Annotated in this window: 235 protein-coding genes, 2 tRNA genes and 1 pseudogene (1 of these 238 running past the window's edge); 119 read left to right on the top strand and 119 right to left on the bottom strand. The window is 62.0% G+C overall.

Features of this window, described 5'->3' with window-relative positions:
- A protein-coding gene (locus SynMINOS11_RS04745) for a hypothetical protein (RefSeq protein WP_186550183.1) crosses the window boundary here: on the bottom strand, positions 1-763 show its 5' portion. It extends 35 nt beyond the left edge of the window; the window shows 763 of its 798 coding nt (coding positions 1-763); its start codon is at positions 761-763; its stop codon lies off the left edge, out of view.
- A 59-nt stretch (positions 764-822) separates the two neighbouring features.
- Here SynMINOS11_RS04745 and SynMINOS11_RS04740 point away from each other — a divergent pair, with 59 nt between their 5' ends.
- Entirely contained in the window at positions 823-1,731 is a 909-nt protein-coding gene (locus SynMINOS11_RS04740) for an NAD-dependent epimerase/dehydratase family protein (protein ID WP_186550181.1), read from the top strand.
- Here SynMINOS11_RS04740 and SynMINOS11_RS04735 read toward each other — a convergent pair.
- Positions 1,664-1,897, bottom strand: a complete 234-nt coding sequence (locus SynMINOS11_RS04735; RefSeq protein ID WP_011935347.1) for a hypothetical protein — start codon at positions 1,895-1,897, stop codon at positions 1,664-1,666. The two genes, SynMINOS11_RS04740 and SynMINOS11_RS04735, sit on opposite strands and share 68 nt — an antisense overlap.
- 110 nt (positions 1,898-2,007) lie before the next feature.
- Between SynMINOS11_RS04735 and SynMINOS11_RS04730 the strand changes: the two genes are divergently transcribed.
- Entirely contained in the window at positions 2,008-2,568 is a 561-nt protein-coding gene (locus SynMINOS11_RS04730) for a WbuC family cupin fold metalloprotein (protein ID WP_186550179.1), read from the top strand.
- On the opposite strand, the gene SynMINOS11_RS04725 is transcribed toward SynMINOS11_RS04730, so the two are convergent.
- Genes SynMINOS11_RS04725 through SynMINOS11_RS04705 form a run of 5 tightly spaced genes read right to left on the bottom strand, consistent with a single transcriptional unit; the run spans position 2,489 to position 9,992 of the window.
- Positions 2,489-3,226 carry a hypothetical protein gene (locus SynMINOS11_RS04725; protein WP_186550177.1) on the bottom strand — a complete coding sequence of 246 codons (738 nt, stop codon included), beginning with the start codon at positions 3,224-3,226 and terminating at the stop codon, positions 2,489-2,491. The genes SynMINOS11_RS04730 and SynMINOS11_RS04725 overlap by 80 nt on opposite strands.
- On the bottom strand, positions 3,144-3,548 hold the full coding sequence (folB, locus tag SynMINOS11_RS04720; RefSeq protein ID WP_186550175.1) for a dihydroneopterin aldolase: 405 nt from the start codon (positions 3,546-3,548) through the stop codon (positions 3,144-3,146). Before folB ends, SynMINOS11_RS04725 begins: the two co-directional genes overlap by 83 nt.
- Positions 3,545-4,885 (bottom strand): glutamate-5-semialdehyde dehydrogenase, encoded by a 1,341-nt coding sequence (locus tag SynMINOS11_RS04715; protein ID WP_186550173.1) that lies wholly within the window; start codon positions 4,883-4,885, stop codon positions 3,545-3,547. The genes folB and SynMINOS11_RS04715 overlap by 4 nt, the downstream gene beginning before the upstream one ends.
- Positions 4,882-5,790: an ROK family protein gene (locus SynMINOS11_RS04710; RefSeq protein ID WP_186550171.1), complete on the bottom strand. Its 909-nt coding sequence runs from the start codon at positions 5,788-5,790 to the stop codon at positions 4,882-4,884. Before SynMINOS11_RS04710 ends, SynMINOS11_RS04715 begins: the two co-directional genes overlap by 4 nt.
- A gap of 38 nt (positions 5,791-5,828) precedes the next feature.
- Positions 5,829-9,992 carry a translocation/assembly module TamB gene (locus tag SynMINOS11_RS04705; RefSeq protein WP_186550169.1) on the bottom strand — a complete coding sequence of 1,388 codons (4,164 nt, stop codon included), beginning with the start codon at positions 9,990-9,992 and terminating at the stop codon, positions 5,829-5,831.
- Positions 9,993-10,052: 60 nt separating this feature from the next.
- On the opposite strand from SynMINOS11_RS04705, the gene SynMINOS11_RS04700 reads away from it, so the two are divergent.
- The 7 genes from SynMINOS11_RS04700 to SynMINOS11_RS04670 all read left to right on the top strand — a co-directional run bounded on the left by SynMINOS11_RS04700 (position 10,053) and on the right by SynMINOS11_RS04670 (position 17,340).
- Positions 10,053-10,544: a Ycf51 family protein gene (locus SynMINOS11_RS04700; protein ID WP_186550167.1), complete on the top strand. Its 492-nt coding sequence runs from the start codon at positions 10,053-10,055 to the stop codon at positions 10,542-10,544.
- A gap of 64 nt (positions 10,545-10,608) precedes the next feature.
- Entirely contained in the window at positions 10,609-10,890 is a 282-nt protein-coding gene (locus tag SynMINOS11_RS04695) for a hypothetical protein (protein ID WP_011935339.1), read from the top strand.
- A gap of 5 nt (positions 10,891-10,895) precedes the next feature.
- Positions 10,896-12,452: a CocE/NonD family hydrolase gene (locus SynMINOS11_RS04690; protein WP_186550165.1), complete on the top strand. Its 1,557-nt coding sequence runs from the start codon at positions 10,896-10,898 to the stop codon at positions 12,450-12,452.
- Between the two features lie 58 nt (positions 12,453-12,510).
- The gene (glgB, locus tag SynMINOS11_RS04685) at positions 12,511-14,829 is read left to right on the top strand and encodes a 1,4-alpha-glucan branching protein GlgB (protein WP_011935337.1); all 2,319 of its coding nucleotides are present in this window, start codon (positions 12,511-12,513) and stop codon (positions 14,827-14,829) included.
- Between the two features lie 31 nt (positions 14,830-14,860).
- Positions 14,861-15,919 (top strand): uroporphyrinogen decarboxylase, encoded by a 1,059-nt coding sequence (hemE, locus tag SynMINOS11_RS04680; protein WP_186550163.1) that lies wholly within the window; start codon positions 14,861-14,863, stop codon positions 15,917-15,919.
- Positions 15,916-16,917 (top strand): NAD-dependent epimerase/dehydratase family protein, encoded by a 1,002-nt coding sequence (locus tag SynMINOS11_RS04675; RefSeq protein WP_186550161.1) that lies wholly within the window; start codon positions 15,916-15,918, stop codon positions 16,915-16,917. Before hemE ends, SynMINOS11_RS04675 begins: the two co-directional genes overlap by 4 nt.
- 81 nt (positions 16,918-16,998) lie before the next feature.
- On the top strand, positions 16,999-17,340 hold the full coding sequence (locus tag SynMINOS11_RS04670; protein ID WP_186550159.1) for a c-type cytochrome: 342 nt from the start codon (positions 16,999-17,001) through the stop codon (positions 17,338-17,340).
- A gap of 63 nt (positions 17,341-17,403) precedes the next feature.
- Here the strand turns inward: SynMINOS11_RS04670 and SynMINOS11_RS04665 are convergent, their stop codons facing one another.
- Positions 17,404-17,601: a hypothetical protein gene (locus SynMINOS11_RS04665; protein ID WP_186550156.1), complete on the bottom strand. Its 198-nt coding sequence runs from the start codon at positions 17,599-17,601 to the stop codon at positions 17,404-17,406.
- A 47-nt stretch (positions 17,602-17,648) separates the two neighbouring features.
- Between SynMINOS11_RS04665 and SynMINOS11_RS04660 the strand changes: the two genes are divergently transcribed.
- Positions 17,649-17,891 carry a hypothetical protein gene (locus SynMINOS11_RS04660; RefSeq protein ID WP_186550154.1) on the top strand — a complete coding sequence of 81 codons (243 nt, stop codon included), beginning with the start codon at positions 17,649-17,651 and terminating at the stop codon, positions 17,889-17,891.
- A 141-nt stretch (positions 17,892-18,032) separates the two neighbouring features.
- Positions 18,033-20,624: an ATP-dependent chaperone ClpB gene (clpB, locus tag SynMINOS11_RS04655; RefSeq protein ID WP_186550716.1), complete on the top strand. Its 2,592-nt coding sequence runs from the start codon at positions 18,033-18,035 to the stop codon at positions 20,622-20,624.
- A gap of 20 nt (positions 20,625-20,644) precedes the next feature.
- Here the strand turns inward: clpB and SynMINOS11_RS04650 are convergent, their stop codons facing one another.
- Positions 20,645-20,863, bottom strand: a complete 219-nt coding sequence (locus tag SynMINOS11_RS04650; RefSeq protein WP_186550152.1) for a hypothetical protein — start codon at positions 20,861-20,863, stop codon at positions 20,645-20,647.
- Between the two features lie 69 nt (positions 20,864-20,932).
- On the opposite strand from SynMINOS11_RS04650, the gene SynMINOS11_RS04645 reads away from it, so the two are divergent.
- Positions 20,933-22,501: an MFS transporter gene (locus SynMINOS11_RS04645; RefSeq protein WP_186550151.1), complete on the top strand. Its 1,569-nt coding sequence runs from the start codon at positions 20,933-20,935 to the stop codon at positions 22,499-22,501.
- A gap of 32 nt (positions 22,502-22,533) precedes the next feature.
- Complete coding sequence (locus SynMINOS11_RS04640) at positions 22,534-23,532, top strand: HlyD family secretion protein (RefSeq protein ID WP_186550149.1); 999 nt, start codon at positions 22,534-22,536, stop codon at positions 23,530-23,532.
- 6 nt (positions 23,533-23,538) lie between these two features.
- Here SynMINOS11_RS04640 and SynMINOS11_RS04635 read toward each other — a convergent pair whose 3' ends face one another.
- From SynMINOS11_RS04635 to SynMINOS11_RS04620, 4 genes are all read right to left on the bottom strand, one after another.
- A complete protein-coding gene (locus tag SynMINOS11_RS04635; protein ID WP_255445495.1) occupies positions 23,539-26,694 on the bottom strand; it encodes a glycosyl hydrolase family 18 protein in 3,156 nt (1,051 codons plus the stop codon).
- Between the two features lie 204 nt (positions 26,695-26,898).
- Complete coding sequence (locus SynMINOS11_RS12900) at positions 26,899-27,603, bottom strand: helix-turn-helix transcriptional regulator (protein ID WP_255445494.1); 705 nt, start codon at positions 27,601-27,603, stop codon at positions 26,899-26,901.
- An 11-nt stretch (positions 27,604-27,614) separates the two neighbouring features.
- Positions 27,615-27,905 carry a 4a-hydroxytetrahydrobiopterin dehydratase gene (locus tag SynMINOS11_RS04625; protein ID WP_186550145.1) on the bottom strand — a complete coding sequence of 97 codons (291 nt, stop codon included), beginning with the start codon at positions 27,903-27,905 and terminating at the stop codon, positions 27,615-27,617.
- A gap of 37 nt (positions 27,906-27,942) precedes the next feature.
- On the bottom strand, positions 27,943-28,365 hold the full coding sequence (locus SynMINOS11_RS04620; protein WP_186550143.1) for a hypothetical protein: 423 nt from the start codon (positions 28,363-28,365) through the stop codon (positions 27,943-27,945).
- A gap of 116 nt (positions 28,366-28,481) precedes the next feature.
- On the opposite strand from SynMINOS11_RS04620, the gene SynMINOS11_RS04615 reads away from it, so the two are divergent.
- Complete coding sequence (locus SynMINOS11_RS04615) at positions 28,482-29,339, top strand: NAD(P)-dependent oxidoreductase (protein WP_186550141.1); 858 nt, start codon at positions 28,482-28,484, stop codon at positions 29,337-29,339.
- Here the strand turns inward: SynMINOS11_RS04615 and SynMINOS11_RS04610 are convergent.
- Both SynMINOS11_RS04610 and hemC read right to left on the bottom strand, forming a co-directional pair.
- Complete coding sequence (locus tag SynMINOS11_RS04610; RefSeq protein WP_186550139.1) at positions 29,320-30,849, bottom strand: carboxypeptidase M32; 1,530 nt, start codon at positions 30,847-30,849, stop codon at positions 29,320-29,322. The two genes, SynMINOS11_RS04615 and SynMINOS11_RS04610, sit on opposite strands and share 20 nt — an antisense overlap.
- A 4-nt stretch (positions 30,850-30,853) precedes the next feature.
- The gene (hemC, locus tag SynMINOS11_RS04605) at positions 30,854-31,807 is read right to left on the bottom strand and encodes a hydroxymethylbilane synthase (protein ID WP_186550138.1); all 954 of its coding nucleotides are present in this window, start codon (positions 31,805-31,807) and stop codon (positions 30,854-30,856) included.
- Between the two features lie 122 nt (positions 31,808-31,929).
- Between hemC and SynMINOS11_RS04600 the strand changes: the two genes are divergently transcribed.
- Positions 31,930-32,370, top strand: a complete 441-nt coding sequence (locus tag SynMINOS11_RS04600; RefSeq protein ID WP_186550136.1) for a DUF6561 domain-containing protein — start codon at positions 31,930-31,932, stop codon at positions 32,368-32,370.
- On the opposite strand, the gene SynMINOS11_RS04595 is transcribed toward SynMINOS11_RS04600, so the two are convergent.
- The 3 genes from SynMINOS11_RS04595 to rpoD all read right to left on the bottom strand — a co-directional run bounded on the left by SynMINOS11_RS04595 (position 32,367) and on the right by rpoD (position 35,696).
- The gene (locus SynMINOS11_RS04595) at positions 32,367-32,762 is read right to left on the bottom strand and encodes a DUF1824 family protein (RefSeq protein WP_186550134.1); all 396 of its coding nucleotides are present in this window, start codon (positions 32,760-32,762) and stop codon (positions 32,367-32,369) included. The genes SynMINOS11_RS04600 and SynMINOS11_RS04595 overlap by 4 nt on opposite strands.
- Entirely contained in the window at positions 32,759-34,324 is a 1,566-nt protein-coding gene (locus tag SynMINOS11_RS04590) for an APC family permease (RefSeq protein WP_186550132.1), read from the bottom strand. Before SynMINOS11_RS04590 ends, SynMINOS11_RS04595 begins: the two co-directional genes overlap by 4 nt.
- A 130-nt stretch (positions 34,325-34,454) precedes the next feature.
- Entirely contained in the window at positions 34,455-35,696 is a 1,242-nt protein-coding gene (gene rpoD, locus SynMINOS11_RS04585; protein WP_186550130.1) for an RNA polymerase sigma factor RpoD, read from the bottom strand.
- A 288-nt stretch (positions 35,697-35,984) separates the two neighbouring features.
- Between rpoD and priA the strand changes: the two genes are divergently transcribed.
- Positions 35,985-38,228 (top strand): replication restart helicase PriA, encoded by a 2,244-nt coding sequence (gene priA / locus SynMINOS11_RS04580; RefSeq protein ID WP_186550128.1) that lies wholly within the window; start codon positions 35,985-35,987, stop codon positions 38,226-38,228.
- On the opposite strand, the gene SynMINOS11_RS04575 is transcribed toward priA, so the two are convergent.
- From SynMINOS11_RS04575 to SynMINOS11_RS04565, 3 genes are read right to left on the bottom strand one after another with little or no spacing between them, the layout of a single operon-like run.
- Positions 38,225-39,214 carry a DUF3153 domain-containing protein gene (locus tag SynMINOS11_RS04575; RefSeq protein WP_186550126.1) on the bottom strand — a complete coding sequence of 330 codons (990 nt, stop codon included), beginning with the start codon at positions 39,212-39,214 and terminating at the stop codon, positions 38,225-38,227. The two genes, priA and SynMINOS11_RS04575, sit on opposite strands and share 4 nt — an antisense overlap.
- 4 nt (positions 39,215-39,218) lie before the next feature.
- Positions 39,219-40,109 (bottom strand): acetylglutamate kinase, encoded by an 891-nt coding sequence (gene argB, locus SynMINOS11_RS04570; protein ID WP_186550124.1) that lies wholly within the window; start codon positions 40,107-40,109, stop codon positions 39,219-39,221.
- Positions 40,100-40,642 (bottom strand): DUF2854 domain-containing protein, encoded by a 543-nt coding sequence (locus SynMINOS11_RS04565; RefSeq protein WP_186550712.1) that lies wholly within the window; start codon positions 40,640-40,642, stop codon positions 40,100-40,102. Before SynMINOS11_RS04565 ends, argB begins: the two co-directional genes overlap by 10 nt.
- 52 nt (positions 40,643-40,694) lie before the next feature.
- On the opposite strand from SynMINOS11_RS04565, the gene SynMINOS11_RS04560 reads away from it, so the two are divergent.
- Positions 40,695-40,874, top strand: coding sequence for a hypothetical protein (locus tag SynMINOS11_RS04560; RefSeq protein WP_011935301.1), 180 nt, complete (start codon positions 40,695-40,697; stop codon positions 40,872-40,874).
- 8 nt (positions 40,875-40,882) lie between these two features.
- Here SynMINOS11_RS04560 and SynMINOS11_RS04555 read toward each other — a convergent pair whose 3' ends face one another.
- Complete coding sequence (locus SynMINOS11_RS04555; protein ID WP_255445493.1) at positions 40,883-41,407, bottom strand: single-stranded DNA-binding protein; 525 nt, start codon at positions 41,405-41,407, stop codon at positions 40,883-40,885.
- On the opposite strand from SynMINOS11_RS04555, the gene SynMINOS11_RS04550 reads away from it, so the two are divergent.
- Both SynMINOS11_RS04550 and cutA read left to right on the top strand, forming a co-directional pair.
- A complete protein-coding gene (locus tag SynMINOS11_RS04550; RefSeq protein WP_186550121.1) occupies positions 41,406-42,173 on the top strand; it encodes a precorrin-6A/cobalt-precorrin-6A reductase in 768 nt (255 codons plus the stop codon). The two genes, SynMINOS11_RS04555 and SynMINOS11_RS04550, sit on opposite strands and share 2 nt — an antisense overlap.
- Positions 42,174-42,183: 10 nt before the next feature.
- On the top strand, positions 42,184-42,528 hold the full coding sequence (cutA, locus tag SynMINOS11_RS04545) for a divalent-cation tolerance protein CutA (protein WP_370586186.1): 345 nt from the start codon (positions 42,184-42,186) through the stop codon (positions 42,526-42,528).
- Here cutA and SynMINOS11_RS04540 read toward each other — a convergent pair.
- The 5 genes from SynMINOS11_RS04540 to SynMINOS11_RS04520 form a co-directional block, all read right to left on the bottom strand.
- The gene (locus SynMINOS11_RS04540) at positions 42,485-43,495 is read right to left on the bottom strand and encodes an adenosine kinase (protein ID WP_186550117.1); all 1,011 of its coding nucleotides are present in this window, start codon (positions 43,493-43,495) and stop codon (positions 42,485-42,487) included. The two genes, cutA and SynMINOS11_RS04540, sit on opposite strands and share 44 nt — an antisense overlap.
- Positions 43,492-44,805, bottom strand: a complete 1,314-nt coding sequence (locus SynMINOS11_RS04535) for an adenylosuccinate synthase (RefSeq protein ID WP_186550115.1) — start codon at positions 44,803-44,805, stop codon at positions 43,492-43,494. Before SynMINOS11_RS04535 ends, SynMINOS11_RS04540 begins: the two co-directional genes overlap by 4 nt.
- A 73-nt stretch (positions 44,806-44,878) precedes the next feature.
- Positions 44,879-45,304 (bottom strand): photosystem II protein Psb27, encoded by a 426-nt coding sequence (gene psb27, locus SynMINOS11_RS04530; protein WP_186550113.1) that lies wholly within the window; start codon positions 45,302-45,304, stop codon positions 44,879-44,881.
- Positions 45,305-45,333: 29 nt separating this feature from the next.
- Positions 45,334-45,753 carry a hypothetical protein gene (locus SynMINOS11_RS04525; protein ID WP_186550111.1) on the bottom strand — a complete coding sequence of 140 codons (420 nt, stop codon included), beginning with the start codon at positions 45,751-45,753 and terminating at the stop codon, positions 45,334-45,336.
- Positions 45,753-47,555 carry a proline--tRNA ligase gene (locus SynMINOS11_RS04520; RefSeq protein WP_186550109.1) on the bottom strand — a complete coding sequence of 601 codons (1,803 nt, stop codon included), beginning with the start codon at positions 47,553-47,555 and terminating at the stop codon, positions 45,753-45,755. Before SynMINOS11_RS04520 ends, SynMINOS11_RS04525 begins: the two co-directional genes overlap by 1 nt.
- 172 nt (positions 47,556-47,727) lie before the next feature.
- On the opposite strand from SynMINOS11_RS04520, the gene SynMINOS11_RS04515 reads away from it, so the two are divergent.
- From SynMINOS11_RS04515 to SynMINOS11_RS04505, 3 genes are all read left to right on the top strand, one after another.
- Positions 47,728-48,186, top strand: coding sequence for a hypothetical protein (locus SynMINOS11_RS04515; RefSeq protein ID WP_186550107.1), 459 nt, complete (start codon positions 47,728-47,730; stop codon positions 48,184-48,186).
- Positions 48,187-48,289: 103 nt separating this feature from the next.
- Positions 48,290-48,517 (top strand): hypothetical protein, encoded by a 228-nt coding sequence (locus SynMINOS11_RS04510; RefSeq protein ID WP_186550105.1) that lies wholly within the window; start codon positions 48,290-48,292, stop codon positions 48,515-48,517.
- Between the two features lie 12 nt (positions 48,518-48,529).
- The gene (locus SynMINOS11_RS04505; RefSeq protein WP_186550103.1) at positions 48,530-49,090 is read left to right on the top strand and encodes an inorganic diphosphatase; all 561 of its coding nucleotides are present in this window, start codon (positions 48,530-48,532) and stop codon (positions 49,088-49,090) included.
- Here the strand turns inward: SynMINOS11_RS04505 and SynMINOS11_RS04500 are convergent.
- Entirely contained in the window at positions 49,023-49,694 is a 672-nt protein-coding gene (locus SynMINOS11_RS04500) for a class I SAM-dependent methyltransferase (protein WP_186550101.1), read from the bottom strand. The genes SynMINOS11_RS04505 and SynMINOS11_RS04500 overlap by 68 nt on opposite strands.
- 95 nt (positions 49,695-49,789) lie before the next feature.
- Between SynMINOS11_RS04500 and SynMINOS11_RS04495 the strand changes: the two genes are divergently transcribed.
- The 3 genes from SynMINOS11_RS04495 to lepB are packed head-to-tail and all read left to right on the top strand — an operon-like array spanning position 49,790 to position 51,182.
- Complete coding sequence (locus SynMINOS11_RS04495) at positions 49,790-50,158, top strand: 2Fe-2S iron-sulfur cluster-binding protein (protein WP_011935288.1); 369 nt, start codon at positions 49,790-49,792, stop codon at positions 50,156-50,158.
- A 14-nt stretch (positions 50,159-50,172) separates the two neighbouring features.
- Complete coding sequence (locus tag SynMINOS11_RS04490) at positions 50,173-50,418, top strand: Nif11-like leader peptide family RiPP precursor (RefSeq protein WP_186550099.1); 246 nt, start codon at positions 50,173-50,175, stop codon at positions 50,416-50,418.
- 44 nt (positions 50,419-50,462) lie between these two features.
- Positions 50,463-51,182, top strand: coding sequence for a signal peptidase I (gene lepB, locus SynMINOS11_RS04485; RefSeq protein ID WP_255445491.1), 720 nt, complete (start codon positions 50,463-50,465; stop codon positions 51,180-51,182).
- Here the strand turns inward: lepB and SynMINOS11_RS04480 are convergent.
- Positions 51,118-52,371, bottom strand: a complete 1,254-nt coding sequence (locus SynMINOS11_RS04480; RefSeq protein WP_186550097.1) for a dihydroorotase — start codon at positions 52,369-52,371, stop codon at positions 51,118-51,120. The genes lepB and SynMINOS11_RS04480 overlap by 65 nt on opposite strands.
- Entirely contained in the window at positions 52,368-53,696 is a 1,329-nt protein-coding gene (locus SynMINOS11_RS04475; protein ID WP_186550095.1) for a histidine phosphatase family protein, read from the bottom strand. The genes SynMINOS11_RS04480 and SynMINOS11_RS04475 overlap by 4 nt, the downstream gene beginning before the upstream one ends.
- Positions 53,697-53,823: 127 nt before the next feature.
- On the opposite strand from SynMINOS11_RS04475, the gene SynMINOS11_RS04470 reads away from it, so the two are divergent.
- The 4 genes from SynMINOS11_RS04470 to SynMINOS11_RS04455 are packed head-to-tail and all read left to right on the top strand — an operon-like array spanning position 53,824 to position 58,660.
- Positions 53,824-55,113 (top strand): CPBP family intramembrane glutamic endopeptidase, encoded by a 1,290-nt coding sequence (locus SynMINOS11_RS04470; RefSeq protein ID WP_255445490.1) that lies wholly within the window; start codon positions 53,824-53,826, stop codon positions 55,111-55,113.
- 60 nt (positions 55,114-55,173) lie between these two features.
- Complete coding sequence (locus SynMINOS11_RS04465) at positions 55,174-55,647, top strand: hypothetical protein (protein WP_186550093.1); 474 nt, start codon at positions 55,174-55,176, stop codon at positions 55,645-55,647.
- A 2-nt stretch (positions 55,648-55,649) separates the two neighbouring features.
- Entirely contained in the window at positions 55,650-57,440 is a 1,791-nt protein-coding gene (locus SynMINOS11_RS04460) for a peptidoglycan D,D-transpeptidase FtsI family protein (RefSeq protein WP_186550091.1), read from the top strand.
- 50 nt (positions 57,441-57,490) lie between these two features.
- Positions 57,491-58,660: a transaldolase gene (locus SynMINOS11_RS04455; RefSeq protein WP_011935280.1), complete on the top strand. Its 1,170-nt coding sequence runs from the start codon at positions 57,491-57,493 to the stop codon at positions 58,658-58,660.
- On the opposite strand, the gene SynMINOS11_RS04450 is transcribed toward SynMINOS11_RS04455, so the two are convergent.
- The 4 genes from SynMINOS11_RS04450 to pyrH are packed head-to-tail and all read right to left on the bottom strand — an operon-like array spanning position 58,643 to position 62,023.
- Positions 58,643-59,641, bottom strand: a complete 999-nt coding sequence (locus SynMINOS11_RS04450) for an esterase-like activity of phytase family protein (protein WP_186550089.1) — start codon at positions 59,639-59,641, stop codon at positions 58,643-58,645. The two genes, SynMINOS11_RS04455 and SynMINOS11_RS04450, sit on opposite strands and share 18 nt — an antisense overlap.
- A complete protein-coding gene (locus SynMINOS11_RS04445) occupies positions 59,638-60,771 on the bottom strand; it encodes an NAD(P)/FAD-dependent oxidoreductase (protein WP_186550087.1) in 1,134 nt (377 codons plus the stop codon). The genes SynMINOS11_RS04450 and SynMINOS11_RS04445 overlap by 4 nt, the downstream gene beginning before the upstream one ends.
- Positions 60,768-61,307 carry a ribosome recycling factor gene (gene frr / locus SynMINOS11_RS04440; RefSeq protein ID WP_186550085.1) on the bottom strand — a complete coding sequence of 180 codons (540 nt, stop codon included), beginning with the start codon at positions 61,305-61,307 and terminating at the stop codon, positions 60,768-60,770. The genes SynMINOS11_RS04445 and frr overlap by 4 nt, the downstream gene beginning before the upstream one ends.
- Before the next feature lie 2 nt (positions 61,308-61,309).
- Positions 61,310-62,023 carry a UMP kinase gene (gene pyrH / locus SynMINOS11_RS04435; RefSeq protein WP_186550083.1) on the bottom strand — a complete coding sequence of 238 codons (714 nt, stop codon included), beginning with the start codon at positions 62,021-62,023 and terminating at the stop codon, positions 61,310-61,312.
- Between the two features lie 129 nt (positions 62,024-62,152).
- On the opposite strand from pyrH, the gene SynMINOS11_RS04430 reads away from it, so the two are divergent.
- A complete protein-coding gene (locus tag SynMINOS11_RS04430; RefSeq protein ID WP_255445489.1) occupies positions 62,153-62,311 on the top strand; it encodes a hypothetical protein in 159 nt (52 codons plus the stop codon).
- A gap of 5 nt (positions 62,312-62,316) precedes the next feature.
- Here SynMINOS11_RS04430 and cobO read toward each other — a convergent pair whose 3' ends face one another.
- The 3 genes from cobO to SynMINOS11_RS04415 are packed head-to-tail and all read right to left on the bottom strand — an operon-like array spanning position 62,317 to position 64,775.
- Positions 62,317-62,994: a cob(I)yrinic acid a,c-diamide adenosyltransferase gene (gene cobO / locus SynMINOS11_RS04425; protein ID WP_186550081.1), complete on the bottom strand. Its 678-nt coding sequence runs from the start codon at positions 62,992-62,994 to the stop codon at positions 62,317-62,319.
- Positions 62,991-63,620: a class I SAM-dependent methyltransferase gene (locus tag SynMINOS11_RS04420; RefSeq protein WP_011935273.1), complete on the bottom strand. Its 630-nt coding sequence runs from the start codon at positions 63,618-63,620 to the stop codon at positions 62,991-62,993. Before SynMINOS11_RS04420 ends, cobO begins: the two co-directional genes overlap by 4 nt.
- A gap of 6 nt (positions 63,621-63,626) precedes the next feature.
- Positions 63,627-64,775, bottom strand: coding sequence for a site-specific integrase (locus SynMINOS11_RS04415; protein ID WP_186550080.1), 1,149 nt, complete (start codon positions 64,773-64,775; stop codon positions 63,627-63,629).
- A gap of 75 nt (positions 64,776-64,850) precedes the next feature.
- On the opposite strand from SynMINOS11_RS04415, the gene hemH reads away from it, so the two are divergent.
- The 3 genes from hemH to SynMINOS11_RS04400 are packed head-to-tail and all read left to right on the top strand — an operon-like array spanning position 64,851 to position 68,195.
- Complete coding sequence (gene hemH, locus SynMINOS11_RS04410; protein WP_186550078.1) at positions 64,851-66,014, top strand: ferrochelatase; 1,164 nt, start codon at positions 64,851-64,853, stop codon at positions 66,012-66,014.
- Between the two features lie 60 nt (positions 66,015-66,074).
- Positions 66,075-67,928: a biosynthetic-type acetolactate synthase large subunit gene (gene ilvB / locus SynMINOS11_RS04405; protein ID WP_186550076.1), complete on the top strand. Its 1,854-nt coding sequence runs from the start codon at positions 66,075-66,077 to the stop codon at positions 67,926-67,928.
- Positions 67,929-67,967: 39 nt separating this feature from the next.
- The gene (locus tag SynMINOS11_RS04400) at positions 67,968-68,195 is read left to right on the top strand and encodes a hypothetical protein (RefSeq protein WP_186550074.1); all 228 of its coding nucleotides are present in this window, start codon (positions 67,968-67,970) and stop codon (positions 68,193-68,195) included.
- Here SynMINOS11_RS04400 and SynMINOS11_RS04395 read toward each other — a convergent pair.
- A complete protein-coding gene (locus SynMINOS11_RS04395) occupies positions 68,192-68,401 on the bottom strand; it encodes a hypothetical protein (protein ID WP_186550072.1) in 210 nt (69 codons plus the stop codon). The genes SynMINOS11_RS04400 and SynMINOS11_RS04395 overlap by 4 nt on opposite strands.
- Positions 68,401-69,270 carry a polyphosphate kinase 2 family protein gene (locus SynMINOS11_RS04390; RefSeq protein ID WP_186550070.1) on the bottom strand — a complete coding sequence of 290 codons (870 nt, stop codon included), beginning with the start codon at positions 69,268-69,270 and terminating at the stop codon, positions 68,401-68,403. The genes SynMINOS11_RS04395 and SynMINOS11_RS04390 overlap by 1 nt, the downstream gene beginning before the upstream one ends.
- Before the next feature lie 145 nt (positions 69,271-69,415).
- Here SynMINOS11_RS04390 and SynMINOS11_RS04385 point away from each other — a divergent pair, with 145 nt between their 5' ends.
- Both SynMINOS11_RS04385 and SynMINOS11_RS04380 read left to right on the top strand, forming a co-directional pair.
- Positions 69,416-69,733 carry a hypothetical protein gene (locus SynMINOS11_RS04385; protein WP_043737915.1) on the top strand — a complete coding sequence of 106 codons (318 nt, stop codon included), beginning with the start codon at positions 69,416-69,418 and terminating at the stop codon, positions 69,731-69,733.
- Positions 69,730-69,933 carry a GIVxVP protein gene (locus SynMINOS11_RS04380; protein ID WP_011935265.1) on the top strand — a complete coding sequence of 68 codons (204 nt, stop codon included), beginning with the start codon at positions 69,730-69,732 and terminating at the stop codon, positions 69,931-69,933. The genes SynMINOS11_RS04385 and SynMINOS11_RS04380 overlap by 4 nt, the downstream gene beginning before the upstream one ends.
- Here SynMINOS11_RS04380 and SynMINOS11_RS04375 read toward each other — a convergent pair.
- A complete protein-coding gene (locus SynMINOS11_RS04375; RefSeq protein ID WP_255445488.1) occupies positions 69,930-70,550 on the bottom strand; it encodes a hypothetical protein in 621 nt (206 codons plus the stop codon). The two genes, SynMINOS11_RS04380 and SynMINOS11_RS04375, sit on opposite strands and share 4 nt — an antisense overlap.
- Positions 70,551-70,709: 159 nt before the next feature.
- On the opposite strand from SynMINOS11_RS04375, the gene SynMINOS11_RS04370 reads away from it, so the two are divergent.
- Positions 70,710-71,882 carry an ABC transporter substrate-binding protein gene (locus SynMINOS11_RS04370; protein ID WP_011935263.1) on the top strand — a complete coding sequence of 391 codons (1,173 nt, stop codon included), beginning with the start codon at positions 70,710-70,712 and terminating at the stop codon, positions 71,880-71,882.
- A 10-nt stretch (positions 71,883-71,892) separates the two neighbouring features.
- Here the strand turns inward: SynMINOS11_RS04370 and SynMINOS11_RS04365 are convergent, their stop codons facing one another.
- Together SynMINOS11_RS04365 and SynMINOS11_RS04360 are read right to left on the bottom strand one after the other, a co-directional pair.
- A complete protein-coding gene (locus SynMINOS11_RS04365) occupies positions 71,893-72,255 on the bottom strand; it encodes an AbrB family transcriptional regulator (protein WP_011935262.1) in 363 nt (120 codons plus the stop codon).
- Positions 72,256-72,354: 99 nt separating this feature from the next.
- A complete protein-coding gene (locus tag SynMINOS11_RS04360) occupies positions 72,355-73,257 on the bottom strand; it encodes an aspartyl protease family protein (RefSeq protein WP_011935261.1) in 903 nt (300 codons plus the stop codon).
- Positions 73,258-73,354: 97 nt separating this feature from the next.
- Between SynMINOS11_RS04360 and SynMINOS11_RS04355 the strand changes: the two genes are divergently transcribed.
- Complete coding sequence (locus SynMINOS11_RS04355) at positions 73,355-75,223, top strand: ABC-F family ATP-binding cassette domain-containing protein (RefSeq protein ID WP_186550704.1); 1,869 nt, start codon at positions 73,355-73,357, stop codon at positions 75,221-75,223.
- A 54-nt stretch (positions 75,224-75,277) separates the two neighbouring features.
- Positions 75,278-75,964 (top strand): DUF4079 domain-containing protein, encoded by a 687-nt coding sequence (locus tag SynMINOS11_RS04350; protein ID WP_186550066.1) that lies wholly within the window; start codon positions 75,278-75,280, stop codon positions 75,962-75,964.
- Here SynMINOS11_RS04350 and SynMINOS11_RS04345 read toward each other — a convergent pair.
- Both SynMINOS11_RS04345 and gloB read right to left on the bottom strand, forming a co-directional pair.
- Entirely contained in the window at positions 75,961-76,359 is a 399-nt protein-coding gene (locus SynMINOS11_RS04345) for a RidA family protein (RefSeq protein ID WP_186550064.1), read from the bottom strand. The two genes, SynMINOS11_RS04350 and SynMINOS11_RS04345, sit on opposite strands and share 4 nt — an antisense overlap.
- Positions 76,360-76,403: 44 nt before the next feature.
- Positions 76,404-77,174 carry a hydroxyacylglutathione hydrolase gene (gene gloB / locus SynMINOS11_RS04340; protein ID WP_186550062.1) on the bottom strand — a complete coding sequence of 257 codons (771 nt, stop codon included), beginning with the start codon at positions 77,172-77,174 and terminating at the stop codon, positions 76,404-76,406.
- Between the two features lie 67 nt (positions 77,175-77,241).
- On the opposite strand from gloB, the gene hisG reads away from it, so the two are divergent.
- Both hisG and SynMINOS11_RS04330 read left to right on the top strand, forming a co-directional pair.
- Entirely contained in the window at positions 77,242-77,883 is a 642-nt protein-coding gene (gene hisG / locus SynMINOS11_RS04335; RefSeq protein ID WP_186550060.1) for an ATP phosphoribosyltransferase, read from the top strand.
- Positions 77,880-79,643 carry an ABC transporter ATP-binding protein gene (locus SynMINOS11_RS04330; protein ID WP_011935254.1) on the top strand — a complete coding sequence of 588 codons (1,764 nt, stop codon included), beginning with the start codon at positions 77,880-77,882 and terminating at the stop codon, positions 79,641-79,643. The genes hisG and SynMINOS11_RS04330 overlap by 4 nt, the downstream gene beginning before the upstream one ends.
- Here SynMINOS11_RS04330 and SynMINOS11_RS04325 read toward each other — a convergent pair.
- Positions 79,616-80,311 carry an alpha/beta fold hydrolase gene (locus SynMINOS11_RS04325; protein ID WP_186550058.1) on the bottom strand — a complete coding sequence of 232 codons (696 nt, stop codon included), beginning with the start codon at positions 80,309-80,311 and terminating at the stop codon, positions 79,616-79,618. The genes SynMINOS11_RS04330 and SynMINOS11_RS04325 overlap by 28 nt on opposite strands.
- A gap of 27 nt (positions 80,312-80,338) precedes the next feature.
- Here SynMINOS11_RS04325 and SynMINOS11_RS04320 point away from each other — a divergent pair, with 27 nt between their 5' ends.
- Positions 80,339-80,857: a GNAT family N-acetyltransferase gene (locus SynMINOS11_RS04320; protein ID WP_186550057.1), complete on the top strand. Its 519-nt coding sequence runs from the start codon at positions 80,339-80,341 to the stop codon at positions 80,855-80,857.
- On the opposite strand, the gene SynMINOS11_RS04315 is transcribed toward SynMINOS11_RS04320, so the two are convergent.
- From SynMINOS11_RS04315 to SynMINOS11_RS04305, 3 genes are read right to left on the bottom strand one after another with little or no spacing between them, the layout of a single operon-like run.
- Entirely contained in the window at positions 80,858-81,562 is a 705-nt protein-coding gene (locus SynMINOS11_RS04315) for a TIGR04283 family arsenosugar biosynthesis glycosyltransferase (protein ID WP_255445487.1), read from the bottom strand. It abuts the gene before it with no gap.
- Positions 81,531-82,106: a TIGR04282 family arsenosugar biosynthesis glycosyltransferase gene (locus tag SynMINOS11_RS04310; RefSeq protein ID WP_011935250.1), complete on the bottom strand. Its 576-nt coding sequence runs from the start codon at positions 82,104-82,106 to the stop codon at positions 81,531-81,533. The genes SynMINOS11_RS04315 and SynMINOS11_RS04310 overlap by 32 nt, the downstream gene beginning before the upstream one ends.
- Positions 82,103-83,179, bottom strand: a complete 1,077-nt coding sequence (locus SynMINOS11_RS04305) for a trypsin-like peptidase domain-containing protein (RefSeq protein WP_011935249.1) — start codon at positions 83,177-83,179, stop codon at positions 82,103-82,105. The genes SynMINOS11_RS04310 and SynMINOS11_RS04305 overlap by 4 nt, the downstream gene beginning before the upstream one ends.
- 163 nt (positions 83,180-83,342) lie before the next feature.
- Here SynMINOS11_RS04305 and dnaA point away from each other — a divergent pair, with 163 nt between their 5' ends.
- Positions 83,343-84,728 (top strand): chromosomal replication initiator protein DnaA, encoded by a 1,386-nt coding sequence (gene dnaA / locus SynMINOS11_RS04300; RefSeq protein ID WP_186550055.1) that lies wholly within the window; start codon positions 83,343-83,345, stop codon positions 84,726-84,728.
- On the opposite strand, the gene SynMINOS11_RS04295 is transcribed toward dnaA, so the two are convergent.
- From SynMINOS11_RS04295 to SynMINOS11_RS04225, 15 genes and pseudogenes are all read right to left on the bottom strand, one after another.
- Positions 84,714-84,965 (bottom strand): 4a-hydroxytetrahydrobiopterin dehydratase, encoded by a 252-nt coding sequence (locus SynMINOS11_RS04295; protein WP_011935247.1) that lies wholly within the window; start codon positions 84,963-84,965, stop codon positions 84,714-84,716. The genes dnaA and SynMINOS11_RS04295 overlap by 15 nt on opposite strands.
- Positions 84,966-84,974: 9 nt before the next feature.
- Positions 84,975-86,114 (bottom strand): CO2 hydration protein, encoded by a 1,140-nt coding sequence (locus SynMINOS11_RS04290; protein WP_011935246.1) that lies wholly within the window; start codon positions 86,112-86,114, stop codon positions 84,975-84,977.
- Complete coding sequence (locus SynMINOS11_RS04285) at positions 86,114-87,619, bottom strand: NADH-quinone oxidoreductase subunit M (protein WP_186550700.1); 1,506 nt, start codon at positions 87,617-87,619, stop codon at positions 86,114-86,116. The genes SynMINOS11_RS04290 and SynMINOS11_RS04285 overlap by 1 nt, the downstream gene beginning before the upstream one ends.
- Positions 87,616-89,475: an NAD(P)H-quinone oxidoreductase subunit F gene (locus tag SynMINOS11_RS04280; RefSeq protein ID WP_011935244.1), complete on the bottom strand. Its 1,860-nt coding sequence runs from the start codon at positions 89,473-89,475 to the stop codon at positions 87,616-87,618. The genes SynMINOS11_RS04285 and SynMINOS11_RS04280 overlap by 4 nt, the downstream gene beginning before the upstream one ends.
- Complete coding sequence (locus SynMINOS11_RS04275; RefSeq protein WP_186550053.1) at positions 89,472-89,963, bottom strand: bacterioferritin; 492 nt, start codon at positions 89,961-89,963, stop codon at positions 89,472-89,474. Before SynMINOS11_RS04275 ends, SynMINOS11_RS04280 begins: the two co-directional genes overlap by 4 nt.
- A 5-nt stretch (positions 89,964-89,968) precedes the next feature.
- Complete coding sequence (locus SynMINOS11_RS13070) at positions 89,969-90,478, bottom strand: BMC domain-containing protein (RefSeq protein ID WP_304623016.1); 510 nt, start codon at positions 90,476-90,478, stop codon at positions 89,969-89,971.
- A gap of 50 nt (positions 90,479-90,528) precedes the next feature.
- Entirely contained in the window at positions 90,529-90,780 is a 252-nt protein-coding gene (locus tag SynMINOS11_RS04265; protein ID WP_011935241.1) for a carboxysome peptide B, read from the bottom strand.
- Positions 90,780-91,049: a carboxysome peptide A gene (locus SynMINOS11_RS04260; protein ID WP_011935240.1), complete on the bottom strand. Its 270-nt coding sequence runs from the start codon at positions 91,047-91,049 to the stop codon at positions 90,780-90,782. Before SynMINOS11_RS04260 ends, SynMINOS11_RS04265 begins: the two co-directional genes overlap by 1 nt.
- 2 nt (positions 91,050-91,051) lie before the next feature.
- Complete coding sequence (locus SynMINOS11_RS04255; protein WP_186550051.1) at positions 91,052-92,587, bottom strand: carboxysome shell carbonic anhydrase; 1,536 nt, start codon at positions 92,585-92,587, stop codon at positions 91,052-91,054.
- The gene (gene csoS2, locus SynMINOS11_RS04250; RefSeq protein ID WP_011935238.1) at positions 92,587-94,932 is read right to left on the bottom strand and encodes a carboxysome assembly protein CsoS2; all 2,346 of its coding nucleotides are present in this window, start codon (positions 94,930-94,932) and stop codon (positions 92,587-92,589) included. Before csoS2 ends, SynMINOS11_RS04255 begins: the two co-directional genes overlap by 1 nt.
- 78 nt (positions 94,933-95,010) lie before the next feature.
- Complete coding sequence (locus tag SynMINOS11_RS04245) at positions 95,011-95,352, bottom strand: ribulose bisphosphate carboxylase small subunit (protein ID WP_011935237.1); 342 nt, start codon at positions 95,350-95,352, stop codon at positions 95,011-95,013.
- Between the two features lie 59 nt (positions 95,353-95,411).
- Complete coding sequence (locus SynMINOS11_RS04240) at positions 95,412-96,827, bottom strand: form I ribulose bisphosphate carboxylase large subunit (protein WP_186550049.1); 1,416 nt, start codon at positions 96,825-96,827, stop codon at positions 95,412-95,414.
- 67 nt (positions 96,828-96,894) lie between these two features.
- Positions 96,895-97,209, bottom strand: coding sequence for a BMC domain-containing protein (locus SynMINOS11_RS04235; protein ID WP_011935235.1), 315 nt, complete (start codon positions 97,207-97,209; stop codon positions 96,895-96,897).
- A gap of 140 nt (positions 97,210-97,349) precedes the next feature.
- A complete protein-coding gene (locus SynMINOS11_RS04230) occupies positions 97,350-97,634 on the bottom strand; it encodes a P-II family nitrogen regulator (protein WP_186550047.1) in 285 nt (94 codons plus the stop codon).
- Positions 97,634-98,628 (bottom strand): annotated as a pseudogene (locus SynMINOS11_RS04225) (sodium-dependent bicarbonate transport family permease). The gene SynMINOS11_RS04230 and the pseudogene SynMINOS11_RS04225 overlap by 1 nt, the downstream one beginning before the upstream one ends.
- Positions 98,629-98,684: 56 nt before the next feature.
- Here SynMINOS11_RS04225 and rdgB point away from each other — a divergent pair.
- Positions 98,685-99,299: an RdgB/HAM1 family non-canonical purine NTP pyrophosphatase gene (rdgB, locus tag SynMINOS11_RS04220; protein WP_186550045.1), complete on the top strand. Its 615-nt coding sequence runs from the start codon at positions 98,685-98,687 to the stop codon at positions 99,297-99,299.
- Here the strand turns inward: rdgB and SynMINOS11_RS04215 are convergent.
- On the bottom strand, positions 99,296-100,051 hold the full coding sequence (locus SynMINOS11_RS04215) for a BMC domain-containing protein (RefSeq protein WP_186550043.1): 756 nt from the start codon (positions 100,049-100,051) through the stop codon (positions 99,296-99,298). The two genes, rdgB and SynMINOS11_RS04215, sit on opposite strands and share 4 nt — an antisense overlap.
- A 168-nt stretch (positions 100,052-100,219) precedes the next feature.
- Here SynMINOS11_RS04215 and SynMINOS11_RS04210 point away from each other — a divergent pair, with 168 nt between their 5' ends.
- Both SynMINOS11_RS04210 and SynMINOS11_RS04205 read left to right on the top strand, forming a co-directional pair.
- Complete coding sequence (locus SynMINOS11_RS04210) at positions 100,220-100,522, top strand: hypothetical protein (protein WP_186550041.1); 303 nt, start codon at positions 100,220-100,222, stop codon at positions 100,520-100,522.
- A 57-nt stretch (positions 100,523-100,579) separates the two neighbouring features.
- Entirely contained in the window at positions 100,580-101,002 is a 423-nt protein-coding gene (locus SynMINOS11_RS04205; RefSeq protein ID WP_011935229.1) for a hypothetical protein, read from the top strand.
- Here SynMINOS11_RS04205 and SynMINOS11_RS04200 read toward each other — a convergent pair whose 3' ends face one another.
- Positions 101,003-101,527 carry an HdeD family acid-resistance protein gene (locus SynMINOS11_RS04200; RefSeq protein WP_043737895.1) on the bottom strand — a complete coding sequence of 175 codons (525 nt, stop codon included), beginning with the start codon at positions 101,525-101,527 and terminating at the stop codon, positions 101,003-101,005.
- Positions 101,528-101,629: 102 nt separating this feature from the next.
- Between SynMINOS11_RS04200 and SynMINOS11_RS04195 the strand changes: the two genes are divergently transcribed.
- From SynMINOS11_RS04195 to SynMINOS11_RS04180, 4 genes are read left to right on the top strand one after another with little or no spacing between them, the layout of a single operon-like run.
- Positions 101,630-101,815, top strand: a complete 186-nt coding sequence (locus SynMINOS11_RS04195; RefSeq protein WP_186550039.1) for a hypothetical protein — start codon at positions 101,630-101,632, stop codon at positions 101,813-101,815.
- Positions 101,816-101,856: 41 nt separating this feature from the next.
- Positions 101,857-102,081, top strand: a complete 225-nt coding sequence (locus SynMINOS11_RS04190; RefSeq protein WP_011935226.1) for a hypothetical protein — start codon at positions 101,857-101,859, stop codon at positions 102,079-102,081.
- Positions 102,082-102,124: 43 nt separating this feature from the next.
- Positions 102,125-103,084: an FUSC family protein gene (locus SynMINOS11_RS04185; RefSeq protein ID WP_011935225.1), complete on the top strand. Its 960-nt coding sequence runs from the start codon at positions 102,125-102,127 to the stop codon at positions 103,082-103,084.
- Positions 103,078-104,136, top strand: a complete 1,059-nt coding sequence (locus SynMINOS11_RS04180; protein ID WP_186550037.1) for an FUSC family protein — start codon at positions 103,078-103,080, stop codon at positions 104,134-104,136. Before SynMINOS11_RS04185 ends, SynMINOS11_RS04180 begins: the two co-directional genes overlap by 7 nt.
- Positions 104,137-104,148: 12 nt before the next feature.
- Here SynMINOS11_RS04180 and SynMINOS11_RS04175 read toward each other — a convergent pair whose 3' ends face one another.
- On the bottom strand, positions 104,149-104,352 hold the full coding sequence (locus SynMINOS11_RS04175) for a hypothetical protein (protein ID WP_043737893.1): 204 nt from the start codon (positions 104,350-104,352) through the stop codon (positions 104,149-104,151).
- 4 nt (positions 104,353-104,356) lie between these two features.
- A complete protein-coding gene (locus SynMINOS11_RS04170; RefSeq protein WP_186550035.1) occupies positions 104,357-105,700 on the bottom strand; it encodes an NHLP bacteriocin system secretion protein in 1,344 nt (447 codons plus the stop codon).
- Positions 105,701-105,798: 98 nt separating this feature from the next.
- Here SynMINOS11_RS04170 and SynMINOS11_RS04165 point away from each other — a divergent pair, with 98 nt between their 5' ends.
- Positions 105,799-107,550, top strand: a complete 1,752-nt coding sequence (locus SynMINOS11_RS04165) for a TolC family protein (RefSeq protein ID WP_255445486.1) — start codon at positions 105,799-105,801, stop codon at positions 107,548-107,550.
- Here SynMINOS11_RS04165 and SynMINOS11_RS04160 read toward each other — a convergent pair.
- Together SynMINOS11_RS04160 and psbP are read right to left on the bottom strand one after the other, a co-directional pair.
- The gene (locus SynMINOS11_RS04160; protein WP_186550031.1) at positions 107,522-108,643 is read right to left on the bottom strand and encodes an NAD(P)/FAD-dependent oxidoreductase; all 1,122 of its coding nucleotides are present in this window, start codon (positions 108,641-108,643) and stop codon (positions 107,522-107,524) included. The genes SynMINOS11_RS04165 and SynMINOS11_RS04160 overlap by 29 nt on opposite strands.
- On the bottom strand, positions 108,643-109,200 hold the full coding sequence (psbP, locus tag SynMINOS11_RS04155) for a photosystem II reaction center PsbP (RefSeq protein ID WP_186550029.1): 558 nt from the start codon (positions 109,198-109,200) through the stop codon (positions 108,643-108,645). The genes SynMINOS11_RS04160 and psbP overlap by 1 nt, the downstream gene beginning before the upstream one ends.
- Before the next feature lie 96 nt (positions 109,201-109,296).
- Here psbP and recR point away from each other — a divergent pair, with 96 nt between their 5' ends.
- The 3 genes from recR to SynMINOS11_RS04140 all read left to right on the top strand — a co-directional run bounded on the left by recR (position 109,297) and on the right by SynMINOS11_RS04140 (position 111,464).
- Entirely contained in the window at positions 109,297-109,875 is a 579-nt protein-coding gene (gene recR, locus SynMINOS11_RS04150; RefSeq protein WP_043737889.1) for a recombination mediator RecR, read from the top strand.
- Positions 109,876-109,887: 12 nt separating this feature from the next.
- Positions 109,888-110,796 (top strand): lipoyl synthase, encoded by a 909-nt coding sequence (lipA, locus tag SynMINOS11_RS04145; protein ID WP_186550027.1) that lies wholly within the window; start codon positions 109,888-109,890, stop codon positions 110,794-110,796.
- Between the two features lie 224 nt (positions 110,797-111,020).
- Positions 111,021-111,464: a 23S rRNA (pseudouridine(1915)-N(3))-methyltransferase RlmH gene (locus SynMINOS11_RS04140; RefSeq protein WP_186550025.1), complete on the top strand. Its 444-nt coding sequence runs from the start codon at positions 111,021-111,023 to the stop codon at positions 111,462-111,464.
- Here the strand turns inward: SynMINOS11_RS04140 and SynMINOS11_RS04135 are convergent.
- Genes SynMINOS11_RS04135 through lysA form a run of 9 tightly spaced genes read right to left on the bottom strand, consistent with a single transcriptional unit; the run spans position 111,452 to position 120,091 of the window.
- Positions 111,452-111,952: a hypothetical protein gene (locus tag SynMINOS11_RS04135; RefSeq protein WP_186550023.1), complete on the bottom strand. Its 501-nt coding sequence runs from the start codon at positions 111,950-111,952 to the stop codon at positions 111,452-111,454. The two genes, SynMINOS11_RS04140 and SynMINOS11_RS04135, sit on opposite strands and share 13 nt — an antisense overlap.
- Entirely contained in the window at positions 111,949-112,899 is a 951-nt protein-coding gene (locus SynMINOS11_RS04130; protein ID WP_186550021.1) for a DUF952 domain-containing protein, read from the bottom strand. Before SynMINOS11_RS04130 ends, SynMINOS11_RS04135 begins: the two co-directional genes overlap by 4 nt.
- 3 nt (positions 112,900-112,902) lie before the next feature.
- On the bottom strand, positions 112,903-113,808 hold the full coding sequence (locus SynMINOS11_RS04125) for a homoserine O-succinyltransferase (protein WP_186550019.1): 906 nt from the start codon (positions 113,806-113,808) through the stop codon (positions 112,903-112,905).
- 18 nt (positions 113,809-113,826) lie between these two features.
- Complete coding sequence (locus tag SynMINOS11_RS04120; RefSeq protein ID WP_186550695.1) at positions 113,827-115,152, bottom strand: O-acetylhomoserine aminocarboxypropyltransferase/cysteine synthase family protein; 1,326 nt, start codon at positions 115,150-115,152, stop codon at positions 113,827-113,829.
- Complete coding sequence (gene trhO / locus SynMINOS11_RS04115; RefSeq protein WP_186550017.1) at positions 115,136-116,092, bottom strand: oxygen-dependent tRNA uridine(34) hydroxylase TrhO; 957 nt, start codon at positions 116,090-116,092, stop codon at positions 115,136-115,138. Before trhO ends, SynMINOS11_RS04120 begins: the two co-directional genes overlap by 17 nt.
- Complete coding sequence (bioB, locus tag SynMINOS11_RS04110) at positions 116,092-117,072, bottom strand: biotin synthase BioB (RefSeq protein ID WP_186550015.1); 981 nt, start codon at positions 117,070-117,072, stop codon at positions 116,092-116,094. The genes trhO and bioB overlap by 1 nt, the downstream gene beginning before the upstream one ends.
- Positions 117,072-117,851 carry an isoprenyl transferase gene (locus SynMINOS11_RS04105; RefSeq protein WP_186550013.1) on the bottom strand — a complete coding sequence of 260 codons (780 nt, stop codon included), beginning with the start codon at positions 117,849-117,851 and terminating at the stop codon, positions 117,072-117,074. Before SynMINOS11_RS04105 ends, bioB begins: the two co-directional genes overlap by 1 nt.
- A complete protein-coding gene (cdaA, locus tag SynMINOS11_RS04100; RefSeq protein ID WP_043737883.1) occupies positions 117,848-118,660 on the bottom strand; it encodes a diadenylate cyclase CdaA in 813 nt (270 codons plus the stop codon). The genes SynMINOS11_RS04105 and cdaA overlap by 4 nt, the downstream gene beginning before the upstream one ends.
- 39 nt (positions 118,661-118,699) lie before the next feature.
- Positions 118,700-120,091 (bottom strand): diaminopimelate decarboxylase, encoded by a 1,392-nt coding sequence (lysA, locus tag SynMINOS11_RS04095; RefSeq protein WP_186550011.1) that lies wholly within the window; start codon positions 120,089-120,091, stop codon positions 118,700-118,702.
- On the opposite strand from lysA, the gene SynMINOS11_RS04090 reads away from it, so the two are divergent.
- From SynMINOS11_RS04090 to SynMINOS11_RS04070, 5 genes are all read left to right on the top strand, one after another.
- Positions 120,090-120,611, top strand: a complete 522-nt coding sequence (locus SynMINOS11_RS04090) for a GNAT family N-acetyltransferase (RefSeq protein WP_186550009.1) — start codon at positions 120,090-120,092, stop codon at positions 120,609-120,611. The two genes, lysA and SynMINOS11_RS04090, sit on opposite strands and share 2 nt — an antisense overlap.
- A gap of 185 nt (positions 120,612-120,796) precedes the next feature.
- Positions 120,797-123,355 carry an ATP-dependent Clp protease ATP-binding subunit gene (locus tag SynMINOS11_RS04085; protein WP_186550007.1) on the top strand — a complete coding sequence of 853 codons (2,559 nt, stop codon included), beginning with the start codon at positions 120,797-120,799 and terminating at the stop codon, positions 123,353-123,355.
- A gap of 37 nt (positions 123,356-123,392) precedes the next feature.
- On the top strand, positions 123,393-124,496 hold the full coding sequence (locus SynMINOS11_RS04080; protein WP_186550005.1) for an iron-containing alcohol dehydrogenase family protein: 1,104 nt from the start codon (positions 123,393-123,395) through the stop codon (positions 124,494-124,496).
- Positions 124,481-125,350: an alpha/beta fold hydrolase gene (locus tag SynMINOS11_RS04075; protein ID WP_186550003.1), complete on the top strand. Its 870-nt coding sequence runs from the start codon at positions 124,481-124,483 to the stop codon at positions 125,348-125,350. Before SynMINOS11_RS04080 ends, SynMINOS11_RS04075 begins: the two co-directional genes overlap by 16 nt.
- Complete coding sequence (locus tag SynMINOS11_RS04070; RefSeq protein ID WP_011935202.1) at positions 125,347-125,955, top strand: LmeA family phospholipid-binding protein; 609 nt, start codon at positions 125,347-125,349, stop codon at positions 125,953-125,955. The genes SynMINOS11_RS04075 and SynMINOS11_RS04070 overlap by 4 nt, the downstream gene beginning before the upstream one ends.
- On the opposite strand, the gene SynMINOS11_RS04065 is transcribed toward SynMINOS11_RS04070, so the two are convergent.
- The 3 genes from SynMINOS11_RS04065 to SynMINOS11_RS04055 are packed head-to-tail and all read right to left on the bottom strand — an operon-like array spanning position 125,952 to position 128,847.
- A complete protein-coding gene (locus SynMINOS11_RS04065; RefSeq protein WP_186550001.1) occupies positions 125,952-126,788 on the bottom strand; it encodes a phosphatidate cytidylyltransferase in 837 nt (278 codons plus the stop codon). The two genes, SynMINOS11_RS04070 and SynMINOS11_RS04065, sit on opposite strands and share 4 nt — an antisense overlap.
- On the bottom strand, positions 126,785-127,396 hold the full coding sequence (cbiT, locus tag SynMINOS11_RS04060) for a precorrin-6Y C5,15-methyltransferase subunit CbiT (protein ID WP_011935200.1): 612 nt from the start codon (positions 127,394-127,396) through the stop codon (positions 126,785-126,787). Before cbiT ends, SynMINOS11_RS04065 begins: the two co-directional genes overlap by 4 nt.
- Before the next feature lie 5 nt (positions 127,397-127,401).
- Positions 127,402-128,847: an aminotransferase class I/II-fold pyridoxal phosphate-dependent enzyme gene (locus SynMINOS11_RS04055; RefSeq protein ID WP_186549999.1), complete on the bottom strand. Its 1,446-nt coding sequence runs from the start codon at positions 128,845-128,847 to the stop codon at positions 127,402-127,404.
- A gap of 52 nt (positions 128,848-128,899) precedes the next feature.
- Between SynMINOS11_RS04055 and SynMINOS11_RS04050 the strand changes: the two genes are divergently transcribed.
- From SynMINOS11_RS04050 to SynMINOS11_RS04025, 6 genes are all read left to right on the top strand, one after another.
- Entirely contained in the window at positions 128,900-130,456 is a 1,557-nt protein-coding gene (locus SynMINOS11_RS04050; protein WP_370586194.1) for an ABC1 kinase family protein, read from the top strand.
- Positions 130,457-130,516: 60 nt separating this feature from the next.
- Positions 130,517-130,888, top strand: a complete 372-nt coding sequence (locus SynMINOS11_RS04045) for a hypothetical protein (protein ID WP_050815531.1) — start codon at positions 130,517-130,519, stop codon at positions 130,886-130,888.
- A 92-nt stretch (positions 130,889-130,980) separates the two neighbouring features.
- Positions 130,981-131,706, top strand: coding sequence for a response regulator transcription factor (locus SynMINOS11_RS04040; protein ID WP_011935196.1), 726 nt, complete (start codon positions 130,981-130,983; stop codon positions 131,704-131,706).
- The gene (locus SynMINOS11_RS04035) at positions 131,703-132,806 is read left to right on the top strand and encodes a sensor histidine kinase (protein ID WP_186549997.1); all 1,104 of its coding nucleotides are present in this window, start codon (positions 131,703-131,705) and stop codon (positions 132,804-132,806) included. The genes SynMINOS11_RS04040 and SynMINOS11_RS04035 overlap by 4 nt, the downstream gene beginning before the upstream one ends.
- Positions 132,803-133,567: a pseudouridine synthase gene (locus tag SynMINOS11_RS04030; RefSeq protein ID WP_186549995.1), complete on the top strand. Its 765-nt coding sequence runs from the start codon at positions 132,803-132,805 to the stop codon at positions 133,565-133,567. The genes SynMINOS11_RS04035 and SynMINOS11_RS04030 overlap by 4 nt, the downstream gene beginning before the upstream one ends.
- Before the next feature lie 17 nt (positions 133,568-133,584).
- Positions 133,585-134,421, top strand: coding sequence for a helix-turn-helix domain-containing protein (locus SynMINOS11_RS04025; RefSeq protein WP_186549993.1), 837 nt, complete (start codon positions 133,585-133,587; stop codon positions 134,419-134,421).
- On the opposite strand, the gene malQ is transcribed toward SynMINOS11_RS04025, so the two are convergent.
- On the bottom strand, positions 134,379-135,788 hold the full coding sequence (malQ, locus tag SynMINOS11_RS04020) for a 4-alpha-glucanotransferase (RefSeq protein WP_186549992.1): 1,410 nt from the start codon (positions 135,786-135,788) through the stop codon (positions 134,379-134,381). The genes SynMINOS11_RS04025 and malQ overlap by 43 nt on opposite strands.
- Positions 135,785-136,945, bottom strand: a complete 1,161-nt coding sequence (locus SynMINOS11_RS04015; protein ID WP_186550687.1) for a Coenzyme F420 hydrogenase/dehydrogenase, beta subunit C-terminal domain — start codon at positions 136,943-136,945, stop codon at positions 135,785-135,787. The genes malQ and SynMINOS11_RS04015 overlap by 4 nt, the downstream gene beginning before the upstream one ends.
- Before the next feature lie 87 nt (positions 136,946-137,032).
- On the opposite strand from SynMINOS11_RS04015, the gene SynMINOS11_RS04010 reads away from it, so the two are divergent.
- Positions 137,033-138,220 carry an LCP family protein gene (locus SynMINOS11_RS04010; RefSeq protein WP_186549990.1) on the top strand — a complete coding sequence of 396 codons (1,188 nt, stop codon included), beginning with the start codon at positions 137,033-137,035 and terminating at the stop codon, positions 138,218-138,220.
- Between the two features lie 3 nt (positions 138,221-138,223).
- On the opposite strand, the gene SynMINOS11_RS04005 is transcribed toward SynMINOS11_RS04010, so the two are convergent.
- Complete coding sequence (locus SynMINOS11_RS04005; RefSeq protein ID WP_186549988.1) at positions 138,224-138,697, bottom strand: hypothetical protein; 474 nt, start codon at positions 138,695-138,697, stop codon at positions 138,224-138,226.
- Positions 138,698-138,748: 51 nt separating this feature from the next.
- On the opposite strand from SynMINOS11_RS04005, the gene SynMINOS11_RS04000 reads away from it, so the two are divergent.
- The 3 genes from SynMINOS11_RS04000 to SynMINOS11_RS03990 are packed head-to-tail and all read left to right on the top strand — an operon-like array spanning position 138,749 to position 142,971.
- Positions 138,749-139,744, top strand: coding sequence for a ribose-phosphate pyrophosphokinase (locus SynMINOS11_RS04000; protein ID WP_304623015.1), 996 nt, complete (start codon positions 138,749-138,751; stop codon positions 139,742-139,744).
- Between the two features lie 41 nt (positions 139,745-139,785).
- Complete coding sequence (locus SynMINOS11_RS03995; RefSeq protein ID WP_255445485.1) at positions 139,786-140,919, top strand: glycoside hydrolase family 10 protein; 1,134 nt, start codon at positions 139,786-139,788, stop codon at positions 140,917-140,919.
- A gap of 39 nt (positions 140,920-140,958) precedes the next feature.
- Positions 140,959-142,971, top strand: a complete 2,013-nt coding sequence (locus SynMINOS11_RS03990) for a hypothetical protein (protein WP_186549986.1) — start codon at positions 140,959-140,961, stop codon at positions 142,969-142,971.
- Positions 142,972-142,986: 15 nt separating this feature from the next.
- Here the strand turns inward: SynMINOS11_RS03990 and SynMINOS11_RS03985 are convergent, their stop codons facing one another.
- The 6 genes from SynMINOS11_RS03985 to SynMINOS11_RS03960 form a co-directional block, all read right to left on the bottom strand.
- Positions 142,987-143,679 carry a ParA family protein gene (locus tag SynMINOS11_RS03985; protein WP_011935185.1) on the bottom strand — a complete coding sequence of 231 codons (693 nt, stop codon included), beginning with the start codon at positions 143,677-143,679 and terminating at the stop codon, positions 142,987-142,989.
- A gap of 85 nt (positions 143,680-143,764) precedes the next feature.
- Positions 143,765-146,365, bottom strand: coding sequence for an aminopeptidase N (pepN, locus tag SynMINOS11_RS03980; RefSeq protein ID WP_255445484.1), 2,601 nt, complete (start codon positions 146,363-146,365; stop codon positions 143,765-143,767).
- A gap of 8 nt (positions 146,366-146,373) precedes the next feature.
- Positions 146,374-146,766, bottom strand: a complete 393-nt coding sequence (locus SynMINOS11_RS03975; RefSeq protein ID WP_011935183.1) for a hypothetical protein — start codon at positions 146,764-146,766, stop codon at positions 146,374-146,376.
- Between the two features lie 44 nt (positions 146,767-146,810).
- A complete protein-coding gene (locus SynMINOS11_RS03970) occupies positions 146,811-147,005 on the bottom strand; it encodes a hypothetical protein (protein ID WP_011935182.1) in 195 nt (64 codons plus the stop codon).
- A 62-nt stretch (positions 147,006-147,067) separates the two neighbouring features.
- A complete protein-coding gene (locus tag SynMINOS11_RS03965; protein ID WP_186549982.1) occupies positions 147,068-147,625 on the bottom strand; it encodes a hypothetical protein in 558 nt (185 codons plus the stop codon).
- A gap of 72 nt (positions 147,626-147,697) precedes the next feature.
- Entirely contained in the window at positions 147,698-149,185 is a 1,488-nt protein-coding gene (locus SynMINOS11_RS03960; protein WP_255445483.1) for a DUF2079 domain-containing protein, read from the bottom strand.
- A 117-nt stretch (positions 149,186-149,302) separates the two neighbouring features.
- On the opposite strand from SynMINOS11_RS03960, the gene SynMINOS11_RS03955 reads away from it, so the two are divergent.
- On the top strand, positions 149,303-150,415 hold the full coding sequence (locus SynMINOS11_RS03955) for a histidine kinase (RefSeq protein WP_011935179.1): 1,113 nt from the start codon (positions 149,303-149,305) through the stop codon (positions 150,413-150,415).
- A gap of 53 nt (positions 150,416-150,468) precedes the next feature.
- Positions 150,469-150,541 (top strand) — tRNA-Glu (locus tag SynMINOS11_RS03950).
- A 59-nt stretch (positions 150,542-150,600) separates the two neighbouring features.
- Here SynMINOS11_RS03950 and SynMINOS11_RS03945 read toward each other — a convergent pair.
- Entirely contained in the window at positions 150,601-151,152 is a 552-nt protein-coding gene (locus tag SynMINOS11_RS03945; protein ID WP_011935178.1) for an SRPBCC family protein, read from the bottom strand.
- 122 nt (positions 151,153-151,274) lie between these two features.
- Here SynMINOS11_RS03945 and SynMINOS11_RS03940 point away from each other — a divergent pair, with 122 nt between their 5' ends.
- The 7 genes from SynMINOS11_RS03940 (at position 151,275) to SynMINOS11_RS03910 (ending at position 158,445) form a co-directional block, all read left to right on the top strand.
- On the top strand, positions 151,275-152,441 hold the full coding sequence (locus SynMINOS11_RS03940) for a phycobilisome linker polypeptide (protein ID WP_011935177.1): 1,167 nt from the start codon (positions 151,275-151,277) through the stop codon (positions 152,439-152,441).
- A gap of 104 nt (positions 152,442-152,545) precedes the next feature.
- Positions 152,546-154,072, top strand: a complete 1,527-nt coding sequence (gene zwf / locus SynMINOS11_RS03935) for a glucose-6-phosphate dehydrogenase (RefSeq protein WP_011935176.1) — start codon at positions 152,546-152,548, stop codon at positions 154,070-154,072.
- Between the two features lie 47 nt (positions 154,073-154,119).
- Positions 154,120-155,412 (top strand): glucose-6-phosphate dehydrogenase assembly protein OpcA, encoded by a 1,293-nt coding sequence (locus tag SynMINOS11_RS03930; RefSeq protein ID WP_186549978.1) that lies wholly within the window; start codon positions 154,120-154,122, stop codon positions 155,410-155,412.
- 12 nt (positions 155,413-155,424) lie between these two features.
- Positions 155,425-156,786, top strand: coding sequence for a cobyrinate a,c-diamide synthase (locus SynMINOS11_RS03925; protein WP_186549976.1), 1,362 nt, complete (start codon positions 155,425-155,427; stop codon positions 156,784-156,786).
- Entirely contained in the window at positions 156,771-157,124 is a 354-nt protein-coding gene (locus SynMINOS11_RS03920) for an acylphosphatase (protein ID WP_186549974.1), read from the top strand. Before SynMINOS11_RS03925 ends, SynMINOS11_RS03920 begins: the two co-directional genes overlap by 16 nt.
- A gap of 50 nt (positions 157,125-157,174) precedes the next feature.
- Entirely contained in the window at positions 157,175-157,753 is a 579-nt protein-coding gene (locus SynMINOS11_RS03915) for a histidine phosphatase family protein (RefSeq protein WP_186549972.1), read from the top strand.
- The gene (locus SynMINOS11_RS03910; RefSeq protein ID WP_011935171.1) at positions 157,744-158,445 is read left to right on the top strand and encodes a GAP family protein; all 702 of its coding nucleotides are present in this window, start codon (positions 157,744-157,746) and stop codon (positions 158,443-158,445) included. Before SynMINOS11_RS03915 ends, SynMINOS11_RS03910 begins: the two co-directional genes overlap by 10 nt.
- Here SynMINOS11_RS03910 and SynMINOS11_RS03905 read toward each other — a convergent pair.
- Genes SynMINOS11_RS03905 through folD form a run of 5 tightly spaced genes read right to left on the bottom strand, consistent with a single transcriptional unit; the run spans position 158,438 to position 162,440 of the window.
- On the bottom strand, positions 158,438-159,931 hold the full coding sequence (locus tag SynMINOS11_RS03905; protein WP_255445482.1) for an ATP-dependent DNA helicase: 1,494 nt from the start codon (positions 159,929-159,931) through the stop codon (positions 158,438-158,440). The genes SynMINOS11_RS03910 and SynMINOS11_RS03905 overlap by 8 nt on opposite strands.
- Positions 159,867-160,355, bottom strand: coding sequence for a divergent PAP2 family protein (locus tag SynMINOS11_RS03900; RefSeq protein WP_011935169.1), 489 nt, complete (start codon positions 160,353-160,355; stop codon positions 159,867-159,869). Before SynMINOS11_RS03900 ends, SynMINOS11_RS03905 begins: the two co-directional genes overlap by 65 nt.
- A complete protein-coding gene (gene crtE, locus SynMINOS11_RS03895; RefSeq protein WP_186549969.1) occupies positions 160,352-161,254 on the bottom strand; it encodes a geranylgeranyl diphosphate synthase CrtE in 903 nt (300 codons plus the stop codon). The genes SynMINOS11_RS03900 and crtE overlap by 4 nt, the downstream gene beginning before the upstream one ends.
- A 16-nt stretch (positions 161,255-161,270) precedes the next feature.
- Positions 161,271-161,507 carry a hypothetical protein gene (locus tag SynMINOS11_RS03890; RefSeq protein WP_186549967.1) on the bottom strand — a complete coding sequence of 79 codons (237 nt, stop codon included), beginning with the start codon at positions 161,505-161,507 and terminating at the stop codon, positions 161,271-161,273.
- Between the two features lie 54 nt (positions 161,508-161,561).
- A complete protein-coding gene (folD, locus tag SynMINOS11_RS03885; protein ID WP_186549965.1) occupies positions 161,562-162,440 on the bottom strand; it encodes a bifunctional methylenetetrahydrofolate dehydrogenase/methenyltetrahydrofolate cyclohydrolase FolD in 879 nt (292 codons plus the stop codon).
- Positions 162,441-162,482: 42 nt separating this feature from the next.
- Here folD and SynMINOS11_RS03880 point away from each other — a divergent pair, with 42 nt between their 5' ends.
- On the top strand, positions 162,483-164,570 hold the full coding sequence (locus SynMINOS11_RS03880; protein WP_255445481.1) for an HDIG domain-containing metalloprotein: 2,088 nt from the start codon (positions 162,483-162,485) through the stop codon (positions 164,568-164,570).
- Positions 164,571-164,574: 4 nt separating this feature from the next.
- Here SynMINOS11_RS03880 and SynMINOS11_RS03875 read toward each other — a convergent pair whose 3' ends face one another.
- A complete protein-coding gene (locus tag SynMINOS11_RS03875) occupies positions 164,575-165,411 on the bottom strand; it encodes a carbohydrate ABC transporter permease (protein ID WP_186549963.1) in 837 nt (278 codons plus the stop codon).
- A complete protein-coding gene (locus SynMINOS11_RS03870) occupies positions 165,408-167,021 on the bottom strand; it encodes a 2-isopropylmalate synthase (protein WP_011935163.1) in 1,614 nt (537 codons plus the stop codon). Before SynMINOS11_RS03870 ends, SynMINOS11_RS03875 begins: the two co-directional genes overlap by 4 nt.
- A gap of 97 nt (positions 167,022-167,118) precedes the next feature.
- Here SynMINOS11_RS03870 and SynMINOS11_RS03865 point away from each other — a divergent pair, with 97 nt between their 5' ends.
- Both SynMINOS11_RS03865 and arsS read left to right on the top strand, forming a co-directional pair.
- Entirely contained in the window at positions 167,119-168,690 is a 1,572-nt protein-coding gene (locus SynMINOS11_RS03865; RefSeq protein ID WP_186549961.1) for a glycoside hydrolase family 57 protein, read from the top strand.
- Positions 168,678-169,685 (top strand): arsenosugar biosynthesis radical SAM (seleno)protein ArsS, encoded by a 1,008-nt coding sequence (gene arsS, locus SynMINOS11_RS03860; protein ID WP_186549959.1) that lies wholly within the window; start codon positions 168,678-168,680, stop codon positions 169,683-169,685. Before SynMINOS11_RS03865 ends, arsS begins: the two co-directional genes overlap by 13 nt.
- On the opposite strand, the gene crtL is transcribed toward arsS, so the two are convergent.
- Together crtL and gyrA are read right to left on the bottom strand one after the other, a co-directional pair.
- On the bottom strand, positions 169,654-170,913 hold the full coding sequence (gene crtL, locus SynMINOS11_RS03855) for a lycopene beta cyclase (protein WP_186549957.1): 1,260 nt from the start codon (positions 170,911-170,913) through the stop codon (positions 169,654-169,656). The two genes, arsS and crtL, sit on opposite strands and share 32 nt — an antisense overlap.
- Positions 170,910-173,489 (bottom strand): DNA gyrase subunit A, encoded by a 2,580-nt coding sequence (gene gyrA / locus SynMINOS11_RS03850; RefSeq protein WP_186549956.1) that lies wholly within the window; start codon positions 173,487-173,489, stop codon positions 170,910-170,912. The genes crtL and gyrA overlap by 4 nt, the downstream gene beginning before the upstream one ends.
- A 59-nt stretch (positions 173,490-173,548) precedes the next feature.
- On the opposite strand from gyrA, the gene SynMINOS11_RS03845 reads away from it, so the two are divergent.
- The 7 genes from SynMINOS11_RS03845 to SynMINOS11_RS03815 all read left to right on the top strand — a co-directional run bounded on the left by SynMINOS11_RS03845 (position 173,549) and on the right by SynMINOS11_RS03815 (position 179,219).
- Complete coding sequence (locus SynMINOS11_RS03845) at positions 173,549-174,703, top strand: homocysteine biosynthesis protein (protein ID WP_186549954.1); 1,155 nt, start codon at positions 173,549-173,551, stop codon at positions 174,701-174,703.
- Positions 174,704-174,748: 45 nt separating this feature from the next.
- Positions 174,749-175,258 carry a CAAD domain-containing protein gene (locus SynMINOS11_RS03840; protein WP_050815454.1) on the top strand — a complete coding sequence of 170 codons (510 nt, stop codon included), beginning with the start codon at positions 174,749-174,751 and terminating at the stop codon, positions 175,256-175,258.
- A 65-nt stretch (positions 175,259-175,323) separates the two neighbouring features.
- Positions 175,324-176,487 carry a GuaB3 family IMP dehydrogenase-related protein gene (locus SynMINOS11_RS03835; RefSeq protein ID WP_186549952.1) on the top strand — a complete coding sequence of 388 codons (1,164 nt, stop codon included), beginning with the start codon at positions 175,324-175,326 and terminating at the stop codon, positions 176,485-176,487.
- Positions 176,488-176,669: 182 nt separating this feature from the next.
- Positions 176,670-176,993 (top strand): thioredoxin, encoded by a 324-nt coding sequence (trxA, locus tag SynMINOS11_RS03830; protein ID WP_011935155.1) that lies wholly within the window; start codon positions 176,670-176,672, stop codon positions 176,991-176,993.
- A gap of 5 nt (positions 176,994-176,998) precedes the next feature.
- The gene (locus SynMINOS11_RS03825; protein WP_186549950.1) at positions 176,999-178,060 is read left to right on the top strand and encodes a TIGR00730 family Rossman fold protein; all 1,062 of its coding nucleotides are present in this window, start codon (positions 176,999-177,001) and stop codon (positions 178,058-178,060) included.
- Entirely contained in the window at positions 178,057-178,665 is a 609-nt protein-coding gene (gene hisH / locus SynMINOS11_RS03820; RefSeq protein WP_186549948.1) for an imidazole glycerol phosphate synthase subunit HisH, read from the top strand. The genes SynMINOS11_RS03825 and hisH overlap by 4 nt, the downstream gene beginning before the upstream one ends.
- Positions 178,666-178,670: 5 nt before the next feature.
- Positions 178,671-179,219: an RsmD family RNA methyltransferase gene (locus SynMINOS11_RS03815; protein WP_186549946.1), complete on the top strand. Its 549-nt coding sequence runs from the start codon at positions 178,671-178,673 to the stop codon at positions 179,217-179,219.
- A 4-nt stretch (positions 179,220-179,223) separates the two neighbouring features.
- Here SynMINOS11_RS03815 and petG read toward each other — a convergent pair whose 3' ends face one another.
- Positions 179,224-179,337, bottom strand: coding sequence for a cytochrome b6-f complex subunit V (gene petG, locus SynMINOS11_RS03810; RefSeq protein WP_006041770.1), 114 nt, complete (start codon positions 179,335-179,337; stop codon positions 179,224-179,226).
- 53 nt (positions 179,338-179,390) lie between these two features.
- Between petG and SynMINOS11_RS03805 the strand changes: the two genes are divergently transcribed.
- The 14 genes from SynMINOS11_RS03805 to SynMINOS11_RS03740 all read left to right on the top strand — a co-directional run bounded on the left by SynMINOS11_RS03805 (position 179,391) and on the right by SynMINOS11_RS03740 (position 190,465).
- Positions 179,391-179,807 carry a c-type cytochrome gene (locus tag SynMINOS11_RS03805; RefSeq protein WP_050815453.1) on the top strand — a complete coding sequence of 139 codons (417 nt, stop codon included), beginning with the start codon at positions 179,391-179,393 and terminating at the stop codon, positions 179,805-179,807.
- Positions 179,804-180,550: an RNA methyltransferase gene (locus tag SynMINOS11_RS03800; RefSeq protein WP_186549944.1), complete on the top strand. Its 747-nt coding sequence runs from the start codon at positions 179,804-179,806 to the stop codon at positions 180,548-180,550. The genes SynMINOS11_RS03805 and SynMINOS11_RS03800 overlap by 4 nt, the downstream gene beginning before the upstream one ends.
- Positions 180,551-180,574: 24 nt before the next feature.
- Positions 180,575-181,609, top strand: coding sequence for a serine hydrolase (locus SynMINOS11_RS03795; protein ID WP_186549942.1), 1,035 nt, complete (start codon positions 180,575-180,577; stop codon positions 181,607-181,609).
- Positions 181,609-182,955, top strand: coding sequence for a DUF3370 domain-containing protein (locus SynMINOS11_RS03790; RefSeq protein ID WP_011935148.1), 1,347 nt, complete (start codon positions 181,609-181,611; stop codon positions 182,953-182,955). Before SynMINOS11_RS03795 ends, SynMINOS11_RS03790 begins: the two co-directional genes overlap by 1 nt.
- Before the next feature lie 20 nt (positions 182,956-182,975).
- Complete coding sequence (bchI, locus tag SynMINOS11_RS03785) at positions 182,976-184,061, top strand: magnesium chelatase ATPase subunit I (protein ID WP_011935147.1); 1,086 nt, start codon at positions 182,976-182,978, stop codon at positions 184,059-184,061.
- Positions 184,062-184,535 carry a crossover junction endodeoxyribonuclease RuvC gene (gene ruvC / locus SynMINOS11_RS03780; protein ID WP_011935146.1) on the top strand — a complete coding sequence of 158 codons (474 nt, stop codon included), beginning with the start codon at positions 184,062-184,064 and terminating at the stop codon, positions 184,533-184,535.
- Positions 184,532-185,083 (top strand): 5-formyltetrahydrofolate cyclo-ligase, encoded by a 552-nt coding sequence (locus SynMINOS11_RS03775; RefSeq protein WP_186549940.1) that lies wholly within the window; start codon positions 184,532-184,534, stop codon positions 185,081-185,083. The genes ruvC and SynMINOS11_RS03775 overlap by 4 nt, the downstream gene beginning before the upstream one ends.
- A gap of 67 nt (positions 185,084-185,150) precedes the next feature.
- On the top strand, positions 185,151-185,294 hold the full coding sequence (locus SynMINOS11_RS03770) for a hypothetical protein (RefSeq protein ID WP_186549939.1): 144 nt from the start codon (positions 185,151-185,153) through the stop codon (positions 185,292-185,294).
- 54 nt (positions 185,295-185,348) lie between these two features.
- On the top strand, positions 185,349-185,789 hold the full coding sequence (locus SynMINOS11_RS03765; RefSeq protein ID WP_186549938.1) for a hypothetical protein: 441 nt from the start codon (positions 185,349-185,351) through the stop codon (positions 185,787-185,789).
- A complete protein-coding gene (locus SynMINOS11_RS03760; protein ID WP_011935142.1) occupies positions 185,764-186,186 on the top strand; it encodes a SufE family protein in 423 nt (140 codons plus the stop codon). The genes SynMINOS11_RS03765 and SynMINOS11_RS03760 overlap by 26 nt, the downstream gene beginning before the upstream one ends.
- A gap of 32 nt (positions 186,187-186,218) precedes the next feature.
- Positions 186,219-187,529 carry a homoserine dehydrogenase gene (locus SynMINOS11_RS03755; protein ID WP_011935141.1) on the top strand — a complete coding sequence of 437 codons (1,311 nt, stop codon included), beginning with the start codon at positions 186,219-186,221 and terminating at the stop codon, positions 187,527-187,529.
- Between the two features lie 92 nt (positions 187,530-187,621).
- Positions 187,622-187,843 (top strand): hypothetical protein, encoded by a 222-nt coding sequence (locus tag SynMINOS11_RS03750; protein ID WP_370586184.1) that lies wholly within the window; start codon positions 187,622-187,624, stop codon positions 187,841-187,843.
- A 124-nt stretch (positions 187,844-187,967) separates the two neighbouring features.
- Entirely contained in the window at positions 187,968-189,449 is a 1,482-nt protein-coding gene (locus SynMINOS11_RS03745; RefSeq protein WP_370586183.1) for an ABC transporter substrate-binding protein, read from the top strand.
- Positions 189,446-190,465 carry an ABC transporter permease gene (locus SynMINOS11_RS03740; RefSeq protein ID WP_011935138.1) on the top strand — a complete coding sequence of 340 codons (1,020 nt, stop codon included), beginning with the start codon at positions 189,446-189,448 and terminating at the stop codon, positions 190,463-190,465. Before SynMINOS11_RS03745 ends, SynMINOS11_RS03740 begins: the two co-directional genes overlap by 4 nt.
- Here SynMINOS11_RS03740 and SynMINOS11_RS03735 read toward each other — a convergent pair.
- Positions 190,462-192,000, bottom strand: a complete 1,539-nt coding sequence (locus tag SynMINOS11_RS03735; RefSeq protein WP_186549935.1) for an alpha/beta hydrolase — start codon at positions 191,998-192,000, stop codon at positions 190,462-190,464. The two genes, SynMINOS11_RS03740 and SynMINOS11_RS03735, sit on opposite strands and share 4 nt — an antisense overlap.
- Positions 192,001-192,056: 56 nt before the next feature.
- Here SynMINOS11_RS03735 and SynMINOS11_RS03730 point away from each other — a divergent pair, with 56 nt between their 5' ends.
- Positions 192,057-193,211, top strand: coding sequence for an MFS transporter (locus SynMINOS11_RS03730; RefSeq protein WP_186549933.1), 1,155 nt, complete (start codon positions 192,057-192,059; stop codon positions 193,209-193,211).
- Here SynMINOS11_RS03730 and SynMINOS11_RS03725 read toward each other — a convergent pair.
- On the bottom strand, positions 193,165-193,356 hold the full coding sequence (locus tag SynMINOS11_RS03725; RefSeq protein WP_083831704.1) for a hypothetical protein: 192 nt from the start codon (positions 193,354-193,356) through the stop codon (positions 193,165-193,167). The genes SynMINOS11_RS03730 and SynMINOS11_RS03725 overlap by 47 nt on opposite strands.
- Positions 193,357-193,422: 66 nt before the next feature.
- Positions 193,423-194,514 carry a redox-regulated ATPase YchF gene (ychF, locus tag SynMINOS11_RS03720; RefSeq protein ID WP_186549932.1) on the bottom strand — a complete coding sequence of 364 codons (1,092 nt, stop codon included), beginning with the start codon at positions 194,512-194,514 and terminating at the stop codon, positions 193,423-193,425.
- 134 nt (positions 194,515-194,648) lie between these two features.
- Here ychF and SynMINOS11_RS03715 point away from each other — a divergent pair, with 134 nt between their 5' ends.
- Complete coding sequence (locus SynMINOS11_RS03715; protein ID WP_255445479.1) at positions 194,649-195,779, top strand: efflux RND transporter periplasmic adaptor subunit; 1,131 nt, start codon at positions 194,649-194,651, stop codon at positions 195,777-195,779.
- Here SynMINOS11_RS03715 and wecB read toward each other — a convergent pair.
- Positions 195,776-196,891, bottom strand: coding sequence for a non-hydrolyzing UDP-N-acetylglucosamine 2-epimerase (gene wecB, locus SynMINOS11_RS03710; protein WP_011935132.1), 1,116 nt, complete (start codon positions 196,889-196,891; stop codon positions 195,776-195,778). The two genes, SynMINOS11_RS03715 and wecB, sit on opposite strands and share 4 nt — an antisense overlap.
- Positions 196,892-196,971: 80 nt before the next feature.
- Between wecB and SynMINOS11_RS03705 the strand changes: the two genes are divergently transcribed.
- Positions 196,972-198,081 carry a type IV pilus twitching motility protein PilT gene (locus SynMINOS11_RS03705; RefSeq protein ID WP_186549928.1) on the top strand — a complete coding sequence of 370 codons (1,110 nt, stop codon included), beginning with the start codon at positions 196,972-196,974 and terminating at the stop codon, positions 198,079-198,081.
- Here the strand turns inward: SynMINOS11_RS03705 and SynMINOS11_RS03700 are convergent.
- The gene (locus tag SynMINOS11_RS03700; RefSeq protein WP_011935130.1) at positions 198,064-198,237 is read right to left on the bottom strand and encodes a high light inducible protein; all 174 of its coding nucleotides are present in this window, start codon (positions 198,235-198,237) and stop codon (positions 198,064-198,066) included. The genes SynMINOS11_RS03705 and SynMINOS11_RS03700 overlap by 18 nt on opposite strands.
- A gap of 26 nt (positions 198,238-198,263) precedes the next feature.
- Complete coding sequence (gene tsaD, locus SynMINOS11_RS03695) at positions 198,264-199,316, bottom strand: tRNA (adenosine(37)-N6)-threonylcarbamoyltransferase complex transferase subunit TsaD (RefSeq protein WP_186549926.1); 1,053 nt, start codon at positions 199,314-199,316, stop codon at positions 198,264-198,266.
- Positions 199,317-199,373: 57 nt separating this feature from the next.
- Here tsaD and SynMINOS11_RS03690 point away from each other — a divergent pair, with 57 nt between their 5' ends.
- Both SynMINOS11_RS03690 and psaJ read left to right on the top strand, forming a co-directional pair.
- On the top strand, positions 199,374-199,850 hold the full coding sequence (locus SynMINOS11_RS03690) for a photosystem I reaction centre PsaF protein (RefSeq protein ID WP_011935128.1): 477 nt from the start codon (positions 199,374-199,376) through the stop codon (positions 199,848-199,850).
- 13 nt (positions 199,851-199,863) lie between these two features.
- Complete coding sequence (gene psaJ, locus SynMINOS11_RS03685; protein WP_011935127.1) at positions 199,864-199,980, top strand: photosystem I reaction center subunit IX; 117 nt, start codon at positions 199,864-199,866, stop codon at positions 199,978-199,980.
- A gap of 71 nt (positions 199,981-200,051) precedes the next feature.
- Here psaJ and gmk read toward each other — a convergent pair whose 3' ends face one another.
- Complete coding sequence (gene gmk / locus SynMINOS11_RS03680; RefSeq protein ID WP_186549924.1) at positions 200,052-200,618, bottom strand: guanylate kinase; 567 nt, start codon at positions 200,616-200,618, stop codon at positions 200,052-200,054.
- Between the two features lie 37 nt (positions 200,619-200,655).
- On the opposite strand from gmk, the gene SynMINOS11_RS03675 reads away from it, so the two are divergent.
- Positions 200,656-202,404, top strand: coding sequence for an Rqc2 family fibronectin-binding protein (locus tag SynMINOS11_RS03675; RefSeq protein WP_370586182.1), 1,749 nt, complete (start codon positions 200,656-200,658; stop codon positions 202,402-202,404).
- A complete protein-coding gene (tatC, locus tag SynMINOS11_RS03670) occupies positions 202,401-203,180 on the top strand; it encodes a twin-arginine translocase subunit TatC (RefSeq protein ID WP_011935124.1) in 780 nt (259 codons plus the stop codon). Before SynMINOS11_RS03675 ends, tatC begins: the two co-directional genes overlap by 4 nt.
- Here the strand turns inward: tatC and SynMINOS11_RS03665 are convergent.
- On the bottom strand, positions 203,131-203,475 hold the full coding sequence (locus SynMINOS11_RS03665; protein WP_186549922.1) for a DUF3067 family protein: 345 nt from the start codon (positions 203,473-203,475) through the stop codon (positions 203,131-203,133). The genes tatC and SynMINOS11_RS03665 overlap by 50 nt on opposite strands.
- Positions 203,476-203,565: 90 nt before the next feature.
- On the opposite strand from SynMINOS11_RS03665, the gene petC reads away from it, so the two are divergent.
- The 6 genes from petC to SynMINOS11_RS03635 all read left to right on the top strand — a co-directional run bounded on the left by petC (position 203,566) and on the right by SynMINOS11_RS03635 (position 207,830).
- Positions 203,566-204,102, top strand: a complete 537-nt coding sequence (petC, locus tag SynMINOS11_RS03660) for a cytochrome b6-f complex iron-sulfur subunit (RefSeq protein ID WP_011935122.1) — start codon at positions 203,566-203,568, stop codon at positions 204,100-204,102.
- Between the two features lie 46 nt (positions 204,103-204,148).
- Positions 204,149-205,078 (top strand): cytochrome f, encoded by a 930-nt coding sequence (petA, locus tag SynMINOS11_RS03655; protein ID WP_186549921.1) that lies wholly within the window; start codon positions 204,149-204,151, stop codon positions 205,076-205,078.
- Between the two features lie 4 nt (positions 205,079-205,082).
- Positions 205,083-205,952, top strand: coding sequence for a prolipoprotein diacylglyceryl transferase (lgt, locus tag SynMINOS11_RS03650; RefSeq protein ID WP_011935120.1), 870 nt, complete (start codon positions 205,083-205,085; stop codon positions 205,950-205,952).
- The gene (gene cobM / locus SynMINOS11_RS03645) at positions 205,949-206,719 is read left to right on the top strand and encodes a precorrin-4 C(11)-methyltransferase (protein WP_186549919.1); all 771 of its coding nucleotides are present in this window, start codon (positions 205,949-205,951) and stop codon (positions 206,717-206,719) included. The genes lgt and cobM overlap by 4 nt, the downstream gene beginning before the upstream one ends.
- 36 nt (positions 206,720-206,755) lie before the next feature.
- A tRNA-Val gene (locus SynMINOS11_RS03640) sits at positions 206,756-206,827 on the top strand.
- A gap of 118 nt (positions 206,828-206,945) precedes the next feature.
- Positions 206,946-207,830 (top strand): helix-turn-helix domain-containing protein, encoded by an 885-nt coding sequence (locus SynMINOS11_RS03635; RefSeq protein WP_186549917.1) that lies wholly within the window; start codon positions 206,946-206,948, stop codon positions 207,828-207,830.
- On the opposite strand, the gene SynMINOS11_RS03630 is transcribed toward SynMINOS11_RS03635, so the two are convergent.
- Positions 207,781-209,382, bottom strand: coding sequence for a Ppx/GppA phosphatase family protein (locus SynMINOS11_RS03630; protein ID WP_255445534.1), 1,602 nt, complete (start codon positions 209,380-209,382; stop codon positions 207,781-207,783). The two genes, SynMINOS11_RS03635 and SynMINOS11_RS03630, sit on opposite strands and share 50 nt — an antisense overlap.
- Positions 209,383-209,491: 109 nt before the next feature.
- Between SynMINOS11_RS03630 and SynMINOS11_RS03625 the strand changes: the two genes are divergently transcribed.
- A complete protein-coding gene (locus SynMINOS11_RS03625; protein ID WP_186549913.1) occupies positions 209,492-210,391 on the top strand; it encodes a 4-hydroxybenzoate polyprenyltransferase in 900 nt (299 codons plus the stop codon).
- Positions 210,388-211,236: a S66 peptidase family protein gene (locus SynMINOS11_RS03620; protein WP_186549911.1), complete on the top strand. Its 849-nt coding sequence runs from the start codon at positions 210,388-210,390 to the stop codon at positions 211,234-211,236. The genes SynMINOS11_RS03625 and SynMINOS11_RS03620 overlap by 4 nt, the downstream gene beginning before the upstream one ends.
- Here SynMINOS11_RS03620 and ispD read toward each other — a convergent pair.
- The gene (gene ispD, locus SynMINOS11_RS03615) at positions 211,223-211,924 is read right to left on the bottom strand and encodes a 2-C-methyl-D-erythritol 4-phosphate cytidylyltransferase (RefSeq protein WP_186549909.1); all 702 of its coding nucleotides are present in this window, start codon (positions 211,922-211,924) and stop codon (positions 211,223-211,225) included. The genes SynMINOS11_RS03620 and ispD overlap by 14 nt on opposite strands.
- A gap of 33 nt (positions 211,925-211,957) precedes the next feature.
- On the opposite strand from ispD, the gene SynMINOS11_RS03610 reads away from it, so the two are divergent.
- From SynMINOS11_RS03610 to fabG, 3 genes are read left to right on the top strand one after another with little or no spacing between them, the layout of a single operon-like run.
- The gene (locus SynMINOS11_RS03610) at positions 211,958-212,734 is read left to right on the top strand and encodes a lipopolysaccharide heptosyltransferase family protein (protein ID WP_186549907.1); all 777 of its coding nucleotides are present in this window, start codon (positions 211,958-211,960) and stop codon (positions 212,732-212,734) included.
- Positions 212,734-213,789: a potassium channel family protein gene (locus SynMINOS11_RS03605; protein WP_186549905.1), complete on the top strand. Its 1,056-nt coding sequence runs from the start codon at positions 212,734-212,736 to the stop codon at positions 213,787-213,789. The genes SynMINOS11_RS03610 and SynMINOS11_RS03605 overlap by 1 nt, the downstream gene beginning before the upstream one ends.
- Positions 213,790-213,826: 37 nt before the next feature.
- Positions 213,827-214,579 carry a 3-oxoacyl-[acyl-carrier-protein] reductase gene (gene fabG, locus SynMINOS11_RS03600; protein ID WP_186549903.1) on the top strand — a complete coding sequence of 251 codons (753 nt, stop codon included), beginning with the start codon at positions 213,827-213,829 and terminating at the stop codon, positions 214,577-214,579.
- On the opposite strand, the gene SynMINOS11_RS03595 is transcribed toward fabG, so the two are convergent.
- From SynMINOS11_RS03595 to SynMINOS11_RS03560, 8 genes are all read right to left on the bottom strand, one after another.
- Positions 214,576-214,752 (bottom strand): hypothetical protein, encoded by a 177-nt coding sequence (locus tag SynMINOS11_RS03595; RefSeq protein WP_011935098.1) that lies wholly within the window; start codon positions 214,750-214,752, stop codon positions 214,576-214,578. The two genes, fabG and SynMINOS11_RS03595, sit on opposite strands and share 4 nt — an antisense overlap.
- Before the next feature lie 57 nt (positions 214,753-214,809).
- Entirely contained in the window at positions 214,810-214,989 is a 180-nt protein-coding gene (locus SynMINOS11_RS03590) for a hypothetical protein (RefSeq protein ID WP_043736635.1), read from the bottom strand.
- A 69-nt stretch (positions 214,990-215,058) separates the two neighbouring features.
- Positions 215,059-215,796 (bottom strand): N-acetylmannosamine-6-phosphate 2-epimerase, encoded by a 738-nt coding sequence (locus SynMINOS11_RS03585; RefSeq protein WP_255445478.1) that lies wholly within the window; start codon positions 215,794-215,796, stop codon positions 215,059-215,061.
- The gene (locus SynMINOS11_RS03580; RefSeq protein WP_186549901.1) at positions 215,760-216,188 is read right to left on the bottom strand and encodes a hypothetical protein; all 429 of its coding nucleotides are present in this window, start codon (positions 216,186-216,188) and stop codon (positions 215,760-215,762) included. Before SynMINOS11_RS03580 ends, SynMINOS11_RS03585 begins: the two co-directional genes overlap by 37 nt.
- Positions 216,189-216,192: 4 nt before the next feature.
- Positions 216,193-217,011 carry an ABC transporter permease gene (locus tag SynMINOS11_RS03575; RefSeq protein ID WP_011935094.1) on the bottom strand — a complete coding sequence of 273 codons (819 nt, stop codon included), beginning with the start codon at positions 217,009-217,011 and terminating at the stop codon, positions 216,193-216,195.
- 27 nt (positions 217,012-217,038) lie between these two features.
- On the bottom strand, positions 217,039-218,052 hold the full coding sequence (locus SynMINOS11_RS03570; RefSeq protein ID WP_255445477.1) for an ABC transporter ATP-binding protein: 1,014 nt from the start codon (positions 218,050-218,052) through the stop codon (positions 217,039-217,041).
- Positions 218,053-218,076: 24 nt separating this feature from the next.
- On the bottom strand, positions 218,077-219,066 hold the full coding sequence (locus tag SynMINOS11_RS03565) for a heme o synthase (RefSeq protein ID WP_011935092.1): 990 nt from the start codon (positions 219,064-219,066) through the stop codon (positions 218,077-218,079).
- Positions 219,059-219,961: a COX15/CtaA family protein gene (locus SynMINOS11_RS03560; RefSeq protein ID WP_186549897.1), complete on the bottom strand. Its 903-nt coding sequence runs from the start codon at positions 219,959-219,961 to the stop codon at positions 219,059-219,061. The genes SynMINOS11_RS03565 and SynMINOS11_RS03560 overlap by 8 nt, the downstream gene beginning before the upstream one ends.
- Between the last annotated feature and the right edge of the window lie 192 nt (positions 219,962-220,153).

Raw genomic sequence — 220,153 nt, 5'->3', positions numbered from 1 at the left:
CCCAGCACTGCAGCTTGTGCTGTTGGTCAAACACGATGCTGAGTTGTTGAAAGCGCGACGGCTGCAGGCAACCCACCTCCAGGTGAAATCCAGCGCTCGGCAACCGCTCAGGAACACCACACACCAAGCCATCGGCGAACACACCACACACCTCCGATTGAAGGAAAGGTTGGGGATCCCACGTGATCGGCTCTGGCGCTGATGGCTGGCCAGAGAGCCCGGGTTGGGGGCGAAAACGTTCCACCACACCAGAGCAACCCTGCAACGGCGCCAATAACGCTTCGATCGAACTGGCCTGGGGCCTTGCCGGTTCCCTCTCATCACTCAGCTGGCAGCGAAACGCCACCGCACCAATGGCATTGAGGCGCCAATCGCTGCCATCCGGCTTCCAAAGCAGCACCAGCATCGAGCGGGAGCGGCCATGGAAGAGATTGATTTCATGGCCAAAGCGGGGTAGGTCAGCGGGAACCTCAAGGCTCGACTGCCCTCCAGCCGCTTCAAATTGCCAGCAGGCCCCTGAGCCGTTGTAGGTGGATCGGCTCAAGGGGTATTGCGCTGCGCCACCAGGAGCTAATAACAACCCCGTGCCATCCCATAGCCCGGTATCGGCATCCTCAAAGCTGATGGCATAGCGGGTGTCATCCACCACGGTGGTGGGCTGATCCAGGCTCAGCTCGCCGTCGTCTTGACGGACATACCACTGGCTCTTGCCTTGCCAGACCCCCTCAAAGTTGAGGCGATTGCGTTCCCACTGATCCGTCATCAACGGCGCTCCAGATCTGAACGACCTGATTAGGGTCTCAGCGGCAGCTCGAAACGACAATGCGCCTGAGCCTGGTGGGCTGCGGCTATGTGGGCCAAGCCATCGCCCAACAACTGCAGGGCCGAGCTGATCTCGAGCTCACGGTGACCACCACCAGCGAAGAGCGCCGCGGCGAGCTCAGCGCCATGGCCGATCAGGTGTTGGTGATCTCAGCTGATGATCCCAATGGCCTTCTGGCCGCCCTCAAAGGCAGTGATGCCGCCATCTTCTGCCTGGGCCCCAAGGGCAACCGCCAAGTGGATGCCGCCGGCTACCGCCGTACCTTCAACGACAGCTTTCGCTGCTTGGAGCAGCTGCTCCCGAAGCTACCGGTGCTGCAGCAGATCATCTACACCGGCAGTTGCTCGATTTACGGAGATGCCAGCGGTGGGTGGGTCGATGAATCCACCACCGCTCAACCGCGTGATGAACACGGTGCTGTGTTGCTGGAAGCCGAACGCCAGTTGCTGGCCATCGGCAGCCCACAGCGGCGGGTGTGCATCCTGCGTCTTGGGGCGCTCTATGGCCCGCAACGGGAGTTCGAGCAGCGCTTTGCCCGCCTGGCCGGCAGCACCCAACCCGGCCGAGGCGAGCGTTTCACCAATTGGGTCCACCGCGACGATGCCGCCGCCGCAGCCATCGCTGCACTCGATGGCCACTGGCACGGAATCGTCAACGTGGTGGACGATGCTCCGGTGCCTCTCGCCGAGTTACTGAACGCGAGCCTGGCCAAGGCCGGACTCGCACCGATCACATGGCAGCCGGCCAGCGAGCCGGGCAACCCGGGGCTGAACCGCCGCATCAGCAATCGCTTGTTGAAATCGAAGAGCTTTGAGATGAACCACCCCCGCATTGCACTGCTTAGTGGGGATGGCGCACCCCAGCGCGAACCAACATCCACAGCAAAGCCAACATCACCACAACGGTGACGACGACATAAGGGATGAACACGGCACTGGCTGCCGCCTCACACACCTTGAAAATCTCAGCCAGGAACCACGCCGTTCCCACCACCCAAAGGGTGATCAAGACGATGGAGGAGAACCGCTCAGCGGAGTTGGCTTTTCCCCAGAGGCTGGCCAAAGCACCCTTCATTGGATTGATGGCGATGCGTTGAAAACGTAATCAGCGGATCTCGCCCCTCCAAGGGCTGCTCCAGAAGGTTTCAGGCTCTTAGACAATGGAGTTACTTTGCCCGCCATGCCATGGCCCCTGAGGCCGTAGCTCGAATCACGGAGAGCCTGTTCGCGCAGGTGGCTCAACGCGCTGCAGCCAGCCCAAGGCGACGCAAAAACCACAACCTGCACCAAGAAAGTGATCTGGTGCAGCGCTTCCTCAACGTGCTGCAACCGGGCACCTATGTTCGCCCCCATCGTCATCGGCGCGAACAGGCCGGGGCCGGTTTTGAGTGTTTTGTGGTGCTGCAAGGCAGTGTTGGCCTGTTGGTGTTGAACAGCGCAGGCGAGGTCTTGCAGCGCGAACGGCTCGAAGCCAGCGGTGAGGTGCGCGGCGTGCAACTGGCCGAAGGGCTGTTCCACACGCTGGTGGCGCTGGACGCTGACTCGGTGATGTTTGAGATCAAGCAGGGGCCCTATGAGCCCCTAGCCGACAAAGATTTCCTGGCGGCTTTCCCGCTGGAGGGAACGCTAGAGGCCATAGAGCAGGAACGGCTCTGGCGTTCTCTCTTCAATGGGGAACACGGCGATGAAACCGGCCCAGCACCAGGGCAATCAAAATCGCCACATACATCTGCCCCGTCAGCGTGATCGTGAAGGCGGCCGCTTGCGCCGCCAAATTGGAGCTCACCAGGGCACCTGAGCCCACGGTGGTGAGCAACTCAAGGGACGCCATGGTGAGCGTGGCATCGGGGGGAGAGGGCAGCCCTCCAAAGGCCACCGGATGGAGCAGAAACAAGGTGTTGAGCAGCACCCCACCCAACAAACCAATCAGCACATAGCCAGCCGCGGCACCCATCAAGACCGACGTTGTGACAAACGGCTCACGGATTAACGACCGCACCAGCCGCACCTGGACCAGCCCGAAAAAGAGCACAAACAACACAAAGCGCAGCAGCGCCAGGCTCCCGATCCAGGGAACTGGCATGGCCGCGGCAGCGCTCCCATGGCGGGACATGATCCACAGCAACTCAACCAACAACGAGCAGCCACCAAGGGCGTAGACCAAGCGCCGACCAGAGCGCAGCACAGAGAGGTGAACCACCAGGTTGAGAAAGAACACCTCCAGCGCGACGGCACCCAGATCAATGATCAGCGGGAAGCGCTGGGAGAAGGGAATCAACCAAATCAGCACCAGCTCCAACAGGAGCAGATTCCGGTAAGCCTTATGACGCCGGCGAATCTTGGCGATATCCCATCGCTGCTGATGCATCCCCATGACGCTGGCGCTGTACTGCCACCGTGCCATCAAATCCAGGAATTGGCGCCGCTAACTTCCGCAACTCCAGGCCCATGGAGATCGCTCCATAGCGCTGTTGCAGCAAATCGAGAACGCGCTCAGAAAAATGCTCCAGCGTTTGGCACCGCAACGACGCGGTGAGCTCGCGAATCAAGGCAACGGCTTCGGCGTAATCGAGGGTGTCGGCTAATTCATCGCTGCGGCCAGCCGGTTGCAGGTCATGGGCGAGCCAAAAATCAAGGGAAAACCATTGGCCCAATTGGCGTTCTTGCTCCAGCACGCCCACGTGGGCCCACAGCCGCAGGTCCCGAACAACAATGCGATCGCTCACAACGGCAGATTTTGGTGGGTGAACTGGCGCGCCCCACTGGCGTAATCAGCAGCGATGTGGCCATCACCGCGCAGGCGGTAGCGGTAGGTGACCAAGCCTTCCAAACCCACGGGCCCCCGGGGCGGCAGTGTCTGGGTGCTGATGCCCACCTCAGCGCCAAAGCCATAACGAAAACCATCGGCAAAGCGCGATGAGCAGTTTTGATACACCCCAGCGCTATCGACCCGAGCCAAAAAGCGCTCGGCCGTCTCGGTGTTAGTGGTGCAGATCACCTCGGTGTGGCGCGAGCTGTAGCGGGCGATGTGCTCCAACGCCTCATCCATCGAGTCCACCACGCGAATGCTGAGCACCAGATCGAGATACTCCGTGGCCCAGTCGTCATCGCTGGCGGATTGACTCACCCCAAGCGCCATCGCAGCCCCATCGCCTCGCAATTCCACCTCTGCCTGGGCAAAAGCGGGCAGTGCCGCGGCCAGAAAAGCTGGGGCGATCTCCTTGTGAAGCAGCAGCGTTTCGATGGCATTGCAGGCCGCTGGGTATTGCGCCTTGCTATCGACCGCCACCGCAACGGCCTGATCCAGATCCACCTGGCGATCCACATAGAGATGGCAAATGCCATCGGCATGCCCCAACACGGGGATGCGGGTGTTGTCCTGGATGAATTGCACCAGGGCATTGGACCCCCTTGGGATGATCAGATCCACCAGCCCATCGAGCTTGAGCAGCGCCAAGCTTTCTTCGCGGCTGGTGAGCAGCGTCAACACATCGGGGTGCACAGCCGAGCGGGCAAGGCCTTGCTGCAGAGCCGCAAGGATTGCGCTGCAACTGCGGTTGGCCTCGCGCCCGCCTTTCAAGATGGCGCCATTACCCGAGCGAATCGCCAACGCGGCAATCTGCATCACAGCATCAGGACGGGCCTCAAAAATCACCCCCACGACACCAAGGGGAACGCTGATGCGCTCGAGCACGAGCCCCTCATCCAGCGCCCGGTGCAGTTGGCGTTGCGCCAATGGGTCGGGCAGCTGGGCCAACTGGCGGATGCCAGCAATGGCCCCATCGAGCTTGGTGGGATCGAGCTTGAGCCGCGACAGCAGGGCTGGGGCTAGCTGTTCCTGCTCGGCTGCCTGAAGGTCCTCCTGGTTGGCCAACAAGATCGCCTGACGCTGCTGCTCGAGGGCATCGGCCATCGCCCGCAGGGCCTCCTGGCGCTGCTGATCGGAGCACTGGGCCAGATCAATGGCATGGCGCCTCAGGCTCGAAGCACGGGCCAGCAGTTCAGGGGAGGGATCGGGAACAGCCTGATTCAACGCCTGGGCAGGGGGACTGCCATGCATCATCCCTGGCGGCCTGGCAGACGCTCCAACGCCAAGCGAGCCGCGCCCAAGCGGCCAGCCCCATTGCCCAAGCTGGCCGGTGCAATCACCAGATCCTGGCGGCTTGGAGCCAGCACACGGCGCTCCACCTCCTGCTGAAGACTGCCGGCAAAAAAGGGAAATGCAGCGCTGAGGCCGCCCCCCAACAACACGCGCTCGGGGGTGAAGGCATAGACCAACGAGCTGATGCCGCAGCCCAAAAGCTGGCCATAGCGCTGCCAAGCCTCAAGGGCTTCCGCATCGCCGTGTGTGGCGCGCCTGGAGAGCTCATCGGGGGGGCAGCCAGCCCAACGGGTGAGGGCACCAATGCTGCAAAAAGTCTCGATCGAACCGTTGTTGCCGCTGTTGCATGGCGGGCCTGCCGGATCCAGGCCAATCAATCCAGGTTCAGCGGCAGCACCGCGGCGACCAAGAAAGAGCTGGCCGCCAAGGATGACCCCGCCACCAACGCCCGTGCCCAGGGTCAACAGCACCACGTCATCGATTCCTTTGGCGGCACCAAGCCACTGCTCACCGAGCACAGCGCAATTGCCATCGTTGGCCAACGTGACCGGGCGCTGCAGGCGTGCCTCCAGCCACTCGGCCAACGGAACGTGCTGCCAACCCGGGAGATTGATGCAGACCTGAGCCACCCGCGCGCTGCGGTCCATCGGGCCGGGCAGCCCCACACCGACCGCATCGGCTTGACGCTCTGGATCAAGCGCCTCAATGGCTTCCACCAGCGCCGTTGTGATGGCACCGGGGGCGGGTGGTTGGGGTGTCGGGCAGAGCTGCTCCGCCAAGAGCTGGCCTTCGCTATCAAAACGACCCAGCTTGAGGCCAGTGCCACCGATATCCACCCCAATCACCTGACGGTGCGGCTTCGCCATCACCACCACTCCACTGCCTCCATTAAGCCTGAGCAGGGCTAGAAGCGGAAGAACACTTGCAGCTGTCCCTGCCAGCGCCCCTGTTGGTCGAGGGCGCCCTGCACACCCAGTTTGTCGGTGGCTTGGTAGCGCAACACCGCCTCCGGTGGAATATCACTTCGATTTGGTGCCGTTAACACCGAGAAGTTGAAGCGGTCGCTCAGATCCACTCCGACCTCGGCTCCCAGCACCAGCTGGGATGGCACCCGGCCTTGATTGCGGGAGTCCTCGGCATAGGGCTCCAGGAACGCTGGGTACAGCGAAGCAGTCACCCGGTCATCAAAGAGGTTGCTGAAGCCGCTGATCAATGGCGACAGCAACGACCCGCCGAGCAAGGTGGCAATTGCCGTTCCAGCATTTCCCGTGGCCAGGCTCGCCAGGCTGTTGCCACCCAACAGGGCCACCAAGCGCTCCTGCGGCAGCGGCGGTTGGCTGCGCAAGTTCAGGGTGTCGAATGACAGGCGATCAGCAGGCCCGCTGTAGGCCACGATCACCTTGATCAAGTTGAGGCGATCCAGGTTGGAGAAGTTGCCCTGGAGCTCATTGCTGCTCACCACTTCATCGCCATCGATGCCGCCCACGCGGTCGGAGACGCGGGTGGTGAACGCCACATCCAAGTAGGGGAGCAAACCCAACGACGGCGTAAACACGGCCACGTTGACGTTGCTGGCATCGAGCTTGAGCACATTGGTCAGCAAGCTGACGCGGCCCTTGAGGAGTTTCACCACACCGGAGATGCGCACATCAGGACCTGCTGGGCCGTTGAAAGTGAGCAAGCCTCCAGTGAGAAATTCCGCCACCGGTGGCGCTGCAATCCGCAGCTGAGGGCCCAAGGCAACGCGCAAGTTGCGGAAGCTCAGCGGCCCAAAGGTGGGCACCCGCCGGCGCACGGCAGCGCCATCGGCTGATTCCACCCGGGGCCCTCTAACCACAACGGGCTGCTGGAAATCCCAAGAAGCTTCCGGCACCGCTTGATCGACAGGTACCGACGGTCCACCAGCGGAGCTGAGCTCACTGGGGGACACCGTGATCGAACCTTGACTGAGCTTGACCTCGCCCCCCAAGGCCGGCTGGCGCAAGCTGCCTTGCAGCTTCAACGAGCCATCCACCTGCAGACGTGCATCGGGCCTACGGATGGGGAAAGCCTTGATCGTGAAATTCAGGCCAGGTTCGCCGCCCTCTTGGCGGAAGGCCAAGTTGCCTTGCCCATTGATGGATCCTTCCCCTGAGCGAGCCGTGAAGCGCTCCAGCTGCAATTGCTGGAAATCAAAAAACGCTGTGGCCTTCACGGCCTCGACGCTTTGACCAGCCACGACGAAAGCAGCATCACCAACCCGCAGAAAGCCGTTGACGATGGGATTGGCGAGCGTGCCGCGGGCTAACAACTGCAGGTCGATGCTTCCCTGCTGCCACTGCAGCTGTCCACCAGCCAAGGCGGTGAGGAACACCAAGCCATCACCGCGGCTGGAGGCGCGCAGCTCAAAGCCATCCTCCACCGGGTCCAAAGGCACTTGGCCAGCCAAATCAACCGTGTTTTTCGACTCGCCCCCCTGCAGGGAGAGATCCACATCCAACTCGCGTCCATCGAGAGACAGCCGGCCGCGTTTCAAGTTCAAGGGCTGACCAGCGAGCGTGGCCTGCTGCAGCGCTAGATCCAAATCGAGGGTTGGCAGCCCATCACCAATCCGCCAGTTGCCGCTGCCGCGCAGGGCACCGCGAAGGCCTGCAGGCACCGGCGTGAGCAAAGCCAAAAAGCCGAGGGGCAATCCGGCAAAACTGAATGAGCCATCACCGGTGCCAAGCGGGCCGTTGACTTCGGCAACAAACGGCTCCAACTGCAACGCCGTATCGCGATCCTCGCCGCGCAACCAGAGGTGACCGCGCGCTGCTAGGCGCATCCAAAGAGCCGATGGCGACGCACCTTTAACGCTGAGGTCGGCATCCATCAGACCCTCAACATCGGCCAAAGGAATGCGGCCGTCATTGCCCTTGGCTGGACGCTCAATGGCAAGACGCTCTTGGGCTTGCTGCAGCGCCTTGATCTGGGCATCCAAGCTGGTACCGAGGGTGTCGATGGCAAAGCTGCCGAGATCACTGGCACGACCATCGGGGCGTTGGGCCGCCGGACGCCGCAAGTCTTGAAGCAACCTCAAGACCCCTCCGGGCTGAAGCTTGCGCGCCTCGGCTTGCAAGTTCAGTGGGCCATTCCAGGCGCCGCGGCTGCTCAACTGCACCGAACCACTGCCTTGGGGCAGCACCTCAGCGCTGAAGTCAAAGCCCGGGTAACGCAACACGCCGCTGAGCTGCAGCTGACGGCCCTTGATCCAAGCCAAGGCTGGATCGCTCACGCTGGCCTGGCCTTGCAAGAACAGCGGATCGAGGCCAAGGCGGCCATTGCCTTCGAGCACGCCATTGAGCGGCAAGGGGCGATTACCGCGCAAACCCAAGTGCAGCGGAGCCAAAGCCCACTGCCGCGCCGCCCAGCGATAGGCACCGCCACTGGGAACCACGCTGATCGTTCCATCGCCTTTCACCGCCTGCAGCGACTGCAAACGGTTGTCCTTCAAACGGGCCACCACCTGCGTGCTGGCTGATGACAAGCGCAAGGAGCCCGGTTGCCAGCTGCCCTGCCACAACTCAGGGGCTTGCAGGCCGGCAACGCTGGGTTGCAGCAGGCTGAAGCGGGCCGCAACCTTGGGCTGATTGGGCTTGCCCTCCACCGTCAAGCTGCCAGCGAATTCACCGCCCAAGTCGGGATCGAGGGTCTGCAAGGGCAGATCCTGGACGCTCAATTCGGCCTTGATTCCAGCGGCTGACCAACGCCCTTGCAGCTCCACAGGGCTGAGGTCATCCAAACGGGCATCGCCCTTGAACAACAAAGCATTGGCTTCACGCTGGATGGCGAGCTTCAGGGGCTTGATGGCCACGGGCGGAGCTGCGCTATTCAGCCGTTTCAGCTCCAGTTGGCTGTCGAGCGCCAGCAAGGGATCGCCGTTACCCCAGCGGGCATCGACTGTTCCGTTTAAGCCAAAGGAGCCAACAGCACTGTTGAGTTCAGGAGCGTCAAGCTGCAACTGCCAAAGACCATCTCTGCCCTGGCCGCGAACGACCAGGGGCTGACCGTCCAGCCCCAACCAGCTGGGATCCAGCCGCAAGCTGTTGAGTTTGAGCTCCAGATCTGGCCGTAATTCACCCTTGGCCAGTAGCCGGGAGGTACCTGAGCGCACCCGCAGGCGCTGCAGGCTGAGGCGCTGCCAAGGGGCCCCACGCCACAAGACTTTGGCGGCCGCATCACCGCGGCGATCAGCCCAGCGCCAGGGACTGGTCTTCAGCTCCAGGCTGGTTCCGCCACAGCGCCAACGCTGCTGCGGACTACTGAACGCACCAATACGGAGCTGCTTGAGCTGCAAAGGCCCTTGGCAGCGCCATTGCTGGCCTTGACGGTTGAGCCGCAAGGAACCCGAGGCTTCACCTGAGCTGATCTGGCTAGGCCAGGCCTCCGCCAGGCTGCCCAGAGCTGGCAAGGACAGGCGCCGCAGCTGCAGACGCAGATCCAGAGCAGGCCGCCTGCCCCAGCTGTTTTGCACCCGCATGGCCAGCTGGGTTTGGCGCGGGCCTAAGCCCTTGGGCCGAAAGGCACCACCAAAGCGGAATTGCTGGCTGGCCAAGTTCAGATCGAGGCGGCCACCGGTGAAGCGCCAGGGCCGAGCGCCACCAATGCTGAATTGCGCCGCATCAAGAAGCTGGAGCTTCAAGCGCAGCCGCGGCGGCGCTTGGCCGGCGAGTTGGGGGAACGTCCACAGGCGCCCTTGGGCATTGCGCTGCAGCTGCAGCTGCAAATTGCCAAGTCCGATTTGGGCCACAGCACTGCCCTGGCGCACGCTGCTGATCAGATCTGGCAGCAGGGTCAGGCGCTCAACCGACATCTGCGAGCCATCTGAGGCGGAGGGCAAGACGCGCGTGGGCCCAAATTCCAAGCCCTGCAGCCCAAACCCCAGCAGGGGGCCGAGCTCAACGGGATGGTTCAGACCAGCGCTGAGTTGCTTTTCAAGCCAGTTGTGAAAGCCCTCGGCATCCCAACGCGGCTGGGTTGAGCAACCGGCAAGCGTCAGCAGCGCCGCGCTCGAGAGGGGAAGAAGCACACGCCGGATCGATCGCCCCATGCCCGACGGCGCTTTTTGTCCGGAGTCGGCGCAATATAGGTTCGTTTGCCCGGACGCTCCATGGTGGCTGATCCATTGCTGTTAAAGGCCGGTAGCTGGCTGGCGATTGCCGGAGGTGTGCTGCTGGTCCTGACCGTGCTGGCCTTTGTGATGGGTTGGGGGGTGCGCTTTCGCTTGGTTGGGGTGAGCAGCTTCACGCTGCTGCTGGCAGCAGGTTGCGGCGCCTTTGCCATCAGCTACAGCCCCCGCAGCAGCATTGAGGGCGCCCTGGTGGTGCCGGTGGTGTTCGACAACGGCAGCAATTTGGTGGTGGCCGCCGCCGGGGCTGATTTCCCCCTGGAAGCAGCCGGCCCGAGCGCGGAGCAGGTGGCCAGCAATCTGCGGGGCGGCGGCCGCAACAGCAGCGATGGCCTGGTGCATGTGCGGCTGCGTCAGCTGCAAGCCCAAAGCAATGGCAGCAGCAAGCCCACCGTGCTGGCAGAAGCCACCAAAGACCTGCGCAGCGGCGAGGTGACCCTGGTCCAACCTGCGACGGGTCGGACCAGGAACTGACACCGTCAAGCCCCCCAAGGTGTTTTCTGACGACTGAAATAAAAACAGCCGAACCGGGTTCTCGATGCTGCAACGCCGCCATCTTCAACTGGTGTTGGGCTTGGCTGCCTGTTTCAGCTTGGGCAGCGCCAACGCTGCAGCAAGCCAGCTGCTCGAGACCGTGAAACAAAACAAGCAGCTGGCCACCCAGCTCTGCGGTCAGTTCCGCAAGCTCAATGCCAGCGGCCAGAAAGCCCATGATCCGGCAGCCATTCAGGCCACCGCCGCTCAGCAAGGCTTGAGCCCATTGGATGCTGAAATTCTCACCACCTATGTGGTGGGCATGTATTGCCCTGACGTGCGCTGATTGCCGTGATCGGCTCCCCCGTTTCCCTGCCGCTGCGGGACGGGGTTGAACTCAGTGGCCTGCTTTGGACGCCTAACGGCCCTGGCCCTTTTCCAGCCCTTTTGATGCGACAGCCCTATGGGGCGCGCATCGCTTCAACCGTGGTCTACGCCCACCCCAGCTGGTACGCCCAGCAGGGGTATTTGGTGTTGGTGCTTGATGTGCGCGGACGCGGCGACTCGGGCGGCGAGTTCAGCGGATTTGCCAGCGAAGCCACAGACGGCGATGACGCTCTGGCCTGGCTTAAAGCACACCCGCTCTGCAATGGCCGGGTAGGCAGCTACGGCTTTAGCTACCAAGGACTCACCCAACTGCTCGGCACAGATACCAACCTGCAACCCGATGCCCTAGCCCCAGCGATGTGTGGGCTCGATGAGCGCCTGCATTGGGCCAGCGAGGGAGGAGCGCATTGGTGGGTGCTGTCGCTGAGCTGGGGGTTGCAATTGGCTGCCGAAAGCTGCCGGCGCCGCGGTGATCAACACGCCTGGCAGGCCATCAAAGATTGCCTGGCGGGCGCCCAGCAGAGCCGCCATGGCCTGGCGCTGCTCAAGCAGCACGACTCCAACAACCCCGTGCTGCAGTGGCTGCAAAACGACCCCAGCCAAGCGGCGGAGTGGGCATGCCACCAGCCAAACCCCGAACGCTTACGCAGGCCGATGCAACTGCTGGAGGGCTGGTGCGACCCCTACCTGCGTGGCGGCCTCGATCTCTGGCAGCAAGCGCTGAAGTGCGGCGGATCGCCTGAGCTGATCATTGGCCCCTGGAGCCACCTCAGCTGGGACCGCCGCGTTGGCAGCTGTGACATGGGGCCTGAAGCCTGCGGCCGCGTTGACCAATGGCAGCTGGCCTTTTTTGATCAGCACCTGCGCGGCCAAAGCAGGCCAGAGCAGCCCAGCTGCTGGGCCTACGACCTGCTCAGCCACCACTGGAAGCGGAGGGATCCACGCCTCAGCCCAGATCTGCAGTGGGGCCTAAGCAGCCATGGGCTCGCCGCCAGCTGCAGCGATGAAGGGGAACTCAAAGCGCAGCAAAGCGGCCATGGCCAACTGGTGTGGGTGCATGACCCCTGGCGCGCGGTGCCCGGACGCGGGGGGCATTTGGGGCTCGATGCGGGCCTATGCGATCGCGCTGATCTTGATGGGCGCGCTGATGTGGCTTGTTTCACAACGGCTGCGCTGCAGCAACCACTGGAGCTCTGGGGTCAATTTGAGCTGCTGCTGAGCATCCGCTCGGATCAACACAGCTTTGATCTCTGCGGGGCGATCTCGGTGCTGCGGGCTGGCCAATCCCAGGTGCTGCAGCTCTGCACTGGGGTTCTGCGTGTTGCCAGCGACAACGGCCAAGACCGCCTGGAGCGGACGCTGAGCTTTCAACCCCTGCTCGCCTCACTCGAGACGGGCGACCGGCTGCGGCTGTCACTCGCTGGTTCGGCCTGGCCGCAGATCAGCTGCAACCCAAACATCACCACCCTGATCGCCGATTTGTCATCCAGCAGGCTGCAGCTCAACGCAATGGCTCGCTGATGAGCGGCGCACTGAGTAAATCGGTTTAGGCTCCGCCGAACAAATCAGCTCCGCCCGGATGGCTCTGGCAACCCTCGATTGGATGAGCAAGGACGCGGAACGCCTGGCCCAGTGCAATCACGACCATCCCCAAGCGGTGCTTGGCCCGCAACAACTCGAAGACGGCCGCTGGGTGGTGAGGGTTTGGATGCCCGAGGCCTCCCGCGTGGTGCTGTTGCACCAAGGCCATGAACATGCTCTGGAAAACCCGCATCACGCTTGGATCTTTGAAGGCGAACTGAGCAGCAATCCCGGATCCCAATACCGCCTGCGCGTCGAGCGCGCCGGGATCACCCACGAGCAGCACGACCCCTATGCCTTCCGCCAGGAGTGGATGGGAGCCATGGACCGGCACCTGTTCGCCGAAGGCAATCACCACCACATCTGGCAGCGAATGGGGGCCCACCCCCACCTGCAAGACGGTGTTGCAGGAGTGCAGTTCTGCCTGTGGGCTCCCAACGCCCGCAGCGTTTCGGTGATTGGCGACTGCACCAACTGGGATGGCCGCCACCTGCCGATGCAGCAGCGGATCGGCGGCATCTGGGAACTGTTTGTGCCTGGACTCGGTGCAGGCGCCCACTACAAATACGAAATCCACACCCAACAGGGACACTGCTACGAGAAAGCCGACCCCTACGGCTTCCAGCACGAAGTGCGCCCAGCCCAAGCCTCGGTGGTGGCCAGCCTCAAGGGCTATCAGTGGGGCGATGACGCCTGGCTGAAGCAGCGCGACAACCGCAACCCGCTCGAGCAGCCCGTCTCGGTGTACGAGATGCACATGGGCAGCTGGATGCATGGCAGCTGGGATGAGCCCTACATCGAGGCCGATGGCACCCCCAGAGCGCCTGTGCCGGCTGCCGATCTCAAGCCAGGCGCCCGCCTGCTGACCTACCCGGAACTCGCCGATCGGGTGATTCCTTATGTGAAAGCACGCGGCTTCACGCACATCGAGCTGATGCCGATGGCGGAGCACCCCTTTGATGGCTCCTGGGGCTATCAGGTGACGGGCTTCTATGCCCCCACCAGCCGCTTTGGCACCCTCGACGAATTCCGCGCCTTTGTGGACCGCTGCCATGCCGAAGGCATTGGCGTGATCCTCGATTGGGTGCCCGGGCACTTCCCCAAAGACGCCCATGGCTTGGCCTTTTTTGATGGCAGCCACCTCTATGAGCACGGTGATCCGCGAATCGGCGAGCACAAGGAGTGGGGCACGCTGATCTTCAACTACAGCCGCAATGAGGTGCGCAACTTCCTGGTTGCCAACCTCGTCTTCTGGTTTGAAGAACTCCACATCGACGGCATTCGCGTCGATGCCGTGGCTTCGATGCTCTACCGCGACTACCTACGCCCCGATGGCGAATGGATCGCCAACGAGCATGGCGGCCGCGAAAACCTCGAAGCCGTGCGCTTCCTGCAGCAGGCCAATTCGGTGCTGTTCCACTACTTCCCTGGCGCGCTCTCCATTGCCGAGGAATCGACCACCTGGCCCCTGGTGACCATGCCCACCTCGATGGGTGGCTTGGGTTTCAACCTCAAGTGGAACATGGGCTGGATGCACGACATGCTCGATTACTTCGAGCTGGATCACTGGTTCCGCCAGTTCCACCAGAACAACATCACCTTCTCGATCTGGTACGCCCACACCGAGAACTTCATGCTCGCCCTCAGCCACGACGAAGTCGTGCATGGCAAGAGCCATCTGCTGCACAAGATGCCCGGCAGCGATGAACTCAAATTCGCCAATGTGCGGGCGCTGCTCACCTACATGTGGACGCACCCGGGCAAGAAGACCATCTTCATGGGAATGGAATTCGCCCAACGGGGCGAATGGAATGTCTGGGGTGATCTGGAGTGGGACAAGCTCCAATTCCCCGAGCACCAGGGTGTGGTGAATCTGGTGGATGACCTCAACGCGCTCTACAAATCAGAGCCAGCGCTGTGGCGCAACGACTTCGATAGTTTCGGCTTCCAGTGGATTGATTGCGACGACACCAACCACAGCGTGGTGAGCTTCATGCGCCGCGACGAGAAGGAAGGCAATTGGGTTGTGGTGGTCTGCAACTTCACCCCCGAAGGCCATGGCAACTACCGCATTGGTGTGCCGGTCGATGGCTTCTACACCGAGCTGTTCAACAGTGATGGCGCCCGTTATGGCGGCAGCAACCAGGGCAATCTCGGCGGCAAATTCAGCGACGACTGGGGCATGCACAGCTATGGGCAATCCCTCGATCTCTGCCTACCTCCATTGACCGTGATGGTGTTCAAACACGACCCGAACCGGCAACGAGAAGCAGCAAAGGATGAAGCTGCAGCCAAATTGGGCGGATCCCTCGGGTAGCGTCAGCGGCTGACTTAACTGTTCTGGCCCCATGAGTGACGCCCTGCCCCTGCTGTTGCGCGCCGCCCGTGGGGAGCAAGTGGAGCGTCCTCCGGTCTGGATGATGCGTCAGGCCGGCCGGTACATGAAGATCTACCGGGATCTGCGCGATAAATACCCCTCCTTCCGCGAACGCTCGGAGAACCCAGATCTCTCCTACGAGATCTCGATGCAGCCCTACAACGCCTTTCAGCCCGACGGCGTGATTCTGTTCTCCGACATCCTCACGCCGCTGCCCGGCATGGGGATTGATTTCGACATCATCGAAAGTAAGGGCCCCCAGATCAACGATCCGATCCGCAACCTGGCCCAGGTGGAAGCCTTGCGGCCGCTGGTGCCCGCTGAAACCATGCCATTTGTTGGCGAGGTGCTCGGCCGGCTGCGCAGCAGCGTTGGCAACAACGCCACGGTGCTTGGTTTTGTGGGCGCTCCTTGGACCCTGGCCGCCTATGTGGTGGAAGGCAAGAGCAGCAAGAACTATGCGGTGATCAAGGCCATGGCCTTCCGCGAGCCTGAGATGCTGCACAAGCTGCTCAACCACTTCGCTGAATCGATCGCCACCTACCTGCGTTATCAGATCGATTCCGGCGCCCAGGTGGTGCAGATGTTTGATTCCTGGGCCGGTGAGCTGAGCCCCGCGGACTACGACACGTTTGCTGCTCCTTATCAGCGCAAGGTGGTGGAGCTGGTCAAGCAGACCCACCCCGACACCCCGATGATTCTCTACATCTCGGGCAGCGCCGGGGTGCTGGAGCGGATGGGCCGCACCGGTGTGGACTTCATCTCGCTCGATTGGACCGTTGACATGGCCGATGGCTGTGCTCGCCTGCCTCACCACCTCGGCGTGCAGGGCAATGTGGACCCCGGCCTGCTGTTCGGCACACCTGAAGCCATCCGCGCCCGCATCGATGACACGGTGCGCAAAGCCCGCGGTCGGCGCCACATCCTCAACCTGGGCCACGGCATCCTGCCCGGCACACCTGAGGAAAATGGAGCCGCCTTCTTTGAAGCTGGCAAAACCGTGATGGATCGCATCGGGGCACGCGTGTGAGCAGCGCCCCAGCGCGGATCCTGATCACTGGCGCCAGCGGCTGCGTTGGTCAACACATCGCCAAACAGCTGCTTGAGCAATCCGATGCGGAGTTGCTGCTGTGGCTGCGCGATCCAGCCAAGCTGACGGCCGTTCCCGCCAACCACCCGCGCATCACCTTGCTGGTGAGCGACCTGCGCGAGCAGCAGGCCCATGCGGACGAGCTCGCCACGGTCACCCGCGTGATCCACACCGCCACGGCCTGGGGCGATCCCGAACGGGCCCAGCAGGTGAATGTGGTGGCCGTGAAAGAACTGTTGGGGCGCCTGGATCCAAGCAAGCTGGAGCAGGTGATCTACTTCTCCACCGCCAGCATCCTCAACCGCGATCTGCAGCTACTGAGCGAGGCGGAGGCCTACGGCACCGAATACATCCAAACCAAGGCCATCTGTTTGGGGCAGCTTGAGCAGCACCCCTTAGCGGGCCGTTGCGTGGCGATCTTCCCCACGCTGGTGTTCGGCGGCCGCGTTAACGGGACCAGCCCCTTCCCAACGAGCTACCTCACGGCCGGATTGCGTGACGCCTGCCGCTACCTCTGGCTCGCGCGCTGCCTCAGGGCCGATGCCAGCTTCCACTTCATCCATGCCGCTGACATCGCCCAGGTGTGCTGCCACCTGGCGCTTAACCCCCATCAAGCCAACCCCGAAGCCGGCCAAGGCGCTGTGCGCCGCTTGGTGCTGGGGCAACCGTCGGTGAGCGTGAATCAAACGGTGGCGGAGCTCTGCCGCTGGCGCGGTGTTTGGCGGCCGCCTGGAATTCCGCTGTGGAACTGGCTGATTCAGCTGTTGATCAAAATCCTGCCGATCGAAATGAATGAGTGGGACCGCTTCAGCATTCGCCAGCGCCACTTTGTGCACGATCCGATCAGCCCGCCGGAGCGCTTTGGCATGACCTCCCATGCCGCCACGCTGGAAGCCGTGTTTGAAGACGCCGGACTACCCCGGCGCGGCGCTCTTTAAATAGAACATGTCAAAGCATTGCAAGGCACTAATGGCTGTGCCTTGTGATCTCTAGGTTGTACGGGAACTTACCTACGCCCGATGCGTCGTCTGTTTGGCCTGCTGGCCCTCTGCTGTGCCCTGCTTTTCGGCACCGCTCCTGCCTTTGCTGCTGATGTCGCCCACGGCGGTCAAATCTTCTCCGCCAACTGCGTGGCTTGCCACATGGGTGGCGGCAACGTTGTCAACGGTGAGCGCACCCTCAAAGCTGAAGCCCTTGACGCCTACCTGGCGAACTATGGCGACGGCCACGAAGCTGCTATCGCTTACCAGGTGACCAACGGCAAGAACGCCATGCCCGCTTTCGGCGGCAAGCTCTCCGATGGTGACATCGCTGATGTGGCTGCCTACGTCGAAGACATGGCCAGCAAAGGCTGGGCTTGATTCCGCTTTTGCGGCAAACCCAATCCACTCAAAGCCCCCTCCAACGAGGGGGCTTTTTTGTGCCTAAGCGCGGCAATGGGCCAGCAGAGCTAGGTAGAGATCTTCATCGATTTCGCGGATGTCGTATTCGCTAGGGAACATCCCGTGACGGTGTTGGTGCACCACCATCCAGCAGTTGCGCTCAAGATCGGCTTGGTTTCGCTCGAGCTGGGCCACCTCAGAGGCCAGCTGCTTCAGCAGTTCTTGTGAGGGCTCAGTCATGGCGCGAGCCTACTGAGCTACAACCCAAGCAGTGGGATCGATGCGCCATGCCCCTGGCTCTTCCCGCCAGCACCTTGCTGCTGCTGGCCCAAACCATGCCTGGAGTCACCCCAGGCGGCTGCCCTTGGTTGGTGTCTAAAGGCGATTACCTGTATCAACCCACCAAGATTCCGCCTGTGCGGGTGGCTGAGAAAAACGCCCGCGGCTGCCTCTCGAAAATGGATGCCATCTACGGGCCTGATGGCTGCCCGCTGCGCTTTTGCTATCGCAGCGAAATCGCCACGCCCTAACGCCACAACCGAACCACGCTGGTGAGGCTGGCCGTACTGCGGTGGTGAGAACCGATAACACCTGGTTCGGCCCTCCACACCGGAGCCAGCCCAAAGCTCCATACGGTGAGCGCAGAACCGAGAGAGACGACCAACACCGTGATGCAACCAACCGCTGAGCAATTCACAGAGCAGGCCTGGGCTGCCGTTGTGGCCGCTCAGGGCCTGGCGCAGCAACACAAACAGCAGCAGCTGGAGACCGAACATCTGCTGCTGGCCCTGCTGCAACAGAGCCAAGGATTAACGGTCCGCATCCTGGAGAAGGCTGGTGCTAACGCCGATCTGTTGCGCCAACAAGTGGAGCTGTATCTGCAACGGCAACCGAGTTTGAGCACAGCTCCAGACAACGTCTACCTGGGCAAGGGACTGCAAAGCCTGCTGGAGCAAGCCGAGCGCAACAAACAAGAGTTTGGCGATAGCTACATCTCCATCGAGCACTTACTGCTGGCATTGGCAGGCGATTCCCGCTGCGGGCGTCAGCTGCTACTGGACAATGGCGTTCAGGACAAAACCCTGCGCGAAGCGATCCAAGCGGTGCGCGGCAGCCAACGCGTGACCGACCAAAACCCGGAAGGCACCTACGAATCGCTGCAGAAATACGGGCGTGATCTCACCGCTGCCGCCCGCGACGGAAAGCTGGACCCCGTGATCGGACGTGATGAAGAGATCCGACGCACCATCCAAATCCTGAGCCGCCGCACCAAAAACAACCCGGTGCTGATCGGCGAACCCGGAGTGGGTAAAACGGCGATTGTTGAAGGCCTGGCCCAGCGCATCGTCAATGGCGATGTGCCATCCGCGCTGCAAAACCGGCAATTGATTGCCCTGGATATGGGTGCCTTGATTGCCGGCGCCAAGTACCGCGGTGAGTTCGAAGAACGGCTCAAGGCCGTGCTCAAAGAAGTCACCAGCAGCGATGGTCAGATCGTGCTGTTCATCGATGAAATCCACACCGTGGTGGGAGCCGGGGCCACAGGCGGCGCCATGGATGCCAGCAACCTGCTCAAGCCGATGCTGGCCCGCGGCGAGCTGCGCTGCATCGGTGCCACCACCCTCGATGAGCACCGACAACACATCGAGAAAGACCCCGCCCTAGAGCGGCGCTTCCAGCAGGTGTTCGTTGATCAACCAACGGTGGAAGACACCATCTCGATCCTGCGCGGGCTCAAGGAACGCTATGAAGTGCACCACGGTGTGCGCATCGCCGACACAGCCCTGGTGGCTGCCGCGGTGCTGAGCAGCCGCTACATCGCTGATCGCTTCCTGCCGGATAAAGCGATCGACCTGGTGGATGAATCAGCCGCTCGGCTGAAGATGGAGATCACCTCCAAGCCGGAGGAGATCGATGAAATCGATCGCAAGATCCTGCAGCTGGAGATGGAGAAGCTCTCGCTGGGGCGCGAATCTGATAGCGCCAGCATGGAGCGGCTCGAACGCATCGAGCGCGAGCTTGCTGAACTCGCCGAACAACAGAGCAGCCTCAATGCCCAATGGCAAAAGGAGAAAGGCGCCATTGATGCCCTGCAGTCCCTCAAAGAGGAGATTGAGCAGGTTCAGCTGCAGGTGGAGCAGGCCAAGCGCAACTACGACCTCAACAAAGCCGCTGAGCTGGAATACGGCACCCTGGCCGAACTGAATCGCCAACTCGAGAGCAGCGAAGCCGAGCTGGCCGCCAGTGAAGGCGAAGCCAACCAACTGCTGAGGGAAGAGGTCACCGAAGACGACATCGCTGAGGTGATCGCCAAATGGACCGGAATCCCGGTGAGCAAGCTGGCGCGCTCGGAGATGGAAAAACTGCTCGAGCTCGAAGAGCACTTGCACCAGCGCGTGATTGGGCAAGGCGATGCGGTTCGTGCCGTTGCCGATGCGATCCAACGCTCCCGCGCTGGCCTCTCCGATCCCCGCCGGCCAATTGCATCATTCCTCTTCCTTGGCCCCACCGGTGTTGGTAAAACCGAGTTGAGCAAAGCCCTCGCCAACCAACTGTTCGACAGCGATGACGCCATGGTGCGCATCGACATGAGCGAATACATGGAGAAGCACGCCGTCAGTCGTTTGATCGGCGCGCCTCCTGGGTATGTGGGATTTGAAGAAGGCGGCCAGCTCACCGAAGCGGTGCGCCGCCGGCCCTATGCGGTGATCCTGTTTGACGAGGTGGAAAAAGCCCACCCCGATGTCTTCAACGTGATGCTGCAGATCCTCGATGACGGCCGCGTCACCGATAGCCAAGGGCGCACGGTGGACTTCACCAACACCGTGCTGATCCTCACCAGCAACATCGGCAGCCAATCGATCCTCGATCTCGGCGGGGATGACAGCCGCCATAGCGAGATGGAAGAGCGGGTGAATGAGGCACTACGGGCTCACTTCCGCCCGGAATTCCTCAATCGCCTCGATGAAACGATCATCTTCCATAGCCTCAGGGCCGATGAGCTGCGTCACATCGTTGATCTGCAGGTGCAACGGTTGGCCCAACGTTTGGCTGAACGCAAGATCCAGCTTGAGCTGAGCGCGCAAGCCTCCGACTGGCTGGCCACCGCGGGCTATGACCCGGTCTATGGCGCCCGCCCACTCAAACGGGCGATTCAGCGGGAGCTGGAAACGCCGATCGCCAAGGCAATCTTGGCGGGCCGCTACAGCGAAGGCAGCACCGCTGCCGTTGACGTCGAGGATGAGCGTCTCAGCTTTGGCTGATCAAGCCCAGGCCCACAAGCTCACTTCCAAGTGACGGTGCAGGTCCAGCGGGGATCATCCGCGACATAGATCTCGTTGCAATTGGTCCCGGTCACCGTGGCTCCATTGGGCACCTGGCTTTTGGCCTGACCCAAGGCATGACCCATGTTCCAAATCGACTGGGATGTGGCTGAGCCCGCCAGAGCAGGCAACGGCGCTGCAGCGAGACCAACAACGGCGAGCACAACGAGGCGTGCCATAGGGAAAGCTCAATGGTTTCCACCTAGCTAGCAAGCCAGAGCCGTTCACGGCCCTTAACGTGCCGAACAATGGTTACTTACAGCGCTTCTTTCTGGCTCACCAACCGAGGCGTGTTAACAGCCGCCTTCATGGTGCTGATGCTGTGTTTCATCATCACCGGCGTGGTGGGTGTGCCCGCGCATGATTACGCCCGGGGCTATCTAGGAGGAACGCCGTACCACAGCGTTTGGTACATGGACGCCTTCTTGATTCCGTTGGCGTTGATGCTCACGTTTGTGGGCAATCTCTGCAAGTGCTACGGCAAAAAACGCATGGCCGTCATCGGTCCAGCGATTTTCATCGTGGGCTTGATCGGTGCAGCCGTATCACAGGACAGTTTGGTTTTTATTGGCTTCCGTGTCTTGCAAGGAATTGGGGCAGCGGTTTGCGCTGCCCTAGCTGGGGGATACCTCAATGGCGGCATTGGTAAGCCCTACAGCGAGATCGGCAAAGGCCTGTTCGTCGTCAACTTTGCCTTTGGCGCCACCGTGGGAATCTCACTGGCGGCCTACACCACCTGGTATTTGAGCTGGCGCTTGATTTACGCCGGCTTGGCTCTGCTGCTCTTTAGCGCCTGGGTGCTGATCATTCGCTACATGCCATCTGATGAAGGCGATCCCAACCAAGCCATCGATTGGCTGACGTTCTATTTGATCTGCGCTGGTTTCGGAATCTTTAGCTGTTCATTGGTGGTGGGCAACCAACAAGAATGGTTTCAAAGCAGCTTCTACATCATCTTATTAACGTTTTCACTCATTCATATCATCCTATTTTTTATCCGCTTCGCCAGTTCACCACCGCTGCTGAACCCCAAAGTTTTTAGCGACATCAACTTTGTTATCAGCTGCTCGAACATAACGATGATTCTGTTTGCTGTCTTTTTAATCTTCGCGATCGTCCCACACTTCATGGAGATGGTGATTGGAAATACAGTAGGCACCTACGCCACACCATTTGTGTTCTTTGCGATTGCATCGACCGCCACTATTTACCTATTTGCACCAGGAATCAACCCCTATTACATCGCTCGCAGCATCAAAACCCGCAAAATCTTTTCCAGCATCGGCACCTTTGGCTTTGGCCTGACAGCCTTGTGGATGGCGCACACCACATCCAACCAAAGCAATCACAACTTGACCCTGCAACTGATCAGCCTTGGCTGCTGCTTCGGGCTGATCTTCAATGAGCTGTTGATGGCTTTCGCCACGGTGCCCGCCGAACTCACCACCACCGCCAGCGCCGTCAATTTCTTTGGCACCAATTTCGCTAAGTCGATGGCAGGCGGGGTGAGCGGCGCGATTCAAACCGTCTCAACCCAGGGCAGCTGGGAGCGGTTTCGCTCCCACATTCAAATCAACAGCAATGGACTTGAAACGTTCACAGAACCGCTCAAGAACCAGATGATCGAGGGAATCCACAGCAGCCACTGGAGCCAGGCCTCCTTGGAGTTGATCAACCACAGTCTGGCCAAACAAGCCGAGGTGGTCTCTTACATCAACCAAGCCACCTTGACGGGCTTCCTCTTGATTGGATTCGGCATTCTTCCTTTTCTTCACCGAGAAGCCAAAGACAAACCCCGCCAGACGCCTAGGGTCTGAAGGTCCACATCGGGGCCAGCGGGTCTTGGACGATGGCCGGAGCCAATTCGCTGGACCACAAAAACAAGAAGCTGATCAAGGTTGCTGGACTACTGGGTGGTACAGCGGTGGCTGGACTGTCGATCTTTTTTGTCTACGGCCACTACTTCCCCAATACCCCTGACGCCTACGTGCACGCCTACACCGTCACGGTGGCGCCCTATGTGGCGGGTTACATCAAAACCATTCATGTGCAGCCCAATGAGTATGTGAAAGAAGGCCAGCTGATCTACGAAATTGAGCCTCGACCTTTGCAGCTCATTGTTGACACCAAGCGGAATCAGCTTGATGCCAGCCAGGCGCGTTTGGCCAGCATGGAACAGGAGCTCAGCAAGGCTCGCGATGAACTGAAGAACAACGAGGCCGCGCGCTGGATCGTCAGCCTCAACCAAAAGCGTTATGCCTACCTGCTCAGCAAGCAGGTGGTGGCGCTGGAAAAGGAGCAGGAGCTGCAAGCCTCAACCCTGGAAGCCGATGCCCAAGTGGCACGGGCCCAAGCGGAGATCACACGCCTTGAAAAACGCATTGAGGAACAGCAGGCGCGCATCAAAGCTCACCGCAGCGAGCTGGGCTCAGCCACGACCGACCTCAACTACACGCGTTACTACGCGCCGATGGATAGCTACATCAGCAACAGCTTCAGCATTCGCGTTGGCCAGTACGTCAAACCAGGTCAGGCGTTGTTTCAACTGGTTGATAACGGCCAGTGGTGGGTGGATGCCAATTTCAAAGAAGACCAAATACGCCGCATCCGCCCCGGCATGAACGCCGGCATCAAGCTCGACATGTACCCGGGTCACCGTTTCACCGGGAAAGTGATCAACATCTCCGCCGGCAGTGGCGCTTACTACTCGCTGTTGCCACCACAAAACGCCACGGGCAACTGGGTGAAGGTGCCGCAGCGTTTCCCGGTGCGCATTCAGCTAGAGCAAAACAGCCAGCGCCCCCTGAGGGCCGGCGCCACCGCCTACGCGACGGTGAACACCTTCTGAGCTAACTCAGGCCAGGCCGGTGAAATCGGTGAGTGCAAAGGCACCATCACCACCGATCACTTGATCAAATCCCGGGGCGCGATCAGCCACCTGCTGCGCTGTGCCTTGGCCCATCAGCACATCACTGGCTGCGCCAATCAAGCTCTGATCCCCACTGGCGTCATTGGAGAGGGCCCAGAACATCATTCCGCCAAGCCCGGCCTCTTCCACATAACTGGCCTTGCCAGCGATGGTGGCGGTGGTTTCCATCGAACTCCAGATCAAGGCATCGGCGTTGTAGGCATAGGCCGCTTTGGCATCGTCATCCCAGAGCAAGGTAAAGCTGCCGTCTTGAACGCCCGTGAGGATGTCTTTGTAGTCGTAGTTGCCGGCTTCAAACGATCCACTAGCACTGCTAGCGGCCCCGGATTCGCCGTAGCCGTAGTCGTCACCAGCGGTCACATCACCCCAAGCGCGGGTGTAGGCCGGAGCGCCCAACACCACCTTGCTGCGATCAATTCCGGCTTGATCAAATTGATCGATCGCCGTCAGCACGTCATAGCCGCCGGCATCGCCAGTCATCGCGGCCTGATGCCCGGTGCTCGACTCCCAGCCGCCGTGGAAGTCGTAGGCCATCACGTTGTAGAAATCGACGTAGGGGTCGATCCCCTCCAGGTTGAGATTGGCCAGCTTATCGGCGCCGCCAGCGGTGGCGATGGAGATCTCGTAGTTCTGGCCGCTGCTCTGCTCGAGTCCATCGAGCTTCTGACGCAACAGCTGCAGGGTGGCCTCAAAGTTGGCGCCGTCATCGAGACTGACGGCATTGCCAGCTGCTCCACCACCACCTGGGTATTCCCAGTCGAAATCAACGGTGGTGATGAAGCTGTACTGCTCCAGCGTGTCGATCACGTTGCTGGTGAAGGCCTCCCGACCAGCGGCATCGTCGAGCGCCAGGCTGAATTCATCGGAGAGCGTCCAACCACCAAGCGCGATGCCCAGGTTCAACTCAGGGTTGAGCTCTTTGAGCAACTCCAGTTGGCGCAGGTTGCCGGCCAAGGCACCAGGGGTGTTCCAGTCCATCGGCACCGCCTGCACGCTGACGTCACCATCAGCTGCTGTGGTGACCGTGAAATCACCACTGGAGCCATAGGCCTCACGGCGTGAATCCTCTAACCCACCCCACTCAGCTGCTGAGAAGCTTCGGCTCACCTGCTCATCGCTGCTGAATCGCTTCTCGGTGGCGGCATAGGAGTCAAACAGGGTCACATCCCCATTGGCTTTGACATCAAAGAAGCTGTAGTTGAGGTGGGTGAGATCGGCGGCCTGCACATCGGCAACGGTGAAGTCGCGTGAATAGATGCCCCACTCCTCGAAGTAGCCGACGACGCGCATGCCATCGCTCGGGGCGGGTTGATCGGGCTCAATCGTGGGCATCTGCTCAAGCGGCGCATCCAAGGGCGCTTCCGGGAGTGTCTGGGCTGGCTCCTCGATGACTTCTGCACTGGGCTCAGCAGCTGGCTCCGTTGCAGGCTCAGGTGCGGACTCTGCGATGGGCTCATTAATCGGCTCAGGTGCAGCCTCAACAGCAGGCGCTTCTATCAACTCAGAACTCAGCAAAGAGCCACTTGAAAACAGCTCGTCAGTGGTGCGTCCGGCCAGATCGCCACTGGCTTGGAAGTAGGAGCTCACCGATGCGCCAGCGGCCAACGGTTGATCAGCAGCCCAGCTCGCCGCTGAAACAGTGACCGCATAACGCCCATCAGCCAAGAGCTCCTGCTCGAGGCTGAGATTGCTGGTTTGCTTGAGCGGATCAGCGCTAATGAAACTGGCGCTCCAACCAGCAGGCCAAGCAACGCTGCTGGTGTTGCTCAGCTCAAGTGTTCCGCTGTAGGTGCCGCTCCAGCTGTCGCCCAGGCTCACCTGCAAGGAGACATCTTGATCGGGGTTGATTGGAGTGCTGGCCAGAGGCGCGCTGGCGACCTCCTCCACGGGTTCAGGGGGGGCTTGATCCACGACGGCTTCAATTGGCTCGATCGGCTCAACGGGCTGAGGCGAGGCCACAGGCTCAACCACCTCGACTGATTCGCCGGCAGGCTCTGGGGCTGCGGCAGCCATCGCGGTATTGGGATCTGCCGCAAAAAAGAGCTCACTGGTGAGCGCACCGGCATTCGGCAGCCCAACGCTGGTGGCATTGAAATCAATGCTGAGGCTGCCCCCCGCCGCAATGCTGTTGTTCCAGCTGGCCGGGGTGAGGCTCACCTCATACAGGCCTGCCTCCAGCTCAACGACAGCAACATCCCCAGCCCAGCTCTGGAAATCCTGATGCCGGGTCAGAAAGCTGAGCGACCAATCTTCAACAGCCTGGTCGCCGCCATTGGCAACGGTGAGCGTGCCGCCCATGCCGCCCCAATACAACGACCCACTCACCGAGAGCATCAACGCCTCAGTGGGCTGAGCCATGGCCTCCATCACACCGTGATCTCCCATGACATGGTCATGACCATGGCTGGAGTGATCCACCTCGGTGATCACCACCTCTGGCGCAGCTTGTACAGACTCACCACTGCGCACTTGCAGTCCATCGGTGCTGTCCCCCTCGGGAGCTGGTGGTGTAAAGAGCTCCTGGCGGCTGACCAAACTCACCGCGTCTTGCGAGAAGCCAAAGGGCTCCTCGAGGTTGTCTTCCATCACCTGGTCGTGATGGAACTCGAGATTGGCCGCCACCAAATCGGTGCGCAGCACACCCACCAACAACAGGCTCTGGCCACTGGGCTCCGTGCTAATCAGTAGGCCTTCGCTGGTGTCTTCAACGCTGAGCCGCTCGCGGGTGCCCAGATAGAGGAAGTTGAGTTTCTGGGTTTGCGGGTCAAAGTTCTCCACCCGCTCCTGAACGCCGTACTCATGGGAACGCAGATAGACGGTGTCTGAATCGCGGGGGCCGAGATCTTGCTCCCAGGAGAGCACCGCCCCAATGTCTTGGCGCAGGTGCTCATTGCCCACAGGAACAAAATTGGCTGCCGTCAGATCAGTCCAACGAACCCCCTCGAGAACGATGTAGTTACTGGTGCTCCAGGGGCTGGTGATGATCGCCGTGCCATCAGCTAATTGGCCCAGGATCAGGCCATGAACAGAGATATCGCCAAAATCGAGTTGATCGCCGCGGAGGGGATCGAAATCAGACATCGTGACAACCCCACCGGTGAGATTGACGTCAAAAACTTGTGATTGGCTATCGGCCATAAGAGGAGCCTTCAAGGCGCTTACCCCGCACAGCCTGCGGCGATCGAGCACCGCTCAGAACCCTCCAAATGAAGGGTTTTCAGATGGCTTTGGTCATATCAAAGCCATCACACAGACCGCTCTCAGCTAACACTCAGATTGGCCGGATCAATCCACCAAATGGCGGCGAACACCTTCAGCTGCAGCAGCCGTGCGATCACGCACATGCAGCTTGCCGATAATCGCCTGCACATGGCCGCGCGCGGTTGATTCAGCAATGTGCAAGTGCTGGCCAATCTCGCGGTTGGTGAAGCCTTCGCACACCAATTCCAAAACGCTGTGCTCCCGGCTGCTGAGATCTTGAGCAGAACGCTCAGGGCTATCGCGCAGGACGTGGCTGGCTACCGGGCCCGCGTAGCGCAATCCCTGCATCAACGCCTCCAAAGCGGAGACAAGCACCGACACCTGCAGGCCGCGCTGCGTCAACAAGGCATCGGTTGGGCCTTGCCATGCCCGGCGCACCGTCGCGGCATCCAGCGATTCCAAGGTGAGCACGGTGGCCATGGCACCAGCTGCAGGGGCATGGGCTTTGAGCTGGCTGACTAGCTCCAAACCCGAACCGTCATCGAGATGCTCACTGACAAACGCCAACACCGGCTGGGCTTCATCAGGCAGCAACGCCAACGCCTCAGCCGGTTTGGTGCAAATACCCAGGAGTTGGCCGGGATGGCTGGCACTGGCCCAGGCAAAGCTGGTGGCCATCGCAATCGCATAAGGGCGATTGTTGGTGCACACCACAATGCGGTGATCCATGGCCAGGGCTTGCAGATCCCGGGTTAACGCTTGAATCTCAGCATCGACGCGGAACTGCATGGTTTGCCTGATCAGCCGGCGGCCATGGCATCAATGCGCTCAGCCATCTGTTCATCAAGGCTGGAGATACCGCCCAAGTCATGGGTGACCAAATCAATGCTGACCCGGTTCCAAACGTTGCTCCATTCCGGGTGATGGCCCATGGCTTCGGCCAGCAGCGCCACCCGCGCCATGAAGCCAAAAGCCTCAGAAAAATCAGCAAATTGCAGATCCCGGTGCAACTTGCCCTGCTGCACAGACCAGTGGGGCCGTTGAGCCAGCAGGGCGTCGCACTCGGTTGTGCTGAGCAAATGGGCGGCCATCAAGCCAATGCAGCTTTAGGCCGGTTCTAGCCAGCCATTAATAACCAAGCCCACCAAAGGGTCCCTGGCCCTGGGCCACCGGACATCCCACCTGGGAGCCCAATAGGGCACCCAACGGAATCGCCCAAGCGCGGCCGTCTTGGCGTGAGGCGGCATAGCCCAAGCCACCGCCAGCCAGGCCGCCGATCAAGCGGCCGATGTTGCAGCGCCGTTGAGCCGCCTGAGGATCAAGCAGCTGAGCGCTGCGGGCAACGCTCCGCAATGGAGCTCGGCGCACCGGCAGTTCGGCAGCGGTGCCATAGCCATCGGGGTAGTCGCGCACCACAGGCATCTCTTGCAGGGCGGCGCGGCGGTTCTGCCAATGGTGATTGGGGTGAGCCTCAGCAGCGGCAAACAGCGAGCTGCTGGCCAGCAAGCTCAGGGTTCCCGCCAAGGGGACAGCAAAGCGAAGCAAGCGCATAGCTGTGATGAAACGCAGGACTACTCTTCGCCAAACGTGCGTCTGAGCTGCATCCCCTAGAGGCTTGATTTGCGGGGGAATGCGTCTGCTGTCACATCACTGTCACATCTCGCCCCATGGCCCGCATTGCACTGCTTGGAACTGGCCTGCTGGGCGCTGCCATCGGCCGCAGGCTGCTGGAGCAAGGCCACAGCTTGAAAGTGTGGAATCGCACCCCAGAGAAATGCCAAGCACTGCTGGAGGCCGGCGGCCAAGCCATCAGCTCACTGCCTGATGGGGCCTCTGATTGCGACACGGTGATCAGCGTGTTGCGCGATGGCCCGGCCAGCGCGGCGGTGCTGCAACAGCTCGGCGAGCTTGAAGGCAGCTGCGTGATGGGCATGGGCACCATGGCCATTGCCGAAAGCCAGGCACTTGAGCAGCAGATCAAGGCTCAACACGGCACCTACCTGGAGGCCCCGGTTCTGGGCAGCCGGCCAGAGGCCCTGAAAGGCAGCTTGCTGGTGATGGCAGGCGGGAGCGCTGAACTGTTTGAGCGCCAACGCCCGATCTTGGAAACGCTGTCAGCCGAACCTCGGCTGATGGGTCCTGTGGGCAGTGGCATGGCCAGCAAGTTGGCCCTCAATCAATTGATCGCCAGCCTCACCCATGGGTTTTCGCTGGCCCTGCGCTTGGTGCAGGCGCAAGGGGTGGCGGTTGAGGACTTTATGGAGGTGCTGCGGCCATCCGCGGTCTATGCCCCCACCTACGACAAAAAACTGGAGCGGATGCTGGATCAGCACTATGACAACCCCAACTTCAGTACGGCACTGCTGCGCAAAGACCTCGGCCTGTTCCTGCAAGCCAGCCAGCAGGCCGGGCTGGATGCTTCAGGACTGCAAGGAATCCTGGAGCTGCTGCAGCAAGCCCAGGGCGATGCGATTGATGGGCTGGATTACTGCGCCCTGCATGAGCTCACGCAGGCTCAACGCTGAGCAAACGCTCGACTTTCTCCTCGAGGTAACGCAGGAAGGGAGCAGCACTGAGCGGCTCTCCGCTGACCTGCTGCACCAATTGCTCCCCATTCACCGAGCGGCCCAGGAGCCAGACCCGTGCTGCTAGCCACTGGCGCAGCTGCTGCTCTTGCCCGCTGGCAATGAGCTCGGGCAGGGATCCCAGATCTCGCTCCATGGCTTCGCTGAGCTGGGCGCTGATCAGATGCCCCAGGGCATAGGAGGGGAAATAACCAAAGAGGCCTTCGGCCCAATGGATGTCTTGCAGGCAGCCATTGCTATCGCTGTTGGGGCGTTGACCCAGCAGCTCGGCAAAGCGCTGATTCCAACGCTCCGGCAGCTCAGCCACCGGCAGCCCCTGCTCCAATAACGCCAGCTCCAGCTCGTAGCGCAGCACGATGTGCAGCCCGTAGCTGAGTTCATCAGCTTCCACACGGATCAAGCCGGGCTGCAAGGGATTGAGCGCCTTCCAGAAACGCTCAGGAGCGCCCCAAGGGTCAGAACCCAAGCCGAGGCAGAAGCGCGGATGCCAGCGGCGCGCGAAGGCTTCGCTGCGCGCCACGCGGCACTCCCAGAACAGAGATTGGGATTCATGCACCCCCATGGATGTGGCATCACCCAACGGCCAAGGGAACGCATGGGGCTGGTCGTGGGGCAGGCCCTGCTCGTAAAGCGAATGGCCCCATTCATGGGCTGTGGCCAAAAAGCAGGAGAAGGGTTGACCGGCCACCACGCGTGTGGTGATGCGGTAGTCCTGCGGGCCCAAGGTGCAGGAGAAGGGATGGGCTGAGCGGGAGCGGTGGCAGCGCTGGTCGTCGTAACCCCAGCTCTCGAGCAGATCAGCGCTGAGCTGCTCCTGCAGCGATTCCGGCAACTCCGCAGAAGGCCCGTTAGCGGCAGGAACTCGCGCCAGCAACGCCGGCAAGAGCTGCCGCAATGGATCAAACAGCACCTCAAGCCGCTGCTTGCTGATGTCGGGTTCAAACGGTTGCGCCAGGATTTCCCAAGGGCTGCGCTCAACCGGTTCAGCCGCCTTGAGCTGGGTGGCCTGCTCGAGCCGCAATTGAATGATGTGCTCGAGGGCCGGAGCAAACAGGCTGAAGTCGTTCAGCCGCCTGGCTTCCTGCCAAACGGCATTGCCATGGGATTGGGCGCGCACCAAGGCAGCGACAAGCTCCTTGTCTTGGCAGCGGTTGCGCTCCAACTGCAGGCGGAGCAACGCCAGGTTGCGCTGATGAGCGATATCAGCACTGGACTGACTGGCGCCAGTGGCTTCAGCTTCAGCGGCCTCCAATAGATCGCCATAGTCCTGACAGCTCTGACGCTGGTGCGCTTGGGCTGCCAGCAGGGCCAATTGATCACCGCGCCAGCTGGCTGCAGCCGCTGGCATTACAGTGTTTTGATCGAAATACAGCGCGCTGCTGATCGAATTCAGCAGACGGGTTTGATGCAAGTAGCTCCTGAGCTGCTCGGCTGCAGGACCGCTTGTCATGCCATCAAGCCTCAGGGCGGGCTTCAGCAAAGATCTTGGCGAGGATCTCGCCAGCACCTTGGCTGCGCAGCAACTCAGCTAAGCGATTGCCCAGGTCCTCAGCCTGATCTTGAGGCGCGCGGAGCTCGTCGCGGATGAGTTGTTTGCCATCAAGGCTGGCCACCATGCCGGTGAGCACCAGCTCATCTCCTTCAAAACGGGTGTTCACGCCGATCGGCACCTGACAGCCACCTTCCAAGGTGCGCAGGAACGCGCGTTCGGCCAAACAACGCAGGGAGGTGGGGCGGTGCTCCAGCACCTTGATTTGCTCGAGAACAGCCGCATCACCATCGCGGCATTCGATCCCCAAGGCGCCTTGGCCCACGGCATGCAGGGAGATCGAAGGATCAATCAGCTCATGGATGCGATCACCCAGGCCAAGGCGGCCCAAACCAGCTGCCGCCAAGATCAAGCAATCGAACTGACCGGAATCCAGCTTCTCGAGGCGGGTGATCACATTGCCGCGCACATCTTTGAAGGTGAGGTGCGGGTAGTGGTACTTGAGCTGGGCCAAACGGCGCAAAGAACTGGTGCCCACCACGGCACCCTCAGGCAGGGTGGCCAGGGTGAGATCTTTGTTTTTGGCATGCATCACCAGGGCATCGGCAGGATCTTCCCGCTCGGTGATGCAGCCGAGCATCAGCCCTTCTGGAAGATTGGTGGGCAGATCTTTGAGGCTGTGAACAGCGATATCAGCCCGGTTCACCAGCATTTGAGCTTCTAGCTCTTTGGTGAACAGTCCCTTGTCGCCAATCTTGGCCAGGGCCACATCGAGAATCTTGTCGCCCTGGGTGGCCATCGCCTCGATGCTGATCTCCAGACCGGGGTGAGCGTTGGCGAGCTCATCACGCACCCACTCGGTCTGAACCATCGCCAATTGGCTGCGGCGAGAGGCAATACGCAAAGAAGAGGCCGTCATGCAGGGGGAACAGGGCGCTGCAGCAGCCCTCGAGCGCTCTCCACCCTACGCAGCAGGCCCTTGGATCCAGGCACAAAACAGCTCCAGCGTCGATACGCTTTGCAACAGTTGTTGCATCCGCCATGCCTGGCCCGGTGGTTCAAGGGGTTCAGTCCACCCCGGCTCGGGCTGCAGCGCAGGCTCCTGCGCCACTGCAAGCACCCATCCCTTTACTGGCGGAAGGCACGATCAAGTTGGTGCTGATGAGCAGTGGCACCGTGCTGATCGCGCGGCTGCGGCACACCAGCGACCGCGACGGGCAGCCGGCATTTCAACTGCTCCGCCCGCGTGTGGTGCAAGAACACGAAGGCGGTTGGACGCTGCAACCGTTCTTGGATCAGCTCACCCCGCAGCAGGATCTGGTGGTGTTTAAAAGCGCCGTCGCCTCATTGCTCGAGCCGGCAGCAGCGTTGCTGTCGCAATACGGCGAAGAGAGCAAACAAGAGGTGCCCCAGGCAGCGTCTCCTCTGGAGCGCCTGAAGCAGGCCTTCCAAGATTTCACCGACAGCTTTGAAGGCGGCTAGCCACCGATTGCTTCAGCAGCAAAGAAATCCAGCGGCAACGGGCCCCAGGTGTCTTCTGCATCCGGGTTGCTGGGGGCTTGACCACTAATCAAGATTCCCAAGCCCAAGCCGGCTTCGGCACGCACCATGGCCGTGCCGTTGCGTTGGTTTCCTTTGAGGAACACACCGCCTTCGGGCAAGGGTTCGCCGCCGAGGCTCAGCGCATCCCAACCCAAGGCGGCCTCGAGCTGACGCAAAGCGGCAATGGCCTCGTCTGCGCTGGCAGCCATCACGCCAACGGTGAACCACTCACAGGCGCTGAGGCGATCACGCAACTGGGCCTGCAGCGATTGGCGCTGCTCTGCACTGAGTTCTGGAGCTGTGCGCAGCCCGCGGAAGTCGTCGAGGTTCATGAATCGAGCCTATTGGTCAGAGCATCCGGAGACACCTGAGGCAAGGCGGTGCGCACCGCAATCGGCAGCACCAACAGCGATAGCCCTGCCAGCACCAGCAGATGGGCGATGGTGCCGAGCTCCAAGGGCTGCCCGGTGCTGAAGAGCTCCAGATCAAGCAGCAACACACCCAAATACAGGGCCCACCAAGCCCCCGATCGCATCTCAATCGTTGCCCCGCGCCGCCAGCAATAGAGGGCATAGATCAAGCTCGGCGCCCCAATGGCCAGCACGGCCCCCTGCAGCGCCACACGGCCGCACCACATCGCTGCCCAACTGGCTGCAATAAAGGCCAATGCGGATGTTGCCGTTCCCCACGGCACCACGAAGTGGCCCGTTTCGTTGGGGAGCTGCCGGCGCAAGGCCAACAAGCTTGGGGGCCCCATGGCCAGGGCAATCATCTGCGCTGCCGTCAAAAACGACACCACCTGTTGCCATCCAGCCCCAATCAGCAACATCGCAGAGCCAACCAACAAGCTGGCGATGATCGAAACATCGGGAACACCGCGGCGATTGGTGTGCCCAAAGGATTTTGGCAGCAGCTGGCAGCGACCCATCATCCAGCTGACCCGAGCGGAGACCCCCAGATAGGCCATGGCAGTGGCGCTGGGGGAAAGCGCGGCATCAATCAACAGGATCACCACCATCCAGCCCAAGCCAAGACCGATGGCGAGCGCCGCCAACGGCCCGCCGTGCTGCGTGAGGCTGAGGTTGGCCCAGCCACCAGTGAGCACATCAGGCGGCACGCTCACCAGAAAGGAAAGCTGCAGCACCAGATAGATCAGCAGGCTGATACCCAAACCGAGTGCCATTGCCAGCGGCACATTGCGCTGCGGGTTGCGCACCTCACCGGCCAAATCAACGGCGGTGCGAAACCCCAGCAAACAGAACAAGATCCCACCACTACCCACAGCAGCAAGAAGCCCGGTGCTGGTGTCACCTGCGGTTGGCGTGCCCACAGCAATGGTGAGATTGCCCCAATGGCGGCTAAGCGCCATCAAGACCATGGCCACCACCAACGGCACGATCAATTTCCAGATCGTGATCGAATCAATCCAGCGCGCCAGGCTGGCCACCCCACGCAAGTTGATCCAGGTGAACAGCAGCATCAAGGCGATGGCCACCGCCAAACCCAAACCGCTGAGCACCTGAACGTCGCCAGCATCTTTGGTGAGCCAAGGCACGCTGCTGGCGAGGTAGTCGATCATCGCCAACAGCTCAATGGTTGGCACGCAGAGGTAGGTGATCCAGATGCTCCAGCCACCGATGAAGCCCGACAAGCGGCCATGGCTGAGCAAAGGAATCTGCGCCAAAGCGCCTGAGCTATTGATGCGCGAACCCAGCTCAGCAAACACCAGCGCCAACAAAAAGGCGATCGCACCACCGATCAACCAAGCCGGCAAACTGGCGGCACCGGCGCTACGCGCCGCGAAATAGGAGGCCAGCAACCAACCCGAGCCAATCGTGCCGGTCACCACGGCCAAGGTGAGACTTCTCAGCCCCAGATCGCGGCGAAGCTCCAAGGCAACCTGCCATCACCTCCACCAACGATGGCAACAAACATTGCATTGACCTCGCTTGCAACTGGTCAACAGCACAAAAAAGCCCCCGCCGAAGCAGGGGTCATGAGATCTCGTCCGCGAATGGCGCTGACTATTTGATGTACTCCTTGAGCACGCCGTTGCGGTTGGGATGACGCAACTTGCGTAGGGCCTTGGCTTCGATCTGGCGGATGCGCTCACGGGTCACATCGAAGATCTGACCGATCTCTTCGAGGGTCTTCATGCGGCCGTCGTCGAGGCCATAACGCAGACGCAGCACATCACGCTCACGGGGGCTCAAGGTGGCGAGCACACCTTCGAGGTCCTCACGCAGCAGATTCTTGGCCACGTCTTGATCGGGATTCTCGATGTCGGCTTCGATGAAGTCGCCGAGACGTGAGTCCTCTTCCTTACCGATTGGTGTTTCCAGGGAAATCGGCAACTGAGCTGACTTGGCGATGAAGCGCAGCTTCTCGATGGTCATCTCCATCGATTCAGCGATCTCTTCTTCTGTTGGCTTGCGGCCGAACTCCTGGGAGAGCACCTTGGTGGTCTTCTTGATGCGAGAGATCGTCTCGTAGAGGTGCACCGGCAGGCGGATGGTGCGCGACTGGTCGGCGATGGCGCGGGTGATGGCCTGACGAATCCACCAGGTGGCGTAGGTGGAGAACTTGTAGCCCTTCTCGTGGTCGAACTTCTCAGCCGCACGGATCAAGCCGAGGCTGCCTTCTTGAATCAGGTCCTGGAAGCTCAGGCCCCGATTCATGTACTTCTTGGCAATCGACACCACCAGGCGCAGGTTGGACTGCACCATCTTTTCTTTGGCCCGGCGGCCGAGCATCAAGCGGCGACGGAACTTGATGGGGGGCATGTCGACCAGGACAGCCCACTCGCGGTTGTCGGGATATTTGCCGTGGTCTTCCTCGTACTGATCAGCCAGCTCTTCGAGGTGAAGCAGGTCGGCGATCTTGCGGGCCAGCTCAATCTCTTCATCAGGGCGCAGCAGGCGGATGCGGCCGATCTCCTGCAGATACACCCGGATGGAGTCTTCGGTGTAGACGCCCTTCGGGCCGATCTTGATGCTGGGCAGCTTGGCGGCCTTGCCGTCTTTCGCGACGGTGGTCGTGACAGCAACTTCAGCCTGAGGCTCGGCTTTGGCCTTCGGAGCAGCCTTGGCCTTAGGGGCTGCCTTGGCTTTGGGAGCAGCCTTGGCCTTAGGGGCTGCCTTGGCCTTAGGGGCTGCCTTGGCTTTGGGAGCAGCCTTGGCTTTGGGAGCGGCCTTGGCTTTCACCGGCTTGGCTTCGGTGGCTTCCGCGACAGCGGTTGTGGACTTAGCGGCAGCAGCTACGGGCATGCGATCGAACCGAACGAAGGGCTAAGAGAGACGGGAAAGCGTCTCATTACGCCGAGCACATGCGACTAACGCGCCTGCGCAACAGCAGTGATCTGGGGTACAAGACGACAAAAATGTCGGAGTGACAGGGTTGTCAGGGGTGATCGCAGACCCTGAGCAGAAGCTCCTCGGTGTCTTCCCTCTGGACGGAACTCTGTCGTGTTCCGACGGCTGTGTTACCAGCCCAACTCATCCATCTTAAGAAATGGGTGTGGGTTGCGCAAGCTTGGCTTGACTGCTGGAGGATGATTGTTTGCGCCGTTTCCCAAACCAGACGTGGGGGAACGGGTTTCAGTCAGTGTTTGGGTGGAGGCCGGCCGCAGCGGGCGGTTGCTCAGTTACGACGCCAGCGGGGTTGAACCGCTTCAAGCTGGCGATCTGGTGCGCGTCAAACTCCGCGGCCAGCTGCATACAGGCATTGTCAGCGCGGAGGGTGCTGATGTGCCAGAGGGTGTTGCGCTCAGCCCTGTGCTGGAGCGGTTAGAGACCGCCGCTGTTGATCCCCTGTGGCAGCAGATGCTCGAGGGGGTGGCGCAGCGCTGCCACACCTCCAGCTTTCAGGTGCTGAAAACAGCATTGCCCAATGGCTGGCTTGGGCACCGTCGCCAGAGCGGCGGCCATGGGCGCAGCGTGTTGGTGGCCGAGCGCCTGCAGCCTCCGCCCCCTGGCGACTCACCTACCCAACGCCAGCAAACGCTGCTCGATCTCCTCGAGACCCATGGCCCCAAGCCCGTCACCCAATTGGTGGAGCAAGGCTTTGGCCGGGCCCTGCTGAAAACCCTGGCCAGCAAACAATGGATTGCGCTGACGCCAACGCTGCTGAAAGACGAGGCCGCCCTCGTGGGCAGCCAAGTTGAGCTGAAGGAAGAGCCGCCTGAGCTCAGCGCGCAGCAGCAGCAGGCCCTACAGCAATGGCAGCAACAACCCGAGATCCGCCAATGGCTGCTGTGGGGGGTGACTGGATCTGGCAAAACCGAGGTGTACCTGCGCTGCTGCCAGCACGTGCTCGAGCAGGGCCAAAGCGTGTTGCTGCTCACTCCTGAAATCGGCCTGGTGCCTCAGCTGCTGCAGCGCTGCCGCCAGCGTTTTGGTGATCGCGTCATCAGCTTCCACTCGGGCCTCAGCGATGGTGAGCGCATCAAGGCGTGGCGCCGCTGCCGCCAAGGCGGGGCCAACGTGGTGGTGGGAACACGCTCGGCGATCTTTTTGCCGATGCCCCAGCTGGGCTTGATCGTGCTGGATGAAGAGCACGACAGCTCTTACAAGCAGGAATCGCCGATGCCCTGCTACCACGCCCGAGATGTGGCCCGGATCCGCATGGAACTGGAGGGGGCGCGGCTGCTGTTTGGTAGCGCCACCCCGAGCCTGGAGAACTGGTTATTAACCCAACAAGACAACGCAGCCATGGGGCTGCTGGAGCTGCGTGATCGCATCGCCGCGCGCCCCCTGCCGCCAGTGCATGTTGTGGACATGCGCCAAGAGCTGGCCAGCGGCCACCGGCGCCTACTGAGCCTCCCACTGCTGGACCGGCTGATGCAACTGCCGGAGCGGCAGGAGCAGGCGGTGGTGTTGGTGCCGCGCCGCGGCTACAGCACCTTTTTGAGCTGCCGCAGCTGCGGTGAGGTGGTGATGTGCCCCCACTGCGATGTATCGCTGACGGTGCATCGCAACAGCCGCGGTGATAGCTGGCTGCGCTGCCATTGGTGTGATCACCGCCAGGAGATCAGTGATCGCTGCGGCCATTGCGGATCCACGGCCTTCAAACCCTTTGGCGCTGGGACCCAGCGGGTGATGGACACCCTCGAGCAAGAGCTCGAAGGAGTGCGGCTGTTGCGCTTTGACCGCGACACCACCCGCGGACGCGACGGCCATCAACGCCTGCTGCAGCAATTTGCCGCTGGCGAAGCCGATGTACTGGTAGGTACGCAAATGCTGGCCAAAGGCATGGATCTACCGAGCGTCACCTTGGCGGCCGTGCTGGCGGCTGATGGCCAGCTGCACCGGCCCGATGTGCGCGCTGCCGAAGAAAGCCTGCAGCTGATGCTGCAACTGGCCGGCCGCGCTGGCCGCGGGGAACGGCCCGGCGAGGTGCTGGTGCAGACCTACAGCCCTGATCACCGGGTGATCCGCCATCTGATCGATGGGCGCTACGGGCGCTTTTTGGAAGAGGAAGCCAGCGTGCGGCAGGGGGCTGGACTGGTGCCCTACAGCCGCGCTTGCATCCTGCGTCTGGCCGGCCCTGCCGCCAGCCTCACAGCCAGCACCGCCACCACCATCGCTGAAGCCATCGGCCCGCAACTGCAAGCCGCGGGCTGGTTGGTGATTGGCCCTGCCCCGGCAGCACGCTCCAAGGTGGCCGGCCTCAGCCGCTGGCAATTGCTGCTGCAAGGCCCAGCTAATTCCAACTTACCGCTGCCGCCGGAGACAGAATTGCGCAAGCTGCTGCCCCGCGGCGTGCACTTGGCGATCGATCCAGACCCCTTGGAGCTCTAAGCGCGCTGCCCAGCTTGGAACTGCCGCAACAGCAGGCTGACCAGCAACAGCAGCAGCACCGCAACACTGCCAAGGCCCAGGCCACTCCAGCGCCAACAGCGCAACAGCAGGTGATTGGCCTCACCGGGTTGGGGCTGCCAATCCAGTTGCTGAGATGACTCGTTCTCAACGGGGGGCTCAGCTTGACGAACCGCCGCCGAGCCAAAGGGATGCAAGTGCAGATGCAGTTCCAGGCCAGGCACCGGATCGAGCATGGAGAGATCCCAATCAAGCTGGATCTGTTGCTGCACGCCCAGCAACCAATTGCGCTCGCGCCACTGCAGCTGCGGCTGCGGCAGCTCCTCGGCCATCAGCTCCGAGGCGCCACTGACCTGCTCTTGCAACCAGGGCGCCAGCTCCTGCAAGCCCAACAGCACAGGCTTTTGGCGGCTGGCTGTGGTCCCCTGCAATTGCTGCTCCACCACCACCCGGCCTGGAGAGGTGAAATGAAAATCGGTGTCGACGCGAACGCATCCGGCCATGAGCAGCGTCAGCCCGATCAGCACCGCCATCGCTAGGGCGGCAAAGCCAGCCGGTGAGCGGGTGCGTCCCACCGGCGGCGGCGCTGGTGGGGGCGGAGTTTGGCGTCGGCGCGAGCGGCGACCGGCTTTGGCCACACCTTCGAGGGCCGGCATTGAGCCCAGCTGCGGCAGCTGAACCGTGCGATCGGAGGGCACCTGCAGCACTGGGGCCTCCAGCACGGCCAACAGGGCGCGGGCTTGCCGGCGCAGCTCCCCATCACCGCACTGGGCGGCAGCACGGCAACTCTGTTTGGCTCGCTCAGCATCGCCGAGCCCCTGATGGGCTGTGGCCTGCAGCAGGCGCACCTCGGCGCCAAGCTTCATGGTGACCGGCAACTCGGCAGCCAAGGGCTCCAGCAGCTGCAACACCCGCCGGTATTCGCCGCAACCCAACGCGCTTTCAGCGGCCTTGATCGCCTGGTCCATGGCCTCAGCCCTGCTGGCGGCTTCCCAACACCATCGTGCCGATTCCTGAGTTGGTGAACACCTCAAGCAGCAAGGAATGGGGAACGCGGCCATCAAGAATGTGGGCCGCCCGCACTCCTTGGGCCAACGCGCGAATGCAGCACTCCGTTTTGGGAACCATGCCGCCTGCCACAACCCCATCATTAATCAGCTCGCGCGCCTCCGACAGGCTGAGCTGATCAATCAATGACTCGGGATCATCGCGGTCCCGCAGGATGCCTGGAGTGTCGGTCAGCAGGATCAGTTTTTCGGCATCCATCGCCGCGGCCAATTCACCCGCCACCGTGTCGGCATTGATGTTGTAGGGCTGGCCCTCATGGTTCGGGGCCACGCTTGAGATCACCGGGATGTAGCCCTGATCAAGCAGCGGAATGATCACCGAGGGATCCACCTGGGCCACATCCCCCACCAATCCCAAAGACCCATCGCCATGCGTTCGGGCCTGCACCAGGCCACCATCGGCGCCGCTCAACCCCACCGCCCGGCCACCGACGCGGTTGAGGCCATTGACGATCTGTTTATTGACGCGGCCAACCAGCACCATCTCCACCACGTCCATGGTGTCGGGGCAGGTAACCCGCAGCCCCTCTTGAAACACCGGTTCGATCGAGAGGCGATTGAGCCACTGGTTGATTTCAGGACCACCGCCATGGACCACCACCGGCTCGACGCCAACGCTGGCCAGCAGAGCCACATCGCGAAACACCGCATCACGCAGGTCTTCGCGGACCATGGCGGCTCCGCCGTACTTGATCACCACACGGCGACCACGAAAACGCTGGATATAAGGAAGAGCCTCGCTGAGGACCTCAACCCGCAAGACATCCGGTGTTGTCATGGCTGGCTCTAGGGACATGGCTGACGCAGTTGCACGATGAGCAGATCAGCCTCTCCATCCTCCAGGCTCGCCTCCAAGCCAGGCCCAAAAAAGCGCCCCAACCGGTCGGCCTTCTGATGCCAGTGCTCACGGGGCACATCGCCCAACTCAAACACCATCTCCAGGGCGTAGCGGCCGCCGTGGTCGTACTCGGCAATGCTCTGCAGTTGGGGCGGATTCTCCTCATCCCAGAGCTTGAGGGCTTCCAAGGAACTCTCCAGGTGAGCCTTTTGGCCATAGCGCCAGCGCACCACATCCTTCAGCAGCTTGAGCTGCTCTTTGGTGCCGGTGGAGTCGCGCAGCTCACTGAACTGAGCCGCCGGTGTCAGCCGAACAGGAGGCGGCAGCTCGGAAGACTTGAGCGCCAAGCCACCCAGAAAGATGGGGATGCCATAGAAAATCGTCGGCAAACTTACGTTGGGGGAGTCGGTGGCATAGGCCACCGAACCAATCACCGTGAGCATGGCACCAGCCACGGTGAGCAGCGAGCCTGGAGAGAACAAATCCTTCATCGCGTCATCTTCCCGTAAGGCGAGCGAAAATAATGGCGAAAAGCCAAGGCCCATGAGCGACGCCGAGACCACGCCAGCCGAGCTGCTGAACCAATTGCAGCAAGACCGGCGTTGGCTGTTGCGCCAATTGGACCAGGGCCAGTGGCCCGAACTACGACTTGATCTGGCTGCTCTCGAGCGCGAACTCGGGCAGCTCCTGGATCAAACCAGTCAGCACATCTCTCAGCCTTGATTCCCTGCTTAGAAGGGAATCTCATCGTCGGGGAGGTCCACCAGCGGGCCGGTGTTCCAGCTAGGTGCTTCAGCTGCAGCAGGAGCAGAGGCGCGAGCGGGGGCGGCCTGAGGAGCTGGAGCCGCGGCAGGCGCAGAGGCGGCGCTGGGGGCTGGAGCCGGGGCTCCACCACCAGCCAACGGGTGCATGCGGGAGAGGGTGAATTCGGCTTTTTTCTCTTTGATGCCATCGGCGCGGGCCGTGGTGTTCATACGCAGCCGGCCTTCGAGCACCAAGCGTTGACCTACTTGCACGCGGCTTTGCAGGTCCTGAGCCAGGCTGCCAAAACCCACCACCTTGAGCTCACCAGAAGGATCTTCGGCCCGCAAACCATCGATGCGAACCTGCATCTCGGCAATCGGCATCTGGTTGTCTTGGGTGTAACGGATCGTGGGCGCCCCCAGCACTTCCACCTCGAGCAGGCAGTGATTCACGTCGATCGCGGCGTTGTGGCGCCCATCCTCACCCATGCAAGCCAGTGGAGCCAGTGCCATGGATGAGCAGCGCATCTGGCTGCTCAGCGGCACCGGGGAAGGGCCGCCCCTGGCCGCCGAGTTGTTGCGGCGTGGATGGCAGCTGCGGGTGAGCGTGGTGAGCAGCACGGCCACACGGGCGTATCCGGCTCACCCTGCACTCGAGCTACAGGTAGGTGCCCTGGGCGATGAGGCAGCGGTTCAAAACGCCTTCGCCCAATGGCCCTGCCGCTGGGTGGTGGACGCGGCGCACCCCTTTGCCCGCAGCATTCATCCCGCCGTGGCCAAGGCCTGCAAGGCCCTGGGCCAACCGCTACTGCGGCTGCAGCGGCCGATGTTCAACAGCCCAGGGGCCACCGTGCTGGAGCGGCTTGAAGACCTGGCCGATCAGCCGTTGGAGCGCGACAGCCTGCTGCTGGCCCTGGGCGCCCGCGAACTCGCTGCAGCCTTGAGCTTCAGCCGGGCCCGCGAGCATGCTGTGCGGCTGCTGCCGTCGGCTAGCGCCTTGGGCCAGGCGCTGCAATTGGGCCTACCGGCTGAGCGCATTGCCTGCCTGCGGCCGCACACCAGTAGCAGCCTGGAGGGATCGGTGGAAGCAGGGCTCTGCCGGCGCTGGAGCATCACGGCGGTGCTGGCCCGTCAATCGGGCGGACCACCGGAGCAGCAATGGCATCGAATCTGCCAAGCCATGGGCCTGAAACTGCTGCTGCTGGCCAGACCCGAAAGCCGTGATCCCCATGGCTTGGAAATCGAACCGTTGCTCGCCAGGCTGGGATGGCCGCCATGAGGATTGCCCTGTGAATCTGGTCGTGGTGCTCACCACCGAAGCCAACCAAGCCAACGCTGAAGCCCTGGCGGCCCAGTTGCTGGAGCAACGCCTCGCAGCCTGCATCGCCTTGCAGGCGCAGCAGTCGCTGTATCACTGGCAGGGCCGCATCGAGCGAGACAGCGAAGTGCAGCTGTTGATCAAGACCAGTGCCGATCAACTAGACGCACTGCAGATCGCACTGCACCAGCTCCACAGCTACGACGTACCGGAGTGGATTGTGCTGTCAGGCCAGTGCTCAGAGGCCTACGGCAGCTGGCTGACCAGCAGCCTCAAACAGCCAGGGCCGGGAGATGCTTCTGCACCAGCTCTTTGAGGGAGACCTGGGGCCTCGGGCCCATCTGCGTCACCACTTGAGCGGCGCAGAGTGAAGCGATTTGGCCGCACTGATCAGCCGCCAGGCCCTGGGTGTAGCCGTACAGGAAGCCCGCGGCGTAGGTATCACCAGCACCAGTGGTGTCGCGCAAGTCGCCCAACTGGAACGGGGCAATGGCGTGGGTGGTCTCACCCTCCAGCACCCATGAGCCCTGCTCACTGCGCGTCAAGCAAGCCAAGCGGCAGTGCTGACGCACCTGCTGAGCGGCCTCTTCAAAACTGGAGGCCTGATAGAGGCTGATGATCTCGGCTTCGTTGGCAAACAGAATGTCGACGTGGTTTTCCACCAGGTCTCGGAAGCTGTCGCGGTGGCGATCCACGCAGAAGGGATCCGACAGGCTCAAGGCCACTTGACCGCCATTGGCTTTGACCTCGGAGGCCGCCGCCACAAAGGCGCGTTTGGCTTCTTCGGCATCCCAGAGGTAGCCCTCGAGGTAGAGCACCTTGGCGCGACGGACCATCGACAGATCAATGTCGTTGGGATCGAGATGCACCGACGCCCCCAAGAACGTGTTCATGGTGCGCTGCGCATCCGGGGTGACGAGGATCATGCAGCGGGCTGTCGAAGGACCGCTCTGCACAGCAGGGGTGTCGAACAGGCAACCGGTGGCCCGCAAATCGTGGGCAAAGATGCTGCCCAATTGGTCGTTGCGCACGCGGCCGATGAAGCCAGCGCTGCCGCCGAGCTGGGCGATGGCCGCCATGGTGTTGGCCACTGAACCACCAGACGTTTCAACGCCCGGGCCCATGGCGCCATAGAGAGCCTCGGCCTGCTGCTCATCCACCAGAGCCATGGTGCCCTTGCTCAGGCCCTGGCGATCGAGAAAACCGTCGTCACTCTCAGAGAGCACATCAACGATGGCGTTGCCGATGCCAACGACATCGAGAGCTGAAGGGGTGGTGGTCATGCGCTGAGCAGTGCTCGTTTGGGTCCGTGGATGGGATCCTCCACCACGATGGTTTGATCGCGGCTGGCACCCAGGGACACGATCGCGATGGGCACCTCCATCAGATCTGCCAAAAAGCGCAAGTACGACATCGCCTTCTCCGGCAAGTCATCAAGGCTGCGGCAATCCGCGGTGGAGGTTTGCCAGCCAGGCAAGGTTTCAAACACTGGCTGGCAACGGGCGAACTCCGAGGCGCTGCTGGGGAAATGATTCACCCGCTGACCATCGAGTTCATAGGCCACACAGACCTGGATTTCATCGAGTTCATCGAGCACATCCAGCTTGGTGATGGCCAGGCAATCCAAGCCGTTGACCTCCACCGCATAGCGGCCGATCACCCCGTCAAACCAGCCACAGCGGCGCCGGCGGCCCGTGGTGGTGCCGTACTCGCCGCCGCGATCGCAAAGGTGGTCCGAGAGGCTGCCCTCCAGCTCAGTAGGGAAGGGCCCCTCACCGACGCGGGTGGTGTAGGCCTTGGCAACTCCGATCACCCGGTCGATCAGGGTTGGGCCAACCCCAGCACCAATGCAGGCACCACCAGCCACAGGGTTGGAGGACGTCACATAGGGATAGGTGCCGTGATCGAGATCCAGCAGGGTGCCTTGGGCCCCTTCAAACAGGATGTTTTGGCGTGCCCGGGCAGCGTCATGGATGGCGCGGGTGCAATCCACCACATGGCTGGAGAGGCGGCGTCCGTAGTCGGCGTATTCGGCAATCACCTCCTCGGCATCGAGGGGCTCAAGGCCATAGAGCTTCTGAAGCTGCAGGTTTTTCGCAGCGATAGGCCCCTGCAGTCGCTCGCGCAGCAGCTGCTCATCGAGCAGATCGATCATGCGCAGACCACTGCGCTCAGCCTTATCGGAATAGGTGGGGCCGATGCCACGGCCGGTGGTGCCAATGCGCTGGTTGCCGCGCTGTTGCTCCATCGCCTGATCGAGCAGGCGGTGATACGGGAGCGTCACATGGGCGGTGGAGGCCACCTTCAAGCCGCTGGCGTCAATGTCGTTGCTGGCCAGCATCGCCAGCTCGCCCAGCAACACCTTGGGATCGACCACCGTGCCGGATCCAATCAGGCAGGTGGTGTCGGGGTAAAGGATTCCAGAGGGGATCAGGTGCAGCTTGAGCACTTGACCATCAACAACGATGGTGTGCCCGGCGTTGACACCACCCTGATAACGCACGACGACGTCGGCAGAGCGGCTGAGCAGATCGGTGATCTTTCCCTTGCCCTCGTCACCCCATTGAGCACCGATGACGACAACGTTGGCCAAAGCAAGGGCGACTCAGGGCCGCAATCCGAACAATCCGCGATTTTTTCAGATCAACCACCCCCGCGTCAAAAAATCAGCTGCCGCGGACGACGCTGAGCTCAGCCTTGTGGAGCTCCTTTTCCAGACGGGCGCGCAGGTCGTCAGACAGCGGGCGATTGTTGTAACTGGCGTAGTGGGCGGCCAGGGAGTTCAACGCCGTTTGCATGGTGGTGAAGGAGGCCAAACCATTGACGCGGCTATTGGGGCGATACAGGGAGATGTACTCGTTGATCAGATCGCGCGCTTGCTGCTGCTGCTCGCTGCTGGCTTGACCGTCCTCTGGAGCGATGGTGCTCAGCAGGCTCTTAGCCACGCTGACGGTGTCATCCACATAGGTGCCGGTGAGGCCTGAGGGGGTGCCCCCACAAGCGCTCAAGCCAAACACCAAGGCCACCAACAACAACAGCTGAAGGCCGGCACGCACCAGCTGTTGGCCGAAGCCCCGCAACGCAGCAAACACAGAGACAAGCCGGCAGATTGAGCAGGACTTTAAGGGGTGTTCCAAGCCGGCGGCAGGGCGGCGCGGCAGTGCTTGACCAGCAGCTGTTGCGTCCAGGCGGGCGGCAAATCGCGATCCTGGCCCGACCAACTGCGCTCCAAGGAGGGGGCGCGGCGGTTCAGTCCGAGCAAGGCATCACGTTGGCGAATGCGGGTCAGGCTGACCACGCTGTTTTGCGGTTGCTGGTCATCGCATTGCAGCTCCACCACCAAGGTCATGGCTTCGCTGGGGGAGCGCTCCAGCCGCACAGGGATGCTCAGCTGACGCACGCCGCCGGGGAGTGTTAGCTCGTTCTCAGTAGGGCCGATCTCCAACCGTCGCTCGGCGGTCATCGGAGGCACCGGGGGAGCGGCACGGCACCCCACCAGCACAGCCGCGAGGGCAGCAGCAGCAGCCAAAGAGCGTCTCATCACAACCCCTGACGTTGTTGATCCAGGGTCTGCAGCAACTGAGCCATCAAGTCTTGGTGGGGACCCTCCTGCTTCTCGCCACTGCAGCGCTCCACCAGCTCCACCTGGCCATTGGCAGCACCGCGTCCCACCACCAGGCGCCAAGGAATGCCGATGAGTTCGGCGTCTTTGAATTTCACGCCGGCCCGCTCGTTGCGGTCATCGAGCAGCACATCGACGCCAGCCTGCTGCAACTGCCCATAAAGGTCTTCGGCCAACTCCACCTGCTGCGCTTCTTTGCTGCTGGCGATCACGATCACCACTTCAAACGGTGCGATGGGCACAGGCCACACCATGCCGGCGGAGTCATGGTGCTGCTCAACGGCGGCTTGGGCCAAGCGCGACACACCAATGCCGTAGCAACCCATCCAGAGGGGGGCGTCTTGCCCCTGCTCGTTGGCAAACGTGGCGCCGAGGGCGTCGGAGTACTTGAGCCCCAGCTGAAAGATATGGCCCACTTCAATGCCGCGGCGGGCCTGCAGCTGTTGGCTGGGGTCATGGCAACAGCGATCACCGGGCAGCGCGGCGCGCAGCTCGACGCGCTGAGGGCTGGCCATGCCGGGCTCGCTCCAATTGGCTGCGATGCGATGGGCATCGGAGCGGTTGGCTCCGCAAATGAACAGGGGCAAATCCAGGGCCGTTGGATCGCCCAAACGCAAAAAGCTGCTCTCCAATTTTTTGCTGCCCTGCAACACCGCATCACTGAGATCAGGGCCGAGGTAGCCAAAGGCAGGCACGTTTTCAGCGGCCAAATGCTTGGCCTCCAACGGCTCAATGCCTAAGAGAGCACCCCAAGCCTGGCCATGATGCTGATTCAGCCAATTGGCCAGCTTCACTTCATTGAGCTGTTGATCACCGCGCAGAGAGACCAGCAGGGCCTGCTGGCGACCTTGCTCAAAGCGCGCCACCAACAGGATCACCTTGACCAACTGAGAGGCGTGCCAGCCCTGGGCCTCCACCAAGGCATCAATGCTGGTTTGCCCGGGGGTGTCCAGCTCCGCGGCTGTCGCGCTCTGCAGGGGCACCGGCTCAGCCGGCAGGGATTCAGCCCGCTCTTGGTTGGCCGCATAGGAGCCATCGGCACTGCTGAGAATGAGGTCTTCACCGGCTTCAGCGGTGACCATGAACTCCTGGCTAGCGGAACCACCGATGGCACCGCTGTCGGCTTGAACGGCCACAGCCTGGAGACCGCAGCGGGAAAAGATGCGGCGATAGGCCTGATCCATGGCGGCATAGCCGCGGCCGAGATCTTCAGCGCTGGCATGGAAGGAATAGGCATCTTTCATGATGAATTCGCGGCCACGCATCAAGCCGAAGCGCGGGCGGATTTCATCTCTGAATTTCGTTTGGATCTGATAGAGGTTGACGGGCAGCTGGCGGTATGAGCGCAGCAGGTCGGCAGCCAGCGCTGTGATCACCTCTTCGTGGGTGGGGCCAAGCCCCAGCTCCCGGTCCTGGCGGTCCTGCAGGTGAAACATGATTCCTTCCCCAGCGGTGTAGCCCGACCAACGACCACTGCGCTGCCACAGCTCAGCGGGTTGCAGCTGGGGCAGCAGAGTTTCGAGGGCACCGGCGGCATCCATTTCCTGGCGAACGATCGCCGAGACCTTGCGCAGCACGCGCCACATCAAAGGCAGATAGGCGTAAATCCCAGAGGCCACACGGCGGATATAGCCGCCACGCAACAGCAGTTTGTGGGAGGGAATCTCCGCTTCTGCCGGGTCATCGCGCAGCGTCACCAACAACAGGGCGGAGACGCGCATCGCTTGCAGCAGAACAGGTGGCGGAACCTATCACCGAGGCATTGAAGACGAAGAAAGTAAATTGAGTCTCATGGGGACGATTCACTAACCTCCACAGGCTGAGAATTATTTATGCCTCAGAGGAAAACATCTGCTAGGGTCTGCCCATTCCAGCTCGTCCAATCGCCGTCTCATGGTTGCTATGCCTCCTGCGGGATATGCCGGAACTGAATCCGAGGCACCTGTAACCCCTTCCGGCGAAAGCGCTGAGGGCTTAATCGGTATTGATGAAGTTCAGCGCGCGCTGAACCGTTCTCGTGCATCTGTATACCGCTACACAAATACTGACCCTCGCAATCTCAACCCTCCGTTTAATCCTAGAAAGCTCAATCCTGAGTACAGAAGCGATCAAAAAGATCCGCTGATGTTTCACCCAAATGAGGTGGCACGCTTCGCTCGTGATGTACTCCGCATCAAAGAAGTCACGGTTGAAGTTCTTAATTCCCCCTATTCCGCTACTCAGCAGCTGCTGAGCACCATCCTTGATGAGCTCCGGGAGATCCGTGGCCTGCTCGCCTCCTCCGGCGTCGAGCCTGCAGCCGATCTCAGCGCTCGCCTGTCAGCTTCCGAGAGAAAGCGTTCAGCGGCCTGACGACAGATTTCTCTAGCGGTGGCATGATAAGGACGACCCCTGCGGGCTTCCTGCCAGCTGTGCCTCAACTTTGCGTTGAGCGGGTTGTTCCCGTTTTGTCTCCATGACCCCTGCCCTGATTCAGTCGCCCAGCGACACTGGCACCGAGACAGGCAACAGCTCTGACGACCCTCACAGTCGAGGAATTCGTCCCGTTGATCAACTCACCGGCCTCGCCATCGGTCTTGCCGCACTCCTATTGCCCCTGAGTGTGGTGTTGGCTGATTCGGTGTTGCCAATCAACCCAGCACCAACGCCAAGCTGGACAGGATCCCTTTTTCGTCAATCCTGACTTCGAGCCGCGATGGACTTGAGTGCCATTCCCGCGCAGCCGAGCATCGGCTTGCTCCACGTGGTGGTTGAAGTCCCAGCGGGTGGGCGCAACAAATACGAATACCTGCCGGCACCGGGACTGATGGGGCTCGACCGGGTGCTCCATCCCTCAGTGCAATACCCCTTTGATTACGGCTTTGTTCCCAACACCCTGGCGGACGACGGCTCACCGCTCGACGCCATGGTGGTGATGGAAGAGCCCACCTTTCCGGGGTGCCTGATCTTGACGCGACCCATCGGGATGTTGGAAGTGATTGATAACGGGCGCTTCGACGCCAAGATCCTTTGCGTGCCGGCCAACGATCCCCATCTCGATCGGATGAGCAACCTGGGGCAGATTTCTGCTCAGCAGCTCGAAGATATTGCCGAGTTCTTCCGCACCCACCGCGGCTTGGATGGCCGCATGACGGAAATTCAGGGCTGGATTGAAGGCTTACCGGTGTTTGAGCACATCAAACGCTGCATCACGGCCGCTTCTGAACCACCACTCCCTCCACCTGAAGCGCCTGATAAAAGCGCAGAGGATCACTAAAGCCAGCCGCTGCCAGCAGTGCAGAGCGGCGGGCTTCACCAATGAGATGCAACGGAGTCGCTGGTGTCACCGCTTGGGCATTGGCATCACCCTGAAATCGCTTCAAGGCAGCCTGAAACTGCTGAGTCGTGCCGCTCGCCATGCCACCAAAGCCCGCCAACACATCCACCAACACCAGCGGAGCGCCGGGCTGCAGCAAACGGGCCAAGGCGCTTAAAAACGCCAGCTTGGCTCCATCGTCGGGCAGCTCTTGCAGCACCAACACAGCAATAGCAGCGCCATAACTGGCCTCACCAGGAAGATCTTCGACGCGACTGTCCACCCAGCGAACCTGCTGAGCCGCAGCCCCCAAGCGGCGACGGGCTTCATCGAGCAATGAGGCCGCAGGGTCAACCCCCGTCAGGGCCCAATCCGGGCGTAGGCCCTGGGCTTCACGCAACTCCGCGCCGGTGCCGCATCCCACCACCAACACCTGGGAACCCGAAGGCTGCAGCGAGGGATAGCCCGCCAACAGCGAGACCGACAGCCTGGCCAGGCTCGAATAGCCAGGGATTTGCTGCCGCGCGAGGGCATCAAGGTCCGCCTGACGACTGGAAAGCTCCATGGACTCATGTTAGGCAGCACATCATTTCGGACCCCAATCCGCAATTCCCACCCGTTAGGCGGTTAAGTTGGTCGGCGCCCATAACCCCGACCGCCGTGCCCACCATCCGTTTTGAGCAGGAAGGCCAGCAGGTCGGTTGCATCGAAGGAGCCAATCTGCGCAAGGCAGCTCTCGATGCAGGGGTGAATCCTTATCAAGGTCTGAACAACCTCAACAACTGCGGCGGCGTCGGCCAGTGCGGCACCTGCGTGATGGAAGTTGTGGAAGGCATGGAGAACCTCTCCCCACGCTCCGACGTTGAAGAGGTCTATCTCGCAGACCGTCCAGCCACCTACCGGCTGAGCTGCCGCACCAGCGTCAACGGTGACGTCACCGTGCGCACCAAGCCCAACGACGCCGTTGGCAAAGGCTCGAACAGCTTGGTGGGCGCCCTCAAAGCTCTGCTCCCCATCGGCCGCCGCTGATCCCGGCAGCGGATATGGCTCTCCAACAACTCGACGCTTTCTTAGTGCACGCTCGCGCCCTGCCTGAGCTGGCCGATGCCCTACGGCAGCCCCTGAGCTTGGAGGATTTCCTGCGGCTCGCCAAAGGGGCAGGCTTTCAATTGTCTGAGCAGGATGTCTTTGAGGCGCAAGCTCGGGCCGATAGCGAGCGCAGCGACGCCGAGCTTCAAGCCCAAGCTGGCGAAGAAGCCAGGCGGATGCGCTCTTTTATTCCGGGCTGAGATTTGCCCCTAGGGTAAGTCCGCTTGAACCACCACCAGCAGCTTTGAACGGGGCCAAAAAACGCACGACATCGGCCAACAGTTGGGGGTTCTGGCGCAGCTTGGTGGTCACCCTGGCCGTGGCCCTCGGGGTCCGTCATTTCATCATCGAGGCGCGCTACATCCCGTCCGGCTCGATGCTCCCGGGCCTGCAGCTGCAAGACAGGCTGCTAGTGGAAAAACTCACCTACCGCACCCGTCCGCCCAAACGGGGCGAAATCGTAGTGTTTCGAGCACCCCAATCCTTCGATCCAGCCCTGAAGCAGGACTACTCCGTCAGCCCGCTGCGCTGTTTCATCGCCACCTTGCCGATCATTGGTGGCATTCCCGGCGTGCAAAAGCCAGCCTGCGAAGCCTTCATCAAGCGGGTGGTTGCCATCCCGGGAGACAAGGTGGAAGTGGACCCCAGCGGCCATCTCAAGATCAATGGAAAAGCTGTCAAAGAGCCTTACGTCAACCGCTACTGCCCCACTGGAAATGGCCAGGGTTGCCGGCCGCTGCGAGCTGTGGTGCCGCCCAAATCCGTTCTCGTGCTCGGTGACAACCGGGCCAACAGCTGGGATGGTCGTTTTTGGCCCGGCACCCATTTCGTCCCTGACAACCAAATCATTGGCCGCGCCTTCTTCCGCTTCTGGCCGTTGAGCAGCGTGGGCTCCTTGGTCAGCCCTGATCCAACGACCACTGCTCCACCGGCAACAACCCCGAAGCCAACAGCTGCCCCTTAAGCGCCTGGGCTGACAACGGTCCATTGGCGGCCAAGCTGCCGGCGCGCGGTTGATGGGCCTGCTCTGGGTCAAACAGCAGCCAGCGCTGACTGCCGAGTTGCAGTGATTCCGGCTCTTGCCCAAGAAAGGCCGAGGGTCCCCAGCTCAGGGCTTGCCAGAGCTCGCTGGGCTGCCAGCCATCACCAGCCACCAACGCCTGCCACAACGCCGGCAGCACCGGCTGATACCCCGACACACCGGGCCTGCGCTGATCCAGCGGCAGCATCTGCTCTTCCCGGTCGATGGGGCTGTGGTGCACCGACACCGCCTGCACCACCCCGTCGCGCAAGCCGGCGCGCAAGGCCAGTCGATCGGTTGCCGAGCCCAACACCGGCGTGATCGTCCAGCCAGGGGCTAAGGGATCCAAGGTGCTGTGATCCTGCAGCAGATGCCACCAACACACACTGGCCTTGGGCCGAGCCGGGTGCTGACGCAGTTGCTCCACGGCCTGGGCTGTGGAGAGGTTGAGCAGCCGTAATTGAGGAGCACGCCTAGCCAAAGCCAACAAGCTCTGCAATGGCATCAACTCACTGGCCAACGGCTCGGGGGGCCAGCCGAGGCGCAAGGTGTCGACTCCTTCGCGCACCAGGCCCGATTGCGCCAACGATGGATCCCTCGGTGCCACCAGCAGGGGCAGATCATCGGCATCACCCAACAGCAGCACCCGCTCCAGCAGGGCTAACGGCGGGATCGACTCGCCATCACAGAAACCAACGGCTCCGGCCTGGTGCAAATCCGCTAGAGGAGCGAGATGGCGTCCCGAGCCAGCAGCGCTGATCGCCCCCCACAGCAGCAACTGCAGCGGCTCAGGCCAACGCAATTGCAGCGCTTCTGGACGGTCGCGCCATTCGCTGGCCTCCGGCAACAAGGCAACACTCCCGTAGCCGGCAGCCGCCGCTTCAGCCGCCAGGGACTCCAACGTCTCCGCCCGGCCGCTGAAGGGATCGAGGAGATGGCTATGGGGATCAACCAACACCGGCGCCAACAGCGCTGCAGGCGGGGCATCCCTGCACTGGGTGGCGCCATCAACCCCAGCCTCTGCCGCCTCACCCCAAGCCAGGAGCGATTGGCCTTCCAACAGAGCAGAGGTGCGCTGCAAGGGAACGCCTGGCCCCTCCAGCAGCTGCACTCCCCGCAGAAGACGTTTCAAAGAGCCCCGGCCGCCGTGCGATCCAACACGCCTCCAAGATGGCTGGTGAGGTTGAGGCTGGCCACTACGGCATCTCCTTGAGCCCCAGCGCCGTAATCGATCACGCTGACCCCACCGTTGCCCTGCTTGACCGCCCAGATGTCGGCGGGGCCAAGACCGAGCAGATGGCAAAGGATCGTTTTATTCACCGCATCGTGGGCCACCACCAGCGCCGTTTCTCCATCGCCGAGGCCAGCAACGATTCGCGCAAAGGCCTGCACCGAGCGATCCCACACCTGCTGAATCGTTTCGCCTCCCTCGCCGGGCATTTCCACGGTGTGGGGAAGGCTCTGCCAGGCGGCTAACAGATCAGGCCAGCCGGCGCGAATTTCCTCCTCCAGGCATCCTTCCCAAGCGCCATGGCCGATCTCCACCAGACCCGGGCAGCTGGTCATCGGTACTGAAGCACCCTGCAATTTCAAAATCGCCTCAGCGGTCTGACGCGGACGCGACATGGAGCTGGTGTAGGCGCGATCGAGAGCCACCGTCTTCAGGAACTCACCGGCCGCATGGGCCTGGGCGTGGCCCTGCTCATTGAGGGGGATATCGATCTGGCCTTGAAAGCGCCCTTGCCGGTTCCAATTGGTTTCGCCATGGCGCACCAGCAGCACACGCGGACCAGAGCTGCGCTTGGGCAAGGCCTCACCGAGATGGGAAATCGTGTTCAGCGACTCAATCTGCACCTGTCCGCCTGGACGCAGGTTGAGCACCGAGAGCGAGGCATTGTTGATGCGGTAGCGATTGAAGTGCTCAGCAGGCAGGCCAAGGGCCGCCAATAACAGGCAACGCAGGATGCCGTTATGGGCCACCACCAACACGCTGTGATCTTCCTCGGCGGGGAAGCGTTGCTGCAACTCCTGCCAAAACGCTTCGGCCTGCTGCCGCAGTTCCCGCACCGGGTAATAGGAGCTGCCATCGGCGCGCTGCAGTTGCAATTCGGCAGGTGCTTGGCGCCAGTTCAACTCCTGCTGCGGATCTTTTTGGGCCACCTCTGCACGGGCCAGGCCACTCCAAGGGGTGAGGTCGATCTCCAGCAACTGATCGGTGCTGGTGGCCTTGAGGCCTTGGCCTTGCTCCTGCAGGGCGAGCTCAGCAGTGAACTGGGCGCGCTGCAGTGGCGAACAAAACGCCGCGGTGAGGGGAATATCGCGCAGGGCACGGCCCACCTGACGGGCCTGCTCCATGCCTGGATCGCTCAACTTGGAGGCATCTTCCCGGCCTTGAATTCGGCCCTCCAAGTTGAAGCTGCTGAGGCCGTGCCGCACCAGCAAGATCCGCGTCGCCAAGGGCCCTGACTCAGTTCGGGGCGCATCGTACGCACCAACCTTGCGCTCACCGGTGACAATGCCTTGCAGTGACTGAGCCCCGGTGCCAAGCAAGGAATCAACCAGGCGATCGACCCCATGGCTGACCTTGCTGGCTTTGCTGAGCTTTGCGATCGCCGCCTTGATCTGGGGTGTGTCCTTGGCGCAAAGCGTCGAGCGCCCCTCCGTGGGCAATGCCCTGGAGCAACGTCAGCTGGAGCTGGAAGTGCTCGCCAGCCGACAGGGCGATTCCTCCAAAGCAGCCGAAGCAAAATTGCTGCAAGCCCTGCAACAAAGCCCCGAGGCCGGCAGTAGCGACAGCCTGATCGCTCAGGCCTTGCTGGAGCAGCGCCTCGAGCAAAACGAGCCATCACGCCGTCATCTCGGGACGGTGCTGCAAAGCGGCCCTGCCGATCTGCAGCCCCTCGCCGCAGCCTTGCTTGAGCCTGAACAACAAGCCGAGGTTCTGCCGCCGCTGCCGCAACGCCCCCTCTACCGGCTGTTGACCTGCGATGCCCTGGGCCGGCCCAGTCAGGACTGTGTGGCGGGCAACGTGATTGAGCAAGCCCAATGGCGGCTGAGCTTGCTGAACCTGCTGCCCCTCTCCGGTGTGCTGTTCGGAATCGTGCTGCTGCTGCAGCTGATCTGGCAGTCCTGGCGCGGCCACGGCAACCCGCCGCCACCGCTGCGCGGTCCGGAGCTGAATCTCACCGAGGTGGTGCTGATAATTGCTGGCGGCTTTGTTGTGCTCGGCGGGGTGGTGACACCCCTGCTGGCCCTACCAGCTCTTGGCGGCCTGCTGGCGCCGTTGAGCCTGACCCCAGCCCTGCGCGCCGCCACCGAGGTCTTGATCCTCTACACCCTTTCAGCCCTGCCGGCGGTGGTGGTGCTGGCCCTGTTGCTGCGCGGCCTACCCGCCGGCGAATCCCGCTGCCTGCAATGGCGAGCGAGCTGGCTGAACTGGCCGCAAGCCGGGCGAGGACTATTGATGAGCTTGCCGATCGTTGCCCTCAGCGGCTGGTTGGTGGAGCGCTTTTGGCCCAATGCAGGGGGCAGCAATCCCTTGCTGGAGGAGGTGCTCAATGGCCGCAGCAGCTTGGCTTTGCTGATGCTGGCCTTCACCGCCACCGTGCTGGCTCCTCTGTTTGAGGAGTTGCTGTTTCGCGGGGTGTTGCTGCCGGTTGTGGGCGCCCGTTGGGGCATTGCCGCCGGCATCGGTGTCAGCGCCTTGGTGTTTGCCCTGGCCCACCTCAGCCTCAGCGAAGCCCCACCACTGCTGGCCCTGGGCATTGGGCTGGGTTGGTTGCGCTGGAGCAGTGGCCGCCTGCTGAGCACGGTGGTGATGCACGGCCTCTGGAACGGACTCACCTTTTTCAACCTGGTGCTACTGGGCAGTTGAGCCTTGCCTGGCCCAAATCCAGGTGGTTGACTGGCGCATTACGGCCTGGTGCGCTCGATGGTGGCTGTTCCCCTTCCAGAACGACGAAGGGTCAGTGGCTCAAGGCGCAGCCAAGTGGCGCAACGCAAAGTTCAGCGCCAAAAGCGTTCACTGGAACTGCTGCAAGGGGCGCTCTCAACGCATCGGATGGCGCGCCAAGCGCCATGGCTGGCCAACCTCCATCGCATCACTGATGGCGCCTTGTTGGCCACCGGCGTTGCGGCCCTGGCCATGGCTGGCCTCACCCTGCACTGGCAAGGGCGCTGGGGCGGTGATTTCCGCCAGCTGCAACGGGCCCAAGCGCTTGAACACCGGCTGATGGAAAGCCAATCAGCCCTGGAGCAGCACTACCTGCGTAGCGCCAAACGTCCAGGAGCTCTGGTGGCCACCAGCAGTCAAGATCTGGTGTTCCTGCCCAGCCCACCACCTGCGGCCAGCGCATCGGTCAAACCATCGCCGGGCCTGAAGCTCAACTGGATCGCGGCTGGTTACTGAGGGTGTCTCAAACGCGCGTGGCTAGTCGCAAACGCAGGGGGCGGGTCCTGAAACTCCACCCTGTGCCCTCCAGTCGCTTGATCACGGTGGTGGTGTTGCTTTGCAGCGCCCTGGGCGGACTGGGCATGCGGCTGGCTTGGTTGCAGCTGGTGGCTGGCGAACAACTCGAAAGCCGCGCTCGCCAAGCCCAAACCGAACGCCGCAATCCGCTGGGTCGCCGCCGCACGATTGTGGATCGACAAGGCCGGCTTCTGGCCATTGATGAAGAGCGGGTGACGGTCTGGGCCCACCCCCGCTACTTCCGCTGGCCTGGCGATGATCCAGAGCAACGGCGCAGCCCGCGCGAGGTGGCTGAAAAGCTGGCTCCAATCCTGGGCGTGAGTGCAAGCAGCCTCAGCCAGCGCATGGGCCAGCACCGCTCAGGCGTGCGGCTGGCGAGCAACCTGGAGCCATCCACAGCAGCACGGCTCAAAGCGCTCAACATCGATGGCATTGATTTCGAGCATGGACCGCAGAGGATCTATCCCCAAGGCGACCTCTTCGCCAATGTGCTCGGTTTCCTCAACCTGGAGCGCTCTCCGCAGGCCGGGCTTGAACTGAGCCTGGATGACAAGTTGCGCAGCCAAGAGCTGAAGCTCGGCATCCGCCGCAGCGGTGATGGCACCCCCCTCCCCGATGGCATCGGCGCCGGCAGCATGCATCGCGATGACCTGCGGCTGCAGCTCACCCTCGACACCCGCCTGCAACGGGTTGCCCAGCTGGAGTTGCTGCGTCAAGTCGAGAAATGGAATGCCAAACGAGGCGCTGCCCTGGTGATGGATGCCCGAAACGGCGAGCTTTTGGCGTTGGCCTCGGTGCCCACCTATGACCCCAACCGGTTTTGGAAGTTCAAGCCCGGCTTGTTTCGCGAATGGGCTGTGCAGGATCTCTATGAGCCCGGCTCCACCTTCAAGCCCATCAACCTGGCTATCGCGCTGCAAGCCAAAGCGCTCACCAGCACCAGCACCATCGACGACAAGGGCTCCCTCACGATCAGCGGCTGGCCCATCCACAACCACGACAAAAAAGCTCACGGCCGCATTGATCTGGCCAAGGTTTTGCAGGTCTCCAGCAATGTCGGCATGGTTCAGGCCATGCAGCGGATGGATAGCCGCAACTACTGGCAATGGCTCAACAAACTTGAGCTCAACAACGCGCCTGACACCGATCTGCCAGGTGCCGTCAGCGGCCAACTCAAGTCGCTGGACACCTTCACGGCCAATGCGATCGAACCGGCCACGGCCTCCTTTGGCCAGGGCCTAGCCCTGACACCGCTGAAGCTGCTGCAACTGCACGGGATGCTCTCCAATGGCGGCCGTTTGGTCAGCCCCCACATCACCCGCGGCCTGCGCAGCGGCACCGAGCTGTCTGACTCCAGCCGCCTCAGCGGACGGCAATTGCTGGATCCAGCCGTCAGCCAACAGGTGCTGGCTTGGATGGAGAGCGTGGTGGAAGAGGGCAGTGGCCAGGTGGCGCGTATTCCGGGCTACCGCATTGGCGGCAAGACCGGTACTGCCCAAAAAGCCGCCAACGGGGTTTACATCCCAGGCGCCCTGATCACCAGCTTTGTGGCCCACCTACCCGTTGAAGATCCCCGCTTTGTGGTGCTGGTGGTGGTAGACGAGCCTCAAGGGGAGCATGTTTATGGCTCAACCGTGGCGGCGCCGGTGGCCCGCAGCATCATTGAAGCTCTGCTGGTGATCGAGCAGATTCCGCCCTCAAAAGCAGTTACTAAAGCCTTAAAGACAACTTGATCTGACCGCTTCTTTGATGGCTACGTTGACGTCATCCGCAAGCCCCTGCCATGGCCAGTTTGCTTGAGCAGCTCTCCAGCATGACCGTCGTGGTAGCCGATACCGGCGACCTTGAGGCCATCAAGACGTTCACTCCGAGGGACGCCACCACCAACCCCTCGTTGATCCTGGCCGCCGCCCAGATACCGGCCTACCAAAACCTGATTGATGAGACCCTGAAGGCCTCACGCGCCCTGATCGGCCCCACCGCCCCTGCTGAGCAGGTGGTCGCCGAGGCGCTCGATGAAATCTGCGTGACCTTCGGCAAAGAGATTCTCAAAATCGTGCCGGGCCGCGTGTCGACCGAAGTGGATGCTCGCCTGAGCTACGACACGGAAGCCACCATCGCCAAGGCCCACAAGCTGATTGGGCTCTACAACGACGCTGGCATCAGCAATGACCATGTCCTGATCAAAATCGCCTCCACCTGGGAGGGCATCAAAGCTGCTGAACAGCTGGAACGTGAAGGCATTCATTGCAACTTGACCCTGCTGTTTGGTTTCGCCCAAGCCGCGGCCTGCGCCGAAGCCAAGGTGACCTTGATCTCACCCTTTGTTGGCAGGATCCTCGACTGGTTCAAGAAGGACACCGGCCGCGATAGCTATCCAGGCCCAGAAGATCCCGGTGTGGTGTCGGTCACCAAGATCTTCAACTACTTCAAAAAGCACGGCTACTCCACTGAGGTGATGGGTGCCAGCTTCCGCAACCTCGACGAGATCATCGAGCTGGCCGGCTGCGACCTGCTGACCATCTCCCCCAAACTGCTTGATCAGCTGCGCAAGCAAGAGGGCACCTTGGTGCGCAAGCTGGATGGCAGCAACCCCAGTAGCGAGCTGGACAAGCTCAGCATCGATGCCCAGCGCTTCGAGCAGATGATGGCCGAAGACCGCATGGCCCACGAAAAGCTGGCCGAAGGCATCCAGGGCTTCACCAAAGCCATCGAAACCCTCGAAGCCCAGCTGGCCCATCGCCTTGCCGTGCTGGAAGGTGGTGCCGCATTCGCCCATGCAGCCCAAGAGATCTTTCTGCTCAACGATCTCGATGGCGACGGCTGCATCTGCCGCGAGGAATGGCTCGGTAGCGATGCCGTCTTCGATGCCCTCGATCGCGACCACGATGGCAAGCTCCATCCCGAAGATGTGCGCGCCGGTCTTGGCGCAGCCCTAGCGGCTGTCCGCTGAGGCGCAAGCTTCAGGTTGCAGGGGTGCCAGCAGAGCCAAGCGGTTCTGCTGGAAGGGGCTGAAGTTGTCATCGCTGGTCAGCAGCAAGGTGGGACGTCCATCCTCCAGTTGCGGTCCAGCGGTTAACGCCTCCCAGTTGTCGGGCTCTAAGCCAACATCGCGCAGATCCCAGCGCATCACTGGAGCCACAGCTCGCTCTGGCTTCTGATCGAGAGGAACCGCTGGCAGCAAGCTGAGCCGGTTCCACCATTTATTGGGCTCGGCGTACCCACGCCATAGGGCCAGTAGTGGTGGCTGCTCTCCAGCCTGAGCAGGCAGCAATGCGGTGAGCCCCCAATGGGGCTGGGCTTCTAAAGGCGCACTGACCAGCAGCGGTGTTCCCAGGGGGGTGAATTGCATCTGCTGGCCCTGCTGCTTAGCCAGCAGCAGGCGCAATTGGCGCGATGAATCCTGTTGCAATGGAGCCTCCGCTGCGAGCACAAACCGCAGCCCCGGCAAGGCAACCAGGGCCTCGGGCCCTTTGTTGCGGCGCATGCCTTGACCCTGCTGTGGTTGCCACTCGACGGGCAACGGCCATTGCTGCTGGATGGCAAAGCCACCGGAGCTGAGCAGCTTCAGCTCCAACAGGGAGGCTGGTCGCTTTTGGGGGTTACGGGCTTCACTGGCCATCCAAAACCGCTGCGGACTACCCCCGGGTGTGCGCACCAGCGCTTCACCATCCAGCTTCTGGCGGCCTTGCCCCTGCAACGGCTGGGGAGCCTGCGCCGATAGCAAGGGCTGGCGCACGGTTCCATCCCAGCGCAGCTCAAGGCTGTGGGTGCGCTTGGCATCGCTAAGCAGCCACAGGCGCCGCCGCGGCCAATCGAGCGCCATCCCAGAGAAACCACCCAAGCGCTGATCAGCGGCTGGGTTGGGCAAGCTCTGCTGCCAGATCAACTCCCATCCAGCCTCCAATGGGCAAGGGGCAAGAAGCGGAATCAACGTCCCGCCCCCAACAAGCCGCCGCCCAACCGGCGGATCACCCGCTGAGCAATGTCGCCATAGCCCATCTCACCACTCAAGATCTGAGCAATGCGCTGCGGCGCCGTGGGCCGTTTGATCCCCAGCTGGTAGCCGACCTTGGGGAAGCGATAAAACACTTGACCAATGCGGCGGCCCCAGCTCATCGATTCGCCCCACTCGCTGCGCATGGTGCGGGTGTAGCCAGCCAAGGCCTGCTGCTCTCCAGAGAGATAAGCATCCAAAGCTTCCGCCGCGCGCAAGGCCGAGAGCAGAGCCGGGCGCAACCCCTCCGCCAAGAAGGGATCCGCCAGCGAGGCCGCATCGCCAACCGCCACGACACCGTCGCGGTGCAGTGGGTGGTGGCCATTCCAAACCCGCAGCGGCCAATGACGGCGCTCCCCTGCCTGGGGATCCAGGCCCAGGCTGGGCAGCAAAGCGGTGAGCACCTGGTCGTAGTCGGCCACGGTGCGACCCAGAAACGTGCCAATGCCAACGCTGTAGCCGCCACTGCGGGGAAAGCACCAGCAGAAGCCGTGTTTGACCAAGCCAAACTCAAACCGAGCCGTTTGCGGTTCATCCACCGGCCCCTCCACCTCCAGGGCTAAGGCCGCGGCCAAACGGGGATTGGGATCAGCCACCCCCAACTGGTTCACCAGATCACCGCGGGAGCCATGGGCCAACACCAGCGCCCGGGCCTGTAGGCGCTGCTCGCCAATACACAGCTCCCAGCCATCGCCATGGCGGCTGACTTCGGTGACAGCTTGGCCCTCCAAGCGTTCCGCGCCAGCGGCAGCAGCCTGATCAGCTAAGTAGCCATCGAGCACATCACGGCGCACGATCCAAAACGGGGATTCACCGGGAAGATCGGCAATCACCGGATCCTCCAAACACCAGGTGAATCGCACCCGATCAATCACCCGATCCACCGCCGGCGTGAGGTCGCAAGGAAACCATTGCTGAACAGAGGCAGCCATGCCTCCTCCACAGGGTTTGGAGCGCGGCAAGGGGCGCTCATCGATCAAGACAACCGAGCGTCCACGCAGGGCGAGTTGGTAGGCCGTTGCCGCCCCGGCGGCACCAGCACCCACCACAGCAACATCGAAACTCACACCTTGAGGATGTCGGCTTCTTTATCAGCCAGCAGTTTCTCCAAATCGGCGATGAACTTGTCGGTCACCTTTTGAACCTTGTCCTGCTCATCACGGCTGAGATCTTCCGAGAGCTCACCATCTTTTTCGCGTTTTTTGATCTGATCGATCGCATCGCGGCGCACATTGCGCAGGGCCACCTTGCCCTCTTCGGCATATTTGGAAGCGATCTTGCAGAGCTCCTTGCGGCGTTCCTCGGTGAGGGGAGGAATGTTGATGCGAATCAACTTGCCGTCGTTGTTGGGGGTCAGGCCCAGATCACTCATGCCGATCGCCTTCTCGATCAAGGCCATCGAGCCCATGTCAAAGGGTTGGATCTGGATCGTTTGGGAATCGGGCGCTGAAATCGTGGCCAGGGATTTCAGGGGCGTATCGGCGCCGTAGTACTCCACCATCACCTTGTCGAGCAGGGAGGTATTGGCCCGGCCGGTGCGAATGGTGTTGAAGTTTCGCTGGGTGGCTTCCAGCGACTTGGTCATGCTGGCTTCAAGATCCATGGTCAAGCAGCGGATGTAATTCGGGTCCCGATCGGTTCACCGGCAACGGCCCGGGCAATGTTGCCGGAACCAAACAGATCAAACACCACGATGGGGATGGTGTTGTCTTTGCACAGGGCAATGGCGGTGGCATCCATGACGCCCAGCTCATTGGCCAAGACGTCTTGGAAGGTGAGGTGCTCGTAGCGCACCGCATCAGGGAAGCGCACCGGATCTTTGTCATAGACACCGTCCACCTTGGTCGCCTTGAGCACCACATGGGCGTTGATCTCAGCAGCGCGCAAAGCCGCGGTGGTGTCGGTGGTGAAAAAGGGATTGCCGCAGCCGGCACCGAAGATCACCACTCGCCCCTTCTCGAGATGCCGCATCGCCTTGCGGCGGATGTAAGGCTCCGCCACCTCCTGCATGGCGATAGCGCTTTGCACCCGGGTGGGAACACCGGCCCGCTCCAAGCCGTCTTGCAAGGTGATCGCATTCATCACCGTGGCCAACATGCCGACGTAATCGGCCGTGGCCCGCTCCATGCCGGCAGCTGATCCCTTCAGCCCGCGGAAGATGTTGCCGCCTCCCACAACGATGGCGAGCTGGGTGCCCTTGGCGACCACCTCGGCCACGTCTTTGGCAATCGCACTAACGATGGCGGGATCAATGCCGTAACCCTGGTCACCCATCAGGGCTTCGCCGCTGAGTTTGAGCAGAACCCTTTGGTAAGCCATCGCTGAAGTCTGTCCGGCGAACAGTAGCAAGCGCCTTCAGCCCAGGCCGGGGGTTGCAACAGTCAGTGCCGCTCGCTTGCATGGACCAACTGGGATCACCCGATGGGAGATGGGAGCCGCAGCGGCCTGATGGCCCGCCTCACCCTCTCAGCCGTGGCGGATGCCACGCAAGACAGCTCTGGCTGGAGTCAACCGGAAGTGCATCGGGCGCTGCTGGTCAGCGGCCTGTCGGTGCTCACCTCCGCCACCTGGCTGCTGCGCCGCGATCTCAACGGTGAGAGCGCCTGAGCCGCTTAAAACTCAATCCCCAATTGCGCCTTGACGCCCTGCTCGCGGAAGGGGTGTTTGACCAGACTCATCTCGGTCACCAAGTCGGCCCGCTCAATTAGCGCTTGGGGTGCACCGCGGCCTGTCAGCACCACATGGGTCAGCTCGGGCCGCTCATCCACCCCAGTGAGAACGTCCTCCACCGGCAAATAGCCCAACTTGAGGGCCACATTGATCTCATCGAGCAGCACCAGCTGAACGGCTGGATCGCGCAAATACACAAGCGACTGCTGCCAGGCCTCAGCCACGAGTTGACGATCGCGTTCACGGTCCTGGGTTTCCCAGGTGAAGCCTTCACCAAGGGCATGCCACTGCAGCTGGTCTCCAAAGCTCTGCAAAGCCTTGGCCTCCCCTGGCTGCCAGGCCCCTTTGATGAATTGCACCACAGCCACACGGCCGCCATGGCCGAGGGTGCGCAAGGCCAAACCCAGCGCTGCGGTGGTTTTGCCTTTGCCTTGGCCGGTGTTGACCAGCACAAGGCCTTTTTCAATCGTGCGCTCACCAACCCGTTGGGCCTGCACCTGTTTGCGCCGCTCCATGCGTTGGCGATAGGCGGCATCGTCTTTTTCAGTGGCCAGCTCACCCCCCATCCCAAGGGCTGCCGCGGTGGCATCCAGGTTGCTGTTGGCAGGGGGTGTGCTCATGGCCTCTGGGCTGTGATGCGTTGCAACGCCTGACCAGCCAGGAGCTCTTGCTCCACAGCGATAAAGCCCAACGCGTCAAGTTGGGCAGGCAGGTTGTCCTCCAGCATGGCAATGGCGGTGTGGGTCTCAAAGAGGGCACAAAAGAGCTGCTGCGGCAGCTGAAGCCAAGGGCCAGCCGGATGCAGATCCACCAGCACCAACCAACCTCCGGGCATCAAGAGGCGCAGGCAGCTGCGCAGCACCTGCTCGCGCTCAGGGCGGGAGAACTCATGCAGCGCCACGCTGAGCTGAATCGCAGCGAAATGACCGTCTGGCAGCGGCGGATCTTCAGCTAGGCCCTGAACCCTCTTCAGCGCGGGGTAGCGCTGGGCGGCCAAATCCAAGGCCCGCGGCGCGATGTCCAAGCCCGTGACCGCAAAACCTGCCTGCAACCACGGAGCCGCCGCTTCGCCGCTGCCGCAGCACAGATCCAGCACAGCAGCACCCGGAGCTAAGCGCTGCTTGAGGCCCTCGAGACCCAGGGCCCGCAATCGAGCAACACCACCAACACTGAGGGAGCTGATGGCCGTGACGCTGTCGTAAATCCAGCGATGCCGGTAGGCCAGGGGCCTCAGGAAGGTTGCCATTGCTCGTTAGGCGCTTCGCCGCGCCAAGGCGGCATCAACGGCCTGCTGCTGATCACGGCGGGTAATCCAGTGGTGATAGGTGCGGGTGTGAATGGCCACCGAGTGCCCCATCATTCGGGCTGCCACGGTATCGGGCAAACCCATGTGGATGGTGCGCAGGGCCCAAGCATGGCGTAGGTCATAGGGCGTTAGCGGCAGCTGGTAGCGGCGAAACTGCTCCGCCACGCGGCGTCCCACCTGCTGCAGGGTGGTCGTCCTGAGATCGGTGCAAATTGGCGGCAATAGGGCCCGCTGCCGGGCCAACGGGCGCAGGGCGAAGTGATCCACCCACTCCGGCAAAAACGGCCAAACCTGGTGCTCACCGGTCTTGGTGGTCGGCAGGACCCGCACCACACCGTCTTGGCTGGCATCCAGCCCAGAAAAATCGGTGAAAAACACCTCATGGTTCCGCAATCCATAGGTGGCCATAAGGCCAAACACCAGGCGCCAGCCAGGATTGGGAATGGCATCGACGACCTCCAGGATCTGACAATCACTGGGCAACTGCCGAAAACGGGCCTGATGCAGGCCATAGCCCGCAGCCCGTTCATTCCAATCGGCTGGAAGCTGCAACTGCTCTTGCCTGGCGAGCAGCGACAGCACCAGACCGCACTGCTGCCGCGATCGGCTTGCCAGGGGGTAACTCTCCAGCACCTGCTCGAGCAGGGACACCGACAAACGGCTCTGGCCTTGGGCGGCTAACCGCCTGAGATAGGGGCGATAGGCGGAGGTCCAGGTGCTGCGGCTGCCAGCGGGCTGGCGACGCCGACGTGGATCGGCATGGAACTGTTTTTCAAACCGATCCAGGGCTCCATCGAGACCCGTTGGCGCCTCAACCGGACTTGGCGGCTCCACGCTCTGGGGCCACTGGAAGCTGCTGTCCTGCACCTGCTGATGCACCTGGTGCAGCCTCTGCAACGCCGCCGCCAAACCATCGGAGGTCGCCGGAAACCCCAAGCTGAGGCGCTGCACCTGCAACCCCGGTTGGCCATCACGCCGCGGCAGTGGCCCCCGCAACCCCAGCCGCTGGCCTCGTTGCTCAAGCCGCAAGCGCACTCCAGCACTGCGCAAGCCGCTATTGAGCTGTTCGAGGCTCTCGGCCGGCAGCGCTGACATGACCGGAAAGTAACGACCGAAATAGAAGAAAACCAGGGCCTGGTTAGGCTCTCTGCCATCGCTGAGGTCAGCCCCTTGTCCCGAGTCGGAATCGTCCTCCTCAACCTCGGGGGGCCAGAACGAATCCAGGACGTTGGCCCGTTCCTTTACAACCTATTTGCCGATCCCGAGATCATCCGGCTGCCGATTCCGGCCCTCCAGAAGCCGTTGGCCTGGTTGATCAGCACCCTGCGCAGCAATAAATCCCAAGAGGCCTACCGCTCCATCGGTGGCGGTTCACCGCTGCGCCGGATCACTGACCAACAGGCGCGCGAACTGCAAAGCCTGCTGAGGCAGCGGAACGTGGATGCCACCACCTACGTGGCCATGCGCTATTGGCATCCCTTCACCGAGTCCGCTGTGGCGGACATGAAGGCCGATGGCATTGAGCAGGTGGTGGTGCTGCCGCTCTATCCCCACTTTTCGATCAGCACCAGTGGCTCGAGCTTCCGGGAACTGCAGCGCCTGCGCCAGGGCGATGAGCGTTTCGCCCAGCTGCCGCTTAGGGCCATTCGCAGCTGGCATGACCACCCCGGCTATCTCAAGGCCATGGCCCAGCTCATGGAGCGGGAAATCGATGCCTGCGTTGATCCCAGCACCGCCCATGTGTTCTTCAGTGCCCACGGGGTGCCCAAGAGCTATGTGGAGGAAGCCGGCGATCCCTATCAAAAAGAGATCGAAAGCTGCGCTGAGCTGATCATGAAAACCCTGGGCAGGGACAACCCCTGGACCCTGGCTTACCAAAGCCGGGTGGGCCCGGTGGAGTGGCTACAGCCGTACACCGAAGAGGCCCTGGAAGAGCTCGGAGAAAAGGGCGTCAAAGAGCTGGTGGTGGTGCCGATCAGCTTTGTGAGCGAGCACATCGAAACGCTCGAAGAGATCGACATCGAATACCGCGAGATTGCCACCGAAGCCGGAGTCAGCAACTTCCGCCGGGTGCCAGCTTTGGACACCGATCCCACCTTCATCGCCTCATTGGCCGATCTGGTGGAAACGTCTTTGGCCGGACCTGAGGTGGACCTCGATGAGGCCGCTGCCCTTCCGGCTCGCACCAAGCTCTACCCCCAGGAGAAGTGGTCGTGGGGTTGGAACAACAGCTCAGAGGTATGGAATGGCCGCCTAGCCATGCTCGGCTTCTCCGCCTTCCTGGTGGAACTGATCAGTGGCCACGGCCCCTTGCATGCCTTGGGCTTGCTCTGATGGCCCCTTGCCCTACAGGCCATTAAGTTGGGGGATCACAGTTCAGGCCTGGGTGCAGCGGTGACCCTCACGACCCCCACCCCCAGCACCACAACAGTGAGTGCATCCCAATCCCAGCACGTCAGCGGTGCCTATGCACTGATGGATGCGCTGCACCGTCATGGTGTGTCCCACATCTTTGGCTACCCCGGCGGCGCGATCCTGCCGATCTACGACGAACTGCATCAAGCCGAAGCCCGCGGCGAGCTGAAGCACTTTCTGGTGCGCCATGAGCAGGGCGGCGCCCATGCCGCCGATGCCTATGCCCGCGCCACCGGCAAGGTCGGCGTTTGTTTTGGCACCTCCGGCCCCGGTGCAACCAACTTGGTGACCGGCATCGCCACCGCACAAATGGACTCAGTGCCGATGGTGGTGATCACCGGTCAGGTACCCAGGCCGATGATCGGCACCGATGCCTTCCAGGAAACCGACATCTTCGGCATCACGCTGCCGATCGTGAAGCACTCCTGGCTGGTGCGCGATCCAGCGGATCTGGGCAGCGTGATTGCGCAGGCCTTTTTCATCGCGGCAACAGGGCGGCCTGGGCCGGTCCTGGTCGACATCCCCAAAGATGTCGGTCAAGAGCTCTTCGATTACGTGCCGGTGGAGCCCGGCAGCATCATTCCGCGTGGCTTCATCCATCCCCCCCAGCACGACAAACAAGACATCTGTGCTGCGCTTGATCTGATCGAAGACGCTCAGCGGCCGCTGCTCTATGTCGGTGGCGGAGCTGTTTCTGCAGGCGCCCAAGAGGCGCTCAATGCCATCGCCCAGCGGCACCGCATTCCGGTGACCACCACCTTGATGGGCAAGGGCGTGTTCGATGAGAACGACCCCCTCGCCGTAGGCATGTTGGGGATGCATGGCACGGCCTACGCCAACTTCGCCGTCACCGATTGCGACTTGCTGATCGCTGTTGGTGCCCGCTTTGACGACCGCGTCACCGGCAAGCTCGACACCTTTGCGCCAAGAGCCAAGGTCATCCACTTCGAGATCGACCCGGCAGAGGTGGGCAAAAACCGCAAGCCCGATGTGGCGGTGCTGGGAGATGTGCGCCGCAGCCTCGAAGAGCTGCTTCAGCAAAGCCAGCAACGCCATGTGGAACCACACACCGCAGCATGGCTAGCGCGCATTGACAGCTGGAAGCAGAACTATCCCCTAACAACACCGCCCGCTGAAGGGGCGATCTATCCCCAAGAGGTGCTGCTTGCGGTGCGCGATTTGGCGCCGAAGGCCTGGATTACCACCGATGTGGGTCAGCACCAGATGTGGGCAGCGCAATACCTGCGCTGCGGTCCCAGGCAGTGGGTGAGCAGTGCCGGTCTCGGCACGATGGGATTTGGCTTGCCTGCGGCGATCGGCGTGCAGGTGGCCTTGATGGACGAGCAGGTGGTCTGCATCGCCGGCGATGCCAGCGTGCTGATGAACATCCAAGAGCTGGGGACTCTCGCGCAATACGACCTACCGGTGAAGATCGTGATCGTCAACAACCACTGGCAGGGCATGGTGCGCCAGTGGCAGGAGAGTTTCTACGAGGAGCGCTACTCCGCCTCCGACATGCTCCCTGGCATGCCTGATTTCATTGCCCTCGCCCGCGCCTTTGGCGTCGATGGTGTGCACATCACCGATCGCGATCAGCTCAAGCCGCAGCTGCAACAAGCGCTTGCCACCCCTGGTCCGATGTTGATCGATGTGCACGTTCGCCGCGGCGAAAATTGCTACCCGATGGTTCCTCCCGGCAAGAGCAATGCCCAGATGGTGGGCCTACCCAGCCACCCAGAGCTGGCGTTGAGCGAACGGCGCACCTGCAGCCAATGCGGCCACAGCAACCCCAGTGAACACCTGTTTTGCAGCAACTGTGGTCACGGCTTGTAATCGAGCCATCACGGGACCTTCAACGACGGGATCGCCGCGTTGAACACCGTCCTCATTTATCTCATCAAGTTCATCGAGGTGATGGTGGTGTCCTGCGTTTTCAGTCCCAGCAATTGGGAGCAATGCTGGCGCGTCAACGAGTGGATGACTCCCTACGTCAAAGATTTCCAGGAGTTCCAAGCCAAGCCGCCCTACAGCGAAGAAGAGAAAAAGTGGCGGGAGTATCACACCGGTGTTCAAGCCGCCGATGACGGACTAAACCCTTAGCGGTAGTACTGACAGGCTTCTGCTGGGCCATAGGGTCCTTCCTCACGCCCCAAAGCACGCGAGGCTTGTGCGGCATTGATGCGATTGAGGTGATAGCCAAGGCAGGCGTTGCGTTTGAGCTGGTAGTCGATGGTGGCGTAGATGAACCAGGCCACCGCGATCCCTCCTGCGATGTAGGCACCATTGATGAGGTGCTTCATGGCCATCAGGCCAGCATTTCACGACCTTTTTCGAGAGCCTGCTTCTGGGCCTCATTGAGTTGGGGGTAGCTCAGGCCCAATGCCTTGAGCCGCTCAATGATGGTTTTGGTGACCACCAAGCGCCCAAACCATTTGTTGTTCATCGGCACGCAGTACCAGGGGGCATGGTCGGTGCTGGTGTTCCGCATCATCGACTCGAAGGCATCTTGGTAGTCGTCCCAATAACGGCGTTCCTCCAAATCACTCAGCGAGAACTTCCAGTTTTTCTCAGGACGCTCTAAGCGCCTGAGGAAACGCTTGCGCTGTTCATCGGCACTGATGTGCAGGAAAAACTTCAGCACCAGAATCCCGTTGCGGGTGAGATGCTTCTCGTAGGCATTGATGTCCTCATAGCGATGAGAAAATAACTTCTTGCCGGTGAGGCTCTCGTGCAGCCCTTGCTTTGAAGCAAGGTCATGCACCTTCACCACCAGAACGTCTTCGTAATAGGAGCGGTTGAAGATGCCAATCTCTCCGCGCGCTGGCACTTCTTTGCTGTATCGCCACAACCAGTTGTGGCTCATCTCATCGCTGGAGGGCTTTTTAAAACTGCTGACTTTCACGCCCTGAGGGTTCACACCGCTCATCACGTGCTTGATGGTGGAGTCTTTGCCAGCCGCATCAATGGCCTGCAGCACCACCAGCACACCCCAGCGGCCATCGGCATAGAGCACATCTTGCAGCTCGGCGAGCTGCTCCACGCCGCCTTGAAGCAACTCAGCGGCTTGCTTTTTGCCGTCGATCTCGCCGGTGAAGTCAGGATTTTGGGGCTTCAGACGAAAGGAATCGTCTGTCGGAACCTGGTAGTAGGCAATGTCGTTCCACTTCGTGGCCACGGCAACAATCAGGCGGTAGTCCCTTTCAGCTTTAGAACTAAGCCACAGCCTGATCCCACGATTAGGGAGAATGACTTCAGATTTTTGGGTCTGAATGGGCTGGCGGTGCTGGCAATCACTCTGTGCAGCACTGCTCGCCAGCCTGATGCTGGCCTGGCCCGCCACTGCCTGGGCCGCCGAGGTGTTGCAGGTGCGTGAGCCTGATTTGTTATTGATCGGTGATCACAACCGCACCTACAGCGTGCGATTGGCCTGCATTGCTCCGGTTGCCGGGGAAGAAACGGCAGCCTTAAAGCTGCTGCGAGCCAAACTGCCGCGCCGTCAGCGCGTCAATTTGATGCCGATGGGAAGCCGTGATGGCTTGCTGCTGGCACGCGTGAGGCCACTGGGGCAAGAGCAAGATCTCAATGACCTGCTGATCACAGCAGGACTGGCCCAAGCCACTGAAACCTGTCAGCCATGAGCCGCAATCGGACCGCCAAAGGCATTGTGTTGGTGCCATGCCTCTTATTGGGAGGCGCTTTTCTCTCGGCCGCTGCCTGGGGGGATGAGCAGAGCAATCAAGTCTTGGCGTTGATGATCGGCCTGGGGCTGGTTGGAGCAGGCCTATTGGCCCAGTTCATCCCAACCCCTCCCCCCGAGAAAGATGAGGCTCAGGGCTAGTTCGACGCTTTCTGGTCCTTCATCAGCGCAAAGAAAGCTTTCGTCGGATAGAAGACAAAGCGATCTTCCTTGTCATCAACGATCTGAGCCAGCGCATTGGTGAGATCAACAGCCATGATTTCCGGCTTGGTGCCTTGCACTTTGCTAGCCGCAGTAGTGGCGTCCTGATAGGTCATGAAAAACACGCCTCGGCTGCCTTCCGGGGTCTTGATGGTCAAGAAAGGCTTGTGGAAGAAGACCGGGATAGAGAGACCTTTTTGAATGTCTTCTTTGCTCACACCCTGCTTCTGGAGAATCGCAACGGCCTGATCCATGTCGGCTTTGGAGCCGACCACGGGCGTCACGATCTGTTTGCCGCTCTCTTTGAGCTTGATATTCATCTCATTGACCTTGGCGTTCGCCACATTCATCGGAAGGGCGGAGATCTTGGCCTTGGCGTTTGGGTTGGCTTTCTCGAAGGTGGTGAGCTCCTGATTGGCCCGATCCTTCTGCAGGAACATCGGCAGGATCAAGTTGTCGCCCCTAGGAATCGGCAGGGGAATTCCCTGCTCAGAGGTGAGCAGGAAAACGGGAACAACGGCCAGCTTTTTAATGGCAGCCTCTTCGGGGATGGCCAAAGCCGGAGCCGATGCGATTGAGACCGGCAAGGACGCCAAAGCTGCCATGGCGATAGCGCGCCAACGAGCCACAAAATCCGGCATGAGACCCACGATTGGAATGAGGCGAGCGTAGGCAGCTCCTGGCCACTAACCTTCCTTCGCTGGACGGTATATGTCATGACCACCCCGAGCCACCTGCGCATTTGGAGGGGGGCTGGTGTGGCCGCTGCTGTGATCGGCAGCCAAAGTCTTGTGGCCGCTCTGCCCCAGCCCGGCAACGCTCTGATGCTGCTGCCCTCAGAAGGAGCCATCGCTGGCCTGGGGGATGGACTGCGTCGCGGCTTCTTGCTGGCTCAAGACCAAGCGCGCATCTGCACCAACCAACAAACCGATTGGAGCATCGGTTGGCTGTCCGATCACCGTGACATTGCCAATCAGCTGCGGCACCGGAGTTTGCCGCCGGTTGTCTTAGCCCCTCCAGCGGCACCCCTGGTTCCCAGTGGCTTGCTGGCACAAGAACGTCAACGGCAGCTATTGCTGCCGTTGCAGCGGGGCATTTCGCTGCAGCAACTCGCCAGCCGCCCCGGCTCTGATCGGCTCTGGCCTGTGAGTGCCTCCCGCAGCCTTGAAATTGATGTGCTGGTGAAAGCGCTGTTGGAGCAAAACAACAAACGCTTCATGCTCGTGACCGATGGCACAGCTGATCAATTGCAGCTGGCTGACCGCTTTTTGGAAACCATGGAGAACCAAGGCGGCAGCTTGATTGGTCTCGACGACGGCCCCCGCAGCCTCAATGGGGACAACGCCAAAGCGTTGGAGCGCTTGGCCCTGGATGTGGACTGGTTCCGGCCTCAAGCCTTGGTGGTGATGACCACCAACAACAGTCCATTGATGCAGGCAGTGCTGAATGAATCCTGGCCCCAAACCTTGACCCTGGTTTGGAATGTGGCGCCTCGCTACGCGAGCTTGCAACCTCAACTGGGCGTGGCTGAGGCCAATCGCGGCCCGGGATGGGAACCATTCAGCCGCAGCTTTGAGCAGCGTTATGGCTACACACCAGGAACGGTGGAAGCATCGGGATATGACGCCGGGCAGCTGGTGGCCCTATCGGTGATCAGCGGCCAACAGCAACCAACCGATGGCATGAACAGCTTTGATCCCGACGCCAAAGCCTTGCCCTACTGCGCCGCGCTCAGGCGAGCCGCTGCCGGTGAAAGCGTGAAGCCCACGGGTGCTGGTAGCAATTTGGATCTCAAAGCAGCAACCCCACCGACAGCGATTCTGGATGTGATCCAGAAGGCTCCCGATGGGGTTGAAACCAGAACGAGTTACGACCTAGGCGCTAGTTAACCGAAGCGAATCACTCTTCGCCTTCGTCCTCAGCACCCACAGGAACCAAACGGATCTGCTTACGGCCCAGCTTGATTTCGAACTCATCGCCAGGGTTGAGGTTCAGCAAAGCGGTGTAAGCCTTACCAATCAGCAGATTGCCATTGCCCTGAACAGTGGCGACATAGCTGAGCTTGCGCCCACCTTTGCCAACAGAACCACCACCAATTTCAACACCCTTGGCATCAAGCAGGGCTTCGTAGAAAGCGGTGAAGTTCAGGCGCTCGCCGCCGTCTTTCTTGGTGGAGACGTAACCGCACTCACGAACGATCTCCGATTTGCCAGCGTCGCCTAGTTCCCGAACTTTGGCGAGCAGGTCGTTACCAGTGAGCATGCTCAACAGAATTAATGCACAACGGCAATGTAACCATTGGCCTGCACTTTTGGAAAGCCCTTAGAAGAAATTTGCTGCATCAAATTCTCAACCTTAGATTCACCAGAGCAACAAAACTGGATCCGGCCTATTGAGAAGCCAAAGCTGGCGACGATTTTTGAGCAGTGGTTGGCCAATGATGGCCTCCACATTTAAATCCTTGAGAATCCTGTTTCGCGTCACGATCGCTGGGGATCCCTCCAGATGAACAGTCCCAATGCGCAAACCAGAAAACACACGTTCGACGGCCAATTCAGAACCACAAAAGCCTTGGATCTCCACTCCAGACGGCGGCGACTGTGGGGTTAATCGCTGAGCCAAAGGCACACCGACAAACACAGCTTCTGCCCCGGTGTCAAGTAGGGCCAAGGTACTTTTTCTACTCTGATCGAAAACCTGCACAAGGGGCACATGATCCCGCCATTGCAAGGGAAGCCTGAGGGCATCGGCTGGCGCCGACTGAATCGATAACTGTTGATCAAAACGCACTTGTTGTTGTTTGGGATCGATCAACATCGGCAGCTGACGCAATGCCGATGCGCCCAAAACGCCATCAGTCCCAGGGGGAACGCCCAACTTGGGCATCACCAACACCGCCAACTCGCGGATCTTGAGTCCACCCAGTTGCAGGGGGGGTAGGACAGCCTGGCGAGGCGGGTCAGTGGGGCAATCACTGCCGGCCCCAGCCAAAGCGAAGTTGCCACCGTTTAACGGTTGTGTCGTCAATTGCAGCCGTGCAATCAGCGCTTGGCTGACCATCGAGCGCGAGGCGCCGGTGTCGATGAGCAGGCGCACCGGGTCGCCCGTGCTCGTTTGAAACTGGAGGATGGGGGTATCCCCATCACTGGGGATGGCATAGGCCGCGCGGCTGGATCCTTCCATCAGTGGCCGAGGCGGCGGGGCACCTTCCAACTGCACCAATGCAGCCAGGGCTAGTCCCCAAGCGGTTTGCCAGAGGCCCATACAGACAATCCTTTGCCCTGATCAAATCGTCTGCGGATCCATGGTTCAACCCAATCAGCCAGGCCGTCCATGAGAGGCTCATGAATCAGCAGCCTCCATCACCCTGATCAGCCTGCAGCAGGTCAGCAAAGACTTTGGGATTAAAACCCTGCTCGATCAAGTTGATCTTGAGGTCGGCCCTCAAGATCGACTGGGGCTCATTGGCATCAACGGGTCAGGCAAATCCACCCTGCTTCGGGTGATGGCAGGGCTGGAGCCTGTTGGCGACGGACGCGTTCAAATCAATCCGCGCCACCGCGTGATTTACGTCGATCAAAACCCCAGCCTCGATCCTGAGCGCACGGTGCTGGAGCAGGTGTTTGCTGACTGCGGCGAAAAGATGCAGCTGGTTGAGCGCTACGAAGGCCTCATCCAAGAGCTGGAGCAGAGCCCGAATGACTCTGCGCTGCTTGGCGAGCTCAGCCAGATCAGCAACCGCATGGATGAGGCCAAAGCCTGGGAACTTGAGCGCCAATGCCAAGAAGTGCTTAGCCGTCTGGGCATCTGTGATCACAGCCGCAAGGTGGGAGAGCTCTCTGGGGGCTACCGCAAACGCCTGGCCTTGGCATCGGCGCTGGTGGCCGAGCCCGATGGACTCCTGCTCGATGAGCCCACCAACCACCTCGATGCCCTCGCCACCGAATGGCTTCAGGGGTTTCTGCAGCGCTTCAAAGGGGCCTTGGTCTTAATCACTCACGACCGCTATTTCCTGGAGCGTGTCACCGACACGATCATCGAGTTGGACGGGGGCCAACTGCGCCGCTACCCAGGCAACTACGGCGCCTATTTGAAAAAGAAAGACGAGGAAGAGGTTGCTGATGCAGCCCGCCAACGGGCCTACCGCTCGGTGATGCGCCGCGAAATCGAATGGCTCAAACGCGGCCCCAAAGCACGCAGCACCAAGCAAAAAGCCCGCATTCAACGCATCGAGCAGATGCAGGAGCAAAGCTTCAAGCCGGCCAAACAAAACGTTGCCATGGAAAGCGCCAGCCGGCGCCTTGGCAAAACGGTGATCGATGTTGAACACCTGCAGCGCAAGCTCGGCGATCGCTGTTTGATCAACGACTTCACCTATTCCTTCTCACCAGAAGATCGGGTTGGCTTCATCGGCCCCAACGGGATGGGGAAATCCACGCTGCTGGATCTCATCAGCGGCCGCCAACAACCCGATGCTGGTTCGGTGGTGCGCGGCGAAACGGTGGTGATTGGCCGCTTTGATCAGCACTCCGAAGACCTAAAACCCGAGCTCAAGGTGATTGAGGTCATCCAAGACGTGGCCGAACGCATTGATTTGGGACAGGGCAACAGCCTCACGGCCTCGCAGCTGCTGGAGCGCTTCTTGTTTCCACCAGCCCAACAACACAGCCCCGTGGCCAAGCTCTCAGGCGGTGAACGCAGGCGGCTGCATCTATGCCGCTTGTTGATGGCGGCCCCCAATGTGCTGCTACTTGATGAGCCAACCAATGATCTTGATGTGCAAACCCTCGCCGTCTTAGAGGACTACATCGAAGATTTTCGTGGCTGCGTGGTGATCGTCTCCCACGACCGCTATTTCCTGGATCGCACAGTGGATCGCCTGTTCTGCTTCCAAAGCGGTGGTCTGCTGGAGCGCTTTGAGGGCAACTACAGCGAATGGCTTGAGCAACAACCAGCCAAACAGGCCACCGAGAGCACCAAAACGAAGCAGGCCGCAGCCAAGCCGAAACGGGAGCAACCCAAGCGCCGCAGCTACAAAGAGCAGCGTGAGCTCAGTGATCTGGATACCAAGCTGCCGCAGTTGGAAGAGCAAAAAACGCAACTGGAGTTGCAGCTGGCCGGAGCCGATTACGACCGGCTTGAAGCCCTCACCGAAGAGTTGGCTGAGCTCTGCGAGCAGATCAGTCGCGCCGAAGATCGCTGGCTCGAACTCAGTGCGCTGCCTGAGTAGTGCTTGACCACCCCAGCACCTATGGCAATGGTGTGATGGTCAGCGCCTGGGGCGATGCAAACCCTTGACTGGTGGTTGTTGCTGCATCCCGTCTTGGCGGTGGTGCTGATTTATCCGTTGCTGGGGATCGTGGTTCGCCTTGGCCTGCAAGCCCGCCAACGCCGCATCCATCAAGCCAATCTGCCAGCCACCACCGGGCGTGATCACAACCAACTGGGGCAGTGGCTGGCCGCCGCTGTTGTGGTGTTGGTGCTGATTGCCCTGGCTGTGGTGATCAGCAGCAAACAACCAGCCGATAGCTCACGCCAGTTGCCATTGCTGCTGGCGTGGCTCGGGACAGCCACCAGCCTCATCGCTCTGTGGCGTGTTCAATCCGCCGGCCTCAGGCTGAGTTTTGGCTTGATCACCTGGAGCGGCGTGTTGGCCTTGGGCGCCCAGCCCGAGGTGTTTCGGCTCAGCGACAACCCCTTGGAGGGCGCCTTCTGGCAATCCCACTACTGGGGAGGGGTGCTGGTGTGCGGGCTCATGCTGTTCAACCTGGCGGCCTGGCCGGAAATCCAGCGGCATCTGTCGTGGCGACGCCTGCACCTCAGCGCCAATGTGCTGGCTGCAGTGTTGTTCCTGAGCCAGGGGATCAGCGGTAGTCGCGATTTGCTGGAGATTCCGCTGAGCTGGCAACAACCCTTTTTGCAGCAGTGCAACTGGGCCGAACGGGTCTGTCCATCTCCTCCACAGAACTAAGCCAGCACAGCGATGCAATCGATCTCCACCTTGGCTCCCTTCGGCAGAGCTGCCACTTGAACACAAGCCCGCGCTGGCTCAACGCCCTGGCCGAAGGTTTCGGCATAGATGGCATTGACCTTGGCGAAGTCAGCGAGATCAACCAAAAACACCGTGGTGCGCACCACCTGCTGCGGGCTGCATCCGGCGGCCGTCAGCACAGCTTTGAGATTGCTCAACACCTGACGGGTTTCTGCTTCCACATCGCCGCCACCCACCATCGTTCCGCTGGCTGGATCCAAGGGAATCTGACCTGAGCAAAACAGCATGCCGCCGGCTTTAACCGCCTGGTTGTAGGGCCCCACCGGGGCTGGAGCGGCCTGCGTTTCAACAGCTTCGAGGGGAGCGGCGCTCATCGGGATGAACCATCTGGCTCCATCATCCCTGGCCACTTCCCAGCTCAGAACACGTCTTTACGGCGCCGGATTTCGGCCAACACCAAGGCGGGTTCACAGCACCCACTGACCTGCTGCAGGGACGCTTCACGGCAGCGCAAAAAGGGATTGGTGGCGCGCTCGAGGGCCACCGACGATGGAACTGTGGCTTCCCCAGCCGCACGCATCGCTTGCACCAGCTGAAATCGTTCTTGCAGGGCTGGGTTGCCTGGCTCCTGGGTGATCGCAAAGCGCAAGTTGGCTTCTGTGTACTCATGGGCGCACCAGATCCGGGTGGCTTCCGGCAAGCCGCTCAACTGATCGAGGGAGCGCAGCATCTGCTCGGCGGTGCCTTCAAACAGCCGCCCGCAACCGCCGGCAAACAGGGTGTCGCCGCAAAACAGTTCAGGGCCTTCCCCGCCGCTAGCCGGGAAGAAAAAGGCGATGTGATCGCGGGTGTGGCCTGGAACCTCCAACACCTGCACTGGGCGGTGGAACAGCAGCCGTTGATCCCCCCCGCGCAGCCCATCGGTTTGGAAGGGGATGCGAGCGCGGTCGGAGGCCGCAGCCCAAACCTGAGCGCCAGGCCAGCGGCTGAGCAGCGCTGGGGTGCCGCCAATGTGATCGTTGTGGTGGTGGGTTTGCAGCACCACGCTGAGCTGGAGCTGTTGGGCTTCCAAGGCCGCAATCACCGGTTCGGCCACCGCTGGATCAACAACGGCGGCGGCGGCGGCAGCGCGATCCACCAGCACAAACACATAGTTGTCCCGCAGCACGGGTAGCCGCTGGATCTCCACGCAGACGAGGCTTCTCTCACCAGTGTGAAGGCTGCTCGTTAAAGTCCAGCGCTGGAGCGCAAACAGCATGCTCACCGTCGCTCTGCCCAAAGGCGCCCTGCTGAAGGATTCGGTGGCCCGCTTTGCTGCAGCCGGCCTCGACTTCAGCGCCATCACCGCGGCCGACAACCGCCAGTTGATGCTGCCCAGCGCCTGCGGCCGCGCCCGGGCCCTGCTGGTGCGCAATGGGGATGTGCCGGTGTATGTGGCCTATGGCCAGGCCCAGTTAGGGGTCGTGGGCTACGACGTACTCAAAGAGCAGCAACGCACGGTGGCCCAGCTGCTCGACCTGGGCTTTGGCGGCTGCCGCATGGCCGTTGCCGTCAAAGAAAGCAGCCCCTACCGCCGCGCTAGCGACCTGCCGGCCCACTGCCGTGTGGCTAGCAAATTCACCAACTCAGCCCAGGAATTCTTCAACCAACTGGACCTGCCGGTTGAGCTGATTCACCTCACCGGCTCGGTGGAATTGGGGCCGATCACGGGCATCTCCGAAGCGATCGTGGATCTGGTTGCCACAGGCCGCACCCTGCGGGACAACGGCTTGATTGCCATTGAAGACCTCTTCCACAGCACCGCGCGCTTGATTGGCAATCCCTTGGCCCTCCGCCTCGACACCGGCGAGCTCAATGAGCTGGTGCAGGCCATGGAGGGCCAAGGCGTTACCCCATGAGTGATCTCAAACGCCTGCGGCGTTTGCTGCCCTACCTGCGCCGCGATCGCCGCCGGCTCTTCACCGCCCTGCTGCTGTTGCTGCCCCTCTCGGGCGCCCTGGCTGTGCAGCCATTGCTGGTGGGCCAGGTGATCGCCGTGCTGCGCGGCGAAAACGCCTGGGGCTGGCTGCAGGCCATGGAGCAAAGCGCAGCCTTGCAAAGCCTGATTGGCCTGTTGCTGGCGGCCGTGTTGTTCCGCCTGGCCCTACAGGGCAGCCAAAGCTTTTTAGTGCAAAGCATCGGTCAACGGCTCACAGCCCGATTGCGGGTCGACCTATTTCGCCACTCCCTGGATCTCTCACTGCGCTTTCACGACCGCACCCCAGTCGGCAAGTTGCTCACCAGGCTGACGAGCGATGTTGATGCGTTGGCTGAAGTCTTTGGCAGTGGCGCGATCGGCGTGCTCGGCGATGTGGTGACCCTGCTGGTGATCGCCACCTTGATGCTGACGGTGGAATGGCGGTTGGCGTTGCTGTTGCTGCTGTTGCAGCCGCCGCTGACCTGGTTGGTGATCACCCTGCAGCAGCGCTACCGCAAGGCCAATTACCGCGTGCGCGAAGAGCTCAGCCAACTCAACGCCGACCTGCAGGAGAACCTCCAGGGGCTGGAGGTGGTGCAGATGTTCCGCCGCGAACGCCTCAACAGCGAGCGCTTTGGCAGCACCAATGCGCTGTATCGCAAGGCCGTCAACGGCACCATCTTTTTTGATAGCTCCATCTCAGCGTTGCTGGAGTGGGTGTCATTGGCGGCTGTGGCGCTGGTGCTTGCCGTGGGCGGCAGCTTGGTGTCAGCCGAAGCCATGGGCCTGGGGGTGCTCACCACCTTCATCCTGTATGCCCAGCGGCTGTTTGATCCCCTGAGGCAGCTGGCGGAGCGCTTCACCCAGTTCCAAGCCGGACTCACCGCGGTGGAACGCATTGGCGAACTCTTTGATGAACATCAGGAGATCGTTGACCGCGGCCGCTCCAGCAGCTTGCAAACGCAGGGGGAGGTGATTTTTGACGATGTTTGCTTTGCCTACCGGCCCGATGAGCCGATTCTCCAGAACCTGAATCTGCACATCCGAGCCGGCGAACATGTGGCCCTGGTGGGGCCCACCGGCTCAGGGAAAAGCACGGTGATCCGGCTGTTGTGCCGGCTCTATGAACCGCAGCAGGGACGCATCCTTCTCGATGGAGTGGATATCCGCGATCTACCGATCACCACCCTGCGCAAACGCTTGGGTGTCGTGCTGCAAGACACGTTCCTCTTCAGCGGCAGCGTGGCCGACAACCTGATGCTGGACACCCAGCGCCCCAGGGCCGAACTGGAGCAGATCTGCGCCGACCTGGGCCTAAATCCCTTGCTGCAACGGCTGCCGCAAGGACTCGACACACCACTGCGTGAACGCGGAGGCAACCTCAGCTCGGGCGAACGGCAACTGCTGGCCGTGGCCCGTGTAGCCCTGCGCGATCCATCGGTGTTGGTGATGGATGAGGCCACCGCCTTTATGGACCCCAGCACCGAAGCCACTTTGCAACGGGATCTGGAGCGGGTGCTCAACAGGCGCACCGCGATCGTGATCGCCCACAGGCTTGCCACGGTGGAAGCCAGTGATCGCATTTTGGTGCTCAAGCGGGGCCGGCTCGTGGAGGAGGGAACCCACCAGGAACTGCGCCGCCAAGGGGGCCTCTACGCCCAGCTTGCGGAACTTCAAGAGCGGGGACTGGCCAGCCTCTGAAGCCAAGGAATCAGCACCTCAGCCAAGGCAGCCGGTTGATCACGCATGGGCAAGTGCCCCGCGCCTGGAAGCACCTCGATCTGATGATCCGGCGCATAGCCAGCCAAGTGCCGCACATAGACGGGCTGCATCACCTGATCGTTGCCGCCACCGATCCAGAGGCTTGGCATGGCCAGTTGCGACACCAACTTGGGCAAGCCAGCCACCGCTCGGCGCTGGGTGCTGTTGAGCAGCAGGCCTCGAGCAGCACGGCGATCGCCCTGGAACCACGACAGGGCACAGCCGACCTGGCGCAATCGCGCAAAAGGCCTGCGTTGGTAAACCCCACCGCCACAGCCCAGCAAAACGATCCCTTGGAGTTGATCCCCCAGCAAGGCAGCGGCATGGAGCACAACACTGCCGCCGAGCGAATGGCCGAGCAGCACCAGAGGGACACCGGCAGCACGCTGTTTGGCTTCTTGCGCCAGCCAACGGCCGTAGGCCGGCAGGGTTGGGCTCAGGCCTGGGGGGCGTTGAGCGGAGCCAAAGCCCGGCAGATCAGGCGCCCAGCAGGACCACTGCGGCTCAAGCTGCTGCTGCAAGGGCTGCCAAATGCGCCCACGCAACAGCCAACCATGGGCCATCACCAGTTGGGCGTGCGGTTCTCGTAAGTTGGTGCTCTCACTCATCCGGTGCTGGCCGGCAGCCCAGGTCCCATGGCCTCCTCACTGGCAGCCAATCCAGCCTGGCAGGCGGAGCCGCTGCTCGATCAGCTCTACGGCAAAGATTGGCGCGAACTGGCCACCTGCAATCCCAATTTGCGGCTGGTCACCAGTTTTGAGCGCGAAGTCGACATGGTGGAACTCGAGCAGCTCTGTGATGCCGTGGGCTGGAGCCGCCGTCCCCTGAGGCGGGTACGCAAAGCCCTCAACAACTCGCTGCTGGTGGTTGGCCTCTGGCGCCACGACCCTCGGGTGCCCAAGTTGATCGGCTTTGCTCGCTGCACCGGTGATGGCGTACTCGACGCCACGATTTGGGATCTAGCGATTCACCCCCTCTACCAAGGCGCTGGCTTGGGCAAAGGCCTGATGCAGGTGCTGCTGGAGCGCTTGCGGGCGATGGAGGTGGAAAAGGTGACCCTGTTTGCCGATGCCAACGTGGTGAGCTTCTACAAAGCCCAGGGCTGGGATCTGGAGCCCCGCGGTGAGCGCTGCGTGTTCTGGTACGCCCGCTAATCAATAGCGGCCCGCCAACTGGTCGATCGGAACCCCCTGGCGCCAAGCCCGGCGCAATTGCGCATTCCGCCAGCTGCTGCGCCACACCCCCAGCCGTTGCCAGCGGCGCGCGCTGACCTGCACAGCGGCAGGCGCCTGTACAACTCGGCCATGGCGATGCAGACGCTGGACCAACTCAAGGTCTTCCATCAGGGGAATCGGTTGGTAACCACCCGATCGCTGGTAGACATCGGCTGCCATCGCCAACCCTTGATCGCCATAGGGCAAACCACGGCAACGGCAGCGCCAATCCACGAGCTGCTCCAGCAAGCGCATCTTCCAACCGCGTCCATTCACCCTGAGGCGAAAGGCGGCAGCAGCCACGGCTGGATCATGCAACACCCGTGCCAAAGCCGAGGACCAGTGGCTCGGCAACCGGGCATCGGCATGCAAAAACAACAGCCAAGGGCGTGTGGCCTGGGCAGCACCAAGACGCAATTGCACGCCGCGACTCGCCGCTGAGCGCAGCCAATGGGCGCCCATCGAACGGGCGATCTGACCGCTGCCATCGCGGCTGCCACCATCAACCACCCACACCTCCTCTGGCCCTTGCAATTGCGCCAGCAGTGATGGCAGCTGCTGGGCCTCCTGGAGCACCGGGATCACCACACTCCACTGGGAGCGATCGCTGGGATCAGGCCGCACCATGCCAAGGCGCCATGTCATCGATGCGATCGAGATCGCTTTGCCAGCGCAGCAACTGGGGGCTCCATTGCAGCGCAGCCGCCCGCTGCAGAGTTTGCTGCAACACCTCACTGCCGCCCCAGCCAATGCCACTGAACAACCGGCCGCGCTGCTGACGTTGCCCTGCCGCTGTTAAGCCCACCAACCAATACCCACCATCACAGGCCGGGCCCAAAACCAATGGAGCGTGGTGCAGAGCGCTGAAGGCCTGCTGAATCTGCTGAACACTCAAGCCTGGCAAATCGGAACCAACCAGCACCGCCGCCCTGGCGCCGGCGCGCACCGCGCGTCCCAGCTGGCGTTGCATGCGCAGCCCCAAGCCACCAGATCCCTGGTGATGCCCAAGGCAAAGGCTCACCACAGCGCCGGCTTGGGTGTGTTGCCATTGGCGGGCAACGGCCACGGTGTGAGCCAGCAAGCGCTGCTGAATGCGCGCTGCTGATTGATCGCCAATCGTTGCCGCCAAGCGGCGCTTGCAGCGCCCTGGACTGGGCTGACGAGCCAAAACAATCAGCGCAAGGCTCAATTGCGCTTCGGGGATTGGGGCAGCTCAGCGGGATTCACCTCGAGGGTCTGAGGCTCACCATCACGCTCAATCGTCACGGCCAAAGGCTCGCCCACCTTGGCGGCCTCCACCGCCAGCTGAACCTCCGAAGGAGTCTTCACTGATTTCTTTCCGATGGCGGTGATCAGATCACAGGTTTTAAGGCCAGCAGCAGCAGCTGGCGTGCCAGCCACCACATCAACGATCAAAGCCGCCTTGCGCTCCGGCAACTGGCATGGATTCCCGGTGGCATTGACCTCACGGGCCAGCTGCGGCGTTAGGGCCTGCAAGCGCACCCCCAGATAGGGATGGCTGGCGCGGCCGCGCTGCAGGATCTGCTGGGCCACCTGCTTGGCCTTGTTAATCGGGATAGCAAAACTCAGGCCTGCCCCTGGGGCTTGGCGGATGGCGGTGTTCATGCCAATCACCTGGCCGCGATCATTGATCAGCGGGCCGCCGCTGTTGCCAGGGTTCACAGCGGCATCGGTCTGGATGTAAGCCACCCGCTGCCCGCCGCCAAGGGCGTTATGGCGTGCAATGGCACTGACGATTCCCATCGTCACCGTGTTGTCGAGCCCCAGGGGGTTGCCGATGGCAATGGCCCACTGACCCGGCCTGACATCAGCTGAATTGGCAAGCGGTGCCACAGGCAGCCCTTGGGCTGCCACCTTGACCACGGCCACATCGGTCAAGGTGTCTGCGCCGAGAACCTTGCCGGGAAAGCTGCGTCCATCGGGCAAGGTCACCGTGACCGTGCCGGCTCCTTCCACCACATGGGCATTGGTGAGCAACACACCATCGGAGCGGGTGATGAAACCTGAACCCTGGCCCTGTTGCTGCTGCACCGGAGGGCCACCACCAAACATGCCCATGGGGTTCGCCACCTGGCGGCGCGTGTCGATGCGCACCACCGCTGGCCCCACCTTGGCCACCGCATCGGCCACAAAGCTGGTGCCCGGCTTCAACGGCGCCGCCGCCGGCGCATCACTGATCACGGGGACTTGAGCATCCCGCTGCTGCCGCACGCCGCCCTGGCAGCCCATCAGAACGGCCATACCAGCCAGGGCGGTCAGGGAGCTCGCAGAGACAAAAAAGGATCGGGACAAGGCTCTGAAAGGGGGCAGCGGTATGACACTTCAGATCAGTATCGCGTTAGTCAGTTGGTCGCCGCCGCGCCCCCTATATTCGGTCTCCCTGGCGGGTCGATCGGTTCTTCACGTGGCGGCCTCCCCAGTTCCCAACAGCAATCTCTGGGATCAGGTCCGAGCTGAGCTGCAGTCGAACCTGAGCAAGCCAACTTTTGAAACTTGGATCCGTCCAGCCGTTTGCGTCAGCGCTGAACAGCGCCGCCTGGTGCTGGAAGCTCCCAACCCATTTGCCGCCGGCTGGCTGCGGCGCAACTACCTGGGCTTGATCGCTGAAGTGGCCAGCGCCATCAGTGGCGGGCCGGTGGAAGTGCAAATCCAAGCTGGTGATGAAGCCAGCAGTGAACCGGTTGGCAGCGTTGAAGCCACGCCAGCTCCAGCTCCAACGCCGCTGCCGGTCAGTCAGCCGGGAACACCCAAAACACGCCAGAAATCCAACCTCAATCCCCGTTACACCTTCCAACGTTTTGTTGTGGGCCCCAACAGCCGCATGGCCCACGCGGCGGCACTAGCGGTTGCCGAGTCACCAGGACGTGAGTTCAACCCGCTGTTCCTGTGTGGAGGCGTTGGGCTTGGCAAGACTCACCTCATGCAGGCGATTGGCCACTACCGCCTCGAAATTGATCCCGACTCGCGTGTGTTTTACGTCTCAACAGAGACGTTCACCAATGACTTAATCCTGGCCATTCGCAAAGACGGCATGCAGGCCTTCCGCGATCGCTACCGGGCCGCGGATTTGATCATGGTCGATGACATTCAGTTCATCGAGGGCAAGGAATACACCCAAGAGGAGTTCTTCCACACCTTCAACGCCTTGCATGAAGCAGGCCGCCAAATCGTGATCGCCAGCGACCGGCCCCCCAGCCAAATCCAGCGCCTACAAGAACGCTTGATCTCGCGTTTCTCCATGGGGCTGATCGCCGACATCCAGGCGCCCGATCTGGAAACCCGCATGGCGATCTTGCAGAAAAAAGCTGAGCAGGAACAGATGCGGTTACCCCGCGATCTAATCCAGTACATCGCCGGGCGCTTCACCTCCAACATCCGCGAATTGGAAGGTGCCCTCACCCGAGCCGTGGCCTTTGCCTCGATTACGGGTCTGCCGATGACAGTCGATGCCGTGGCGCCTCTACTGGGCACTGGCATGCCAGAAGGAGACATCAACCCCAAGGTCGTGCTGGAGAAGGTGGCCGAGGTGTTTGGCGTTAGCACCGAAGACATGTGCAGCAGCAGCCGCAAACGCGCGGTTAGCCAGGCTCGCCAAGTGGGCATGCACTTAATGCGTCAGTGCACCGACCTGAGTCTTCCCAAAATTGGCGATCACTTCGGCGGCAAAGACCACACCACCGTCATGTATGCGGTGCAGCAGGTTGAAAAGAAACTGGCCAGCAATCCAGCCTTGGCCTCACAGGTGCAACAGGTCAAAGACCTGCTGCAGATCAATTCAAGACGCCGGTAAGAGGCTGTCGATCTGAGCGCCCAGCTGATGGTCGGCCTCAGTGATCTCCTCACCGGACTCCGGCGCGATGGTCAGGTTGACGTAGGTGCGGCCGAAGCTGATGTCGGGGTAGCGGGATTGCTGCTCCGAAAGGCTGTTGAGTTGCTCGAGAAAATCGCGGGTTTGCTCGTAATCCGCAAACTCAATGCGGCGCTCTAAACGCTCTGGGCGCTTGCGCAATGTCCAGGGTTGGTCCATTTCTGGAACCTACCCCAGGGCGTTGGTGCGGGCGACGACCAGCCGGCTCGCCCAGGCGTTGGCGTAGGCAGCATTGGCCTCTTGTTCAGCCTGATCAGTGCTGTCGAGGGGGTGCGGGAAGGTGCCTTTGATGGCGGCATTGGTGACGCAGAACATCGACTTTTGGAAGCTCTGGCAGATCTTTACGCGCACATCGCCTTCACCCCTGGTGCAGTTCTGATACCAGTTGTGCAGGCGCTCCGGCAGGTGCCGGTACATGTCTTGCATGCAAAGGCTTGGGGGGATGCCAGCGCCCATGCTCGGCAGAGGATCGGCGTAGAGGGCGCCGTACTTAAAGCTCGATTGATCCGCTGAAATCTGCTTGGCCTGGGCATTGAAAGAAACGGTTCCCAGGAACGGGGTACCGCGCAAGAACACGGCTTCCACATAAGGAACAGCCACGTCCACCAGGAAGGTGAGCCCCGCCTCAGGCGGCAGCACCCAGAAGTCTTGCCCAGCGATGCGGACCTTGTAGGTGATCGGGTTGCCAGCAGCGGCCACCAGCCGATCACGAATGAAATCCACCACCCCGGCGATGGAGGTCACCTCACCGTTGGCTTCGGCTTCAGCAAGGTCAATGAACAAATCGCTCATGACCCGCCAAAACTGCCCCAAGGCATGGGTGGTGGCAGCGGTGCGAATCAGTTCAGGCAGGAACTGAGGGAAGAGGGGATGCAGCAGCCCTTGCAGGGGATCACGCCGGCGCTTGCAGGCAATGATCGCCTCGCAATTGCTCGCGAATTCAGGCGAATCGAGATACTCGTCCAAACCACCGGTGCCATGCCAAAGCATGGCCTTCATGCAGTACTCGGCGTATTCAAAGTTGATGCGATCGTGCCAAAAATGGCGCCACAACTTGGCCGGCGAGACATCCCCGTCGAGGTATTTCAGAACCGGGAAGGGATTGAGGAACTGCTCTTCGGCTTGGTAGATGAGATTGATGCTGTAGGCATCCAGCACCTCGCCATAGCTTTTGAGCACGTCGACCACCTGGATCACATGATCCGGCGTGTCATCCAGCAGGGTTTGGCCGGCGAGCAGGGTTTGAACAATCTGCTCCTGGGTTGGATGGGGCCCGGCGTGGACCTGCTCGGCTGGAATGACTGGCATTAGCCCATACCTCCTGGCAGTTGCGCCATCAGTTGCGTGGCGGAATCACTGAGGCGTGAGAGGGCCGAAGGGATCAAACCCAGGCCCACCACCGAGAGGGCCAACGCCACGGCCGGAATGGTTTCCCGCGGAGCCACAGCGGCCAATTGCACATCCAAACGGCCATGGGCCACTGGATCTTCGACCGGAGTCACCGCCAAACGACCAAAGAACGCGCGGTTCACCAGCAGGAGGAAATACACCGCCGTCAGGCCAGACCCCACCATGCTGAGCAAAGTGGCCAACGGGAAGGTTTGGATACTGCCTTGGAACACCAGGAATTCAGAGATGAATCCGGCCATGCCAGGCAGTCCGGCACTGGCCATCACCCCAAGAATCATCAAGGTGCCGGTGAGAGGTAAACCGCGCTCAGGATTTAACAACCCGCGGATCACACTGAGATCACGCGTACCGGTTTTGCGATAAACGGTGCCCACCAAAAGGAACAGCAGGGCTGAGATCACGCCGTGGCTCACCATCTGGAACACAGCCCCCAACAAGGCGGTGGGCGTGGCTGCCGCAGCGGCAAGCAACACGTAGCCCATGTGACCCACCGAGCTAAACGCCACCATCCGCTTCATGTCGCTCTGGGCAATGGCCGCCAGCGATCCATACAGAACCGAAATCGCCGCCCAAATCGCCAGCCAGGGGGCCACCAAGGGCCAAACCTCTTGGAACAGGCCAAGGCCAAAGCGGAGCAAGCCATAGGTGCCGAGCTTGAGCAAGACACCGGCCAACATCACTGACACCGGCGTTGAGGCCTGGGTGTGGGCATCCGGTAGCCAGACGTGGAAGGGCACCAGCGGAATCTTGATACCAAAGCCAATCAGCAGCGTGACCAACAGCACCAGCTGCGTGGCCACGGGCAAGTTTTCAGTGAGCGCTGGGGTGATGTTGAAGTTGACGCTGCCGCTGACCAGGGCCAAACCGAAGAAGGCCGCCAGGATCAAAAAGCCTGAAACCGCGGTGAAGATCAAAAACTTGGTGGAGGCATAGCCCCGATTGGCACCGCCCCAAACCGCGATCAGCAGCCATAGAGGGATCAGCTCCAGCTCGTAAAAGATCACGAACAGCAGCAGGTTGTCGGCCAAAAAGGCTCCGTTCACGGCGCCGCTAATCAGCAGCAGCATTGAGAAGTAGATGCGCGGACGCTGGTCAAAATCGCGGGTGCAAACCGCCGAAACCAACGTCAACGCGGCGTTGATCAGGATCAACGGCAGCGACAGGCCGTCCACCGCCAGGCGGTAATCCAAACCAATGCGGCTGACCCAAGGGGTGAACTCCACCAGCTGGGGCGTTCCTACCGACGGGTCAAACGGAATCAACAGCGCCACCGAAAGCAGCAGCTGCAACGACAAGAACACGATCGCCACGCTGCGCATGCGCACAGGAGCCACGCTGGAGGGCAGCAGCAGCAGCAGCAGGCCCCCAAGGAAGGGGATCAGTAACAGAGCCGTGAGCATCAGGCAGCCCTCCACCAAACCAGCGCTGAGAGCAGCAGCACGATGGCCAGCAGAACCGTCAGCACATAGGACTGGGTCTGCCCACTGACGGCAAGTCGCAGACCTTCAGCCGACACCATGGAACTGCTGCCGATGCGATTCACAAAGCGGTTGAGCAGCAAGCGATCGAAGGCATCGGTGATGCGGGCCAAAAAAGCCACAAATGCCACCACGGTGGAGCGATAAAAACGCTCGGTGTAGAAGTCGTACGCCAGCAAATCCTGCAGGGTTCGCAGAGGCTTGAAAACAGAGCGTGAGCCGAATTTATCCAGTGAGATGGCCGCAGCCGATGCCACCCCAACCAGGCTGCTGACCACCACCGCCACCATGCTGACCATGGTCACCACTTCGACCCCAGCAATGGGGTAGATGCGGTGGAAGATCAGGGGCACCAGCAACACCACCACGGCCAGGCTCACCATCGGCAGGGCCATCAGCCAATTCACCTCAGGTGTGCGCTTGGTTTTGGGATGGGGCTTATCGAGGAACACCTGGCGGAACACCCGCACCAGATTGAAGGCCGTGAGGGCGTTGGTGAGCAGAACAACAGGCACCAGCCAGGGGTAATTGGGCCAGAGCCCATCCACCAACAAACCAAAACACCAAAAACAGCCCAAAGGCAGAACCCCGGTGAGGCCAGCTCCCGCAATCAAGTAGCTGCCTGTGGTGGCTGGCATGCGTGGGCCCAAACCACCCAGCTCGGTGATGTCTTGGCAGTTGGTGGTGGCAATCACGCTGCCCACACTCATGAAGATCAACGCCTTGGCCAGGCCATGGGCAAACAGCAGCAGCACCGCAACGATCGGTTGCTGCACAGCAATAGCCACGAACACCAACCCCAGATAAGAGGTGGTGCCGTAGGAAAACGCCCGCTTGATATCAACTTGGGCAATCGCCACCAGCGCGCCACCAATGGCGCTGATGGTGCCCACGATCAGCAACACATCAATGGCCACTGGAGAGAGCTGCAGCAGCGGCATGACCTTGAGCAGCACCAAGGCTCCACAGGTGACCACCGCTGAATTGCGCAAAATCGACGCAGGATTGGGACCCTCCATGGCTTCATCCAGCCAGAGGTGCATAGGGAACTGGGCACATTTGCCCATGGGGCCGGCAATCAAACCCAAGCCGATCAACGTGCCAAGCAAGGGACTCACCGAGCCATCGGCTTTCACTTGCGCAGCCCAGGCATAGAGATCTTCGAAATCCAGGGATCCAGCCCAGGCAGCAAGAGCCACCACACTCATCAACAGCAGCACATCACCCACGCGCTTGGTGAGGAACGCGTCGCGGGCAGCGGTGACCACCAGGGGCTGGGCGTACCAAAAGCCCACCAGCAGATAGGTGGAGAGGGTGAGCATCTCGAGCACGAAGTAGCTCAAGAACAAGTTGCTGCTCAGCACCACGCCAGCCATCGCCCCCTCGAAGAAGCCCAGCAGCGCATAGAAGCGGGCTAATGACCACTCCTTATCGAGATAGCCGAGGGCAAACACCTGCCCCAGCAGGCTCATGATCGTGACGAACTCCAGGGCCGCCAGGTTGGTGAGGCTCAGGTCAAAGCCAATGCGCAAATCCAGGCCAGAGGTTTCAAACCAGGGCCACTCGATCACCACACCACCGTTCTGCTGAACCCAAGCCAAGATCAAGCTGCCGTGGGCAACTCCCAGAACGGTCATCAACAGGTTCAAGTAGGCGGCAGGGCGCGGGCCGTTGCGCTTCACCCAACCGGTCGCCCAGGGCAGCGACAGGAGCACTCCGCTGAATCCGTACAACGGAATCAGCCATGAGAGCTGGATGGACAGTGGGAGATGGGCGTTCAAGCGGCGCGGGCTGGGGGTCGCAAGTCAGGAGAATGTATCGAGTTAACGCCGGGACCGTTTAGCTCCCGCAACCATTGGGCAAGATCCTGGGCGTGTGCGGTTTCTTCGGCCAGCAGCTCAGAGAAAAAAGCAGCCTGCTCGGCATCACCAACCAACTGGCAGAAGCGCTGGGCCTCGGCGTAATGGCGCACCAATTGATCTTCGAGGAGGGTGTTTGCCTCCAGCAGACCGCGCAGATCGGTAGCCGTTGCTACCGGCTGCAGCTGGGACGCCGCCGGGGCCAGGCCCAGGCTCACCATCCGCTGGATGATGCGCTCGCTGTGGCGCATCTCCTCCACCGTTTCTTGGCGAAAACGATCGGCCGTCAGCGGATCTCCCCAGGCCTCCAGCAAAGCGGCATGGGTCAGATACTGCTGAACGGCTGTGAGTTCCAGGCTTAACGCCTGACCCAAAGCCGCCAGAACACGGTGGTGGAGCTGGCGCGCCATCGGGATCAGCTACGGCGTTGTCCGCTCGCGGTTAAGGCAGGCTCAACCTCCCCATGGGGGCGGGCAATGATGTGGGCGGCCACCAGGCCATCACCAACCCGCTCACAGGCATCGGCGCCAGCACGCACCGCCGCATTCACTGCACCGGTCTCGCCGCGCACCATCACGGTGACGTAACCGCCGCCTACAAACTCCCGAGCAATCATCGTCACTTCAGCGGCCTTGGTCATGGCATCAGCCGCCTCGATCGCAGGCACCAGACCGCGGGTCTCAATCATCCCCAGGGCAATCCCCTGCACCCGATCGAATGTGGCTGCTGCGCTCTGACGCGCTGGAGGCTTCCGGGCTGGGGTGGTCCTGGGCTTGGCTGTGGCCGCCGGCTTAGCCGCTGCCTTTTGAGTGGTGGCTTCTGCGGGGGGCAGAGCCTTGGCGGGCTGATTGGCGCCAGGGGCTGCACTTTGAGCCCGAGGTGAGCTGCTACCGCTAGAGGGTTTACGGGGAGTCGGAGTGGCCATGGGGTGCTGGAGGTGTCGAGGGGATCAAGAGGGGAGGGGTGAGATCCGGGTCAGCCGTCGGGAGCCCAGAAATCAATGATTCCGCCGATGGTGAGATCGGTTTGCACCGTTGGATCCGGGCAAGCAAAGCGGGCCGCCGAACCACTAGCAGTGAAGACCCAGTTCCCTGGGGAAGCCCCCACCGGGTCAACGGCGACTAACTGCTTGCCCTTGTTGTTCTCCAAGACGCGCAGATTCATGTGATCGAGCCCACCAACCCGATAGCTGCACACCAACGACCCCACCACTTGCATGATTTCCATCAGCTCGCTTCCGCCGGTTTGGGCGCATCGGGGTCCCAGTGATCGATGATCCCGACAATCGTTAAATCGCTGGGGTAGGACTTACTCCCAGCCGCTTCACGGGCCGCTGAACTACCGACGCAAATGACCCAGTCGCCTGGCTTAGCGCCAACAGCATCAACCGCCACTTTTTTGGAACTGCCGTCTTGAACGACCTGCAGGTGCTTGTGCTCAAAATCTGGAATCCGGTTCGTGGAGACCAGTGGCTTGATGACCTTGACGATGATCATGCTCAGTGACCTCCTGGGGTGGGGATGGTGATGGTGGACCGTACCGTTTCAGACGGCACGAAGTGGTTGCGGTCGCGGACCGACAGCAACAGATGCAGCAGGCCCTTCTCAAAGAGATCGCTGTAGCGGTTTTGCATCGCCGCCATGACCCGCTCACCGTTGGCGATGGCGCGCTCGCGGGCTCCCGGCACACTGCCGCGGTAGTCAAAACGCACCACCACGGGGATGGGCAGTCCGCGGGTGACATTGAGACCGCTGAAGATCTTGATGCCGACATCGAGATCCGGAGCTCCCTCCTCCACCGTGTCGAGGTGGGCGAAGTAGGTGAGGTTGCGCAGATGAATCTCCTTAAAACCAATGCCCACACCGATGAAGCGCTCGGCATGGCCGGCATCGCTGTAGTTCCCGCCGTGGAACTGTTTGACGTAGTCGATCTGGGAAATGTTGTTCTCGATCAAACGGGCAATGAATTGGTTCATGCCGAGATCGGTCGGCCCAGAGCAACCGGCTTGCACGGCTGCTGCGATGTGGGCGCGGGCAGCGGCGGAATCCAAACCAAGGGTCTGGGCATAGAGCTCGCGGGCATCCACCCACTGATCCAGGGAAGCCTCGCCATCGCGATCGGGAACGTGCACGCGAATGGCATCGGTGTCGGTGTCAAGGCCGATCAACAGCAGGTCAACGGAAGCCCCGCAACAAAAGCCCTTTTCGACAGCTTCACGGAAGGCCTTGAGCCGTGCCATGCCAGCGGAGACGGCGAGCCCGTCATCGGAACCATGGGCGGCGCAGCCCTCATGGCTGGGATCGATGGAACTGAAGTGATAAACGACGCACTTCAGGTAGCGGGTCGGGTCATGGGCCGCGTTGGGATAGCCCTCGCGGGAGCGGCGATGCTCGGTTTTGACCCAGCGCTCAACAGTGTCCTCAATGTCAAACAGGGCCCCGGCATGGGGGCGGCGGCGAACGCAGCTCAGCGGAATGCGCAGGGCGTAGGCGATGGCATGGGCTAGGCGGCCATCGGCGCAGGGGGTGATATCGAGCAGATGAAAGCCGCAGTCGAAGAGGAACTGCTCAAAGGCGTCACCTTGATTGCCCGCCAGAGGATCATCTGAAAAGAACTGATCGCTGATGCGCTGGTAGGTCTCAAACACGCACCACGCGTAGAGGGTGCGCATGTCGAGTTGACCAACCCAGGCGTTCTCGAGGATCGGCTGCGGCAAGGCAAAGCCCAGCTCCGCATGGGCCAAGGCTTGAGCAACCTCAGGAAAACGGGGTTCATGCTGCTGAAACGAGAGCTGCTGCAGCACCGGAACGATGCGATCAAACGCTCCTTTGACCTCCTGCTCGTAACGATGCAACTCCGCATTACGGGTTGGATCACTCAGGGGGTGTTGATCACGCGGCCAAACAGCTGAGCTGGGTCGACGCGCAGCGGCGTTTCCGCCAGCACGGTCGGCCAGGCTGCTCACCATGGCAGGACGACGGCGCGGAGCCGTCGGTGCCATGGGGCGCTGAACATTGCCGCGACGGGCACGCATCAGCCGCGTGCGCCACCGGAAACGGTGATGAGAGAACCCTTATCGGTGTTGCCGCTGGAACCAGTCACCGGGCTCACAGGCAAAGGAACTTCGTCGTTGCGCTTCTGCTGCATCATCACCATGGCGTTCATGGGGCCGACCCGCGAGGGGTTGCGGCGGCGTGCCGAGGCACCTTCGGTGCCTGTCACGTGACTGCCTCGATCCCAGTCATCGCCAGTGACCTTGGTGCCTGAACCCTCGCCGGTCACCCGGGAGGTGGGGCGCTGATCCTCATCCATTGACACTGGAGCCTGGGCTTGAACCCTGGCCTGCAGAGCGGCGGCATCGTTGCGATCAAAACGGAACTGCTCGGTGCCGGTGACCTTGCCGCCAGCCATGTCGAAGGGGCCGGTGATGCGACCACCCTGCTCATAGGTGCTGCCGGTGACCTGGCCGGTGCGGGCGCGCTCATCCATGGCGGCCTGGGCCGGCGATTGAACACTGAACTGCTGCCAGCTTTGACCTTGCAGTGCCTGGGGGAAATCAGCGCCGCGGCCGGAGGCGCAGTTGGCAGCCTGCTGATCAGCACCCACATAAGGAGTGCCGGTGACGTCTTCACAAGCGCCGCGCTCAGCGCCGGTCATCGCACCGCCAATTCCGGGCTGAATGCCGGTCATGCGGTTGGAGTTACGGACGGGGGTGCGCTCACGCACGCTGTCCACGGCGCGCGCGCCACAAAACTCACCCGACTGCTCAAGGCCGGCATAAGGGGTACCCGTGACGGCTTTGCAGCTGCCGGGCTCATCACCGGTAACCATCGCCGAACGGCCTGTGCGAGTGCCGCTCACCACCTGATTGCGGTTGGTGATGCTGAAGCCCACTTTGGGAGCTTCGGCGGGAGGCCGGGTGCCGCAGAACCCCTCGTATTGCTGAGAGCCGATGTATTCATCGCCAGTGATGGCGCGGCAGCTTCCGGCTTCGTTGCCGGTCATGCGGGAGGCGCGGCCAACGGCGGTTCCAGTAACACCAGTCCCCCGAAGGGTGTTGAGGCTGGTGACTTTGGTGGGGCCGCGGCCTGCAATGGGAGCTTCTGAACCGATGTATTGATCACCGGTGAGCTGCAGACCGGAACCGGATTCATTACCGGTGACCTTCTCACTGCGGCCCACCATCACGCCGGAGACGGCTTGACCGCCCGCGGTGACCCCGCGGCCAACCTTGGCCACAGAGGGAGTCACACCACCGCAGTAGGCCGAGGCTTGATCAGCGCCGATGTATTCGGTGCCGGTCACGGCTTTGCAGGTTCCAGGCTCATCGCCGGTGACCTTCTCGCTGCGGCCGACTTCATTACCAGTCACCGCATTACCGCGGCTGGTGGAGGTGACGCGGACCTTGGCGGGTTGCTGAGCAGCTGGCTGCCCCTGACAGAACGCTTGGAACACTTCGGCACCGAGGTATTCAGTACCCGTGATCGAACGGCAGGTGGACGCTTCATTGCCGGTGGTCTTCGGCGAGCGGTTGGCTTGGGTCCCGGTGACGGTTTGACCGCTGAGCGTCTCACTGGCGCCAACTTTCCAATGGGCATCAGCCGCAGCGGCTTGCTTGGCGCCATGGCGATTGGGGCCCGTTGGACGGGTGGGTGCACCAGCAGCTTTGCCACCGAATTTGGATGCAGCACCGCTCTTGCTGCGTAGTTCACGCACCTTGAGCGCCAATTCGCGGCTGCTCATGTCGGGGTTGCCCTGACGCGCCACAGCAGCGGTACCGCTGGACTGAGAGGTGGTTGCAGCCTTACCGCGCTTGGACTGGGCTTCCCGCCGTGCCAGCACGAGTGACCGGCTGGGGTTGTGCTGAGCAGCGCGGCGGGGGGTCGCGCGCTTGCTAGCAGCGGATTTGGCATCCAAGCTCAAGCTGGTGGGAGCAGGAGCAGCTGCTGCCGCCGGAGCGTCTGAACGGGTCTTATGGCAATCGCAGTCTTTTTTGGCTGCAGCAGGGGCGGGAGCGGCAGCTTGCTCTTTGTGGAATGCCTCGGCGCGGTTGCGATCACTGCTGGTATCAGCTCGTTTGCCGCGACGAGAGAGGGCCTCACGGCGAGCTAATACGAGCTCGCGGCTTGGATTCGCAACGCGAGTGGGGGTTGAGCGGCGAACCGGCGCATGGCTGCTGATCTCTGCAGCAGCGACTGGAGCGGCGGCTGACGCTTGACGGGGTGGGATGGCAGGAGCCTCCGTACGGCTCGGGCGTGCCTCCGCAGCGGTCCGCACACGACCGGCACTCGTTGATAAGCGCTTCTCCGCGGTCTTACCACCACTGGAGAGGGCCATGCGACGGGCCAAAGCGGCCTCACGACTGGATTGTGTTGCCATATCCGCCCCCGGAAAAAAATCTTGGTAAGTGGTCCCCGCCGCAGCGGGGACCGGTCTGATCAGAAATCAGAGAAGGGCTCAGCGGCCTTCGAAAACCACGAAGCAAGAACCCTGGCTTTGGGTGTAGGCGTCGTAACCAACCATCCGGACGTGGTGGTCGGGGTAGGCGCGATGGCAAGCCTCGAGCTCACTGACGATCAGGTTGAGGTCCTTTTCGCCAAAGAAGGGAAGCTTCCAATAGGACCAGTAGGTGGCCATGGAATTGCTGGGGTGGACGTGCTCGATGAGCGGGCTCCAACCCTGGGCAATGATGTAAGCGATCTGGTCGTAGATCTCGTCCTGGGTCATCGGCGGGAGGAAGCCGAAGGTCTCCAGGGTGGCGACTGTTTGGTAGTCACCCACGGTGCTCTGGAAAGGCATGTTGTTCCTGGGTGTGTGAAATGGATTTGGCCGGTTGCATTAACCGGCCGATGGCTTGATCAGCCCTGGACGTCGAGCTTGTCGACAGTGTCGAACTCGAACTTGATCTCCTTCCAAGTCTCGAGAGCGATAGCCAGCTCGGGGCTGTGCTTCGCGGCTTCCATGAGGATGTCGCGACTCTCCTTCTCCAGGTGACGACCGGCATTGCGGGCCTTGACGCAAGCCTCGAGGGCCACGCGGTTGGCAGCTGCACCAGCAGCGGAACCCCAGGGGTGACCGTGGGTACCACCACCGAACTGCAGGACGGAATCGTCGCCGAAGATGGTGACCAGGGCAGGCATGTGCCAGACGTGGATACCGCCAGAGGCAACGGCGAAGACGCCGGGCATCGAGCCCCAGTCCTGATCGAAGAAGTTGCCGCGGCTGCGGTCTTCGGGAACGAAGGACTCACGCAGCTGGTCGATGTAACCCAGGGTGGTCTGACGGTCACCCTCGAGCTTGCCCACCACGGTGCCGGTGTGGAGCTGGTCACCACCGGAGAGGCGCAGGCACTTGGCCAGCACACGGAAGTGGATGCCGTGCTTGGGATGACGGTCGATCACCGCGTGCATGGCGCGGTGGATGTGCAGGAGCATGCCGTTCTTGCGGCACCACTTCGACAGACCGGTGTTGGCGGTGAAGCCACCGGTGATGAAGTCGTGCATGACGATCGGCATACCGAGTTCTTTGGCGAACTCAGCGCGCTCATACATCTCTTCCGGCGTGTTGGCGGTCACGTTCAGGTAGTGACCTTTCTTCTCGCCGGTTTCCTGCTCAGCCAGGCGAATCGCTTCGGCAACAAACTCGAAGCGGTTCTGCCAGCGCTGGAAGGGCTGGGAGTTGATGTTCTCGTCGTCCTTGGTGAAGTCGAGACCACCGCGGAGGCATTCGTAGACCACGCGGCCGTAGTTCTTACCGCTCAGGCCGAGCTTCGGCTTGATGGTGCAACCCAGCAGCGGGCGGCCGTACTTATTCATCCGGTCGCGCTCGACCACGATGCCGTTCGGCGGGCCGTAGCAGGTCTTGATGAAGGCCAGCGGGAAGCGGATGTCTTCCAGACGCAGGTGGCGCAGAGCCTTGAAACCAAAAACGTTGCCAACCAGGGAGGTCAGAACGTTGGTGATGGAGCCTTCCTCGAACAGGTCGAGGGGATAGGCGATGAAGGCGTAGAACGCCTCTTTGTCGCCAGGCACATCTTCGATGCGATAGCAACGGCCCTTGTAGAAGTCGAGGTCGGTGAGGAGCTCGGACCACACAGTGGACCAGGTACCGGTGGAAGATTCAGCAGCCACAGCAGCGGCGACTTCTTCCTTGGGAACACCTTCCTGGCCGGTGCACTTGAAGCAGGCCAGCAGGTCGGTATCGAGGGGAACGTAATCAGGAGTCCAGTAAGTGTCCCTGTACTCCTTTACCCCGGCGTCGTACTTCTTGCTCATAGGGATAACTCCGATGGGATGAGATCAATGGTTGGGATCAGCGTCCGCGAAGCGGATCGGCTGGATCTCAGTCCTTGGAGCCGAGGAAGTTGCTGCTACCGCCGAGAGCAGGCTCAACTTCGCGGTGGGGGCGGGCAATGATGTGGGCTGCCACGAGGCCGTCACCGACGCGCTCGCAAGCATCAGCACCAGCACGAACAGCTGCGTTCACAGCACCGGTTTCGCCGCGCACCAGAACTGTGACGTAGCCGCCGCCGACGAATTCACGACCGATCAGGCGCACTTCGGCGGCCTTGGTCATGGCGTCAGCTGCTTCGATCGCGGGGACCAAGCCGCGGGTTTCAATCATGCCGAGGGCAATGCCCATGGTTTCAGTTGCCATTGCCAGCTCCAGAAAGAGGCGGAAGTTCGCGGCTAACACTGCTCTGCGGCCCAGTCATCCGTCAAGACGTTTGAGACCCCTGACCAATCAGCGTCTAAAGGGGGTCAGATAAGCAGCGCTCATCATTTCTGTCTGAATCGTTACAACGGCTGTGCATCGCTGACATACGCGACGCCGCCATAGGTCTTCAAAACTGGCTTCAGCTCAGCCGCCAAAGACTCGAGCAGCGAGGAATCACAAAAAACGATCACATGGGCATTGGCCCCAAGGCCGCTGAACTCCATCGCTTCGGAGACAACGGTGCCGCTGCCGCCGCGACCGGTGACGTGGCGATTCACCGAATAGCCGGGCACGCCGACTTGCTCCAAGCGCTTGAGCAACAGCTCAAGCTCCCGTTCATTGACCAGCAGATCAAGCCGTTTCATCACAGCGCCCCCGCCGGAAGAACGCGCTCAATAACTGAGAGATAGAGGGGGATGCCAACGATGATGTTGAAGGGGAAAGTCATCCCCAAAGCACTCGAGATATAGAGGCTTGGATTGGCCTCCGGCACCGTCATCCGCATGGCGGCAGGCACGGCGATGTAGGAGGCGCTAGCGCACAACACCATGAACAGCAGGGCATTGCCCTGACTGAGATGCAGAACACTGGCAAGCCCCAAGCCCACAGAAGCATTGACCAGGGGCGTCAGCAGCGAAAAACCAATCAGGAAGGCTCCGGCCTGCTGGAGATCCGCCAGCCGTTGGGCCGCCACGATGCCCATATCCAGCAGAAAAAAGCAGAGCGCTCCGTAGAACAACTGGCCGGTGAAGGGCTCCATCTTGGCGATTCCGCTGGGGCTGTATTGCGCCACCAAAAAGCCGATCAGCAAGCTGCCAACCAGCAAAAACACCGAGCTGTTGAGGAAGGCCTCGTGCAGCACCGACCCCCATCCGGTTTCAGCGGCAGCTCCGCGATCTTGCGCCGCCAACTTCACCAACAGCAGCGCCACGATGATGGCCGGCGATTCCATGAGCGCTAAGGCCGCCACCATGTAGCCATCAGATGGAATCTGCAGCACCCGCAGAAAGCTTTCAGCCGTGATGAACGTCACGGCACTGATCGAGCCGTAGGCCCCAGCCAAAGCAGCCGCATTAAACACATCGAACTGAGTGCGAAGCACGCCAAAAGCGGCCAATGGCACCAGCACCGCCATCAACAAGGCTGCCCCAATGGTCAGCAGCACGTCGGGGCCAAGTCCACTGGCTTGCAGTTCGACTCCGCCTTTAAAGCCAATCGAAAGCAGCAGGTAGAGGGAAAACAGCTTGGGCAGCGGCGCTGGAATCTCCAAATCGGAGCCCAGCAGGACCGCAAAAACCCCCAGGAAAAAAACAGAATTGCTGGTGAGAGCAGGTTCTGCAGAACCAGGGCTGTGTCCATGGCACCTCTCAATAACCCGGTCTAATCAGCGCTCCATCGGCTGGCCACGGTCCACAATGGGCAGCCGCTCCGCTGCAGCTGTGCCCGCATCGACACCTGAGCTGTTGATCATCGCCAGCAGCAACCCCAGCAAGGTGGCTGAATTGCAAGCGATGTTGGCGCCGGTGCAACTGAGGGTGCAGCAGCAGCCCGAGGGCATCGATATTGAAGAAACAGGCAGCACCTATCTGGAAAACGCGCGGCTGAAAGCTGCTGAAGTGGCTCGCCTCACCGGCCACTGGACCTTGGCCGATGACTCCGGCATTGCGGTTGATGCCCTCGGGGGCGCGCCAGGGCTCTATTCAGCTCGCTACGGCAGCAGCAATGACGAGCGCATCGGAAGACTGCTGGGGGAACTCGGCGATGGGCCTTATCGAAGTGCCAGCTTCCACAGCGCCGTGGCCGTGGCCAATCCCGATGGGGAGATCAAGCTGGAAGCCGAGGGCATTTGCCGCGGCGAAATTCTGCTGCAGAGCCCAGGGCAAAATGCTGGCTACGACAGCATTTTCTGGGTGCGTGAGGCTGCTTGCACCTACGCCGCGATGAATCAACACCAACGCAGCAAACTGGGCAGCCGCGGCAAAGCGATGCGCCAGATCGCCGAGCACATGCGGCAATTGTTTGGGATTTAAGAGGAGCTGTTGATGCTGGCCACCGCCCGCATCGCGGCAGCCGCGGCTTCTTCCACATCTCCCTCGCGGCCCGCCAAGGTCAGACGCCCGAAGGCACCCACTGCTTTGACATCAACAACGGTGATATTGGAGGCCTTTTCGGCTTCATTGGCGGCAATGAGCACATAGCCGGCGGGTTCGGTTTCGAGGATGAACATGCTCATGCCGGCCTGAATCATTGAGCCGCGGCGGTTCAGACGGTTAATCAGCACGGCATGGTCGGGAGTGATTGCCCGGATGATCTCCGTCCAGGTGACGGTGCAAGGGCTGCGCTGTTCAATGCGGCTGCCAATGGCTTCCAGCACCACCTGGCCGGAATGCAGCACCGTGCTTTGGTCGCGGTGATAAAGAGCCAGCGAACCAAAGGCCCGCTCCACCACCATCTGGCCGAGCCGGACTGTGCTGGCCTTGAGGGCAATGTCGGTGACGCGGTGAACCGCCATGCCCGGCGAAACTTCCAGCCAGAGACAGGCATCACCTGGGATTGGCAAAAAGCCCTGGGAGACGGTGCCCATGTAGGCCGCCAACTGGGGCTGCAGGGAATCAATAAAGACATGGGTGCGCAGCTCAATGGCGCCCACATCACTGCCTTGCCTGGTGATCCGATGCCCTTCGCTGTCGGTGGTCACCGTGACGCAGCTGGGGCCATTGGCCTCGGGGTCCACCCGCGTACCGGTAATCGCCACAGAGGATCCACCTTTGCGCTGGGCCAAGCGCAGATTCCGGGCGGATCGATCGGCAGCTAAATCCGCCAGGTGGCCATGAGTCCCAAGTCGGTGGGGACTTTAACGGCCAGGGCTACATATTTTTTTCGTTCGACTCGATACAGCACGAGCGCTGATCACACCTATCACCAGGAGTAATCAGAGGACGTTGCGACCGTGCTCACCTCCAACACCCGCCTCAAGCTTCAGGGAATCCTGCGGCGCATTGCCCATCAAGACGAAGTCAGCCTCGGCGATCGCATCTATGTGCAGAAATTCGCCGACCGTGATGCCACCGTCGCCAGCTGGTTGCGCACAGCACGCAGGCTTCAGCGTGGCCCAGCCGCTGCGGGGGTGGATCAACTGCTGACCGCGCTCGATTTGGGTGATGTGGATGGCGACGCCAAGGCCCCCAACAATCCCGACGACGATCTCGGCGATTGGTTCAGCGGCGCCCCGGACTGGTTACGTCGCAGCTGAGTAGCCCTTGCGCTGCGGTCCGCAGTCGGTACCTTCCGGCCAACGGACTCCTTAGCCATGGCCAAAAGCAACGGGCAGCAGACCACGGTGGACCCCCAAGCCAACGAATGGATCTCCAAGGCCATGGAAGACGGCGTCAAGCCTGAGCAGGCTCTGGCCTTCATGGGTTTGGGCTTGATGCAGCGCCTGAACGGAGAAGACAACAGCTTCACCACCATCTGGCAGGAATCCCAAGAGGGACAGGCTGATCTGCACAGCCTGCGACAACGCCTGGAACTCATCGATTTAGCGATTCGCACTGGAGCGCCTTTAAGCACCAGCGAAGTGGGCGCCTTGCTCGGTGCTCGGCCCGGTTCCGCCATGGTTGAACGTGGCGGTGTTCAGGCCAAGCGCATCAGCCGCAACGTCTGGAAACTCAGCCGCAACGAAGACAGCAGTGAGCGCGGCGGCTACGGCGATGCCTTCCGCCGCCGCCTCTGATTAGCCCGCTGCAGCAGCATCACCACCGCTGGTGCTGAACATGCGGAAGGCACTGATCATCAGGGCCACACCGAACAGCGTGCCCATGGCCCAGAGCGTGTCACTGGGCCATTCCGCCAAGACAAGCCCGCCCAACAGGCAGGTGATCACCCCATCCACCAGCACCAGGTTGCGGGCTGCATCGTTATGGGAGGCAGCGGATGCGAGCTCCATCACCCCTTCAATCACCAACAGAGCACCAATAAATAAGGTCAAGCTGAAAGTGCTATCCAGCGGAAACAACAGCACAAACAGGCCGCCACCGAGATAGAGGAGCGCTGAGAGCAGGCGAAACGCCTTACCCCGTCCATCGGCTGCAGCGCCGACGCGCAACAACTGGCTCACACCAGCGGCTAAGGCCACAGCACCAAAGCCAATCGTGACCGCCAACGCGGAGATGAACGGAAACACGATGGCGGCCAGCCCCCCGAGCAACAGGAGAACCCCTGTGGTGATGCGCAGATTGCGACTCGCAGGAACAGCCATCAACCAGATCTCGGAATTAACTGGAAGCTAGACAGAGCAGCCGTTCTTAACCTTTTTTCGATCTAAGACATCCAACCTTCTTTCATAGTGCCCATGGCTGCCATGGCTGAGGCAACGCCGTCACCAGAGTCCAAGGGAGTCGTGGATGAAAGCCTGAAGCAACGGCTCAAAAAGCAGCCACGACGGCAAGAGGTGGAGCCCGCCCTGCCCAATGGGGAGGCTTCGGTTCATCACCAAGACGATGAAGGCGTCGAATTGCGCGGCCATAGCATGCGTGGCGATCACTAGCTCGGCGTTGCAGACTGTGTTCTCCAACACCCCCCCAATCGTTGCCGGATACCGACGCCCTTAGCCGCCTGCAGCGGATCCGCCGCGAAGATGCTCTGGAAGCCATGGAGCGCGGGGCTGTGCTGCAGGCCTACAGCGCTGGTGAAACCATCTTCATCAGCAAACGGCATGGCCTTTGGGATTGGCAGCGAGATGGCATTCCGGGTTGGCTGCTGCCGGAGTTGGATGATGCCGGCTTATTGCCCGAGGCGTTGAAGACCGCCTGAATTGCCCCCACACTGACGGCACTGCAGGCAGAGCCATCCAAGCGTGAAGAGCGAGCTGGTGCGCAACAGCCTGAAGCTGTTCACGGCAGCCTTCATCACCGCTGGGGTCGCGCTGTGGACTGAGCGCATTGAATTTGTTTGGTATCCGCTCGTCGCTGTGGTGGTGGTGGTGGATGACAACGATGACCAAACAGCCAAAGCCGCCAGCAATCGGATTCTTGGCACCGCCATGGGCGGGCTGATCACTTTCATCGTTCACACCATCGTTCAAGGCTGGGTCGGGGTGTTGGTGTCGCTGCTGGTGATGATCCCGGTGCTGCGGGTGCTGGGTTGGTCCGGTGGATTGAACACCGCTGGTCTGCTGAGCGTGATGTTTTTGATGATTCCCGACTACACGGCACTCAACTGGGAGTACGTCTTCAATCGCGGCCTCGACACGATCATTGGCTGCATCATTGCCCTGCTGGTTGGCCTGTTGTTTTGGCCGCGTGGTGTCTATGAAGAGCTCAACCAATCCGATGCCTACTTACGACGAGCCATTGGCGATCAATTGCAGCGCTACCGCGATTGGCTAACCCACAAGGGGCCCCGTCCGGTGCCATTGCCACCGGCTCCACTGTCCATCAGGCTGCAGCGCATCGAGTCGCTGGTGAGTCAAGAACAACGCAGCTCTCGCCGCAGCCAGCTCAAGAGACGGGGCTGGAATCGGCGCCTGCTGTTGTGGCAGCAGGGCTACTTCCACTGGCTGGCCTGGGAGCAGATGATGGCCGAGCTGCCAGAAGCTGTGCTGCGGCGAGCCGAACTGGTTGAAAGCAGCGTGGAGGCCATGGCCAATGAGCTCCGCAGTGGCGTGCTCGGATCACAAGCGCCAGCCAGCCTGAAGCAATGGCACACCACGACACAGCGTGAGCAGCTGCCGCTGTTCGCGATGCTCGCCTTGGCCCAGGAGCAGCAACCCCTGCATGGCTCCCTTCGGGCCCTGGCCAGGAGTGTGCCGTGCTGATCACCCGCCGCGATCTACGCATGGCATTCACGGCGGGGCTAGGCAATGGCTTTAGCTACCTCAGCGGCATCCCTTTTGGGTATTACGTGCCGCTTGCGGTCTTTGCCACAGCCGGTGGCACCTACGGCGCATCACTGGAGCTTGGACGCCAACGCATCCTGGGCACGATCCTCGGTGGAGCCCTGCTCTACGTCTCCTTTTGGGGGCTCAAAGACATTCCCCTGGCTTTGGCCATTGCCATCACCCTGGGGACCCTAAGGCTGCTGGGTGGCTTACTGAAGCTCAAGGTGGGCTACAAAGTCGGCGGGCTGATCGTCGTGATGGGCTGGCTGATCCATGGCGGGGACATCCCCATTTGGATCACCATCCGGCTGTTCTGGACGGCGTTTGGGGTCATCCTCACGGTCTTAGCGCTGCAGCTGTTTTGGCCGATGCGCAGTGGCGTTGAAGTGTTTAAGCACTACGCCAACTTGCTGGTTGGCATCCAGGCAGGCCTACAGGAGAGCGTGCGCCAAATCGAAGGGGGAGCGGTCAATCGCCGCAGCGCTCAGGTGATGCATCAACAACTGCGCAACCAACTGATCAGCCTGCGCAAAGAGCTGCCGAGTGTGGCCCAAGAACTCGGCGAAAACCCGATGCGGCATCCCCGCTACCTGCTGATTAATGATCTGATCAGCTGTTCCTCGCGGCTGATCATCGCCATTAACGGACTACTGCGTTACCAATCGGTCAGGCCTGATCTTGCAAGCCTGCGTGTGATTCACCAAGCCGAATCAGCCTTGCTGAATGCTGTTAGCGAACGGCTTGCCCTCTGGCAGCGCCTCCTACTGACAGTGGAGACCCACAGCAACAGGCTGCCGCCAGCGCCAGCTGTGCCATTCCAACCGCCCGAGCGCTGGAACAGCTTTTACCAAAATCTGCAGCAAACCAACACCGGCGATCTCAGCTTTCAGCAGCTGGAGCGGATGGCCAGTCGCATTAGTCGCTGCCGCCAAATCCAGCGCACCATTGAGCAAACAGAACGGCAATGGGCCGATTGGCAGAGCAGCTAAGCCAGCACAAGCTCAATCACGTGAGTCGTCGTTTTGGGGCCGCGATGACCACCAGCGCTCATAGCGGTAAGCCAAGATCACCAACAGCACCACGAGCCAAAACCAGAGCTCGGGGGCATTGGCATTGAACAAAATCAGCAACAACACCACATCAGCTACCAACCAGGGCAGTTCACGCCGCAGCAATGGATTGCGAATGCGAGGAAGTCGAGTCACTGGATCACTCAATCGTGTCGGGTTGAACCAAGAAGGGGCGGTTCCAGAGGCGATCGATGCGCAAGGTGCGGAATCCACCGGTCAGGGAGCGCAGGCCAGGAATCACATAACTCAAGGGGGAGCGCCACTCCACATAGGCATGGGTGGTGGCGGTTAAGCCCTCGCGGATTGGGAACACACCACTGCCCAATGAGAGCGTCCAGCGGTAGCCATCCATGCTGCCTTTGCTCCGCACCAACCCAATTTCAGCGCGCATCACCGGCCCATCTTTGGTGAGCTCCTTGGCCAGCTGCGGGTTACCCGTTGTGGTGGACACATCGTCTTCGGTGGAGGGGAGGGTGAGAACGCTCGTGACCTTGCCAACGATCCCGCCAAATCGTCCGCGCTGCTGCCAATCAGGAACCACCTCCACGGGTAAGCCCAGCGGTAGACGGCGCGCATCAGCAGGCTTGAAATAGGCCACGGCATTGAGCTGGGGAGCCTTGCTTTCTCCGGCCTCAGACGATCCCAAGATGGTTCCCAAGCGGTCGCTGACTTTGACCGTCTGACCTGGGATCACCTGAAGATCAATCATGACGCCATCACGTCCAGCCATCACCTTGCCGTCGTAAGCGATCTGGGCTTCGGTGACGCTGATCTTGCGCTTGAGATCACCAATGGCGAATTGCCGCTCGAGCGCTTCGGTTTCAATGTCGAGCTTCACCTGCTGATAAGCCGTCAACACCCGCTTGCGCTGAATCGTGACGTCATCAAGGCTGACGCTGGTATTGGTCAGACCCTGCTCAGCTGAAACCACCTCACGGGACAGCGGGGCTACCACCTGGCGTGAACTGAGCCATTCGAGGTTGTTCAGCTTGTTGCCATAGGTCGCTTGCAGGCGGCTGTAGCGGTCGAGATCGTCATCGAATTTGGCGAGGGCCACATCCACCGCGGCTTTTTCAGTCTCCAAGCGACGGGCATCACGCTCATTGAGCTCGCGGTTGATGGCTTCGAGCTGCAGCAAGTTGCCCCGCTGCTGCGCCAATTCACGTTCCAAAACCGGCAAATAGAGCGACATCAGCTCTTGGCCTTGCTTGACCCGATCGCCCACCTCCACATTCACGGCCAGAACTTGGCCTTGCGCCCGGGCATTCAGCAATCCCGCCTTGCTGGGAAAGATCAACACGCCTTGGCCTTTGACCTCGGTTGGCACCGGCCAAAACAGGGCCCATAGCAGCAAGACCCCGGTGACGCCGGTGAGGCAAACGCCAACCTGGCCGTGGTCACTCAGGCCGGCCCAGCGGGTTTTGAGCTGTTCGGCTTTGGCCTCACAGCGATCGAGCAGTTGGGAGAAGAAACGCTTCGCCATGGCGTTTAACGCTCAGATCCGGGCAAGGACAACCAGATCAAGCCAGACTGCCGCCGAATTCTTTGTCCAGGTTGTTGATCGCGCGCCCTCTTGGCTTGATGCGGTGGGCAGCCTTGACGCTGGCGCTGGCGGCCCCTGCAACGCTGCCGGCCCTAGCCCAACTGGATTCAACAGCAGAAGTTGACAAGCTCGAGCGCAGCTGGCAGCGGCTGGATCGTGAATTACGGGCCCTCGATGCCCTGATTCCACCGGAACCTGAGCCGATTCCCAATCGCTTTGAACCGGCACCACCGCTGCCGCAATCGCTCTTGAAGCCCAATGCGGCTCCCACTGGAACCTTGGCTCCAGGCGCAACAGCGGCGCCCATCCCCCTAGCGCTACCGGATGCCGAACAGCTCCAAGCCGGAGCCATCAAATCGCTGAGCTTGGATCAAGCCCTTGCCATTGCCTTCAACAACAACCCTGAGCTGCGAGCGCAGCGGGAGCGCGTTGCGGCAGCCCTCGCTGAACTGCAGGCCGCCATGGGCACCTACTGGCCGCGCATCAGTGCCTATGCCGAGGGGAGCACGGGGCAGAACAGCAACAACATGAACGTGCCCACGGGCAATGACACTCTCAATGGCATCCCCGTGATGTCGAAAAACGGGCTGCTCGATTCCAAGAATCAACCCACCGATGGCCCTTTCTACACACCAGCGGGCGGGGGGGCCTACTACAACGGCACCGACAATCTCGGTGAAGCGGGCCTAGAGATTGACTACGCCTTGATCGACTTTGCCCGCACACCCCTGGTGCAGGCGGCGCGCGCCAACCTCGAGCAACAGCGCAATCGCTACGGCAATCAACTGCGGCGACTACAACTCGACGTGAGTGAGGCCTATTACGGACTGCAGCGCGCCGACCAGAACGTGCGGATTCAAGACGCCGCCGTTCAAAACGACCTGGTGATCTTGCAGGACACCTTGGACATGCAAATTGCCGGCTTGGTGCCCCGCTTGGATGTGATGCGTCGCCGTGCCATTGAAGCCAGCGACCAGGAAGTGCTGATCCAAGCCATGGCTGATCGCGCCATTGCCCGGCGACGGTTAGCCGTGGTGCTCAACCTCAACCCGGAGATCACCCCCAGCGCCAGCGATCCGATCGTGCCGATGCCGGATTGGCCGCTTGATCTAGAGGCCAGCCTGCTGGCGGCCTATCGCGGCAACCCCGAGCTGGAAGCCATCCTGGCCGCGCGCGAGGCACTGGCCAAGCGCAGTGATGCGGTGGCTGCGCAGCTGCTCCCCAAGCTGTCGCTGTTCGGCAATGCCGGCACCTACGGCATCAATGAGCAGATGTACAACGTGATTCCCAAAAACGGAGGCTGCTGCGGTACCGCTATCAACACCGTGTCCAACAACAGTGGTTACGACTGGGCCCTAGGGCTCAGCTTGCAGTGGCTGCTATTTGATGCCGGCACCACCAGCGGGCAAGCCCGGGCACTTGATCGGCTGGCAGCCGCTAGTGCCCAGGACTATGCCGCCATGCGCAACGCCATTCGACTCAGGCTTGAAAGCGCTTTTTTCAACCATGAGGCGAGCTTGGCGAAATTGGCCTCGGCGCGGCGGGGCGTTGCCTCCGCCATCGAGGCGTTTCGCGATGTGCGGCTGCGCTATCAAACCGGCCTCTCGAGTGAGCTGGATCTATCGATCACTCAAGAGCGCTTAATCAGCAGCCTGGTGCAACGCCTTGATGCTGCGGTGGATGTGAATATCACTTACGCCCAGCTGCTGAGGGAACTGCTGCCCGTGCCCCTGGACCCCAACGCGCCCTTCACGCCCCAGCTCACCTACACAGCAAGCCCAAACCCTTGATCTGACTCCAATCATTCGTCACTAAGGCCTGGGCCATCAGCGGAGTGAGCGCTGGCACCAACGCAAACGGACCACCAAAACCGGTGAACAACGAGAGGTTGGGGCAGCCAGGTAGCGGTCCCAGCAGAGGTTGTTGATCGCGGCTGTAGGCAACCGGCTGCTGCTGCAAACGCAAGGGCCCATGGGAGCTCTCAATCAGCGATGGCACAAGCCGTGATTGCACCCCGCTGAGCTGCTCGAGATCCTCATCAACGGGCGGTGGATCATCGATGGGGCGATCAAACCAGGAGGTTTGCCCAACCAAGAGACCACCCCCTGGCGCCGGCGCCAAGCCTGGATCACAGATCACAGCCGCACCCGAGGCAGCGGTTTCACGCCCGCTGCGTTGCCCCAACAACGGCATGACGATGCGCTCAGCCGCCAGCTGGGCTCCATCGCACTGGCCAACCCCAGCCCAGCTGAAGTCCAAGGCCGAAGGCGTCTGCAAACCCATGGCCTTCAGCAAAGCCAGCGTTGCTGCACCGCTGCACAACACCACCGCCTCCCCTTGCTCAAGCCGCTGCCGCAATTCATCAGCCGGCAGTGGAGCGCAGCGCTGCACTCCTGCCGCAGCCCATGCACGCTCAAGACCCTGCTGAAAAGCCAAGGGATCAACACGCCAATACGGCAGTTGCATCACTCCGCCTAAATCGGCTCCAGCCAGGAGCGGTTCCTGCTCAATCGCCTCATGGGCTGAGAGGGCTGTGAGCTCTGGTTGTTGCGGCAAGCCGGCTAAGGCTTGCTGAACCTTGGCAACCGCTTGCGGGGGAGCTTGCTCAGGCCAATGCAGCCACAACTTCGCAGGCCTCAGCCCCAGCTCGCCATGGCGCTGCTGCAGCTGATCCCAGCGGCGAGGTGCTGTAGCCAACAGCTCTCCCAAAGGATTGGCAGCGCCTGCCCACCACGGCACTCCGCCGTAGCTCCAGCCCGTTGCCGAATCGGCCAGCGAACCACCAGCCAGTTCCACCTCAACGCCAAGCTCGGCCAAGGCCAGCGCCAGCAACCCACCACTGAGGCCCGCCCCGAGCAGCAGCATGCGGGGCGGAGGGGCCATCAGTAATTGAGCGTGAACGAAGCAATCATTTGATGGAACATCTCCTGCACCTTGGGCCAGCGGGCTTCATTGGTGCTGGCAGCCAGGGTGTAGAGCTGCCCGTGATCAGCCACCACTGTGGCCAATTCATGCCGGTCCCGTTCAGCGAGATGCACCTTGAACTCCAAGTCGTAGAAAGTACGGCCCAAATCTTCCCGCTCACTGGCTTCGATCAGCTCAGCTTCACGACCGCTGCCAGGCGGTGCAATCACGGTGCGCCCTAGCTTTTCACCCACCGCCACAACGCTGCCGAGATCCTCCAAACGCTTGTCAGGGTCAACAGGAGCAATCACCAGGCTGATGGTTTCGTCGCTGTTGATCAGATCGTGGAACACCACCTCCGGGCCATCGCTGATGGCCACCCGGCTCCAGCCCGTTGGATAGAGGAAGGCATAACGGCCATCGGCGCTGCTGAAGCGCTGCAGACCCGCCGCAGAGCCTGCGCAACTCACCAGCAACACAGCCAACAGCAGTGGCAGCAGCATGCCCAGCAGGCGGCTTATGCGTGAACGTGCCATGGCAGAACTTGGCCCAAGTGGGCCCCATTGTGGCGTGATGACCTGCCTAGATTTCAGCCAAGCCATTGCAGGCCGCTGACTGTCTTCACCCGACCACTGGCCCGGCTGATCGAGCAATTCGAGCGCTTGCCCGGCATCGGACCGCGCACGGCCCAGCGACTGGCCCTCCATTTATTGCGCCAACCCGAGGAGCAGAGCCGCGCCTTTGCCGATGCCCTCTTGGCAGCGCGCCAGCAAGTGGGCCAATGCCAACGCTGCGGCCACCTCTCAGCCGATCCGATTTGCGACATCTGCCGCAACCCCGAGCGGAACATTGGCGTGATCTGCGTGGTGGCCGATTCCCGCGACCTGCTGGCGCTGGAGCGCACCCGTGAGTTTTCCGGCAGCTACCACGTGCTGGGCGGATTGATTTCACCGATGGATGGCATTGGTCCTGAAGCTTTGGGCATCCAACCGCTGCTGCAGAGGCTGGATCCTGAGCAGGTCGAGGAAGTGATCCTGGCGCTGACCCCCAGCGTGGAGGGAGACACCACCAGCCTGTATCTGGCGCGCCTACTCAAGCCCTTCTGCCGGGTGACCCGCATCGCCTATGGACTGCCGGTGGGAAGTGAGCTGGAATACGCCGATGATGTGACCCTGGCTCGGGCCCTAGAGGGTCGCCGGATTGTGGAGTGAAACCGCCCGGTTATGAAGCCAACCACCCGCTACAGCTCCATCCCCCCCGCTGAGCGGTTGCCGGAATGGTTGCGCCGCCCCATCGGCAATGCCAGCGATCTTGAGGCTGTGCAAGGGGTGGTGAAGCAGCAGCGGCTGCACACCATTTGCGAAGAAGGACGCTGTCCCAACCGCGGCGAGTGCTACGCCGCCGGCACCGCCACCTTCCTGCTTGGGGGCCCGATCTGCACCCGCAGCTGTGCCTTCTGCCAAGTCGACAAAGGACAAGCCCCGCACCCACTGGACCCACTCGAAGCAGAGCGTGTGGCCGAGGCGGTCGAGACGCTGCAGCTCCGCTACGTGGTGCTTACCGCTGTCGCCAGGGACGATCAAAGCGATCACGGTGCCAGCTTGTTCACTCAAGCGATGACAGCGATTTGGGCCCGCAACCCGCTGGTGGGAATTGAGGTGCTCACCCCCGATTTCTGGGGAGGCCACCGCGATGAAACAGCGGCCATCAACGCCCAGCGCCAGCGGCTGCAAACCGTGCTGGACGCCAAGCCAGCCTGCTTCAACCACAACCTGGAAACCGTTGAACGGCTGCAGGGCGAAGTGCGCCGTGGCGCCAGCTGGGCTCACTCCCTGGGCTTACTGGCTGCCTCACGGGAGTTGGCCCCCACCATCCCCACCAAATCAGGGCTGATGCTGGGGCTTGGGGAGAGCTTTGAAGAAGTGGTGGCAGCCATGACAGCCCTGAGGGCCGTGGATTGCCAGCGGCTCACCTTGGGGCAGTACCTAAGGCCATCGCTGGCCCATATCCCGGTGCAGCGCTACTGGCACCCAGGTGAATTTGATCAGCTCGCTCAAATCGCGCGTGAGCTTGGTTTTGCTGATGTGCGCAGTGGTCCGCTGGTTCGCAGCAGTTACCACGCCGCTGGCTAAGCCTTCGGCTGGATGCCATCGAAGATCACATCGTGCGTGGCGCCATTGGGGCCGAGCTCGTCATTGATGGAACGAGTCCAGCGGCGAAGCAAAGAGGTGAACCACAACAGCACGGGGATCTGCGCGAAGAGCGAAGGGCCGTGAGCTTGCAGCGCAGGCCGGACTCAAAACGTAGCTGTGATAACCGTTGTTGAGCTTTAGGCATTCATGCCTTTTTTCCTGCCATGGCCCTACTGCAGCCAGCGCGGATTCGCATCCTGGCCATCGGCAAGCTCAAACGGGCCTGGGTCGCTGAGGGGGTGGCCTTCTACCGCAAACGGCTGCCAGGGCTGGAGGTGGTGGAACTCAAAGACAGCACACCAGCTAAGGAAGCCGAGGCCATCCGCGCGGTCAGGAAGCCGGCAGAGCGCTTGGTGTTGCTGAGCGAAGAAGGCCGGCAGCTCAGTTCAGTGGGATTGGCCGAACTCCTGGGAGGCTGGGCCTCCGAACGCCTGGCCCTGGTGATTGGTGGCGCCGATGGCCATGACCCCACGCTGAAACAACAAGCCGATGTCCTGCTCTCTCTCTCAGAGCTGACCTTCCCCCATGAATTGGCGCGGCTGATGCTGGTGGAGCAGCTCTACCGGGCCAGCACGATCCTGCAGGGAGGGCCCTATCACCGCAGCTGAAGCCGCCGCTCGCAGCGGCGAAGACCTTCGGCGCAATCTGCGCGCATCAACAGCCCCGAGCCACCCCAGATCAGGCGGCGCGGCAGATCCCAAGGGGCAGCACCGAGCTCCCGTTGGGGCTGAAAACTGAGCCGCTTGAAGTAGCGCACCAAGCGCCCATGCTGGCGAGGATCATCACGAATCGCCAGCAGCCAGGCCGTGCGGCAGGGCGTTGCCTCGAGGGCCCAGGCAAAGGTGGCCGCCCAAATCAACAGCCCCACATCCTGGGTGTCGCGTCCTTGCACACGCATCGTGTCGAGCCGCAGCCCTTGGCGCTGAGGGGTGGCCCAGCCTTTGAGTTCGCCCAACAGTGCCAAGCTCTGATCAGAACTGCGGCGCGCCACGACAACCCGGAGGGTTTGTAGAGGGCCAGCACCACCCAACTGCAAGCGCAATAGCAAGCCCCGCGCAGCGGCCTGCTGTTCAATCAGCGCCAAATCAAAGCTCATGGCTCGGCCCGGTAGCGATCAGCCGACAACACCGCATCCAAGGGCAAGGGGCCATAGAGATGGGGAAACTGTTCGCCTGTTGGAATGGGCTCCCATTTCAACTGATCGCTCAGCAGCTTGGCGGGATCGACCGTGAGCAGCACCACGTGATCCAGATCGCCGTAGAAGCGCCCATGGGTGGCCTCCAGCTGATGGGCCCCGCTGAGATGGATGAAGCCCTCCTCTTGCAGGGAGCGGCCGCGGGTGGAGCGCTGATAACTGCCCTGCTGGCGGGCGTGCTGCCACTCATGGGGCAACGCCAAGTGATACAGCCACTGCGGTGAACGCCAGCGCTGCCGCGCCGCCCATGGCGGCTCTAAAACCGCGGCCAGCTCAGGCGAACTGAGGAATTGATTCAGCCAGCGCTGCAGGGGCTGCAGAGCTGGCTCCGCATCAAAAGCGGCTGGATCGCTTTGGCGGAACTGGCGCACAAAGGGCAGTAGAGCCAGATCCACCAACGAGGGCGCTGAACCCAGCAACCAGCCCTGCGGCTGCAAGCGTTGATTCCACTCGCGCAGGATGGCAAGCGCCTGCTGACGATGAGCACCCCCGTCACTGCCGCTGTAGCGATGGGGGTAGCGGTAGCGATCGAGATGGTGCTTGAAAGGGCCGTCGTTTTGCTGCAACAACTGCTCGCCATCGCGGCTTGCCGCCAGCTCCAACAGGTGAGTGGGATCGTTCTGGGCCAAGGCCCAACGCATCACCGCAAGGCTTTCATCGATCGGCGGCCCCTCAGGCCGCACCAACACCGGCACCGTGGCCTTGGCTGAAGCGGCGATCAATTCAGGCGGCTTGCAGCGCAGATCCACTTCCCGCAGTTCGGGGGTAATGCCGGCTTGACGCAGGGCCAAACGGGCCCGAATCGCATAGGGGCAACGCCGAAAGCTGTAGAGGATCAAGCCAGTCAAGCCTTAAGCCCCTGCGGGGGAGGCCAGGCTGATGCGCTGATAGCAGAACCACAGCCACTGCTGAAAAAACAGATTGCGGTGGGAGCGCCACAGCGTTTGCGGCAGTTCGGCATCAAAGTTTTGCGGCGGCGGCACATCACCACGGGCACGGTCCCGCTCCATCTCCGCCAGCAAGCGCCCGGAGCTGTACTCCGGATGACCCAAATGCATCAGCTGGCGTTGATCGGGGGTTTCAAAAATGCTGTAGCCCACCTGCTCACCGTGGGCGAGTAAACGCAAGCGCCCTTGCCGCTGGGCCTGCTCCATGGCGGCATCATCCAAACCAGCGTGCCGGCTTTGCGGGCAAACAAAGCTGTCGTCTTGGGTGCCCATCAGGGCATGCCCTGGCTTGAGGCTGCGCATGGGGAACACCCCAAACAACTTCTGCGCAAACGCCGTCTTATCGACCCCGGCCAGGTAGGCCAAGGCAAATCCAGCCCAACAGAGGCCCAGCGTGCTGGCGCACTGGGTGCGGGCAATGCCAACCAACTCGACCATTTCCTGCCAATAGGTGACCTGCTCGTAGGCCAAATGCTCAACAGGGGCACCAGTGATAATCAAACCATCGAGGGACGCTGATGCATTGGCTTGCTCCCAAGAGCGATATTGCTGATCGAGATGGTCGTGATCCCAGGTCTTGTAGTCGTGGGATTGAAGACGAATCCAAACGGGTTCAATCTGGAGCGGCGAAAGGCCGAGGGGATGCAACAAATTGAACTCATATTGCATGCCCAAAGGCATGATGTTGATGATGCCGATGCGCAGCGGTCTGATGTCTTGCCGCTCCGCCAATTCAGGCTCAATCCAGGAGATCCCGTTGCGCTCAATCGCCGCGACTTTGTGATAGTTCTTCGGCAGAATGAGCGCCACGATCTCTTGCCCTCGTCGTCAGCTCAGGCCGGCTAAGGCCTGGCTGAAGTCGGCAACGATGTCATCAATGTGCTCAATGCCAACTGAAACGCGCACCATGGTTGGCGTAACGCCAGCTGAGCGCTGCTCGTCTTCACTGAGCTGCTGGTGGGTGGTGGAGGCCGGGTGAATCACCAGGGTTTTGGCATCACCCACATTGGCCAAATGACTGGCCAATTCCAAACCATTAATGAACGACACCGCATCGTCGAATCCACCTTTGAGGGTGAACATCAACATGCAGCCCATACCGCGTGAGGTGCAGTAGGTCTTAGCGCGTTCGTGATACGGATCACCAGCCAAGCCGGGGTAGCTAACACTCTCCACCTGAGGCTGAGATTGCAGCCAAGTGGCCAAGGCCATGGCATTGGACGCATGGCGCTCCACCCGAAGGCTGAGGGTTTCAAGACCCTGCAACAGCATGAAGGAGTTGAAGGGGCTTTGGGCCGGGCCCCAATCGCGCAAGCCCTCAATGCGAGCCCGCAGGGCAAAAGCGATGTTGCGATCAGCCGGCAGGCCGAGCATGCCGCAGATATCGCTGCCAAAACCAAAGGCATCCCAGTGCACAAGGCCGTGATAGGCAGCGCTGGGCTGACTCATCAAAGGGAATTTGCCTGAGCCCCAATCGAAGGTGCCGGCATCAACAATCACCCCGCCCAGGCTGGTGCCATGGCCACCAATCCACTTGGTGGCGCTTTCCACCACCACATCAGCGCCATGCTCGATGGGGCGAATCAGGGCACCAGCGGCGCCGAGGGTGTTGTCAACGATCAGAGGAATGCCATGGTCATGGGCTAAGGCAGCCAAAGCTTTGAAATCGGGGATGTTGAAGCGGGGGTTGCCCATCGCCTCGACATAGATGGCCTTGGTGTTCTCATCGATTTGGGCTTTGAAGCTTTCCGGGTCATCGCCTTCAGCGAATTTCACCTGAATGCCCAGCCGGGGGAACTGAACCTTGAACTGGTTGTAGGTGCCTCCATACAAAAAGGAGGTGGAGACCAAGTTGTCACCAGCCTGCATGAAATTGGTGATGGCCAAAAATTGCGCTGACTGCCCCGAGGCGGTGGCCACCGCAGCCACGCCACCCTCCAGCGCCGCCACCCGCTTTTCAAAGACATCGGTGGTGGGGTTCATCAAGCGGGTGTAGATGTTCCCGAATTCCTTCAGCCCGAACAGATTGGCGCCGTGCTCGGCGTCATTGAAGACGTAGGAGGAGGTTTGATAAATCGGAACCGCACGGGCATTGGTGGTGGGATCCGCCTGCTGGCCAGCGTGCAGCTGAAGCGTTTCAAACCGTTGGCTCATCAATGCTTGGGCACTCATCGCCCCTTTCTAGCCTCCAGATATCCCCCCTCTCGAGCTGCTGCTGCCGCTGGGCGAAGCGTTTGCGGTCGGCATCGCTGAAGCGCTCGATGCAGTGCAAGCAGCTCACTCCTTTGACATAGCTGGGCAGCTCACACTGCTGCGGCGTCAGCGGCAAACCGCAGGCGTGGCAAAGGCTGTGATCACCCGGCTCCAACTGGTGGTTGAGGGCCACACGCCGGTCAAACACAAAACACTCACCCTGCCAGCGGCTGTGCTCTGGCGGCACCGTTTCGAGGTAGCGCAGGATGCCGCCCTCCAGGTGATGCACCTGATCAAACCCCTGCTGCAGCAGATGGGCGGTGGCCTTCTCGCAGCGAATCCCGCCGGTGCAAAACAGGGCCAGCTTCTTGGCACCGCGCTCTTGCATCAGGGGGCGCAATTCCTCAGCGGCCCAAGCGGGGAACTCGCGGAAGCTCTCGGTCTGTGGATCCACTGCTCCGGCAAAGCTGCCCACCCCCACCTCGTAGCTGTTGCGCGTATCGATCACCAAGGTGGTGGGATCGGCGATCAAGTCGTTCCACTGCTCTGGGGGCACGTAAGTCCCCACCTGTTCAGTGGGGTCCACGCCTTGGTGGCCCATGGTGACGATCTCCGCCTTCAAGCGCACCTTGAAGCGCAAAAAGCAGGGCTGATCACACCAGCTGCGTTTCTCTTGAAGGGCTTCGAAGCCTGCCTCTAGCCGCAAGCGATCGAGCAGTGCGCTGACTGCTTCCACCGAGCCGCAAACCGTGCCATTGACCCCTTCAGCGGCGAGCAGCACCGTGCCAAGCAGCCCTTGATCCCCGCCAAGCTGTTGCAGCTCCGCGCGCAGGTTGTCCAAGTTCTGCAACGGCGCAAAGCGATAAAACGCCGCCACCAGCCATGGACCGTTCGGGGCCATCAGGCCGCTGCCACGCCCTCCAAACTGCTGCTCACTCCAGCTGCAGCCAGAAGCGCCTGATCAGCCTGAACCGCTGGGTTGCTGGTGGTGAGCAAGCTGTCGCCATAGAAGATCGAATCAGCACCGGCCAGCAAGCACAGGATTTGAGCCTCCTGGCTCAACCTTTCCCGGCCTGCACTGAGTCGCACCCGGGCCTCGGGCATCAGGATCCTGGCCACCGCCACCATGCGCACCAACTCCAGCGGTTCCCAGGGCTCTTGATCTTCCAAAGGCGTTCCCTCCACGGCCACCAAGCCATTGATGGGAACGCTTTCAGGATGGGGATTCAACCCAGCCAACACCTGCAAAAGGGAGGCGCGATCACGGCGTGATTCGCCCATGCCGATGATTCCGCCGCAGCACAGGCTCAAGCCAGCATCACGGGCCCGCTGCAGGGTGTCGAGGCGCTCTTGATAGGTGCGAGTGCTGATGATTTGGTCGTAATGCTCGGGGCTGGTATCGAGGTTGTGGTTGTACGACGTCAGTCCGGCTTGGGCGAGGCGCTCGGCTTGCGAATCGGTGAGCATGCCAGCGGTGACGCAGGCTTCCATGCCCAGCTCGCGCACCCCCCGCACCATGGCGAGCATCGCGTCAAACGGTGCGCCCTCACGGATCTCACGCCAGGCCCAACCCATGCAGAAGCGATGGGCCCCCGCATCCCGTGCCGAGCGGGCCTGCTGCAGCACACCATCCACTTGCAATTGCAGCTCGGGTTGCGCCGTCACATCACTGCTGTGATGCATGGATTGCGGGCAATAGGCGCAGTCCTCTTCACAGCCACCGGTTTTGACGCTCAGCAAGGACGCCAACTGCACGTGATAACCGGCTGGATGCGCGTCGCGATGCACCTGCTGAGCGCGCCAAAGCAGATCCACCAACGGCAGCTCCAGCAAGGCTTCGATTTCAGCGAGATCCCAGTCGTGGCGAATGAGAGCGGACATCAGTTCTCCTCTTGCACGCCACCAAAACGGCGCTGACGGCCCTGGAAATCCACCAGGGCCTGCGTCAGGGCAGTCGCATCAAAATCAGGCCACAACACATCGGTGACATGCAGTTCGGCGTAGGCCAGCTGCCAGAGCAGGAAATTGCTCAGCCGCTGCTCACCGCTGGTGCGAATCAATAAATCAGGATCCGGTTGTCCGGCCGTGTGCAACTGGGCCGCAAAGGCACGCTCATCGATGGCGTCGGGGTCCAACTCACCGCGCTGCACCTGAGCTGCCAAGGCGCGGGCCGCGTGCACCAGCTCCTGGCGGCTGCCGTAGTTGGTGCAGACATTGAAATGGATGCCGCTGTTGGCTGCTGAACGCTCAGTGGCTTCGGTGATCAGGGCCTGAAGCTTGGCGGGCAAGGGAGCCAGATCGCCGAGGAAGCGGATGCGCACCTGCTCTTTCTGGAGGGCCTCGAGCTCACGGGCCAACACCTGCTCAAACAGGGTCATCAAAAAGCTGACCTCTTCGCCAGGACGGGACCAGTTCTCCGTCGAGAAGGCATAGGCCGTCAACGCCCCAATGCCCCAGTCACTGCATAAACGCAAGGTGCGCTTGAGGGCTTCCACCCCCTGGCGATGGCCCATCACCCTGGGCAAGCCCCGCTGACGCGCCCAGCGGCCATTGCCATCCATGATCACGGCCACATGGACGGGCAGCTGGTCTGCCTGCAAGACAGCAGGCAAGGCAGTGGTGGGGGCAGGCCTAGCGGCCGCCACCGGAAGCCGGCTCATGAACGCACACGCGTGGTGGAGTCGGAACGATCTCCACTCAAAGAGGATTTAGGCAGCGTACGCGCCTGACGCCGGCTCACCGCCTCACTCAGCAACTCGCGCAAACGCTCACGGGTGATGGGCCGCTCAAAGCGTCCCTGGCTCGCCATCGAAATGGTTCCTGACTCCTCACTGACCACCACACAGAGGCAGCGGTCATGACGCTCGGTGAGGCCAAGGGCAGCCAAATGCCTGGTGCCATGGCGCGTGAAGCTGCTCTGCCGCGACAACGGCAGGATCACACCCGCCGAGGCCACGCGGTTGGCCTGAATCAGCACCGCTCCATCGTGCAGCGGCGAATCGGCTGAAAACAGATTGAGCAGCAGGTCCACCGAGAGGGTGGCATCGATATTGACCCCTGGATTGAGAAAGTCCTCGGGCCGCAGATCACTGCCGAGGTCCAAAACGATCAGACCTCCGCAGCGGCGCTTGGAGAGCTGGGCGGCGGTGTCCACCAACAAATCCACGGTGCCGGCTTCCTGCAGATCGGTGGGGCGGCTCCCCATCAACACCGCCAGGCGTCCTGTGCCCAGCAGCTCCAGCAACCGCCGGAGCTCACCTTGCAACAGGATTGCCAGGGCCAGCCCGCAGACCAGCACCAAGGCTTCGATCAACTTGGCCGTCAGCGGCAGGTTGCCATAGCGCTGCAGCAACCAGCCCAGGGCCACCAAGAGCAGATAGCCACGCAGCAACCAGAGCGTGCGGGGCTCACTGACGCGGCCAAGCAGGAGATAGCCAAGCGCCCCGGCACAAAACAGATCCAGCAGCATGCGCAGCCACAGCACCGCTGAATCCCTCCTTCGTTGCGATCACACTACCGATCGCAGCCGCTCCGGCAGGACGTCGTAGCGCAACAGTTCGTCTGGCCTCTCCCTCCTTTGCACCAGCTCGGCGCAGCCATCCGCCACCAACACGGCAGCCGGCTTGGGGATTCGGTTGTAGTTCGAGGCCATTGAGGCGTTGTAAGCGCCTGTGGCGAGCACCACCAACACATCACCAGGCTCGGTGGCCGGCAGAGGGAACTGCTTGAGCAACACATCGCCGGATTCGCAGTGTTTGCCCACCAAGGTCACGGTTTCGGTGGCTTCCGCCCCCGGTCGATCGGCCAGGCAGGCGGTGTACTCCGATTGGTAGGTAATCGGGCGGGGGTTATCGCTCATGCCGCCATCGACAGCCACATACGTATTGAGATCGGGGATCTGCTTTCGGCTGCCAACGGTGTAGAGGGTCACCCCAGCAGGAGCCACCAGGGATCGGCCCGGCTCGCATAACAGACGGGGGAGCTCGAGATTGCGCTCCCGGCAGGCCGCCACCATCGCTTCGGCGACCACCTGAACCCAGCCATCGATGCTCGGTGGATCGTCGGAGGCCACATAGCGGATGCCCAAACCACCGCCCACATTCAGATCGCTGGGTTCATGGCCCAAGCGGCGAGCCAGCACCAAGGCATCGGCCAAGACAGCCGCCAAGTCGCGGTGGGGCTCCACTTCAAAAATTTGAGAGCCGATATGGGCATGCAAACCCTGAACCCGGGCCCATCGGCAACCAGCCAGATGGGTCAGCACCTGCTCCAGCTGATCGGGATCAAAGCCGAACTTGCTGTCGAGATGCCCGGTGCGGATGTATTCGTGCGTGTGGCACTCAATGCCAGGGGTGAAGCGCAACATCAGCGCCACCGGTTCGGTGCGGCCCTGAGCCAACTCCTGCAGCAGGGTGATGTCGTGCCAGTTGTCGACCACCACCGTCACACCGTTTTGCACGGCCAGGCCCAATTCCTCGCTGGATTTGTTGTTGCCATGCAACACGATTCGCTCAGGCGGCATGCCGCCCTCGAGTGCCGTCAACAACTCACCGGCTGAGACGGCATCAAGGCCCAACCCTTCCGATGCCACCACGGCGGTGATCGCCAAGCTGCTGTTCGCCTTGGAGGCGTAGACAGCCAACGACGGCCCTGGGTAATGGCGTTCCAATGCCTCGCGGTAGGCGGTGCAGGCCTGGCGCAAGCTGCGTTCATCAATCACATAGAGCGGTGTGCCAAAGCGCTGGGCCAGCTCGCTCAACACGCACTCGCCAACGCGCAGGCGACCGTCTGGATCGATGTCGGTGCTGAGCGGAGCAAGATTGCGGTTGGGGCTGCTGAGATCAACTCCCCCAGCTGCCCAAGGCAGCGGACTCGTCGCAACCGGGGAGGTGCTGACCATGTCGGGAACAACGCAAGCTTCAACGTCCTCCCATCCTTTCAGTCCGCAGGATCCACGACCACTGGCTGCCTGCGACCTGGCGGCGTGCCTGGCCCTTGACCAACAAGCCCTAGGCGGCTTTTGGAGCCAAGAGCAATGGCTCAAGGAGCTTGAGCACCCGCAGCGGCTGACCGTTGGGCGCTGGGATCTCAAACAATGTCAGCTGCTCAGCCTGGCCAGCGGATGGCTGGTGGCAGGCGAACTGCAAGTGATGTTGGTGGCTGTCCAACCAAACCAGCAGCGCCGCGGGCTCGGGCGCCAAGTGCTGCAGGCCCTGTTGCTACGGGCTCAAGAGCTGGATTGCAGTACTGCCTCGCTGGAGGTAGCTGCCAGCAATCAAGCCGCCATCAACCTCTATGGGGCCCTCGGCTTCATCAATTGCGGACAACGCAGCGGTTACTACCGCAACGGTGAGGATGCCCTGCTCAAATGCCTCGATTTGAAGCAAATTCAAGTTCGTACGGATAACCGTCCTGAGTAATGCCAACAGAGGACAACTAAGTGTTGCTAATGCCGCAAGCAAATGAGTCTATGACTTGGGTCTCACTGAGAGCAGCATCTTTAAAACCTGCAAACTTTGATCTCGCAAAGTTCCATCGGTTTTCCCCCTGCAACAACCCCTTCAATCCTGATAGCGTGTTGTCACTCTGAGCGGCCCCAGGCTCCATGTTTGAGCGCTTTACCGAGAAGGCCATCAAGGTCATCATGCTGGCCCAAGAAGAGGCAAGACGTCTTGGTCACAACTTCGTTGGCACCGAGCAGATCCTGTTGGGTCTGATTGGAGAAGGCACCGGTGTTGCGGCCAAAGTCTTGAAGTCAATGGGCGTCAACCTCAAAGACGCTCGCGTTGAAGTCGAAAAAATCATTGGCCGCGGTTCCGGCTTTGTGGCCGTTGAGATTCCATTCACCCCCCGCGCCAAACGCGTTCTCGAGCTCTCCCTCGAAGAAGCCCGTCAGCTCGGCCACAACTACATCGGCACTGAGCACTTGCTGTTAGGCCTGATCCGCGAAGGTGAGGGCGTTGCTGCGCGCGTTCTTGAAAACCTTGGTGTTGACCTGGCGAAGGTACGCACCCAAGTGATCCGCATGCTCGGCGAAACCGCCGAGGTGGCCACCGGTGGTGGTGGCAAGGGATCCACCAAGACCCCAACGCTCGACGAGTTCGGCAGCAACCTCACCCAGCTAGCCAGCGAAGGCAAGCTCGATCCTGTGGTTGGTCGCCACAACGAGATTGATCGTGTCATTCAAATCTTGGGCCGCCGCACCAAGAACAACCCCGTCTTGATTGGTGAACCTGGTGTCGGCAAGACCGCCATCGCCGAAGGGTTGGCTCAGCGGATCCATGCTGGTGAAATTCCCGACATCCTGGAAGACAAGCGTGTTCTGACGCTGGACATCGGTCTGTTGGTGGCTGGCACCAAATACCGGGGCGAATTTGAAGAGCGCCTCAAGAAGATCATGGATGAGATCCGTGGCGCCGCCAACGTGATCTTGGTGATCGATGAGGTGCACACCTTGATCGGTGCCGGTGCCGCCGAAGGCGCCATCGATGCCGCCAACATCCTCAAACCAGCCCTTGCCCGTGGTGAGCTGCAGTGCATTGGGGCCACCACCCTTGATGAATACCGCAAGCACATCGAGCGCGATGCTGCCCTCGAGCGTCGCTTCCAGCCCGTCAACGTTGGCGAACCCTCCGTTGAGGACACCATCGAAATTCTGATGGGCCTGCGCGAGCGCTACGAAGCGCACCACCGCCTCAAGATCACCGACGATGCCGTGGTGGCCGCCGCCACCCTTGGCGATCGCTACATCTCCGATCGCTTCCTGCCCGACAAGGCCATCGACTTAATCGATGAGGCTGGCAGCCGCGTACGCCTGCTCAATTCCAAGCTGCCCCCAGCGGCGAAAGAGTTGGACAAGCAGCTGCGCGAGGTCCAAAAAGACAAGGAGACCGCCGTTCGCGAGCAGGACTTCACCAAAGCCGGTGAGCTGCGCGAGAAAGAGGTGGAGCTGCGCGAGCAGATCCGCGGCATCACCCAGAACCGCCGCGATGAAGCCAGCAGCGAAGCCTCTGAATCCGGTTCCACTTCGGCCGATGCAACGACGCCCGCCGCTACCACCGCAACGGCTGACACCATTCAGGACAACAGCCCCGTGGTGAATGAAGAGGACATCGCCCAAATCGTGGCGTCCTGGACTGGAGTTCCTGTTCAGAAGTTGACCGAATCCGAATCGGCCAAGTTGCTGAACATGGAGGAAACCCTCCACCAGCGCCTCATTGGCCAAGACGAGGCTGTCAAAGCTGTCTCCAAGGCCATCCGACGCGCCCGCGTCGGTCTGAAAAACCCCAATCGCCCGATTGCGAGTTTCATCTTCTCAGGCCCCACCGGTGTTGGTAAGACCGAGCTCACCAAGGCCCTGGCTTCGTATTTCTTCGGCAGCGAAGAAGCCATGATTCGCCTCGACATGAGCGAATTCATGGAGCGCCACACGGTCAGCAAGCTGATCGGTTCGCCTCCCGGTTATGTGGGCTTCAACGAGGGCGGCCAGCTGACCGAAGCGGTTCGCCGCCGGCCCTACACCGTGGTGCTCTTCGACGAAATCGAGAAAGCACACCCCGATGTGTTCAACCTGCTGCTGCAGCTACTGGAAGACGGTCGCCTGACCGACTCCAAAGGCCGCACGGTGGACTTCAAGAACACCTTGATCATCATGACCTCGAACATTGGTTCGAAAGTCATCGAGAAAGGCGGCGGTGGTCTCGGCTTTGAGTTCAGCGGCGACGACGCTGAGGAAACTCAGTACAACCGCATTCGCTCACTGGTGAATGAAGAACTCAAGCAGTACTTCCGCCCTGAGTTCCTCAACCGCCTCGACGAGATCATCGTCTTCCGCCAGCTCAACCGTGATGAGGTGAAGCTCATCGCCGACATCATGTTGCGCGAAGTCTTCAACCGCATGAAAGAGAAGGGCATCCTTCTCTCCGTTACCGAAGCCTTCAAAGAGCGCTTGGTGGAAGAGGGCTACAACCCCGCCTACGGCGCCCGCCCGTTGCGGCGTGCGGTGATGCGCTTGCTGGAAGACTCCTTGGCTGAAGAGTTCCTCGCCGGCCGGCTCAAGGAAGGTGAATCCGCCCTGGTGGATGTCGACGATGACAAGCAAGTGGTCATCCGCCCAGGCGGTACCACCAGCGCACCGCAGGAGCTGGCCAGCAGCAGCGTCTGAAGCGCAACAGCAGGGAGCTGATTCGTAGGCTGAGGCCATGAGCAGCACCATCTCGTCCCACGCCATTGCTCCAGCAAACGTGCTGCGCGGCAGTGGCGCTTGGGGCGAAGCGCTTTCGTTGATTGCCGAGCTGTGCCAAAAGCCGTTTGTGCTGGGCCGCAGCGATGCCACAGCGGATTTGCGCCAAACACTGAGAAGCGATCTCGAGGCAACAGGCCTGTCTGTTGACACTGGAGAGCTGGAATTCGATTGCTGCGAGCAAGATCTGCAGCGTTTAGCCACTGAGATCAGAGCCTGCGGCTGCGATGCGGTCTTGGCCGCCGGCGGGGGCAAGGTGCTGGATGCCGGCAAGCTGCTGGCTGACCGCCTGGGTTTGACCTGCATCACGGTGCCCACCAGCGCCGCCACCTGCGCCGGCTGGACCGCACTGGCGAACATCTATTCACCGCAGGGGGCCTTTGAAGGCGATGTGGCACTGCGCCACTGCCCCGAGCTGTTGATCTTTGACCACGATCTGGTGGTTCAGGCTCCGGCGCGAACCCTGGCGAGCGGCATCGCTGATGCCATGGCCAAGTGGTATGAGGCATCAGTGAGCAGCAGCTCCAGCACCGATGGACTGGTGCAGCAGGCGGTGCAGCAAGCCCGCGTGCTGCGCGATCAACTGCTGCTCGAGGGACTGGAAGCCATCGAGCATCCGAGGTCTGAGGCCTGGCAACGCGTGGCTGAAGCCAGTGGTCTCACCGCTGGGTTGATTGGGGGCATCGGTGGTGCTCGCTGCCGCACCGTGGCCGCCCATGCGGTTCACAACGGCCTCACGCAGTTAGCCGCTTGCCATGGCGTGCTGCATGGCGAGAAGGTGGGCTTTGGGATCTTGGTGCAGTTGCGCCTGGAAGAGCAGCTGGGGGGCAGCCAACTAGCCGCGCAAGCCCGCCGGCAACTGTTCAGCTTTTTCCGCCAATTGCAATTGCCCGTGAGCCTGGAGGAGCTGGGACTCGCTAGCGCCAGCTTGCAGGAACTGCAAGAGGTGTGCCGCTTTGCCTGCCGCGATGGCTCCGATCTGCACCATCTGCCTTTTGCGGTGTCCCCCGATGATCTGCTCTCCGCACTCGTGAGCAGCAGCCAGGGATGTCTGACGCACTAAAAGCTGCTGCGCAGCAGCTGATCGATCCGCAAGGGCGTGAGTTAGCCAAGGCTGTGCGCTGGCTGGAGCTGGATTTGGCCGGCTTAGATCCCAAGCTGCGCTGGCCAGTGGCTGTGGTCGGCGAAGGCCAACCGGTGTTGCTGCTGCATGGCTTTGATAGCTCCCTGCTTGAGTTCAGGCGCCTGGTACCACTACTGGCCGGTCGCTATCAACTCTGGATCCCCGACTTGTTTGGTTTTGGCTTCACGCCAAGACCGGAAGGCATTGGCTACAACCCCGAGGCGGTGCTCCAACATCTGCTGGCCATCACGGAGCAGATACCAGCGGGCCCCATCGGCCTGATTGGTGCCTCGATGGGGGGGTCGGTGGCCGTGGTGCTGGCCCGTGCCCTACAAGACACACAACCGCAGCGCATTGAGAAGCTGTTGCTGCTGGCTCCAGCGGGGCTGACTGGCAAACCCATGCCACTACCGCCGCTGCTCGATCGTTTGGGGGCCAGCTTCTTGGGCCTGCCGGCTGTACGCCGCGGCCTCTGCCGCCAAGCCTTCGCAGATCCCGATGCAGCCGTGGGGCCAGCCGAAGAAGAAATCGCCAGCCTGCATCTGAGCACCCCAGGCTGGGCAGCCGCACTGGCCTGTTTTGCCCGCAGCGGTGGTTTTGCCGGGGTTGGCGCGCCATTGCCTGCAGCGCCCATTCATGTGCTCTGGGGCGCGCAAGACCGCATCCTGCGAGCACCCCAAAAGCGCGCCGCTGAAGCCTTGCTGGGAGATCGGCTGCAACTGGTGGAAGGCTGCGGCCACCTGCCCCATCTCGATCAACCGGAGCTGGTGGCCAGCACCTGGATGGCCCGATGAGCGGGCCGGCGCTGGGGGTGATCAGCCAAGCCATCAAGCTCTGGCTCAAAAGCATTTGCAGCCAACTGCAGCATCTCGATCTGAAGCTGCAAGGCTCGCTCTGGCGCCTGCTGCAGGGCCACCTGGCCGGGGCCACCGTTCGCGCCAGGGGCGTGGTGTTTCAAGACCTCGCCCTTGAGCAGGTGGAGCTCAGCAGTGAACCGATTGATCTTGATGTGGGTGCGCTGCTGAAAGGCCAGCCGCTGCAGCTGCGCCAAAGCTTCTCGGTGAGAGGGTGGGTGCAATTCAGCGAATCCGGTCTCACCGGCTGCCTGCAAAGCCCTGCCCTTGCTGAGTTCAGGGCTGAACTCAGCGACGTGTTGTTATGCGGCCAGCCCCTGCAGCATTTGGAGATCCAAGCCGACAAGGTGCTGCTGCACTGCGCATTGGCAGCTCCTGTGCCCTGCCAGTGCGTTCTGGAAAACGGGAAGTTGAGCCTGCGCGATCAGGAGAAAACATTGGTCGTGCCAATGGATCCCGCTATCACCCTGGAGCAGCTAGAGCTGCAAGCGGCTCAGCTGACGCTGCGAGGGCAGTCAGTGGTGAGCCCCGAAGCGGCTGCCTAGCGCACCAGCGGCAAGACCAAAGTGACGGCGTAAAACACCACCGCAGGGGTGAACAAATAACTATCGACCCGATCGAGAATGCCGCCATGGCCTGGAATCAACGCGCCTGAGTCCTTCACACCGGCATCGCGTTTCATCATCGATTCGGTGAGATCACCCACCAGGGCAAACAGCGCTACCAAGCCCCCCAGCCCAGCACCGAGCAAAAGCCCCAACGGCCAACCCAACAACCAGCCCCCCAGAGCGCCCGTGATCACCGTGGCGAACAAGCCCGCCAAAGCCCCTTCCACCGTCTTGCCCGGTGACACCTCCGAGAGGCGCGTGCGGCCAAAACGGCTGCCCCACAAATAGGACCCGCAATCAGCCGCCCAAATCAGCACAAACGCCAACAGCGTGATCGACAGTCCCGGATGCAGAGGCCAATGGGGCGCCGCCCAAGCGTCACTGAGATCGCGTAAGCGCACCCAATGGCTGGGCAAAAAGCCCAAATAAAAGAGGCCAAAAATCGACGCCGCGATATCGGCGATCGTGCCGGTGACCGGCTGCAGCAGCAGCCAGCCACAGATCACCGAGCCCGCCACTGGCAGGACCGCTGCCGCCCAGGGACTTCCCGGGGCCAACTGGGTAATGATCAACAGCAACTGACAGGCCACCAAGGTGGTTTTGCTGGCTGGACGAATGCCCTTGAACTGGGCCAGCCGGAAAAATTCCAGCAAGGCCAGATGCACGATCACACCGAGGCTGAGGGTGAACCACCAGCCCCCCAACCCAACGATCAAGAGACCAAAGGCTGCCGCCGCCAGACCGCTCAACCAACGGCTCGAGCCCCTCATGGGTGACGTTCGGCCGCAATCACGAACAGAGGTTCCGCCGCGGCCAAGCGCGTTTGATTGCTGCGCCGCACCATGCGATGAACAGTGGCTTGAGACACCTGCACATCATTGGCTGCCAATTGACCCAGATGGTCGGTGGCATCCACCAAGCCCTCCAGACTGGTGGTGCTGATCACCAAACGACCAGCTGGAGCCATGGCATCCCAAACGGCTCGCAGCACATCGCCCAAGGGACGCCCCACCTCCAGCACCACCCGGTCTGGAGCCGGCGCCAGCTTGGCGAGATCGGCTGGAGCTTGCCCCGCAAACACCTCGAGATTTTTGATCCCAAACCGGGCCCGGTTGAGCTCCAGCAGATCGATCGCTTCTGGATCACGCTCGAGCGCCTGCACCCGCCCGCCGGGCAACAGACGGGCGATCTCCAGAGCCAGCGCACCAGTACCGCCGCCCACATCCCAAACCACTGAATCGGGTCTCGGCCGCAAATAGGCCAGCAGGATCACCCGCAGCTCCATCGGCGTCGGGCTAAATCCAGGAGCCGCCTCAAAAACCCCATCGGGCAAACCCGGGGTCACGAAATCCCACTGGTATGGCTCCTGAAGGGCCACTGCAATCAGACCAGAACCCTTACCGTATCAGGGATCTGACCGGCCCAAAGCCGCTGCTGCTGCTGCAGCCACTCCAAGCGCTCTGCTTCCAGCCGCTCACCTGGAAGCACCACTGGAATTCCTGGGGGATAGGGGCAGAGCAGTTCAGCGGCAATGCGCCCGCTGGCCTGGCCCAATGGCACCACTTCTGATAGCTGCGCCCAGGCCTGCTTTGGAGAGAGGGCCAAGGGGCTGATCAAAGGAAAGGGTGGCGGCTGCAGGGGCGGCAAAGGAGGCCCCCCATTGGCCTGCCGCAATTGCTGGAGTGCCTTTAGCAGTTGCCGTCCCACCCCCCGACTGGGCCCCAAGCCCAAACAAAACGTGAGGCTCAACAGCTCAGGGCATTCAGCAATCACACCGCGCCCCAGCAACCAGGCATCCGCCTCGGCCCCAGAGCATCCCCAAGCGCCGGTATGCAGCAGCAGCCGCAAGGGATCGTCATTCATCAATAAGGGAATGCCAGCAGCTAGCAGTTGCTCCCGCAAAGCCCGGGCCTGCTGCAGCCGGCCGCGCAGTTGCCGCCTGCCTGTGGCTGAGCAGTGATGGCGGTAGGCCTGCTCGGCGCTGAGCATCAACACAGCACTGGGGCTGCTGGTTTGCAGCCAGCCCAGGGATTGCTCGAGTGCAGCGGGCGCAAAGGCTGCGCCTTGGGCATGCAGTGCCGCGCTCTGGCCCAAGCCGCCCAAGCTCTTATGCACCGAATGCACCACCAGATCAGCGCCTGCCGCCAGGGCGCAGACCGGCAGGCTGGAATCAAAGCCGAAGTGCCCCCCATGGGCCTCATCCACCAGAACCGCCACGCCATAGCGATGGGCGATGGCCACCAGCGCCGGCAGATCACTGGCTAAGCCCTGATAGGTCGGTGAAACCAACACCAGCAGCGACACCGGGCCAACCTGTTGCAGCAATCGTTCGAGCTGTTCAGGCGGCAAGGGCTGCCACAGCCCTGTGAGCGGATCGATCGGCGGGCTGTAGAGCGATGGGGTGACGCCAGCCAAGGCACAACCGTGCAACAGCGAACGATGCAAGTTGCGCGGCAGCAGCAGCTGGCCGGGCCGTTGCGCGGCAGCCAGCAGGCAGGCCTGCAGCAGCCCGCTGGCACCATTGACGCCATACCAGCTGCGCTCAGCACCAAGGCCTTGGGCCACCTGCTGCTGGGAGTCAGCAATGGCGCCATCACGCTCGAGCGGTCCACCAATTTCAGGGAGCTCGGGCAGGTCGTAAGGCCAGGGCAGTGCAACGGCTGAAGGCGGCCGCCCAGCACCGCGGCGATGGGCCGGCAGATGCAGAAAGACGCCGGATGCACCAGCCGCCTTGGCAAGGGCTTGCTCCAATGGCCAGCGGGATGGGCGCAGCAACCTCGACGTCTTGAGCGCAGTTTCTAGAGTCTGCCCAGCACTGAGCCCTGCCATTCACCGCCAGTACCCCGTTCCCCTGCATCAATTGGTGGGCCGCCTGGTGGTGGTGCTCTGGCAGCTCGGCGGCTTGAGCCTCACCCTGGTCGTTCAAGGCGGCAGTGAGGACCGGGCTGTCCAGCGCCGTCTGGGCAAGCGTTTGCTGCATACGCTCACAGGCCTGGGGCCCTGCTTCATCAAGTTGGGCCAATCCCTCTCCACCAGACCGGATCTGGTGCAGCGCGATTGGCTCGAACAACTCACTCGCCTGCAGGACGACCTTCCGGCGTTTGATCACGGCAAGGCCCTGGCGACCATCCAAGCGGAATTGGGAGCACCGGCCGAGCAACTGTTTGCCACTTTCCCGGATCATCCGGTGGCGGCGGCCAGTCTCGGCCAGGTTTACAAAGCCAAGCTGCTCGATGGCCGCTGGGTGGCGGTCAAGGTGCAGCGGCCTGATCTAGAGCCGCGGCTGCGGCTGGACCTGGCCGTCATCCGCCTGATGGCTCAGCTGTCAGGACCGTTCCTGCCGCTCAACCTCGGCGACGACCTCACCGCCATCGTTGATGAGTTTGGTCAGACGCTGTTTCGCGAAATCGACTACGAGCTCGAAGCCGATAACGCTGAACGCTTCGCCCAGCTGTTTGAAACCGACCCCACCGTGGTGGTGCCTGAGGTGGAGCGGGTGCTCAGCAGCCGCCGCGTCCTAACCACCACCTGGCTTGCTGGGGTGAAGCTGCAGAACCGGGAGGTGCTGGAGCGCAACCAACTCGATCCCACCACCTTGGTGCGCGCTGGAGTGATTTCAGGGCTGCGGCAACTGCTCGAATTCGGCTATTTCCATGCCGATCCCCATCCAGGCAATCTGTTCGCCCTCTCGGGTGGTCCCAACGGATTTGGCCGGCTTGGCTACGTCGATTTCGGCATGATGGACATGCTGAGCAACGACGATCGGTTGACGCTGACCGATGCCGTTGTTCATCTGATCAACAAGGACTTCCGCGCCCTCGGCCACGACTTTGTGCGGCTGGGGTTTTTGCAGCCCGGCACCGACCTCGAGCCGCTGGTGCCAGCCCTCGAAAGCGTGCTGGGGGGACAGCTGGGTGACAGCGTTCAAGACTTCAACTTCAAAACGATCACCGATCGCTTCTCCGAGCTGATGTTTGAGTACCCCTTCCGGGTACCAGCTCGCTTTGCGCTGATCATTCGCGCGGTGGTCAGCCAAGAGGGCTTAGCCCTGCGGCTCGAGCCGGAGTTCAGCATCATCCGCGTGGCTTATCCCTATGTGGCCAAACGCCTGCTCGCGGCTGACACCGAAGAGCTGCGGCACAAGCTGCTCGATGTGCTGTTTGATCGCCAAGGCCGGCTGCAACTGGAACGGCTGGAGAACCTGCTGGAGGTGGTCGGCACCGATGGCAATCCTGCCGATTTAATCCCGGTCGCTGGGGCTGGCTTGAAGTTGATGGTGGGCAAAGAGGGCCACGGCCTGCGCCAACGGCTGCTCCTGGCCTTGGTGCGCGATGGACGGCTACACACCGATGACATCCAGGCGCTGGCGGCCTTGGTGCGCCGCCGGTTCAGTCCGGCTCGGCTGGCGGGCGACTGGTGGCAGCAACTCAGCCTTTAACGTGCAGCTCCCTTAAAGCCACCAGTGGACTACGAGACTTTTGATTTTGATCTGCCGCTGATGAGCCTGCCGCAGCCCCCTTATCTGGTGGCAGGGCTGGGTCTAGCCATTGGCGTGCTGTGCGGACTCACCTTCTCGCGCTTGATTCAAAACAAGTTGGATGCCTGGAAGCAGGACCGCCTCGCCCTATTGCCGTTGGGGAATGCCGAAATCACGATCAGCTACAGCGGTGTGCTGGTGGGCACCACCTTGTTCATTGGCGCCTCGCTGCAGGTGTTTGGCTTTGCCTCAGGGGCTGCCCTGCTGATTGCCACCCTGCTGTCCTTGCTCACCGGTGGCGCCCTTTGGGTGCAGCTCGAGCGCTTGATGGTTCAAGTCGAAGAAGGACGCTTCCGCGCCGTTGATTTCGACAACTTCGACGAATTTTTCTAAGCCAACTCAAATCTGCAGATCTTCGGTGAGCCCGTATTGGGCTCATTAAGAACGCGTTTAAAATTTGTTTAGAGCTAATTCGCAGTGCTCCCGTGGCCGTCAGCCCTCCGCCCCAGGCACCACCAACACGACTCTTGGTCGTTGAAGACGACGACACGATTCGCGAAACCATTGCCGAGGCCCTCAGCAGCGAAGGCTTTGAAGTTGATGCCGTTGGCAGCGGCAGCACAGCACTGGAGCGTTTCAAGGGGTCTCCGGATAACCCCTCCTGTGATTTGGTCTTACTGGACCTGATGCTTCCTGGCGTCAGCGGCCTGGATGTCTGCCGCTACATGCGCCGCCGCGGCTTTTCAACGCCGATCATCGTTGTGAGCGCCCGCGACAGCGAAACCGATCGGGTGGTGGGCCTGGAGATTGGGGCCGACGACTACTTGGTGAAGCCCTTTGGCATGCGCGAGCTCGTAGCCCGCTGCCGCGCGCTGCTGCGCCGCAGCGCCCGCAATGGCGATAGCGGTGCCAAAGAAGTGCTGCGTTTCGATGAGATCACGCTCTACCCCGAGGAGTGCCGCGTCACCCGCGGCGGCCAAGAGGTGAACCTCTCCCCCAAGGAATACCGCCTGCTGGAGGTGTTCATGCAAAGCCCCAAACGGGTTTGGAGCCGCGACAAGTTGCTGGAGCGTGTCTGGGGCATCGACTTCATGGGCGACAGCAAGACCGTTGATGTCCACATCCGCTGGCTGCGCGAGAAGTTGGAGACCAACCCCAGTGCGCCCACCTACATCCTCACCGTGCGCGGGTTCGGCTATCGCTTCGGATGATTGAAGCGTTGCGTCGCTGGCTGGGCCGGCCGCGTCAACCGGTGATCCGTTCGCGGCAGTTGCTCGATTGGTTGGAGGAGGCCTCTCAGGGTTTTTTGCTGCTTGATCGCGCCAACCGCCTGCAGCATCTCAATGGCCGCGCCCGCCGCCTGCTGGGCATCGGCACCGAGCAAGTGGTGAAAGGCCGCTATCTGCTGGAGGTGGTGCGCTGCCACCAATTGGAAGAATCGGTGCGCAAAGCGCGCGCCGGTGATGGGCGTCAACGGGTGAGCTGGACCAACAGCACCGTGAGCCCCACCCCACTGCATCCTGAGCCGATCCGCAGCGAGCCGCTCGAGGCCATTGCCATTGCAGGGCGTGACGGCTCCGTTGGGGTGTTTCTGCAGAGCCGCCAATCCCTGCAAGCCCAACAAGATCTGCACCAACGCTGGGTGAGCGACGTGGCCCATGAGCTGCGCACACCGCTAACGGCTCTCTCACTGGTGACCGAAACCCTGGCCCTCAATCCAGATCCAAAACAAGAGGTTCAAATCGAGCGGCTGCAGCGGGAGCTCAACCGCTTGCAGCAACTGGTGGCCGACCTGCTCGAGCTCAACCGGCTGGAATCCTCCGCGGCGGCCAACCGGGTGGAATCGATGGCCAGAGTGGAAATCCGTGAGCTAGCTAGCCAGGCCTGGCAAAGCTTTGCCCCGTTGGCTGAGCAACGCAGCGTTGAGCTCGTGATCGAAAGCAGCGGCAGCCACCCGGTGCGCGGCAACGCCTCACGGCTCCACCGGGCCCTGCTGAATCTGCTCGACAACGCGCTGCGCTACAGCCCCAACGAAACTTCAGTGGAGGTGCGACTGCTGCAGGAGGGCCGCTGGGAGCGCATTGAAGTGCGCGATAGCGGCGATGGTTTCAGCCCGGAAGATCTACAGCACATGTTTGATCGCTTCTACCGAGGGGACCCCTCACGCTCGCGAGGTAAGCGGGTGGGCAGTGGGCTTGGCCTGGCCATCGTGGAGCAGATCGCCCACGCCCATGGCGGCCACATCAAGGCCAAAAATCACCCCGATGGTGGAGCAGTAGTGCAGCTCTCGCTGCCAGCCAACAAGGCATGATCAGCGAGCGCCAACGCCTGCAAAAGGTGCTCTCCCAAGCGGGTGTCTGCTCAAGGCGGCGGGCCGAAGAGCTGATGCGCCAAGGCCGCGTGCTACTCAATGGACGCCCTGCCAGCCCAGGGGATCAAGGCGATCCACTACGCGATCGCATCTTGGTGGATGGTGAGCTGGTGTCGCCGCCAGCCGAAGAGCTCACCGTGCTGCTGCACAAACCCAGGGGCGTGCACAGCACCTGCTTTGACCCCCGCGGCCGGCGAACGGTGCTAGATCTGCTGCCCGCCGAGCTCGCAGAAGGGCAGGGGCTGCATCCGGTGGGGCGATTGGATTGCGACAGCCGCGGTGCCTTGCTGCTCAGCAACAACGGCGCGCTCACCCTGGCGCTCACCCACCCCCGCTTCAGCCACCGCAAGAGCTACCGCATCTGGGTGAGTGGCCATCCCAGTAGCGCCGTGCTGCAGCAATGGCGCCATGGGGTGCTGCTCGATGGCCGCCCCACCCGGTCAGCCGATGTACGAGAACTGCAGCAAGACGCAGAACACAGCCAGCTGGAGCTGGTGATGCGGGAGGGCCGCAATCGCCAAATCCGCCGTGTGGCAGAGCAGCTGGGCCACCCGGTGCGTGACCTATTGCGGGTCAGCATCGGCCCAGTCCAGCTAGGCGACTTACCCAGCGGTCAGTGGCGACGGCTGCATCCAGACGAACAGGCGGCGCTGAAAGCCGTCACATTGGCGGCATCCCGTCAAGAATCCAAGCAGCATTGAGCGGCGTTCGTTCCACCATGGCCAGCCTCAGCGCACCGATCACTGCCTTGCGCCAGCGCTTCTCTAGCCGCAAGCGCAGAGGCGTGGCTGGCGACTTGGATCTCGGCGATCCCCAGGTTCAGCTGGAGCAACTGGGTGATCGCTTGCGTGAACGCCGCGAAAGCCTCGACCTCACCATGCGTCAGCTAGCGCTCGACACGCGGGTCAGCACCCCCGTGATTGAAGCGCTCGAGAAAGCCTGGAGTGATCGCCTGCCGGAAGCTGCGTTCCTGCGCACCATCATCGACAAACTGGCCGATCGCTTGGAGCTCGATGCCGGTGAGATCGTTGCCACGCTGCAGCAAAACCTGCCGAAGCAAACGAACCGCTTTGGTCGCCGCCACGGCCCGCTCACCCGCTTCACCCTCAGCTCCATTGAACTGTTCAACACCTGGCAGGGCACCATCGCCTACAGCCTGCTGGTGGCCGGTGTGCTGTATGGCTTGAACCTGCAGCACCGCCAATTGCAATTGGCTCAACGCCAAAGCATCCGGCCCATCGCTGCCAATCCAGTCAAAGCGAGCGAAGTGGGTCAGCGGCCTGAGATCTCCGCCAACGAACAGCTGCTGCAGCTGCACCCAGATTTGTTGCCACTCCAGCAAACCCCGCCTTCACCGCTGGAACGGCTCGCCAGCAACGACGATGCCAGCTCAACAGCCCAGCCCGCTCAAGGGACGTTGCAGCTCACCCTGCCCGAAGGGGTGACACCTGAAGACGTTGGCGTGCAATGGAACGGCCAACCACTCGAAGCAGATCCGGCCAAGCCCAACACCTACTCCGTGCCGCTCTGGGGCGCGACTGAACCGCGGTCGTAACAAGCCGCCAGTTGCTGCAAACCACTGAGGTGCCCATCGAGAGCATCGAGATCACCCTGTAATTGCCAGCTCCAGTTACCTGAGGCTGTCCCTGGCGTGTTGAAACGGGCTTCATCCCCCAGGCTCATCAAATCCTGCAGCGGGACCACCGCCAAATCCGCCGTGGATGCCAGCGCCAAACGCAGCAGCTCCCAACCCGGTGCTGCCACGGGGTGACCAAGCACCGACTGCACCTGCTGGCGCTGCTGATCACTGAGCTGTTGCCACCAGCCGATCGCCGTAGCGTTGTCATGGGTGCCGGTGTAGGCCACCCACGACCCCGAAGCGAAGTTGTGGGGCAAATAGGCATTTGCCGGATCACCATCAAAGGCGAACTGCAACACCTTCATCCCTGGCAGCTGCAGGCCATCACGGAGAGCCTCCACATCTGGAGTGATCACGCCCAGATCCTCCGCGATCAGCGGCAAGCGGCCACCACATCGCTTTTGCAGCCGCTTGAGGATGGCAAGGCCGGGAGATGGCAGCCAACGGCCGTTTTGCGCGGTGTCATCCTCCCCAGGCACGCTCCAGTAGCCGGCGAGTGCTCGGAAGTGATCAATCCTCAGCAGATCAAACAACTCCAGTTGGCGTTCGAGGCGCTTCAGCCACCAGCGGTAGCCATTGAGCCGATGACGGCTCCAGCGATACACCGGCGTTGACCAGAGCTGGCCAGTGGCTGAGAAATAATCCGGCGGCACACCGCTCTGCTGCTCGAGGCTGCCGTCTCGCCGCAGGCTGAACAGCTGCGGCAGACTCCAGACATCGGCGCTGTCATGGGCGCCATAAAACGGCAGATCACCCAGGATCTGCACCCCGCAATCGGCAGCTGCCCCGCGCAGGCGCTGCCATTGCTGCTGCAACCACCACTGCTGCTGCTTTTCTGCCTCAATCGCCGTGGCTTCCTCACCATCCAACTGACGCAAAAACGCTTTGGAGCGGCGAGCTGCCGGCTCAGGCCATTGCCACCAGGGCTGCTGCTCAAAGCGCGCGCGCAGCACCATGAAGCGCGCATGATCCTGCAACCAATGGCGCTGCTGCTTGCACCATTGGCGGTAATCCGCCGTGCTCTGGGCTGTCCATGGCGGCAAAGGATCCTGCTGATCCAGCAACGCTGGATTCAGGGCAAAGCCACTGGGGGAGCTATAGGGCGAGCCGGTGCCATCGGGGGGGGCCAACGGCAGCACCTGCCACACCCCAACGCGGTGGCGGCTCAACAGCTGCAGCCACCGCTGCGCCCCGGCCCCAAAGCCCCCGCTGGGCAAAGCGGTGACGTGCAAAAGCACACCCACCTGACGGCGGCCGCCGAGCGACTGGCGCAGGGCACTCATGGCTGCGGCAGGCGGTAGCGGCTCACGATCTTTTGAGCGAAAGCCGGCAGATGCTGTGCCAATTTCTCTGGGTGATGGCGTCTCAGCCAGGTGGCGTTACGCGTGAAATGGGAATCGATGGAGAAGCGGGCATATTCCAGACCCTTCGGTCCTACTCGCTGCACCACCACACCGACCACTTCGGCTAACCAACGGGGCAACCGCAGGGCCTTGTCGTAGGCATCAATCCCCTGTTGCACCGCTTGGGCCCGCTGGCCTGAGCTCATCACCGGCTGAGTTTTGAGTTCAGCCTCCACCAGATCCAAAAGCTTTTGGCCCCGCTGGTTTCGCACCACCAGCCATTGCCATTGGAACGGCGCGCCCATGTAGCCAACCACCAAGTCAGCGCAGGCGTTGACGTAGTCAAAGCAGCTGAGGCAACTGGGAGCAAAGACATCTTTGAGCTTGGGGGTATCCAGCCCAAAGAAGGGGACGGTCTCGGTGCTGCCGTCGCTGTGGCGGAAGTGAATGCGGAAGTCCTGCATGAACTCGTAGTGCACCACCGTCTCTGGTGAACGGCTGGTGCTCTCTAAAAAGGTCTGCAGGCCTTCGCGGCTGACGTTGTCCACGCAGGGCATGCCCAGCACGTAGAGCTCCTCGAGGCCAAGGCTGTCTTGAACAGCGCGCAGGGCCTGGGTTTGGCAACCCACCCCAATCGCCAGCAAGCGTTTGATGCCGCTACCCGGCAATTGCTCCAACACCGAAAGGTTGTTGGAGAGGGTGGGCTTGTTCACCCGCGCTGCCAACACCTCCTGGGGCGTGCGGGCCAGCACCGGCATGGGAGTGAAGCGATCGTTAGGGCTCTGCTGCACGCAAAGCACCGCATCCACCAGGTTCTGCTCGAGGGCCCTCACCCCAAGGGTGCTGACGATGCCCGTCCATTGGGCACCCTCCAGCGGCTGCTGCAGCTGGGCGCAAAACATCCGCTCACTAACGCCGAAATAGAGCTCGTCTTCGTTGTCGAGATCGCGGCTGCGGCCATGGGCCTTGCGCTCCAGCGATTCAAATTGCTGATGGATAAAGGCACAGGCCTGGCGCACGTAGGCCACCCAACGGCTGTCGCAGAGGCCACAGTCGCTGCACAGGTCCTTGGCCGGACGCAGCGTGCCCCTGGCCATCGGCTTGGCCTTTTGATGCGGGGCGAGGGTCAACAGACAGAGATCACCACAGGCCCCAAACTATCTGCCACTCCGTTGCCGTATGCCATGGGTGCCTGGGCCGATCTCCGCCGCAGCACACGCATTGTTTGGCGGGTGAGCTTGGCCTTTGGCGGCTTGCTGGCCGGGGTGTGGTTGGCCGACCGTTTGATCCCTAGGCAAACGATCTCGCTCGACGAGCAGCGGCCTGCCATTAGCCGCCTGGCCGAACCACCGGGCCAAGCGCAAACCGTGCTGCTTTTAGGCCTGGACCAGCCGAACCTAAACAGCCCGACTGAAGGCGAGATTCAGCTGATGCTGATGGCGCGGGTCCATCCCACAGGCGGGATGGAATGGCTGCAGATCCCCGGTGAACTCGAGGTGCTGCTGCCGGGCCAAAACCAACTGGTGCCCTTGCAGGAGCTCTACCAACTCGGCGGTGTAGCCCTCGCTAGCGACGTGGTGAGCCAACTGCTGGGGGGCTCTGGAGACCCCTTGCGGCCCGACCGCTACGCGCTGATCCCCATGAACAGCCTCAGCGCAGCCATTGATGCCGCTGGAGGCATCCCATTCCTGCTGCAAACCCCATTGCGCTATCAGGACAAAGCAGGAGGCCTCAACATCAATCTCGAAGCCGGCCAGCAATGGCTCAGCGGTGAGCAAGCCCTGCAGCTGCTGCGCCTGCGCGGCACCGGCAGTGAAGGGGCACGGCGCCAACGCCAACAGGGACTGCTGTTGCCGATAGCTGAGCGGCTTGGCGATCCAGCCGTGGTGCCGCTGCTACCCGAACTGCTGCAGGAGCTGAACAACACCAGCAGCACGAATCTCTCCAAAGGTGAAATCCTGAGCTTGCTGGCCGCTGGCTTGCAGCAGCCCAGCAACATGCGCATCACCCGGCTGCCGTTGCAAACCGAGGGGGGCAGCCTGCGCCTGGATCAGGGCCAAGCCAACAGCGTGCTGGAGCGATGGCTGAGCCAGCGCCCCCCCAGCGACAGCGACACCGCCGTGGCCGTGATGGGCAGCGATGCCATCAGCAGCGGCCAAGCCCTCAACAAACTCAGGCGCGCGGGGCAACCGGCCTATGAGGCTGAACTGCCGCTGGAGGCCCCGCTGCCGCGCACCTTGATTCGCTACAGCGGCGGGCGACCCGAAGCGCTGGCGGTCCAGCGCGCCCTTGGGCAAGGGGAACTGCAACCGGGCCCCACCCCACCGGATACGGGAATTGCTGTGCTGCTGGGGCAGGACTGGCGACCCTGAGGCTCAAGCGCCCTGGGAGGGATCCAGCTGCAGAAAGCGTTGCTGCAGCAGGCTGCCAAAGGCGGCCAGCTCTTGGGGCTCATCAGGGTTCCAGCAACCCAACCAAGGAAGGGCATCACCCTGGCGATCAGCGGGGTGCCATGGCTCCCCCACCTGCAACACGCCCAACACCGGCACCTGCTGCTGCTGAAGCAGGGCGTAATGCAGAGCGGCTTCAGCCCGCAGGCGCTCACCAGCTGGAATCAACAGCAGCGTCGGCAGGCGCCAAGCCGCAACGGCTTGAGCCCAATCCACCAGCTCCGCGCCACCGGAGAGCAGCAGCAGCCGTTCACCATTGGGCGCCAGATCTTGGATCGTTGCACCGGCCTCCAACCAGCGCTGGGGACCCAACTTGAGCTGATCCCAGGCCTGGGCCAGCGGCGGCAACACCGCACTGCCATGGGGGCTGCAGCAGAACAGACGCTCGATAGCTGTCAAAGGTGCAGGCTCGCTTCTACCATCGAAGTCTGAGAGGCCTGGGCCAGTACCGTGACCAGTTACGTGGCCACCGAGCGCAGCGTGCCGACACCAACAACAGTCGACAGTTCAAGACTTCGTCTGTTTTGCGGCAATTCCAACCCCGCTCTGGCTCAAGAAATCGCTGGTTATCTCGGCATTCCCGTCGGTCCCCGGGTCAGCAAGGGATTTGCTGATGGCGAGCTTTATATCCAAATCCAAGAATCCATCCGCGGCTGCGATGTGTTCTTGGTGCAGCCCACCTGCGCTCCGGTCAATGACCACCTGATGGAGCTGCTGATCATGGTGGACGCCTGCCGCCGAGCCTCGGCAAGGCAGATCACCGCTGTGATCCCTTACTACGGCTACGCCCGCGCTGATCGCAAAACAGCAGGCCGTGAGTCGATCACCGCCAAGTTGGTGGCCAACCTGCTGAAGGAATCCGGGGTCAACCGCGTGCTGGCGATGGACCTGCACTCAGCCCAGATCCAGGGTTATTTCGATATCCCCTGCGATCACATCTACGGAGCCCCGGTGCTGGTGGATTACTTGGCCACCCGCGATCTCGGCGAAGTGGTGGTGGTGTCACCCGATGTCGGCGGTGTGGCGCGCGCCAGGGCCTTCGCCAAGCGCATGGACGACGCTCCTCTGGCCATCATCGACAAGCGCCGCTCCGCCCACAACGTGGCCGAAAGCCTCACCGTGATTGGTGATGTGAGCGGTAAAACCGCCGTGCTGGTGGACGACATGATCGACACCGGTGGCACGATTTCTCAGGGGGCCAAGCTGCTGCGTCAGCAAGGGGCCAAGCGCGTAATCGCCTGCGCGACCCATGCTGTGTTCTCGCCCCCTGCCGTCGCGCGGCTCTCAGAACCCGGCTTGTTTGAAGAGGTGGTGGTCACCAACAGCATCCCGGTTGCACCGGAGGATCGCTTCCCGCAGCTGCAGATGCTCTCGGTCGCCAACATGCTGGGCGAAACCATCTGGCGGATTCACGAGGAGAGCTCGGTCAGCTCGATGTTCCGGTGACACGGTTGCGCCGGTTCAGCGCCTGTGGGCTGCTGGCCAGCTTGGCTCTCAGTCTTTTCCCAGCTCCGGCCCGCGCTGACTTCCGCCGCGTGGGTGTGTGGCTCACCAATAGCCCCAGCCCGCTCTACTACGACCCCGAGCGGATCGAGCGCGCTGTGCAGCAGCTCGATGCCGCCGGATTCAACACGCTCTACCCCAATGTGTGGAGCAGGGGCGCCACCTTCCACCGCAGCCGCTGGGCACCGATGGAGCCCCAGCTGCAGCGCGATGCCCCTGATCTCGATCCCATCTGCCGCCTAACGCGCAGCGCCCAAAAGCGGGGCATGCAGGTGATCCCCTGGTTCGAATACGGACTGATGGAGCCGGCTGATGCGGCGGTGGTGCAGCAAAACCCGGAGTGGGTGCTGAAGCGCTCCGATGGCTCAGCGCTGCACGCCATGCATGGCGCCAACCTGCAAACCTCGCCCCTGAAGGACCTGCGGGTGTGGCTTAATCCCGCCCATCCAGGGGTGCAAGAGCGCTTCATTGGGCTGATCACCGAGATCGTTAGCCGTTGCAACGCCGATGGCATCCAGCTCGATGACCATTTCGCCTGGCCTGTGGAGCTGGGCTACGACGACTACACCCGTCAGCTCTACCGCCGCGACACCGGCGAGGACCCTCCAGCGGATTTCAGCAACCGGGCCTGGATGAACTGGCGCAGGGACAAGCTCACCGAACTCTTGCTCAGCCTGCGTATCGCCCTAGCTGAAAGCGGCAGCAATGAACGCATCAGCCTTTCGCCGGGACCCTTTCGCTTTGCCTACAACCAATGGCTTCAAGACTGGGAGATCTGGGCTGTGCGGGGCCTGGTGGATGAGCTGATCGTGCAGAACTACGCCTACTCGCTCAAAGGGTTTGAAAACGATCTGGGCCAGAGCGCAATCCGGCGCGCGGAAAGCTGGGGCATTCCCGTGCACATCGGCATCCTCGCTGGCTTCGGCGGGCGCACCACGCCAATGACCAAGCTGCACCGCAAGCTACAGCTGGCCCATCAGCGCGGCTTTGGCGCGGTCTATTTCTACTGGGAAGGGCTATGGGGGACATATGCCGGCCCCGAAGGCGGTGACTTCCGGCGCCAAGGCCTGCGCCGGCGCCACGCAGAACTCTTTGGTGAGCAGATCCTGCCCTTCTGAAAGCTCCAGTAAGGTTCCAGCCACTTCTTTTGAGAGCTAATGCCGCTGACGCTGCGCCGTCCAACGACGTCACAGCAGTGGTCCACGCGGTTGCTCGATGGGCTGCTGTTTCTTGCAGCAGCCACTGCTTTGATCTGGAGCCTGCCGATCCGCACCCCATGGATCGGCCTTGACCCGGGCTGGGTGGAGTCGCTTGTTCAGGCCACCGATGCCGGCCGCCTCTATGGCAGCGATGTGGTCTTCACCTTTGGCCCGTACCACCAGCTCTACACAGGTCAGGTCAGCGAGAACCTCAATTTCTTTTTGCTGGGCCGCTGGCTCTATGGCCTGGGCTGGGGAGCCGCGATGCTCAGCCTGCGCCGTCAAATCGGCCATCCCCTGAGCTGGCTGATGCTGCTGGTGCTGGCCTTTTTGACCTCCCAACGGCTGGATGCCCTCTTCAACAGCTTCTGTCTGATCGTCAGCCTCACGGCGCTGTGCCGCATCCGCCAAGAAGCCTTGCCCCTGATCAGCTATCTGCTGCAACTGAGCACCCTGGTGCTGGGGGTGCTGATCAAGCTTTCGTTTGTGGCCCTGGCAGCGCCAACGATCCTGGTGCTGGTGGGCACCGAACTCACCCACCGGCAGAGCTATGGCTTTGAAAAATTGATCAAGGTGCTGGCCCTGCCCCTCATCGGCATCGGCCTGATGGCTCCGGCGGGCATGGGAATCAGCGATGGCTGGCACTACATCACCGGCCCCAACAAAGACATCGTTTCGGGTTACAGCGAAGCCATGGCGCTCTACCGGCGCCGCAACGACTGGCAACAGCTGCCCTATTGGCTCGCCAGTGGCTTCACCATCAGCCTGCTGGTCACCGGGCTCAAACGACGCTTGCAGTGGCGCAGCCCCTGGTGGAGCGTGCTGATGGTCGGCGTCAGCGCCATCTATTTCTGGTCGCCGTTTAAAGCCGGCATGGTCCGCCATGACGGGGGCCACTTCCCCATGTCGGGGCTGTTTTTGCTGACCGCCGGTGTGCTCACGCTGATGCTGTTCTGGCGTGAGCTGAACCCCAAGCGCGCTTGGCTGTGGCTCGTGATGCTGTTGCCAGTGGTGGCGGGATACTCCATCAGCAGTAAAAAACTGGCTTCTGACTGGGGCTACAAGCTGCAGGAACGCAACGATGGCCTGCGCGGTTTTCTCGGCGCCAGCGAGGGTGAAGAGGGCCGTCAAGCCCTGCGCGATCGGCGCCAACGGGATCTTCAACGCGTCAGTGGTTTCACCGAAAGCTTCAACATCCCAGAGGGCAGCACCGCCGACCTCCTGCCTTGGGACACCACCGATCTGATTGCCAACAAGGTCCGCTACACCCCCCGGCCCATTCCCCATTCGCTGAATGTCTATTCAGCCGAACTGTTGGAGCTGAACCGCGCCTTCTTCACCGACCCCGAGCGAAGGCCCCAATTCGTTGTTCTAGGCGTCAACAGCATCGATAACCGCTGGTTGTCAACGGGCCTCGACGGCCCAGCCCTGACGGCCATCGCCAACAACTACAGCCTCCGAAACCGCGGGGATCGCGGCTCGCTGGTGCTTGAAGAGGAGGCAGGCTCCCAGGCCAACGCGAAGGAGACCGTGATCTGGCAGCGCGACTTCACACTCAACCCCAATCGGCCCCGCACAGAACTTCTGGAGCTACCCAAAGACCTCCCGCCTGGAACCAGCTTCAGCCTCAAATTTGAGCCCACCCTGCGCTACAAGCTGCTCAAAAGCCTCTACCGACCACCCTTCGTGACGCGTCTGTTTGTGCGTTATGCCGATGGATATGAAGAGAAATACCGGCTAGTCCCCTCGGCAGCCGAGCAGATGCCCCTGGTCCCCATCCCCCGCGATGAAGACGCACTACTGGAGTACATCCAGGCGAAAACCAAGCCCGTCGATCTGAGCATGAGCGAACGCGACACGCCTGTGGCGATGAAGGTGATCCTCAAATGGAAGGCCGCTGGAAACGCACCGCCAATCAGCCGCTATTTCAAATCGATCCAGATCACGCTTCAGGCGCCCCAGCAGGGGTAGTTGGGATGGGCTGGCTTAAGCAGCCCGGCGATCCTCAAGCGGCGTTGTATCCCAACCAATCGGATGCATGGGGATCACATTCGTCCGCTGGGGCACCAGCTCGGCAATTTCCTCACAGGCCTTGGTGTAGGCATGCCAACCGATCATGCGGCGAGGATCAGATTTACCTGCAGCCGACACCGCTTGATCCACCGTGACACCAGCATTTTCTGCCTTTTCAAAAGCAGCCAGCAAGGGGATTTGAGCGCGCAAAACTGAAATGCCAGCGGCATCAAGCGCTTGGCGAATCTCGCGCGCAGCCTTGGCCTTACGCGAATCAACTTTGACCAACAAGGCAGCAAAGGGAACCTTGAACTGCTTGAGATGCTCCGCCATCTCCAAGGTCAATTCCAACGAACGGGTTTGAGCTGCCGTTGGGAGAATGATCACATCAGCGCCATCCACCAAGTTTTTAATTTCTTCTTGGCTGCTGCTGGCTTGACCATCGGTGACCACCACCTCGGCATAGCGCGTGGCCTTGGCTGCCGCTTCGATCGGAGCCACTTCAAAGTTCAATAGTCCGCGGGCGCCATAGGCACTGGCCGAACGATTGCGGTCGGCATCAACCAACACAACCGATTGGTATTGGTTGGACCAAATCGCCGCCAAATGAACGCTGGTGCAGGTTTTGGCAACACCACCTTTCTGACCGAAAACTGTTACGAACATCACATCCTGCCAATGCGCTTTTTATACCGCTCATCGCTCAGTAGGCAAGCCTGAAGAATCAGGCCTTCATGCTCTTCAACGCAACCTATTCAGCAGCGCCGAGACACAACATCACCACTTCCTTGCTGTTGGGGGAAGTGAGATTCTCAGCCAACCACTCCAAACTGGAGCGCATCAACTGTTGGCGTTCCGGGCTGTAACGGCGCCAGCCCATGAACAGCTTCAGCATCCGCGAGGCAGCGATCGGATTGCGCTGATCCACGGCCACCAACTGCTGCGCCATCCACTGGTAGCCGCGGCCATCGCTGCGATGGAAATGTTCGGCGCAGCGGCCAAAACCACCCAACACGGCCCGAAGACTGTTGGGCGCATTGGGGTCAAAAGCCGGATCTTCCAGCAGCGCATCAGCCCGGGTGATTCCATCGCCAAAGGGGGCGGAGGCTTCCATGCCAAACCAGGCATCGAGGATCACAGGCCTCTGCCGCCAGCGCTTGGCAAAAGCACGACTGGCCTGCTGCCGCTCGGGACAATCCCAAGGTTGCAAGGCAGCCAAACCGGATCGAGCCAAGCTCATTGAGCCGCCGTCAACGGCCATGGCGGCTTGCTTGCGCACAGCCCCATCGCCTGCTGCCGAGAGCCACGACCAAGCCAGAGCCAGCATGGCCCGCGCACCAACCCCAGCAGGCCAGCTCTGATCAGCCTGGGGCTCAGCCCAAGCGATGACAGCATTCAATTCAGCTTGCAAGGCCTCACCGAGCCAGCAGCGACGTTGCAACAACGACCGCTCCAACTCCAGCGGATCCGGTGTTGTGCCTGCAGCCATGCAGGCAGCTTCCAACTCTGGGCGTGAGGGGGCCTGCAACAAGGCCCAAACCAGCCGCGGGTCATTGGAACCAGACACCAGGGTCTGCAAGAGCTGGCTGCAAACGCTCTCAAGCAACTCAGCGGTGGCGGGATTGGGCTGCAGCAACTGCTGCTGCCAGAGCTGCTGGCCAGCATCCCAACGGCTAAAGGGATCAGGATCTGAGCGCAGCAACAGCGCCAAATCAGCGTCACTGCGGGGGAACTCCAGTTGCACGGGCGCCGAGAACTCGCGGAGCAGCGACAACACAGGCGGCTTGGGCCCAGCGGGCAAACCCGAAAGAGTCCAGCTCTGCTCTGCCTGCTCAAGCACCAACAAGCGCTCTTGCAATTGCTGGCCGGCGGCATCCAACACGCCAAGGCGCACCGGAATCGGCACGGGCTGCTTGTCGCTTTGCCCAGGAGTGGGGGGTGTGAGCTGAGACAGCGTCAGCTTCAGTTCTCCAGCAGCACCATCCCAATGGGTTTGAAGGGAGAGCTGGGGTGTTCCGGCCTGGTGATACCAGCGGCGGAAGGTTTGCAGGGACACCCCCGAAGCCTCCTCAAGGGCCTGCACAAATTGCTCACAGGTGGCGGCCTGACCATCGTGGCGCCGCAAATAAAGCTGAACTCCTTGCAAAAAGGCTTCAGGACCCAGCAGCGTTCGCTGCATGCGAATCAATTCAGCGCCTTTCTCATAGATGGTTGTTGTGTAGAAATTATCAATCGCGATGTATTCACTGGGCTGCACAGGATGGGCGGTTGGACCAGCATCTTCAGGGAATTGAGCCGCCCGCAACATGGACACATCTTCAATGCGCTTGAGAGCGGCTCCATGCAGATCAGAGGTGAACTCTTGATCACGGAAAACCGTGAGTCCCTCTTTTAACGAGAGCTGGAACCAATCTCGACAGGTGACTCGATTGCCAGTCCAATTGTGGAAATATTCATGGCCAATCACACTTTCAATGCGTTCCAGCTCAGCGTCGGTGGCTGTTTCGCTATCGGCCAAGACCAACTTGGAATTAAAGATATTGAGGCTCTTGTTCTCCATGGCGCCCATGTTGAAGTGACGCACAGCGACCAGATTGAACTCATCGAGGTCATATTCCAGCCCAAATGCCGTCTCATCCCACGCCATGCTGCGCTTCAAGCTGGCCATGGCATGGCCGCAGAGGTGTTCATCACCCGGCTCCACATGAATGCGCAAGGCCACCTCACGTCCTGAGGCGGTGGTGAACCGATCGCGCACCTCCTGCAACCGGCCCGCCACCAGGGCAAAGAGATAGGAGGGCTTGGGGAAGGGGTCGTGCCATTCGGCGAAATGACGACCTCCGGAAAGATTGCCAGTGGCCGCACAGTTGCCGTTGCTCAACAGCACGGGGCAATCGTTTTGATCAGCCTCGATGCGAACCCGGTAGCGGCTCAGCACATCGGGGCGATCAGGAAACGGGGTGATGCGGCGAAAGCCTTCGGCTTCGCATTGGGTAGTGAACAACCCACCGCTCACATACAAACCTTCCAGACTGGTGTTGCTGGCTGGATCCAGCCGCACTCGGGTTTGCAGCGTCCAGCTGGGATCGTCCGGCAACACGGCCGATTCAATCACCAGCTCACCGCCTTGATGACTCCACGCCTCCGCTGGCAGGGCCGTGCCATTGATGGCCAGCTCCTGGATCTCCATGGCCACAGCAGGCCAACACAGCTGCTCGAGCTGCTGATCAGCTGAGCGCTGAATGCTCAGCTGGGCATGAACCAAGGTCTCGGCGCTGAAGAGCTCAAAACGCAGCTCCAGGGCATCAACCAGCCAGAGCGGAGGCTGGTAGTCGGACAGGCGAACGGCCACCTCAGCGCTCACTCAGCTCCGCCGCCGGCTTGCAGGGCCTCTTGGATCTTCGCGCGCACGTCATCGGGCATCTGATCAGGGCAAACCTGAGCCACAGCAATCAACACCGAGTTAATGGAACCCTTGCGTAGATCTTCAATCGGCAAAGGATTATCGCCGAGCTGGGCAATGGCGCCGCCGTTTTGACCCTGGATGGTTTGGGTCAGTGTTTCGCCGGCAATGCCAATGGCTTTTTTGAATTCAACGCCGTTGGAAACAGCCAAACAGGCATTGAGAGCAGTGATACGCGAATACAGCGTCATCTCCTCCTCCGTGGCAGGAGCAGCCTGCACAGCGCTGGGTTGCAGCAGGGGGGAGATGGCCACAGCCATCAAGGCAGCAGCAGACAGCAACTGGCGCATGGCCAAGGCAGCTCAAAAGACGCTCCATGTTGGCCCTTTTTTGCTTAAGCCGCCCGGCGCAGTGGCCGCTTCTCGCTCAAGTTCGGAACTCTTGGAATTTCAGGCAGGTCTTGTTCCAGCTCAGCGGCCTTGGCCGCCAGCTGCTCCGGCATGCATTCAGCCAAAAACTGCAGCTCCTCCTCGCTGATTTCCTCATCCCAGCCGTCAGGCTCCTGGATGGGCTTCGCTGCTGATGTCATCGAGGAGCAGATCGGCTCCAGGCTGTCTAGCCCGTCCCACAGCCGGTGGCAACGAGATCGAGTCAGGATGTCAACGGTTGGCCCGAGGATTCCAGACGCTCTTCGTGGTGCACTTCGGCCAGCACCAACTCCCCGTTGCACCAGGAATAAATCGAGCGGGCCCGGTAGCGGTCCATGTCCACCAAGCGAATGTGCTCAAGGATGTCCCACTCCAGGTAATGGGACTCAAACACCAACTCATGCTCATCCACCTGGCGAATCTGGCTCTTGGTGGGTGAGCCGCAGAGATAGCCGCGGCTACGGCGCAGCTGATGGCCGCAGAGATAGGCCTCCAGGGTTCCTTCCCGCACGTAGCGCGGGTTCTTTTCGAAAAAGTCGTATTCCTTCTCGGGCCACCAGGTGAAGCGATAGGCCGCCTCTCCCTCCACCGGCTCACTGAACGCCTCCATGCGTAAGAACATGTCAACCCGCAAGGCCTGATCGTCGGCAAAGAAGTACTGCCGGCGGGAGCGCCACAACCCCAAATTGCGATTAAACCAACGCCGCAGCGACGTATCGAATTGCAGCCGCTGCTGCGGCTCAACGGTCGGCTTGGCTCGAAACAGGGAGACGGGTTCCACTGATCAGGGACGATCTCTCAAATTCGTCTTAGCCAGGGGCAAAGAAAAACATCCCCAAGCTGCAGATGATCTTCAACTGCGGCGTAGCACCACAACACCATCAGCGTTGGCCACTGGGCTGTAGCCCTGGAGCTGTAAATCGCGCAGCTGCAACTGGAGTTGCAACTGCCTGCGTCGATCAGGGGCAAACGCTTCAGCACGCCGACTGGCTTGAGCTGTGTCAATCGCCACCCAATCGACGTTGTGGCGCTGCCCATCGCTGTCTTGCCACTGATGCCAAGCGGGCAAGCGCACCAACACCCGGCGGTGCGAAAGCAGTGGAATCAATGGCGTATTGGCAGCCACCGAGGCCTCAGGGGGAATCACGGCCAGGGCTTGGCGAGCCAAACGACCGTGGCGCCACTGCTGCAGCGGCGAGACATGCACCCAAGGAACAAAGCTGTCGGGGACCAAAAACGACAGGCTTCGGTTCGGATTACTGATCAACGTCAACAACAGCGAGAGCAGCACACACCCGGTCCAGATGCGGCGCAAACGGCGCCTCGAAAACAGCTGGCTGCGCTGCTGCCACCAGAACACCACTCCGGCAAAAAGGCCCGGTGCCACCAGCAGGGCGTAGCGGATGTTGATCGACAGCGGATCGTTACTGCCCCGAGCCAAGAGCAATCCCGCCAATGGCAGAGCAACCAACAACCAAGCATCGAGGCTGAGCGCTGGCACAAACATCAGTGGCAACCACTGCGCTGCCAGATAGCCAAGGGTTTTTCCGGGGGGATTAATCAGCTCCCAGAGCAGTCGCCACGGCTGGCGCAGCAAACCCTTGAGCACCTCCAAACTGCTGAGCTCTTCAGCATCAGGGGTGTACTGACCAAAGTTCTCCACCATGAAGCGCTTGCTGACATCGGCGCTCACCGCAGGCATCAACACCGAGGTGACCACAACGCACCAGGCAGCGCCCCAAAGGCCGATTAACGCAGCCACCCACCAGGGGGCCTTGCGCCGCAGGCCCATCCACAGGGCCATGCCAAAGAGAACAACACCGGTGTCCTCACGCACCAACGGAATCAACAGCGCCGCCAACAGCAGCAACCACCAACGCCGCTCCAGCAGCCCCAAGAGCAGAAGAAACACCAGCAGCGGCAGCTGGCAGAGATCGTGGAAGTTGCACCAGGTGGGGCCAATCACTGCCTGGGCGCCGTAAAAACTGCAGGCCACAGCTGCAGCTAGCCCAGCTGGAAGCAACCCCCGAGCCAGGCGGTGCAACACCAAACCGGCCGCCGTCATCAGACCCACCTGCACGAGAGGCAAGGCAGCGAAGCCCAACCACCGCACCAGCGGTGCCCAGAGCAGCAGCAATGGCGTGTAGTGCTGGCCGAGGCGCTGATAACTGGGATCAGGCGCCAATCCGCCATGCAACACAGCACTGGAAAGCTGGGAGGAGAGGCTGCTGGCAAACCAGCGGCCGTGGCCGCTGTTCCAGAGCACCTGGTTGAAGATGCCTTGGTCGTATGTAGCCGACAGCGACCAAAGCCGCCAAAACTGCACCAGCAGTCCCAGCAACAGGAACAGGCCAGCCGCCCACCAAACCCAACGGGCGGGGTCATTTACTGCGGTTTGTCGTTTTTTGCTGAGCAAATCAAGAAACCTCAATAACCTGTTTCCGATTGATGGGTTTCATTGCCCCCCACCGGCGATAACGAAAATCGGCAGGACATCACCCTGCTCTTGGTCGCCGGGCCCCACCACCTTGCTGGGCCCGACGTCAGGGCTTTGCTGTCTTTTCTCGAGGAACAAAAGCACACCTTCAACATCAGCTTCTCAATCGCTGATCCACAGAAACAGCCGGAACTGCTCGAGCTGCATCGCCTGGTGGCCACACCGGCGCTGATCAAGCTCGACCCGGCCCCGAAGCAGGTCTTTGCGGGCAATGCCATTCAGCGGCAACTGCAGAACTGGCTGCCCCGCTGGCAGCAGCTCGGCATGGTGAGTGGCCTGAGTTCCAGCCTCACTCCATCAGACACCGCTGGTGGCACCAGCCAACGGGAAATGCAGCTGGAGGATCAGTTACTGGTGTTGCGCCAAGAAAACGAAACGCTTACCTCACGCCTGGGCGTGCAGGAACGGCTGCTGCGGATGGTGGCCCACGAGCTGCGCACCCCCCTAACCGCCGCGAACCTGGCGCTGCAGAGCTACCGGCTCGAGCAGATCAAAACCGATCGTTTTTTCGATGTGATGGATCGGCGGCTCGAGGACATCGAGCAGCTCTCCCACGATTTGCTGGAGGTGGGTAGCACCCGCTGGGAAGCCCTGTTCAACCCACAACGGCTGGGGCTAGCTCCCATCGCCGCCGAAGCCATCCTCGAGCTGGAAAAGCTGTGGGTGAACCGCCGCTTGGAACTGCTCACCGATGTGCCATCGGACCTGCCGGATGTGTACGCCGACCAACGGCGCATGCGTCAGGTGATCTTGAACCTGCTGGAGAACGCCCTGAAGTTCACTCCTGATGGCGGCCAGGTCAGCTTGAAGCTGCTGCACCGCACCAGCCAATGGGTTCAAGTGAGCGTGAGCGACTCCGGTCCAGGCATTCCGACCGAAGAGCAACAACGCATCTTTCAAGACCGGGTTCGGCTACCGCAGACCGCGGGGCAAACCTCGGGATTTGGTGTTGGCCTCTCGGTTTGCCGCCGCATTGTGGAAGTCCATGGCGGGCGCATTTGGGTGGTTTCAGACCCCGGCGAAGGGGCCTGCTTCCACTTCACAGTTCCGATCTGGAGAGGCCAGAGCAGCTAGCTTGACCCAGGCAGGACCCGATGGTTTAAGTTGGCTTCTTGCCAAACGGCCTCGCCCCCATCGTCTAGAGGCCTAGGACACCTCCCTTTCACGGAGGCGACAGGGGTTCGAATCCCCTTGGGGGTATCCAGACACTGGCAATCACACCACATCCAGATCAACGTCTACCGATGAGTAGACGTTATTCAGTAAATGGCGGCTTCTGCTTGTGCGGCAGCCATGTTGGTGCGCTTAAGGGCTTCAGCGGCCACAGCACGCAGGTTCATAGACAAGTCTTCTTTGAGGCGCTGCTCGATCAGGCCGATGGGCATCCCCCTGCAGGCCTGAATCAACACCTCGTAGCGCAGGCGAACGCCACCGAGGGGGTCAGGGCAGACGAACCAAGCGCCCTCAAAACGGCGGAAGTCGCCGCTGACCATCCGGAAATCGAGCATGCCATCGGGGCGACGCTCGCGCAGCTCCAACGTGACTTTGGCCGTGAAGCGCAATCCAGCAAAACGCTGGGCCCCCTCTTGCTCGAGCACCACCTCCAAACCTTCACGGCTCACCACCCGGGAGGAGATCAGATTGGGAATGAAGCTGGTGAGGCGGTCGTAATCGGTCAACACCGCCCAAACCTCCTCAATCTCCAACGGCAACCTCAGTTGGGCCGCCAGGCGACGGGTTGCGTTTGGCAGCCGCTCGATCTGCTGCTCAATCGGCTCCAAGCCGTTGGATTGTTCTGGGATCGAAAACAAAAGGACTGGGGCCGCCAGAGCGTCACATCTGCAACATCAGTGACACTAAACGTGTTTTCGCCCTGACGGTGTGAAGGAGGCTTGCAGAAGCTTCCTATAGTCGCGGCGCCTTTCCCAAATCCATGCGCGTACCTCCTGTCTCTGCAGCTCCAGGCACTCCCCGCATGTTCGCCATTGAAGTGGCCGGCATGTCAGGAGCTGGAGTCAAACGCAGTAATGAGGTCTTGAAGGTCAGCTATGACCAGCTCAACTCCGTCATGCGCAACACCGGCCGCAGCGGAGCGCGCATCGTTCGGGTGACGCCCATTGGTGGGACTGCGCCCATCGCCACACCTTCGACCACTTCGACACCAGCTCCTGTGACTACACCTGCTGCCAGCAAGCCCGCCACAGCCCACGCGCAGGTGCCGGTCAACCTGTACAAGCCAAAAAATCCTTTTGTGGGAACGGTCACCGAGAACTATTCCCTGCTGCAGGACGGCGCCATCGGCCGGGTGAACCACATCACCTTCAACCTCGAAGGCGGTGACCCCCAACTGCACTACGTCGAAGGCCAGAGCATTGGCATCATTCCCGATGGCGAAGACGCCAAAGGCAAGCCCCACAAGCTGCGTCTGTATTCGATCGCCAGCACCCGCCATGGCGATGACATGGCAGACAACACCGTGTCTCTGTGTGTGCGGCAGCTGGAATACAAGAACGAAGCCGGCGAGCAGATCTACGGCACCTGCTCCACCTTCCTCTGCGACATCGAGCCTGGCGCCAAGGTGAAGATCACTGGCCCCGTTGGCAAAGAGATGCTGCTGCCCGAGGACGAAGAAGCCAACGTGATCATGCTGGCCACCGGCACCGGCATCGCCCCCATGCGCACCTACCTGCGCCGCATGTTTGAAGACAAAGAGCGCGAAGCCAATGGCTGGAAGTTCCGCGGCAAGGCTTGGCTGTTCATGGGCGCCCCCAAAACCGCCAACCTCCTCTATGACGAGGATTTCCAGCGTTACGAGAGCGAGTACTCCGACAACTTCCGCTACACCAAGGCCATCAGCCGGGAGCAGCAGAACCCCAAGGGCGGCCGGATGTACATCCAAGACCGCGTTACCGAGTACGCCGATGAGATCTTCGCGATGATCGAAGATCCCAAGACCCACGTGTACATGTGCGGTCTACGGGGCATGGAACCCGGCATTGATGAAGCGATGACCGCAGCCGCAGCCGCCAAGGGCATGGATTGGGCTGAACTGCGTCCTCAACTCAAAAAAGCCGAGCGCTGGCACGTCGAGACCTACTGATCAGGTCTTCAATCAGGCGGTCAAATCTGCAGAAGAACGGACCATTCACCTTCTGTTCATCTGTTGCCTTCATCTTGTGGAAATCCTCTGTCTGAGGCCACGGGATGACCGCCACATTGACCAACCCGCTCCGCGTTGGCCTACGCCAGGAGCGGGTGATTTCACCGCAGTGCCTGGTGATCTTTGGCGCTAGCGGCGACCTCACGCATCGCAAGCTGATTCCAGCCCTGTTTGATTTGTTCCGGCAGCGGCGCCTGCCAAGCGAATTTGCGGTGCTCGGCTGTGCTCGCCGCCCCTGGAGCGACGACGAATTCCGCCAAAAGATGGAAGCGGCGCTCGCCAGCAAGATCGCTGACGACCCGGAGAGCTGGAAAACCTTTTCTGCTGGCCTCTTCTACGAGCCGGTTGATCTGCAAAAAAGCGACGACCTGGTGCGACTCGGCAAGCGCCTCGAGCAGATCGACCGCCAGCGCGCCACCCGCAGCAACCGCACCTTCTACCTATCTGTCTCCCCAGCCTTCTACGGCAGTGGTTGCCGCGCTTTGGCGGCAGCCGGGCTCCTGGCCGATCCCAAGCGCAGCCGGGTGGTGATTGAAAAACCCTTTGGCCGCGACTACGCCAGTGCCCAGGAACTCAATCGCGTGGTCAAAAGCTGCGGGCAGGAAAACCAGATCTTCCGCATCGACCACTATCTCGGCAAAGAGACGGTTCAAAACATCCTGGTGATGCGCTTTGCGAACACCATTTTCGAGCCGATCTGGAACCGCAATTACATCGACAACGTTCAGATCACGGCAGCAGAAACCGTTGGCGTGGAAGAGCGCGCGGGCTACTACGAAACCTCGGGTGCCCTCCGGGACATGGTGCAAAACCACCTCACCCAGATGCTGGCCCTCACGGCCATGGAAACCCCGGGCCGCTACGACCCCGAGGCCATCCGCAATGAAAAGGCCAAGGTGCTGCAGGCCGCTCGGCTCGCCGATGAGGCCGAGCCCTGGAACTGCTGCGTACGCGGTCAATACGGCCCTGGTGGCACCAGCAGTGATCCCCTGGCGGGCTACCGCCAGGAGCCCAACGTGGATCCCAACAGCACCACAGAGACCTACGTGGCGATGAAGCTGTTCATCGACAACTGGCGCTGGCAGGGGGTGCCCTTCTATGTGCGCACCGGCAAGCGCATGCCCAAGCGCATGAGTGAGGTGGTGCTGACCTTCAAGGAAGCTCCCGTGCACCTCTTTGATTCCTCAGGCGGCGGCGCCCCTGGAGCGAATCAATTGATCCTGCGGATCCAACCCAATGAAGGGGCCGATTTCCGCTTTGAAGTCAAAGCTCCAGGCTCTGGCATGCGCAGTCGGCCAGTGGATATGGACTTCTCCTATGACGAGTCCTTTGGTGAGCCCTCCGACGAGGGGTATGTGCGGCTGCTCGCCGACGCCATGCTCGGCGATCCCACCTTGTTCACCCGCAGCGATGAAGTGGAGGCCGCCTGGCGCCTCTACACGCCCCTGGTGGAGCTGATTGAACAGCAGCCCTGGCAGCTTCCGGTTTACCCCTACGAAGCCAGCACCTGGGGCCCGGCCGCCTCCGACAGCCTGTTGGCCCGTGATGGCCTGCTGTGGCGTCGTCCCTGAGCAATTCCCTGTCCCTCTCCCGTCCGTTTCTGCCACCCCGTTGAACCATGGCTCCTCAGCTCACTCTTCAGGCACCGCTGGAACTCCCCCCCCAGGACGTCTCCGATTACCTCGGCCGTCTCTGGAATGGCGGTGAACAGGACGCCACCTCCAGTGGCGCCGCCACCTTCAGCCTGTTGGTGTGGCAGCCCTCTTGGATCGAGCAGCACCTGGTGCGGCTTGGCCGCCTCGATGGCCCCATCACGGGCCTAGAACGCGAGGAGCTGCTCCAAGCTGCGCGCCAAGCCGTTCCCGCATGCGGGCTTCCGCTCTCCACCTCGCCACTGGCCCCAGAGCTGGCCTGGCAATTGGGGCAACTGCCCGGGGATCAGGCCAGCGAGGATCTCCGCGGCCAGTACGTGGATCCGGCCATCAGCCTGCACCAACCAAGAAGGCTGATCACCTTGGCTCCCAGCCTCGATCACCATCAGCATCTGGAAACCCTGGTGGCCGCTTACTGCCCTCTCCCTGAAGACGGGCCAGCCTCATCGGTCTGCGGCGATGTGGTGGTCATGCGCGGCGGCATGGAGGCCCTGCAGCGGGGGCTTGGCATGGTGAATCCCCTGATCCCCGCTGAACTCCCCTGCTGGGTGTGGTGGAACGGCACCCTGGATGAGGCACCGGATGTCTTTGAAGGCATCAGTCAGGCTCCGCGGCGGCTGATCATCGACACGGCTATTGGCACTCCAGCCCGCGCCCTCGATGTGCTCAGCCAGCGCGCCGCAGCCGGCCAGGCCATCAGCGATCTGAACTGGTATCGGCTTTCGAGCTGGCGAGAAAACCTGGCCATGGTGTTCGACCACCCCGGCCGTCGTGATGCCTTGGCCCACGTGGTGCAACTCGATATCGATGTGCAGGGTCATCAGCCCGTGCAGGGCCTGTTGATGGCTGCCTGGATTGCCAACCGCCTGGGCTGGAGCCTGGAGTCCAGCAACCACTGCGAAGGCGATGGCATCAGCGCCAGCTTCCGGCGGCCCGATGGGGTTGCCGTGCAGCTCCGCCAGATGCCCGTCCCGGTGGGCGATCCCAGCACCCATCCCGGCAGCATCGTGGGCTTGCGTTTGGTTTGCAGGCCCGAGCACCGTGCGCCGCTGTGCGTGATCCTCTGCGGTGAAACCGGCGGTTGCATGCGCTTGGAAGCAGGCGGCATGGCTCGGATGGAGTTGGTGGAGCAGGTGGTGACCTCCACCATTGAGTCCGCCCAACGGGAGGTCTCCCGCACCCTTCGCGGTGGCCACGACAGCACCAACCCGCTGCTGGCCGCCTGTGTCCCGCTGGCATCCAGACTGCTGCCGCGCTGATTCAGCTCAGGCTTGACGCTTCTGATCGCCGCCCCCTGCAGCGGGAGCGGCAAGACCCTGGTGTCGTTGCTGCTGGCCGCTGTTGCCGCCCAGCGCGGGCAGGGGCTGCAGAGCTTCAAGGTTGGCCCCGACTATCTCGACCCGCAATTGCTCAGCCGCGTCAGTGGGGTTCGCTGCCGCAACCTCGATCTGCTGCTTTGCGGTGAGGAGTGGGTGCGCCGCAGCTTTCGCTGGTGGAGCCAACAGCAACCCCTCTCCCTTGTGGAGGGGGTGATGGGGCTGTTCGATGGCGTTGGCCCCAGCTCCGTAGGCAGCAGCGCTGCAGTCGCTACCAGCCTTGATTTGCCTGTGCTGTTGGTGGTGGAAGCCAGCCGTCAGGCCGCATCGTTAGCGGCCTTGGTGCGGGGCTTTCGCGATCACGATCCCAACCTCTCCATTGCTGGAGTTGTGCTCAACGGCGTGTCAACGCCGAGGCACCAACAGCTGCTGAGCGATGTGCTCGAGCAGATCGGCATGCCACTGCTGGGGGTGTTGCCGCGGCATCCAGCCTTGGAACTGCCAAGCCGCCATCTGGGCTTGCTCCCCCCCCAGGACCTGCCCGATTGGCCAGAACGCAGCCAACAATGGGCCGAGTTGGCGGCGCAATGGCTTGATCTCGAGCGCCTCTGGCCGCAACTAACCAGTCATGGCACTGCCGCAACAGACCATCCCTTGATGGACCTTGGGCCAAAGCAACCGCCCCATGGTCCTGTGGTGGCTGTGGCCAGGGATGCCGCCTTCCATTTCTGCTACCCCGAACTGGAAGAGTCGTTGCAGCATCTGGGCTGTCAAGTGACGCATTGGGCACCACTGGCGGATCAACCGTTGCCAGCGCAATGCGGCGCGGTGGTGTTGCCGGGTGGCTACCCCGAGCTGCATGCCAAGGAGCTGAGCCAATGCCGCCAAAGCCTCGGTTCGTTAGCCCGCCATGGAGCGGCAGAGGGCGCGATGTATGCCGAATGCGGCGGGCTGCTGCTGCTGGGGCAGGAGTTGGTGGACGCTGATGGGCAACGCCACGCCATGGCCGGCCTACTGCCCCATCGCGCCTGCCGCGGTGCGCTCAGCCTGGGCTACCGCACCGCCCAGGTGAAGCGCGATGGGCTGGTGGTGCGCCAAGGGGAGGTGTTGCACGGCCATGAATTCCACCGCTGGCAACTGGACGAAAGCCCGATGGAAGCAGCACCTTGGCAGCTGGAGGGGTGGGGCGTGAGGTCTAGGGTTGAGGGATGGACCGACGCCGCCGTTCACGCAAGTTGGCTCCACCTCCATTGGGGTGGATGCCCTTCGATTCCCCAACGGTTGACGCACGCCGCCGGCAAGTGGCTAAGCGCCTAGAGCGTGATGGCCAACCGAATCGCTCCCTGCGCATTCCGGCTGAACGTTGGCGCCTTCGCATTCGAGGGCTGGTACAGGGTGTGGGCTACCGGGCCGGGTGCTGCCGCCGAGCACAGGAACTGGGCCTCGCTGGCTGGGTGCGCAACTGCAGCGATGGCAGCGTCGAAGTGCAAGCAGAAGGCGACGAGCAACGCCTCACGGAACTCAGGGTGTGGTGCGAAGGCGGCCCCCCTGGAGCCCGGGTTGATTCGGTTGATGGCAGTCGCGTCGCTACCACCGGTGCCGATTGGTTTGAAATCAGGCCGAATCACTTCCAAGGCGGTGCGTTAACCCGTTAGCAAAATCCGCTCCATAGGGTTCAGCAGAACCGTCACCCCGGAGGCCGCCCATGGCTGCGAGCCAATGCATCTGGCTGCTCCGCCACGGGGCCACGGAGTGGAGCCGCAATGGCCGCCACACCGGTAGTAGCGACATCCCACTACTGCCCGAGGGGGAAGAGGAAGCCAAGGCCTTGGCTCCACGGCTGCGTGGTCAGTCCTTTGCGCAGGTGTGGGTGAGTCCGCTGCAACGGGCCCGGCGCACCTGCGAACTTGCAGGTCTTGGCGCCCAAGCAGACGTGCACCCAGACCTGCGCGAGTGGGATTACGGCGACTACGAAGGCATCACTACCAAAGAAATCCGCCAAACCGTGCCGGCGTGGAGTGTGTGGAGCCATGGCTGCCCAGGCGGTGAGGATGCCGCGGCGGTCACGGCTCGTTGCCAGCGGGTGATCGATCAACTGCTGACGATCGAGGGGGATGTGGCCCTGTTTGCCCACGGCCACATCCTGCGCAGCCTGGCCGGCACCTGGATGGAGCAGGGCGCCTGCGGCGGCAAGCACCTGATCTTGGGCACCGGCACCTACAGCGTGCTGGGCTTTGAGCGCGAGAATCGAGCGCTCAAACACTGGAACGCGCCGTGCCACTGACGCGCACCTTCACCGAACTCACGGCCTGCGGCTTTGCCGTTGCCCTCAGCCCCCTCGACATCGCCTTGGTGCTGCTGCTGCTGCTGGGCAGCACGCCGCTGCTGAAATCCAGCCTGTTCAGTGGCGCCTGGTTTGTGACCAACAGCGTTGCCATCGCGCTGCTGGTGACGGTGGGCAAGGGGCTCACCCTCTCGATGGAGAAAGGCGGGATTCACCAGGTGGGAATTGATCTGTTTGCCGCCGGAGCGCTGCTGGCCCTGGGCATTCGCGAACTGGATCCCAAACCCAAAGACTTCAAAGATCTGCAGGGCAGCTGGATCACCAAGCTGGAAAAAGTTGGACAGTTGCCCCTGACGGTGCTGCTGCTCACCGCACCGCTAACGCTTCTCCTGAGCCCCGACAACCTGTTCCTGCTCGCCAAGGGAGCCTCCCTGGTGCAGGGAGGTCATCACAGCCAGCTGCTGGAGCTGGGCTTAATCGCCTACTTCAGCCTGATCAGCAGCACCCTGCTGCTGATTCCGATTCTGTTGGTGCTGGTCCGCAAACAGCAGGTGCAACCGCTGCTGGAGCAGGGCAAGCGATTCATCGAGCAACGCAGCAGCTTGATCCTGGGGTTGATCAGCGTCGCCTTGGCGCTCTATCTGGGCTGGTCGGGCTGGAGCGGGCTTGATGGCTTCACCGCCATCAGCTGAGCCCCTGCTGCCAGCTTGAGCGCATGGCCTCCGAGCCCTCACGCCCCACCAACCAAACCCGGCGCCGGGCCCGGCTCACCGCCACATAGACCAACTGACGGCGAATCTCCTCCTGCTGCGGCCAATAGACATCGGGGGCCACAAACACATCGGTGAAGCTGCTGCCCTGGCTGCGATGCACCGTGAGCACTGCCGCAGGTCCGACGCTGGCAAAGGAATCGCGCAGCAAAAAGAATTGGCGCCAGAGTTGACGCCGCTGGCTGCCTTCGGCCTGCTTGGCCTGGCTGCGCAGATCAGCCAAAGCCGCATCGAGCCGTTGCCGCCCTGGGCTGCCTGCGGCTGGCGCTAAACGCAGCTGGAGTTGGCTTTCACCGGCTTCCACATCCACCCGCAGGGTTTCAATCACTGGCGCGGCCTTGAGCCCCAAGTCCGCCAAATCACAGCGATCCGGGGCCACATCACGCACCAACAGTTCGCGGTTGGAGCCCAACACCAGATCGGCATCTTCTCCATTGGCCAAGCCCTCTTGGCAGGCCGGGGCCATCACCGCCGATCGCGTGATCAGCACCTCACCAGGCAACACGGGCAATTGATCGGCCATCTCCCCGTGCAGGGCCCGCCGCGCAATCGGCACCAAACGATCCAGGGTTCGGTTGGTGAAACACAGCAAGCGGGCGTGGTCTGGGTCGAGCCGCTCACTGCTCAACCGCAAGGCTTCTTGGGCCTGGCTGATCCATTCCTCCCGGCTGACCACCGCCACCCGGCCGCTGTCGTCATCCACTGGCGGCAGCAGCGGCGGTTGACTGCTGGGCAGCTGCCCTTGCCGCAGACCAGTGGCCAAACGCAGCACAGGCCCCCCGTGGCGCACCACCTCTTGGAGGTGGTGCGCTTCTGAGCGCTTCATGGCAAACACCGGGCTGCTCTCCTCACTCACCGGCGGCAACTGGGCCGGATCACCGACAAACACCAAGCGGGTGCCATAGGTGTGGGCGCATTGCAGGGTGATCTCCAGCAAGCGGCTATCCACCATCGAGGCTTCATCCACCAGCACCAAGCCCAGGTGTTCGAGCGCCGTCGCGGTCTGCTCGGTGGGATCACAGCGCTCCTGCTCCTCTTGGCGACTGAGCTTGAGGCGCAGCAAACGGTGGATGGTGGAGGGATACCAGGTGGGACGCAGACCCTGGTCCTCGAGCTGCTGACGCAGCACCCCAACGGCTTTATGGGTGGGTGCTGCCACGGTCCAGCAGAGATGGGCGGCATCGGCGAGCTGCAAAAACCTTGCCGAGAGGAAGGTTTTGCCGGTGCCGGCATAACCACTGAGCACAAACGGGCAATCCGCCTCGGAGGCCGTCAGCCAGTCCTGGAAACCCTCAAGGGCAACACGCTGACCATTGGTCAGCTCGGGAGCGGCATCGGCCAGCTCAGGCCACCCCGCTGAACCAGCCCAGCTGCTGCGCCAGATGAACAGGGCTGCCCACAAAGGCATCGCCCACCAATCCAATCAATGGGCCCAGCAGGCTGCCCACCAACACCTCCAGGCGCGAATGGCCCAGGGTTGTCTTCAGCGGCGGCATCCCCTGCGCCTCCGGCAGGGCGTTGACCCGCTCAGCAGTGCGGCCAGCGGCCCGGCGCACCCCACTGGCGTCGTACATCACCACAAACGCCACTGCCGCAGCCAGGGCAAACAAGGGCGCATCAAATCCCTGCTCCAGGCCGATGCAAGCGGCCGTGCCGGTCACCAGCGCCGAATGGGATGAGGGCATGCCTCCGGTTTCAATCAACACCGCCGGGCGCCAGCGGCGATGCACCACCAACTCAATCAAGAGTTTGGAGAGCTGCGCCAAGCCACAGGCTGCAAGGCCCCAGGCCAAGGGGCCGTTATCGAGCAGCTGAACAAATGGCTGACTCATCGATCGCGGGAGGTGATGTAACCCGCCAGGGCCAGCAGGGGCTGAGCCTTGTCGCTCCAGGGTTTCAGCACCCCGCAGGCCTCCTTGACCAGCGACTCAGCCCGGGCCTTGGATTCCTCGAGGCCCAGCAGCTTGGGGTAGGTGGTCTTATCAGCTGTGAGATCTTTGCCTGCGGTCTTGCCCAGCACTTCGCTGCTAGCGGTGACATCAAGGATGTCGTCGATGATCTGAAAGGCCAAGCCAATGGCCCTGGAGTAGGTGCGCAGGGCCTCCAGCAACGTGTCATCCGCCCCGGCAATCAGCGCTCCGCTCAAGACCGAGGCCTGCAGCAGAGCTCCGGTTTTGTGCAGGTGGATGTATTCGAGGGTGTCGAGATCCACCTCCACCCCTTCGCTAGCCAAATCAACGATTTGCCCGCCCACCAGGCCGGGAGCACCCGCCGCCAACGACAACTCACCGATCACCTTCAAGAGGCGCTCGGCAGGAACACCTGGGCTGCGCAGCGCCACCATCTCAAAGGCGCGGGTGAGCAAAGCATCGCCAGCCAAGATCGCTGTGGCATCGCCATACACCTTGTGGTTGGTGGGCCGGCCGCGGCGCAGATCGTCGTTGTCCATGGCCGGCAGATCGTCATGGATCAGCGACATGGTGTGGATCATCTCCAGCGCCGTCGCGGTGGGCAAAGCCAGCGAAGCATCGCCACCGGCGAGCTCACAGCTGGCGAGACACAGGATGGGCCGTAAACGCTTACCGCCAGCGAGCAGGGAGTAGCGCATGGCTTCCCGCAGCGATTCCGGCCGCTCAGGGCCAAGGGAAGAATCCAGCGCCTGCTCCACCTTGAGGCGGCCAGCCTCGAGGTACTGAGAGAAATCAAAGCCGTTGGCCACCACAGCAGTCATGAAACGGCAGATCGCCTCAGCTGCAGGGATTGTCTCTCAACGGCGGGCCACCCAGCACCTGCTGCAACAGAGCGAACAACGCCGAGGGCAGTTCCACCACCAAGGTCACCGAGGCAAATTCAGCCTGCTCAGGCCGCTGCCAGCCGGCAGCACCATGCTCAACATCCAGCAATCGCAGCAAATCCAACCCGCTCAGCTGGCTCAGGTCATCGGCCGACAACCCTGAGGAGGATGAAAACCGGGGTTGAGCCATGGCGGCACCCCACAAGCAGAAGGATCTAAAGGAAACCTTAAGCCCGCAGCGCCCTCAATAACCAGGGGCTGGATCCGGCAGATCAAACCGGTGGCTCCAAGCCCGCACGGTATTGAGCAGCAGCATCGTCACCGTCATTGGCCCCACTCCGCCGGGAACAGGCGATAGGGCTGAGGCGATGGGCTCCAACTCGGCAGAGCGCACATCCCCGCATAACCCCCCTTCCGGCTTGCGGTGAATCCCCACATCCACTACCGCGGCTCCAGGGCGCACATGCTCGGCGCCAATCATCCCTGGCTTGCCGGCAGCCACCACCAAAATCTCGGCTTCACGGGTGTGGGCCGCTAAATCAGCAGTTCGCGAATGCACCACCGTGACCGTGGCATTGGCCGCTTGCAACATCAGCGCCATCGGCTGGCCCACCAGGATGCTGCGGCCTATCACCACGGCCCGTTTGCCAGCGGGATCGATGCCGTTGCTGCGCAGCAGGGCCATCACCCCAGCCGGCGTGCAGCTGCGCGGACCGGGCTCTCCCCGCAACAAGCGGCCCAGATTGAGCGGATGCAGACCATCGGCGTCTTTGGCTGGATCCAGCTCCAGCAGCAGGGCCCGATCATCCAGACCAGCGGGCACCGGCAACTGCACGAGGATTCCATCGACGGCGGGATCCTGGTTCAACTGCCGCAACTTGGCCTCAATCTCGGCCTGGGGCGTAGCGGCATCGAGGTGGGCGCCATGGCTCACCAAGCCCACACGGGCGCAGGCTTTCTCTTTATTGGCCACATACACACCGCTCGCCGGATCGTCGCCAACACGCAGCACCGCCAAGCCAGGCGGCCGGCCAGCGCGTGGCAAACCAGAAGCGATTGCCGCGGCCATCACCTCCTCGAGCTGAGCCGCCAACTGGCGGCCATCAAGACGCTGGGCTGGCATTCCGGTGATGGGAGCTAGCGTCAGTCTGACCTCAGCCGCGCTGTGCTCTCCGCCCTCTCACGTTGGTTCTGGAGCTTTCGGCCGCGCCTTGGGCGGGCCTGGAGGCGGTGGCTACGCCATGAGCGACCCAGTCGGATAGCGGTGCGCTGGACCCTGCGGGACGGACTCGTTGTTTTCTTGGCCTGCCTCGGTGTGGGGTTGGTCTCCGCCTGGCCTTGGTTGGTGGAGCCGTCACTGCGGCCCGGTTTGCCGGCTCCCTTTGAAATCCGCGCCCCCCGTGATGCCTCGGTGGTGGATAGCGAAGCGCTGGCCCAACGCCGCTCGCAATTGGGCCCACGCATTCAAGTTCAAATCACCGATCAGAACGCCACCGCCAAGTTGGAGAGCCGGCTCAACCGACTGCTGGCCGAGTTGCTCAACTCAAGAACTGCCGGGGAGATGCGCCTCACCCCGATCGCGGTCTCACCAGAAGATGAAGCCTTCCTGCTAACGAAAACGCCGCAGGAACTGCGGAAGTGGCAGACCACTGTGGAGCAAGCGCAGCAGCGGATGCTCACCCAAGGCGTGGTCAGCACCCTGGCGGAAGACCAACTGCAACGGGCCGCCAAGCTGCAACTTGATCAGCTTCCAGAACCAGGCCGCAGTCTCGGCGCCAAGTTGATCACCCGCTCCCTGCAGGGGAGCACCAACCTGCGCACGGATAACAGCCTCACCCAGGTGTTGCTGAATGACCTGATTCAGCAAAACGGCGTTCCCAAAATCGAGGTCAAAGCCGGCGAGGTGATCACCGTCAAAGGCGAGGTGATCAGCCAGCGGGCCTACGACGTGCTGGATGCCTTTGGCCTGATCAGCCGGCGTCCGGCGACAGGCCTGTTCCTGGTGCGTTGGATTGAAGCGAGCATCGCGGCGGGCCTGATGCTGCTGATCTGCCGCCGTTGGCGCACGGATCTGGAGATCCCCCAGGCGCTGCTGCTGCTGGGCACCTTGGCGGTGGTGCAAGGTTGCAAGCTCTGGTTTGGCGCCTCCGTCAGCGCCCTGGCCGTGCTGGTTCCCCCCAGCCTGCTGTTGGCTGAAGGGCTGGGCGCCGCCAGCGGCTTGGCCTGGCTGTCGCTGGCCACCCTGCTATGGCCGATTCCCCTCAACAGCGTGGGCACAGCGCGCCTGCTCTTAGCCGCAGCCGTTGCCGTGGTGGGCGTGCTACTGGCCGGCCGGCAACGCTCCCGCGCAGAAATGCTGCAAAACGCCGTGTTGCTCACGGTGGCAGCCCTGCTGGTGGAGGCCGCCTTGATCCAGGTCATGGGTGGCTCAGTCGGCGGCGAGCTGCTGAGCGAAGGGATCTTGATGGGGGGACTGCTGCTGCTGGCGCTGTTGATCTCCCCCACCGTTGAGCGTCTCTTCGGAATGATCACGCGTTCCCGCTTGTTGGAGCTCTGCGATCTGCAGCGCCCGCTGCTGCGCAAGCTCTCCTCAGAAGCGCCGGGAACCTTTGAGCACACCTTGATGATCTGCGGCCTGGCCGAGGAAGGCGTGCGTGCCATCGGCGGCGATGTGGATCTTGTGCGCACTGGAGCGCTGTATCACGACGTGGGCAAACTCCATGCCCCCCAGTGGTTCATCGAAAATCAACAGGGGGGGGACAACCCCCATGACCATCTCGATGACCCCTGGCGCAGCGCTGAAATCCTGCAAGCCCATGTCGATGAGGGGATCAAGATGGCGCGCCGTTATGGCCTACCTCAGCCAGTCGCTGACTACATCCCCGAACACCAAGGCACGTTGCGGATGGGCTACTTCTGGCACAGGGCAAAGGAACAAAACCCCAACGCCAGCGATCGACCCTTCCGCTACCGCGGTCCCAAGCCGCAATCCAAGGAAAGTGCCGTGATGATGCTGGCCGATGGCTGCGAGGCGGCACTCCGGGCCATGCCACCGGAGACCGATGAAGCGCAGGCTTGCGATGGCGTGCGGCGCATCATCCACTCCCGCCGCCATGACGGCCAGCTCGATGACAGTGGCCTGGGCACAGGCGAAATCGAATTGGTGGTGCGGGCATTTGTGAAGGTGTGGCGCCGCATGCGGCACCGCCGAATTCCCTACCCGATTCCGGCCCGCAAAGCATTTAGCGCTTAAGCCATCAACCCTTCACCGCATCGCCGCTGGCGCTGGGCAGGATGAACCGCTGCAGGAACACAAACAACGCCAACACCGGAACAATTGACACCACTGAACCGGCAGCCACCAAACGCCAATCCAACGAAAACGAGCTGGAGAGCTGCTGCAGGCCCAACGGCAAGGTGTAGAGCCCAGGGTCATCAAGAATCACCAGGGGCCAGAGGAAGTCACTCCAGGTGCCGATGAACACAAACATCGCCAGGGTGATCAGATCAGCTCGCGCCGCTGGAATCAACACGTTCCACCACTCACCCAACGCAGTGCAGCCATCCATGCGGGCCGCCTCCTCCAGCTCTTTGGGAACCCCCAAAAAGCTCTGGCGCAATAGGTAGATGCCAAAGGCGGTGGCGGCATTGGGCAGGATCAGTGCCATCAACGAATTGCGCAAACCCAGCTGAACCATCAGCAGGTAAAGCGGGATCATCACCACCTGAAACGGAATCAAAATCGTGGCCACCACCAGGGCCAAGACGATGCCGCGGCCGCGGAAGCGCATCCGCGCCAGGGGGAAGGCCGCCAGTGAGCAGAACAGCAGGTTGGCCACCACGCTGAACACACTCACAACGGTGCTGTTCAGCAAATAGCGCCCCATTGGGCTCTGGCTGAACAAGGTTCCGTAGGCCTGCAGGCTGGGCTGAGCCGGAAACAGGCTGGGCGGCGCTTGAAAGATGTCTTCAGCTGGGCCCTTCAACGATGTGCTCAGCAGCCAGAGCAAGGGGATCAAAACCACCAAGGCCACCATCAACAGCACCGTCAGCTGCAGCAGCAGCGACCACAGAGGCGCGCGGCGAGCGGTCATAGCGCTGGGGCCGGCAGGGGAGCGCGTTGGGGATGCAGCGGGCTGTGTTTCTGGCCGCTCACCAAGCGGTTGAGGGCATTCACAAACGCTTGGGCAGCGGCCACCACCACATCGGTGTCAGCGGCATGACCGGAATACAAACGGCCGTCCTGGCGCAGGCGAATCGTCACCTCACCCATGGCATCGATGCCTTCAGTGACTGATTTCACGCTGAATTCCACCAGTTCATTGGGGACTTGAACCAAGCCATTGAGGGCCTGGCAAACAGCATCAACCGGCCCGGTGCCAATGGCAGCTTGGGAGCACTCCTCACCATCACTGGTGCGCAAGGTGACCGTGGCTGTGGCGCGCAGATCTCGCCCACAACTCACCTGCACTCCGGCCAGCTGGTAGTAGGCCTCGATCTGCTGGGCGTTCTGCCGAACGATGGCCTCTAGATCGCGGTCGGTGATCTCTCGCTTGCGATCAGCGAGTTCTTTAAAGCGAGCGAAGGCATCGTTGAGGTCATCGCCATCGAGCTGATACCCCAGCTCCTCAAGGCGTGCGCGCACGGCACTGCGACCACTGAGCTTGCCCAGGCTGATGCGGTTATCGGTCAAGCCGATGGTTCGGGCATCAATGATTTCGTAGGTGAGGCGGTTCTTCAGCACACCGTCTTGGTGGATGCCGGATTCATGGGCAAAGGCATTGGCACCCACGATGGCTTTATTGGGCTGCACTGCCATGCCGGTGAGGTTGGAGACCAGGCGAGAGGTTTTGTAAATCTCCTCGGTTTGGATGCCTGTTAAAGGTTCGCTGCTGTCTTCAGCTCGGCCGAGGTAGCCGTTGAAGTAGCTACGGCGCACATGCAGCGCCATCACCAGCTCTTCCAGCGATGCATTACCGGCGCGCTCACCGATGCCATTGATCGTGCACTCCAGCTGCCGGGCGCCATTTTTGACGGCCTCGAGGAAGTTGGCCACGGCCAGACCCAAGTCGTTATGGCCATGCACGGAGATCACCGCTTGGCCGATGTTGGGCACGTGGGCATCGATGCCAGCAATCAAGGCACCAAATTCAGCGGGTGTGGAGTAGCCGACCGTGTCGGGAATGTTGATCGTGGTGGCACCAGCCTCGATGGCCGCTTCGATCACCTGATACATGAACTCGGGATCGCTGCGCCCAGCGTCCTCACAGGAAAACTCAACGTCGTCCACCAAGGAGCGGGCATAGGCCACCATCTCCGGAACGATCTGCAGCACCTCAGCGCGACTCTTGCGCAACTTGTGCTCGAGGTGAATGTCGCTGGTGGCGAGAAAGGTATGGATGCGCTGGTTGGCAGCCGGTGCCACCGCATCAGCGCAGGCTTTGATGTCGCCGCGCGTGGCGCGAGCCAAGCCACAAATCACCGGTCCATCGGGGCGACCAACCTGGCGAGCAATGGTTTGCACCGCATCAAAGTCACCAGGACTGGCAAAGGGAAACCCAGCCTCGATGATGTCGACGCGCAGGCGGGCAAGCTGCTGAGCGATGGCCAGCTTTTCATCCAGATTCAGGCTGGCCCCAGGCGACTGCTCCCCATCCCTGAGGGTGGTGTCGAAAATCAACACCCGGCCCGGGTCGCGCGCCATACGTCTTATGCGGATTGATTTCGGGTTAGCTCCATTCTAAGCCTCACGGCCTTTGTTCAAGAAAATCGCCGTACAGTGCAGCAGTTGACAGCGTTTCATGGTCGCCGGCGCGCTGGCATTTGTGCTTCACGGCCATCTGCCTTACGTCCGCAGCCGCCACCCAGGCTCGCTGGAAGAGGATTGGTTTTTCCAGGCCCTCACCGAAAGCTATCTCCCGTTGATTGAGATGCTGCAGCGCTCGCTGCAGCAGGGCGCTCAGCCACGGCTGACGATGAGCCTCTCGCCCACCCTGCTCTCGCTGCTGGTGGATCCAGTGCTGCAGGAGCGCTACGAGCCCTGGCTGCAGCAACGCATTGATCTGCTCGAGCGCAGCAGCTCAGACGAGCAGGTAGCCGCGGCCGACCTCAGCCAGCACCTTGAGCGGCAACGCCGGGCCTTCCGCCGTTGCGGCGGTGAGGTGCTCAAGCACTTCATTCAGTTGCAGCGCCAAGGCGTTCTTGATCTGCTGACCTGCTGTGCCACCCACGGCTACCTGCCACTGCTGCGAGATCCCGCCGCCGCGGTTCAAGGTCAGCTGCGCACCGCTGTCCGCGAGCACGAACGCTTGATTGGCGAGGCACCCCGCGGCATTTGGCTACCGGAATGCGCCTATTTCGAAGGCCTGGATCAGCAACTCACCAAGGCCGGCTTGCGCTACGCCATTCTCGATGCCCACGGCTTGCTGCATGCCCTGCCCCGTCCCCGCTACGGGGTGTACGCGCCGATCTGCTCCCCTGGCGCTGTGGCCTTCTTTGGCCGCGATAGCGAAGCCACCTTGCCGGTGTGGTCAGCCAGTGATGGCTACCCGGGCAACCCCAGCTACCGGGAGTTCCACCGCGACATTGGCTGGGATCTAGACGAGAGCGAATTGCAAGCCGCTGGCATCCCCAGCAGCCGCCCTTTAGGCCTCAAGCTGAGGCGTGTCAGTGGTGGCGATTGCCCGCTGGAGGCCAAGCTTCCTTACGACCCAGCAGCCGCTGAGCGCACAGCCGCCGGCCACGCCCAGAGCTACGTCCAAGCGCGCATCCAACAGCTCACCGAACTCGGTTCGGTGATGGATCAACCGCCCATGGTGGTGGCCCCCTTCGATGCAGAACTCTTTGGCCATTGGTGGTTCGAAGGCCCCCGCTTTTTGGAGCAGGTGTTTGCCCAAGGCCAAGCCCAGGGCTTGAGCTTCACCACCCTGCGGCAAACCCTCAGCCAACAACCGCAGTTGCAGGTCTGCCGGCCCTCCCCATCGAGTTGGGGACAAGGCGGCTATCACTCCTACTGGCTTTCATCGAGCAACGCTTGGGTGGTCCCGGATTGGCACCGGGCCTGCCTGGCCATGGTGGAAGCCACCGCCGCCCACCAAAGCAAGCGAAACCCCAAGCGCCAACGCCTGCTCAAGCAAGCCGCTCGGGAACTGCTGCTGGCGCAGTCGTCGGACTGGAGTTTCATCCTGCGGGCGGGCACCACAACCGAACTGGCGCGCGAGCGGATCCACCGGCACCTCGGGCGCTTCTGGCGCTTGCTCGATGCCCTGCAGCAGCCCACCCACGACACAGCTGACTTTGAGCGCTGGCTTGGCGCTCTGGAGCAAGAGGATTCCCTCTTCCCGACCATCGAACCGAGCGATTGGCTTCCTTAAGTGCCCAACAGCAGCGAGAGCTGCTGCAATCCCACCTGCCAGCTGAGGACAGCTTTCGCGCCAGTCTCCAGCGCCAAAGCAGCCTGCAGGTGTTGCAACTCAACTTGGGCCGGCTGTGCAACATGCGCTGCAGCCACTGTCATGTGGATGCCGGTCCGGATCAGGCCCACACGCAGATGCCTGAGGCAGTGGTGCAGCAGTGCCTCGATGCCATGGAACGGCTCAAGCCGGAGCTGGTGGATCTCACGGGCGGGGCTCCGGAGCTGCATCAAAGCTTCCGCCAACTGGTGCGCCATGCCCGCTCCTTGGGCTGCCGGGTGATCGACCGCTGCAATCTGACGGTGTTGCTGCTGCCAGCCCTGGCCGATCTCGCCCCCTTCTTAGCTGAGCAACAGGTGGAGATCGTGGCGAGTTTGCCGGCACCCGAAGAGCTCAGCACCGATGCGCAACGGGGTGATGGCACCTGGCAAGCCTCGCTCGAGGCCCTGCGTTTACTCAATCGCCTCGGCTACGGCCAAGACGGCAGTGGCCTTGAACTCACCTTGATGAGCAACCCCGCAGGAGAGGAGCTTCAACAACTCACCCCCTGCGATGAGATCCGTTGGCGCAAAACCTTGGCCGAGATGGGTGTGGCGTTTAACCACCTGATCGGACTCAACAACATGCCGATTGCCAGGTTTTTGCTGGAGCTCGAGGAGCAACAGCGCACCACCACGTATTTGCAACGGCTGCGCCAGGCCTACAACCCCTGCAGCGTCTCAGGGCTGATGTGCCGCAGCACATTGTCGGTTAGTGCGAAAGGAGAGCTGTTCGACTGTGACTTCAACCAGATGCTGGAGATGCCGTTGCCGCTGAATCTGGCCAGCGTTGGCTTGGACGATCTGGGCGGCCGAGAGATCATCACCGGCAATCAATGTTATGGCTGCACCGCAGGGCAAGGCAGCAGTTGCAGTGGAGCCACCGCTACCAGCGCAGCATCCTCGTCATCAAATTGAGCTCCCGGCCGCGGGGCTCCATCAAGCCCCAACGCACGCCATTGGGGGCAGCACCAAACAGCTGCAACATCGTTTGCAGCAATTGAGGCGTTTCCAGCGTGTTGGCGAGAAAGCCAAACCACTGGGCATTGGGCAGCGCGAAGAACGTGGCAAAAAAGGCCCGCAGCTGGGCCTCGTCAAAACGCATCAACTTCTCCAGGCCAAAGCGATACAGCCCGTGGCGCCGGCGTAGCTCCGGCGGCCAGAGGCTCTGCCAACCCACTTGAGCCAATGCCAAACCCTGCTGCCCAGAGGCCATGGCTGCCGCCAAATCGGCCGCCAACAGCGGGCCGCGCCGCAACAAGCTGCCAATCATGTAGCCCGAAGCCGGATGAACCATCGAGGCGGCCCCTCCAAAGCCAACCACCGGCTGATGGCGATCCGGCAAAGCCGGGTTCATCGGGAACAGGCAATGCTCGACGTGCTCCACGGCCTCAATCGCAATGCCGCGATGGGCCAGACGCTGCTCCAGCCGTTGTTGCAGCGACACAAAGGAGAGTGCCGGAGCCGCAGCCAGGGAGGTCTCCTCGACAAAAAAGCGCCCTTGGCCCAGATCCATGGCGTAGAGAAAGGTGGGTGCCTGCTGACGCTGCTCAGGGCTGAGGTGATCACAGCGGTAGTCCATCAGCACAAACTGATCGGAATCCACCGGCGGCCGGCTAAAGCGGCCCACCACTCCGTACGCCGCTTGCCCAGCGACTGGACCATCACTTGGGCGAGTGACAAGGACTGGGTCATGGCCACTGGCATCCACCACCAGCCGCGCCTGCAGGTTGTCGCCTGAGGCCGTTGTCAGCGTGGCGCCATCAGAGCGGTGCTCAACGGCCTGCACCAAGTCATTGCAGTGCTGAACGCCTCCAGCGCTGAGGCCATCAAGCCAGTGCTGCTGTAAAGCCTGTTTATCAAAGAGTCCGTAATCACGGCCATGGCACACCTCGCCCTGGTCGTCACCATCGCCAGAGCCGAAATAGCTGACGGTGTTGCTCCAGCGGTGCTCCAGCAGCGCGCTGAGACCAAGAGCATCAACCTCTTCACCCCAAATGCCATAGGTGTTGGGCCATGGAGCAGCTGGATCGTTTGGGGCCACCAAGGTGACCTGGAGCTGCTGCTTGGCCAGGGCCGCCGCTATGCACAGCGCTGCTGGACCGCCACCAACAACGGCGACATCACGCCATCGGGTGGGGCTCACGCCTCAGCTTCAGCCGCCTCAGCAGACTCATCGTCTGTTTCGGCTTCGGGCGGCACCAGCACCACCTCAGCCAAGCGATCGCCCTTATCGAGCCGCTGCAAACGCACACCCGTGGCGGCACGTGACTGCTGCGGAATGACATCGGATTGCAACCGCACAATCACGCCGCGCTCGCTCACCAGCAGCAACTCTTCTTCAGCGCCCATCACGCACAAGCCAACCAAGGCATCACCATCACGGCGGAACTTGATGCCGCGCAAACCAAGGCCGGCTCTTCGCTGCAAGCGGAACTGATCGACCGGAACCCGCTTACCCAGACCGCTGGCTGTGGCCACCAGCACCCAAGGGCCCTCACTGCTGGCCGCCTCTTCACTCTCTCCGTCACTGGCCTCACCAGCGGCCGCAATGCGATCGGCCAGCTCAGCGGGCAACACGTCCATGCTCACCAGGCTGTCGCCATCGCGCAGGGCCATGGCACGCACACCGCGGGCGGTGCGGCCCAGGGGCCGGAGATCCTGATCATTGATGCGGAAGTGGATCGTCATGCCATTGATGGAGCCGATCAGCACGCTGTCGCCAGCACGGGCCAAGCGAACCCAGCGCAAGGAATCGGCGTCTTCGAGATTGATGGCAATCAAGCCGTTGGCGCGGATGTTGGAGAAGGCCGACAGCGGTGTGCGCTTGATGAAACCACCAGTGGTCAACATCACCAATTGCACGTCCTCTTCGAAGGCACTTACCGCGAGCAGTGAGGTGATTTGCTCTTCGCGGGGGATCGGCAACAGCTGAACCACAGGGGTTCCTTTGGCCGCACGACTCGCAATGGGAACCCGATACGCCGGTAATGAGTAGACGACCCCGCGATCAGAGAACAGCAGCAGTGAATCGTGGTCGTTGCAGCTGATGAACAGCCGCACCGCCTCTTCGCCTTGGCTCTTGGTCCCAGCCTTGCCGCGGGTGCCGCGGCTGGTGGACTCAAATTCGCTGACCGGCATGCGCTTGAGGTAGCCGTTCTCGGTCAGCAGCACCACCGAGCGCTCATTGGCGATCAGATCGATATCTTCCAGGCCACCTTCGAGATCAAGGATCTCGGTGCGGCGAGGCGTGTTGTGGCGTTCCTTGAGCTGCCGCAGCTCCTCTTCAATGATCGACAGCACACGCTCACGACGCTGGAGGATGTCCTTGTAGTCAGCGATTTTGGCGATCAAGTCCTCGTGCTCGAGGCGGATCTTGTCGGCTTCTAGCGCCGTTAAACGGCGCAACTGCATCTGCAAGATGGCGTCGGCCTGGATCTCGCTGAGGCCATGGTCATTGACCAGCCCCTGACGGGCGGTGGCGGCATCGGCGGCATTGCGAATCAGCTGGATGATCGCGTCGAGATCATTGAGGGCCACCAACAAGCCCTGAAGAATGTGATCGCGCTCCTCGGCTTTGCGCAGCAGGTATTTGGTGCGCCGTTCAATCGTCTCAATGCGGAAGTCGAGGAACACCTCAAGCATCCGCTTGAGGTTGAGCACCACGGGCTCACCTTTGACCAGCGCCAACGTGTAGGCACTGAAGTTGTTCTGAAGCGGGGTGAGTTTGTAGAGGTTGTTGAGAACGACCTGCGGGTAGGCATCACGGCGCAGTTCGATGACGATGCGCATGCCATCGCGGTCGCTTTCATCGCGAATGTCGGCGATGCCTTCGAGCTTCTTGTCATTGACGAGCTCGGCAATGCGCTCAATCAACGAGGCCTTGTTGGTCTGATAAGGCAGCTCGGTGATGATCACCGCATCGCGATCGGGACGTCCTTTCGCCTCAATCGTTTCGATCGCGGCAACACCGCGCATGGTGATCGAACCACGTCCACCGGTGTAGGTCTCGCGAATGCCCTTGCGGCCAAGGATTTGACCACCGGTCGGAAAATCCGGCCCCGGGATGATCGACATCAGCTGCCGCTCTTCGATCTGTGGATCAGCGATCAGCGCCAGAACGCCATCAATCAACTCCCCAAGGTTGTGGGGAGGAATGTTGGTCGCCATGCCAACGGCAATACCGGCTGAGCCATTGAGCAGCAGCTGCGGCACACGCGCCGGCAGCACGGTCGGCTCCTGCTGGGACCCATCGAAGTTGTCGATGAAATCGACGGTCTCGCTTTCGATGTCCTCCAGCAGGCTGTCGGTCGTTAGCGACTGCAAGCGCGACTCGGTGTATCGCATCGCCGCCGGCGGGTCGTTATCCACCGAGCCGAAGTTGCCATGACCATCGATCAGGGGTGCCCGCATCGAGAAGTTCTGGGCCATGCGCACCAGCGCGTCGTAGACGGCGGTGTCCCCGTGGGGGTGATATTTGCCCAACACCTCGCCCACCACACGGGCGCATTTGCGGTACGGCCTCTCAGCGGTAAGGCCCAACTCGTACATCGCGTAAAGGATGCGGCGATGCACGGGCTTCAGGCCATCGCGAGCATCAGGCAGCGCCCGGCCCACGATCACGCTCATCGCGTACTCCAGATAGGAGCGCGACATCTCGTTGCGCAGGTCGGTTTGGATGATCCGCTCGCTGGGGTTGCCCGCTCCGGTGGGATCCGCCATTCCGCCTGCTGCGCTAAGCCTTGTGAAGCCCCAACATTACTGTTGTATGCCGCTAGCGCATGGGCTTTGCGCCCCGCACCCCCGATCAGCTGCTTGAGCGGCAGCGGCTAGGCACGCTGCAGGTCTGTACTGCGCTGGATTTTCGCCGCCGCGCAGCCAGCAGCAGCCTTGAGCAGGCCTACGCCGACACCGACGTTCTGGCAGCAGCCAGCTGTGACTTCACCGATCAAGGCCAGATCTGGATCAGCCTGGGGCCATGCGACCCGCCACTACGCATTCGCCAAGCCCGCCTGGGGGGGATCAGCGCTGGAGGCGGCTATGGCGCCGCTGAACTGTGTTTGCCCTTGGGGGGCAGCAGCGACGACCCACAGCGGCGCGGGGGCATCCACGTTCTCGATGAACTCCTCCAGGGGGAGCAGCCCCTGCTTGAACTGCAAGGGGAGGGCACAACGCTGCAACCACGCCGGGAGCTGCAAACGGCCCTAGCCAGTGATCAACTGAGCCAGGCGCGGCTGCTGCTGGCCCGGGGCATCACGGAAAACGGCGTGGTCGCCGTCAGCAGCCGGGAAGGGCTGCTGGCCAGCCCGTTTGGAGGCCTTCTGGGGCCGTTCGGCAATGCCCTATTCAGTGGCTGCGGCGCCCGCAGCATTGGCCTCACCATGCCGGGCTTGCACCAACTCGGTGCTGGCAGCGCAGTGTTGGTGGCTGGAGGCCGGGGCCATGTCTTGGGACCAGGCGGCGGGCATCAGCCACAAACCCGGCGGCAAGCCTCTGGCCATGCACGTGCCCCAGGCGCCTCGCTTGCCCTCAGCGTGGCGGTCTCTGAGCTCAACCGCCAATGGATCCGCCCCTGCTGGTTTGACGGCCATGGGGCGGCCGCTCTGGTGGCAGTAGCAGCACCGGTGCTGCTGCTTGGGGAGCAAGAGGCCCGGCAAGCCGCCGTGCCCGATGAGGAACTGGAAGCCCCCGTGCTCGATTACTCGATCCCCAGGCGAATCCGCCCCGGATTTGGCACGGTGAGCTACGGCGAATTAATGGCTGGCGCAATCCAGGTGGACGGCCAACGGATCCCAGCCGCACCAGCCTGCAGCCTCAAATTGGCCGACAGCCTGGCCCGCGAGCTGGTCATGCAACTTCAAGATGGCCGCTTCCCCCTACCAGCCAGGCTTGAGCCCCTAAGCCAGCAGGGCAGGCTTCACCCTCTCGAGGGTTGATCGAAAAAACGCCCATAGGATTTACGACTGGCGGTAGTGCAGGCCATGGAATCAACACCGGAGATGACACCCGATCCCAAGAGCGAGTCCACAGCTGATGAGGCCGTGACGCCAGCTCCGGCACCAGATACCACTCCAGAGCCGCCTGCCCCCGAGCCCCCAGTGGTTGAAGCCCCAGCGGCAGACAGCCCGATCGCCAGCACGGTGAGCGTTCCAGCAGACCCCAGCGCCAGCGATAGCGAGGGCGGCGAGTGGCATTTGCTGATGGAAAAGCTCAATGGATGGCTCGCCGACGCCAAGTTGATGGAGCTCTGGCAACAGAGCCAGCGCCCGCTGAAACTGCTGGGCGGGGCCCTGGCCCTGCTGCTGGTGCTTCAGCTCACCAGTGCCGTGCTGGGCACCCTCGATGCGATTCCGATGCTGCCCAGGCTGCTGCAGCTCACGGGTCTGATTTATCTGGTGCTATTCGCCAGCCGCCGCCTGGTGCGCAGCGATGAGCGCCGAAGTTTGATTGAAGGAATCAAAACCAGTTGGAGCTCCTTCACCGGCAAGTGATCGGAGAGGCGGAGCAGGGGAAGGCGAATTGTTAGTTTTCTTCCCTTGTTAACGAGAGGTTCGCGGTGGACATTCAATTGGGGCGTTCGCGCACCGTTCGCCGGGCCTACGGAATTGACGAAATCGCCCTGGTCCCTGGCGGGCGGACTGTGGATCCCGACGTGACCGATACCCGTTGGAGCCTGGGCGGCATTGAGCGGGAAATTCCCATCATCGCCAGCGCCATGGATGGCGTGGTTGATGTGGGCATGGCCGTCAAACTCTCCCAACTCGGGGCGCTGGGGGTGATCAATCTCGAGGGGGTTCAAACCCGCTACGAAGACCCCAACGCGGCGCTTGATCGCATTGCTTCAGTCGGCAAGGACGAGTTCGTACCGCTGATGCAAGAGATCTACAGCCAGCCGGTGCAAGAAAGCCTGATCCGCAAACGGATCCAGGACGTCAAAGCCCAAGGCGGCATCGCCGCAGTAAGCGGCACCCCCGTGGCGGCCCTGCGCTTTGGCAAAGCCATCGCCGAAGCCGGCGCCGATCTGTTTTTCGTGCAGGCCACGGTGGTATCCACCAACCACACCGGCCCTGAGGGTCAGGAGACTCTCGATCTCGAAGCGCTCTGCCGTGACATGGGCGTGCCTGTGGTGATCGGTAACTGCGTCACCTACGAGGTCGCCCTGCAACTCATGCGTGCCGGCGCCGCTGGCGTGATGGTGGGCATTGGGCCTGGCGCCGCTTGCACCTCACGCGGCGTGCTCGGCGTGGGCATCCCCCAGGCCACTGCCGTGGCGGATTGCGCGGCCGCGCGGGCGGATTACGAACAAGAGAGCGGCCGCTATGTGCCGATCGTTGCCGACGGCGGCATCGTCACCGGCGGCGATATTTGCAAGTGCATCGCCTGCGGTGCCGACGCCGTGATGATCGGCTCACCGATTGCTCGCGCCGAAGAAGCTCCCGGCCGAGGCTTCCATTGGGGCATGGCCACCCCAAGCCCTGTGCTTCCCCGCGGCACCCGCATCAATGTGGGCCGCACCGGCAGCCTGGAAAAAATCCTCCGCGGCCCGGCCAAGCTCGACGACGGCACCCACAACCTGCTGGGCTGCCTCAAAACCTCCATGGGCACCCTCGGGGCTCGCACCATCAAGGAGATGCAGCAGGTGGAGGTGGTGGTGGCCCCGTCACTGCTCACCGAGGGCAAGGTGTATCAGAAGGCCCAACAGCTGGGCATGGGCAAGTAAGACCCCAGTCTCAGACTGCGTCTGAGTGGTCGCGGGCGCTACTCTGTCGCCGTGCGGCACTTCGCCGCACACTCCTCACACCACCACGCCCGGCGAGCCCGGGTTTTCGTCTTACACATCAACGCGGCTACGAAGCAAAAGGCCAGGCCATTGCTAGATTCCGCCTTAATCAACACACGCCGATGTCGAGCGCCGCTGCTGTCACTGACGCCTCCTTTGACCAGGACGTACTCCAGTGCGACGTTCCCGTCCTGGTGGATTTCTGGGCCCCCTGGTGCGGCCCGTGCCGGATGGTGGCGCCGATTGTTGACGAAATCGCCAAGGAGTTCGAAGGTCGCATCAAGGTGGTCAAGTTGAACACCGATGAGAACCCCAACGTCGCCAGCCAGTACGGCATCCGCAGCATCCCCACCCTGATGGTGTTCAAGGGCGGCCAAAAGGTTGACACCGTTGTTGGCGCTGTTCCCAAGACCACCTTGGCCAGCACCATTTCCAAATACCTCTGAGCTGAGTGACATCCCAACTTCCTGACGCCATTCGTCAGCAGCTCGCTGACCTGGCCTTGGAGCTGGATGACCACTCCCATGGAACGATCGCCTGCGAGGTGCTCCGCACCTTGGTGGCGATCAGCCAATCCAATGCCGACAGCGGCGACTGGGAGCTGATTAACGGCACCTTGGCTGACATGGCTGAAGCACTCGATGTGTTTCAGCCCCACCGCCAGATCCGCAAGGTGGCGATTTTTGGCTCAGCGCGGACACCGGAAGACGACCCGGTTTACGCGCTGACCGTGGATGTGGCTGCTCAAGCTGTGGCCTGCGGCTTTGAAGTCATGACTGGCGCTGGGCCTGGCGTCATGGAAGCTGCCAATCGCGGCGCTGGAGCGGGCCAGTCGTTTGGGCTCAACGTGCAACTGCCCTTTGAGCAATCAGCCAATCCCTTCATCGATGGCGACGAGAAGCTGCTGACCTTTCGCCATTTCCACACCCGCAAGCTGTTTTTCCTGCGCGAAACCGACGCCATCGTTGTGATGCCCGGCGGGTTTGGCACGCTCGATGAATTATTTGAAGGGCTGACCTTGATTCAGACCTCCAAAAATCCCCCTGTGCCGATCGTGCTGCTCTGCCCCCAAGGGGATGACTACTGGGAGCGTTGGCACAGCTATGTGGACCGTGCCCTGCTGGACCGCGGGCTGATCTCCGCCGAAGACAACGGCCTCTACACAACGGCCTCCACCGCCGAGGAGGCCCTGCACCAGATCCAGGATTTTTACCGGGTTTTCCACGCCAGTCGCTTCCGCGGCGAACACTTGCAGCTGCTGCTGCATTACGAACTGCCCGCCAGTGAGTTGCACGAGATCAATGCCCGCTTCCAGGATCTGCTGCTGGGTGGAACCATCACCAGCCTGCTCTGCCAAGACGAATCGGGGCGCTCCCGACATTGCCTGGAGTTCTGGTTTAACCAAACCAAGGTGGGACGTCTTTACGCCTTGATTCAGTACCTCAACAACCTCACTCTGCCGGGAACTGGCCAGCAACAACAGCCGCTGAGGAGCCTCGGACAAGCGGCGTGATTGGCGTCGTTGATTACGGAATGGGCAATCTCCACTCAGTGGAGAAAGCTCTTCAGCGCCTTCAAGCCAGCGCCATCCGCCTCAGTGAGCCAAGCCAAGCCAAGGACTGCCGGGCCCTCTTGCTGCCAGGCGTTGGGGCCTTTGATCCAGCCATGCAAAAGCTCAACAGCAGTGGCTGGAGCCAGCAATTGAAGCAGTGGAGCGCGGCGCAACGCCCCTTGCTCGGAATCTGCCTGGGTTTGCAGCTGCTGTTTGAAAGCAGCGCTGAAGGTCAAGAACAGGGCCTGGCCCTCTTACCTGGACGGGTTGAACCATTGCCCCCACAGGCGCAGGAGCGCTGCCCCCACATGGGCTGGGCGCCACTGACCGCTCAACACCCCAGCCCCTTACTGGCCGCCGATGAGCAGCCCTGGATGTACTTCGTGCATTCCTTTGCCGCCATCGCCACCGATCCAGACACCGTGACGGCCACAGCTCCCTATGGCGACCACGCCGTTGTGGCGGCTGTCGGGCGTGGGGCTCTGCAAGCCACTCAGTTCCATCCCGAAAAATCAGGCCGCTGCGGCTTGGCTCTGCTGCAGCGCTGGCTGAGCAGCATCCAGTAACGGCCATGGCGCTGCGGCTGAGCAACGGTCAGAAGATGCATAGCCCCGAGGGCTTGGAAGCCAGACCCACCACTGGCCTCGTGCGACAGGCCGTGATGAACATCCTGGCGGCCGAGCTTCCAGGTTGCCGCTGGCTTGATCTGTGCAGCGGCAGTGGGGCGATGGCCTGTGAAGCCCTGCTGCAAGGGGCGCTTTGGGTGCAAGCCGTGGAGCGCAATCCCAAGATCGCAGCGGCTGCGCGCCGCAACTTTCAAGGTCTAGGGGAACGCTGGCAAGGGAACTGGTCTCTGGAGATCAGCACAGTGGAGCGCTGGCTGCAAAGGAGCTGCCCTGAACCTTTCGATCTGATTTATGCCGACCCGCCCTACGCCGCAGGGCTCTATACGCCAATGGTTGAACTCATCAGCGCAGGCGGTTGGCTCAAACGTGATGGGCAACTGCTCATGGAATGCGGCAGAGACGCGATGCCCCTACCGCCAAAAGGATGGCAACAGATCAAAGAGCGCCGTTACGGGCGCAGCGTGGTGTTGCAGTGGGAATTGGAAGCCGGCTAGGAGCTCAGCCGCCCAGGGCGCTACCGCGGCGGTATTGATTCCAAGCTGCCACGAACAGGCCCAGCAGGGTCACAGGAATGAGGCCCAGAACGATGCCGCAGAGAAGAGGTTCGATCATCGCGCCAGGGGAATTGCCACTTGATGTCTCGCAATCTAGGGGGCGACACGCCAATGTTGGGTGAGGTTTGGCCAAGGCGACATCCTTTGACAGGCTCCGAGCTCCTGGACGAAGAGCCCCGCAAGCGGGGGTTGATCACAGCCTTAGTGGTGTTGGCCGTGGTGGCGCTTGTGGCCATGTCAGCCCTGGTGGCCAGCGCCAACAGCCGTGACCCCTACGTCACCAGCAGCCTGGAGAAAGTGGGCGATCAAGAGCACGGCAGCAAGCTGTTTTTGATCAATTGCGCTGGCTGCCATGGGATTGCCGCCCAAGGGGTTGTCGGTCCCAACCTCCATGGCGTCAGCCAACGCAAAAATGATTCGGCGCTGATTCAACAGGTGATCAGCGGCAAAACCCCTCCCATGCCGAGCTTCCAGCCTGACCCCCAATCCATGGCTGATCTCCTCGCCTATCTGCACGAGCTGCAGTGACGGCCCATTTGGCCGTGGTGCTAGTGGAACCCAGTGGCCCGCTGAATGTGGGCAGCGTGGCTCGCCTGTGCGCCAACTTTGGTGTGGCCTCGCTGCGGCTGGTGGCACCGCGCTGCGATCCCAGCGATCCCCAGGCCAAACAGATGGCCGTCCGTGGCCTGGAGCAGCTGCTGGCCTGCGAGCTTTACCCATCCCTAGAGGACGCGGTTGCTGACTGCCGCCGGGTGGTGGCCTGCTCCGGACGCGTGGAGGCCAAAGAGCGGGAGCACCTGCTGCCGCAGCCGGCGCTGCAGTGGCTATTGGAGCCCAAACCAGGTCCAAACCACGTGGCCCTGGTGTTTGGACGCGAGGACCACGGGCTGCACAGCAGCGAGTTGAACCTCGCCGGAAAGCTGCTGCGCATTCCCACCAGCGAGGCCTATGGATCGCTCAACCTCTCCCACGCTGTGGCCATCTGCTTGGCCGAGCACCAACGCCTGGCGCACGTTCCGGTGGACTCAGCCAGCGACAGCTCCCCCCCCCTGCCAGCCCACGCAGCGCTGGAGGCCGCCATGCAAGACGCGGAAGAGCTGCTGCTGGAGGTGGGATTTCTCTATCCCCATACAGCGGCAGCCCGGATGGCCAAACTGCGCCAGCTGATGCTTCGCTCTGAGCCCAGCGAGGCAGAAGTGGCCCTGCTGCGGGGCATGGTGCGTCAGCTGCGCTGGGCAAGCCGCCATGGCGCCACCGGCGAGCCTCGGTAATTTGAGATCCGTCCGAAGTGGCCCGTGGCGCAGCGCTCTCAATCCAAAGCCAAGGGCTGGCAACAGCCTGTGCTGCTGCTGCTGCGATTGCTGATTGTTGGCGCTGCCTTGGGGGTGATCACCGGAACAGCTCTCAAGTGGCTGGCACCGCAGCTCAACACCGACGTGCCGCTGCCGCCAGCCGCTGACACACCACCAGAGCCAACGGCATCGCTTGGAGCCTTCACCCCCAAGCAGGAAGACCAAGCCCTCAGCCGCCGACTGGCCGAGATTGCAGCCACCCAAAAAGACTTGAAGGTGGGCGCCTTTGTGTTGGTGCTCGATGACGGCACCTTCGCGCAGCTTCACCCCGATCGGCCGCTATCAGCAGCGAGCTCGATTAAAACTCCCATCCTGCTGGTGGCCTTCGAGGCGCTTGATCAGGCCAAACTCAGCCTCAACGAAGACCTCAGCCTCAACAAAACCGTGGTGGGAGGCGGCGCCGGCTGGATGGGCAGCCAACCGCTCGGCAGCCAATTCAGCATTTTTGAAGTGGCCACCGAGATGATTCGCGTCAGCGACAACACGGCCACCAACCTGCTGATCCAACGACTTGGCGGCAAAGACAGCCTCAACAGCCGTTTCATCGAACTGGGACTTGAGGGCACCGTGATCAACAATTGGCTCCCCGACCTCGAGGGCACCAACACCACCACACCGCGCGATCAAGCCCGCGCGATCGCCTTGGTGGAAACCGGCCAGACGCTGTCGGCCCGCAGCCGGGACCTGTTTCGCCAAACCCTGGGCACCTCGCGCACCGACACCTTGATTCCGCGGGGCTGGCTGCGGGGCATCGGTGGCGGGACTGGAGACGTCAATGTGGCCCTTCTCCAACAAGGTGTTCGCGTCTACAACAAGACAGGAGATATCGGCATCGCTTACGTGGATTCAGCCCTTGTGGAACTCCCCGATGGTCGCCGCATAGTGGCCTCCTACATGGTGGAAGGCCCGTTTAATGACCCCCGCAGCACCAACATGATTCGTGCTTTGGCTGCCGCTTCTGCTGCTGCTTTGAAGTGATGCGCCGCCTTGTTTTGCCGCTCTTGCTGGGCGGTGCCGTGTTGCTCAGTCCGATTGCCAGTCGCTCCAGCGCGCCGGAACCAACCCTGCGCGAAGGCCTGGTGCTGCCATTGCCCGGTCAGCTCAACACCGAGCTGATGGTCAATGACAACAACCCTGAGGTGGTGAGCGATTCAGGAATCCTGTTGTCGACCTTTGCTGGCCAAGGCAAAGCCCATCCCGACGCGCACCTGGATGTGCCGCTGAGCGGCAGCTTTGAGCTCTTCAGCCACCACGTCTTTGCTGGCAAAGGCCAAGCGCCCAACAGCACGCTGTGGCTGGCGGTGGTGGTGGGCAACCGCTCCAACCAACCAGTGACGGTGTCCATTCCCAGCGCAGCCACCCATCTCTCCCAGCCCGATGCGCCCTTTTTGCCGCTTCCGCCACGAATGGTGCATGACGGCACCAGCGTTTACTCCGGGCCTGGCGGACGCGCAGCCGGTGATCTCTTGTCACGCGCGCCGCGCTCCGAAAGCCTGCCGGAGCGCATCGAGCTGTCCCCAGGGCAAATCGATGTGCTGACCAGCCTTCCCATCCCTGTGGCAGGACTGGATCCCCTGCTCAATGGCCGCAACCTGCAAGCACGCTTCAACAGCACAGGACCGATTTCTCTGGCCACCCTGGCCTTGATCAGCGACCGCCGCCCCAGCGAAAAGCAGTGGCTGGACTTGCTGCAAAACGGCAAGCTCAGCAGCAAGGAGCATGAGCCCAGCCCCAAAGGGGCAGCGGGCCCGATGATCTATTCCCGAGTCAGCGGCGTCCAGCAGGGAACCCGCTGGAGGGGCGTGTTGACCTCGCCAGGGCGCACCAACCTCGAGGTGACGACCCAGCCCATCTCATGGCCCATCGCCAGCCTGCAGCGGGGCACCTTGGGGACTGGGCAGGTGCAGTCGGCCCAACTCACCGACTTCTACCCCGGCACAGCCTGGGAAGCCCACGGCAACTACGGCGTCGCCTACGACCTCAGCTTGCCCCTGCGGAACCCCAGCAGCAGACCGCAAACCCTTGATCTACGGCTGGAATCGCCGCTGAAAAGCAACCGACGTGCCGCTGGCCTGCGCTTCATTGAGCCAGCTCAAGGGCCCATCTTCTGGCGCGGCAACGTCGCGGTGAAAGGAACCGATGCCGGCCGGGGCCGCCGCACCGTGCATTTGGTGCTGCGCAAAGGCGATCCAGGGCAGTCACTCGGCCGGGTGAGCCTGGCACCAGGAGAGCAAAAAACCGTTCAGGTGCAGCTGATCGTGCCGGCTGACATCACACCGGTTCAGGTGCTGACCGTGGCGCCTGTGAAACAATCCGACTCCTGACCGAGATCCTTGATCTGCCCGTGAGCCAAGCCTTCCAAAGCCGGGTGTTCCCTTTCACCGCCATCGTTGGGCAGGCGGAGATGAAGCTGGCTCTGCTGTTGAACGTGATCGATCCGCGCATTGGCGGCGTGATGATCATGGGGGACCGAGGCACCGGAAAATCCACCACAATTCGCGCGCTCGCTGATCTCCTGCCCGAGATTCCAGTAGTGGCGGGCGATCCCTATAACAGCTCCCCCAACGATCCCGATCTGCAGAGCAGCGAGGTGCGCGAACGGCTGCAACGGGGCGAAAGCCTCAGTGAAGGCCGCTGTCAGGTGCCGATGGTGGACCTGCCCCTGGGCGCCACCGAAGACCGCCTCTGCGGCACCATCGACATTGAAAAAGCCCTGAGTGAAGGGGTGCGCGCCTTTGAGCCAGGCCTACTGGCGAAAGCCAACCGCGGCCTGCTCTACGTCGATGAGGTGAACCTGCTCGACGACCATCTGGTCGACGTGCTGCTCGATTCAGCAGCCTCGGGCTGGAACACTGTGGAGCGTGAAGGCGTGAGCGTTCGCCACCCCGCCCGTTTTGTCCTGATTGGATCCGGCAACCCAGAAGAGGGCGAATTGCGTCCCCAGCTGCTTGACCGTTTCGGCATGAGCGTGGAGGTACGCACGGTTCGTGATCCTGAGCAACGGGTGCAGGTGGTGGATCAACGCGGCCAATTCGACTCCGACCCCGTCAGCTTCCTGACGCAATTCCAAGGGCAACAGAAGGGTCTGCAAGAAAAGGTGGTGGCAGCCCAGGAGCGCCTAGGAAGCGTGCAAATGGATCCCGACCTGCGCCTAAAGATTTCAGAGGTGTGCGGCCAACTGGAGGTCGATGGCCTGCGCGGCGACATCGTCACCAACCGAGCCGCCCGCGCCTTAGCCGCCTTCGAAGGGCGCGCCGAGGTCAACGATGACGACGTGGCGCGTGTGATGGCCTGCTGCTTGCGCCACAGGCTTCGCAAGGACCCGCTTGAACAGGTGGACTCCGGCGATCGGGTGATCAAGGTGTTTTGCCAGGTGTTCGGTCTCAACCCCGACGACCGCGATGCCTTCCAACTAGCTCTGGCTGCCTAAGTGCGGATCCTGGGCCTCGACCCTGGGCTGGCCCGGGTGGGATACGGGGTCTTGGAGGTGGATGAGCAGAGGCGCAATCAGCCAGAGATGGTCGACTGCGGAATCATCAGCACCGATGCGGGCCGCGGGGAAGGCGAACGCATGGTGGAAATTGCACGCGACCTGCGGCAGCTGTTGCGGCTCCACCGGCCGGATTTGGCTGCCGTCGAGAAGTTTTTCTTCTACCGCTCCAGCAACACCATCGCCGTGGTGCAGGCCCGCGGGGTGCTGATCATGACCCTGGCCCGCTTCCAAATCCCGACGGTGGAATACCCACCGATGCAGATCAAGCTCGCCTTAGCCGGCTCGGGCCATGCCGACAAAGGGGAGGTGCAAGACGCCGTCATGCGGGAGCTGCGGCTCAATGAAAGGCCCAAACCAGACGATGCCGCTGATGCCCTGGCCGTGGGTCTGACCGCCTGGTTCCAGCGATGAACAAGCCGCAAGCCAGGCGGCACTGGCGCCAGCAACGGCGCCAGGCCATGGACACCATCGGGCTATCACTGACGGAGCAAGTGCATGCCTGCCTGGTGGAACTGCATCGCCCCGGCCAGCTGGGACTGTTTTGGCCCCTCGGCAGCGAACCGGACCTGCTCAATCCAGCCCCAACCTGGGAGGGTGGTTTGGCCTTACCGCGCTGCGATACGGGCGGACTGGTGTATGCCAGCTGGCGTATTGATGAGCCGTTGTCCGCTGATGGCTGCGGCATCCCAGCCCCGCAAGGACCGCCGCTGAGCGCTGAAGCCATCGGCCTCCTGCTGATTCCAGCACTCGCCATGAGCCCAGCAGGCCAAAGACTGGGCAGTGGAGGCGGTTGGTATGACCGCTTACGGGTGCAATCACCCTGGCGACAGGTCCCCACCCTGGCCGTGCTGCCTGAGTGCTGTTGCGGCATTGACTTTGCTTGCGACCCCTGGGATGTGCCGCTGCAGGGATGGATCAGCGAATCGGGATTGCACTGGTGCCATGGGGCGCATTGTTAAGCAAGGTTTTGCCAGCCGCTGTCAACGGGTTTTCTTTGACAGGATGATTCCATCGCTCCTCCAATCGGTGTCCACCACTCCCTCCGCCCGCACTCAGCCAGCCAAGACCCTGCAGCGTGGCGAGCGTCCCCAGCAAGCTCTTGAGCTGATGATCGGCTCACTGGTGGGCATGGTGCAGGCCGGCCGCACCGACCAAGTCAGCAGCCGCTGAGGCACTGGCATCACTGCCTTTTAGGTTTTACGTTCGGCCCAATGAAATCGGGCCATGCTTCGAACCTTCAGCTTTACGGCCCTAGTGGCGATTGCTCTGATGAGTCCTGCGCGCGGCTTAGCCCACGCCGTCCAGACCGATGTCAGCAGCCTGCTGCCCAGTGGATCGATCAATCTGCGCACCAGTTTTTCCAGTGGTGAACCACTCGCCCATGCCCCAGTGCGGCTGGAGTCCCATGACGGCGACCGCAGCATCGAGCTCGGTGCAACCGATGCTGATGGCCGCTTCACAGGCGAGCTGCCAGCGCTCGATTCCGACGCTTGGGATGTGGTGATTGATGGCGGCATCGGCCACCGCGACTACCTCGGCCTCGATGAACGCTGGCCATCCAGCGAGGCGCTGATGGGCTGGCTCCGCAACGGCGGCCTGCTTGGCGCCACACTGGCCTTGACCGGTATCAGCCTTTGCCATGGCCAGCGGCAGCGCCGCCCTTGACACGATCGTTGCCAAATTGAAGGGCAGCAGCGATCCCAAACGCCGTTACGAGTACGTGCTTTGGCTTGCCAAAAAACTGCCTGCCCCCCCAGCCGAGTTGAGCAGTGATGCCAACCGGGTCAGGGGCTGCGTGTCCCAGGTGTTTGTGCAGCCCGTCGTCGATGGTGCGGTGTTGCACTGGCAAGGGGATTCCGATGCCCAAATCACCAAAGGCTTATTGGCCCTGCTGATCCAAGGCCTCGATGGCCTCACCCCACAGCAAGTGATGGCTGTGGATCCTGGCTTCATCGCCGAAACTGGTCTAGCCGCCAGCCTCACGCCCTCACGAGCCAATGGCTTTCTGAACATCCTGCGGCACATGCAAGCGCAAGCCGCTGCTTTGGCCGGTGAGGGCTGATTTCTAGGATCAGTGTTTAGTCGTTCGGCCTGATGCCCATCGGAATTGGTCTGCTTGGCCTTGGCACCGTTGGAGCCGGCGTGGCCGAGATCCTGCTCTCACCGCAAGGCCGGCACCCCCTGGTGGCTGATCTGGAGCTGCGGCAGGTGGCTGTGCGTGATCTCAATCGCCCGCGGCCAATCCCGCTGAGCAACAGCCTGCTCACCACCGATCCTGCCGCCGTGGTGGCCAATCCCGATGTGGATTTGGTGGTGGAAGTGATGGGTGGCTTAGAGCCAGCCCGCAGCTTGATCCTGGCGGCGATCGAAGCTGGCAAAGCCGTGGTGACCGCCAACAAGGCCGTGATTGCTCGCCACGGCGCTGAAATCGCCGCCGCCGCCGCCGAAAAGGGGGTGTATGTGCTGATGGAGGCGGCCGTCGGGGGCGGCATCCCGATCTTGGAGCCGCTCAAACAATCCCTCGGCGCCAACCGCATCGCGCGGGTCAGCGGAATCATCAACGGCACCACCAACTACATCCTCACCCGCATGTCGGAGGAGGGCGCCAGCTACGGCGATGTCTTGGCTGATGCTCAAGCCCTGGGCTACGCCGAAGCCGACCCTGCCGCTGATGTGGAAGGCGGTGATGCTGCCGACAAGATCGCCATCCTCACCGGACTGGCCTTCGGCGGCCTGGTGGACCGTGAAGCCATCCCCACCGAAGGGATCAACACCCTGCAAACGCGCGATATCGATTACGCCAAAGAGCTGGGCTTTGTGGTCAAGCTGCTGGCGATCGCTGAACGCCATGGCAGTGACCCCGACGGCAGTGAGGTGGTGGATGTGCGGGTGCATCCCACCTTGGTGCCCAAGGAGCACCCCCTGGCCGGGGTGAATGGCGTCAACAACGCGATCGTGGTGGAAGGCGAACCCGTCGGGCGGGTGATGTTCTACGGACCTGGGGCGGGCGCTGGCCCAACCGCCAGTGCCGTGGTCGCCGACATCTTGAACATCGCAGCGATTCGCCAGGTGGGAGCTGGCGGTCCCCATGACGCCCTCGATCCCCTCCTGGCAGCCAGCAGCTGGCGCAATTGCCGTCTAGTGGATCAAGGCAGCACCTGCCACCGCAACTACGTGCGCTTCCAAGCTGCTGATCGCCCCGGCGTGATCGGCCACATCGGCAGCTGCTTTGGTTCAGCGGGCGTCAGCCTGCAATCCATTGTCCAATTTGAGACCGAAGGCAGTGGGGCTGAAATTGTTGTGGTGACCCACGCCGTTGAAGAAAGCCTGTTCCAGCAAGCGTTGAGCGCGATTTTGGAGCGACCGGAAGTGGAGGATGTGCGCTGCTGCCTGCGCACGCTTTAAACGAAAGAAAACCTAAAGCTCTAGGTTGTTGTTGTGGTCGTTCGCTGATCCATCGGGCCGCCGGTTCACCCTGAACTTGCCTTCGGTGCAGCGTGCGGAACCATGCCAACAATCGCGTCGGTTTCATGCGCGTGCATCAAGGGGACTGCATCCGTCTCCTCAGCGACAAGGACATCTATCAGGTGATCGCCATCGACGATCACCATGACCGTTGTTGGGTGCGCCGTTGGCCCTTGCAACGCCATGGCTCTCCGGTCTTTGAGGTGTCCCTGAGCAGCGTGGAAAGCCCTGGACAACCAATGCCGGCCGCATAAGTTCTTGCTGCTGGCACGAGCGAATTTGAAGCAACGGGGCAAGCGAGCAGCAGGGCTTTTGTTAGCCAGCCTGATGCTGTTGGCGGGCTGCCGGCCGCCAATAGCATCCGATCAAGCCCCGCTGGTGATCGCGGCCTATGGCTCCATCGACAGCGTCGATCCAGCCCAAGCCACCACGGTGATCGCGCTGCAGCTGATCAGCGCCTTAGGGGATCCGCTTTACGCCATTGATGGGCAAGGGGCGATCCAGCCCAAATTGGCCCGTGCGCTGCCCAGGCTCAGCGACGACGGACTCACCGCCACCATTCCCTTAAGGCAAGGGGTGCTCTTCCACGACGGCACCCCCTTTGATGCGGACGCCATGGCCTTCAGCCTGCGGCGCTTTCTGGCCATTGGGAAACTCAGCTACGTGGTGGGCGACCGCATCAGCGCGGTTCGGGTGACAGGGCCCTACGAGCTGCAGCTGGACTTGCGCCGCCCCTTTAGCCCCCTGGCCAAGCTGCTGAGCTTCGCCAGCCTCACGCCGATCTCACCAACGGCCTACGCCAACTACGAAGCCGGTTTCCGGCCCAACGCCTTTGTGGGCACAGGGCCCTACGAATTGCGTTTGCAAAGCCCGCAATTGCAGCGGCTGGAACCGTTTGCGCAGTACTGGGGCGAGGCCCCTCGCAACGACGGCATCGCCCTGGTGGGCATGAGCACCTCAACAAGCCTCTACGGGGCCATCAGCAGCGGCAATGTCGATGTGTTGCTCTCCACCAGCCTGGAGCCCGAGCAGCAGAGCGCTCTGCATCAACAGGCCAATCAAGGCCAGTTGCGCGAAGGGGCCGGGCCAGCACTCGGCATTGGCTACATCACGCTGCTGACCGATCGCCCACCACTCGATAACCAAACGTTGCGGAGGGCGTTGGCCTTCAGCCTCGACCGCGAGCTGCTGACCAAGCGGGTCACCGACAAGCTCCGCCCGCCGCTGCGGGGCTTGGTACCGCCGAAATTGCCGGGGGCTCTGGCGGCCTGGCCGAGAGCCGATGCCAGCCGTGCTCGCCAACTGCTGCAGCAAGAGGGCTACTGCTCTGGCGAGGTGCTGCCGCTGCAGCTCACTTACCGCTCCAATGTGCCCACCGACCGCTTGCTGGCCTTGAGCTGGCAGGAGTGGCTGCGCAGCCGGCTAGGAGACTGCGTGCGGCTTGATCTCACAGGCATGGAATCCACCACCGCCTACCGCCAACTGGGTGATGGGGCCTTCCAAATGATCCTGCTCGATTGGATGGGCGACTATCCCGATGCCGACAACTACCTGACGCCGCTGCTGGGCTGCACACAATCAGAAGGCAATCGCTGCTTGGAGGGCGATAGCGCCTCCGGCGGCAGCTTCTGGACAGCCCCAGGACTGGAGGAAAAACTGCGCCTCAGCAATGAACGCCGCGGCCAAGCCCGTCTGGACTTGCTCGATGCCGTGCAGCGGGAGGCAGCCAATGGGGTCCCCTATCTACCGATGTGGCAAACCAGGCCCAGAGCTTGGGCCCGCAACAGCATCACCGCCCCCCAATTCGATGGCTCAGGGCGTTTGAACTTCGCCAGCCTCAGCCGCCGGTCTTTGCCATGAGCAACAGCAGTTCGCTGGTTCGCTATCTGGGCAGTCGCCTGCTGCTGGCGCCTGTGATGCTGTGGCTGATCGCCTCGCTGGTGTTTCTGCTGCTGCGCGTGGCCCCAGGGGATCCCGTCGACGCGCTGCTGGGCAACCGGGCCAGCGCAGCGGCCCGGGACCAGCTGCGGGCCCAACTGGGGCTCGACCAATCCCTATGGGATCAATACCGCGAGTTTTTAGGAGCCTTGCTGCAAGGGGATCTGGGCACCTCCCTGCGGAATTCCACGCCCGTGGGAGAGATCGTGCGCGACGCCTTACCAGCCAGCCTTGAGCTCGGCATCACGGCCTTGCTGGTGGCCCTGGTGGTGGGCTTAGCCGTGGGCTTCAGCGGTGTGGCGCGGCCGGAGGGAAAACTCGATCTCAGCGGCCGGCTCTATGGCATCGGCACCTATGCCTTGCCGGTGTTTTGGGCCGCCATGGTGATGCAACTGATCTTTGCCGTTGGCCTGGGCTGGTTTCCGGTCGGTGGCAGGTTTCCGCCCACCGCCTTACCGCCCCAGGGGACCGGCTTTTATCTGCTCGATGGAATCCTGCAGGCCAATCCCCAGGTGATATGGGGCACGTTGCAGCATTTAGCCCTGCCAGCCATCACCTTGGGACTGCTGCTCAGCGGGATCTTTGAACGGGCCTTGCGGCTCAACCTGCGGCGCGCCCTGCGCTCGGATTACGTCGAAGCCGCCAGGAGCCGGGGCATCAGTGAGCGGCGCGTGGTGCTGCGCCATGCCCTGCCCAATGCCCTGCTGCCGGTGCTGACGATCACCGGCATCACCGTGGCCTCACTGATCGGCGGAGCGTTGTTGATTGAGTTGATCTTTTCCTGGCCTGGCATTGCTTACCGGCTCCAGGAAGCCATTGCCCAACGGGACTACCCCCTGGTGCAAGGGATTGTGGTGGTGATCGCCGCTTTGGTCGTGATGGTGAATCTGGCGGTGGATGTGGTGGTGGCGCTGCTGGATCCGCGGCTGAAGTTTTAAGGCAGCAGAGACTTAGCCATCGGGCTATCGAGCACGTAAGTGCGCACCCCCGCGACCGACTGCACACCACTCGGGGGCGTCTCCCCCTCATCAAGGCTGTCTAAAAAGCGCACATGCAGTTCAACCAAAGCCTGTTGAACCAAGCGAGGGTCTTCACCCACCAAATCCGAGCCCAAGCGCATCAACGCCTGATCACGCCGCAGGCCTACGGCTGAGAAATGGCTGCCGCCCTCGACGAGCGCCAGCCGGCTTCCCGAATGCTGCAGCTGTTGGAACGGCCGCACCTGTTCATTCAGCGGCGGTGTGATCAAGTCCATGCTGCCGCCGATGCTCAGCACAGGTACAGCGATCGAGGCCAATCCCCGCTCACCCCAAAGCAAGCTGCCAAAGCTATTGAGCACCACCACAGCATCCAGGCCGACCGGAGGCTCCAGCGCCGGCAGGCTGAGCTCGGTGAGCTGGCACTGCAACAGAAAAGAGCTGTCGAGCACGGGGATCTGCTGCAGGTTTTGGCTGCAGCGCTCAGCCAGGCCAGGTTCCACATCCGCTCCGGCCCAAAGCAGGCTGGACAAGGCACCAAGGGAATGGCCCAACAACACCAGCCGAGGCGGGCTGCCATGGGGCCCAAATCCAAGGCGACCATCTCGGACGGCGCTCTGCAGCGCCTGCAAGTCCTGCAAACGGGCAGGCAAGGTTTCCAGCCCAGGCAGGGTTTGGCGGCCTTCCAACAAGCCGCGCACGGCGGTGTCGTCACTACCGGGATGCTGCACAGCCAACACCGGCCATCCCTGGGCAGCCAACTCACTGGCCAGCCATTCCATCTGGGCCGTCGAGCCCCCCAGACCATGGCTGAACAGCAGCCATCGCTTGGCTGGAGCCCCGCCAGCGGGCCACCACAGATCAAGTGCCAAGGGGGCTTCGCGGTGCTCCACCGCCAAGCTGCGCTGTTGATGCCGCACCGGGCCGCGCGTTGAGCGGAACACAGGCAGCGGCATCAGCCGCAGGTCATTGAGCTGTTTCAACAGATTTTTTTGCTGCTCCAACTGGCCTCGCAACCGGAAACCAAGCGCAGAGAGGGCATCGAGATCCAACTCCAAATGGGAGGTGGGTGCTTCCTTCAACAAACTCACCACGGTGCTGCGGCCTCGTCGCTGAAGCAGGTCCAGCAGCAGCGGACCGCCATCACCATCGGCGCTGCGAAGCAAGGACCCCAGCTGCAACACCAATTGGCGACCCGCCCAACTGTCCAGCAGCAACGCAATGGTGCTGCTTTCCAGATTCAGGGGTTGCCGCAAGATGCGCTGCAAATCTTGGCGCGTGGCTGGATCCAGCAAATTCAGCCAAGGGCCCAGTTCGGCGTTGACCTTGGGCCGCAAGGCCCAAGACTCCAATTCGTTGAGATCCAACGGCAGCTCCAAGCCGCTGAAGCGCACCAGCAACTGCTCAGCCGCTGGGGCGCGGGGCACAGGACCCAGGCTGATCGCCAACGCGAGCAGGCCATGGGTCAGAGTTCGCAGTGCCTGCGACAGGGACAACGGTGCAGCTGGCCAAATGGTGGCTCCAGTTTCCCTGGAATTTGCGACTTGTCGCCATGTTTCGCGCCCTGGCGATGCTGGGCGCGGGCGGAATTCTGTTTTTGGGGCCCTTGGTGTTCAACCGCCTCGGGCTCGCCAGCACCACGATCGGCCTTGGCTTGGCCCTCGCCAGCGGTGTTGGGCTGATTTCACGCTTTTTGAGTGGCTACATCCTTGATCGCGGGGTCGCGTTGGCTGTCCCGCTGCGGATTGGCGCCGTTCTCTCGATCAGCGCCGACCTGCTGTTGCTCCAGGCCAGCGACAGCTCAGGTTTTTTAATTGGCCAGCTCTTGCTTGGCTTGGGCATGGGCTTCTATTGGCCCGCCGCTGAATTCGCCTCCGCCAGCCTTAGCGCTCCGTTGCCCTCCAGCCAGGGCTTTGCCCTGGCCAGAACCGCCGATGCCCTAGGCATTGCCGCGGGAACTGCCTTGGGAACCTCGCTGGCCGCACTGTTTGGCGCCGATCAATTGCGCTGGGTCTATGGCATCGATATCAGCTGCATGGTTCTGCTGCTGGTGCTGGTGGGCTGGCTGCCGCGCCACAGCGCCATGCCCAACGCCAGCGAAGCACCATCCACAGGGCCGGCGGCACCCCGCTCCTGGCTGCGGCCCCTGCTGCCGCTGTTGATGTTGTCGCTGCTGGGCACCGGTCTGATCAACCTGCAGCAGAGCGCCCTGCCGCTGGATTTAGCCAATGGCGGCTTAGCCCGCGCCGGGCTGCCTGAGGTGGGCGGCGGGCTGCTGATGGGAGTGCAGTTGGTGTTGATCCTGCTGCTGCAGTGGCCGGTGGGACACCGGCTGGGGCAACAGCCGGTTGGCGTGGGGTTGCGACTCAGCCTGCGCAGCTTTGCGGCCGCCTGCGGCTTGATGGCGCTCTCGGCGCTGCATCCCCAAGGCGTGGTGCTGCTGCTCGCCGCCCAGCCCTTGCTGGCCCTAGCGATCACGGCCTTCTTGCCCACCATCACCGAAGCAGTGATCGAAGCGGTGGAGCCAGCCCACCAGGGACTCGCTTTGGGCCTTTATTCACAAGCCTGGGCGATCAGCGGGATCAGTCTGCCGCCGATTGCCGGGTGGATGCTGCAAAGCGAGCAGCACGGCCTGGGGCTATGGCTGCTGATGGGCGGCTTCAGTCTGTTGGCGTTGCCGCTGACTCCTCATCGCTTGAGCCACTAGAGCGCTTCCAGTTTTCGTGGGGCAGCGGCTCGGTTCCGTACTCCCAATCGTCGTAATCGGGATCGTTGCGGATCTTGCGGTGCAGATCCTTTTGGATGTCGAAGTCGTGTTGGCGCTCTGGGGCGTTGGATCCGGAGTCAGGCATCGGATCGATCCCTCGCAGGTGATGTTGCTTGGTGTACCACAGCTGAGCGGCGCTGCCAGCTGAGCTCTACACGTTGAAGAGAAACTCCATGACATCGCCTTCGGCGACGACGTAGTCCTTGCCTTCGCTGCGCAGCTGGCCTTTGGATTTGGCCTCATTGAAAGACCCAGCCGCGAGCAGCTCCTGGCAACCAATGGTCTGGGCGCGAATGAAGCCCCGCTCAAAGTCGGTATGGATCACTCCTGCGGCTTGAGGGGCTGTCATCCCGGCCTTGATGGTCCAGGCGCGGGTCTCCTTTTCACCGGTCGTGAAGTACGTGCGCAGGCCGAGCAGGTTGTAAGTGGCCCGAATCAAGCTCTGCAAGCCGCCTTCGCTGACCCCCAAACCCTCGAGGTAGTCGCCCCGCTCCTCATCGCCAAGCTCAACCAGCTCCGCTTCCACTTGGGCGCTAACGCGCACCGTTTCGGCTGATTCCTTGGCTGCCATGGCCTGCACGGCTTCGGAGAAGCCATTGCCACCAGCGAGATCGTCTTCGCTGACATTGGCGGCATAGATGATCGGCTTGGCCGTCAGCAACCCCAAGGGTTTGATCAGGACTGCTTCCTCCTCGCTGATCTCCACGCTGCGGGCCGCACCACCGCCATCAAGCACAGCGGCAATCCGCTCGAGGGCCGCATCCTCCACTTGCGCTTCCTTGCTGGTGCGCATCTGCTTTTTCAGCCGCTCGCGGCGCTTTTCAATCTGGGAGGCATCAGCCAAAGCCAGCTCCAGATTGATCACTTCGGCGTCCCGGCCAGGATCAACAGAACCCGAGACGTGAATCACGTCGTCGTCATCAAAGCAGCGCACCACATGGACAATGGCGTCCACCTCGCGGATGTTGGCCAAAAACTTGTTGCCCAAGCCTTCGCCTTGGCTGGCACCAGCCACCAACCCAGCGATATCAACAAACTCCACCCGGGTGGGCACGATCTCCTGGCTGCTGGAGAGCTCCGCCAGCTGCTGCAACCGTTCATCGGGCACCGACACCGTGCCCACATTGGGCTCGATGGTGCAAAAGGGGAAATTGGCGGCCTGGGCCTGGGCGTTAGCCACCAGGGCGTTGAACAGGGTGGACTTGCCCACATTGGGCAGTCCAACGATTCCGGCTTTGAGCATGGCGGGAATTTAGGCGGACGGCCCACCGCCCATGAATCTCACAGGTGGGACCAAAAGGATGAAGAATGGTTGCAGACCTGGCGAAGGCCATCGCACCTCTGTCTGCCCCTGACAAACCACTCGCCGCTGTGGTGATGGATCCGTTGAAACGGAGCCGCTTGCGCCATCTCAATCGGCGCCAGTGGGCTGCCGCCGGTTTGGCGGTGCTGATTGCCGTCAGCGGCCTGGTGATTTGGCGCCGCAGCAGCGCTCCAGGACGGGATATCAGCGCGTACACCACCACGGTGGAGACCGGCCAGCTCGATGGTGTGATCACCGCCAGCGGCGAAATCGCGGCCCAACGGCAGGTGAACCTCAGCCCCAAACAAGCCGGGCAACTCCAGGAACTCTTGGTGCAGGAAGGTGATGCCGTGCGTAAGGGCCAAGCGATCGCTCGCATGGACCCCGATGACATCGACAACAAAATCGCTGAAACCCAGGCGGGGCTTGATAGCGCCCGCGTGAATATGTCTCGGGCGCGGCTGGAGTTTGAACGCCGGGAGTCCCTGCATGCAGCAGGGGCATTAACAACTGACGAATTCCTGAGCTTCAAAGCCAAATACGAAACGGCTCGCGCTGAGCTCAACGCCGCCGAACAACGGCTCGAGCAAAAGCTGCAAGACCGGCGCGATCTGCTGATCAAAGCCCCCTTTGCTGGGGTGATCACCAACCGCTTTGCTGATCCCGGCTCCTACGTGACGCCCACCACGGCAGCCTCAGCCAGCGCGGGAGCCAGTAGCGCTTCGATCGTGCAACTCGCCTCTGGTTTGCAAGTGAAGGCCAAGGTTCCAGAAAGCGATATCGGCCGCATCAAGGTGGGCCAACGGGCCCAGATTCGCGTCGATGCCTACCCCGAACGCAGCTTCACCGCACAGGTGAGCGCGATCTCCCCGCGGGCTGAGAAAAACAACGACGTCACCACCTTTGAAGTGAAGCTCGAGCTGCAAGATCCTCCAGCCGGCTTGCTGCGCATCGGCATGACCACTGACGTTGACTTTGATTCCGGCAAGTTGGCGGCCGAGCCCCTGGTGCCGACCGTGGCGATCGTGACCGAAGAAGGCAAGCCTGGTGTACTGATCCCCGGCACGGGCAACGAGCCCAAGTTTCAAGAGGTGACCCTGGGCAACTCCAGCGGCCGCCAAACCCAGGTGTTGAAAGGACTTGAGCCCGGCGAAAAGGTGTTTATTGATCTGCCGCCCTGGGCGAGCAAGCGAGAGGGCGATTAACGGCTGGCCAAAAATTCAGCGCTGATGGCCTCAATCCGTTCACTGGCTTTGCCATCGCCAAAGGGGTTATGGGCCCTGGCCATGGCCTCGTAGGCCTCAGGCTGATCCAGCAGCACAGACGCCTCCGTGGCGATGGCATCGCTCTCAGTTCCAATGAGTTTGGCCGTGCCCGCCTGAACAGCTTCAGGCCGCTCAGTGGTGCGGCGCAGCACGAGCACGGGCTTGCCCAGCGATGGGGCTTCTTCCTGCAAACCACCGGAATCGGTCAGCAGCAAGGTGGAGCCGCGAATGGCTGCCACCAGGCTGTCGTAATCGAGCGGCTCACAGAGAAACACCCGGGGATGGGAGCCCAAGAGTTGCTGCAGGGGCTCGCGAACGGTGGGATTTTTGTGCAACGGCAACAGCAAGGCCGTATCGGGATGGCTGTCCAACACCCGCAGGAAGCCATCAGCAATCGATTGCAGTGGCTCACCCCAGTTCTCACGGCGATGCACCGTGGCCAAGATCACCCGCTGAGACTCCCAATCCAACCCAGGGATCGGGCAACTCGGCGCAGCTGCTGCCATCTGCAGCAGGGCGTCAATCACCGTGTTGCCGGTGACATGCACGGCGCCCACGACGCCTGAGGCCTGCAGGTTGGCGGCGGCCTGCTCGGTGGGCGCGAAATGCAGTTGAGCCAGCTGGGAGATCAGCCGGCGATTCGCCTCTTCTGGGAAGGGGTCATAGATGTTGTCAGTGCGCAGGCCGGCTTCCACGTGGCCAACCGGAATCTGGTCGTAAAAGGCGGCCAGGGCAGCGGCAAAAGCCGTGGTGGTGTCCCCCTGCACCAGCACCAGATCAGGGCGGTGCTCGGCGAATTCATGGCGCAACCCCTCCAGTGCTGCGCAAGTGACATGGGTAAGGGTTTGCTTTGGAGCCATCAAGGCCAGATCCCGCTGGGCCTCCAGGGCAAAGAGGGCCATCACCTGAGCCACCATCTCCCGGTGCTGACCGGTCAGCACCACACGGGCTTCAAAGCGCTCGGACTGCTGGAATGCACGGATGACCGGGGCCATCTTGATGGCCTCAGGGCGGGTGCCCAGCACCAGGGTGACGCGTGCGGGTTGGGCCAACGGGCTTTGGCAATCCCGCGAACTTTAAGGACCCCAAACCGGTTTGCCCTTGCCAAGCTGCAGGAATCTGCACCTGCGGGATGAGTGATCTGCCGCCGCTGCCGCCTCCGCCGCAAGCCAGCTCAGCAGCCCCAGAAACGCTGGCGGAGATCGTTGAACTCGCGCGCCGTCAGAACTACTCCGATATTCATCTCGGCGTGGGAGAGCAGCCCCGCTTCCGCGAGCGCGGCGAGATCATCAGCAGCGGCTGGCCGGTCACTGAGGCCGTGCAATTCGATCGTTGGCTCAGTGAGGTGCTGAGCTCAGCGGAACGGGAGCGGTTCCGCAGCGAGCACGACTTCGATGGCTCGTTTGCTTTCGAGCGCGTGCGGGTGCGGATCAACCTGATGGAAAGCCTGCGGGGCCCCGCGATGGTGCTGCGGCTGATCCCGCAGACCATCCTCAGCTTGGAGGAGTTGCAGCTGCCCGAGGTGTTGAAAACCTTGGCGAATCGCCCCAAGGGCTTGGTGCTGGTGACAGGCCCCACCGGTTCAGGCAAAAGCACCACGCTGGCGGCGATGGTGGATTGGATTAACCGCAACAAGCCCGCCCACATCCTCACGATCGAAGATCCGATCGAATTTGTTCACACCAGCCGCAAAGCCCTGGTGCGCCAGCGAGAGGTGGGCCACCACACGCTGCGCTTCAAAGCGGCGCTGCGGGCAGCTCTGCGGGAAGACCCCGACGTGATCTTGATCGGAGAGATCCGCGATGGCGAAACGTTGACCACCGCCTTAGAGGCTGCCCAAACAGGCCATTTGGTGTTTGGCACCCTGCACACCAACTCGGCGGTTCGCACCGTGGAGCGGGTGCTGGGCATGGTCCCCCCAGCGGATCAGGCCAGCCTGCGGCGCTCACTCTCGGAATCCCTGCTTGGCGTCATTGCCCAGGGGCTGATCCGCACCACCACAGGTGGTCGGCGGGCCTATCACGACATCTTGATCAACACAGAAGCCTGCCGCGACTACATCGAGCGGGGTGAGTTGGATTCGGTGGAGCAAATCATGGAGCGCAGTGGCTTCGATGGCATGCAAACCAGCAATCAAGCCCTGCTGCATCTGGTTCAAGCAGGAGAGATTGAAGGCGATGCCGCCCTAGCCGTCAGCTTGAAGTCCTCGGAGTTGGCGCAAGCCCTACGCGGTCGCCAGTAAGCGCCAGAGCACCAAGGTCACCACCCCAAGAGACAGTCCAAGCATGGCCAGGCGGCCATTCCAAATCTCAGCTTGAGGAGTGAACCCCCGGCGCCAAGAGTTGAGTTCGCTGGCATCCACCTGCTCGGGGGCGTCCACGGTGCTTTGCTCGGTCATGGCACAACCGTAAAACGAATTTCGGCTCAAAACGGTGGCGGCCCATACAAGGCATCGGTCTCACCCAACGGCCAACGGGGCGCCACACCCAGCCGCAACGACGACTGCTGCTGCGCGCCAAAGCGGCGACAAGCCGCCAAGCCAATCATGGCGGCGTTATCGGTGCACCAGGCCAAGGGGGCCAAGTGCAAAGCCAGGCCGCGCTGCTGGCTGACCCGTTGCAACCGCTCGCGCAAGGCGGCATTAGCGGAGACACCGCCCACCACCACCACACCGTTGAGGCCATGGTCTTCCGCGCAGCGCACGCTGCGCTCAACCAGCACGCGGCACACCACTGCTTGAAATGAGGCGGCCAAATCAGCCACCGGCAGCTCCTCTCCCTGCTGGCGCCAGCGCTCCACTTCGCGCAGCACAGCTGTTTTGAGGCCACTGAAACTGAAGTCGTAGGGGTGAAATCCACCCCCGGGTAGCGAGATACGCCCCGGCGGAAACGCAAAACGATCGGGATCACCGCCGCGGGCGGCAGCTTCGATCGCAGGGCCACCGGGATAGCCCAACCCCAACAAGCGCGCCACCTTGTCAAAGGCTTCGCCAGCGGCATCGTCACGACTGCCGCCGAGGCGCTCGTAATCGCCCTCAGCGCGCATGGCGATCAACTCGGTGTGACCACCTGAAACCAGCAGCACCAACAACGGCAGCTGGGGCGCCGGATCACCACTGAGGGCCGAACAGAGATGGCCTTCCAAGTGATGAATCCCCACGAATGGCACATCTGCCAGCCGCGCCAAGCTGCGGCCTGTCACAGAGCCCACCAGCAGAGCTCCTGAGAGCCCAGGAGCCACCGTGGCCGCCACCGCATCCATGGCACTTAAAGGCAGCTGCGCCTGCTGCAAAGCCCGCTCCACCAGCCATGGCAACGCCTCCACATGGCGGCGAGAGGCCAGCTCAGGCACCACGCCACCGAACTGGGCATGCTCAGCCACCTGGCTGGCCACTTCACTGCTGAGCACCACGTTGTCGCGAACGACGGCAGCGGCCGACTCGTCACAACTTGTTTCGAGGGCAAGGACCGTGGGCATATGGCAGGGAGAGCGCACCTAATCTCCGCACAACACCCGCGTGCGGCCCTGTCCATCATGCGTCGACTCTTTGCCGTCCTGCTGAGCGGCTTCCTTCTCTTCGGCTTCGCCCCGATGGCCCATGCCGATGTGGCTGGGCTAACCCCCTGCAGTGAGAACGCTCGCTTCCAGGCGCGCGCCAAGACTGCCTCTACACCTCAAGCACAAGCCCGTTTTGAGCGTTACAGCCAAGCGGTGTGCGGCACCGATGGCCTGCCCCACCTGATCGTGGACGGCCGCTGGAACCATGCCGGCGACTTCATGATTCCCGGCGTGATGTTCCTCTACATCGCTGGCTGCATCGGTTGGGCTGGTCGTGAATACCTCAAGGCCACCCGTGGCAAGGGCGCCAACATGAAAGAGATCCAGATCGATCTCTCGGTTGCCTTCAAAGCCACCTTGGCTTCTGCAACCTGGCCCCTGGCCGCCTTTGCTGAACTCGGCAGCAAGAAGCTGACTGAAATCGACAGCAACGTCACCGTTTCACCTCGCTGATCAGGACCGCACCATGAAAAAGTTCCTCACCACCGCTCCGGTCTTTGCGGCCATCTGGTTCACGGTGACCGCCGGAATCATGATCGAATTCAACCGCTTCTTCCCTGATCTCCTCTTCCACCCCTTGTGAAGCGAGGATTTCAAGCCACTAAAGGAAGGTCCCTTTGAGGGGCCTTCCTTGATTGGCTTGAACCCAGCGAGCTAGGCCAGGCCCATCAAGCGCTCCAGCTCCTGCAGGGCCACTTCGAGCTCACCGTTTTCCACCACAGCATCAAATTCTGATTCGGCTTGCAGTTCAAGGCGCGCCCGCTCGAGGCGGCGTTGGATGGCGTCGTCACTGTCGGTGCCACGGCCACGGATGCGGCGCTCCAACTCCTCAAACGATGGGGGGCGCAGAAATATTTGAAACGCATCAGGGCTGCTCTGGCGCACCTGACGGGCCCCCTCCAGCTCAATCTCAAGCAGCACGGGCACGCCAGCAGCCAAGCGCTCCTCCACAGGCCGACGGGGGGTTCCGTAGCAATTGCCAGCAAAGCTCGCCCACTCCAGCAGCCCGCTTTGATCCACGAGCTGCTGAAAGCTGTCTTGGCTGTGGAAGAAGTAGTGAATGCCGTTCTCCTCACCAGGGCGCGGCGCACGGGTGGTGGCGGAGACCGATACCCACAGCTCCGGGTGGCGTTGACGCAACAGGCCCACCAAGGTGCCTTTGCCCACGCCACTGGGACCACTCAAAACGGTGAGGCGAGGTTGATGCGGGGCTGGGCTCACGAAGGGGCAGAGATGGGGCCTGAGTGGAAACTAGGGCGTGAAGGGAGGCGCCATGCAACCGCAGGACACCACAACACTGCGGGGCGTGGTCCACGAACTCAACGCCGAGCTGGTGCCGTCACGGTTTGAGAAAGCCCAACAGGCTGAAAGCGGCGGCGTTCAACTGGCCTTTCGCACCCTGAAGCAACGCCTGTGGCTCACCCTCAACTGGCAGGCCGATTGCCCTCGGTTTCATGCCATCGAACCACCGCCGCGGCTGGGCGAGGGCAGCACCTTGGCCCAGCAGCTCCAACACGGCCTCAAAGGCCTGGCCCTGGTCAGGCTTGAACAGCTGCCCTGGGAGCGGGTGGTGCACTTGGGTTTTGCCCCACGGCCCGATGCCCCAGAACAGCGGCAACTGGTCTTGGAGTTGATGGGGCGCCACAGCAATCTGTTTTTGCTCGATGAACGCCAGCAGGTGATCAGTTCAGGGCGCCAAGTGCGTGAGCACCAATCGAGGCTGCGGCCCATCAGCACAGGCGACAGCTATTCCGCACCGCCACCGCTGCAAGGAGCTGAACCCCAAGTGCAAGAAAGCTTGGAGCGTTGGCGCCAGCGGCTGTTGCTGTTGCCCGAATCGATCGGGCGGGCGCTGATGGGCAGCTACCGCGGCATCAGTCCAGCGCTGCGCGATCAATTGCTGCAAACAGCTGGGCTCGATCGCCACACCCCGGCTGCCGATCTCAGCGCTGCGCAATGGCAGCAGCTGTTTGACAGCTGGCAGCAATGGCTCAGCCAGCTGGATAGCCAGGCACTGCAATTCGCCAGCAGTGGCAGCGGCTATCGCTGCTGGGGAGAACCAAGCCCCTGTCAATCCAACACGCCTTTGGCTCTCAACCTGTCCTTGGCGCATTACTACGGCCAAGGCTTAAGGCAAGCCCAGTGCCAGCAGCAACGCCAACGGCTGGAGCAGCACTTGCAGCAGCTGGTGCAACGGGAGCAACGGGAGCTGCAGCGGCAAGAGCTGCTGCTGGCCCGCAGCGGCGATGAGCACCTGCTGCAGCGGCAGGCTGATCTACTGCTCTGCCGCAGTGATGTGAGCAGCAGCGGCCATCACCAATTGGAGCTCCAGGACCCGGAGAGCAACCAAACCCTGGTGGTGAGGCTCGATCCCCAGCAGACCCTGGTGAGCCAAGCCCAAAAGCTCTACCAACGGGCGCGCAAATTGCGGCGCTCGGTAGCCGCCATCGAACCGCGGCTACGCCGCCATCAACAGCGGCTTGAGCTGCTGGAAGCCAGCCAAGTGCAGCTGCAGCTCGCCGATCCAGACGATGCCGATGTGCTCGAAGCCCTGGCAGACGATCTGGAGCCATTTTTGAAAACCAAAGCCAGCCAGAGCAAAAGCAGCCGGCGCCAACAGGGCACCCCATCGCCCTTGATGCTGCAAAGCCCCAGCGGACTGCCCTTGTTGGTGGGCCGCAACCACCGCCAAAACGACTGGATCAGTTTTCGCCAAGCGCGGCGCGGCGACCTGTGGTTTCACGCCCAAGAACAGCCCGGCAGCCATGTGGTGTTGAAGGGCTCAGAGGGGGAGATCAGCGATGCCGACCTGCAAACCGCCGCAGATCTTGCGGCCCACTTCAGCCGCAGCCGGGGCAACAAAAAAGTGCCTGTGGTGATGGTGCCCACCGAACAACTGCAACGCATTCCGGGAATGGGCCCCGGCCTGGTGCGCCACGGCAACGGGCGTGTTCTGTGGGGAGAGCCCGATCGCGCTTTGGGCTTGCTGCCTACCCTGCAGCCATGAGCGCCATCGAACCCACACCTGAGCGGGATCCGGATTTCCCCGGCGAGGTGGAGATGAGCTTTGCCGATCACCTCGAAGAGCTGCGCTGGCGGTTGCTGCGCTCGTTGGCCTCAGTGGTGATTGCAGCGGCTGGCTGCTTGGTTTTGGTTCGCCCCCTGGTGCGCCTGCTGGAGCAACCCGCCGAAGGCATGCGCTTCATGCAGCTGGCCCCGGGCGAATTTCTGTTTGTATCGATCAAGGTGGCTGGTTACGCCGGTCTGACCTTGGCCTTGCCCTACGTGCTGTTCGAAGGCCTGGGATTTGTGCTGCCTGGCCTCAGCCGCCGCGAACGCCGCTTGATTGCCCCAGCAGTGGCCGGTTCAGCCGTGCTGTTTTTGCTGGGCTTGGCCTTTGCCTGGTGGGCCCTGGTGCCAGCGGCTTTGCGCTTTTTGATGGGCTACGGAGCCGATGTGGTGGAGCCGATCTGGTCGATCGAGCGCTACCTCGATTTCGTGCTGCTGCTGATGTTGGCCACGGGCCTCTCCTTTCAGCTGCCCGTTCTGCAACTCGTGTTGGGCTCACTGGGAATCCTCAACAGCAAAGCAATGCTCTCCGGCTGGCGGCTAGTGGTGCTGCTCTCGGCCTTGGCTGGTGCCGTGCTGACCCCCTCCACCGATCCGGTGACGATGCTGCTGCTCAGCGGGGCCATCACCGGGCTCTATTTGGTGGGCGTGGGCTTGGTGGCCTTTACAGAAGGAATTCGCTCAAACGCCCCTGGTCCGGCAACGGAAAGCTGAGCGCTTTGCCCAAACGCGGTTTATCGCGTGTGGTTTGCAACCAATTGCGAACAGCCTCCGCTTGGCCAATGCCATTGAGCTGCTCCACCAACTGCTCGAGGCGCAGCAGATAGTCCTCCTCACTAAGGGGGAACGATTGCTGTTCGAGGTAAGCCCACATCACCTGCAAATACAGGCGTCCGGCGCGCCGATGCAGCTGTAGGTCGTAGCTGGCACCCCAGCGTTCACGCAAAATCGACAGCAACTCGGCGGCGGTCAGCGGCATGGCCAGAGGCTGCAGAGGGGCCCACAGCATGACGGAGGCTCTGCAGAGGCCAGTCGTCGCAAAGCGTTACGGGCAGAGAAAGGTTCATAATGGGCGGCACTTGTGGCGTGGCGCCTCCCTATGACCCAGATTTCGGCGAAGGACGTTCCCGGGATGGGCCGTCGGCAGTTCATGAATCTGCTGACCTTTGGATCGGTCACCGGGGTGGCTCTGGGCGCCCTCTACCCGGTGGTGAACTACTTCATTCCTCCCAAGGCTTCTGGCGCCGGTGGCGGCACCACCGCCAAGGACGAACTGGGCAATGACGTCACCGCCAGCGGCTGGCTCGCCGATCACAAGGAAGGTGATCGCAGCTTGGTGCAAGGCCTCAAAGGTGACCCCACCTACCTGATCGTTGATGGCCCCGATTCCATCGGCGACTACGGCATCAATGCCATCTGTACCCACCTGGGTTGCGTGGTGCCCTGGAATGCCGGCGCCAACAAATTCATGTGCCCCTGCCACGGCTCCCAGTACGACGCCACCGGCAAGGTGGTGCGCGGCCCCGCTCCCCTCTCGCTGGCCTTAGCCCACGTGAACGTGGAGAACGACAACGTCTTCGTCAGCCAGTGGTCTGAAACCGACTTCCGCACCGACGAGAAGCCCTGGTGGGCTTGAGCCCCCACTCCATCGCCCGCTCCTGAACCTCTCCCACCTGTTACCGATGCGCCGCTCCCTCTCACTGCTGCTCGGCTCCCTGCTCCTCACCGTTGGTTTGCTGGTTGGCGCCCAACCCAGCTGGGCCTACCCCTTCTGGGCACAGCAGAACTACGACAGCCCCCGGGAAGCCACCGGAAAAATCGTTTGCGCCAACTGCCACCTCGCCAAAAAGCTCACCCAGGTTGAAGTGCCCCAGTCGGTGATGCCTGACACGGTGTTCAAGGCCGTGGTGAAGGTGCCTTACGACACCGATGTTCAGCAGGTGGGTGCCGATGGCAATCTCACCGCCCTCAACGTGGGCGCTGTGGTGATGCTTCCTGACGGCTACACCCTGGCTCCGCAGGATCGTCTCAGCGACGAACTCAAAGAAGAGACCGAGGGCATCTACTACACCCAGTACAGCGACGATCAGCCCAACATCCTGTTGGTGGGACCGCTGCCGGGTGATGAGCATCAGGAACTCGTCTTCCCAATCTTGGCCCCTGACCCGAAGACGGATTCCTCCATCAGCTACGGCAAGACCCAGATCCACGTGGGTGGCAACCGCGGCCGCGGTCAGGTGTATCCCACCGGTGAGAAGAGCAACAACACCGTCTACACCGCCAGCGTTGCTGGCGACATCACCGCCATTACAGGCGGCGATGCGGGTGCCTCTGTTGTGACCATCGCCGGTGCTGATGGCAACGTCGAAGAAACCATCCCCGCCGGTCCGGCCTTGGTGGTGGCTGTTGGCGACAGCGTTGATGCTGGTGAAGCTCTGACCGATGACCCCAACGTGGGTGGTTTCGGCCAAATGGATGCTGAAGTTGTGCTTCAGAACCCCGTGCGCCTCTACGGCCTGCTTGGCTTCCTGGCTGCTGTGGCCATCGCCCAGATCATGCTGGTGCTGAAGAAGAAGCAGATCGAGAAGGTTCAGGCCGCCGAAGGCGTCTGAGCCGATGCTCAACGCAGTGCTGCTCACCCCGGCGGTGTTCCAATCGCCGGGGCCCATGGTTTTTGAATTTGGCCCGCTGGCCGTGCGCTGGTACGGCTTGCTGATCGCCCTGGCTGTGCTGTTGGGTCTGTGGATCTCCACCCAACTGGCGAAATCACGGGGACTTGATGGCGGCCTGATCGCTGACCTGTTGCCGATCTTGGTGTTGTGCGCCGTGCTCGGTGCGCGCATCTACTACGTGCTGTTCGAGTGGCGCCAGTACCAAATCAATTGGCTTGAAGCCGTTCAGATTTGGCGCGGAGGCATCGCCATTCATGGCGCCCTATTGGGCGGATTGTTAGCGGTGATCGGATTCACTCGCTGGAAGCGGTTGTCGTTTTGGCAGCTCATGGATGTTTTGGTGCCCTCGGTGGCATTGGGCCAAGCCATCGGCCGCTGGGGCAATTTCTTCAACTCCGAAGCGTTTGGTTTGCCCACTGATCTGCCCTGGAAGCTGTTCATCCCCGCGATGAGCCGGCCGGAGCAATACCTCAGCGAGCAGTATTTCCATCCCACGTTCCTCTACGAATCCATCTGGGATTTGGCGTTGTTTGTGCTCCTGGTGGTGCTGTTCACCCGCCGCAACAGCCAGGGAGAACCCCTGCTGGCCAACGGTGCCATCACCTGCCTCTATGCGCTGATCTACAGCCTGGGGCGGTTTTGGATTGAAGGCCTCAGGCTCGACCCCCTTTGCCTGTTCGGCACCCTGGCCGACGGCAACTGCATCCGCATCGCCCAGGTGGTGAGCATCCTGCTGGCAGCAGCTGGGGTAGCAGGCCTGGCCTGGCTCTACGCCGTCGGCCGTGAGCTTCCTGATCCAGGCAGGCCCCAGTGAGCAAAGGCACCGTTCAAATCGTTGGCGCTGGACCCGGCGCCCCGGATCTAATGACGGTTCGCGCCCAGCGGGCCGTTGAACAGGCCGAACTGCTGATTTGGGCTGACTCGTTGGTGGCACCTGAGATCGCAGCGCTGGCGCCCGAGAGTTGCGAACGCCTGCGCAGCGGCAACCTCACGTTGGAATCCGTGATGGAAGCCATGCTCGATGGCATTCGCTGCGGCAAACGGGTGGTTCGCCTCCATGACGGCGACCCCTGCCTCTACGGCGCTTTGCAAGAGCAAATCGCTCGCTTGGCTGATGCTGATGTTGCGGTTGAGGTGATCCCTGGCATCAGCGCCTACCAAGCCACAGCCGCTGCTCTCAATGCTGAGCTGACCATCCCTGGGCTGGTGCAAACCATCGTGCTCAGCCGCGCCAGCGGCCGCACCGGAACTCCCGAGCGGGAGTCGTTGGAGCGCTTAGCGGCACTGCAGGCCAGCCTCTGTCTTTATTTGAGTGCGCGCCACGTTGAGGAGGTGCAGCAGGTGCTGCTGAAGCACTACCCGGCCGACACCTTGGTCGCCGTTGGCTATCGCGTCAGCTGGCCCGATCAACAGTTGGAGCTGGTGCCCCTCAGTGAGCTCGCCGCCTACAGCCAAGCCAAAGGATTGGAGCGCACAACGCTCTATGTCGTCAGCACGGCGCTGGCCGCTTCAGGGCAAGCCCGTTCACGCCTCTACAGCCCGGATCACGATCACCTGTTCAGACCCAAACGGAGCTCGTAATCGAGCTGGAACCTCAACTTGTACAGTGGCTGGCGCGGGCGATTAGCACAGCGGTAGCGCACTTCCTTCACACGGAAGGGGTCACTGGTTCGAATCCAGTATCGCCCATCAAAAAAGCCATTTAAAGCAACATTCCAAGCCAAGAATTGGTGGTTGTTGTGCTTAACGCTTCAAGCAAAGTTGCTGAACCTGGGCCACAATTCGCCCACTGCTGCGTTGCTTTGGAATGGGCGATCAGAACCAACCGCTGAACGCTGCTGCCCCCTCCAATCCAGGAGCAGTTTTGCTCCAAGCGCGTACCGCCTTAGGTCTGAGCCGCGAGCAACTGGCCGAGCGGCTGCACATGCGGCCGCATCAGATCGAAGCGCTCGAATGCCATCAACAGGAACGCTGGCCAGAGGCGGTGTTCACCATTGCCCAAGTCAGACGCTTGGCCGCGGCCCTCGGCCTTGATGCCGAACCGGTGGTCGAAGCCTTCCGGGCCGACTTGAGCCAACAATCCAACGAGGCCAGCCCCGCCGCCAAAGCGGTGTTTCAGCTGGGCCGCTCGGAACCCACAGCCCAAGCCAAACGGGAAGAGGGTCAACGGGATTGGCTGCATGAGAGCAAGAAAGACAACAAAACCAAAGCCAAAGCCAGCCCGGTTCGTTTCCAGAGGCCCAGCTGGCTTGTGCCCTCCATTGGAGTTGTCGCCCTGTTGGCCATCGGCGGCGTCGCCATCAGCCGCAATCTGCCGGCTCTGCAAGGCCAATTGGCTGCCATCCCCAAGCTGTGGCCGAAAACACCAGCCAAACCCAGTGCTGATGCTGCTGTTGCTGCCACCCCGAAACCGCAGCCCAAAACGTTGGAGCTCTCACTCAGTGAGCCGGTCTGGATGTCGGTGCGTCAGCTGGCGGGCCAAAAGCAGTTGTTTGAAGGCCTTATGCAGCCTGGCCCCCACAGCTTCCCGCTCGGCACTGGCGTGCAGGTCTTAGCGGGACGCCCTGATCTGGTGATGGCCCACATCGGCGATCAGCCAGCCAAAGCCCTGGGCTCGATTGAAACGATCCAGTGGGTGACCTTTAAACCGCCAGTGGCTGCCGCGAGCGCAACAGCTCCGAACGCAGGCTGAGACCAGCAGCGCTCTGAATCATGGGCGAACAGGTTTGCAAACTCCATAGCTCCAGAGACAAGTCATCGCCAACGTCGATGGGTTCAAGCTGAAGCTTGAGTTGTTTGCTAGTGCAACTCGCCACCACTGTCTTGACGGCTCCACCCGGTCGCCGATCCATGGCAACGGCCAAACGCAGCAACAACGAGAGGCGCTCTACCAGGGTCTTCTCCTCTTGAGAGAGCAGATTCCAGCTCTCATGCCTCTTTTTGGGCAAGCTTTTGCGGTGATACCGCGCCAATGAGGCGATCACCCGCTGCTCGCTATGGCTGTATCCCAGCAGCTCTCCGTTCTGAACCAGATACCAGGAATGCTTGTGATAAGCACTGGTGTTAATGCGTAGCCCGCAGCGGTGCACCATTGCAGCAGCCCACAGCAGTTGGCGCGAGGATTCAGGGGCTTGGTGCAACGAGCCGCGGGTCTGATCCCACAGGTCCAGGGCAAAGGCAGCAATCCGCTCCGCACGGGTAATCGATACCCCGTATTTGCTGGCGTGATGCATCACGGTGCGGCGCCTGATCTCGCCTTGGTAGACAAAGCGATCAACGATCAAGTCGTGCCGCAGCATCCAATCAATGATCAAGCCCTCCCGCAGGGCGCGATCACTGATAACAAAGTGGCTAGCCCCAAGCATCTCCATGGCCTGCTGCAGCACCAGCAGGCCTGGAACGATGATTTCGGCCCGGCGCGCATTGATGCCCGGCAAGGCGCGGCGCTCCTCCGGGGTGAGCGAAAGCACCCGTTGCACCAACGCGTCCAACTCAGCGCGGCTGAACTCAGCACCATGCAGACGCCCATTGAGTTCAGGGCGATCCACCGCCAACAGCGCCGCAGCCGCCATGGCCGTGCCACTGGTGGCCACCAACACCGGCGTTTCATCGGGCTCAAGCCGGCGGCGCACCTTCTCCACAGCCGGCTCCATGGAGCCCTGGATGAAAGCCCTTAAGAACTGCACCCGCTTGCGATCAAGCGGCTCTTGACGAATGAAATCGCGTTGCAACCGCACGGCCCCGACCCGGGAACTGGTGAGGGCACGGGCATCACCTGCATCAGCCAAGATCAGCTCGGTGGAGCCGCCGCCGATATCGAGGATGTAGTGGGGCTGCTCGGCAAAATCCATGCCTGAGAGCACACCGAGGTAGATCAAGCGCGCCTCTTCGGGCCCACTGATGACCTCGGTTTTCAGGCCAAAGTCCCGCTCAACCTCCTCCAAAAACGCCACCCCATTGGGGGCTTCCCGCATGGCGCTGGTGGCCACGCAAACAATCTCCTCAACGTCGTGGCTGCTTGCCAGCTCACGGCAATGGCGCAGGGCCAAGCGTGCCCGCTCCATCGCTTCTGGCGACAGATCACCGGTATCGGGATCACGTTCCCCCAAGCGGGTGGTGGATTTTTCCGCCAGCAACACCTGAAAAGTGCGCAATTGCGGGTCCACCGATGCAATCAACAGGTGGGTGGAGTTGGTGCCGAGATCAATCGCTGCGACACGGCGCAACCCCTCTCCCACCGGCATCACCGACGCCAGCTTCTCCAGCTCAGCCTCTGCTGTGGGTCGACGCGCTGCGCTCACCAGGGGGTCAAGATGGCCGTGGCACACTCTCGCATCGAATTCCGGCTCCTTGGTGGCCCGATCTCCCAGCCTTTCCTATCGCTGGCCGGCCTGGCTGGAGCTGCTGCGTTGGCACAAACCCACTGGCCGCTTGATTTTGCTGCTGCCAGCGGCCTGGAGCCTGTGGCTGCAAAGCCCACGGCCCGATGGGAATCTGGTGATGTTGATCATCATCGGCGGGCTGGCCGTCAGTGGCGCTGGCTGCATTGCCAACGATCTCTGGGACCACCGCATCGATGCCAGTGTGGCCCGCACCAGCGATCGCCCTCTGGCCCGCGGAGCTCTGACCTTCACCTTCGCCTGGACCCTGCTGGTGCTGTGCCTACTCACGGCCCTGCTGGTGGTGATGGAGTTACCCGCAGCGGGGCGCGAACTGAGCCTCAAGCTGGCTGTGTTGGCGCTGCCGCCGATCCTTCTCTACCCATCAGCCAAACGCTGGTTCCCCTTCCCCCAAGCGGTGCTGGCCCTGTGTTGGGGTTTTGCGGTGCTGATTACCTGGGCCGCCGCGGCCGGATCACTGGAGGGGGGCTGGCCGCTCTGGGGCTGTTGGCTGGCCACGCTGCTGTGGACCTTTGGCTTTGACACCGTTTACGCCATGGCCGATCGCCGCGACGACGCACGCATCGGCGTGCGCAGCAGCGCCTTGAGCCTGGGCAATCACGCTTTACAGGTGGTGGGCTGGTGTTACCTGCTGGCCTGGCTGCTGCTCACTAGCGCTGCAGCAGTAGCCGGCGTGGGGGTCGTCTATTGGCTGGCCGCCTTGGGCGCGCTCTGGGCGGGCTGGAGAGATCTACGTGAGCTGCGCCACCAGGAACGGGAAGGCCAACCGAAGATTGGCCAGCATTTCCAGCGGCAGGTGTGGCTGGCCACGTTGCTGTGGGCCGGCTTGGTGGTGGGCCGCGGGATGGGATGACAGGCCTCAACACCAGAATCGTGGCCCCCAGTTCAGCCCTGGGGGAGTCCGAACGGCTGCAGCAGGGCATCGCACTCCTGCGTAGCTGGGGACACACGATCCGCTCGGCTCCCGATCCTGAACGGCACTGGGGCTATTACGCCGGCCGAGATGCCGAGCGCTTGGCTGATTTCGATGGAAAAGCAGAGCTTTGGGCCTGCGCCCGTGGCGGCTGGGGTGCAGCACGGCTACTGGAGCAGGGCTGGCAACCACCAGAGGGATGGCTGCTGGGGTTCTCTGATGTCACCAGCCTGCTGTGGGCGCAACAGGCTGCCGGGCTCAGCGGAGCCATCCATGGCCCGCTGGTCACCACCTTGGCCGGCGAACCGCCTTGGAGCCAAAGCCGGCTGCGGGATCTGCTGGCCGGCAAAGCGCTGCTGCCATTGCAGGGTGACGGATGGCAGGGGGGGGTCGCCGAAGGCCCTTTGCTGGTGGGCAACCTCACCGTGGCGACGCACCTATTGGGCACCAGGCACTGCCCCGACTTGGCCGGCCGCGTGCTGCTGCTGGAAGACATTGGCGAAGCCCCCTATCGCATTGATCGCCTGCTGACCCACTGGCGCCTCAGTGGCGCCTTACAGCAGCTGGCGGGCCTTGGCTTTGGCCGGTTTGAGGGCTGTGAAGCCGCAGACGATGAGATCCGCCCTGGCTTCAGCCTCGAGCAGGTGTTGCGCGAACGCAGCATTGATCTGGGCATTCCCGTGGTGGGGGGACTGCCCTTCGGCCATGGTCAGCCCAATGCGGCGCTTCCTTTGGGCCGAACCGTGCAGCTCGATGGCCGCAGCGGCAGCCTCAGCGTGCTCTGAGCAGGGCCGCTGCTAGTTCCAGATCCAATGGCGTGGTGATCTTGAGGTTGGCGCTGCTGGCCTCAAGCACCTGAACCGGCCAGCCAAGACGCTCAAATAGGGCCGCGTCATCGGTGACCTCCCAGCCGGCCTGCTCAGCCTGTTGATGGGCTTGGCGCAGCTGGGCCACCGGGAAACCTTGCGGCGTTTGCGCCGCCCAAAGCTCACAGCGGGGCGGGGTCGCCACGATGCGGCCCTGCCCATCCACCTGTTTGATCGTGTCGACCACAGGGGTGGCTGCAATCAGCGCTTCACCGCTGCGCTGCAGGGCCTCGGCGCAGCGATCAAACAGGGCAGGTTCCGCCAGGCAACGGGCCCCGTCATGGATCAAGACGTGCTCGGCTTCAGCGGGAAGGGCCGCCAATCCGCAAGCCACCGATTGCTGGCGCGTCGCTCCCCCTTGAATCCAGCACCAGGGCTGGCGGGGCTGCAACGACTGCAGCAGCGCCTCAATCGCTTGACGGTCGCAGGCTTGGCCCACCACCCCCAGCCAGGCAATGGCGTCACTGGCCAAGGCAGATTCCAAGGTCCAGGCCAACAGCGGCCTGCCCTGCAGTGGCAGCAACAACTTGTTGCCCTCAGCCCCCATGCGCCGGCCACTGCCGGCGGCAACAATCAACAGATGCAAGCGTCCGCGGTTCAGATCCATACAATTCGACCACTTCCGCTGGTTGGCTGACGGATGCGCGTGCTGTTCCTGAGCCCAGGTGATCTGGAGGCGCAGCTCGAGCGGCTTCCCTTGGCAGCGGCGATTGGGCGCGATCTCAATGCCTCGATCCAGGTGGCGTGTCCCCTTGCTGCAGCGCCGTTATGGAAATTGCTGCCGGTGGTGGAAAAGCAGCTGCCGTTTGAATTTGAAGGTGTCACCCTGGCCGATTGGGCCAACCTGCTGGGCTGCGTGCGCGAACCGGATTTCCAGGCCTGCCTGAACTTCGCCAGCGGCTCGAACCTGGATCTGATGCTGAGCCTCAGCCACATCCCGGTGCGTGTGGCCCGCGGCGGCTTCTCCTGCACAGCCACGGTCGCCGCTGATGCCCCAGCCAGCGCATTCCTCACGCCCCTGGGCCTGCAAAACGATCCAGACCAGGTCTGCATCAGCCTGCCGCAGAAAGCCCTGGAGCAGGCCCGCTCGAAGCAACCAGCTGGCGAAGGACCCCTGCTGTTGCTGGCCCCCAGCCCAATGGCCCAGGACTGGGCCGACGAGCACTGGAAGGCCCTGGAGGAGGCGGTGTGCAGCCGCATCTCAGGCGGCCGCTGCCAGAGGCTGCAAAGCGGCAGCATCGTGCAACAAACCGCTCAGTTGGCCAGTGCTGATGGAGTGGTGAGCAGTTCAGCCGTCGCCAGCGGCCTTGCCAAATGCTGCGGTGTTTCGGTGGTGGAGCTGCAGCAATTGGCAGCCGGCCAAGCCCTGGCTGAGCTGCCCTTAGACAGCGTGCTGAAGGCCTTGGGGATCGCCTAGTGCGCCGCCGAATCCGGCGCTGGCGAAAACGGCTGCGCCCCCTTACCTCAACGCCCCTGTTCCCGCTCCTCAGCGTGTTCACCGCTGGGGCGATTGGCTACCGCTGGACAGAAAACTGGGACTGGGGCGACTGCTTTTGGGGGGTGCTCGTGACCCTCACCACCGTGGGTTACGGCGATCAGGTGCCCAACACCGACGCGGGCCGTTGGGTCACCGCCGCCATCTTGGTGGGTGGTCTGGTGGTGGTGCAGCAAACCCTGCAGTGGATGCTGAGCCTGCAGGAAACGGGCTACTTTCAACTGCGGCGGCGTCAGCGACAGTTGCGCGAGATCCAACGAATGCGCCAGCACGTGATCCTCTGCGGCTATGGCCGCATCGGTAGGGAGATCGCTGACCAGCTGATCGCCGAAGGCGTGCGTCTGCTGGTCATTGAAAACTCTCCAGAAGATGCACGCGCCGCGCGCGAGCGCCAACTGGAAGTGCTCGAAGGCGACGCCACCTTGGATGAAACGCTCCAAGAGGCCGGCGTGTTCGACTGCAGGGCCCTGGTGGCTGCACTGCCCAACAACGCCGCCAACCTCTATGTGGTGCTCAGCGCCCGCGGACTCTCCAGTGGATGCCGCCTCATCGCCAGGGCCGACAGCAAAGAAGCTGAGCGAAAGCTGCGCTTGGCTGGAGCTGATGCGGTGGTTTCGCCCTACATCAGTGGTGGCCGGCAGATGGCCGCCATTGCCCTGCGCCCCTTGGCGATCAATTTCCTCGACCTTCTCGCTGGCTCCAACTGCGAGGTGGAAGAGTTTCAACTGCGCAGTGATGCCGCCCGTTGCGCCGCCATCGATGGACGCAGCCTGACGGAACTGGATTTGGGACGCCGCACCGACGGCGCCCTGGTTTTGGCGATTCAAAGCCGCAGCGGCTTGATCGCCAACCCCAACGGTTCCACCCAGCTGCAGGCCGGTCAGAGGCTGATCGTGATGGGCAGCCCAAGCCAACTGCAAGCGATGGAGCGGCTGTTGGGAGAAGCCCTGGAAGACGCCAGCGTGCTCAAAGCCTGAGCGCACCCGTACGATCCCCCTCAATCGTGCGCAGCCCATGAGTTCATCGGCACCCCTGGCCGGCCAAATCGCCCTGGTAACGGGCGCTAGCCGCGGCATCGGCCGTGCCATCGCCCTGCAACTGGCTGAAGCCGGCGCTGAAGTGGTGGTGAACTACGCCAGCTCTGCCGACGCTGCCGAGCAGGTGGTGAGCGCGATCACCGCCGCTGGCGGCAGCGCTTACGCCCTCAAGGCTGATGTCAGCCAAGAAGACCAGGTGGAGCAGCTGATGGCAGCCGTTTTAGAAAAAAGCGGCCGTATCGATGTGCTGATCAACAACGCCGGAATCACCCGCGATGGTCTGCTGATGCGGATGAAAACCCCGGACTGGCAGGCGGTCTTGGATCTCAATCTCTCGGGTGTGTTCCTCTGCACCCGGGCGGTGACCCGCACGATGCTCAAGCAAAAGCAGGGGCGAATCATCAACATCACCTCAGTGGTGGGGCTGATGGGCAACGCCGGCCAGGCCAACTACGCCGCCGCTAAGGCCGGAGTGATCGGCTTCACCAAAAGCACCGCGCGGGAACTGGCCAGCCGTGGCATCACCGTCAATGCTGTAGCCCCTGGTTTCATTGCCACCGACATGACCAAGGACCTGGCCGCTGAAGCCCTACTCAATGCCATTCCCCTGGGCCGCTACGGCGAAGTCGATGAGGTGGCGGGTGCCGTGCGCTTTTTGGCTGCTGATCCAGCCGCGGCCTACATCACCGGCCAGGTGCTGCAGGTGGACGGTGGGATGGTGATGGCCTAACTAGAGACCTGCGAGCGGCTGGTGAGCTCTTCACCGAGCTGCTGGCGCAGCAAACGAATGCGTTGCAGCAACCTCAACCGGCGGCCTCGGGCCGTCAAGGTCAGGTAGATGCGCAGCGGCAGATAGATCAGGGCCATCAATACCCCCAGAGCTGCTAGTAGCAGGAAGGTCATCGAAAGGGCCGGGATCTCCTTAACCCTAAGGACTCGAACAGTCCTCTGCAGGCCTGCTTAAGCGCCATTCACAAGGCGGGCATGGATTTGACAAACGCGCTGTGCCTCCTGGGGTGGAGTGCTGCTGCACAAGCGCCCCAGTTCTTGATTCAGCTGCTGCAGCTTGCCCATATCAAGGCCGGACATTGGTAACCCGGCCAAGCTGGCCAACAACACCGGAAGAAGCGCGTACGCCATCAGGACCCCCAAAGCACCCAACCCCAGCGAGCAGGTGAATACGGAAGGAAACCTTAACCGCCCCTTTTTTTAGTTGGTGACTGGTTTTTGGAGTTCGCGGCTGTAGCGCTGCACCTGCAGGTCAACACCGGTGATCGCGGTTCCTACCACCACAGCATCAGCGCCCAAACGTAGCGCTTGTGCCGCCGCTTCAGCTGAAGCAATGCCGCCTTCGCAGATCAAGCCAACACCGGCAGGGAGTTGTTGGCGTAAGGGGCCCAAAAGATCCCAGGCAGGTGGCTGAGCCGCAGCGGTGGCCTCGGTGTAGCCGAACAAGGTGGTGCCCACCCATTGGCACCCCAAACGAGCCGCCTCAAGGCCATTGGCGAGGCTGTCGACATCAGCCATCAAGGGCGCCCCCAGTTCACGCTGGGCGCGCTCCACCAGTGAGGCCAAAGGCTCACCGTCGGGGCGCGGCCGCTCGGTGGCATCGATCGCCACCACATCGGCCCCGGCCGACCAGACCGCAGAGACCTCCTGCCAACCCGGGGTGATGTAGACGGAACTACCCGGAAATGTGCGCTTCCACAGGCCAATGATCAGGGCCTTGGGGCAGCGCTGGCGCACTGCACCGATGTGCTCTGGGCTTTCGAGGCGAACCCCCACCGCGCCATTGCGCAGGCTGGCTTCCGCCATGGCGGCAATCACATCGGGATCCCGCATCGGCGATCCTGCCGGGGCCTGCACCGACACGATCAGGCCCTTGGGCAGGGCCAGCGCAGCGCCTTGGTTCACGAGGCGAGCCGGTCGATTTGGGGGCCATCCCACTGGGGCAACCATCCCTGCAATGCCGTTTTGATCGGCGCCGGAGCCGGCACTGGAGGCTGTTCCAGCGGCTCTTCAACTGGCGGAGCACTTTCTTCAGCGATGGGGTGCTCCTCAACAGCAGGCAGCTCCTCAACCACAGGGGGCTCTTCCAGCGCAATGCTGGGCTGCGGCACCGGCTTGGATGGCTGGGCCAAGGCCTGGCGCCAGAACAGTTGCTCCTGCTCGCTGGCGAGGGCTTGCATCCAACGCTGCAGTTGAACGGGGCCATGGCGATGGACCAGGCGATCGCTTAGCTGGCGCAGCGCTTGAGCGTCCTGCTGTTGGAGGGCTTCTTGCAGAGCTTCCCGGAGTTGACGCTCACGGAGGCGGGGCGAAACAAAGACAGCAGGCACAAGATCAGCTCAGCTTCCGGTCCAACAAAGGCCGGATGGACACGAACAAAGCCGCCGACAGGATCAGCAGAGCCGAGAGACACTGGGCTGCCGTAAGGGAGCCGTAGGGAGCCTCCAGCACCACCGCATTGAGGCTGAATTGCCCCAAATACGCCGCGCGTATCGGTTCAATCGCGAAGGTAAGGGGATTTAAGGCTGCAAGCCAGCCCAACCAGGACGGCATGAAGCTGATGGGCGCCAGCGCTGTGCTGGCAAACAGCAGCGGCAGGTTGGCCACAAAGATCACAGCGATCAACTCGATATGGCCTGGCAGGGCAAAGGCCAAACCCAGGCTGAGGGCGGTGACCGCAGCGACGAGCAGCAGCAAGGTGAGCAACACCACCAGCAACCCAGCGCCACCGGGCCAGCCATAGCCCAAGCCCCAGGCGGCCGCCATGATCGCCAGGCTCTGCACCAGTGAAAGGCTGGTGATGTAGAGCACCGAGGCGAGCACGATCGAGTAGCGCGAGCGCAAGGGCGCCACCAACAGGCGATTGAGAAAGCCAAATTCGCGGTCAAACATCACCGGCAGCCCGGCATTAAGGGCAGCACTGAAGGCGGTGAAGACGATCACCCCAGCCCCCAAGAAGCGGCCATAGCTCACACCCCCTGGAATCAAGCCATCGGGAGCATTGGCGAACAGGGCGCCAAAGAGCACCAACCAAATCAACGGCTGCAGCACACCCGCCACCAAGGTGGAGGGGCGGCGCTGCAGCTGGACAAACAGCCTCTTGGTGAGTGCCAGGGTCTCCTGGCTGAGCTGAGCGGCTGGGGCGACGGTCATGACAGCAAACAGGGGGACAGGGCCAGCTCAACGCATGGCTTGCTTTTTCTCGGCCTTGGGGTCGCGGCTCGACACCGAAGCCAGCTCCGCATCCATCAAGGTGCGGCCGGTGGCTTGAAGGTAGACATCATCAAGGCTCGGGCGACTTTGCGCCAACGAGAACACCGGCACTGAGGCCTCCTCCAGCTGCTGGCGCAAACGGTCCAGCAGCGCGGCACCCTCCCCCTCCACCACAAGATTGATGGCATGGCCCTGGGCGCGGTTGATCACCACCTGGCGCACGCCATCGAGTTGCTGCAAAACGCTCTGGGCCTGCTGCGCCTCTTGGGGCGTGGCGAATTCCCGCACACGCAAGGTGACGCGGTCACCGCCGAGATCACGCTTGAGCGACTCGGGCGAGCCCTCGGCGATCACACGGCCGCCATCGAGGATCGCCAACCGATCCGCCAAGGCATCCACCTCTTCGAGGTAGTGGCTGCTGAGCAAGATCGTGGTGCCGTCATCGCGCAGTTGTTGCAGCACTTGCCACAGCGCAGCGCGGCTCTCAATATCCAGACCCACCGTGGGCTCATCCAGCACCAACACCGCAGGGCTGTGCAGCAGCCCACTGGCTAAATCCAGACGGCGGCGCATGCCACCGGAATAGGTGCCGCAGCGGCGATCCAGCCACTCGCCCATGCCGAGTAGCTCGGTGAGCTCAGCAATGCGGCGTCGACTGGTGGCGGAATCGAGGTGATAGAGGCTGGCCTGCAACTGCAAGAGCTCGCGGCCACTGAGGATCTTGTCGATCGCCACCTCTTGGGCCACATAACCCAATTGCTCGCGGGCCGCGCGGGGATCGGCCAAGGCATCGATTCCAGCGATCTGCACCGAGCCAGCATCAGGAGCCAGCAGGGTGCAGAGAATCCGCAAGCAGGTGGTCTTGCCCGCGCCGTTGGGGCCGAGCAAGCCATAGAGGCAGCCGGCAGGCACGTTCAAGCTCACCCCATCGAGGGCCTGCAGGGCCCTATAGCGCTTGCTGAGCTGATCGAGCTGAATCACGGCGGCTGTCAACGTCTGCCCAGCTTAAAAAGCAGATGCAGGCGGCAGTGTGAGCAGGCTGATCAGCTGGTTGCTGAAATCAGCCGCCATCGTCGTGCGGGCCAGCAGCAGCAACAGGCAGATGCCAAATAGATAAAGGATCGACCAACGGAACAGCCCCTTGGCCCGCTGCTTGTCATCGGGCAGTTCACCCAGGCGCTGGGCCATCTGCAGCAGGCGGCCGTTGAAGGGCAACACCATCAGTCCATAGAACAGTCCGCCACTGGGCAGGGTCAGCACCCCCAGCAGGCTGGCGGCAACGGTGGCGTAGGCGTAGCGGTTGATGGCGCGGCCGGTCACCTCAGGGCCTTTGACGACGGGCAACATCGGAATGCCAACCGAGCGGTAGTCGTCGGTGAGCAACAAGGCGAGAGCCCAAAAATGAGCCGGCGTCCACAGCATCACCAGGCCAAACAACCACCAGCCCCCGAGCCCCACATGGCCGGTGGCAGCTGCCGCTCCAACCAACGGCGGAATCGCACCAGCCACCCCACCAATGACGATGTTGCGCGTGGTGCGAGGCTTGAGAACGATCGTGTAGAGCAGCACATAGCTGCACAAGCCCAGCAGAGACAGGCCAGCAGCCAGGCAGTTCACCCCGGCCACAAGCAGCAGCGAGGCGCCGCAAGCCAAGGCGACGGCAATCAGAAACGCCTGGCTGCCACTGAGCCGGCCCGACGGCAGGGCGCGGCCACTGGTGCGCTGCATTTGGCCATCAAGCTGCTCTTCCCAGAGGCAATTGAGAACGCCAGCGGCAGCGGCAGCGAGGGCGCCACCGCCCAAGGTGCAGGCCAGCCGCGGCAAGGGCAGGGGCCAGCTCTCACTGAGCGCCATGCCACCGAGGGTGGTGGCCAGCAGCAGCGGGATCAGGCGTGGCTTGGCAATCTCCAGCCACGGCGGCAACTTGACCCGCTTGCGACTGGGAACGACCTCGTCGCGGATCGAGACAGGGACAGCAATGGGCACTTCAGCCATGACGCAAAGCAGGTGATGGAGCAGGCCGTAGGGCGACGGCAGCCGCCGAGAAGGTGGCGATCAACAACGCCGCCACCAATTGGTGGCCAACGGTGACCAGGGGCTCAGACAGCGACAGGCGCAGGGTGAGAACACCCAAGAGCACCTGAGCTGCCACCAAAACCCCGGCCAACGTCAACAGGCGCCGGGCGGGTTTCGGGCTGGGCAGGGCCAAAACCAACAGCACGCTGAGCAGGGCCAAGGCCGCTGCGGGGGTGGCCAAGCTGCGGTGGGCCGAGAGCCAAGCGCAGCCTTCGGCCAAGCGCAGGCAACGCCCTGAAGCCCACTGGGTGGCCATGAGGGCGCCAGCAATGCATTGGCCGTAGAGCACAACTCCGGCGGCGGCGCAGAGCGGTTGAGCCAGCGGGGGCCGAGGAGCCACCGCAAGCGGCTGCAACATCTGAGCAGTGCCGCTGAGCAAGGCCACTAACAAAAGGGCAGTAGCCAGATGGGCGCTGACGATGTCAAAACGCAGCAGCTGGGTCACCGTCAGGGCGCCGAGGGCTCCCTGCAGCGCCACCAACAGCAGCGCCAAACCACTCACCCAAGGGAGCCATCGCGGCAGCTGATCGCGATCGATCAGTGCCATGGCCAGCAAGACGATCAGACCAATGCCCACAAAGAAGGCATCGAGGCGATGGAACCACTCCAGAAACACCTGGAGGCTCATCTGCTTGGCCGGCAACAAGCTGCCGTAGCAAAGGGGCCAATCCGGGCAAGCCAGACCAGCCTCCATCACCCGCGTTGCACCACCGATCGCCACCAAGGCGATCAGCGCCACCACCAACTGCCGGCAAAGCGACAGGGCCGTGAACGGTGAACGGCTGTTCGGAATTGACAGGACGCCAAGGCCCATGCCGGGGATTCTCTCAGTGAGAGGAATATCAGAAACGTAGCGATCACATCTTTAAAGAAGCACCGCGAATAATTAAGAGCTTGTGTTGTTGTTCAACGCGTCAGGTTTTCAAGATCAACTCGTGAAATCTTCCGTTTTGTTCCTCTTGAGACCCCAGAGTTATCTCATAGGTTGATATGAGTTTTTAAGAGA

This window comes from Synechococcus sp. Minos11, from assembly GCF_014279855.1.
GTDB lineage: Bacteria > Cyanobacteriota > Cyanobacteriia > PCC-6307 > Cyanobiaceae > RCC307.
The sequence above is the reverse complement of the archived record's forward strand: the minus strand, read 5'-3'. Positions and strand labels throughout refer to the sequence as shown.

What these genes read in the sequence shown, in the direction of transcription:
- SynMINOS11_RS04430 (WP_255445489.1), top strand. Translation starts at nt 62,153, where the DNA reads ATGGCCCGCCTCACCCTCTCAGCCGTGGCGGATGCCACGCAAGACAGC.
- SynMINOS11_RS04515 (WP_186550107.1), top strand. Translation starts at nt 47,728, where the DNA reads ATGGTTGCTATGCCTCCTGCGGGATATGCCGGAACTGAATCCGAGGCA.
- SynMINOS11_RS03875 (WP_186549963.1), bottom strand. Translation starts at nt 165,411, where the DNA reads ATGACCGCTCGCCGCGCGCCTCTGTGGTCGCTGCTGCTGCAGCTGACG.
- SynMINOS11_RS04290 (WP_011935246.1), bottom strand. Translation starts at nt 86,114, where the DNA reads ATGCCAGTCATTCCAGCCGAGCAGGTCCACGCCGGGCCCCATCCAACC.
- SynMINOS11_RS04330 (WP_011935254.1), top strand. Translation starts at nt 77,880, where the DNA reads ATGAGTGATCTCAAACGCCTGCGGCGTTTGCTGCCCTACCTGCGCCGC.
- SynMINOS11_RS04015 (WP_186550687.1), bottom strand. Translation starts at nt 136,945, where the DNA reads ATGGCCAGGGGCACGCTGCGTCCGGCCAAGGACCTGTGCAGCGACTGT.
- SynMINOS11_RS04705 (WP_186550169.1), bottom strand. Translation starts at nt 9,992, where the DNA reads ATGGGGCGATCGATCCGGCGTGTGCTTCTTCCCCTCTCGAGCGCGGCG.
- SynMINOS11_RS04645 (WP_186550151.1), top strand. Translation starts at nt 20,933, where the DNA reads ATGGTTACTTACAGCGCTTCTTTCTGGCTCACCAACCGAGGCGTGTTA.
- SynMINOS11_RS04500 (WP_186550101.1), bottom strand. Translation starts at nt 49,694, where the DNA reads ATGGAGCTTTCCAGTCGTCAGGCGGACCTTGATGCCCTCGCGCGGCAG.
- SynMINOS11_RS03765 (WP_186549938.1), top strand. Translation starts at nt 185,349, where the DNA reads ATGCTTCGAACCTTCAGCTTTACGGCCCTAGTGGCGATTGCTCTGATG.
- SynMINOS11_RS04520 (WP_186550109.1), bottom strand. Translation starts at nt 47,555, where the DNA reads ATGCGCGTCTCCGCCCTGTTGTTGGTGACGCTGCGCGATGACCCGGCA.
- SynMINOS11_RS04640 (WP_186550149.1), top strand. Translation starts at nt 22,534, where the DNA reads ATGGCCGGAGCCAATTCGCTGGACCACAAAAACAAGAAGCTGATCAAG.
- argB (WP_186550124.1), bottom strand. Translation starts at nt 40,109, where the DNA reads ATGTCCCTAGAGCCAGCCATGACAACACCGGATGTCTTGCGGGTTGAG.
- SynMINOS11_RS04295 (WP_011935247.1), bottom strand. Translation starts at nt 84,965, where the DNA reads ATGGACCAACCCTGGACATTGCGCAAGCGCCCAGAGCGTTTAGAGCGC.
- SynMINOS11_RS04275 (WP_186550053.1), bottom strand. Translation starts at nt 89,963, where the DNA reads ATGGCGCGCCAGCTCCACCACCGTGTTCTGGCGGCTTTGGGTCAGGCG.
- SynMINOS11_RS04075 (WP_186550003.1), top strand. Translation starts at nt 124,481, where the DNA reads ATGTCTGACGCACTAAAAGCTGCTGCGCAGCAGCTGATCGATCCGCAA.
- hemE (WP_186550163.1), top strand. Translation starts at nt 14,861, where the DNA reads ATGAGTGACGCCCTGCCCCTGCTGTTGCGCGCCGCCCGTGGGGAGCAA.
- SynMINOS11_RS03560 (WP_186549897.1), bottom strand. Translation starts at nt 219,961, where the DNA reads ATGGGCCTTGGCGTCCTGTCAATTCCGAACAGCCGTTCACCGTTCACG.
- SynMINOS11_RS04105 (WP_186550013.1), bottom strand. Translation starts at nt 117,851, where the DNA reads ATGAGCCGGCTTCCGGTGGCGGCCGCTAGGCCTGCCCCCACCACTGCC.
- glgB (WP_011935337.1), top strand. Translation starts at nt 12,511, where the DNA reads ATGGCTCTGGCAACCCTCGATTGGATGAGCAAGGACGCGGAACGCCTG.
- fabG (WP_186549903.1), top strand. Translation starts at nt 213,827, where the DNA reads ATGAGTTCATCGGCACCCCTGGCCGGCCAAATCGCCCTGGTAACGGGC.
- SynMINOS11_RS04360 (WP_011935261.1), bottom strand. Translation starts at nt 73,257, where the DNA reads ATGGGCCTCTGGCAAACCGCTTGGGGACTAGCCCTGGCTGCATTGGTG.
- SynMINOS11_RS03630 (WP_255445534.1), bottom strand. Translation starts at nt 209,382, where the DNA reads ATGCCGGTGGGAGAGGGGTTGCGCCGTGTCGCAGCGATTGATCTCGGC.
- SynMINOS11_RS03775 (WP_186549940.1), top strand. Translation starts at nt 184,532, where the DNA reads ATGAACAAGCCGCAAGCCAGGCGGCACTGGCGCCAGCAACGGCGCCAG.
- SynMINOS11_RS04565 (WP_186550712.1), bottom strand. Translation starts at nt 40,642, where the DNA reads ATGAAGGATTTGTTCTCTCCAGGCTCGCTGCTCACCGTGGCTGGTGCC.
- SynMINOS11_RS04085 (WP_186550007.1), top strand. Translation starts at nt 120,797, where the DNA reads ATGTTTGAGCGCTTTACCGAGAAGGCCATCAAGGTCATCATGCTGGCC.
- lysA (WP_186550011.1), bottom strand. Translation starts at nt 120,091, where the DNA reads ATGGTCAGCACCTCCCCGGTTGCGACGAGTCCGCTGCCTTGGGCAGCT.
- SynMINOS11_RS03700 (WP_011935130.1), bottom strand. Translation starts at nt 198,237, where the DNA reads ATGACCGAGCAAAGCACCGTGGACGCCCCCGAGCAGGTGGATGCCAGC.
- SynMINOS11_RS04610 (WP_186550139.1), bottom strand. Translation starts at nt 30,849, where the DNA reads ATGACAAGCGGTCCTGCAGCCGAGCAGCTCAGGAGCTACTTGCATCAA.
- SynMINOS11_RS04230 (WP_186550047.1), bottom strand. Translation starts at nt 97,634, where the DNA reads ATGAAACGGCTTGATCTGCTGGTCAATGAACGGGAGCTTGAGCTGTTG.
- trhO (WP_186550017.1), bottom strand. Translation starts at nt 116,092, where the DNA reads ATGGCCCCGAACGGTCCATGGCTGGTGGCGGCGTTTTATCGCTTTGCG.
- psaJ (WP_011935127.1), top strand. Translation starts at nt 199,864, where the DNA reads ATGAAAAAGTTCCTCACCACCGCTCCGGTCTTTGCGGCCATCTGGTTC.
- SynMINOS11_RS03590 (WP_043736635.1), bottom strand. Translation starts at nt 214,989, where the DNA reads ATGGCGTACGCGCTTCTTCCGGTGTTGTTGGCCAGCTTGGCCGGGTTA.
- SynMINOS11_RS03870 (WP_011935163.1), bottom strand. Translation starts at nt 167,021, where the DNA reads ATGGCGCGCGACCCGGGCCGGGTGTTGATTTTCGACACCACCCTCAGG.
- SynMINOS11_RS03915 (WP_186549972.1), top strand. Translation starts at nt 157,175, where the DNA reads ATGGCTGCGAGCCAATGCATCTGGCTGCTCCGCCACGGGGCCACGGAG.
- SynMINOS11_RS03985 (WP_011935185.1), bottom strand. Translation starts at nt 143,679, where the DNA reads ATGTTCGTAACAGTTTTCGGTCAGAAAGGTGGTGTTGCCAAAACCTGC.
- SynMINOS11_RS04315 (WP_255445487.1), bottom strand. Translation starts at nt 81,562, where the DNA reads ATGACATGGCGCCTTGGCATGGTGCGGCCTGATCCCAGCGATCGCTCC.
- SynMINOS11_RS04665 (WP_186550156.1), bottom strand. Translation starts at nt 17,601, where the DNA reads ATGACTGAGCCCTCACAAGAACTGCTGAAGCAGCTGGCCTCTGAGGTG.
- SynMINOS11_RS04490 (WP_186550099.1), top strand. Translation starts at nt 50,173, where the DNA reads ATGGCTCTCCAACAACTCGACGCTTTCTTAGTGCACGCTCGCGCCCTG.
- SynMINOS11_RS03690 (WP_011935128.1), top strand. Translation starts at nt 199,374, where the DNA reads ATGCGTCGACTCTTTGCCGTCCTGCTGAGCGGCTTCCTTCTCTTCGGC.
- SynMINOS11_RS04625 (WP_186550145.1), bottom strand. Translation starts at nt 27,905, where the DNA reads ATGGCCGCCCATTTGCTCAGCACAACCGAGTGCGACGCCCTGCTGGCT.
- SynMINOS11_RS12900 (WP_255445494.1), bottom strand. Translation starts at nt 27,603, where the DNA reads ATGCAGTTCCGCGTCGATGCTGAGATTCAAGCGTTAACCCGGGATCTG.
- SynMINOS11_RS04380 (WP_011935265.1), top strand. Translation starts at nt 69,730, where the DNA reads ATGAGCCGCAATCGGACCGCCAAAGGCATTGTGTTGGTGCCATGCCTC.
- SynMINOS11_RS04165 (WP_255445486.1), top strand. Translation starts at nt 105,799, where the DNA reads ATGCGGTGGGCAGCCTTGACGCTGGCGCTGGCGGCCCCTGCAACGCTG.
- SynMINOS11_RS04120 (WP_186550695.1), bottom strand. Translation starts at nt 115,152, where the DNA reads ATGAGCCAACGGTTTGAAACGCTTCAGCTGCACGCTGGCCAGCAGGCG.
- SynMINOS11_RS03610 (WP_186549907.1), top strand. Translation starts at nt 211,958, where the DNA reads ATGCGCGTGCTGTTCCTGAGCCCAGGTGATCTGGAGGCGCAGCTCGAG.
- SynMINOS11_RS04695 (WP_011935339.1), top strand. Translation starts at nt 10,609, where the DNA reads ATGCTGCAACGCCGCCATCTTCAACTGGTGTTGGGCTTGGCTGCCTGT.
- SynMINOS11_RS04595 (WP_186550134.1), bottom strand. Translation starts at nt 32,762, where the DNA reads ATGAACCTCGACGACTTCCGCGGGCTGCGCACAGCTCCAGAACTCAGT.
- SynMINOS11_RS04725 (WP_186550177.1), bottom strand. Translation starts at nt 3,226, where the DNA reads ATGGCACGGTGGCAGTACAGCGCCAGCGTCATGGGGATGCATCAGCAG.
- SynMINOS11_RS04235 (WP_011935235.1), bottom strand. Translation starts at nt 97,209, where the DNA reads ATGGCAACTGAAACCATGGGCATTGCCCTCGGCATGATTGAAACCCGC.
- SynMINOS11_RS04345 (WP_186550064.1), bottom strand. Translation starts at nt 76,359, where the DNA reads ATGAGCGCCGCTCCCCTCGAAGCTGTTGAAACGCAGGCCGCTCCAGCC.
- SynMINOS11_RS03975 (WP_011935183.1), bottom strand. Translation starts at nt 146,766, where the DNA reads ATGCGCCAGTTGCTGTCTGCTGCTGCCTTGATGGCTGTGGCCATCTCC.
- petC (WP_011935122.1), top strand. Translation starts at nt 203,566, where the DNA reads ATGACCCAGATTTCGGCGAAGGACGTTCCCGGGATGGGCCGTCGGCAG.
- SynMINOS11_RS04550 (WP_186550121.1), top strand. Translation starts at nt 41,406, where the DNA reads ATGGATGAGCAGCGCATCTGGCTGCTCAGCGGCACCGGGGAAGGGCCG.
- SynMINOS11_RS04025 (WP_186549993.1), top strand. Translation starts at nt 133,585, where the DNA reads ATGGCCAGCCTCAGCGCACCGATCACTGCCTTGCGCCAGCGCTTCTCT.
- csoS2 (WP_011935238.1), bottom strand. Translation starts at nt 94,932, where the DNA reads ATGGCAACACAATCCAGTCGTGAGGCCGCTTTGGCCCGTCGCATGGCC.
- SynMINOS11_RS04715 (WP_186550173.1), bottom strand. Translation starts at nt 4,885, where the DNA reads ATGATGCATGGCAGTCCCCCTGCCCAGGCGTTGAATCAGGCTGTTCCC.
- SynMINOS11_RS04420 (WP_011935273.1), bottom strand. Translation starts at nt 63,620, where the DNA reads ATGGCAACCTTCCTGAGGCCCCTGGCCTACCGGCATCGCTGGATTTAC.
- zwf (WP_011935176.1), top strand. Translation starts at nt 152,546, where the DNA reads ATGACCGCCACATTGACCAACCCGCTCCGCGTTGGCCTACGCCAGGAG.
- SynMINOS11_RS03890 (WP_186549967.1), bottom strand. Translation starts at nt 161,507, where the DNA reads ATGGCTCAACCCCGGTTTTCATCCTCCTCAGGGTTGTCGGCCGATGAC.
- SynMINOS11_RS03865 (WP_186549961.1), top strand. Translation starts at nt 167,119, where the DNA reads ATGGTCGCCGGCGCGCTGGCATTTGTGCTTCACGGCCATCTGCCTTAC.
- SynMINOS11_RS04505 (WP_186550103.1), top strand. Translation starts at nt 48,530, where the DNA reads ATGGACTTGAGTGCCATTCCCGCGCAGCCGAGCATCGGCTTGCTCCAC.
- gyrA (WP_186549956.1), bottom strand. Translation starts at nt 173,489, where the DNA reads ATGGCGGATCCCACCGGAGCGGGCAACCCCAGCGAGCGGATCATCCAA.
- cobO (WP_186550081.1), bottom strand. Translation starts at nt 62,994, where the DNA reads ATGAGCACACCCCCTGCCAACAGCAACCTGGATGCCACCGCGGCAGCC.
- SynMINOS11_RS04045 (WP_050815531.1), top strand. Translation starts at nt 130,517, where the DNA reads ATGAGCCTGCCGCAGCCCCCTTATCTGGTGGCAGGGCTGGGTCTAGCC.
- SynMINOS11_RS03990 (WP_186549986.1), top strand. Translation starts at nt 140,959, where the DNA reads ATGCCGCTGACGCTGCGCCGTCCAACGACGTCACAGCAGTGGTCCACG.
- SynMINOS11_RS04030 (WP_186549995.1), top strand. Translation starts at nt 132,803, where the DNA reads ATGATCAGCGAGCGCCAACGCCTGCAAAAGGTGCTCTCCCAAGCGGGT.
- SynMINOS11_RS04325 (WP_186550058.1), bottom strand. Translation starts at nt 80,311, where the DNA reads ATGAGTGAGAGCACCAACTTACGAGAACCGCACGCCCAACTGGTGATG.
- SynMINOS11_RS04540 (WP_186550117.1), bottom strand. Translation starts at nt 43,495, where the DNA reads ATGACCACCACCCCTTCAGCTCTCGATGTCGTTGGCATCGGCAACGCC.
- SynMINOS11_RS04600 (WP_186550136.1), top strand. Translation starts at nt 31,930, where the DNA reads ATGCCTGGCCCGGTGGTTCAAGGGGTTCAGTCCACCCCGGCTCGGGCT.
- SynMINOS11_RS03900 (WP_011935169.1), bottom strand. Translation starts at nt 160,355, where the DNA reads ATGAGTCAGCCATTTGTTCAGCTGCTCGATAACGGCCCCTTGGCCTGG.
- cdaA (WP_043737883.1), bottom strand. Translation starts at nt 118,660, where the DNA reads ATGCTGCTGGATCTGTTTTGTGCCGGGGCGCTTGGCTATCTCCTGCTT.
- SynMINOS11_RS04370 (WP_011935263.1), top strand. Translation starts at nt 70,710, where the DNA reads ATGACCACCCCGAGCCACCTGCGCATTTGGAGGGGGGCTGGTGTGGCC.
- SynMINOS11_RS04195 (WP_186550039.1), top strand. Translation starts at nt 101,630, where the DNA reads ATGGCTGAGGCAACGCCGTCACCAGAGTCCAAGGGAGTCGTGGATGAA.
- SynMINOS11_RS03755 (WP_011935141.1), top strand. Translation starts at nt 186,219, where the DNA reads ATGCCCATCGGAATTGGTCTGCTTGGCCTTGGCACCGTTGGAGCCGGC.
- SynMINOS11_RS04135 (WP_186550023.1), bottom strand. Translation starts at nt 111,952, where the DNA reads ATGAGCTTTGATTTGGCGCTGATTGAACAGCAGGCCGCTGCGCGGGGC.
- SynMINOS11_RS03840 (WP_050815454.1), top strand. Translation starts at nt 174,749, where the DNA reads ATGGAATCAACACCGGAGATGACACCCGATCCCAAGAGCGAGTCCACA.
- rpoD (WP_186550130.1), bottom strand. Translation starts at nt 35,696, where the DNA reads ATGCCCGTAGCTGCTGCCGCTAAGTCCACAACCGCTGTCGCGGAAGCC.
- SynMINOS11_RS04510 (WP_186550105.1), top strand. Translation starts at nt 48,290, where the DNA reads ATGACCCCTGCCCTGATTCAGTCGCCCAGCGACACTGGCACCGAGACA.
- SynMINOS11_RS03595 (WP_011935098.1), bottom strand. Translation starts at nt 214,752, where the DNA reads ATGACCTTCCTGCTACTAGCAGCTCTGGGGGTATTGATGGCCCTGATC.
- petG (WP_006041770.1), bottom strand. Translation starts at nt 179,337, where the DNA reads ATGATCGAACCTCTTCTCTGCGGCATCGTTCTGGGCCTCATTCCTGTG.
- pyrH (WP_186550083.1), bottom strand. Translation starts at nt 62,023, where the DNA reads ATGGCTTACCAAAGGGTTCTGCTCAAACTCAGCGGCGAAGCCCTGATG.
- SynMINOS11_RS03845 (WP_186549954.1), top strand. Translation starts at nt 173,549, where the DNA reads ATGGGCTTTGCGCCCCGCACCCCCGATCAGCTGCTTGAGCGGCAGCGG.
- lipA (WP_186550027.1), top strand. Translation starts at nt 109,888, where the DNA reads ATGAAGCCAACCACCCGCTACAGCTCCATCCCCCCCGCTGAGCGGTTG.
- SynMINOS11_RS04555 (WP_255445493.1), bottom strand. Translation starts at nt 41,407, where the DNA reads ATGGCACTGGCTCCACTGGCTTGCATGGGTGAGGATGGGCGCCACAAC.
- clpB (WP_186550716.1), top strand. Translation starts at nt 18,033, where the DNA reads ATGCAACCAACCGCTGAGCAATTCACAGAGCAGGCCTGGGCTGCCGTT.
- SynMINOS11_RS04320 (WP_186550057.1), top strand. Translation starts at nt 80,339, where the DNA reads ATGGCCTCCTCACTGGCAGCCAATCCAGCCTGGCAGGCGGAGCCGCTG.
- SynMINOS11_RS03790 (WP_011935148.1), top strand. Translation starts at nt 181,609, where the DNA reads ATGCGCCGCCTTGTTTTGCCGCTCTTGCTGGGCGGTGCCGTGTTGCTC.
- SynMINOS11_RS03715 (WP_255445479.1), top strand. Translation starts at nt 194,649, where the DNA reads ATGGATCCGTTGAAACGGAGCCGCTTGCGCCATCTCAATCGGCGCCAG.
- SynMINOS11_RS04200 (WP_043737895.1), bottom strand. Translation starts at nt 101,527, where the DNA reads ATGGCTGTTCCTGCGAGTCGCAATCTGCGCATCACCACAGGGGTTCTC.
- SynMINOS11_RS04245 (WP_011935237.1), bottom strand. Translation starts at nt 95,352, where the DNA reads ATGCCTTTCCAGAGCACCGTGGGTGACTACCAAACAGTCGCCACCCTG.
- SynMINOS11_RS04660 (WP_186550154.1), top strand. Translation starts at nt 17,649, where the DNA reads ATGCCCCTGGCTCTTCCCGCCAGCACCTTGCTGCTGCTGGCCCAAACC.
- ychF (WP_186549932.1), bottom strand. Translation starts at nt 194,514, where the DNA reads ATGCTCAAAGCCGGAATCGTTGGACTGCCCAATGTGGGCAAGTCCACC.
- SynMINOS11_RS04635 (WP_255445495.1), bottom strand. Translation starts at nt 26,694, where the DNA reads ATGTCTGATTTCGATCCCCTCCGCGGCGATCAACTCGATTTTGGCGAT.
- SynMINOS11_RS04385 (WP_043737915.1), top strand. Translation starts at nt 69,416, where the DNA reads ATGCTGGCCTGGCCCGCCACTGCCTGGGCCGCCGAGGTGTTGCAGGTG.
- SynMINOS11_RS04730 (WP_186550179.1), top strand. Translation starts at nt 2,008, where the DNA reads ATGGCCCCTGAGGCCGTAGCTCGAATCACGGAGAGCCTGTTCGCGCAG.
- SynMINOS11_RS04415 (WP_186550080.1), bottom strand. Translation starts at nt 64,775, where the DNA reads ATGTCAGCGCTGCCGGCCGAGAGCCTCGAACAGCTCAATAGCGGCTTG.
- SynMINOS11_RS03575 (WP_011935094.1), bottom strand. Translation starts at nt 217,011, where the DNA reads ATGACCGTCGCCCCAGCCGCTCAGCTCAGCCAGGAGACCCTGGCACTC.
- SynMINOS11_RS04560 (WP_011935301.1), top strand. Translation starts at nt 40,695, where the DNA reads ATGAGCGACGCCGAGACCACGCCAGCCGAGCTGCTGAACCAATTGCAG.
- SynMINOS11_RS03730 (WP_186549933.1), top strand. Translation starts at nt 192,057, where the DNA reads ATGTTTCGCGCCCTGGCGATGCTGGGCGCGGGCGGAATTCTGTTTTTG.
- SynMINOS11_RS04455 (WP_011935280.1), top strand. Translation starts at nt 57,491, where the DNA reads ATGGCCAGTTTGCTTGAGCAGCTCTCCAGCATGACCGTCGTGGTAGCC.
- SynMINOS11_RS04740 (WP_186550181.1), top strand. Translation starts at nt 823, where the DNA reads ATGCGCCTGAGCCTGGTGGGCTGCGGCTATGTGGGCCAAGCCATCGCC.
- trxA (WP_011935155.1), top strand. Translation starts at nt 176,670, where the DNA reads ATGTCGAGCGCCGCTGCTGTCACTGACGCCTCCTTTGACCAGGACGTA.
- SynMINOS11_RS04735 (WP_011935347.1), bottom strand. Translation starts at nt 1,897, where the DNA reads ATGAAGGGTGCTTTGGCCAGCCTCTGGGGAAAAGCCAACTCCGCTGAG.
- SynMINOS11_RS03905 (WP_255445482.1), bottom strand. Translation starts at nt 159,931, where the DNA reads ATGCCTTTGTGGGCAGCCCTGTTCATCTGGCGCAGCAGCTGGGCTGGT.
- SynMINOS11_RS04650 (WP_186550152.1), bottom strand. Translation starts at nt 20,863, where the DNA reads ATGGCACGCCTCGTTGTGCTCGCCGTTGTTGGTCTCGCTGCAGCGCCG.
- SynMINOS11_RS03635 (WP_186549917.1), top strand. Translation starts at nt 206,946, where the DNA reads ATGGGCGATCAGAACCAACCGCTGAACGCTGCTGCCCCCTCCAATCCA.
- SynMINOS11_RS03620 (WP_186549911.1), top strand. Translation starts at nt 210,388, where the DNA reads ATGACAGGCCTCAACACCAGAATCGTGGCCCCCAGTTCAGCCCTGGGG.
- SynMINOS11_RS03740 (WP_011935138.1), top strand. Translation starts at nt 189,446, where the DNA reads ATGAGCAACAGCAGTTCGCTGGTTCGCTATCTGGGCAGTCGCCTGCTG.
- rdgB (WP_186550045.1), top strand. Translation starts at nt 98,685, where the DNA reads ATGGGCAGCCGCTCCGCTGCAGCTGTGCCCGCATCGACACCTGAGCTG.
- SynMINOS11_RS04525 (WP_186550111.1), bottom strand. Translation starts at nt 45,753, where the DNA reads ATGAGACGCTCTTTGGCTGCTGCTGCTGCCCTCGCGGCTGTGCTGGTG.
- SynMINOS11_RS04350 (WP_186550066.1), top strand. Translation starts at nt 75,278, where the DNA reads ATGCAAACCCTTGACTGGTGGTTGTTGCTGCATCCCGTCTTGGCGGTG.
- SynMINOS11_RS04700 (WP_186550167.1), top strand. Translation starts at nt 10,053, where the DNA reads ATGGTGGCTGATCCATTGCTGTTAAAGGCCGGTAGCTGGCTGGCGATT.
- SynMINOS11_RS04035 (WP_186549997.1), top strand. Translation starts at nt 131,703, where the DNA reads ATGATTGAAGCGTTGCGTCGCTGGCTGGGCCGGCCGCGTCAACCGGTG.
- SynMINOS11_RS04620 (WP_186550143.1), bottom strand. Translation starts at nt 28,365, where the DNA reads ATGCGCTTGCTTCGCTTTGCTGTCCCCTTGGCGGGAACCCTGAGCTTG.
- SynMINOS11_RS03930 (WP_186549978.1), top strand. Translation starts at nt 154,120, where the DNA reads ATGGCTCCTCAGCTCACTCTTCAGGCACCGCTGGAACTCCCCCCCCAG.
- SynMINOS11_RS04365 (WP_011935262.1), bottom strand. Translation starts at nt 72,255, where the DNA reads ATGCTCACTGGTAACGACCTGCTCGCCAAAGTTCGGGAACTAGGCGAC.
- SynMINOS11_RS03665 (WP_186549922.1), bottom strand. Translation starts at nt 203,475, where the DNA reads ATGCTGTGGGCCCCTCTGCAGCCTCTGGCCATGCCGCTGACCGCCGCC.
- SynMINOS11_RS04055 (WP_186549999.1), bottom strand. Translation starts at nt 128,847, where the DNA reads ATGGCAGGGCTCAGTGCTGGGCAGACTCTAGAAACTGCGCTCAAGACG.
- tsaD (WP_186549926.1), bottom strand. Translation starts at nt 199,316, where the DNA reads ATGCCCACGGTCCTTGCCCTCGAAACAAGTTGTGACGAGTCGGCCGCT.
- SynMINOS11_RS03760 (WP_011935142.1), top strand. Translation starts at nt 185,764, where the DNA reads ATGGCCAGCGGCAGCGCCGCCCTTGACACGATCGTTGCCAAATTGAAG.
- SynMINOS11_RS04260 (WP_011935240.1), bottom strand. Translation starts at nt 91,049, where the DNA reads ATGATCATCGTCAAGGTCATCAAGCCACTGGTCTCCACGAACCGGATT.
- SynMINOS11_RS04710 (WP_186550171.1), bottom strand. Translation starts at nt 5,790, where the DNA reads ATGGCGAAGCCGCACCGTCAGGTGATTGGGGTGGATATCGGTGGCACT.
- SynMINOS11_RS04305 (WP_011935249.1), bottom strand. Translation starts at nt 83,179, where the DNA reads ATGGCCGTTCTGATGGGCTGCCAGGGCGGCGTGCGGCAGCAGCGGGAT.
- SynMINOS11_RS04010 (WP_186549990.1), top strand. Translation starts at nt 137,033, where the DNA reads ATGGGTGCCTGGGCCGATCTCCGCCGCAGCACACGCATTGTTTGGCGG.
- SynMINOS11_RS03705 (WP_186549928.1), top strand. Translation starts at nt 196,972, where the DNA reads ATGAGTGATCTGCCGCCGCTGCCGCCTCCGCCGCAAGCCAGCTCAGCA.
- psbP (WP_186550029.1), bottom strand. Translation starts at nt 109,200, where the DNA reads ATGGCACGTTCACGCATAAGCCGCCTGCTGGGCATGCTGCTGCCACTG.
- SynMINOS11_RS04615 (WP_186550141.1), top strand. Translation starts at nt 28,482, where the DNA reads ATGGCCCGCATTGCACTGCTTGGAACTGGCCTGCTGGGCGCTGCCATC.
- hemC (WP_186550138.1), bottom strand. Translation starts at nt 31,807, where the DNA reads ATGACGGCCTCTTCTTTGCGTATTGCCTCTCGCCGCAGCCAATTGGCG.
- lgt (WP_011935120.1), top strand. Translation starts at nt 205,083, where the DNA reads ATGCTCAACGCAGTGCTGCTCACCCCGGCGGTGTTCCAATCGCCGGGG.
- SynMINOS11_RS13070 (WP_304623016.1), bottom strand. Translation starts at nt 90,478, where the DNA reads ATGGCCACTCCGACTCCCCGTAAACCCTCTAGCGGTAGCAGCTCACCT.
- SynMINOS11_RS03805 (WP_050815453.1), top strand. Translation starts at nt 179,391, where the DNA reads ATGTTGGGTGAGGTTTGGCCAAGGCGACATCCTTTGACAGGCTCCGAG.
- crtE (WP_186549969.1), bottom strand. Translation starts at nt 161,254, where the DNA reads ATGACTGCTGTGGTGGCCAACGGCTTTGATTTCTCTCAGTACCTCGAG.
- folD (WP_186549965.1), bottom strand. Translation starts at nt 162,440, where the DNA reads ATGCCAGCCCAGCGTCTTGATGGCCGCCAGTTGGCGGCTCAGCTCGAG.
- SynMINOS11_RS04670 (WP_186550159.1), top strand. Translation starts at nt 16,999, where the DNA reads ATGCGTCGTCTGTTTGGCCTGCTGGCCCTCTGCTGTGCCCTGCTTTTC.
- petA (WP_186549921.1), top strand. Translation starts at nt 204,149, where the DNA reads ATGCGCCGCTCCCTCTCACTGCTGCTCGGCTCCCTGCTCCTCACCGTT.
- SynMINOS11_RS04140 (WP_186550025.1), top strand. Translation starts at nt 111,021, where the DNA reads ATGGCCCTACTGCAGCCAGCGCGGATTCGCATCCTGGCCATCGGCAAG.
- malQ (WP_186549992.1), bottom strand. Translation starts at nt 135,788, where the DNA reads ATGAGTGCCCTGCGCCAGTCGCTCGGCGGCCGCCGTCAGGTGGGTGTG.
- SynMINOS11_RS03565 (WP_011935092.1), bottom strand. Translation starts at nt 219,066, where the DNA reads ATGGCTGAAGTGCCCATTGCTGTCCCTGTCTCGATCCGCGACGAGGTC.
- SynMINOS11_RS04395 (WP_186550072.1), bottom strand. Translation starts at nt 68,401, where the DNA reads ATGGCCATGAAGCACCTCATCAATGGTGCCTACATCGCAGGAGGGATC.
- SynMINOS11_RS04070 (WP_011935202.1), top strand. Translation starts at nt 125,347, where the DNA reads ATGAGCGGGCCGGCGCTGGGGGTGATCAGCCAAGCCATCAAGCTCTGG.
- SynMINOS11_RS04160 (WP_186550031.1), bottom strand. Translation starts at nt 108,643, where the DNA reads ATGGCCCCTCCGCCCCGCATGCTGCTGCTCGGGGCGGGCCTCAGTGGT.
- SynMINOS11_RS04255 (WP_186550051.1), bottom strand. Translation starts at nt 92,587, where the DNA reads ATGCGTGCCCGTCGCGGCAATGTTCAGCGCCCCATGGCACCGACGGCT.
- hisG (WP_186550060.1), top strand. Translation starts at nt 77,242, where the DNA reads ATGCTCACCGTCGCTCTGCCCAAAGGCGCCCTGCTGAAGGATTCGGTG.
- SynMINOS11_RS03815 (WP_186549946.1), top strand. Translation starts at nt 178,671, where the DNA reads ATGGCGCTGCGGCTGAGCAACGGTCAGAAGATGCATAGCCCCGAGGGC.
- SynMINOS11_RS04090 (WP_186550009.1), top strand. Translation starts at nt 120,090, where the DNA reads ATGTCGGGAACAACGCAAGCTTCAACGTCCTCCCATCCTTTCAGTCCG.
- frr (WP_186550085.1), bottom strand. Translation starts at nt 61,307, where the DNA reads ATGGATCTTGAAGCCAGCATGACCAAGTCGCTGGAAGCCACCCAGCGA.
- bioB (WP_186550015.1), bottom strand. Translation starts at nt 117,072, where the DNA reads ATGTCCGCTCTCATTCGCCACGACTGGGATCTCGCTGAAATCGAAGCC.
- SynMINOS11_RS04065 (WP_186550001.1), bottom strand. Translation starts at nt 126,788, where the DNA reads ATGAGGGGCTCGAGCCGTTGGTTGAGCGGTCTGGCGGCGGCAGCCTTT.
- tatC (WP_011935124.1), top strand. Translation starts at nt 202,401, where the DNA reads ATGAGCGCCATCGAACCCACACCTGAGCGGGATCCGGATTTCCCCGGC.
- SynMINOS11_RS03970 (WP_011935182.1), bottom strand. Translation starts at nt 147,005, where the DNA reads ATGACATCAGCAGCGAAGCCCATCCAGGAGCCTGACGGCTGGGATGAG.
- SynMINOS11_RS04205 (WP_011935229.1), top strand. Translation starts at nt 100,580, where the DNA reads ATGGCCAAAAGCAACGGGCAGCAGACCACGGTGGACCCCCAAGCCAAC.
- SynMINOS11_RS04575 (WP_186550126.1), bottom strand. Translation starts at nt 39,214, where the DNA reads ATGGACCAGGCGATCAAGGCCGCTGAAAGCGCGTTGGGTTGCGGCGAA.
- SynMINOS11_RS04240 (WP_186550049.1), bottom strand. Translation starts at nt 96,827, where the DNA reads ATGAGCAAGAAGTACGACGCCGGGGTAAAGGAGTACAGGGACACTTAC.
- SynMINOS11_RS04170 (WP_186550035.1), bottom strand. Translation starts at nt 105,700, where the DNA reads ATGGCGAAGCGTTTCTTCTCCCAACTGCTCGATCGCTGTGAGGCCAAA.
- SynMINOS11_RS04080 (WP_186550005.1), top strand. Translation starts at nt 123,393, where the DNA reads ATGAGCAGCACCATCTCGTCCCACGCCATTGCTCCAGCAAACGTGCTG.
- SynMINOS11_RS03940 (WP_011935177.1), top strand. Translation starts at nt 151,275, where the DNA reads ATGCGCGTACCTCCTGTCTCTGCAGCTCCAGGCACTCCCCGCATGTTC.
- SynMINOS11_RS04265 (WP_011935241.1), bottom strand. Translation starts at nt 90,780, where the DNA reads ATGGAAATCATGCAAGTGGTGGGGTCGTTGGTGTGCAGCTATCGGGTT.
- SynMINOS11_RS03725 (WP_083831704.1), bottom strand. Translation starts at nt 193,356, where the DNA reads ATGCCTGACTCCGGATCCAACGCCCCAGAGCGCCAACACGACTTCGAC.
- ispD (WP_186549909.1), bottom strand. Translation starts at nt 211,924, where the DNA reads ATGGATCTGAACCGCGGACGCTTGCATCTGTTGATTGTTGCCGCCGGC.